General features: G+C 52.6%; 204 protein-coding genes, 3 tRNA genes, 1 pseudogene and 2 riboswitches (2 of these 210 running past the window's edge). Of the genes and pseudogenes, 123 read left to right on the forward strand and 85 right to left on the reverse strand.

Annotation, left to right across the window (positions count from 1 at the left end; genetic code table 11):
• On the reverse strand, positions 1-271 hold the 5' end (the start) of the coding sequence (locus RIC05_RS08600) for an HDOD domain-containing protein (protein WP_350046747.1). It extends 953 nt beyond the left edge of the window; only the first 271 of its 1,224 coding nucleotides appear in the window; it begins with the start codon at positions 269-271; the stop codon falls past the left edge of the window.
• A gap of 360 nt (positions 272-631) precedes the next feature.
• Here RIC05_RS08600 and RIC05_RS08605 point away from each other — a divergent pair, with 360 nt between their 5' ends.
• Positions 632-1,906 carry a pentapeptide repeat-containing protein gene (locus tag RIC05_RS08605; protein WP_350046748.1) on the forward strand — a complete coding sequence of 425 codons (1,275 nt, stop codon included), beginning with the start codon at positions 632-634 and terminating at the stop codon, positions 1,904-1,906.
• Positions 1,907-2,162: 256 nt separating this feature from the next.
• Positions 2,163-3,359, forward strand: coding sequence for a pentapeptide repeat-containing protein (locus RIC05_RS08610; protein ID WP_350046749.1), 1,197 nt, complete (start codon positions 2,163-2,165; stop codon positions 3,357-3,359).
• Positions 3,360-3,436: 77 nt separating this feature from the next.
• Here RIC05_RS08610 and argJ read toward each other — a convergent pair whose 3' ends face one another.
• The 4 genes from argJ to RIC05_RS08630 form a co-directional block, all read right to left on the reverse strand.
• Entirely contained in the window at positions 3,437-4,666 is a 1,230-nt protein-coding gene (argJ, locus tag RIC05_RS08615; protein ID WP_350046750.1) for a bifunctional glutamate N-acetyltransferase/amino-acid acetyltransferase ArgJ, read from the reverse strand.
• Positions 4,667-4,859: 193 nt separating this feature from the next.
• Positions 4,860-5,738, reverse strand: coding sequence for a peptidylprolyl isomerase (locus tag RIC05_RS08620; RefSeq protein ID WP_350044522.1), 879 nt, complete (start codon positions 5,736-5,738; stop codon positions 4,860-4,862).
• A 269-nt stretch (positions 5,739-6,007) separates the two neighbouring features.
• Positions 6,008-7,078, reverse strand: a complete 1,071-nt coding sequence (locus tag RIC05_RS08625; protein WP_350046751.1) for an SPM autocatalytic domain-containing protein — start codon at positions 7,076-7,078, stop codon at positions 6,008-6,010.
• Positions 7,079-7,135: 57 nt separating this feature from the next.
• The gene (locus RIC05_RS08630) at positions 7,136-8,236 is read right to left on the reverse strand and encodes a hypothetical protein (protein ID WP_350046752.1); all 1,101 of its coding nucleotides are present in this window, start codon (positions 8,234-8,236) and stop codon (positions 7,136-7,138) included.
• Positions 8,237-8,570: 334 nt separating this feature from the next.
• Between RIC05_RS08630 and secA the strand changes: the two genes are divergently transcribed.
• On the forward strand, positions 8,571-11,279 hold the full coding sequence (gene secA, locus RIC05_RS08635) for a preprotein translocase subunit SecA (RefSeq protein ID WP_350046753.1): 2,709 nt from the start codon (positions 8,571-8,573) through the stop codon (positions 11,277-11,279).
• A 67-nt stretch (positions 11,280-11,346) separates the two neighbouring features.
• On the opposite strand, the gene RIC05_RS08640 is transcribed toward secA, so the two are convergent.
• A complete protein-coding gene (locus RIC05_RS08640) occupies positions 11,347-12,204 on the reverse strand; it encodes an alpha/beta hydrolase (protein WP_350046754.1) in 858 nt (285 codons plus the stop codon).
• Positions 12,205-12,315: 111 nt separating this feature from the next.
• Between RIC05_RS08640 and RIC05_RS08645 the strand changes: the two genes are divergently transcribed.
• The 3 genes from RIC05_RS08645 (at position 12,316) to RIC05_RS08655 (ending at position 15,132) form a co-directional block, all read left to right on the forward strand.
• Positions 12,316-13,776 (forward strand): ankyrin repeat domain-containing protein, encoded by a 1,461-nt coding sequence (locus tag RIC05_RS08645; protein WP_350046755.1) that lies wholly within the window; start codon positions 12,316-12,318, stop codon positions 13,774-13,776.
• An 83-nt stretch (positions 13,777-13,859) separates the two neighbouring features.
• On the forward strand, positions 13,860-14,291 hold the full coding sequence (gene mutT / locus RIC05_RS08650; protein WP_350041727.1) for an 8-oxo-dGTP diphosphatase MutT: 432 nt from the start codon (positions 13,860-13,862) through the stop codon (positions 14,289-14,291).
• Positions 14,292-14,358: 67 nt separating this feature from the next.
• Positions 14,359-15,132 carry a competence/damage-inducible protein A gene (locus RIC05_RS08655; RefSeq protein ID WP_350046756.1) on the forward strand — a complete coding sequence of 258 codons (774 nt, stop codon included), beginning with the start codon at positions 14,359-14,361 and terminating at the stop codon, positions 15,130-15,132.
• A gap of 104 nt (positions 15,133-15,236) precedes the next feature.
• On the opposite strand, the gene RIC05_RS08660 is transcribed toward RIC05_RS08655, so the two are convergent.
• The 3 genes from RIC05_RS08660 to RIC05_RS08670 form a co-directional block, all read right to left on the reverse strand.
• A complete protein-coding gene (locus RIC05_RS08660; RefSeq protein WP_350046757.1) occupies positions 15,237-15,488 on the reverse strand; it encodes a hypothetical protein in 252 nt (83 codons plus the stop codon).
• 41 nt (positions 15,489-15,529) lie between these two features.
• A complete protein-coding gene (gene bluB / locus RIC05_RS08665) occupies positions 15,530-16,225 on the reverse strand; it encodes a 5,6-dimethylbenzimidazole synthase (protein ID WP_350046758.1) in 696 nt (231 codons plus the stop codon).
• A 152-nt stretch (positions 16,226-16,377) separates the two neighbouring features.
• Positions 16,378-17,778, reverse strand: coding sequence for an autotransporter domain-containing protein (locus tag RIC05_RS08670; protein ID WP_350046759.1), 1,401 nt, complete (start codon positions 17,776-17,778; stop codon positions 16,378-16,380).
• 222 nt (positions 17,779-18,000) lie between these two features.
• Between RIC05_RS08670 and RIC05_RS08675 the strand changes: the two genes are divergently transcribed.
• Positions 18,001-18,088, forward strand: a tRNA-Leu gene (locus RIC05_RS08675).
• Positions 18,089-18,367: 279 nt separating this feature from the next.
• On the opposite strand, the gene RIC05_RS08680 is transcribed toward RIC05_RS08675, so the two are convergent.
• Positions 18,368-19,105 carry a type 2 periplasmic-binding domain-containing protein gene (locus RIC05_RS08680; RefSeq protein ID WP_350046760.1) on the reverse strand — a complete coding sequence of 246 codons (738 nt, stop codon included), beginning with the start codon at positions 19,103-19,105 and terminating at the stop codon, positions 18,368-18,370.
• Between the two features lie 299 nt (positions 19,106-19,404).
• Between RIC05_RS08680 and RIC05_RS08685 the strand changes: the two genes are divergently transcribed.
• Positions 19,405-19,794: a hypothetical protein gene (locus RIC05_RS08685; RefSeq protein WP_350041730.1), complete on the forward strand. Its 390-nt coding sequence runs from the start codon at positions 19,405-19,407 to the stop codon at positions 19,792-19,794.
• A 20-nt stretch (positions 19,795-19,814) separates the two neighbouring features.
• Positions 19,815-20,090: a DUF3572 domain-containing protein gene (locus RIC05_RS08690; RefSeq protein WP_350046761.1), complete on the forward strand. Its 276-nt coding sequence runs from the start codon at positions 19,815-19,817 to the stop codon at positions 20,088-20,090.
• Here RIC05_RS08690 and RIC05_RS08695 read toward each other — a convergent pair.
• Together RIC05_RS08695 and RIC05_RS08700 are read right to left on the reverse strand one after the other, a co-directional pair.
• Positions 20,087-20,632: a GNAT family N-acetyltransferase gene (locus tag RIC05_RS08695; protein ID WP_350046762.1), complete on the reverse strand. Its 546-nt coding sequence runs from the start codon at positions 20,630-20,632 to the stop codon at positions 20,087-20,089. The genes RIC05_RS08690 and RIC05_RS08695 overlap by 4 nt on opposite strands.
• 32 nt (positions 20,633-20,664) lie before the next feature.
• On the reverse strand, positions 20,665-21,495 hold the full coding sequence (locus RIC05_RS08700; protein WP_350046763.1) for an undecaprenyl-diphosphate phosphatase: 831 nt from the start codon (positions 21,493-21,495) through the stop codon (positions 20,665-20,667).
• Positions 21,496-21,759: 264 nt separating this feature from the next.
• On the opposite strand from RIC05_RS08700, the gene RIC05_RS08705 reads away from it, so the two are divergent.
• Both RIC05_RS08705 and gltB read left to right on the forward strand, forming a co-directional pair.
• On the forward strand, positions 21,760-23,190 hold the full coding sequence (locus tag RIC05_RS08705; protein ID WP_350041718.1) for an NAD(P)-dependent oxidoreductase: 1,431 nt from the start codon (positions 21,760-21,762) through the stop codon (positions 23,188-23,190).
• A gap of 28 nt (positions 23,191-23,218) precedes the next feature.
• Positions 23,219-27,784, forward strand: a complete 4,566-nt coding sequence (gene gltB, locus RIC05_RS08710) for a glutamate synthase large subunit (protein ID WP_350046764.1) — start codon at positions 23,219-23,221, stop codon at positions 27,782-27,784.
• A 244-nt stretch (positions 27,785-28,028) separates the two neighbouring features.
• Here the strand turns inward: gltB and RIC05_RS08715 are convergent, their stop codons facing one another.
• The 4 genes from RIC05_RS08715 to RIC05_RS08730 all read right to left on the reverse strand — a co-directional run bounded on the left by RIC05_RS08715 (position 28,029) and on the right by RIC05_RS08730 (position 33,236).
• Positions 28,029-28,253 carry a hypothetical protein gene (locus RIC05_RS08715; RefSeq protein ID WP_350046765.1) on the reverse strand — a complete coding sequence of 75 codons (225 nt, stop codon included), beginning with the start codon at positions 28,251-28,253 and terminating at the stop codon, positions 28,029-28,031.
• Between the two features lie 145 nt (positions 28,254-28,398).
• Positions 28,399-28,623, reverse strand: coding sequence for a hypothetical protein (locus RIC05_RS08720; protein WP_350041715.1), 225 nt, complete (start codon positions 28,621-28,623; stop codon positions 28,399-28,401).
• Between the two features lie 307 nt (positions 28,624-28,930).
• Positions 28,931-31,288, reverse strand: coding sequence for an ATP-binding protein (locus tag RIC05_RS08725; RefSeq protein ID WP_350046766.1), 2,358 nt, complete (start codon positions 31,286-31,288; stop codon positions 28,931-28,933).
• 43 nt (positions 31,289-31,331) lie between these two features.
• A complete protein-coding gene (locus RIC05_RS08730; RefSeq protein ID WP_350046767.1) occupies positions 31,332-33,236 on the reverse strand; it encodes an ABC transporter substrate-binding protein in 1,905 nt (634 codons plus the stop codon).
• Positions 33,237-33,766: 530 nt separating this feature from the next.
• Between RIC05_RS08730 and RIC05_RS08735 the strand changes: the two genes are divergently transcribed.
• The 4 genes from RIC05_RS08735 to RIC05_RS08750 all read left to right on the forward strand — a co-directional run bounded on the left by RIC05_RS08735 (position 33,767) and on the right by RIC05_RS08750 (position 36,664).
• Positions 33,767-34,018 carry a hypothetical protein gene (locus tag RIC05_RS08735; RefSeq protein WP_350046768.1) on the forward strand — a complete coding sequence of 84 codons (252 nt, stop codon included), beginning with the start codon at positions 33,767-33,769 and terminating at the stop codon, positions 34,016-34,018.
• A 157-nt stretch (positions 34,019-34,175) separates the two neighbouring features.
• Positions 34,176-35,390, forward strand: a complete 1,215-nt coding sequence (locus RIC05_RS08740) for a hypothetical protein (RefSeq protein ID WP_350046769.1) — start codon at positions 34,176-34,178, stop codon at positions 35,388-35,390.
• 103 nt (positions 35,391-35,493) lie between these two features.
• Positions 35,494-35,853 carry a TraR/DksA family transcriptional regulator gene (locus tag RIC05_RS08745; RefSeq protein WP_350041710.1) on the forward strand — a complete coding sequence of 120 codons (360 nt, stop codon included), beginning with the start codon at positions 35,494-35,496 and terminating at the stop codon, positions 35,851-35,853.
• 79 nt (positions 35,854-35,932) lie between these two features.
• Positions 35,933-36,664 (forward strand): hypothetical protein, encoded by a 732-nt coding sequence (locus RIC05_RS08750; protein WP_350046770.1) that lies wholly within the window; start codon positions 35,933-35,935, stop codon positions 36,662-36,664.
• Positions 36,665-36,680: 16 nt separating this feature from the next.
• Here the strand turns inward: RIC05_RS08750 and RIC05_RS08755 are convergent, their stop codons facing one another.
• Together RIC05_RS08755 and RIC05_RS08760 are read right to left on the reverse strand one after the other, a co-directional pair.
• On the reverse strand, positions 36,681-37,352 hold the full coding sequence (locus tag RIC05_RS08755; protein ID WP_350041708.1) for a response regulator transcription factor: 672 nt from the start codon (positions 37,350-37,352) through the stop codon (positions 36,681-36,683).
• Positions 37,353-37,398: 46 nt separating this feature from the next.
• The gene (locus RIC05_RS08760) at positions 37,399-38,802 is read right to left on the reverse strand and encodes a cache domain-containing protein (RefSeq protein ID WP_350046771.1); all 1,404 of its coding nucleotides are present in this window, start codon (positions 38,800-38,802) and stop codon (positions 37,399-37,401) included.
• Positions 38,803-39,233: 431 nt separating this feature from the next.
• Here RIC05_RS08760 and RIC05_RS08765 point away from each other — a divergent pair, with 431 nt between their 5' ends.
• The 4 genes from RIC05_RS08765 (at position 39,234) to glcF (ending at position 46,893) form a co-directional block, all read left to right on the forward strand.
• Positions 39,234-42,701 (forward strand): pyruvate carboxylase, encoded by a 3,468-nt coding sequence (locus RIC05_RS08765; RefSeq protein WP_350046772.1) that lies wholly within the window; start codon positions 39,234-39,236, stop codon positions 42,699-42,701.
• Positions 42,702-42,716: 15 nt separating this feature from the next.
• Positions 42,717-44,201: an FAD-linked oxidase C-terminal domain-containing protein gene (locus tag RIC05_RS08770; RefSeq protein ID WP_350047033.1), complete on the forward strand. Its 1,485-nt coding sequence runs from the start codon at positions 42,717-42,719 to the stop codon at positions 44,199-44,201.
• Positions 44,202-44,317: 116 nt separating this feature from the next.
• Positions 44,318-45,568: a glycolate oxidase subunit GlcE gene (glcE, locus tag RIC05_RS08775; RefSeq protein WP_350046773.1), complete on the forward strand. Its 1,251-nt coding sequence runs from the start codon at positions 44,318-44,320 to the stop codon at positions 45,566-45,568.
• Positions 45,568-46,893, forward strand: a complete 1,326-nt coding sequence (gene glcF / locus RIC05_RS08780) for a glycolate oxidase subunit GlcF (protein ID WP_350046774.1) — start codon at positions 45,568-45,570, stop codon at positions 46,891-46,893. The genes glcE and glcF overlap by 1 nt, the downstream gene beginning before the upstream one ends.
• Positions 46,894-47,032: 139 nt before the next feature.
• Here the strand turns inward: glcF and RIC05_RS08785 are convergent, their stop codons facing one another.
• Positions 47,033-47,335, reverse strand: a complete 303-nt coding sequence (locus RIC05_RS08785) for a hypothetical protein (protein WP_350040503.1) — start codon at positions 47,333-47,335, stop codon at positions 47,033-47,035.
• Between the two features lie 417 nt (positions 47,336-47,752).
• On the opposite strand from RIC05_RS08785, the gene RIC05_RS08790 reads away from it, so the two are divergent.
• From RIC05_RS08790 to phoB, 6 genes are all read left to right on the forward strand, one after another.
• Positions 47,753-48,784: a PstS family phosphate ABC transporter substrate-binding protein gene (locus RIC05_RS08790; protein ID WP_350046775.1), complete on the forward strand. Its 1,032-nt coding sequence runs from the start codon at positions 47,753-47,755 to the stop codon at positions 48,782-48,784.
• Positions 48,785-48,918: 134 nt separating this feature from the next.
• Positions 48,919-50,298, forward strand: coding sequence for a phosphate ABC transporter permease subunit PstC (gene pstC / locus RIC05_RS08795; RefSeq protein ID WP_350040505.1), 1,380 nt, complete (start codon positions 48,919-48,921; stop codon positions 50,296-50,298).
• Entirely contained in the window at positions 50,291-51,640 is a 1,350-nt protein-coding gene (gene pstA / locus RIC05_RS08800) for a phosphate ABC transporter permease PstA (RefSeq protein WP_350046776.1), read from the forward strand. The genes pstC and pstA overlap by 8 nt, the downstream gene beginning before the upstream one ends.
• Before the next feature lies 1 nt (position 51,641).
• Positions 51,642-52,445 carry a phosphate ABC transporter ATP-binding protein PstB gene (pstB, locus tag RIC05_RS08805; protein WP_350046777.1) on the forward strand — a complete coding sequence of 268 codons (804 nt, stop codon included), beginning with the start codon at positions 51,642-51,644 and terminating at the stop codon, positions 52,443-52,445.
• 22 nt (positions 52,446-52,467) lie between these two features.
• On the forward strand, positions 52,468-53,190 hold the full coding sequence (gene phoU / locus RIC05_RS08810; protein WP_350042843.1) for a phosphate signaling complex protein PhoU: 723 nt from the start codon (positions 52,468-52,470) through the stop codon (positions 53,188-53,190).
• Between the two features lie 17 nt (positions 53,191-53,207).
• The gene (gene phoB / locus RIC05_RS08815; RefSeq protein ID WP_350042844.1) at positions 53,208-53,906 is read left to right on the forward strand and encodes a phosphate regulon transcriptional regulator PhoB; all 699 of its coding nucleotides are present in this window, start codon (positions 53,208-53,210) and stop codon (positions 53,904-53,906) included.
• Between the two features lie 113 nt (positions 53,907-54,019).
• Here phoB and RIC05_RS08820 read toward each other — a convergent pair whose 3' ends face one another.
• Positions 54,020-55,945 (reverse strand): cation:proton antiporter domain-containing protein, encoded by a 1,926-nt coding sequence (locus tag RIC05_RS08820; RefSeq protein ID WP_350046778.1) that lies wholly within the window; start codon positions 55,943-55,945, stop codon positions 54,020-54,022.
• Between the two features lie 299 nt (positions 55,946-56,244).
• Here RIC05_RS08820 and RIC05_RS08825 point away from each other — a divergent pair, with 299 nt between their 5' ends.
• The 6 genes from RIC05_RS08825 (at position 56,245) to RIC05_RS08850 (ending at position 62,159) form a co-directional block, all read left to right on the forward strand.
• On the forward strand, positions 56,245-57,207 hold the full coding sequence (locus tag RIC05_RS08825) for a calcium/sodium antiporter (protein WP_350046779.1): 963 nt from the start codon (positions 56,245-56,247) through the stop codon (positions 57,205-57,207).
• 49 nt (positions 57,208-57,256) lie between these two features.
• The gene (locus tag RIC05_RS08830; RefSeq protein ID WP_350046780.1) at positions 57,257-58,027 is read left to right on the forward strand and encodes an SDR family oxidoreductase; all 771 of its coding nucleotides are present in this window, start codon (positions 57,257-57,259) and stop codon (positions 58,025-58,027) included.
• 103 nt (positions 58,028-58,130) lie between these two features.
• Positions 58,131-58,556, forward strand: a complete 426-nt coding sequence (gene folB, locus RIC05_RS08835) for a dihydroneopterin aldolase (protein ID WP_350042867.1) — start codon at positions 58,131-58,133, stop codon at positions 58,554-58,556.
• Positions 58,557-58,996: 440 nt separating this feature from the next.
• Positions 58,997-60,934 carry an excinuclease ABC subunit UvrC gene (gene uvrC, locus RIC05_RS08840; protein WP_350046781.1) on the forward strand — a complete coding sequence of 646 codons (1,938 nt, stop codon included), beginning with the start codon at positions 58,997-58,999 and terminating at the stop codon, positions 60,932-60,934.
• A 165-nt stretch (positions 60,935-61,099) separates the two neighbouring features.
• The gene (gene pgsA / locus RIC05_RS08845; protein WP_350046782.1) at positions 61,100-61,651 is read left to right on the forward strand and encodes a CDP-diacylglycerol--glycerol-3-phosphate 3-phosphatidyltransferase; all 552 of its coding nucleotides are present in this window, start codon (positions 61,100-61,102) and stop codon (positions 61,649-61,651) included.
• 49 nt (positions 61,652-61,700) lie between these two features.
• A complete protein-coding gene (locus tag RIC05_RS08850) occupies positions 61,701-62,159 on the forward strand; it encodes a molybdenum cofactor biosynthesis protein MoaE (protein ID WP_350046783.1) in 459 nt (152 codons plus the stop codon).
• Between the two features lie 17 nt (positions 62,160-62,176).
• On the opposite strand, the gene RIC05_RS08855 is transcribed toward RIC05_RS08850, so the two are convergent.
• The 4 genes from RIC05_RS08855 to metX form a co-directional block, all read right to left on the reverse strand.
• Positions 62,177-62,464 carry a hypothetical protein gene (locus RIC05_RS08855; RefSeq protein ID WP_350046784.1) on the reverse strand — a complete coding sequence of 96 codons (288 nt, stop codon included), beginning with the start codon at positions 62,462-62,464 and terminating at the stop codon, positions 62,177-62,179.
• Positions 62,465-62,481: 17 nt separating this feature from the next.
• On the reverse strand, positions 62,482-63,318 hold the full coding sequence (locus RIC05_RS08860) for a hypothetical protein (protein WP_350046785.1): 837 nt from the start codon (positions 63,316-63,318) through the stop codon (positions 62,482-62,484).
• Between the two features lie 181 nt (positions 63,319-63,499).
• Positions 63,500-64,147: a methionine biosynthesis protein MetW gene (metW, locus tag RIC05_RS08865; protein ID WP_350042854.1), complete on the reverse strand. Its 648-nt coding sequence runs from the start codon at positions 64,145-64,147 to the stop codon at positions 63,500-63,502.
• 2 nt (positions 64,148-64,149) lie between these two features.
• Positions 64,150-65,259, reverse strand: a complete 1,110-nt coding sequence (gene metX, locus RIC05_RS08870; RefSeq protein ID WP_350042868.1) for a homoserine O-acetyltransferase MetX — start codon at positions 65,257-65,259, stop codon at positions 64,150-64,152.
• A 235-nt stretch (positions 65,260-65,494) separates the two neighbouring features.
• On the opposite strand from metX, the gene RIC05_RS08875 reads away from it, so the two are divergent.
• The 6 genes from RIC05_RS08875 (at position 65,495) to RIC05_RS08900 (ending at position 71,037) form a co-directional block, all read left to right on the forward strand.
• A complete protein-coding gene (locus RIC05_RS08875) occupies positions 65,495-66,388 on the forward strand; it encodes a chorismate mutase (protein ID WP_350046786.1) in 894 nt (297 codons plus the stop codon).
• A 54-nt stretch (positions 66,389-66,442) separates the two neighbouring features.
• Entirely contained in the window at positions 66,443-67,540 is a 1,098-nt protein-coding gene (gene hisC / locus RIC05_RS08880) for a histidinol-phosphate transaminase (RefSeq protein WP_350046787.1), read from the forward strand.
• Positions 67,540-68,505 (forward strand): prephenate/arogenate dehydrogenase family protein, encoded by a 966-nt coding sequence (locus RIC05_RS08885; RefSeq protein WP_350046788.1) that lies wholly within the window; start codon positions 67,540-67,542, stop codon positions 68,503-68,505. The genes hisC and RIC05_RS08885 overlap by 1 nt, the downstream gene beginning before the upstream one ends.
• Positions 68,506-68,591: 86 nt before the next feature.
• Positions 68,592-69,473, forward strand: a complete 882-nt coding sequence (locus RIC05_RS08890; RefSeq protein ID WP_350046789.1) for a DMT family transporter — start codon at positions 68,592-68,594, stop codon at positions 69,471-69,473.
• A 38-nt stretch (positions 69,474-69,511) separates the two neighbouring features.
• On the forward strand, positions 69,512-70,072 hold the full coding sequence (locus tag RIC05_RS08895; protein ID WP_350042859.1) for a gamma-glutamylcyclotransferase: 561 nt from the start codon (positions 69,512-69,514) through the stop codon (positions 70,070-70,072).
• On the forward strand, positions 70,072-71,037 hold the full coding sequence (locus RIC05_RS08900) for a DMT family transporter (RefSeq protein WP_350042860.1): 966 nt from the start codon (positions 70,072-70,074) through the stop codon (positions 71,035-71,037). The genes RIC05_RS08895 and RIC05_RS08900 overlap by 1 nt, the downstream gene beginning before the upstream one ends.
• A gap of 85 nt (positions 71,038-71,122) precedes the next feature.
• Here the strand turns inward: RIC05_RS08900 and RIC05_RS08905 are convergent, their stop codons facing one another.
• The 4 genes from RIC05_RS08905 to ftsE form a co-directional block, all read right to left on the reverse strand.
• Positions 71,123-71,938 (reverse strand): lysophospholipid acyltransferase family protein, encoded by an 816-nt coding sequence (locus RIC05_RS08905; protein WP_350046790.1) that lies wholly within the window; start codon positions 71,936-71,938, stop codon positions 71,123-71,125.
• 64 nt (positions 71,939-72,002) lie between these two features.
• Entirely contained in the window at positions 72,003-72,722 is a 720-nt protein-coding gene (locus RIC05_RS08910) for a YdcF family protein (RefSeq protein ID WP_350046791.1), read from the reverse strand.
• Positions 72,723-72,839: 117 nt separating this feature from the next.
• Positions 72,840-73,742 carry a cell division protein FtsX gene (locus tag RIC05_RS08915; RefSeq protein ID WP_350046792.1) on the reverse strand — a complete coding sequence of 301 codons (903 nt, stop codon included), beginning with the start codon at positions 73,740-73,742 and terminating at the stop codon, positions 72,840-72,842.
• Between the two features lie 58 nt (positions 73,743-73,800).
• On the reverse strand, positions 73,801-74,514 hold the full coding sequence (ftsE, locus tag RIC05_RS08920; protein ID WP_350042864.1) for a cell division ATP-binding protein FtsE: 714 nt from the start codon (positions 74,512-74,514) through the stop codon (positions 73,801-73,803).
• 324 nt (positions 74,515-74,838) lie between these two features.
• Here ftsE and RIC05_RS08925 point away from each other — a divergent pair, with 324 nt between their 5' ends.
• Positions 74,839-75,669: a zinc-ribbon domain-containing protein gene (locus tag RIC05_RS08925; protein ID WP_350046793.1), complete on the forward strand. Its 831-nt coding sequence runs from the start codon at positions 74,839-74,841 to the stop codon at positions 75,667-75,669.
• A gap of 96 nt (positions 75,670-75,765) precedes the next feature.
• Here RIC05_RS08925 and RIC05_RS08930 read toward each other — a convergent pair whose 3' ends face one another.
• The 4 genes from RIC05_RS08930 to argH form a co-directional block, all read right to left on the reverse strand.
• Positions 75,766-78,171, reverse strand: a complete 2,406-nt coding sequence (locus tag RIC05_RS08930) for a DUF4175 domain-containing protein (RefSeq protein WP_350046794.1) — start codon at positions 78,169-78,171, stop codon at positions 75,766-75,768.
• A gap of 181 nt (positions 78,172-78,352) precedes the next feature.
• Complete coding sequence (lysA, locus tag RIC05_RS08935; RefSeq protein WP_350046795.1) at positions 78,353-79,618, reverse strand: diaminopimelate decarboxylase; 1,266 nt, start codon at positions 79,616-79,618, stop codon at positions 78,353-78,355.
• A complete protein-coding gene (lptM, locus tag RIC05_RS08940; RefSeq protein WP_350046796.1) occupies positions 79,615-79,761 on the reverse strand; it encodes an LPS translocon maturation chaperone LptM in 147 nt (48 codons plus the stop codon). Before lptM ends, lysA begins: the two co-directional genes overlap by 4 nt.
• The gene (gene argH / locus RIC05_RS08945) at positions 79,758-81,173 is read right to left on the reverse strand and encodes an argininosuccinate lyase (protein ID WP_350046797.1); all 1,416 of its coding nucleotides are present in this window, start codon (positions 81,171-81,173) and stop codon (positions 79,758-79,760) included. Before argH ends, lptM begins: the two co-directional genes overlap by 4 nt.
• 31 nt (positions 81,174-81,204) lie before the next feature.
• On the opposite strand from argH, the gene RIC05_RS08950 reads away from it, so the two are divergent.
• Positions 81,205-81,765 (forward strand): TlpA disulfide reductase family protein, encoded by a 561-nt coding sequence (locus RIC05_RS08950; RefSeq protein ID WP_350046798.1) that lies wholly within the window; start codon positions 81,205-81,207, stop codon positions 81,763-81,765.
• A 13-nt stretch (positions 81,766-81,778) separates the two neighbouring features.
• Here RIC05_RS08950 and rbsK read toward each other — a convergent pair whose 3' ends face one another.
• From rbsK to RIC05_RS08990, 8 genes are all read right to left on the reverse strand, one after another.
• Entirely contained in the window at positions 81,779-82,711 is a 933-nt protein-coding gene (rbsK, locus tag RIC05_RS08955; protein ID WP_350046799.1) for a ribokinase, read from the reverse strand.
• Between the two features lie 131 nt (positions 82,712-82,842).
• Positions 82,843-84,309 carry a xylulokinase gene (gene xylB, locus RIC05_RS08960; RefSeq protein ID WP_350046800.1) on the reverse strand — a complete coding sequence of 489 codons (1,467 nt, stop codon included), beginning with the start codon at positions 84,307-84,309 and terminating at the stop codon, positions 82,843-82,845.
• A gap of 166 nt (positions 84,310-84,475) precedes the next feature.
• Complete coding sequence (locus tag RIC05_RS08965) at positions 84,476-85,363, reverse strand: 3-hydroxybutyryl-CoA dehydrogenase (protein WP_350040945.1); 888 nt, start codon at positions 85,361-85,363, stop codon at positions 84,476-84,478.
• Between the two features lie 69 nt (positions 85,364-85,432).
• Positions 85,433-86,368, reverse strand: coding sequence for an electron transfer flavoprotein subunit alpha/FixB family protein (locus tag RIC05_RS08970; protein WP_350046801.1), 936 nt, complete (start codon positions 86,366-86,368; stop codon positions 85,433-85,435).
• Between the two features lie 15 nt (positions 86,369-86,383).
• A complete protein-coding gene (locus RIC05_RS08975; RefSeq protein ID WP_350040943.1) occupies positions 86,384-87,133 on the reverse strand; it encodes an electron transfer flavoprotein subunit beta/FixA family protein in 750 nt (249 codons plus the stop codon).
• A gap of 244 nt (positions 87,134-87,377) precedes the next feature.
• Positions 87,378-87,950 carry a cob(I)yrinic acid a,c-diamide adenosyltransferase gene (locus tag RIC05_RS08980; protein ID WP_350040942.1) on the reverse strand — a complete coding sequence of 191 codons (573 nt, stop codon included), beginning with the start codon at positions 87,948-87,950 and terminating at the stop codon, positions 87,378-87,380.
• A 57-nt stretch (positions 87,951-88,007) separates the two neighbouring features.
• On the reverse strand, positions 88,008-88,202 hold the full coding sequence (locus RIC05_RS08985) for a twin transmembrane helix small protein (RefSeq protein WP_350040941.1): 195 nt from the start codon (positions 88,200-88,202) through the stop codon (positions 88,008-88,010).
• A gap of 167 nt (positions 88,203-88,369) precedes the next feature.
• Entirely contained in the window at positions 88,370-90,316 is a 1,947-nt protein-coding gene (locus tag RIC05_RS08990) for a sigma 54-interacting transcriptional regulator (protein WP_350046802.1), read from the reverse strand.
• A 211-nt stretch (positions 90,317-90,527) separates the two neighbouring features.
• On the opposite strand from RIC05_RS08990, the gene RIC05_RS08995 reads away from it, so the two are divergent.
• The 6 genes from RIC05_RS08995 to RIC05_RS09020 all read left to right on the forward strand — a co-directional run bounded on the left by RIC05_RS08995 (position 90,528) and on the right by RIC05_RS09020 (position 96,438).
• On the forward strand, positions 90,528-91,994 hold the full coding sequence (locus RIC05_RS08995) for a CmpA/NrtA family ABC transporter substrate-binding protein (protein WP_350046803.1): 1,467 nt from the start codon (positions 90,528-90,530) through the stop codon (positions 91,992-91,994).
• Position 91,995: 1 nt separating this feature from the next.
• Positions 91,996-92,826, forward strand: a complete 831-nt coding sequence (gene ntrB, locus RIC05_RS09000) for a nitrate ABC transporter permease (protein ID WP_350040938.1) — start codon at positions 91,996-91,998, stop codon at positions 92,824-92,826.
• 11 nt (positions 92,827-92,837) lie between these two features.
• On the forward strand, positions 92,838-93,746 hold the full coding sequence (locus RIC05_RS09005; protein ID WP_350040937.1) for an ABC transporter ATP-binding protein: 909 nt from the start codon (positions 92,838-92,840) through the stop codon (positions 93,744-93,746).
• Positions 93,747-93,785: 39 nt separating this feature from the next.
• On the forward strand, positions 93,786-94,226 hold the full coding sequence (gene cynS / locus RIC05_RS09010; protein ID WP_350046804.1) for a cyanase: 441 nt from the start codon (positions 93,786-93,788) through the stop codon (positions 94,224-94,226).
• Positions 94,227-94,463: 237 nt separating this feature from the next.
• Complete coding sequence (locus tag RIC05_RS09015; RefSeq protein WP_350046805.1) at positions 94,464-95,168, forward strand: glutathione S-transferase N-terminal domain-containing protein; 705 nt, start codon at positions 94,464-94,466, stop codon at positions 95,166-95,168.
• A gap of 103 nt (positions 95,169-95,271) precedes the next feature.
• Positions 95,272-96,438 (forward strand): adenosylhomocysteinase, encoded by a 1,167-nt coding sequence (locus RIC05_RS09020; protein WP_350046806.1) that lies wholly within the window; start codon positions 95,272-95,274, stop codon positions 96,436-96,438.
• Between the two features lie 98 nt (positions 96,439-96,536).
• Here RIC05_RS09020 and RIC05_RS09025 read toward each other — a convergent pair whose 3' ends face one another.
• From RIC05_RS09025 to ccrA, 3 genes are all read right to left on the reverse strand, one after another.
• On the reverse strand, positions 96,537-98,636 hold the full coding sequence (locus RIC05_RS09025) for a methyl-accepting chemotaxis protein (RefSeq protein WP_350046807.1): 2,100 nt from the start codon (positions 98,634-98,636) through the stop codon (positions 96,537-96,539).
• 233 nt (positions 98,637-98,869) lie between these two features.
• A complete protein-coding gene (locus tag RIC05_RS09030; protein WP_350046808.1) occupies positions 98,870-100,537 on the reverse strand; it encodes an acyl-CoA dehydrogenase family protein in 1,668 nt (555 codons plus the stop codon).
• 173 nt (positions 100,538-100,710) lie between these two features.
• Positions 100,711-101,991, reverse strand: coding sequence for a crotonyl-CoA carboxylase/reductase (gene ccrA / locus RIC05_RS09035; RefSeq protein WP_350040931.1), 1,281 nt, complete (start codon positions 101,989-101,991; stop codon positions 100,711-100,713).
• 288 nt (positions 101,992-102,279) lie between these two features.
• On the opposite strand from ccrA, the gene RIC05_RS09040 reads away from it, so the two are divergent.
• The gene (locus tag RIC05_RS09040) at positions 102,280-104,337 is read left to right on the forward strand and encodes a methylmalonyl-CoA mutase family protein (protein WP_350046809.1); all 2,058 of its coding nucleotides are present in this window, start codon (positions 102,280-102,282) and stop codon (positions 104,335-104,337) included.
• Between the two features lie 24 nt (positions 104,338-104,361).
• Here RIC05_RS09040 and RIC05_RS09045 read toward each other — a convergent pair whose 3' ends face one another.
• Positions 104,362-104,997, reverse strand: a complete 636-nt coding sequence (locus RIC05_RS09045; RefSeq protein WP_350046810.1) for a TetR/AcrR family transcriptional regulator — start codon at positions 104,995-104,997, stop codon at positions 104,362-104,364.
• A 90-nt stretch (positions 104,998-105,087) separates the two neighbouring features.
• Between RIC05_RS09045 and RIC05_RS09050 the strand changes: the two genes are divergently transcribed.
• Positions 105,088-105,828: a 3-oxoacyl-ACP reductase family protein gene (locus RIC05_RS09050; protein WP_350046811.1), complete on the forward strand. Its 741-nt coding sequence runs from the start codon at positions 105,088-105,090 to the stop codon at positions 105,826-105,828.
• An 89-nt stretch (positions 105,829-105,917) separates the two neighbouring features.
• On the opposite strand, the gene RIC05_RS09055 is transcribed toward RIC05_RS09050, so the two are convergent.
• From RIC05_RS09055 to ispH, 4 genes are all read right to left on the reverse strand, one after another.
• Entirely contained in the window at positions 105,918-108,317 is a 2,400-nt protein-coding gene (locus RIC05_RS09055) for a putative bifunctional diguanylate cyclase/phosphodiesterase (RefSeq protein ID WP_350059753.1), read from the reverse strand.
• Positions 108,318-108,545: 228 nt separating this feature from the next.
• Entirely contained in the window at positions 108,546-108,995 is a 450-nt protein-coding gene (gene rnhA / locus RIC05_RS09060; RefSeq protein ID WP_350040926.1) for a ribonuclease HI, read from the reverse strand.
• Between the two features lie 12 nt (positions 108,996-109,007).
• Positions 109,008-109,976, reverse strand: a complete 969-nt coding sequence (locus RIC05_RS09065; RefSeq protein ID WP_350046813.1) for a homoserine kinase — start codon at positions 109,974-109,976, stop codon at positions 109,008-109,010.
• A 45-nt stretch (positions 109,977-110,021) separates the two neighbouring features.
• Complete coding sequence (ispH, locus tag RIC05_RS09070; RefSeq protein ID WP_350046814.1) at positions 110,022-110,969, reverse strand: 4-hydroxy-3-methylbut-2-enyl diphosphate reductase; 948 nt, start codon at positions 110,967-110,969, stop codon at positions 110,022-110,024.
• Positions 110,970-111,211: 242 nt separating this feature from the next.
• Between ispH and RIC05_RS09075 the strand changes: the two genes are divergently transcribed.
• The 7 genes from RIC05_RS09075 to RIC05_RS09105 all read left to right on the forward strand — a co-directional run bounded on the left by RIC05_RS09075 (position 111,212) and on the right by RIC05_RS09105 (position 118,259).
• On the forward strand, positions 111,212-111,766 hold the full coding sequence (locus RIC05_RS09075; protein WP_350046815.1) for a hypothetical protein: 555 nt from the start codon (positions 111,212-111,214) through the stop codon (positions 111,764-111,766).
• 90 nt (positions 111,767-111,856) lie between these two features.
• A riboswitch (glycine riboswitch) is annotated at positions 111,857-111,957 on the forward strand.
• Between the two features lie 3 nt (positions 111,958-111,960).
• Positions 111,961-112,062: riboswitch (glycine riboswitch) on the forward strand.
• Between the two features lie 59 nt (positions 112,063-112,121).
• Complete coding sequence (gcvT, locus tag RIC05_RS09080) at positions 112,122-113,234, forward strand: glycine cleavage system aminomethyltransferase GcvT (RefSeq protein WP_350046816.1); 1,113 nt, start codon at positions 112,122-112,124, stop codon at positions 113,232-113,234.
• Positions 113,235-113,304: 70 nt separating this feature from the next.
• Positions 113,305-113,676, forward strand: a complete 372-nt coding sequence (gene gcvH, locus RIC05_RS09085) for a glycine cleavage system protein GcvH (protein ID WP_350040921.1) — start codon at positions 113,305-113,307, stop codon at positions 113,674-113,676.
• A 2-nt stretch (positions 113,677-113,678) separates the two neighbouring features.
• Positions 113,679-115,034 (forward strand): aminomethyl-transferring glycine dehydrogenase subunit GcvPA, encoded by a 1,356-nt coding sequence (gene gcvPA, locus RIC05_RS09090; protein WP_350046817.1) that lies wholly within the window; start codon positions 113,679-113,681, stop codon positions 115,032-115,034.
• Positions 115,031-116,527 carry an aminomethyl-transferring glycine dehydrogenase subunit GcvPB gene (gene gcvPB, locus RIC05_RS09095; RefSeq protein ID WP_350046818.1) on the forward strand — a complete coding sequence of 499 codons (1,497 nt, stop codon included), beginning with the start codon at positions 115,031-115,033 and terminating at the stop codon, positions 116,525-116,527. Before gcvPA ends, gcvPB begins: the two co-directional genes overlap by 4 nt.
• Positions 116,528-116,730: 203 nt before the next feature.
• Positions 116,731-117,645 carry a protein phosphatase CheZ gene (locus RIC05_RS09100; RefSeq protein WP_350046819.1) on the forward strand — a complete coding sequence of 305 codons (915 nt, stop codon included), beginning with the start codon at positions 116,731-116,733 and terminating at the stop codon, positions 117,643-117,645.
• 209 nt (positions 117,646-117,854) lie between these two features.
• Positions 117,855-118,259 carry a hypothetical protein gene (locus RIC05_RS09105; RefSeq protein ID WP_350040917.1) on the forward strand — a complete coding sequence of 135 codons (405 nt, stop codon included), beginning with the start codon at positions 117,855-117,857 and terminating at the stop codon, positions 118,257-118,259.
• Positions 118,260-118,346: 87 nt separating this feature from the next.
• Here the strand turns inward: RIC05_RS09105 and RIC05_RS09110 are convergent, their stop codons facing one another.
• Entirely contained in the window at positions 118,347-118,826 is a 480-nt protein-coding gene (locus tag RIC05_RS09110) for a peroxiredoxin (RefSeq protein ID WP_350040916.1), read from the reverse strand.
• Between the two features lie 201 nt (positions 118,827-119,027).
• Positions 119,028-121,247 carry a protein-disulfide reductase DsbD family protein gene (locus RIC05_RS09115; RefSeq protein ID WP_350046820.1) on the reverse strand — a complete coding sequence of 740 codons (2,220 nt, stop codon included), beginning with the start codon at positions 121,245-121,247 and terminating at the stop codon, positions 119,028-119,030.
• A 344-nt stretch (positions 121,248-121,591) separates the two neighbouring features.
• Between RIC05_RS09115 and RIC05_RS09120 the strand changes: the two genes are divergently transcribed.
• The gene (locus RIC05_RS09120; protein WP_350046821.1) at positions 121,592-122,170 is read left to right on the forward strand and encodes a YqgE/AlgH family protein; all 579 of its coding nucleotides are present in this window, start codon (positions 121,592-121,594) and stop codon (positions 122,168-122,170) included.
• 88 nt (positions 122,171-122,258) lie between these two features.
• Here RIC05_RS09120 and RIC05_RS09125 read toward each other — a convergent pair whose 3' ends face one another.
• A complete protein-coding gene (locus tag RIC05_RS09125) occupies positions 122,259-123,077 on the reverse strand; it encodes a hypothetical protein (protein ID WP_350046822.1) in 819 nt (272 codons plus the stop codon).
• A 797-nt stretch (positions 123,078-123,874) separates the two neighbouring features.
• Here RIC05_RS09125 and coxB point away from each other — a divergent pair.
• From coxB to RIC05_RS09200, 15 genes are all read left to right on the forward strand, one after another.
• Positions 123,875-124,726 (forward strand): cytochrome c oxidase subunit II, encoded by an 852-nt coding sequence (coxB, locus tag RIC05_RS09130; RefSeq protein ID WP_350046823.1) that lies wholly within the window; start codon positions 123,875-123,877, stop codon positions 124,724-124,726.
• Positions 124,727-124,737: 11 nt separating this feature from the next.
• Entirely contained in the window at positions 124,738-126,321 is a 1,584-nt protein-coding gene (ctaD, locus tag RIC05_RS09135) for a cytochrome c oxidase subunit I (RefSeq protein ID WP_350046824.1), read from the forward strand.
• Positions 126,322-126,400: 79 nt separating this feature from the next.
• A complete protein-coding gene (locus RIC05_RS09140) occupies positions 126,401-127,327 on the forward strand; it encodes a heme o synthase (protein ID WP_350046825.1) in 927 nt (308 codons plus the stop codon).
• Entirely contained in the window at positions 127,324-127,464 is a 141-nt protein-coding gene (locus RIC05_RS09145; protein WP_350040909.1) for a cytochrome c oxidase system small membrane protein, read from the forward strand. The genes RIC05_RS09140 and RIC05_RS09145 overlap by 4 nt, the downstream gene beginning before the upstream one ends.
• Before the next feature lie 6 nt (positions 127,465-127,470).
• Entirely contained in the window at positions 127,471-128,061 is a 591-nt protein-coding gene (locus RIC05_RS09150) for a cytochrome c oxidase assembly protein (protein WP_350046826.1), read from the forward strand.
• Positions 128,062-128,143: 82 nt separating this feature from the next.
• A complete protein-coding gene (locus tag RIC05_RS09155) occupies positions 128,144-128,944 on the forward strand; it encodes a cytochrome c oxidase subunit 3 (RefSeq protein WP_350040907.1) in 801 nt (266 codons plus the stop codon).
• 33 nt (positions 128,945-128,977) lie between these two features.
• A complete protein-coding gene (locus RIC05_RS09160; protein ID WP_350046827.1) occupies positions 128,978-129,343 on the forward strand; it encodes a DUF983 domain-containing protein in 366 nt (121 codons plus the stop codon).
• A gap of 9 nt (positions 129,344-129,352) precedes the next feature.
• The gene (locus RIC05_RS09165) at positions 129,353-130,096 is read left to right on the forward strand and encodes an SURF1 family protein (protein ID WP_350046828.1); all 744 of its coding nucleotides are present in this window, start codon (positions 129,353-129,355) and stop codon (positions 130,094-130,096) included.
• Positions 130,097-130,210: 114 nt separating this feature from the next.
• Positions 130,211-131,698, forward strand: coding sequence for a carboxypeptidase M32 (locus RIC05_RS09170; RefSeq protein ID WP_350046829.1), 1,488 nt, complete (start codon positions 130,211-130,213; stop codon positions 131,696-131,698).
• 124 nt (positions 131,699-131,822) lie between these two features.
• The gene (locus tag RIC05_RS09175; protein WP_350040903.1) at positions 131,823-132,242 is read left to right on the forward strand and encodes a cyclic nucleotide-binding domain-containing protein; all 420 of its coding nucleotides are present in this window, start codon (positions 131,823-131,825) and stop codon (positions 132,240-132,242) included.
• A 185-nt stretch (positions 132,243-132,427) separates the two neighbouring features.
• Positions 132,428-133,825, forward strand: a complete 1,398-nt coding sequence (thrC, locus tag RIC05_RS09180) for a threonine synthase (protein WP_350046830.1) — start codon at positions 132,428-132,430, stop codon at positions 133,823-133,825.
• A 48-nt stretch (positions 133,826-133,873) separates the two neighbouring features.
• Positions 133,874-135,133, forward strand: coding sequence for a M16 family metallopeptidase (locus RIC05_RS09185; protein ID WP_350046831.1), 1,260 nt, complete (start codon positions 133,874-133,876; stop codon positions 135,131-135,133).
• A gap of 121 nt (positions 135,134-135,254) precedes the next feature.
• Positions 135,255-136,187 carry an ROK family protein gene (locus tag RIC05_RS09190; RefSeq protein WP_350046832.1) on the forward strand — a complete coding sequence of 311 codons (933 nt, stop codon included), beginning with the start codon at positions 135,255-135,257 and terminating at the stop codon, positions 136,185-136,187.
• A gap of 1 nt (position 136,188) precedes the next feature.
• Positions 136,189-136,914, forward strand: coding sequence for a copper homeostasis protein CutC (locus RIC05_RS09195; protein ID WP_350046833.1), 726 nt, complete (start codon positions 136,189-136,191; stop codon positions 136,912-136,914).
• 191 nt (positions 136,915-137,105) lie between these two features.
• Entirely contained in the window at positions 137,106-138,530 is a 1,425-nt protein-coding gene (locus RIC05_RS09200; protein WP_350046834.1) for a sensor domain-containing diguanylate cyclase, read from the forward strand.
• A gap of 115 nt (positions 138,531-138,645) precedes the next feature.
• On the opposite strand, the gene RIC05_RS09205 is transcribed toward RIC05_RS09200, so the two are convergent.
• The 5 genes from RIC05_RS09205 to RIC05_RS09225 all read right to left on the reverse strand — a co-directional run bounded on the left by RIC05_RS09205 (position 138,646) and on the right by RIC05_RS09225 (position 144,126).
• Positions 138,646-138,720: transfer RNA gene (locus tag RIC05_RS09205), tRNA-Gln, on the reverse strand.
• Positions 138,721-138,798: 78 nt separating this feature from the next.
• A complete protein-coding gene (locus RIC05_RS09210) occupies positions 138,799-139,728 on the reverse strand; it encodes a 4-(cytidine 5'-diphospho)-2-C-methyl-D-erythritol kinase (RefSeq protein ID WP_350046835.1) in 930 nt (309 codons plus the stop codon).
• A gap of 20 nt (positions 139,729-139,748) precedes the next feature.
• The gene (locus RIC05_RS09215; RefSeq protein ID WP_350046836.1) at positions 139,749-141,464 is read right to left on the reverse strand and encodes a tetratricopeptide repeat protein; all 1,716 of its coding nucleotides are present in this window, start codon (positions 141,462-141,464) and stop codon (positions 139,749-139,751) included.
• A gap of 196 nt (positions 141,465-141,660) precedes the next feature.
• Positions 141,661-142,284 carry a DJ-1/PfpI family protein gene (locus tag RIC05_RS09220; RefSeq protein ID WP_350046837.1) on the reverse strand — a complete coding sequence of 208 codons (624 nt, stop codon included), beginning with the start codon at positions 142,282-142,284 and terminating at the stop codon, positions 141,661-141,663.
• A gap of 204 nt (positions 142,285-142,488) precedes the next feature.
• Complete coding sequence (locus RIC05_RS09225) at positions 142,489-144,126, reverse strand: electron transfer flavoprotein-ubiquinone oxidoreductase (protein ID WP_350046838.1); 1,638 nt, start codon at positions 144,124-144,126, stop codon at positions 142,489-142,491.
• Positions 144,127-144,400: 274 nt separating this feature from the next.
• On the opposite strand from RIC05_RS09225, the gene RIC05_RS09230 reads away from it, so the two are divergent.
• The 3 genes from RIC05_RS09230 to RIC05_RS09240 all read left to right on the forward strand — a co-directional run bounded on the left by RIC05_RS09230 (position 144,401) and on the right by RIC05_RS09240 (position 147,680).
• Positions 144,401-145,297 carry a uracil-DNA glycosylase gene (locus RIC05_RS09230; protein ID WP_350046839.1) on the forward strand — a complete coding sequence of 299 codons (897 nt, stop codon included), beginning with the start codon at positions 144,401-144,403 and terminating at the stop codon, positions 145,295-145,297.
• A gap of 323 nt (positions 145,298-145,620) precedes the next feature.
• Positions 145,621-147,384 carry a lytic transglycosylase domain-containing protein gene (locus RIC05_RS09235; RefSeq protein ID WP_350046840.1) on the forward strand — a complete coding sequence of 588 codons (1,764 nt, stop codon included), beginning with the start codon at positions 145,621-145,623 and terminating at the stop codon, positions 147,382-147,384.
• A 17-nt stretch (positions 147,385-147,401) separates the two neighbouring features.
• On the forward strand, positions 147,402-147,680 hold the full coding sequence (locus tag RIC05_RS09240) for a hypothetical protein (protein ID WP_350046841.1): 279 nt from the start codon (positions 147,402-147,404) through the stop codon (positions 147,678-147,680).
• A 14-nt stretch (positions 147,681-147,694) separates the two neighbouring features.
• On the opposite strand, the gene RIC05_RS09245 is transcribed toward RIC05_RS09240, so the two are convergent.
• From RIC05_RS09245 to acnA, 11 genes are all read right to left on the reverse strand, one after another.
• Positions 147,695-148,411 (reverse strand): tetratricopeptide repeat protein, encoded by a 717-nt coding sequence (locus RIC05_RS09245; protein WP_350046842.1) that lies wholly within the window; start codon positions 148,409-148,411, stop codon positions 147,695-147,697.
• A 46-nt stretch (positions 148,412-148,457) separates the two neighbouring features.
• The gene (locus RIC05_RS09250; RefSeq protein WP_350046843.1) at positions 148,458-148,958 is read right to left on the reverse strand and encodes a cytochrome c-type biogenesis protein; all 501 of its coding nucleotides are present in this window, start codon (positions 148,956-148,958) and stop codon (positions 148,458-148,460) included.
• Complete coding sequence (locus RIC05_RS09255) at positions 148,955-149,491, reverse strand: DsbE family thiol:disulfide interchange protein (RefSeq protein WP_350041438.1); 537 nt, start codon at positions 149,489-149,491, stop codon at positions 148,955-148,957. Before RIC05_RS09255 ends, RIC05_RS09250 begins: the two co-directional genes overlap by 4 nt.
• Entirely contained in the window at positions 149,488-151,575 is a 2,088-nt protein-coding gene (locus tag RIC05_RS09260) for a heme lyase CcmF/NrfE family subunit (protein ID WP_350046844.1), read from the reverse strand. The genes RIC05_RS09255 and RIC05_RS09260 overlap by 4 nt, the downstream gene beginning before the upstream one ends.
• A gap of 131 nt (positions 151,576-151,706) precedes the next feature.
• Entirely contained in the window at positions 151,707-152,195 is a 489-nt protein-coding gene (gene ccmE / locus RIC05_RS09265; RefSeq protein WP_350041436.1) for a cytochrome c maturation protein CcmE, read from the reverse strand.
• A gap of 13 nt (positions 152,196-152,208) precedes the next feature.
• Positions 152,209-152,406 (reverse strand): heme exporter protein CcmD, encoded by a 198-nt coding sequence (gene ccmD / locus RIC05_RS09270; RefSeq protein WP_350046845.1) that lies wholly within the window; start codon positions 152,404-152,406, stop codon positions 152,209-152,211.
• A complete protein-coding gene (locus tag RIC05_RS09275; RefSeq protein WP_350046846.1) occupies positions 152,403-153,191 on the reverse strand; it encodes a heme ABC transporter permease in 789 nt (262 codons plus the stop codon). The genes ccmD and RIC05_RS09275 overlap by 4 nt, the downstream gene beginning before the upstream one ends.
• A gap of 55 nt (positions 153,192-153,246) precedes the next feature.
• A complete protein-coding gene (gene ccmB, locus RIC05_RS09280; protein ID WP_350046847.1) occupies positions 153,247-153,912 on the reverse strand; it encodes a heme exporter protein CcmB in 666 nt (221 codons plus the stop codon).
• On the reverse strand, positions 153,909-154,622 hold the full coding sequence (ccmA, locus tag RIC05_RS09285; RefSeq protein WP_350046848.1) for a heme ABC exporter ATP-binding protein CcmA: 714 nt from the start codon (positions 154,620-154,622) through the stop codon (positions 153,909-153,911). The genes ccmB and ccmA overlap by 4 nt, the downstream gene beginning before the upstream one ends.
• Positions 154,623-154,878: 256 nt before the next feature.
• The gene (locus tag RIC05_RS09290) at positions 154,879-155,631 is read right to left on the reverse strand and encodes a DUF1223 domain-containing protein (protein WP_350046849.1); all 753 of its coding nucleotides are present in this window, start codon (positions 155,629-155,631) and stop codon (positions 154,879-154,881) included.
• A 174-nt stretch (positions 155,632-155,805) separates the two neighbouring features.
• Entirely contained in the window at positions 155,806-158,493 is a 2,688-nt protein-coding gene (gene acnA, locus RIC05_RS09295; protein ID WP_350046850.1) for an aconitate hydratase AcnA, read from the reverse strand.
• Positions 158,494-159,315: 822 nt separating this feature from the next.
• Here acnA and RIC05_RS09300 point away from each other — a divergent pair.
• The 16 genes and pseudogenes from RIC05_RS09300 to rnhB all read left to right on the forward strand — a co-directional run.
• Complete coding sequence (locus tag RIC05_RS09300) at positions 159,316-160,125, forward strand: ABC transporter ATP-binding protein (RefSeq protein ID WP_350041643.1); 810 nt, start codon at positions 159,316-159,318, stop codon at positions 160,123-160,125.
• Between the two features lie 2 nt (positions 160,126-160,127).
• Positions 160,128-162,077 carry a long-chain fatty acid--CoA ligase gene (locus tag RIC05_RS09305; RefSeq protein WP_350046851.1) on the forward strand — a complete coding sequence of 650 codons (1,950 nt, stop codon included), beginning with the start codon at positions 160,128-160,130 and terminating at the stop codon, positions 162,075-162,077.
• A 61-nt stretch (positions 162,078-162,138) separates the two neighbouring features.
• On the forward strand, positions 162,139-163,032 hold the full coding sequence (locus RIC05_RS09310) for a branched-chain amino acid ABC transporter permease (protein ID WP_350046852.1): 894 nt from the start codon (positions 162,139-162,141) through the stop codon (positions 163,030-163,032).
• A gap of 18 nt (positions 163,033-163,050) precedes the next feature.
• Positions 163,051-164,124, forward strand: a complete 1,074-nt coding sequence (locus RIC05_RS09315; RefSeq protein WP_350046853.1) for a branched-chain amino acid ABC transporter permease — start codon at positions 163,051-163,053, stop codon at positions 164,122-164,124.
• Positions 164,125-164,230: 106 nt separating this feature from the next.
• Positions 164,231-165,475: an ABC transporter substrate-binding protein gene (locus RIC05_RS09320; protein ID WP_350046854.1), complete on the forward strand. Its 1,245-nt coding sequence runs from the start codon at positions 164,231-164,233 to the stop codon at positions 165,473-165,475.
• 155 nt (positions 165,476-165,630) lie between these two features.
• Positions 165,631-166,413, forward strand: a complete 783-nt coding sequence (locus tag RIC05_RS09325; protein ID WP_350047034.1) for an ABC transporter ATP-binding protein — start codon at positions 165,631-165,633, stop codon at positions 166,411-166,413.
• A gap of 74 nt (positions 166,414-166,487) precedes the next feature.
• On the forward strand, positions 166,488-167,723 hold the full coding sequence (locus RIC05_RS09330; RefSeq protein ID WP_350046855.1) for a phenylacetate--CoA ligase family protein: 1,236 nt from the start codon (positions 166,488-166,490) through the stop codon (positions 167,721-167,723).
• A gap of 178 nt (positions 167,724-167,901) precedes the next feature.
• Entirely contained in the window at positions 167,902-169,110 is a 1,209-nt protein-coding gene (locus tag RIC05_RS09335) for an MFS transporter (RefSeq protein WP_350046856.1), read from the forward strand.
• A gap of 211 nt (positions 169,111-169,321) precedes the next feature.
• Positions 169,322-172,186, forward strand: coding sequence for a monovalent cation/H+ antiporter subunit A (locus RIC05_RS09340; RefSeq protein ID WP_350046857.1), 2,865 nt, complete (start codon positions 169,322-169,324; stop codon positions 172,184-172,186).
• A 1-nt stretch (position 172,187) separates the two neighbouring features.
• Positions 172,188-172,544, forward strand: a complete 357-nt coding sequence (locus tag RIC05_RS09345) for a Na+/H+ antiporter subunit C (protein ID WP_350046858.1) — start codon at positions 172,188-172,190, stop codon at positions 172,542-172,544.
• Positions 172,544-174,076, forward strand: a complete 1,533-nt coding sequence (locus RIC05_RS09350) for a monovalent cation/H+ antiporter subunit D (protein WP_350046859.1) — start codon at positions 172,544-172,546, stop codon at positions 174,074-174,076. The genes RIC05_RS09345 and RIC05_RS09350 overlap by 1 nt, the downstream gene beginning before the upstream one ends.
• A gap of 24 nt (positions 174,077-174,100) precedes the next feature.
• Positions 174,101-174,589 (forward strand): Na+/H+ antiporter subunit E, encoded by a 489-nt coding sequence (locus RIC05_RS09355; protein ID WP_350059754.1) that lies wholly within the window; start codon positions 174,101-174,103, stop codon positions 174,587-174,589.
• Complete coding sequence (locus RIC05_RS09360) at positions 174,586-174,855, forward strand: K+/H+ antiporter subunit F (protein WP_350041653.1); 270 nt, start codon at positions 174,586-174,588, stop codon at positions 174,853-174,855. Before RIC05_RS09355 ends, RIC05_RS09360 begins: the two co-directional genes overlap by 4 nt.
• Positions 174,856-174,867: 12 nt before the next feature.
• Positions 174,868-175,272, forward strand: coding sequence for a Na+/H+ antiporter subunit G (locus tag RIC05_RS09365; RefSeq protein ID WP_350041654.1), 405 nt, complete (start codon positions 174,868-174,870; stop codon positions 175,270-175,272).
• Positions 175,273-175,380: 108 nt separating this feature from the next.
• Positions 175,381-175,905 carry a GNAT family N-acetyltransferase gene (locus tag RIC05_RS09370; protein ID WP_350046861.1) on the forward strand — a complete coding sequence of 175 codons (525 nt, stop codon included), beginning with the start codon at positions 175,381-175,383 and terminating at the stop codon, positions 175,903-175,905.
• Positions 175,906-175,965: 60 nt separating this feature from the next.
• Positions 175,966-176,607 (forward strand): annotated as a pseudogene (rnhB, locus tag RIC05_RS09375) (ribonuclease HII); the annotation flags it as partial.
• Between the two features lie 5 nt (positions 176,608-176,612).
• Here rnhB and RIC05_RS09380 read toward each other — a convergent pair.
• Complete coding sequence (locus RIC05_RS09380; RefSeq protein WP_350046862.1) at positions 176,613-177,395, reverse strand: acyl-[acyl-carrier-protein] thioesterase; 783 nt, start codon at positions 177,393-177,395, stop codon at positions 176,613-176,615.
• Positions 177,396-177,564: 169 nt separating this feature from the next.
• Between RIC05_RS09380 and RIC05_RS09385 the strand changes: the two genes are divergently transcribed.
• Positions 177,565-178,158 carry a TetR/AcrR family transcriptional regulator gene (locus RIC05_RS09385; protein WP_350046863.1) on the forward strand — a complete coding sequence of 198 codons (594 nt, stop codon included), beginning with the start codon at positions 177,565-177,567 and terminating at the stop codon, positions 178,156-178,158.
• A 33-nt stretch (positions 178,159-178,191) separates the two neighbouring features.
• On the opposite strand, the gene arfB is transcribed toward RIC05_RS09385, so the two are convergent.
• Positions 178,192-178,605: an alternative ribosome rescue aminoacyl-tRNA hydrolase ArfB gene (arfB, locus tag RIC05_RS09390; protein WP_350041659.1), complete on the reverse strand. Its 414-nt coding sequence runs from the start codon at positions 178,603-178,605 to the stop codon at positions 178,192-178,194.
• 151 nt (positions 178,606-178,756) lie between these two features.
• Here arfB and RIC05_RS09395 point away from each other — a divergent pair, with 151 nt between their 5' ends.
• Entirely contained in the window at positions 178,757-179,158 is a 402-nt protein-coding gene (locus RIC05_RS09395; RefSeq protein WP_350046864.1) for a YbaN family protein, read from the forward strand.
• A gap of 20 nt (positions 179,159-179,178) precedes the next feature.
• On the opposite strand, the gene RIC05_RS09400 is transcribed toward RIC05_RS09395, so the two are convergent.
• The 5 genes from RIC05_RS09400 to RIC05_RS09420 form a co-directional block, all read right to left on the reverse strand.
• Positions 179,179-179,562, reverse strand: a complete 384-nt coding sequence (locus RIC05_RS09400) for a MerR family transcriptional regulator (RefSeq protein WP_350041661.1) — start codon at positions 179,560-179,562, stop codon at positions 179,179-179,181.
• 38 nt (positions 179,563-179,600) lie between these two features.
• Positions 179,601-181,223 (reverse strand): ATP-binding protein, encoded by a 1,623-nt coding sequence (locus tag RIC05_RS09405; protein ID WP_350046865.1) that lies wholly within the window; start codon positions 181,221-181,223, stop codon positions 179,601-179,603.
• A gap of 12 nt (positions 181,224-181,235) precedes the next feature.
• Positions 181,236-181,859 carry a chemotaxis protein CheC gene (locus tag RIC05_RS09410; RefSeq protein ID WP_350044290.1) on the reverse strand — a complete coding sequence of 208 codons (624 nt, stop codon included), beginning with the start codon at positions 181,857-181,859 and terminating at the stop codon, positions 181,236-181,238.
• Positions 181,856-182,230: a response regulator transcription factor gene (locus RIC05_RS09415; RefSeq protein WP_350046866.1), complete on the reverse strand. Its 375-nt coding sequence runs from the start codon at positions 182,228-182,230 to the stop codon at positions 181,856-181,858. Before RIC05_RS09415 ends, RIC05_RS09410 begins: the two co-directional genes overlap by 4 nt.
• A 65-nt stretch (positions 182,231-182,295) precedes the next feature.
• A complete protein-coding gene (locus RIC05_RS09420) occupies positions 182,296-184,770 on the reverse strand; it encodes an EAL domain-containing protein (RefSeq protein WP_350046867.1) in 2,475 nt (824 codons plus the stop codon).
• Positions 184,771-185,091: 321 nt separating this feature from the next.
• Between RIC05_RS09420 and fdxA the strand changes: the two genes are divergently transcribed.
• From fdxA to RIC05_RS09435, 3 genes are all read left to right on the forward strand, one after another.
• Positions 185,092-185,427 (forward strand): ferredoxin FdxA, encoded by a 336-nt coding sequence (fdxA, locus tag RIC05_RS09425; RefSeq protein ID WP_350044293.1) that lies wholly within the window; start codon positions 185,092-185,094, stop codon positions 185,425-185,427.
• Positions 185,428-185,736: 309 nt separating this feature from the next.
• On the forward strand, positions 185,737-186,237 hold the full coding sequence (locus tag RIC05_RS09430; RefSeq protein WP_022731066.1) for a CarD family transcriptional regulator: 501 nt from the start codon (positions 185,737-185,739) through the stop codon (positions 186,235-186,237).
• A gap of 91 nt (positions 186,238-186,328) precedes the next feature.
• Positions 186,329-187,129 carry a hypothetical protein gene (locus tag RIC05_RS09435; protein WP_350046868.1) on the forward strand — a complete coding sequence of 267 codons (801 nt, stop codon included), beginning with the start codon at positions 186,329-186,331 and terminating at the stop codon, positions 187,127-187,129.
• A 113-nt stretch (positions 187,130-187,242) separates the two neighbouring features.
• Here the strand turns inward: RIC05_RS09435 and RIC05_RS09440 are convergent, their stop codons facing one another.
• Positions 187,243-188,721, reverse strand: coding sequence for a M48 family metalloprotease (locus tag RIC05_RS09440; RefSeq protein WP_350046869.1), 1,479 nt, complete (start codon positions 188,719-188,721; stop codon positions 187,243-187,245).
• 78 nt (positions 188,722-188,799) lie between these two features.
• Between RIC05_RS09440 and RIC05_RS09445 the strand changes: the two genes are divergently transcribed.
• The 7 genes from RIC05_RS09445 to RIC05_RS09475 all read left to right on the forward strand — a co-directional run bounded on the left by RIC05_RS09445 (position 188,800) and on the right by RIC05_RS09475 (position 195,972).
• Positions 188,800-189,765 carry a hypothetical protein gene (locus RIC05_RS09445; RefSeq protein ID WP_350046870.1) on the forward strand — a complete coding sequence of 322 codons (966 nt, stop codon included), beginning with the start codon at positions 188,800-188,802 and terminating at the stop codon, positions 189,763-189,765.
• A 122-nt stretch (positions 189,766-189,887) separates the two neighbouring features.
• A complete protein-coding gene (gene pip / locus RIC05_RS09450) occupies positions 189,888-190,817 on the forward strand; it encodes a prolyl aminopeptidase (RefSeq protein ID WP_350046871.1) in 930 nt (309 codons plus the stop codon).
• A 97-nt stretch (positions 190,818-190,914) separates the two neighbouring features.
• Positions 190,915-191,439 (forward strand): acyloxyacyl hydrolase, encoded by a 525-nt coding sequence (locus RIC05_RS09455; protein WP_350044298.1) that lies wholly within the window; start codon positions 190,915-190,917, stop codon positions 191,437-191,439.
• 245 nt (positions 191,440-191,684) lie between these two features.
• Positions 191,685-191,761: transfer RNA gene (locus RIC05_RS09460), tRNA-Arg, on the forward strand.
• Between the two features lie 217 nt (positions 191,762-191,978).
• Positions 191,979-193,118, forward strand: coding sequence for a homogentisate 1,2-dioxygenase (locus RIC05_RS09465; protein ID WP_350046872.1), 1,140 nt, complete (start codon positions 191,979-191,981; stop codon positions 193,116-193,118).
• A 422-nt stretch (positions 193,119-193,540) separates the two neighbouring features.
• Positions 193,541-194,527, forward strand: coding sequence for a hypothetical protein (locus RIC05_RS09470; RefSeq protein WP_350044300.1), 987 nt, complete (start codon positions 193,541-193,543; stop codon positions 194,525-194,527).
• Positions 194,524-195,972: a hypothetical protein gene (locus tag RIC05_RS09475; RefSeq protein WP_350044301.1), complete on the forward strand. Its 1,449-nt coding sequence runs from the start codon at positions 194,524-194,526 to the stop codon at positions 195,970-195,972. The genes RIC05_RS09470 and RIC05_RS09475 overlap by 4 nt, the downstream gene beginning before the upstream one ends.
• A gap of 49 nt (positions 195,973-196,021) precedes the next feature.
• Here RIC05_RS09475 and gcvA read toward each other — a convergent pair whose 3' ends face one another.
• A complete protein-coding gene (gcvA, locus tag RIC05_RS09480; RefSeq protein ID WP_350046873.1) occupies positions 196,022-196,948 on the reverse strand; it encodes a transcriptional regulator GcvA in 927 nt (308 codons plus the stop codon).
• 198 nt (positions 196,949-197,146) lie between these two features.
• Between gcvA and RIC05_RS09485 the strand changes: the two genes are divergently transcribed.
• From RIC05_RS09485 to RIC05_RS09520, 8 genes are all read left to right on the forward strand, one after another.
• Positions 197,147-198,337 carry an acyl-CoA dehydrogenase gene (locus RIC05_RS09485; protein ID WP_350046874.1) on the forward strand — a complete coding sequence of 397 codons (1,191 nt, stop codon included), beginning with the start codon at positions 197,147-197,149 and terminating at the stop codon, positions 198,335-198,337.
• A gap of 100 nt (positions 198,338-198,437) precedes the next feature.
• Positions 198,438-199,661, forward strand: coding sequence for a CaiB/BaiF CoA transferase family protein (locus RIC05_RS09490; protein WP_350046875.1), 1,224 nt, complete (start codon positions 198,438-198,440; stop codon positions 199,659-199,661).
• Between the two features lie 246 nt (positions 199,662-199,907).
• Positions 199,908-201,002: an ABC transporter ATP-binding protein gene (locus RIC05_RS09495; protein ID WP_350046876.1), complete on the forward strand. Its 1,095-nt coding sequence runs from the start codon at positions 199,908-199,910 to the stop codon at positions 201,000-201,002.
• Between the two features lie 2 nt (positions 201,003-201,004).
• On the forward strand, positions 201,005-201,895 hold the full coding sequence (locus RIC05_RS09500; RefSeq protein ID WP_350046877.1) for an ABC transporter permease: 891 nt from the start codon (positions 201,005-201,007) through the stop codon (positions 201,893-201,895).
• Positions 201,892-202,686, forward strand: coding sequence for an ABC transporter permease (locus RIC05_RS09505; protein WP_350044307.1), 795 nt, complete (start codon positions 201,892-201,894; stop codon positions 202,684-202,686). Before RIC05_RS09500 ends, RIC05_RS09505 begins: the two co-directional genes overlap by 4 nt.
• An 84-nt stretch (positions 202,687-202,770) precedes the next feature.
• Positions 202,771-203,811, forward strand: a complete 1,041-nt coding sequence (locus RIC05_RS09510; protein ID WP_350046878.1) for an extracellular solute-binding protein — start codon at positions 202,771-202,773, stop codon at positions 203,809-203,811.
• Between the two features lie 166 nt (positions 203,812-203,977).
• On the forward strand, positions 203,978-204,913 hold the full coding sequence (locus tag RIC05_RS09515) for a nitrilase-related carbon-nitrogen hydrolase (RefSeq protein WP_350046879.1): 936 nt from the start codon (positions 203,978-203,980) through the stop codon (positions 204,911-204,913).
• Between the two features lie 116 nt (positions 204,914-205,029).
• Complete coding sequence (locus RIC05_RS09520; protein WP_350046880.1) at positions 205,030-205,923, forward strand: ketopantoate reductase family protein; 894 nt, start codon at positions 205,030-205,032, stop codon at positions 205,921-205,923.
• Between the two features lie 25 nt (positions 205,924-205,948).
• On the opposite strand, the gene RIC05_RS09525 is transcribed toward RIC05_RS09520, so the two are convergent.
• On the reverse strand, positions 205,949-206,881 hold the full coding sequence (locus tag RIC05_RS09525; protein WP_350046881.1) for a DMT family transporter: 933 nt from the start codon (positions 206,879-206,881) through the stop codon (positions 205,949-205,951).
• 300 nt (positions 206,882-207,181) lie between these two features.
• Here RIC05_RS09525 and RIC05_RS09530 point away from each other — a divergent pair, with 300 nt between their 5' ends.
• Positions 207,182-207,466 (forward strand): hypothetical protein, encoded by a 285-nt coding sequence (locus RIC05_RS09530; RefSeq protein WP_350046882.1) that lies wholly within the window; start codon positions 207,182-207,184, stop codon positions 207,464-207,466.
• A 176-nt stretch (positions 207,467-207,642) separates the two neighbouring features.
• On the opposite strand, the gene RIC05_RS09535 is transcribed toward RIC05_RS09530, so the two are convergent.
• On the reverse strand, positions 207,643-208,695 hold the full coding sequence (locus tag RIC05_RS09535; RefSeq protein ID WP_350046883.1) for a helix-turn-helix domain-containing protein: 1,053 nt from the start codon (positions 208,693-208,695) through the stop codon (positions 207,643-207,645).
• Between the two features lie 801 nt (positions 208,696-209,496).
• Here RIC05_RS09535 and RIC05_RS09540 point away from each other — a divergent pair.
• Positions 209,497-210,078, forward strand: coding sequence for a hypothetical protein (locus RIC05_RS09540; protein ID WP_350044314.1), 582 nt, complete (start codon positions 209,497-209,499; stop codon positions 210,076-210,078).
• Between the two features lie 63 nt (positions 210,079-210,141).
• Here the strand turns inward: RIC05_RS09540 and RIC05_RS09545 are convergent, their stop codons facing one another.
• Positions 210,142-210,942 (reverse strand): AraC family transcriptional regulator, encoded by an 801-nt coding sequence (locus RIC05_RS09545; RefSeq protein WP_350044315.1) that lies wholly within the window; start codon positions 210,940-210,942, stop codon positions 210,142-210,144.
• Between the two features lie 156 nt (positions 210,943-211,098).
• On the opposite strand from RIC05_RS09545, the gene RIC05_RS09550 reads away from it, so the two are divergent.
• Both RIC05_RS09550 and RIC05_RS09555 read left to right on the forward strand, forming a co-directional pair.
• Entirely contained in the window at positions 211,099-212,370 is a 1,272-nt protein-coding gene (locus RIC05_RS09550) for an MFS transporter (RefSeq protein ID WP_350046884.1), read from the forward strand.
• A 166-nt stretch (positions 212,371-212,536) separates the two neighbouring features.
• Positions 212,537-214,492: a bifunctional 2',3'-cyclic-nucleotide 2'-phosphodiesterase/3'-nucleotidase gene (locus RIC05_RS09555; RefSeq protein WP_350046885.1), complete on the forward strand. Its 1,956-nt coding sequence runs from the start codon at positions 212,537-212,539 to the stop codon at positions 214,490-214,492.
• Between the two features lie 103 nt (positions 214,493-214,595).
• On the opposite strand, the gene RIC05_RS09560 is transcribed toward RIC05_RS09555, so the two are convergent.
• Positions 214,596-215,036, reverse strand: coding sequence for a GcrA family cell cycle regulator (locus RIC05_RS09560; protein ID WP_350041999.1), 441 nt, complete (start codon positions 215,034-215,036; stop codon positions 214,596-214,598).
• Between the two features lie 200 nt (positions 215,037-215,236).
• On the opposite strand from RIC05_RS09560, the gene RIC05_RS09565 reads away from it, so the two are divergent.
• From RIC05_RS09565 to RIC05_RS09575, 3 genes are all read left to right on the forward strand, one after another.
• Positions 215,237-215,899 carry an NnrU family protein gene (locus RIC05_RS09565; RefSeq protein ID WP_350046886.1) on the forward strand — a complete coding sequence of 221 codons (663 nt, stop codon included), beginning with the start codon at positions 215,237-215,239 and terminating at the stop codon, positions 215,897-215,899.
• A gap of 149 nt (positions 215,900-216,048) precedes the next feature.
• Entirely contained in the window at positions 216,049-216,510 is a 462-nt protein-coding gene (locus RIC05_RS09570; RefSeq protein ID WP_350041997.1) for a cobalamin B12-binding domain-containing protein, read from the forward strand.
• Positions 216,511-216,612: 102 nt separating this feature from the next.
• On the forward strand, positions 216,613-217,095 hold the full coding sequence (locus RIC05_RS09575) for a hypothetical protein (protein ID WP_350041996.1): 483 nt from the start codon (positions 216,613-216,615) through the stop codon (positions 217,093-217,095).
• 93 nt (positions 217,096-217,188) lie between these two features.
• Here RIC05_RS09575 and RIC05_RS09580 read toward each other — a convergent pair whose 3' ends face one another.
• From RIC05_RS09580 to RIC05_RS09595, 4 genes are all read right to left on the reverse strand, one after another.
• Entirely contained in the window at positions 217,189-218,052 is an 864-nt protein-coding gene (locus RIC05_RS09580) for an NUDIX hydrolase (protein ID WP_350046887.1), read from the reverse strand.
• Between the two features lie 52 nt (positions 218,053-218,104).
• Positions 218,105-218,431 (reverse strand): ACT-like domain-containing protein, encoded by a 327-nt coding sequence (locus RIC05_RS09585; protein ID WP_350041994.1) that lies wholly within the window; start codon positions 218,429-218,431, stop codon positions 218,105-218,107.
• Between the two features lie 536 nt (positions 218,432-218,967).
• On the reverse strand, positions 218,968-221,391 hold the full coding sequence (locus tag RIC05_RS09590; protein WP_350046888.1) for an EAL domain-containing protein: 2,424 nt from the start codon (positions 221,389-221,391) through the stop codon (positions 218,968-218,970).
• Positions 221,392-221,651: 260 nt separating this feature from the next.
• Complete coding sequence (locus RIC05_RS09595; RefSeq protein ID WP_350046889.1) at positions 221,652-222,680, reverse strand: M23 family metallopeptidase; 1,029 nt, start codon at positions 222,678-222,680, stop codon at positions 221,652-221,654.
• Positions 222,681-222,885: 205 nt separating this feature from the next.
• Here RIC05_RS09595 and RIC05_RS09600 point away from each other — a divergent pair, with 205 nt between their 5' ends.
• Positions 222,886-223,677: a sterol desaturase family protein gene (locus RIC05_RS09600; RefSeq protein WP_350046890.1), complete on the forward strand. Its 792-nt coding sequence runs from the start codon at positions 222,886-222,888 to the stop codon at positions 223,675-223,677.
• Between the two features lie 13 nt (positions 223,678-223,690).
• Here the strand turns inward: RIC05_RS09600 and RIC05_RS09605 are convergent, their stop codons facing one another.
• Positions 223,691-224,482 carry a class I SAM-dependent methyltransferase gene (locus RIC05_RS09605; RefSeq protein WP_350046891.1) on the reverse strand — a complete coding sequence of 264 codons (792 nt, stop codon included), beginning with the start codon at positions 224,480-224,482 and terminating at the stop codon, positions 223,691-223,693.
• A 261-nt stretch (positions 224,483-224,743) separates the two neighbouring features.
• Between RIC05_RS09605 and RIC05_RS09610 the strand changes: the two genes are divergently transcribed.
• From RIC05_RS09610 to RIC05_RS09635, 6 genes are all read left to right on the forward strand, one after another.
• The gene (locus RIC05_RS09610) at positions 224,744-225,181 is read left to right on the forward strand and encodes a MaoC family dehydratase (RefSeq protein WP_502989546.1); all 438 of its coding nucleotides are present in this window, start codon (positions 224,744-224,746) and stop codon (positions 225,179-225,181) included.
• A gap of 168 nt (positions 225,182-225,349) precedes the next feature.
• A complete protein-coding gene (locus RIC05_RS09615; protein ID WP_350046892.1) occupies positions 225,350-226,306 on the forward strand; it encodes a bifunctional riboflavin kinase/FAD synthetase in 957 nt (318 codons plus the stop codon).
• 114 nt (positions 226,307-226,420) lie between these two features.
• On the forward strand, positions 226,421-229,261 hold the full coding sequence (gene ileS, locus RIC05_RS09620; RefSeq protein ID WP_350046893.1) for an isoleucine--tRNA ligase: 2,841 nt from the start codon (positions 226,421-226,423) through the stop codon (positions 229,259-229,261).
• A gap of 69 nt (positions 229,262-229,330) precedes the next feature.
• Complete coding sequence (gene lspA / locus RIC05_RS09625; protein WP_350046894.1) at positions 229,331-229,804, forward strand: signal peptidase II; 474 nt, start codon at positions 229,331-229,333, stop codon at positions 229,802-229,804.
• A 51-nt stretch (positions 229,805-229,855) separates the two neighbouring features.
• On the forward strand, positions 229,856-230,437 hold the full coding sequence (locus RIC05_RS09630) for a DUF3035 domain-containing protein (protein WP_350046895.1): 582 nt from the start codon (positions 229,856-229,858) through the stop codon (positions 230,435-230,437).
• A gap of 183 nt (positions 230,438-230,620) precedes the next feature.
• On the forward strand, positions 230,621-230,686 hold the start of the coding sequence (locus tag RIC05_RS09635; RefSeq protein WP_350046896.1) for a M16 family metallopeptidase. The gene runs 1,359 nt beyond the window's last position; 66 of the gene's 1,425 nt are visible here — the first part of the coding sequence; it begins with the start codon at positions 230,621-230,623; its stop codon lies off the right edge, out of view.

The raw sequence follows: 230,686 nt of genomic DNA on the forward strand, positions 1-230,686 counted from the left end.
GATAGGACGCGCTGTCGGTATGCCCGGTTAGAATGATACGCACAGCATCCGAATGGGTTTTCTGCAGGTTTTCAAGCAGGGTGATCCCGTCCATTTCAGGCATTTGAATGTCGGAAACAATGACGTCAAAATCCTGATTTTCTGCAAGTGTAAGCGCATCCTTCCCGCTGGCCGCGAAATAAAGGTTCCATTCTGGTCGCGCACTCCGCAGGCGTCGGCGCAGTCCGCTAAGAATATTGGCGTCATCGTCGACAAACAGGATGTGGTGCATCGGTCCGATTCTAAAACAGATTTGTTTTATGCAGATGGGACTTTCATGACTTGATCACAAGATCATCCAGCCACATGTATTAATCTCTGATTGCGACTCGTAAGATATCGGTCAGCACGAGATCACATATTTTTCATCAGAATCAGTATCTAACGATATCAAGTAGCGAAGGGGGACCAAGAAAAGACGCCGATCATGTACAGATGTATATGTTGCTTTGATCTAGGTATCTATATCTACAATAGTTTTCAGACAAATGTCATATTTTGTCAGACTGTTAAATGCCGTGCGTAGGTACAATCATAAATAACTAAAAATGCGCATGCAGTCTTTTGATCGACCGGGGGTACGATCCACTAAATGACAACGCGTTCAGAACTTATTGACGCAATTAAACAACACCAGCTGTATGTGATGAAGCAGCCGGGCGGTAAGCGCATGCAATTGCGCAATGGCAACCTGTCGCGCATCAAAATGAGCAAAGTCAGCCTTGAAGATGCGGTTCTGCCGGGGGCCAACTTTATTCAAGCGACCATTCAGGATGTAAAATTCGATTTCTGTGACCTGTTTGGCACCAACTTTGTCGAAGCCAATCTTGAAGGGTCCAGCTTTGTGCGTGCGGATTTGCGCGGTGCGAATATGGCGCGGGCGAAATTACGCAATGCGAACCTTAAGGGGGCCGACCTTCGTTCTGGTGTGATGGTCATTGTCGATGCCGGGCGCGAACGTAAAGTCAAACGCGCGACCGATCTTGCCAATGCTGATCTGCAAGGATCGATGATGTCTGGGGCCAATCTGGCCGAAAGTAATATGTCGGGTGCACGATTGGCGGATGCTGATCTGAGCGATGCGAACATGTTTGCGGTGAACCTTGCCGGGGCGGATTTGACCGGCTGTAACCTGTCAGGGGCGAAGCTTAAAAACGCCAACCTTAAAGGTGCCCGGATGAAGAACGCCTTGCTGATGGGCACGGACCTGACCGGTGCGAACCTTCGCAACGTTGATCTGACCGATGTGGACATGTCGCAGGCAAATATCGCCAACTCGATTGGTGCCAAGGCGGTGACACCACTTCCCGAAGACATTCGTGAATTGATCAATGCCCACAGTGAATGGTTGACCAGTGGCGGGGCAGCGGGAACGCCGTTGAACGTAACGGGACGTGATCTGACGGAGCTTGATTTTTCCGGTCTTGATCTATCGGCGGCCTGTTTTGATGACTGCATTCTGCGCGGAGCATTATTTGTCGACACCATTCTTGCCATGACATCCTTGCGCAATGCCGATTTGACCCGTGCCCGTCTCAGCGGTGCGATCATGAATGGTGTGCGGATGTCTTATGCCAATTGCACCAAGGTGATTTGTCAGGGTGTCAAGTTTGGCGGGGTTGAACAGCGCGACGGAAACGGGGATAAAACCGGACAAGTCTGGCGGGCTGATCTAACCGAAACCAATTTTTCATTCGCCGATTTACGCAATTCGGTTTTTGAAGAACCGCAGATGAAGGGTGCCAGTCTTGCCAAGGCGAATATTGCCGGTGTTTCTTTTGGCAAAACCGATCTGCAGGAAGTTGATCTGAATGGGACCAATGCCAGTTCTATTCTGAACGGGAACATTCCCGAGCGGGCATCATAGTCGCCCGGATCATCCGGGCATTGCCTTGGCCATCCGGATAGGCCAAAAAGATAAATCTTCAATCATAAGTATATTAAGTTCTCGCATGCCGTTAAATGCATTGCGTTACGGCGAAACTATTGCATTCTGTTTGCTGAATTCAAAAAACGTAATTTAGCGACTGAGGAATACCTGCCACATGGCATCGCGTTCTGACCTGATAGATGCAATTAAAATGCATCAACTCTATCTCAATCAAAAACCAGGTGGACGACGCATGCAATTGCGCAGCGGAAATCTGTCACGCATAAAAATGAGCAAAATCAGTCTGCAAGACGCCATTTTGCCCGGTGCGAACTTTATCCAGGCAAGTGCGCGCCACGTCTGTTTTGATTTCTGCGATCTGTTTGGGGCCAACTTTGTCGAAGCCGATCTTGAAGGATCAAGCTTCCTGCGGGCTGACCTTCGCGGTGCTAATATGGCACGTGCCAAGCTGCGCAATGCCAATCTAAGCGGCATCGATTTGCGGGCGGGTGTGATGGTTATTATGGACGGGTTACAGGAACGCCCCGTCAAAAAAGAAACCGATATGACCAACACCGATCTTGAAGGTGCGGTGATGTGGGGCGCTGATTTATCTGGTGCCAAAATGTCAGGTTCGAGTCTTGCCAATACTGATCTTAGCGACGCAAACATGTTTGCCGTGAACCTGGAAGGCGCTGATTTAACCGGGTGCAATCTTAATGGGGCAAAGCTTCGCAATGCCAACCTTAAGGGGGCCAAGCTTACTGACTGTAATCTGGTTGGTGCGGACCTAAGCGGTGCGAATCTTCGGAATGTCGATATGACGGGCGTTGATCTGTCGCAGTCCAATACGTCCAATTCCATCGGTGGGGGGACGACGTCTGCCCCGTTGGTTGAAGGTATCCGCGAATTGGTGAATGGACATAGCGAGTGGCTCTTATCAGGCGGTAAAACCGGTCTCCCCATGATTGCCAACGGGCGGGATTTAAGCGGCATGGATTTTTCCGGTCTGGATTTGTCTGGTGCCAGTTTTGAAAAATGTAATCTGCGCGGTGCCCTGTTTGTCGATACGATCCTTGCAATGTGTTCGATGCGTGATGCGGACATGAAAAAAGTCCGCATGAACGGTGCTGTATTGGATGGCGTTCGGATGGCCAATGCCGATTGCAGCGAAGCCGTCTTTCAGGGGGTCAAGTTTGGCGGGATTGACCAGCGTGACAAGAAAGGTGCCAAAACCGGTGTTGTGTGGCGCGCTGATCTAACTGATACAAATTTTGAGAATGCGGATTTGCGGAACTCGATTTTCGAAGAAACACAAATGAAGGGCACCATCCTGAAACAGGCCAATGTCGCAGGCGTTGCGTTTGGCGACACGGATTTAAGTCAGGCCGATCTCGAAGGGGCCAATGTCGGTTTGGTCTTGAACGGCAACATTCCCCGCAAGAAATGATCGCGTTGAACGTATGATGCAAAAACGCCGCCCATCACAGGCGGCGTTTTGTTTATAGGGTCTATCGCAGCATATAGTTAGCTACGGTAATCGGCGTTGATCGAGATATAGCCATGAGTCAGATCACAGGTCCAAACCGTGGCAGCACCATCACCAAACCCAAGATCGACTTCGATGTCGATATACTGACCCTTGATGTGGGCTTCGACCGGGCCTTCGTCATAATCGGCAACCCGTTCGCCATTTTTTGCCAGCGCAATGCCGCCGATTGAAACGGTCAGTTTGTTCGGATCTGCGGTAACACCACATTTCCCGACAGCCATAACAATCCGGCCCCAGTTGGCGTCTTCTCCGGCAATCGCGGTTTTAACCAGCGGTGAGTTGGCAATCGCCTTGGCCGCAATCTTGGCTTCTTTTTCGCTAACCGCACCGGTGACATTGATGGTGATGAATTTGGTCGCGCCTTCGCCGTCGCGGACGATCTGATGGGCAAGGTCGCGCAAGACGGCTTCCAGCGCATCCTTGAATTCGACAAGTGCCGGATCGTTCACATCAGCAATTGGGTTGTTGCCCGCTTTGCCGGTTGCCGCCAGCAGAACCGTATCGGACGTCGAGGTGTCGCTATCAACGGTGATGGCGTTAAAGCTGCGGTTGTTAATATCAGACAACAATGCCTGCAAAACACTGTGGGGCAGGGCGGCATCGGTAAAGACAAAGCCAAGCATGGTGGCCATATTTGGCTCGATCATGCCGGATCCTTTGGTGAATCCGGCGATGCTGACCTTGGTGCCGTTGATGGTCGCGGTTGCAGAGGCACCTTTCGGGAAGGTGTCTGTGGTCATGATGGCCTTGGCGGCATCCAACCAGCTTGCATCATTGGCCAGAATTTCATCCATCGCATCTGTAATGCGGTTGGCGGTGGTCGGTTCGCCAATCACGCCGGTGGATGCGGTAAAGATTTCGCTTTTGGCACAACCAAGCGCCTTGGCGGCTGCTTCGACCTTGTCAGCAACAAAGGTTTCACCGGCCTTGCCGGTAAAGGCGACAGAGTTTCCGGCATTGACAAAGAATGCACGTGCGGTCCCGCCCTTAAGTGCTTCGCGGCCCCATCGGACTGCTGCGGATGCTGTGGTCGAGGTGGTGAAAACACCGGCAACCTGCGTGCCCGGTTCCAATTCTGCCAGCAACACATCCGGGCGGCCTTTATAGCGAATACCAAGTGTTGCGGTATGAAGTTTGACACCGGCAATGGTCGGAAGGTCCGGGAATGAAGCGGGGGCAAGCGGAGAAAGCGACGTCGCAGCCATCTGTGCAAGTTCCTTTAATAGGGATGTTTTACCCATCCTGCCGCAATGGTGGCGAAAAGCAAGCAGCAGTGGGCATTTTGTCTGATTATGGATGGGGGGACGCAAAACGGGGCGACGCCAATGGCGACACCCCGTTTGCAATCAAGTGGATTGAACATCCGTCCGGGCAAACCCGACGTGATGATCCCTTGGTTTATTCAGCCGGAGCTTCTTTCTCAGCTTTGTCTGCTGCTTCGGCAGCAGCTTTTTCAGCTTCGATTTCAACATTGTTGACGATGTCCGCTTCTTCGCGCAGGCCATCAACAATGTCAGTGATCGCATCACGGGTTGCTTCTGCAAGCAACTGCTGACGCACTTCATCAAGGGTCGGCTGGGTGCCTTCTTTGACTTCTTCAACCAAGATCACGTGCCAGCCAAACTGGGTCTGAACCGGTTCTTTGCTGTAGCTGCCTGCATCCATTGCAAAGGCTGCTTCGGCGAACGGTGCGACCATGTCTGCACGGTTAAAGAAACCAAGATCACCGCCATTCGGACCCGATGGACCGGTGGATTTTTCTTTGGCGAGTTCGGCAAAGTCGGCACCATCGTCAAGTTCTGCGATGATGGCTTTGGCGTCTTCTTCGCTTTCAAGCAGAATATGGCGGGCGTGAACCTGTGCTTCTGGCACGTTGGTTTCGACGAATTCGTCATATTTTGCTTTGATGACGTCATCCGTGATCGCATCGTCAAGCGCACGATCAAGGAAGGTCTCGGCCACAACGCGGCGCTCAAGCGCTTCGACGCGTGCTTTGACTTCTGCGTCGTCGGCAAGACCGGCATCAGAACCGGCAATCATCAGCAGGCGCTGATTGATTTCACGTGTCAGCAGCTCACCTTTGAGCATTTCAAACGGAAGCTGGCGATACTGTTGCGGCAAACCCTGTTGGGTTGCACGCACTTCAGATTCCAGGATTTCTTCGCCATTAACCGTCGCCAGAACCGGATCTTCGGTTGGTGCAGCGTCCTGTGCCATGACAGGGGAAGCAAAAATGACGGATGCCAGCGACGCGGCAAGAAGGGTTTTGCGCAGCATAGTTTCTCCAGACTTTGATTTCAGAGGGGTTTTCACCCCAGCGCCTCTCCCCACGGGTAAACCACATAAGCGTTTTCTGCACAAGGCTTCGCCGTAGAGGACGGGTTTTTTCGCAAAGCAATCTGTCCAAATTGTGAAACGCTTAATTTCGGGCTTCGAGATATGCGTAAATCAATTACCCGTTAAACCAGAACGGAACCCATCGCCCCGGTTTTAACAGGGGCAATCGAGGCCGGTGGAATGATGATTTTATGAAATTGACGGGTGACTTAGGCTTTGACGTCAAAGAAGACTTCGCCAACCTGTCCGATGGAGCCGTCATCGCGTTCAAATTTCGACTCTGCAACCAGATCACCACCGATCAGTCGTTGATCAAGCGGGGTAATCATGGAAAGCGAGATCGATTTTATGCCGGCTTCAGACAGGTTTTGTTGACGTCCATCCGCACGCAGCAAGACAAGCGAGGTAAATACGCCGTCTTGCTTGTCGATCAGGCCGTCCAGATTGTCGTCAAATTTGGCAAGTTCAGCAAAGCCGTCTTTGGCGCCATGCTGATCGCCAAACAGTTCGCGACCATCATTGATTTTGCCATCCCCATTGCGATCAAGGGCCAAAAGCGCATCGTGACCGCTTATCCATGCGGTTTGATCAATTGATCCATTGCCATCAATGTCAAACTGCTTGCCGCCTTCAAGGCTGGTGACGTCGATCCCGTTGCCGTCCAGATCAAGGATCAAGGGATCAACCTGAAAGGCTTGGGCGATTTCGACACGGATTATTTCGATCTGGGCGGTGAATTCTGATATGGAAATGTTGGCATTACCGGCAATTTTTGAAAACCGGGCTTCGATGTCTGTGACATTAATTTCGATCTGACGCGAGCTGATGGAAAGTTCCTGAGCGGACGCCGCACCGCTGGTTTTACTGGAACCTGCGGAAGTCATTTCCTGGGCGCTGTCGGTCATGGCATTGGCCATTGCGCGGGCTTTGGCCGGGGGGATGCCCATCATCGACAGCACGATGAAGGCTTCGCTGTTCATCCGGGTCTGGGCATCGTCATAGGCGGGTTTTAACGCGTCAAAGGCCGCAAGCGGGTTTGCTGGAACATCCAGCACCGGGCGCGAGATTGCAGATATGGATTGTTCGATGCGTTTGTTGGCTTCTATGCTGAGATCAATCTGATCAATGATCGCGCGCTGCTGGTTCAGCTGCGCGTTGGTTTGTGCATCCCTATCTGACTTGTTGGTCGTGACAGCACTGTGCAATGGGGCGTTTGATGCGGCCATATTTGCAGCATTTTGGGATGCAGTAGGGTTGTGGAGAGTCGTGTGATCAAACATCCAGCGCCTCCTTCCTGAAGGGCTGCGGGATGCCAAAACTCGGCATCCCGTTTTTGGTTAAATCAGAACATCCTGTTCTTGTGTCGGGTCAATCACTGGGACAGTTTCACCTGTTGGGAAGGTGAATGTCGCGTCATTGCCGTCCTGACCAAATCGGCCCATCGGCATCAACATATCGACGGTGAGTTTCAGCTGATTTCCGCCGTCACCATCTTGTGGTGCAGCCTGACTGATGCCACGAACAATCAAGGTTGCCTGTTCCATGAACTGTTCGGTGATCTGCGCATTCAGGGCCGACATGCGTTCTGCGGCAACCGATTGGCCGGAAGAGGTTGCATTGCCATCTTCGCCTTCGTTGCCATCATCGGTGCCAACAGTTGCGTTCATAAGTTCACGGATGAACTCGGCAACGCCATTGTCATTGATGTCAAACAGAAGACCGCCGTCTTCGGCACTTGCCGGATTACCCAGCACATTGACCAGTGATCCGCCCCCAAGCCCGCTCATGACATTGCCAAGTGCGCCCAAGGCGGCACCCATGCTGTTGCCTATGGCGATTGCTTCGGTGCGAACAACTTCGACCTTGGCGGCCTGATAGTTGAACGAAAATTCGCCGGTTTCGTTATTGATGCTGATATCAAGCGACTGAACCGCCATCATCGCAGACTCGGAAACACCGACCGCCGACCCATTGGCACCCGCATAGGAAATTGCCGTTTTGCTATGGCTGGCGATGGCCTGATCAAAGGAGAATTCGAACTGGTCCTGTCCCGATGCAGCGTCACGGATTCCATTGAACATGGCATCTGTTGCGGCAATCGCGTCTTCTTCGGTCATGCCCGAAAGCGCAAACATTTCTTCGACACTGCCGCGAATCATTTCAAGCGATGCATCAAGTGCACGTTCAAACAGCTCGTCCGTTGTCGGCGGCTTTGACGACAGTGCTTTGCCGTTTGCCGGTGCAAGCGGCTGATTGTTGGTTTGTGCCGCAAGCGCATCGTCTGACAATGAAACAGGATCAATACGTTGACGCGCATTGGCATTTGCCTGCGCGGAACCCTGTCCAACGTCGGTGCTGATTTTGCTGAGTGGCTGACGCGCATCCTGAAGGCCGGATTGACCTTGGCGGAACGGATTTAGCGCGGAGAAATCGACCATTTCCTCCTCCTGAGGATATCTTTGGCATAAATGTTCAGGACATTCCTGATTGCCAAAACTGAGCTACATGCTCTTTGAAGTTTAAACTGTAGCGAGAATACTACGTTTTTTTTTCGGAGTTCTCAAGCCAGAAGGTGATGTATGAGCAGGTTTTTTGCACAACGTGATGCCTGTTTTGCTCGGATTTGTGTCGTTCTCGTCTAAATTCAGGCTCAACATTAGCGATATTGGTTCGTTCCGTTGACAGATGGCAGACAGGGTTCTATCTGTGATCGTGCTCGGCTTTCCGCCGGTGCTTAATTCTGTCTTTATTCATTTGTTCAGGAACGTATTAATGCTCGGCGCCATTGCCCGGAAAATTTTCGGTTCAGCTAACGATCGTGAAGTCAAAGCCCTTTGGGCCACGGTCGAGCAAATCAATGCCCTGGAACCCGAAGTCGAGAAGCTGTCTGATGACGAACTGCGCGCCCGCACCGATTGGCTGCGCGAACGTCTCAAGAATGGCGAGACTCTGACCGACATTCTTCCCGATACCTTTGCCACCATTCGCGAAGCATCCAAACGTGTGCGCGGTGAACGTCACTATGATGTTCAGATGCTGGGCGGGATGGTTCTGACGTCTGGCAAAATTGCTGAAATGAAAACCGGTGAAGGGAAAACGCTTGTTTCGACCTTGCCGGTTTATCTGAATGCGCTTGAAGGCAAGGGCGTTCATGTGGTCACGGTCAACGACTATCTGGCCAGCCGTGATGCGGAATGGATGGGCGAAGTTTATGGCTTCCTTGGTCTGACCGTGGGCGTGATCATGCATGGCATGACCGACGATCAGCGCCGCGCTGCTTATGCCTGCGACATTACCTATGCGACCAATAACGAGCTGGGCTTTGATTATCTGCGCGATAACATGAAGTTCCGCCTTGAAGACATGGTGCAGCGTCCGTTCAACTTTGCTATCGTCGATGAAGTCGACTCGATCCTGATTGACGAAGCCCGTACCCCGCTGATCATTTCCGGTCCGGCTGAAGATAGTTCAGAGCTGTATCGCGCTATTGATGCGCTGATCCCGAAACTGATCGCAGAAGACTTCGAAAAGGACGAAAAAGCCCGTGCCGTGACCCTGACTGAAGACGGGACCGAGCACGCCGAACAGCTTTTGATGGAAATGGAAATCCTGACAGAAGGCACGCTTTACGACGTTGCCAATGTTCATCTTGTCCATCACGTCAATCAGGCACTTCGGGCGCATAAGCTGTTCCAGAAAGACACCGACTACATCGTCAAGGATGACAAGGTCGTCATCATTGATGAATTTACCGGACGTATGATGGAAGGCCGCCGTTATTCCGATGGTCTGCATCAGGCACTTGAAGCCAAGGAACAGGTCAAGATTCAGAACGAAAACCAGACCTTGGCCTCGATCACGTTCCAGAACTATTTCCGTTTGTATCCGACCCTTGCCGGTATGACCGGTACGGCAATGACCGAAGCCGAAGAATTCGAAGAAATCTACAAGCTTCACGTCATTGAAATCCCGACCCATCGCCCGATTGCCCGTAAAGATTCAGACGATGAAATTTATCGTACGGCCAATGAAAAATGGGTGGCGATTTCCGAACAGCTGGCAGAGTGCCATAAAAGCGGCCAGCCGGCCCTTGTCGGGACGGTGTCGATCGAGAAATCGGAAATTCTGTCGGACCTTTTGAAAAAGAAGAAAATCCCGCACGAAGTTCTTAATGCCAAGCAGCATGAACGCGAAGCATTGATCGTGGCCCAAGCCGGTGCGCCGGGCGCAATTACGATTGCAACCAACATGGCCGGTCGTGGTACCGACATTAAGCTTGGCGGCAACGTTGAAATGCGTGTCGAGCATGAACTTGGCAATGTAACGGACGAAACCAAACGTGCGGCAGCGATTGAAAAAATCAAAGCCGAAGTCAAAGCCGATCAGGAAAAAGTTCTGGCTGCTGGTGGCTTGTTTGTTATCGGGACGGAACGTCACGAATCACGCCGTGTTGATAACCAGCTGCGTGGCCGTTCCGGTCGTCAGGGTGATCCGGGCGGATCGAAGTTTTATCTGTCGCTTGAAGATGACCTGATGCGCATTTTCGGGTCCGAGCGGATGGATGGAATGCTCCAGAAGCTGGGTCTGCAGGAAGGTGAAGCGATTTACCATCCGTGGATCAACAAGGCGCTGGAAAAAGCACAGCAGAAAGTCGAAGCACGTAACTTTGACATTCGTAAAAACGTTCTGAAATTTGATGACGTCATGAATGACCAGCGTAAGGTCGTTTATGAACAGCGCCGTGATCTGATGCAGGCAAAGCATGTTGCCGAAGATGTTGCGGACATGCGTGCCGAAGTCATCGAAGACATGGTTGAAAAATATTGCCCGGCCAAGGTCTATCCCGAGCAATGGGAAGTCGCCAGCCTGCACGAAGAAACCACCCGTATTCTGGGCGTTGATCTGCCGATTGCAGATTGGGTTAAGGAAGAAGGCATCGATCAGGAAGTCATGCGGGAGCGGATTGAAAAAGTCGCTGACGAAAAAATGGCTGCCAAGGTTGCCAATTACGGTTCCGACATCATGCGTCAGGTCGAAAAAAGCCTTGTGCTGCAGTTGCTTGATCAGTCGTGGAAAGAACATCTTCTGGCACTTGACCACTTGCGTCAGGGCATTGGCCTGCGGGCATATGGTCAGCGTGATCCGCTCAATGAGTTTAAGCGCGAAGCGTTTAATATGTTCGAAGCGATGCTGGTATCCTTGCGTGAACGTGTGACCCAGATGTTGTCCCATGTTGAATTGCAGACCACACCGCGACAGGAAGACCTTGAGCCACGCGGTTCGCAGCAGGAAATGCATGAAAACCGCGGTGCGGGTGAAGCTGCTGAACAGGGCGGCGAAGGTGCCACCGTTCAATCGCGTCAGGCATCGGGAACGGTGAACCCGAATGATCCGGCAAGTTGGGGTCGGGTTGCACGCAATCAGGCCTGCCCGTGTGGATCAGGCAAGAAATACAAACATTGCCACGGTCAGATCGCCTGATCCAACTTTGCAATATTGATAAAAACGCGCCTCCATGTGGGGCGCGTTTTTCGTTTGGGGGGAGGCTTTAGTTTTCTGTTGGAAGATTGGTGCGTAGAAACACCGTGACGGGATCAAGAACGGCTTGATCGGTGGTCAGATAAAACCCCAATGCGGTCAAGGTTCCGGCATGTCCGGTCTCCTTGATTTCAATCAGTTCGGTTTTTGGGGCAAGGGTTGCCAACCGGCGTGAATTGCGTGGCAGGACAGTCGTGTCGCGCGTGCCCGTGATCAGCAAAAGCGGCGGCATGTGCGTCAGATCCATCTCAACCGGCTGGCTTAGGCGTGCCGGGGTGTCGCCAAAGGCAATCTCGGTCGCGCTGACATCATAGGGATGAAAGTCATAGGGACCCGACAGACCGATAATCCCGACGATATGTTGGGAATTTAATCCAACAGCTTTCAGATATGTCGGGTCTGCGACAACCTGAACCGCATTATATGCGCCCGCTGAATGCCCCGCCAACATGACCGGTTCGTCGGTAAGTTGATCGGGGTGTGAGGCCGCATAATCCTTCATAAAGGCAATGGCCGATGCGGCATCTTCGATAAAGGCCGGGAAATGGATTTTTGGCACCAGTCGATAGTCTGGAATGGCGACCGCATAGCCAAGTTCGTTAAAGCGTTTGGCGACAAATGCGTATTTGGCCTTATCCCCGGAATCCCAGGACCCGCCGTAAAACCAGATAATCAACGGGGCAGGCTGCGCGGATGATGATGGCAGATAGACATCAAGAACCTGTCGGTCATCCTGGCCATAAGATAAATCAGCGATGTCGGGCTTATACTGACCGGCCTGAAATTGATTAAACGCGGAAAGTTTATCGCAACCGGCAAGGAACACGGCCGCAATCAGGGCATTCGCTGTAAATTTGAGTATGCGCATCGTCACCAAAAACAAAGACAATTGATTTGAAGTTCTACACTGTACGTAAATATATCCAATCGGGATCGTTTTTGGTTTAGAGAACAGCATGTTCAGGATGAGGCAGGGGCAATGAAAACATTCAAGACCATCTTGGCGGTGGTTCCCGCGGTTATGTTGATTGTATCTGCATCAGATGCGATTGCAGATGATCGTGACTATGAAGCTGCAATCGCAAACATGGCCGTGGATCCGGGCATGGCCGAGAAGATGGTTTTTGATCGGCATGATGCTGTCGGGCTTCTGGACCGAATGTTGTTCTTGTTTGCCTTTAAGCCAGATGACCCGGACCGCAACAATGATATCCGGGATTTGCAGGCGCAAATTGATGGCGAAACATTGCCTCTTACCGATGACTTTGAACGCGATGTGGTGGGGCGAACTCTGCCCTTTGACGGAACGGCAAACAGTTTGGGGCCAACAATAATTCTGGCTTCAAGTTCTGGCTATGCCACGACGGATTCAGCATTCTATGCCATCCCCTGTGCCGTTCTGCAGAAGAAGCCGGAACTTACCGAAGCAACCGAACCCATGTTTGGCGGGAATCGGGACAATTTCTTGCCACGGTCCGGCTGTGTCTGGGGGCGGGGTGAGGTCGCTGGATATCCGATCAATGCATTAAACGATTATATGGCCGCGGCAGAGCGGGCGACGGGTGGAATGTTTGACCCGGGGCAGGGAACAATCCGTTTCGCACAGGCCGCAGCCCAACAGGCTGATGTTCAGACCGCCATGCTTAACCCTGATGCATTGCAGTCTGCACCAACCGGCACCCGTCAGCCGTTCCAGATGTGGTCGTATCTGTCATGGGCAAACCGACATACTTACACGGCGATCTCTGCGGCGGCTGTGCCGGTAAGCACCGCCCTAAGGTCATATTGGCAGGAAAATGGTAAGTCCCCTGTGGCAGTTGACCGGATTGTCCGTGAAACGCTGTTTGGGGTTGTTTATGGCGCAGATTGTCAGACCGTAGTGCCATCCTCCTCTGTGCGCGTGATGTTGATTGAAGGGCATCCGATTGCCGAGATTGAAAAAATCGCGCAACAGGGCAAAGGCCATGATGCAAATTTATTCGAAAAATGTGCAGCCTTCGGTGGCATTGACGGATTATTGCATGTCGCTGTGGCACGCCCCGATAGCCTTGATGTCTTGTGGGGGAATGGCTATTTCCCGGATGTCGAAGCCCGCAATGAATTTGGCAAAACAGCACTTATGACAGCGTCACAGCTTGGCAATGTTGATGCTGTTAAATGGCTTCTGGCCCATGGGGCCAATGTTGAAGCGCGGACCATAGCGGGGGATGAATGGGTTTATCCCCGTCATGGTCGCCGGACTGCAATTCATTATGGCGCGGCATCTGGAGACATTGATGTTGTTAAGGTGTTAATCGCCGCTGGTGCAAAGGTTGATGTGCTCGATGATGTCGGATTTTCTACACAAGATTACCTTGTGGGGCGTGATGATTTGCCGGGGAACGCATCGATTTCGGACAAGGATCGTGCAGCTCTTCTGAACTTGATTACGTCGCAATGAAATAAGTTGATGGGCCACTTGGCGAAAGCCGAGTTGCACGATAAAACAGTGCCATGACAATAGTACAACCAGATAAAGGCTGCATGTCGGTTGACCTGCGGCAGGGTAAAATTCCGGAAAAGACGGTGTTTGTCAGTGCGGTGGCACTGGTCGATGCCGATCATCGCGTTTTGATCGCTCAGCGCCCGGAAGGTAAATCCATGGCGGGCCTTTGGGAATTTCCCGGTGGTAAGGTCGAAGCCGGGGAAACCCCGGAAATGGCTTTGGTGCGCGAGCTTAAAGAAGAGCTTGGCATTGATATCACCGAAAGCTGTCTGGCACCCTTTACCTTTGCGTCTTTCACCTATGATGATTTTCATCTGATGATGCCGCTTTATCTGTGCCGCGTCTGGAAGGGGGAAATCACCCCGATGGAAGGCCAGCAGGTTAAATGGGTGCGTCCGGTGCGGTTGGGGGATTACCCGATGCCGCCGGCTGATGTGCCGCTTGTTGCCATGTTGCGCGATTTTCTGTGAGCCATGCGCATCTTTGCGACGTATGGTTTATGAAATGCGAAAACTCGTTTGAAGTTATGGGGATGTGATGTCTGATCCGGTACGGGCCTGTCTGATTATTATTGGCAATGAAATCCTGTCTGGTCGCACCCATGACAAGAACCTGCCGTATCTGGCAGAAGAATTGAACAAGATCGGCGTGCGCTTGGCCGAAACCCGCGTCATACCCGATATCGAAGACACCATCGTTGAAACCGTCAATGAATGCCGGGCGAAGTTTGATTATGTCTTTACCACGGGCGGGATCGGCCCGACCCATGATGACATCACATCAAACTGCATTGCCAAGGCGTTCGGGGTTGAGAATGCCCTGAATGCAGAGGCGCACGCATTGTTGAAAAGCCATTATGAAAACCCTGAAGACCTGAATGAAGCACGTCTGCGCATGGCGCATGTGCCGGTCGGGGCGGAGCTGGTACAAAACCCGATTTCCAAGGCCCCGGGTTTCCGCATGGAAAACGTTTATGTTCTGGCCGGTGTGCCCATGATCATGCAGGTGATGTTCCAGGGGATTAAACATCAGTTGATCGGGGGGAAACCGATGGTGTCACGTTCTGTAGGCGGCTATATCGCCGAAGGATCAATTGCCAAAGTGCTGGCCGAAATTCAGGATGATTTCCCGCAAGCCGATATCGGGTCTTATCCGTTCCTGCGTGAAGGTAAGCTTGGCACGACCTTGGTGGTTCGCAGTGAGAGTGCCGATGATGTTAATCAGGCATCAGAACGCATTCGTCTGGCAATCATTGAAGGTGGTCGCGATGTGATTGAAGATACCGGTGCGGTCGAAACGGCAGGGGCCTGATCAAGGTTACGCGGATGACGAGGTTTGAGCAGCACTAGATTCAGCAACGACTTTAAAACAAAAAAGGCGCCATCACGGCGCCTTTGGTCTGTTTGGTGACGGGCTCAAGGACGGTCGGCGCCGGTTTTTTTGGCAATGATTCGCGCGATAATCATGCCGATGATCCAACCGGCCAATGGCACCACAAAGATATAATCAAACAGCGGGTGGTTGGTATCACCGCCAGATGCGGCCAAAATGAAGCCAACCCAGGCTGCGGTCAGCAAGTAACCCATGATCTTGAAATAGACCTTGTTGGGCAGGCCCTTTTTTTCGGGCTGTTCGGGGTTGGTCTGTTGGCTGTTTTCCGCAGACATCCTGATATCCTTGTGTTCTGAAATATTAAGTGTGGATCGGATCAACGTTCAAGGGTGAGCGCATCTGGATCAATACGGTCCTGCCAGCCTTCGCGCACCAGTTCGGGCACCACATGGTCTTCTTCGGGATAGCCGATGCAAAGATAGGCGATCAGGCGCCAGTGATCCGGGACGTCCAACGTCTTGCCGACGACTTCCGGTTCCAAAATCGATACCCAGCCGACCCCGATGCCCTTTACCCGTGCAGCCAGCCACAGCAATTGCACTGCTGCGACCGCAGAATAATCAAGCATTTCCGGCATGGTTTTACGGCCCAAGCCCATGCCAGCTTCGGTTTCTTCATCGGCAAAGACTGCCAATTGTACCGGGGCTTGATCCATGCCCTGTAGTTTTAGCGAAGCATAAAGCTTGGCCCGTTCACCGTGATATTCGTTCAGAGCTTCGGCATTGGCCCGTTCAAAACTGTCGCGAATGGCCTTGCGGCGCGCCCGGTCATTGACCTTTACAAAGCGCCATGGCTGACAATTGCCAACCGACGGTGCAAGGCAGGCTTCCTTGATCAGATCATTGATGTCCGCTTGCGGGATGGTATCGGTGCGAAACCGACGGACATCGCGCCGCCATAGCAAAAGATCAATAAATTGCTTTTGGAAAACCTGGTCAAAGACGGGTGGGGTAACGCCCGCATTTTTGGTGCCGTTGGTGCCGCTGGCGTCTTGTCGATCAGTTTCGGTCATGCGCAGGCCTGCTGGAATTGGCGTATATGTTCATTATGTTTTGCACCCTACTCGCCACAGGGGTGAACGCCAATAGCAAGATACGCATCCTGGCAAAAGCTTCATAGAATCGCGTTGATTTTCTCGGCTGTGGTTACGAAACAAGGCCGGGTTTAGAAAGGGAAATCGATGCTGACCAAACCGGTATAATCGCGATGGTGGATTTCATAGGTAAATTTGCGGCGGACTTCAAAGTTGACTTGGCCGGGAATGCGTCCCCAGTCATAGGTCATCCCACCCCCGGTATCGATATAGAGATTGGTACTTTCGACATTGATAAAAGGCTGAAGTGTTGCATATCCGCGCGGCAAGTCGTGGGTTAGGGCGAACTCGGAACGGATGCCTTCAACAAGGTCGGCGTTGGTTGCCATTTCGCGAAAACCCTGAATGCTCATGTCGAAATTCAAGGGTTCATAAGCATATTCGGAACCGGCGTAATAGCGTGTCGATCCACTGCGCCCGTAATTCTGGTTCATCATTGATATGGTTTGTTCCTGTCCGGCAAACGGGACGATCACGTGATCGCCCATAAGCAGGCGATAACGTCCTTCAGCCCCGGCATCAAACAGGCGTGTTGTCGCAGTATTGCCAATTATCATGGTGCCATCATCTGCGCGTGCGTTCTGCACATATTCGCGGGCCGTGATCATGTCGCCATAAAGCTCCACGCTGACAGGCAGGATGCCAAATTCATATTTTGAGCCAAAACCGATTGTGTTGGAGATGGTGCTGCTGCCAAGGGTTTCCGCATAGCGCAAGTCGTCGGGGACTGTGCCGATGGCTGATTGCGTGATCGTGCTTTTGCCCATGCTGAGACTGCCGCGCAGGTTTAGCCAGTCGGTCATGCGAGCAACGAAATAGGGTGATACGGACAAGTTGCTTTCGCGATAGCGCAATTGTCGTGCAGCGGATTCGCCAAGCGTGCTGCCCCAGCCAACACCAAGCCCGACAACAAGCCCGTCATCAATCAAATAGTCAACGCCACTGTCGATAGATACCGTATCACCACTTAACCCCGGATCGTAACCGGACCCGGTGATGCGGTTTTCAAGGTCGGTAATGTTGCCAGACACCCAGATGCTGATGGGTGTGCGGAAGGTGCGGGACTGGGTTGGGAAGGTGCCCGCGGCACTGTCAAAATCAATCTTGCCCGCAAGCGATGTCAGGGCGGCGCGGCCGCTGAAAGCTTGTTGCAGGATGTCGTCGGTCGAACCGAATTGTAGTCTGCTTGCTGATGGGTCGTCGGAAGGAAGCGCATTTTCCAGAAAAAGCGGCGCAAATGTCGTGTCATAAAGATCATCGTCCATCTTGTCGTAAAGACGGTCCATATGACGGCGGCGGTTATGGGCACGGTTAAGGGTTTCGCTGCGCAGGATCGGCGCATCAGGACGTGCGCCATCTTCGCGGGCCAAGGCCAGCGGCAAGAAGCGCGGAATAATGCCATAGTGCTGAAACAGGCCAACACTTGCCAGATACACTGTCGCTGTCAGTGCAGTTTTCAGATCCTTGTGCATGAATAACAGCGCTTTGATTGTTGAGGCTGTTCACTATGGTCGGGAAAAGTGCAAGGAATGTGGAGAAAGGCAGGCAATCGTGCTGCAATTGGCGTTGGGAAAGTGATCGGGCCCGATCAAAAGGCGGGGTAATCAGGAAACCGGCAATAGGATGTTGCACCGATCTTAAAGTCGCGCTAGAACCCTGATCTGCCGGTTGGAAAGCTGGCTTTCACGCGCTTTGCGGGCGTGGCGAAATTGGTAAACGCAGCGGACTTAAAATCCGCCGGCCCTAAAGGCTTTGCCGGTTCAAGTCCGGCCGCCCGCACCATATCCCCCGACTAAATTCCCACGATACATCTGAGATGACGGGCATCTATCGGTTTGAACGGTGCCATTAAAAAACCTGTTTTCCGGTGCAAACAGGTTCTTCGCCGTCCTGTAACAGGTGCTTTTTGCTGCTGTTGGGACGACATTTGCGCTACGCAAATTCAGGAGAATGAAGATGATCCATCTGATCGCATTCGGCATTATCGCCGTCACAGCACTGGTCGTTGCCTAAACGCTGTGAGGATCCATCATCGCGACGAAAGTTGCGATGATCCCAGCCTTAAAATGTATCCGGATTAATTTGCTGCATGATTGGCAGTGGTTTTGCCACAGCCAAATGGCGGCGTAGGCTGCGTATGTTTATTTTCGTTTCCGGAGATGTCGCGAAATAGAATGTCTGGGTTGCCACCGGCTGACGACTGATATGGAGCATATCACCAAGTTCCGGATAGGTCAGGATGAGGTTGTCTGCAACGGCCTTTTCCATCAAACCGGCATCCGCACGTTTGCTTGCGACCATGCGCAAGATGGTCAGGTCATCGACGACTTCGATGGTTTCAACATCCTTGCGCCGACTTTCAAACACATCTCCGTACCAATATCCGGCCCCGACAGCGATGCGGTGATCCCACAATTGGCCGGCATCAAGTGGAAATTCACGGTGAGACAGCAATATGGTGTCGCTGATCAAAATGGGGAATTCATAGTTTAACCCATAGGCGTTTGCCTGACCGGACTCGGCGCAAAAGATCACATCAATGGCGCCGTCTTGCGCGGCATCAATGGCACGTTTCCAAGGGTAAACTTCGATTTTGGGTTTGTAGCCGAACGATGTCAGCAATTCTTCGACATATTCAACCAGAATGCCGCCCGGCTTTGCCCCGTCGACAACATACGGTGGCCAGGGGCTGCAAGATGCGATGATTTCTATGCTGTTATCATCGGACGCGTGTCCGGTTGATGGCGTAAGAAAGGGAATAACAAGCAGAAATCCAAGACTTCCAAGCGTGCGCAGCATCTGCCGATCCAAATTATTGTCATCTAGTATGTATGTATGACTGATCCTGGACTGTTTTTAGGCGTGGCGTTGGCAAAAGTAATAGCGTGATGGTTGGCCATTGGCGAAGTCATTGTTCTATCGCCGTTTCATCCAGATCGTGTCGCGAAATTAAATTCTGCAGCCACATAACGTGTACTATTCGTCTTTGCTGTGACGGAATGCACATATGGTTTTGGTTTACCGGATTTAAATTCGTTGGGGCTAAAACCAGAAGGTGATGCAGTGTTGCACGCCAAGGCGGAAGTGATCCAGTGAATATGATCGAGAAAGAAGAAGACGAAGGCCCGCGCAAGAAAGAACGGTTTGGCAAATATGTTGTGCCGGAAGAACGCGCGGCGAATATCGTCAAGCAGCTTGATGAGTTCTTGCGCAAAGGTCCGCGCAAGGGACTTAAATATTCCCGTTGGCAGCAAATTGCCTGGTACGAGATCGTCGATGAGCTTAAGCGTGCCGAAGCTGCCCAGAAAAATCAGGACACCCTGACAAAGTCAGCTTTCCTTAGTCTTGCGATTGGTTTCGGGACGGTTGGGTTCTGGGGCTTGGTGCTGGTTGCGGGTAACGGACTTGGTGGTATTGCCGCCGGGGTCATTGTGGTTGCCGGACTCGTGATCTGGCGGGCGATGGCCAAGGCAAATTGGTTTAAATAATCTCTCGGACGTAACGTAATATGAACAAAGAAGCTGCGGAAACGCTTGCCATTCGCGCCATTGCCCACATTGCGGGTGATGATGAACTGCTGGAAGGCCTTGTTGCACAGACGGGCATGGGGCTTGATGATCTGCGGGCCGGGATTGCATCAAACGAAGTGCAACGTGGCGCGCTTGATTTTCTGCTGTCGCACGAACCGTTTTTAATGCGCTTTGTCGAAGACGCTGGCTATGCCCCCGAAGACCCGGCACGCGCGCAGATTGTCTTATCGGGCGGGCCGATCTGGCAGGATTAACGCACGCGCCCAATCATAGTTGGTTCCGGGGCTATGTCGGGCTCTAGGTCTGTGCGGAGCAGGCCATAAATCACCGAATCACGAATGCCGATATGGGTTTCCCATTCGCCACGCAAAACGCCTTCTTGGGTGAATCCCAATTTCTCGAACGTTTTCATTGAAGCATGGTTGTCCGGGTCAATATCGGCATAGATGCGCCGTGCTGTTGTGGTCGAAAACAGATGTTTGATCGCAACAGATAAAGCGCGTGCGGCATAGTTCTGCCCACGGGCTTGTGGCGATACCATGCAGGCGGCTTCCCAAACGTCCTTATCGCGACCGATATTGTAAAACGAAATCCTGCCAAGAGCGGGGCCGTCAGGTGATTGCGCGATCACCCACGATGTTTCTTCAACCCCGTCAGTCCATAATTTCAGTTTGGCGATGGTTGTATCGACATCGGGAAAAGCTGGATCAGGAAGCCAAAGGCAGCATTGCGGATCGCCAAAAATGACATGCAATGCCGGGCCATCGGCAACCGGATCAAGAGGGCGCAAATACATAGGCGAGGACTCGGTTGGTCGGTAGGGTGTGACTAGCTTAGGAACGGTAACGGTGCACTGTCGTAAACGTAAATCCAGACTAGAATCGCGATGCCAAGCAGAACACGATAGATGGCAAAGGGCGTGAAGGTGGATCGTTTAAGCCAGTTCATCAGAACGCTGATCGCGATCAGGGCAGTGACAAATGACAGGCCAACAGCAAGAAGAACGTCTTTGTTCAGTTGAATATTGCCCCCCTGATGCAGATCAATGCCAGCCAGAAGGCCAGCACCCAGAATAACCGGAATAGACATCAGCATGGAGAACTGGGCGGCATCTGATCGCTCATACCCCATGAAACGTGCAGCTGTCATGGTGATGCCTGAACGGCTGGTACCGGGAATAAGGGCCAGCACCTGTGCCAGTCCGATGAACAAGGCACCGCCCCAGCGCATATGTTCCAGACGGTTGATCGTCATCCCGATCTTATCGGCAATCCACAGCAGAATGCCAAAGCCAAGCGTGGTCCAGGCAATGATCTCGATCGAGCGCAGCTGTTCTTCAATGCCCGAGACTTTGAAATAGAAGCCAATCGCAACGACCGGAATGGTTGCCAGAACAATATGAAGGGCAAGACGGGCCCCCGTGTTGATTCGCCCGGTAAGCAACAGAACGAATCCGCCAAGCATGGCAAACACATCACGCCAGAAATAGATCAATACTGCTGCCAGAGTCCCGATATGGACGGCGACATCTACCAATAAACCCTGATCCGGGCTTCCTGTTAGTGCAGGAGCAAGAACCAAATGGCCAGATGAGCTGATCGGAAGGAATTCGGTGATCCCCTGAACGACCGCCAGAAGAATTATGTGCTGTAGGGTCACTCTGGCCTCTATGGCTGTTCGCGGAAAAACTCATCGCTTATAGCAGTTTAGCGCATTTGCGCGAAATGCATTAATAGTACCATTTTGGTACTATTGAAACTTTATTGCCGAGGGATTTGGCAGGGGAATCCCGAAGACCTGAAAAATAGTATGGATATTTAGGTCAGTATTTCTGTCGTATCAGCTATTTTGTGCTAGATTCTTGCGTGTTTGCCACGTATACAAGGCGAAACCCGCAACATAAAACCCTTCCAGAGGGCCGTCATGACAGAAAAGATGCTGAAATTTGTTCATCTCGAACAAAAATATCCGCACAAAAGAGAGGCGTCCGCACGCCGCACGGATTTTAACGAGATTTATGAGCCTTTCGAGGATAGCTCCGCTGCTGATCAATCGTCGCGTTGTTCACAGTGCGGTGTGCCGTTCTGCCAGGCACATTGCCCGCTTTATAACAATATCCCCGACTGGCTTAGCCTGACGACCGCAGGGCGCCTTGAAGAGGCTTATGCCATCTCGGCTGCCACCAACAATATGCCGGAAGTCACGGGTCGTATTTGCCCGCAGGATCGCCTGTGTGAAGGCAATTGCGTCATTGAACAGTCAACCCATGGTGCTGTCACCATTGGGTCGGTCGAAAAATACATTACGGACACTGCCTTTGCGAACGGTTGGGTCAAGGCTCCCAAACCGACCAAAGAAAACGGCATGTCTGTTGGCATCATCGGTGGTGGCCCCGGCGGGATGGCTGCAGCCGAACAACTGCGTCTTAAAGGATATGAAGTTCATATCTATGACCGTTATGACCGCATCGGTGGTTTGCTGGTTTATGGTATTCCGGGTTTCAAACTTGAAAAAGACGTTGTTGAACGCCGTGTGAAACTGCTCGAAGAGGGCGGTGTTGTCATGCATACCGAATTTGAAGTCGGTCGTGACGCCACCCTTGATGATCTTCGCAAAAAACATGACAGCGTTCTGATCGCGACCGGCGTTTACAAAGCCCGCGACTTGAAACTGCCCGGTGCTGGCCTGAACAACGTTTATCCGGCCCTTGAATATCTGACGACGTCGAACCGTCAGGGTCTTGGCGATAATGTTCCGGCCTATGACGACGGAACCCTGAATGCCAAGGACAAGAATGTTGTCGTGATCGGTGGTGGTGATACCGCGATGGACTGTGTCCGTACGGCGATCCGTCAGGGTGCGAAATCGGTCAAATGTCTTTATCGTCGTGACCGTGCAAACATGCCCGGTTCACAGCGCGAAGTGGCCAATGCAGAAGAAGAAGGCGTTGAATTTGTCTGGCTGACCAACCCGGAAGCCTTTGTTGGCGACGACAAGGTAACAGGTGTGCGTGCGATCAAGATGCGCCTTGGCGCACCGGATGCCGGCGGCCGTCAGAGCCCGGAAATCATCGAAGGTTCGAGCTATACCATGGATGCCGACATGGTGATTACGGCCCTTGGTTTTGAGCCGGAAGATTTGCCGACCCTGTTTGATGCGCCGGAACTTGGTGTGTCACGTTGGGGAACTGTCAAAATCGACTTCCGTTCCATGATGACGAATCTTGATGGCGTGTTTGCTGCTGGTGATATTGCCCGTGGTGCATCGCTTGTGGTTTGGGCAATTCGCGATGGCCGTGATGCGGCAGACCGGATTGATGAATATTTGCTGGCGCGCAAAGAAGCTGCTGCTTAAGCCCGCTGCCGCATTAGGAGAGAGAGTTATGAACAAGATCGTTCAGGACAAAATGGATCAAAGCCGGGCCGCTGCCGACATCGCCCGTTTTGAGAAAAACGCAGCCCATCTGCAAGCCAGTGGCATGTATGACCCGGCAGAAGAACACGCCAACTGTGGTGTGGGTCTTGTCGGCGCCATTGACGGCAAACCACGGCGCGAAGTTGTTGAAGCCGGTATCGAAGCACTGAAAGCCATCTGGCACCGTGGTGCTGTTGACGCCGACGGTAAAACCGGTGATGGCGCTGGTATCCATCTTCAGATCCCGCAGGATTTCTTTAAGGCATATCTTAAAGTCATCAATCAGGAAGCACCCGATACCCTGATCGCAGTCGGTCAGGTGTTCTTGCCGCGTATCGACATGGCAGCCCAGGAACGTTGCCGTGCAATTGTTGAAACCGAGATACTCAAACAGGGTTACGGCATTCTTGGTTGGCGTCAGGTTCCGGTTGATGTGTCGGTCATCGGTGAAAAAGCAAACCAGACGCGCCCGGAAATCGAACAGGTTCTGATCGGTGTGCGCGATGACGTGAATGAAGAAAAGTTCGAGATCGATCTTTACGCCATTCGTCGCCGCATTGAAAAAGCCGTTCTGTCCGAAGCGATCAAGGATTTCTACATCTGTTCGATGTCGTGCCGTTCGGTGATCTATAAGGGCATGTTCCTTGCAGAAGACGTTGATACCTTCTATCCGGATCTGCGCGACGAACGTTTCATTTCGAACTTCTGCGTTTATCATCAGCGCTATTCGACCAACACCTTCCCAAGCTGGCCGTTAGCACAGCCGTTCCGTGTTTTGGCCCATAACGGCGAAATCAACACGCTGCGAGGCAACGTCAACTGGATGAAAAGCCACGAAGCGCGCATGGCGCACGAAGCTTTTGCCGACAGCATTGATGACCTTAAACCGGTTATTCAGCCCGGTTCGTCAGACTCGGCTGCCCTTGATGCCGTGTTTGAGCTGATGGTGCGTGCGGGCCGTGACCTGCCGATGGTGAAAACCATGATGGTACCGGAAGCCTGGTCGAAAAAGGCATCGACACCAGATAACTACAAAAACCTTTACGCCTATTGTAACGCTGTGATGGAACCGTGGGACGGCCCGGCAGCCCTTGCTGCTTATGGCGGTGAATGGCTGATGGGTGGTACGGACCGTAACGGTCTGCGTCCGCTGCGGTATGCGGTGACGGGCAATGGTCTTTTGATTGCCGGTTCCGAAGCCGGCATGGTCCATATCGACGAAGAAAGCTGCATTGAAAAAGGCCGGCTTGGACCGGGCCAGATGATTGCGGTCAACCTTGCCGAAGGCAAGCTGTTCCATGACGGCGAATTGAAAGACAAACTGGCAAATCGCCGTGACTGGTCGAAATGGGTTGGTCGCACCAAGGTGCTTGATGACCTGATTTCACCGGAACATACCGAACCGTCCCATATTGAAAAAGAACGCCTGCTGCGTCTTCAGAAATCCATGGGGCTGACCCACGAAGATCTGGAACTGATCCTGCACCCGATGGGTGAAGACGGCAAAGAAGCCATCGGTTCGATGGGCGATGATACCCCGCTTGCGATTCTGTCGGATCGGTATCGTGGTCTGCATCACTTCTTCCGCCAGAACTTTGCACAGGTGACCAACCCGCCGATCGATTCACTTCGTGAAGCCCGTGTCATGAGCCTGAAAACCCGTCTGGGCAATCTTGGTAACGTCCTTGACGAGGACGAAAGCCAGTGTGATTTGCTGCAGCTGGAAAGCCCGGTTCTGACCAACGCCGAATATGACGCCATGCGCGGCTATATGGGTGAAACTGCGGTTGAAATTGACACCACATTTGACATCGGTGGCGGCGCAACGGCCTTGCGCGATGCGATTTCACGCATTCAGCGCGAAGCCGAAGAAGCTGTGCGCGGCGGTGCCTTGCACATCATTCTGACCGATGAAAACATTTCCGAAGAACGGGCTGCAATGCCGATGGTTCTTGCGACCGGTGGCGTTCACAGCCATCTCGTGAAAACGTCGCTTCGGACGTATATTTCGCTCAATGTGCGTTCAGCAGAATGCATGGATGTGCATTACTTTGCGGTTCTGATCGGTGTCGGTGCGACCACGGTGAACGCGTATCTCGCGCAGGAAGGTCTTTTGGACCGTTACGCACGGGGTCTGTTCCCGAATGTGAACAGCACTGCCGAAGTCATGCAGCGTTTCAAGGCGGCCATTGATGCCGGTCTTTTGAAGATCATGTCCAAAATGGGCATTTCGATCATCAGTTCGTATCGCGGTGGCTATAACTTCGAAAGTATTGGTCTTTCGCGGTCGCTGGTGGCTGAATTCTTCCCGGGCATGCCGTCGCGTATTTCAGGGATTGGTCTTCAGGGTATTCAGCGTCGCTGCATTGCGCAGCACAAAGAAGCCTTTAACGGCAATGTCATCACCCTGCCGGTTGGTGGTCTTTATAAATACCGTCGTTCGGGCGAACGTCACGTTTGGACCGGTCCGCTGATCCATACACTGCAGTCGTCTGTTTCGACGGGCAGCTACAACACGTTCCGCAAGTTTTCTGAAGGCCTGCGGTCGCGTGAACCGCTACATCTTCGTGATTTGCTTGATTTCCGCAGTGACCGGACAGCACTTCATCAGGATAAAGTTGAAAGCATCACCGAAATTCGCAAGCGTTTCGTGACACCGGGCATGTCCCATGGTGCGCTTTCGACCGAAACCCACGAAGCGCTGGCGATTGCCATGAACCGCATTGGTGCGAAATCGAACTCCGGTGAAGGTGGTGAATCGCGTGAACGTTTCCGTCCGCGTGCGAACGGTGACAATGCGCGTTCCTCGATCAAACAGGTTGCCTCAGGTCGCTTTGGTGTGACGGCGGAATACCTTAATAACTGCGAAGAAATTCAGATCAAGGTCGCTCAGGGTGCAAAACCGGGTGAAGGTGGTCAGCTGCCGGGCTTTAAGGTCACGGTTGAAATCGCCCAGTTGCGTAATGCGACCCCGGGTGTGACTCTGATTTCGCCGCCGCCGCATCACGATATCTATTCGATCGAGGATCTGGCACAGCTGATTTACGATCTGAAACAGATCAATCCGCGGTGTAAAGTTTGCGTCAAACTGGTGTCGCGTTCCGGTGTTGGCACGATTGCCGCCGGTGTCGCCAAGGCGAAAGCCGATGTGATCCTGATTTCCGGTTATGATGGTGGTACGGGTGCAAGCCCGCAGACCTCGATCAAATATGCCGGTATTCCTTGGGAAATGGGCCTGTCGGAAGTAAATCAGGTTCTCACCCTGAACAACCTGCGTGACAAAGTTAAGTTGCGTGTTGATGGCGGTTTCAAAACCGGCCGTGACGTTGTGATTGGGGCGATGCTTGGTGCTGAAGAATTTGGTATCGGTACCGCGTCCCTGATCGCACTTGGTTGTATCATGGTGCGTCAGTGCCATTCGAACACTTGCCCGGTTGGCGTTTGTACCCAGGACCCGGCACTGCGTGCCAAGTTCACGGGAACGGCCGATAAACTGGTCAATCTGTTCACCTTCATGGCCGAGGAAGTCAAAGACGTTCTGGCTGAGCTTGGCTATGACAAGCTTGAAGACGTGATTGGCCGCTCGGACCTGCTTCAGCAGGTGCACCGTGGTGCGAAAGACCTTGTCGACCTCGACCTGAACCCGTTGCTGGCTCAGGCCGACGCAGGTGGCCGTGCACGTTTCTGCACGATTGTCGGTCGCAACGAAGTGCCTGACACGCTTGACGCCCAAATGATCAAAGATGCCCGTCCGCTTTTGGAAGACGGCGAGAAGATGCAGCTTCAGTACAACATCCAGAACACCCAGCGTGCGATTGGGACCCGGATGTCGTCACTGATCACGCAGAAATACGGCATGACGGGCCTGAAACCGGGTCACCTTCATGTGCGTCTGCGCGGTTCGGCTGGTCAGTCGCTTGGTGCCTTTGCGGTTCAGGGGCTTAAGATCGAAGTTCAGGGCGATGCCAACGATTATGTTGGTAAGGGTCTTTCGGGTGGGACGATTGTTCTGCGCCCGCGGCCTTCCAGCCCGCTTAAAACCAACGAAAACACCATCATCGGCAACACCATTCTGTATGGTGCGACTGCAGGTAAGCTGTTTGCGGCCGGTCAGGCGGGTGAACGCTTCTGTGTTCGTAACTCGGGTGCGATTGTTGTTGTCGAAGGCTGTGGTTCGAACGGTTGTGAATATATGACCGGCGGAACGGCGGTTATCCTTGGTGCGGTTGGTGAAAACTTTGGCGCAGGCATGACCGGCGGCATGGCGTTCATTTATGACGTCAACAATACCTTTGGCAATGTCGTCAATGACGGCTCCATCCTTTACCAGCGCATTGAAACCCAGCATTGGGACGAACAGTGCCGTGCCCTTATCGAGGAGCATGTTGCCGAAACCGAAAGTGGTTTCGCACGGACCATCCTTGATAACTGGGATCGCGAACGCGGCCACTTCTGGCAGATCGTGCCAAAAGAAATCGTCGACAAGCTGGAACACCCTATTCGCTCGATGAGCGAAGACCAGGCAACTGCGTGATCTGATCACGCTTTTGCGCAAGCTCCCTTGTCCAACACACCTGGACAAATTAACTGGCCCCGTACTTCGGTACGGGGCACTTTTCTTTGCGTCAGATGTGTTTCGGATAACGGGAACGCAGAAGGCGGGTCCATTTGGCCCGCCTTTTTCTTTGGGCAATTGGCCAAGTCATTAGACACAGCTGTCCAATCTGTTCGTGCGGAGCAGATGTCAGACACAAAGGCGTTGATGGCCGGGCTGATGCTTAGAGAAGAATGTTGAGATAGGTTCCACGGCGCGCATTATGGTCAATCTGATCAGTAGCAATCAGATTGCGCAGGCGGGCAAGCTGGGCCGCAATGAAGCTTTCAGAGGATGGCAGTTCGATTACGGCCGCACCGCGCCCGCGCCCAACAGGTAATTGTGGACGTGAACGTGCATCCTGAAGCCCGGTATGGGAGGAGCCTGTGCCAATTCTGTTGGTGGTCATTGTGCCATCCAAGTGTGAAACCGTTGGCAACCCTAGCACGCAATGGCGAACTTGTCATCGGGGGCGATTATGCCCGGCTTACAATCCAGACAGAAAAAAAGGGTGGTCGATGACCACCCCGGAGGAAGCTAACGAGAGGGAAAAATCACGTTAGGATATTAACCTTGGTACCGCGCGAACCACTGGTTTCAAGCGGTTGATGTTCTGTAACGATTGAGCCGATCACTTTTGCCAGACCCGTTGCTTTGTTGATCGCGCCTTCTGCGGCTGCGAATGGCAATGTCGGGCCCGCGCCACCATTTGGCGTGATTGCATCATTTACGGCCTGTGCCGCTGAACTAAGTCCTGAACCTTGAACTGAGCCGATCATCCTGACCTCGTAAACATATCGGGAGGGTTCGATACCCATCGCAGAGAACATCAAAAAATCTCTATGACGTCATGGTATGGGGTAATTGTGCTGGAAAAAGTGACGGCTGTCACACCCGCCCATAGGGTGGGTTAACCAGGTCACCGTAACGAGTTGGATCAGAAGCATTTAAAGCATAAGGAAAGGGTAATATTTTTTTAACCATTGCGCGACAACGCACCACAGAACGGATGGTTATGGTTGGGGACTCGACAGATCGGGATCGGGTTTTGCGACGGGTACTAAAGCATGTTGCATTTAATTTGCTTTAGGAGTTTTGGCGTTCCGCGCGCAAAGCAATGGCGTCATGAATGGCTTTTTGCAGTTGGGCCGGGCGGAACGGCTTTTTGACAAACACGTAATTGCCCAGAAGCTTGTCGAGTTCCTTGCGCGATCTTGCGGGATAGCCCGACATGAAGACAACGCCGTATCGTTGGTTCTGGCGCAATGCTTCGATAATCAATTGCGGGCCGCTGCGCCCCGACATGACAACGTCGGTCAAGATCACATCAAACGGATCGTTGAGTTCTGTTTGTTTCAGAAGGTCCAAGGCTTCTTCGGTGCTTTTAGCGGTTTCAATTCTGAAACCGGCATCTTGCAGAATAATGCCGGCAGTGGTGCGGAGTGCCTGTTCATCATCGACAATCAGAATGCGTTCCCCATTGCCGGGGAGGTTATCAATCTTGTCGATATGGCGCGTTGTTTCGATCGCTGCTTCGGACCTTGGCAAATAGACCGAGAAGGTTGTGCCTTCGCCCTCGATGCTTTCGACTTTAATAAAGCCGTGTGCTTCTTCGACCCAGCTGTGAACAATCGAAAGGCCAAGGCCTGTACCTTTTCCCGGCTCCTTGGTCGAGAAGAAGGGTTCAAAGATGTTGTCGACAATGTCGTCGGGAATGCCGGTCCCGGTATCCTGTACCGTGATGACAACAAACTCGCCGGCAATGTTATCGGGGAATGTTTCATCGTCTTCATCGGGTACGCGCTGGGCGAGTGGGGCGATGTCGATGCTGCTACATGAAATCTGCAAGGTGCCGCCGTCGGGCATGGCATCACGTGCATTGATCGCAAGATTAAGAATGCAGGCCGATAACTGGGTTGGATCAACACGGGTATAAAGTTCGGGCTCATTCGACCAGATTTGCAACTCGATCCGGTGTTCTAGAAGGGTCAGCAGCAGCTTTTCCATTTCCGAGAAAATGCTTTCCACCCGAACATTGGTTGGTTGATCGATCCGGCGCCGGGAAAACATCAAAAGCTGATCGGCAACGCTTGTCGCCCGCTCGCCAAGCGAGATCACATGATCAAGATATTCTTTGACCCGTTCCGGATCATCGACTTTGGCGCGGGCAACTTCGGCGAAGCTCAGAATACCGGCAAGGCAGTTGTTGAATTCGTGCGCGACCCCACCGGCCATCTGGCCAACGGCCTCAAGCTTTTGCGATGTGGCAAGTTGACGTTGCAGGGCCTGTTGTTCTTCTGCGGCACGGTGTTGTGCCGTAATGTTACTGCCGGTTCCGCGATAGCCATTAAAACGACCATCAAGGGTAAAGACCGGAACACCGTTAATCCGCCCGTAATGCTTTTCGCCCGTGCGTGATGTCCATGAAAATTCAACGTTCTGGAATGCCATATGGGCATCAAGACGGCGTTGCAGGTAATGCCAGCTTTCAGAATGTTCAGAATGAAGGCCCAGCTTGTCAAAGGATTGACCTTGCGGAGAGCCGTTAATTTCTTCGATCAGCTGATAGAACTTATAAGACGCGAACGCGATTTTAAGGTCCGCCCCCATTTCCCAATACCAGTCTGCCGATGACAGGGTGAAGTCACGGAACCGTTCTTCGCTGTCGCGCAGGGCATCTTGTGCGATCTGATGTTGCTGCGTTCTGCGTTCCAGACTTTCCGCCATGGCATTCAGGCCACGTTCCAGTGTGCCAATTTCATCGCGCCCCATTGGCGTCAGGCGAGAACCCAATTTACCAATCTGGATTTTATTGACGAACTGGGCGGCTGTAATCAGGCGTTTTAGAACAGTGTGCTGGGTAAACAGGAAAATCAGCACCGACGTCAGCAAAATACACATTGCCGATCCGACCAACAGGACCGATTGCATTTCACGTTGGCTTTCTTCAAGGCCTTTGGTTGAGACCTTGAGATAGACATACATGAAAGGCTGGCTGGCATTCAGGCTGAAAAGCGGGGTGATGGAGACCATGCTTTGGCCGCCATTGTCATGCGTTGTGAACAGCACCTGATCTGTCAGATTCGAACGCAATTCATCTTGCGGAAAGTCGGGCATGACATTGATTGAACTTCCGACCAAAAGCGGATCAATCGCATGGTAAATCGTGCCGTCAAAGCCAACAGCCATGGCTTGCTGTAAGTGTTTGCCTAGCAACCGCTCCATTTGTGCGGCATCACTCAGGATGGAGACTTTAAGCTGTTCATCCTGAATCAGACGTCCGGGGGCGCTGATTTGTTCCGCGATACGGCGGTCAATCTCTGCGCCAAAATACTGCACGTAATAGCCGCCAAACAGGCCAAGCAGGATGGTTTCCACGATCACAATCGCCAATGCGATCTTGAAAACCAGACTGCCAATCATCCGGTCTAACAGCTTCTTCACGCGTATCTGTCTCCCCTGACAGGACCTTATTCAGTGCACCGGGTTACTTTTGCTCAATATAGTATTGGCTCGGGTTTGTCGGTGCCGGTGTCGCATAGCTCCATGCTGCCGGAATAACTTTGGGAACGTTGTGGAAGTTTTTGGCGACCACGCCTTTCCTGTTTGGCGGCAAAGCAATTCCCATAACGTAGAACTGATCGGCACTGATGTCGAGAATATCGCGCATCAGTTGAGTTTGTTTTTCAGCATTCGCTGTCGCTTTAAGGTTGTCATAGAGCGAAAGCTGCTTTTGAACGGCTGCAGGGGGCGTAATTGCATCGGAGCTGTCAGGGTTGACGTACCAGTTGGCCCATCCGGTCGCGAACCACGATGATTCAACCGACATTGGCAAATAGTTGATTGGGATCACCATCGCGTCCAATCCACCGTCGCCGCCCCACGCGCTGGCATGGTGATTATTGTTATCGCGCAGGGAAACAAATTCGTCGCGTGGCAGATTGCGGGCCATCACATCAATGCCAAGGTCGCGCCAATATGCGATGACGGCGTCAAGGATTACGAACCTGTCGGCACCTTCGGTGTCAATTGTAAAGGACAGGCGTTTTCCATCCGGACGCAGCAGGAAACCTTCGTCGTCTTTTTTGTTCAGACCGGCCTTGGACAAATAATCTGACGCCAATTCCGGATCGAAATGAATGAACTGGCGGGCAAGAACCGTGTGATAAAGCGGGCTTTCCGGCCTTGGAGCGGCTTGATTTGGCAAGGCGCCGGGGATAAAGCGCGCAATAATCATGTCGCGATCGATGGCATGCGAAAGTGCGATACGGAAATTCTTGTTCTGGAAAATATCGCGCAGCACCAAGTCCTTGTCATTAAGGTTCAGGGACAAGGTCAGTGTGTTCATGTCGCTTTCGACCAGCGTAAAGGGCTGCAGGTTATCATTGGCCGCAAGGACCTCATCCGCACGTGTACTGACATGGCGTTCCTGCATATTGACCATACCGGCAATGGCCGCATCCCCGGCGGCACTTCGTGACGGGACAAGGGCAAAGGATACCTCGTCAATATAAGGAAGCTGGCGCCCGGTTGGGTCAATTTTCCAGTAATACGGATTGCGCTTGGCAATCAGTGGATCATCTTCGCCGTAGGTTCCGGTCAGAACCCATGCATTAAGTGTCGGAACGTCCGGATTGTGCCAACGCGAAGGATCGTCAATCGTGCCCGGATTGCCAAACACCTCGACAAAGCGTTCTTTCCACCCGGCAAAGCCAAGTTCGCGGGCTTCTTTGTCGGCGTTTGGATTAAACTTTGGCAAAAGGGGCTTAAGGAAGTGTGCCGGGTAGCTCACCGGCTCCACACCTTCGGGACGTGCCAAGGCGGTCGGGAACAGCCCATAAGGTGTGCTGAAACGAAAGGCGACGGTGGTTGCATCAACCTGATCAATCTGTACGGCATTGCCCCCCGCCGTTAGCCATTCGGGCACAGCGTCGGCGAATGCCGGATTGCTCAGGATGTTTTCGTACCAGAAGACAATGTCATCAACACTGAATGGCGCACCATCTGACCACCGCATGCCCGGTCGCAGGCGGAAGAAAAATTCCGTCGCATCGCTGCTTGGTTGAAAGGACAGCGCGACATTGGGAATTGTGGACGTCCATTGTGGTGTCCAGCGCAGCAGCGGTTCGTAGCCAATGTTACGGATCAGCAATGCATGGTCGCGTTGGTTGCGCTGGGCCATTTTCCATGTGCCGCCATAAACGCCGATTTTATCATTGGGGGTAACGATCATTGGCGTGGTTGGTAGGCGGTCTTTGACGGGCGGTAAAGTGCCCGCGGCAACTTCTTTGGCAAGAATAGGGGCTTCGCCAAATTCAACAGCATGCAGTTTTGGGCTGTTCACCAGCATGGTGCCCATTACGGCAATCAATATGTATTTAAACTGTTTCAAAGATTCCTGTGCCCCCGTCGCGGTAGTCGCCTCTGACCTAAGGTATCGGTGAAGCTATTCAAAGGTGGTGAATACCTTGAGTGGCTATGAAGGTAAATAGACCAGTTCCCATGATAAACCCCAAAATGTGTTGCTGTGGCGTCTGGGCTTTCAATTTATGTACATAAATTGAGTGTTCTATATGTATTTTCACAAGAACATGAGTAGGAAGTTTCGCCGTAAAATGGGCTCTGATGCCGCAGAATTGAAAGGTTTTTGTGCGAATCCGAAAGCATTTTTGATCTGTCTCATAAACGGTATATCGGTCTGCAGTAGTCGTTGTTCAATGCCTTTCGAATACGAGCATAATACTAAAGTTTAATACTGTCTAATATATAGACAGTGACGCGAAAATGCAGAATTTTGGGCGCAACAGCGTTAATTTTCTGACGAGTCGTCCTATATGATAGGTACGACATTCAAGCTTAATGAAAGACGGACGTGTGGCGCAATCTGATGATGACACAAAGCAAGCTTTGGAAGCGTCTTTCATGGACGGCCCGAAGCCAACTGCACCGATCCCACGATATGAACCGGGATCGGATGCGGGGTTGCGTGATCGTTTGCGCGGATCTTCGTCCGCAACATCGATGATTCCTCTCAATGATGAGCCAGACGGGTTTAGTGTTGCGGGGATCGAAGGGATGATTGATCGCAGGAAGGCAAATGTTGCTGCCAAGGTGGTCGAAACGGATCCCGATCAGGCGTTGCGCGTCATACGTAATTGGTTGCTGCAAGACTGATCCGTCGAACCTGTGGAACAGCTTATTCTTGCGTATCGATCAATCTCATTATTTCACTGCAAAGCATCAATACACATTTTGGGATAATTCCTTGGCATTACGAGATTTTTTGTCATGCTGATCGCTTGATGAGGTATTTGGGAAGGCTTATGCGGTTATGATTGATTTTACCAAGCTGATTGCAGACCAGTTCTGCGTGTTTGATCCTGATTATGTTGCGCAACAAGAAGCCTTCGCCAACAAACTTGCCCCCCTTCAGGAAAAGCTGATCGAGGCCCAAAAAACCGGGAACAGCATGGCGGCATCCGATCAGCAAATGATCGAATGCAAATGGCTTTTGCTTTACACGGCTGACTGGAAAACGCTGACAGCGAAACTTGATGCGTTTGCCAAGTCGCTGGAAAATACCGATCAGGACTGGGCCGAAAAACAGGTGCCAAGCGATGGGTCATGGGGGCCTTGTTATGACCAATGGTTCCTGAAAGTCGATGCCATGATTGATGCGGTCAATACCCTGGCCGATGCAGGGCAGGCGCCTGACTATCCGTTCTTGTTCATGGCGCCGATCGCAACGCCTGAAAAAATGATTGCCTGGTTGGAAAGTCAGAAAACGTCTTCGATCTTTAGCGATGGTCTGGATCGCCGTGATGCCTTGGGGGCGGTGACCGCAACGCTTTCGCAGATGTGCTTTAAAAGCGAAATTCGCGATTATTTTCAAGACCATGTAAAGGGCTTTGATCTGACCGAAGACTATATCAACGCCTATAAGAAGTGGCTTGATGATTGGCAGGATCCGCAAAGCGGGTATTGGGGTGGATGGTTTGATACGCAAGATCAGGGGATTTTAAAAAGCAGTGATCTTAGTCTGACCTTCCACAATATTTCCTATCAGCATGGCAAGGTTGATTTGTGGACGGCGATCTTTGACACCACGCTTGCCATTCGTGACGAGGCCTACCCGTTTGGCTGGAAACACAATGATGATTTCAACAATCACAATAATTATGATGTGACCAAGATATTCGATCTTGGTTGGTCAAGTGTCGATACGGATACGCAAAACGAAGCTGCATCAGATATCGGGTTGGTTCTGAACTGGTGTCTGACCAAATCAATGACGCCGGATGGCGGGTTTATTGATGACCCGACATTTTATAATTCCGTTGGGGCAGCTTATTATTACGGGGTCTCGTTCCTTGATCAGGCCGGGTATTTCGGAACCGACGTGCCGTTCTGGACCGACAAGCCCTTTGCCGATGGTCCGGCTCTTTGCTGTAAAATCCAGAAAAACATCAAATCCGAAGGCCTTGATGACGACGAAGCCAAGGCTGCGCTTGAAAAACTTGTCGATGCCTGTGGAAATTGCGCGTGAAAACGCAATTTAGGGAACTGAATTAGCTTTGGGGGTTGGCGAAATACCCCCGGCACTCCCCATATGAAGGAAAGAAGAATAAAAACAGGTCATGAGGGTCCAGATGACAGATCGAAAAGATATTGATCTTGCTGGTTTGCGGGTGCGTCTTGAAGAACGACGTGCCGATATTTTGGCGCATTCAGAACATTCCGAAAATCACCGAAAGCCGGTTGAACTAGATCAACAGGCGGTCGGGCGGTTATCGCGCATGGATGCGCTTCAGAATCAGCAGATGCATCTGGAACAGGAACGCCGTCGGGCCGCCGAACTTTCCCGTATTGAGAAGACGCTTGCGCGTATGGAAAATGATGCATACGGGCATTGTCATAATTGCGGTGACCCCATTGAAACGAAACGGTTGGAATTTGATCCGACAACACCGCTTTGTGTCGAATGTGCCAATCATGTAAGCCACGGCTGATATCTTTGCGTAGAATGAAAACACGCAGTGCCAACGATGGCCTGATGGATAAGCTTTGGACAAAGTCGGGAGAGACCGTTTGCCGGTTAATAGGCAATATGATCGGATCAGTTTAAGTGGCCTTGCCACCAGTCTGCTTTTGATCTGTACAGCCGTTCTGTTTTCCGGCCCGGCGAGCGCGCAAGGATCGTGTGGACCGATATCGGCACCGCAAGCGATTTTGGAATTTAATCACAAAGACCCGCAGTTGGACCGGCACCGGTCTGTCCGATGGCTGAATGCCCGGGCGGGCGGCAGTCCGAGTTATCTTGTTGCGGGCCTGACCGAATATGAAATGCGGGCATCGTTTGATATGCGGTTTGAACCACGGCAAGTTGGGTTTGGCCGTTATTGTCTCGACCCGGTTCGGGTCAATCCAAAGGTCGATGTGGTCAAGCATCTGGTCTATATCGCATCGGAGCTTAACCGTGGGTCATGCGAATATAACGTGGTCTATGCCCACGAAGGCGAACACGTGAAAATCAATCAGGGAATGGAGGCCGATATTCGGGCTGCCCTTGATGATTTGATCGCCGATGTTGTGCGCAAGGTCGATGCCATGTTTCCGCTTGCGGCGGATAATGTACCTGGCGCAATGAAAAGACTTCTCTCAGAATATGGCCGGGATTTTAAACGACGAATACGCGATATTGATCGCAATCGGCGTGAACACCACAGACAGATCGATACGCCAGCAGAATATGAAAAGCTGTCATTGGCTTGTGGTCCGAACTCAGCATTCCAGACAGTTTTACAGGCCGCCGCGCGTTAGGTCCTGACCTGACCCCCTAGGCGGTTGAATCAAGGGTAACCAAACCCTTTTCAATCGCATAACGGACAAGCCCGGCCGAACTATCAATATCAAGTTTGCGTTTGATGTTGCGGCGGTGTGTTTCAACTGTCCGCACACTAATATCAAGTTCACGGGCAACATGCTTGTTGCTGGCACCTTTGGCCAGAAGGCGCAAGACCGTGCGTTCGCGTGTGGTTAAGGGCACGCCGTCACTGTTGCTGCCTGCACCCGCGCTGATGCGATCAAAGGTGGAGCTATAGGCTTCGCCGCCATTGGCGATGGTTTCAATTGCCCGGACCATGTCGTTTGATGACACGTCTTTCAGGATAAAGCCCTTTGCCCCGGCCTGCTGTGCCGTGCGCAGATATTCCGGGTTTTCATGCATTGAAAGAATGACGACCTTGGTGCCCGGAAGGGTTTCACGGAACTTTTCGGCCGCTTCCAACCCGTTCATGACAGGCATGGAGATATCCATCAGAACAATATCAGGGTGCAATTCCCCGGCAAGAGACAGGGCTTCGACGCCATTGCTGGCTTCGCCAATGATGTTGATATGATCAAAGCATTCCAGTCGCGAACGGATGCCATCCATCACAAGGGCATGGTCATCACACAGCAAAATGCGCAAAGGACGGTCGGTGGAATAGATTTGATTGGCACTGTTCATTGGCTGAAACTTGTTCCTGTCGCGTGATTATGGATGCAAGGCCAGATTAACCGCTGATTGTCCGGCCGGGTAGCGCATTCTGGTTGGTTGCGGGAATAAATGCAGTGATTTTGGTGCCGTCATCGGGTTCGGAGCGCACAGCAAGCCCCCCGCCATGGAATTCCATACGTTCGCGCATGTTGCGCAAACCGATGCCCGCACGGGGGTCGCGGTTTCGGATATAGCGGTTGGTTTCAAACCCGACCCCGTTATCGGTGATGCGCATGACAACACTTTGGCCTTCGCGTTTGATGCTGATTTTGATCACGGTTGCATCGGCGTGGCGTTCAATATTGGTAAGCGTCTCCTGCAAGACACGGTAAAGCGTGGTCTTTTTGGCGATATCAAGCTGGTTGTCGATCGCATCGCATTTGACGTCGATCCGGATGCTTGAACGGTCTTGCAGTTCGGCACACATGCTTTCAATCGCGGGTTTCAGGCCAAGGTCATCAAGGACCGCCGGGCGCAGGTCACGCGAAATACGCCGGACTTCATGAATGGCGTCCTGTAACCGTTTGGCCGCCTTGTCCATCGGTTCAATTGCGTTTTCGCGTTTTTGCCCGATCCGCGCGATGGCTGTTTCAACCGAATATTTGACCGACACCAATATTTGGCTGATGCCATCATGCAATTCCCGTGAGACCCGCAAACGTTCCTGTTCCTGCACATCGACCACGCGGTGGGTCAGTTCTTTTAGCTTGGAATCGGCAAGTTTACGTTCAGACAGGGTAACGACTGTGCCCGATATCCCGACCAGCAGCACGGCAAGGATGGTGACCCCGATGATCGAAATCGTCGTTTCGCGGATATGAGTGGAAACCTCGGCCTCGATTTCTGCGACCTGTTCGGAAATATCGTCGATATAAATCCCCGTGCCGATCATCCAGCCCCATTTATCAAGCATCAGCGAATAAGTGATCTTTTCCGTGGGTTCGCCTGTGGATGGTTTTTCCCAGACATGGCGCATGAAGTCGCCACCCTTTTCGGCGTTAAAGATCAGTCCCTGAATGACCGAGTTGCCATTAAGGTCGCGCAAATTCCAATAGGTGCGCCCCAAACGCCATGGTTGGGGCGGATCAACAAGGGCGGTGCCATCACGGTCATAAATGAAGAAATACCCATCTTCACCATAAGACAGGTCTTCGATGATGGATTTGACCCGTTCCTTGGAAACCGCATCAAGCGGGCTTGCGACCGAATAGATGTGATCAATCGATGCCATCGCCAGTTCGAGATAGCTTTTGAGCTCTTCTTTCCGCGCTTCAAGGATATTGCGCTCGAACGTTCTGATCTCGGCCTCGGCCAATCGTTCGGCCTGCGCAAAGACCAGCCAGGAGATCGCTGAGGCAGCAAGAACCAGCGGCAGGATTGAAAGCAGTAGGAACTTTAGTCGAAGATTAAGCTGCGGCATGGGCGTGACCGTTTTGGATTTGGGGGTTTCCTTGGGCGGACAATAGCATGTCTGTCGTAAAAGTCCCCGAAAGAACGCGGATGTGCCAGCACACGGATCGATCATTTATCTGGTCGATTTTCCGTATGGTGAAAAGCAACTGGCCCTGTATTTTTTAAATTGGTATTACCAATTAACGAGATCATGCTTTGACAGGGAGAGGGCAATGCGCATATACCAGAACCGACGCCTGCCCACCGGGCGCCAAAAGCTCTGGATGCATTGCACAAGATCTCAACGTGCAGGCATCCTGTTCCGCCACACAAGGTATGGCGTTGCAGGCATCCCGCACCGCAACGCAATTCAGGACCTTATCGTGGCGTTTCACTTGGTTTTGGCAGGCGCGCACAGGCACGTTCCTGCCAGGAAAATGTGGTAGGAGCCCGGTGTCAATGACGCGTTCTGCACCTAAGCGTATCCGTAAACTTTTGGTCGCCAACCGTGGCGAAATCGCGATTCGTGTAATGCGAGCTGCCAACGAGCTTGGCATTCGTACAGTTGCGATTTTCTCGGACGAAGACCGTTTCGCCCTTCACCGTTTTAAAGCAGATGAAAGCTATACGGTGGGCAAGGGCAACAAACCCATTCGCGCCTATCTCGATATCGAAGACATCTTGCGCGTGGCACGCGATGCCGGTGCGGATGCGATCCATCCCGGATACGGTTTTCTGTCGGAAAATCCGGAATTTGCCGATGCCTGTGCCGAAGCCGGCATTCAGTTTGTCGGCCCTGATTCCGAAGTGATGCGAACCTTGGGCAACAAGGTTTCTGCACGTAATCTGGCTGAAACAGCAGACGTGCCGGTGATGCCGGCATCCGCAGCCCTTCCCGAAGATATGACCGAAGTCGCCCGCATTGCCGAAGAAGTCGGTTATCCGCTGATGCTCAAAGCCAGCTGGGGTGGCGGTGGTCGCGGGATGCGCGTCATTGAAAACGGCAAAGACCTTGCCAATCAGGTCTTGGGTGCGCGCCGCGAAGCCGAGGCCGCATTTGGCAATGGCGAGGTTTACTTTGAAAAGCTGATCCGCCGTGCACGCCACGTTGAAGTGCAGCTTTTGGGCGATACCCACGGAACGCTTGTGCATCTTTATGAACGTGACTGTTCTGTGCAGCGCCGCAATCAAAAGGTCGTTGAACGCGCACCCGCACCTTATCTGAATGACGAACAGCGCAAAGAAATCTGTGACGCGGCGATCCGACTTGGCAAGGCTGCCAATTATGTGAATGCCGGTACCGTCGAATTCCTGATGGATGTCGATACATCCAAATTCTATTTCATTGAAGTAAACCCGCGTATTCAGGTTGAACACACGGTAACCGAATGTGTGACCGGCTTTGATCTGGTCAAGGCGCAAATCCTGATCGCCCAAGGTGGTCGGATTGGCTTCCCGTCCGAAACCGGCATTCCGTGGCAGGACAAGATCAAGCTGCGCGACCATGCGCTTCAGTGTCGTATCACCACCGAAAACCCGGAAAACAGCTTTGTCCCCGATTACGGGATCATCAAGGTCTATCGTGGGGCCAACGGGTTTGGCATTCGCCTTGATGGTGGAACGGCCTATTCCGGGGCGGTGATTACCCCGTTCTATGACAGCATGCTCGAAAAGGTTACCGCATGGGGCAGTACCCCGCGCGAAGCCGTGGATCGTATGGACCGGGCTTTACGCGAATTCCGTATTCGCGGTGTTGCGACCAATCTGGCCTTCCTTGAAAACCTGATCAATCATCCGAAATTCCGGGCTGGCGAATACACCACGCGGTTCATTGATGAAACGCCTGATCTGTTCAAGTTTGTCCGTCGTCGGGACCGTGCAACACGTTTGCTGCGCTTCATCGGGGAAGTTGCGGTCAATGGCAACCCGGAAGTCGAAGGCCGGGTTGTACCAACCAATCTGCATGATCCGGTTATGCCAAAATCCATCGATCTTGGCGAAATCCGTCCGGGGACCAAGCAAAAGCTTGATCAGTTGGGGCCGGAAGGTTTTTCACGCTGGATGAAGGATCAGGAACGTGTCCTGATGACCGATACCACCATGCGGGATGCCCATCAGTCCTTGCTGGCGACGCGCATGCGGACCTATGACATGCTCGAAATTGCGCCGTATTATGCGCATGGCTTGCCGGAACTGTTTTCGCTGGAATGCTGGGGCGGGGCGACGTTTGACGTTGCCATGCGGTTCTTGAAGGAAGATCCGTGGGACCGTCTGGTCAAGCTGCGTGAACGGGTGCCCAATATCCTCACACAAATGCTTTTGCGGGCTTCGAACGCGGTTGGCTATACGAACTATCCCGACAATGCTGTGGATTATTTCGTCAAACAGGCAGCCGACCACGGCATGGATGTGTTCCGGGTGTTTGATAGTCTCAACTGGGTTGAGAACATGAAGGTTGCCATGGAATCGGTTTTGAAAACCGACAAACTGTGCGAAGCGACCATTTGTTATACCGGCGACATCTACGACACCAAACGCCCGAAATATAACCTTGATTACTATGTGAATATGGCGCGTGAGCTGGAAAAATCCGGTGCGCATATTCTCGGTCTTAAGGATATGGCGGGTGTGCTGCGTCCGGCGGCGGCGACCGAATTGGTTAAGGCGCTTAAGGATACGGTCAATATCCCGATCCATTTCCATACCCATGACACCAGCGGTATTTCAGCCGCGACCGTGATTGCCGCGATTGATGCCGGTGTTGATGCGGTGGATGCGGCCATGGATTCAATGTCGGGTCTGACATCGCAACCAAACCTTGGATCGATTGCCAATAACTATATCGGTCAGCCACGTGATCCGGGCCTGAATACCGAGGCGCTTAAGGAAGTCTCGACCTATTGGGAACAAATCCGTCGGTATTATGCCGGGTTTGAAAGCGATATTCGCAGCGGAACGTCGGACGTTTACGTCCATGAAATGCCCGGTGGCCAATATACCAATCTGCGCCAACAGGCGCGCGCATTGGGGATCGAAGATCGCTGGCCGGAAGTGTCCAAGGCCTATGCCGCGGTAAACAAGATGTTTGGCGATGTCGTCAAGGTAACGCCAAGTTCAAAAGTTGTGGGCGATATGGCCTTGATGATGGTGACGTCCGGTTTGTCTGAGGAAGACGTTCTTGATCCTAAAAAGGACATTGCCTTCCCCGACAGTGTCATTTCGTTCTTCCGTGGCGAAATCGGTCAGCCGGTGGGTGGTTTCCCGCCAGCCTTGCAGCGCAAGGTTCTTAAAGGTGCCGAAGCCCTGACAGACCGTCCGGGCAAGTCATTGCCGCCGATTGATTTTGAAGCCACCCGCAAGGAAATCGAGAAGAAAACCCATCGCAATACCAGCGATGCCGAGGTTGCATCTTATGTCATGTATCCCAAGGTGTTTCTCGACTATGCCGAACATCGCAGCCACAACGCCGATGTCTCGGTCTTGCCGACCCCGGTCTTCTTCTATGGGATGAGCCAGAATGAGGAAATCTCGGTTGATCTGGAAAAAGGCAAGACGTTGGTGATCCGGTATCTGGCAACGTCGGAATTCGGTGATGAAGAAGGCCATCGAACGGTGTTCTTCGAGCTGAATGGCCAACCCCGCACGGTCAAGGTCGCTGATAAGACCCTTGCCGGGACGGGTAAGGTCAAACCGAAAGCCGAACACGGCAACAAGCTTCATATTGCCGCCCCGATGCCCGGTCTTGTGGTCGAGGTGCATGTCGCCGAAGGCCAGAAGATCAAATCCGGTGATGTGATGTGTTCGCTTGAAGCGATGAAAATGGAAACCGCAGTTCATGCGGAGAAGGACGGGACCGTGGCCAAAATCCACGCGCCCGCCGGTACACAGGTCGACAGCAAGGACTTGCTGGTCGAATTAACGGAGTAACCACTGATGCTTAGGATGCCTGAGCCTGATCAAAATACGCTTGCACGTCGCAAGGATATCATCACGGCCATGAAGGAAATCCTTCCGGCTGCTGGTGGTGTGATTGTCGATGATGATCAGCTCAGGCCCTATGAATGCGATGGTTTGATGGCATATCGGCAACTGCCGATGATTGTGGTCCTGCCCGAAAATACCGGGCAGGTCGCAGCCATCCTGAAATATTGTCATACAAATAAAATCCGTGTTGTTCCGCGCGGTGCAGGGACCGGGCTTTCGGGCGGGGCTTTGCCGATGGCCGATGCGATTACTATTAGTATGATGAAATTCAATCGCGTGATTGAGATCGATTGGGACAACCGGGCAGCCGTCGTGCAGCCCGGTGTCACCAATCTTGGCATCACGCGTGCGGTCGAACATGAAGGGTTCTATTACGCACCCGATCCGTCCAGCCAGATTGCCTGTTCCATTGGCGGCAACATTGCCGAAAATTCCGGTGGGGTGCATTCGCTTAAATACGGGCTTACGACCAACAACGTGCTTGGCGTTGAAATGGTCACGATCGAAGGCGAAATCCTTCGCATCGGCGGCAAGGGTCTTGATCAAACAGGGTACGACTTGTTGGGGATTATTACCGGCTCCGAAGGGTTGCTGGGCATCGTCACTGAAGTGACGGTCCGTATCTTGCGCAAGCCTGAAACAGCGCGTGCCCTTCTTCTCGGGTTTAATTCATCTGAAGAAGGCGGCAAATGTGTTGCTGCGATTATTGCAGCCGGGATCATTCCTGGTGGTCTGGAAATGATGGACGCCCCGGCGATCAAGGCGACCGAGGACTTTGTCCATGCCGGATATCCGCTAGATGTTGAAGCGTTGCTTCTGGTCGAACTGGATGGCCCACAGGTCGAAGTTGATTACCTAATCGAGCGGGTTGGCAAGATTGCCAAGGATTTCAGCGCGGTTTATTCGCGCATTTCCGAGACAGAGGAAGAACGCCTTCTGTTCTGGTCCGGGCGTAAAAATGCCTTCCCGGCCATTGGCCGTATTTCCCCTGATTATATGTGTATGGACGGGACCATCCCGCGTGTTCGTCTGGCCGAAGTTTTGGCCGGGATGCAGGAGCTGTCCAAGCGTCACGGGCTTGGGGTGGCCAATGTCTTCCATGCAGGTGATGGTAATTTACATCCGCTGATCATGTTTGATGCCAATAAAGCCGGTGATCTGGAAAAGGCCGAAGAATTTGGCGCCGATATCTTAAAGCTGTGTGTTGGCGTTGGCGGCGTTTTGTCAGGCGAACATGGCATCGGCGTTGAAAAGCGCGACCTGATGGGTGAGATGTTCACATCTGATGACATGAAGCATCAGGAACGCATCAAAATCGCCTTTGACGAGGACCAGTTGCTTAATCCCGGCAAGGTTTTCCCGACATTGCATGGCTGTGGCGAACTGAAAACCCTGCATGCCAGGGCGGTTGCCGACAAGTTCCCCGATATCCCGCGTTTCTAAAACGAATTTATTCGGGCGAATGCCCCGATTACAAAGAATTGACGATAAAAACAAAGCCTGCTGAACGGTTCCCGCAAGACCGGTCAAGCACGGTTCAGGAGAGGAAAGAACCCACCATGGCGGACATTTTAAGTCCATCGACGCCCGAACAGCTGCGCGAAGCAGTTGGCTGGGCCCTTGGGGCCAAGACCCCGTTGGAAGTCATCGGATCAGGCACCAAGCGTGCCTTTGGACATGCCGTGAAAACCAATGCTGTTCTTGATTGTTCAAAACTGTCGGGCATCCTGTTTTATGAACCCGAAGAATTGGTGATATCTGCCCGTGCGGGCACGCCACTTGCCGATATCAAGGCTGCTTTGGCAGAAAAAAATCAGCAATTTCACTTTGAGCCGGGAAATTTTCCGGGCCTTCTGAGCGAGAAGGCTGTTTCTGATGCCGGAACGATTGGCGGGTTGGTGGCCTGTAATCTTGCCGGGCCACGCCGGATCAAGGTCGGGGCGGCACGGGATCACTTGCTGGGGTTTGAAGCCGTTTCAGGCCGGGCAGAAGATTTTAAGTCCGGTGGCCGGGTGATGAAGAATGTCACCGGGTTTGATTTATCAAAATTGATGTCGGGATCCTTTGGCACATTGGGCGTGATGCATACCGTGACCCTTAAAGTCATGCCCTGTGATGAAACATCAGCAACCGTCATAGCCACCTGTAATGATCCGCAATCAGCGTGCAAGGCAATGACCCTTGCCATGCGCAGTGAAAACGAAGTGTCGGCTGCTGCATGGATTTCATCCAGTGATGTCAATGCACTGGATATCCCGATGGCATCGGAACTTGGCAGCGGTTTGGTGGTTTTGCGTGTCGAAGGCCCGAAACCATCGGTCGCATGGCGGGCAGAGGCGCTGTGCAAAGCGCTCGCACCATTTGGGGAAACCCATGAACTTTCCCATGCCTACAGCCAACGTCTTTGGCAGTTTGTTGCCGATGTTAAACCGTTTGCCGGATCGGCCGAGAAGGCCGGGTTGCTATGGCGGGTGTCGGTTCCACCGGCCATTGGCGGCGATGTTTGTGTCAGTCTTTTGGATGCAACCGGTGGCCGGGTGATGATGGACTGGGCCGGGGGATTGATCTGGTTACAGGTTTCAGGGACGGATGCGATGGACGGCGTAATCCGGCAAATTGCGCGCAATGCAGGTGGTCAGGCTGATCTGGTGCGCGCGCCGGAAATCGTGCGCGAAACAGTGTCTGCGTTTCAGGCCGAAAGTCCGGCACTGGCCAAGATCAATGCCAAGATAAGACGTAATTTCGATCCCGAGGGGATCCTTAATCCCGGACGATTGATGCCAAGTAACCTGATCGGGGAGGGCGCATAATGCAGACGAACTTTAGTCCGGCCCAACTTGAAAACCCGGTCATTGCCGAAAGTGAACAGATCCTGCGCAAATGCGTGCATTGCGGGTTTTGTACCGCGACCTGCCCGACATTTGTGACGCTGGGCGATGAACTTGATAGTCCGCGCGGGCGCATTTATCTGATCAAGGATATGCTTGAAAATGACAAACCGGCAACGGATCGGGTGGTCAAACATCTTGATCGCTGCCTGTCATGCCTGTCCTGCACAACCACCTGTCCGTCCGGTGTTGATTACATGCATCTGATCGACAATGCGCGCGCCCATATCGAAGAAAATTATGAACGTCCCTTGGGTGATCGGCTGTTGCGGAAGTTGTTGGCATTGGTCGTTCCCAATCCGACGCTGTTTCGTCTATCCCTGATCGGGGCGAAGTTTGCCGCACCATTTGCCCGCTTTATGCCCGGACGTCTCAAAGGCATGGTTAAAATGGGGGCGCGTTCGATGCCACCACCCAGTTGGGTCGATAAGCCACAGGTCATTCCGGCGATTGGCACGCGCAAAGGTCGGGTCGCCATCCTGACCGGCTGCGCGCAGCAGGTTTTGGAAACAGAGATCAACGAATCGACGGTTCGTCTATTAACCCGGCTTGGTATCGAGATCGTTGTTGCCAAGGGGGGCGGATGTTGCGGGTCCCTTGTCCACCACATGGGCAAGGAAGAACAATCTCATCATCAGGCCAAGGGCAATATTGATGCATGGTCGGCGGAACTGGTCGGTGACGGGCTTGATGCCATCGTGATTACCGCATCTGGATGTGGCACCACGGTCAAGGATTATGGCCATATGTTGCGCAATGATCCGGCCTATGCCGACAAGGCCGCCACGGTTTCCGCATTGGCCAAGGATATTACGGAATATCTGGCCGGTCTTGATGTGAGCGCGGATGTGTTTGCCGGTGCGCAACACGGGAATCCCCGGGTTGCCTATCATTCGGCATGTTCGATGCAGCATGGTCAGAAAATCACCCGTCCGCCGCGTGATTTGTTGAAACAGGCTGGTTATGAGGTTGTCGAGATTGCCGAAGGGCATCTGTGTTGTGGATCGGCCGGGGTTTATAACCTGTTGCAGCCGGAAATCGCAGGGCAGCTTCAGGAACGCAAACGCGGCAATATCCGTGCAACCCGGCCTGATCTGGTCGCGACCGGCAATATTGGCTGCATGATACAGATTGAAACCGATGACCTTAAGGTTATCCATACCGTTCAGTTGCTTGATTGGGCCGCAGGTGGGCCGATCCCGTCCAAGCTAGAGGGCAAAATGGGTGAAGCGGCGTTGGCGGGTTAGCCAGCAGCGACAAAGCTTATAAAGATCAAAACAAAAGATGGCAGGGATGAACCTCTGCCGTCTTTCGTTTTATGCGGATTGTGATCAGCCGGTCTGCACCGGGTGTTTTCGGTGCGTCCATGCCAGATTGTTCCGTTAATTAGCTTTGTTCTTTGCCAAGCAGGCTTTGCGCGATGCCTTCGGCGGCCGACCCTTCGCTGCTGTCTTCGGCATAGGCTGCGGTTTTGTCGCGAATCCATTTGATGGCTTCGGCGTCGTCAATTTCGACTTTTTGCGCGACAAGAGACAGGATCGCTTCAATCGCAAGAACGTGCGAAGCCACATTGTTTACAGCGACATGCAGATCATCAATATGCCGCGATGCTGCTTCGGACATTTCACCGAGTTCACCAGACAGTTTCTGGATCAGTTCCTGAATCTCGTCGATTGAGGCATTGCTCATGTCGTTCTCCTTATATGGTTAGCAACACTTAGCACGTGCAGCCCGATTGTTTTTCCTTGGGGTAACAGTTGCTTGGAATCGCGGGCATGTAAAGAAATTGCTCGGATTTGTCCCGCGCGGCGGCGTTTGGTTTCGATCAGGTTCAGGCCGTTAGCTAATTGTGACAGTTATTGTTACAGCCAAAGATGACCTTAGGCGGATTTTCAAAAAATGCCGCTGCAATGGGTATATAGCGGGAATATCGAATTCATCATAAGTAGTTGAAATATTTATTGAATTGTCGTTATTTTTACTGCCCTGATACGTTGTCACATAACGTTAACAAAACTGACGCAATACCGTAAGCACCCAGCGGTAGAGTCCGGCTCGCAGATCGTTGCACCGTTCCAAACCGGAACTACCATTGGGGAATATACCATGAAGAAGACTCTTGCTGTTGCGGCGCTTATGAGCGTTGCCTTTGCTGGCGCTGCCGAAGCGCGCGACCAGATTCGTATCGTTGGTTCGTCCACCGTGTTTCCGTTCGCAACTGCTGTTGCTGAAGAATTCGGTAAAACCACTTCGTTCAAGACACCGGTTATCGAATCAACCGGTTCTGGCGGTGGCTTGAAGCTGTTCTGTTCCGGTGTTGGCGAACAGCACCCGGACATCACCAACTCTTCGCGTCGCATCAAGAAGTCCGAAGTTGAAACCTGCGCAAAAAATGGCGTAGCAGAAGTTACCGAAGTTAAAGTTGGTTATGACGGCATCGTTCTGTCGAATTCCAACGAAGCACCGGAACTTGACCTGACCAAAGAACAGATCTTCCTTGCTCTGGCCAAAATCGTTCCTTCGAAAGATGGCAAGTCGCTGGTCGACAACTTCTACACCACCTGGTCAGACATTGACCCGAGCCTGCCGGACGTTAAAATCGAAGTTCTCGGCCCACCGCCGACCTCCGGTACGCGCGATGCCTTCACCGAGCTGGTACTTGAAGAAGCTTGTGATGAATTCCCGGCAATCGCTGCTCTGAAAGACACCAACAAAGATCAGCATAAAGCTGTTTGCGCTGGCGTTCGTGAAGACGGTGGTTATGTTGAAGCTGGCGAGAACGACAACCTGATCGTTCAGAAACTTGAAGCAAACCATGATGCCCTTGGCATCTTTGGCTTCTCTTTCCTCGACCAGAATGGCGACAAACTTCAGGGTTCGAAAATTGCAGGCGTTTCGCCGACTTTCGAAGCAATCTCTGACGGTTCGTACCCGGTATCGCGTTCGCTTTACTTCTACGTAAAGAACGCACACGTTGGTACGATCCCGGGCATTCAGGAATACCTGACCGAGTTCACCGCGGACAAAGCTTGGGGTGACGAAGGTTACCTTGCTGACCGTGGCCTGATCCCGATGGATGCTGCCGAGCGTGAAGCAGTTCGTAATGCTGCTGCAAATCTTGCTCCGCTGAGCATGTAACGCGATATTTCAACCGATGGCAGCATGTGCTGCCATCGGTTTCTTTGTTTCCAGGCTTGATTAATTTATTGTTTTTGTCCTATTGGCCTACCATCTGATTCCTTCAGGCCCACCTGGCAAACGGATTTAATGTAATGTCCCTGTCTTTCCTGTTGCTCGCGGTTGCCGCACTTTGTGCGCTGTCCTTCTATTTTGGACGCCAGCGGGCCGTGGCCCTTTCGGGTGGACGGCACAGTAACCTTCATTCACTTCCTGCCCATTACGGGACATATGTTGCCCTGTGGTGTGGTATTCCTGCGTTGCTGCTGCTTTTTGTCTGGTACATCTTCCAGGGATCGGTCATTGAAGCAATGATCATTGCTGATCTGCCAGTCGAGATCACCAGTGACCCTGGGCAGCTTTCGCTTGCCTTGAACAGCATTTCGCTGATTGCAGCCGATAACGGGCAGCATTTAAGCGTTTCACCAGAAGTGATCGATGCGGGACGGCGGTTGGCCAATTTGCAATCCATCGCAAATGGCGCACTTGTTGTTCTGATCTTGTGTGCTGCGATGGTCGGAATTTCGGTTTCCTATCGCAAAATTGAACCCGAGATGCGCGCACGCAACAATGTCGAACGTATTTCACGTTGGGTGATGATTGCCTGTTCGGCCATTGCCATCCTGTCGACGGTTGGCATTGTGTTTTCGCTTTTGTTCGAAGCGCTGCATTTCTTTAGCAAAATCAGCCCGCTTGAATTCCTGTTCGGTCTGGAATGGAGCCCGCAAACGGCAATCCGTGCCGATCAGGTTGCCTCTGACGGTGCTTTTGGGGCCATTCCGCTGTTTGTCGGCACACTTTTGATCACCATCATTGCGATGTGTGTGGCGGTGCCGATCGGTTTATTCTCTGCCATTTATATGGGGGAATATGCATCACCAAAATTCCGCGCCGTTGCAAAACCGGCTCTTGAAATTCTTGCCGGTGTTCCGACGGTTGTTTACGGGTTCTTCGCCGCACTGACCGTCGCACCGTTCTTGCGCGACAATGGTGCGATCCTTGGCCTTGATGTCAGCTCGGAAAGTGCGCTGGCAGCGGGCCTTGTGATGGGTGTCATGATCATTCCGTTCGTATCGTCGCTTTCCGATGATGTGATGTCGCAGGTGCCGCAATCGTTGCGCGATGGATCTTATGGTTTGGGTGCTACCAAATCAGAAACCATTCGAAACGTGATTTTCCCGGCAGCGTTGCCCGGGATCGTTGGTGCGGTTCTGTTGGCAGTATCGCGTGCGATTGGTGAAACCATGATTGTTGTGATGGCCGCAGGTCTTGCTGCGAACATGACTGTTAACCCGCTTCAAGCCGTGACGACTGTGACAGTTCAGATCGTGACCCTTCTGGTCGGCGATCAGGAATTTGACAGTGCTAAAACCCTCTCGGCCTTTGCGTTGGGGCTGGTTCTTTTCCTTGTCACCTTGGGCCTGAACGTATTTGCCCTTAAGGTAGTTCAGAAGTATCGCGAGAAATATGACTGATATGGCATCTCTCATGGAAGACAGAGCCGCGGCAAAGGTGATCTCGGACAAAATGCATAAGCCGGTTGACTGGGATAATCCGAAAATCGCGCGTAACATCAAAAAACGTTACGCAGCGGAGCGTCGGTTCAAGATGTATGGCCTGAGCGCAATCTACTTGGCGCTTTTGGTTTTGTGTGTGCTTGCAGGGTCGATTGGATCAAAGGGCTATACCGCCTTTTTCCAGACCTATGTTCAGCTTGAAATTCATTTCGATCCGGCGGTGATTGACCCGGATGGAACCGGCGATCCAGAGGTGATTGGCCGCGCGAATTTTGATGGCTTGATCAAAGGTGCCTTGCAGGACAAATTCCCCGAAGTCACAGCACGCCGTGACAAGCGTAACCTGTATGGCATTGTTTCGGGTGGGGCATCTTATGATCTTCGCGCCCGGATTATGGAAAACCCGAGCCTGATTGGTCAAACCCGTAAGGTCTGGCTGATTTCCGGTGATGATTTCGACATGCTCAACAAAGGCTATATTGATGCCGACATTGACGAGGGCAGTCGTCGCCTGAACGATCAGGAAATTGGATGGTATGACACGCTGGTCGCCGAAGGTGCGGTGGAAAAACAGTTCCATTCGCGCTTCTTTACCAGTGGTGATTCCCGCGAGCCGGAACTTGCCGGTATCTGGGGGGCTGCGGTCGGGTCGTTTTATACACTTCTTGTGACCCTGAGCTTGTCTTTCCCGATCGGGGTTCTGGCTGCAATTTATCTCGAAGAATTCGCACCAAGAAACCGTTTCACTTCGATTGTCGAAGTCAATATCAACAACCTTGCCGCGGTTCCGTCGATTGTGTTTGGTTTGCTGGGGCTTGAGGTTTACCTCAATGTCATGCATCTGCCGCGATCCGCACCGGTTGTTGGTGGTTTGACCTTGGCACTGATGACCTTGCCGACAATCATTATCGCATCGCGTGCCGCGATCAAGGCGGTTCCGCCGTCGATCCGCCAGGCCGCCCTTGGTCTTGGGGCATCACCGGTTCAGACCGTAACCCATCATGTGTTGCCCCTGGCAATGCCGGGCATTCTGACCGGAACAATCATTGGCATGGCGCAGGCTCTTGGCGAAACAGCACCGCTTTTGATGATCGGCATGGTGGCCTTTATCGTCGATATTCCCGGTGGGGCCCTTGACCCGGCAACGGTTCTGCCGGTTCAGATCTATCTGTGGGCAGACAGCCCGGAGCGTGCCTTTGTCGAGAAAACTTCGGCCGCCATTATGGTGTTGCTGGGCTTCTTGATCCTGATGAACGGATTTGCCGTGTATCTGCGCAAAAAATTTGAACGGAAGTGGTAAAATGGCTGTTGTAACCCAAAGCGCTATGACGGCAGAGCCGTCGGTCACAAGCCCGAAAATGACGGCACGCGACCTTAATCTTTCCTATGGCGACAATCAGGCGCTTTTTGATGTCAATCTTGACATTGTCGAGCGTCAGGTCACGGCATTGATCGGCCCGTCGGGTTGTGGCAAATCGACTTTCCTGCGGTGCATGAACCGTATGAACGACACCATTGACGGGGTAAGCATCCAAGGCGAAGTGACCCTTGATGGCCGCGACATTTATGACAAGCGGATTGACGTTGTTCAGTTGCGTGCACGGATTGGCATGGTGTTCCAAAAACCAAACCCGTTCCCGAAATCGATCTATGACAATGTGGCCTATGGTCCGCGCATCCATGGTCTGGTGAATTCTCGCGATGAACTTGACGAAATCGTCATGACATCGCTTGAACGTGCCGGTCTTCTTAAAGAAGTCAAAGATCGCCTGCAGTCACCGGCAACCGGTCTTTCCGGTGGTCAGCAGCAGCGTCTTTGCATTGCACGCGCGGTTGCGGTCAGCCCGGAAGTCATTCTGATGGATGAGCCTTGCTCGGCACTGGATCCGATTGCAACGGCGAAGGTCGAAGAGCTGATTGATGAATTGCGTTCGAACTACACGATTGTGATCGTGACGCACTCCATGCAGCAGGCTGCACGTGTGTCGCAGCGGACCGCATTCTTCCACCTTGGCAAGCTTGTCGAAGTTGGTGAAACAGATCAGATTTTCACCAACCCAAAAGACGAACGTACCAAGGGTTATATCACTGGCCGCTTCGGTTAAGCGCCCGCAGGAGAGCGAATAAATGGCTGACGACAAAACACATATCGTGAGTTCGTTCGACGAGGAATTGACCCGTCTGAACAACATTATCTCGCAGATGGGCGGGCTTGCAGAAAGTCAGCTGATTTCTGCGATCCGATCGATTGTAAAACGTGATTCCGAGCTGGCTGAAAAAGTCATTCTGTCGGACCACCGGATTGATATTCTTGAACAGGAAGTGCAGGACTTTGTCGTGCGTTTTCTGGCCTTGCGTCAGCCGATGGCAGATGACCTGCGCCATGTTGTGACCGCCCTCAAGCTGTCGAACGATCTTGAACGTATTGGTGATCTGGCGAAAAACATTGCCAAACGGGCACAGGTTCTTAACCAGATCCCACCGATCCGTCCGGTTCAGGTTATCCCGAATATGGGTAAACTGGCCCAGGAAATCATCAAGGATGTTCTGGACGCCTATATCGAAGGCGATGCGGAAAAAGCTGAACGCGTCTGGGCACGCGATCAGGAAGTCGATGATATGTACAATTCGCTGTTCCGCGAATTGTTGACCTACATGATGGAAGATCCGCGCAATATCACCGCGTCGACCCACATGCTGTTTATCGCCAAGAATATCGAACGTATTGGCGATCACGCGACCAATATCGCCGAGACGATTTATTATCGGATCAAAGGCGAAGACCTGCCGGCAATTGATCGGCCAAAAAACGATGCAGCGAACTTTGCTGTTGTCGAACCAAATGAGTGACACTGGAGCATAGGAAGATGGACCCAACGGTTCTTATCGTCGAGGACGAAGCTGCAATCGTGACCATGTTGCGCTATAACCTCGAACGCGAGGGGATGCAGGTTGTTGAAGCCGGAGACGGTGACGAAGCGTTGAAGATTCTTGCTGAAACGCATGTCGACCTTGTCCTTTTGGACTGGATGTTGCCAGTCATGTCAGGGATCGAGGTCTGTCGCCAGATCCGCCGCAAACCAGAAAGCCGTGATCTTCCGGTGATTATGGTAACCGCACGCGGCGAAGAAGGTGATCGCATCCGTGGCCTTGATACCGGGGCGGACGATTATGTGACCAAGCCGTTTGCAATTGGCGAATTGCTTGCCCGTATCCGGGCGCTTTTGCGCCGATCCGGCCCTGCGCAACCACAGGGGCAGTTAGTCTATTGCGATATCGAAATGGATCTAGCAGCCCACCGGGTCAGCCGAAATGGCAAGGCCATCCATCTTGGCCCGACGGAATTCCGTCTTTTGCGCTATTTCCTTGAGCATCCGGGACGCGTTTTCTCGCGCGAGCAGCTTTTGAATGCTGTGTGGGGACCGAATATTTATGTCGAGACCCGTACGGTTGACGTTCATATCCGTCGCCTGCGTAAGGCACTGAATGATGTCAAAGGCACACGCGATATCATTCGTACCGTGCGTGCTGCGGGCTATGCGCTGGATTCAGAAACCGCTGCCTGATTTGAGTTTTGTGGTGGTGAGGTGAACTTACCCCAGACGATTGACTTACTTACCAAAACCCCCGCTGCATCAGGCTGCGGGGGTTTTGTAGTTCTGGCGCTATGTTCTAGGTTCTACTTGCTTTTGGGGTTGGTCGGCTTTGCGGCACGGGGTTTTCGTGCAACAGGTTTCTTTGCCCCTGGCTTTTTGACAGTCGGTTTTTTTGCCGCGGCCTTGCGCACAGCCGTCGTCCGCGTTGCGGTTTTTCGAACGGCGGTCTTCTTGGCAGGTGCTGCTGCGGGCTTGGGGGCCTCTGCAACCAGCGGTACGGTCGGCTGCGTAACGGTTTCCTGTACTTTTCTGCGTTGGCTGCGCGGGGCCAGTTCATTCATCAACAGCATGTCGGCACGACGGAACTTGGCGATTTCGGCATCGATTTCTTCTTGCGGAACGTCGCAGGCCGACAGCACATGGTCAGACAGCCGCAATCCGGTTTCAAGCACTTCGGGGATTGCAGCATCGGCACCGCTGCGCGACAGCGGACCAATGTGGGTGATGTCCTGTGCACGGGCAAAGATTTTCAGATGTGGGTAATGCTGGCGTAACAGCGCTACAGTTTTTTCGGTTGCATGCGGGTTGCCCATGGCTACAACCGCAATTTTTGCTTCTTCGGTGCGGGCCGCCCGGAACGTTTCCGGACGTGATCCATCGGCAAAGAACACCGGAAGACCTTCTGCCCGCCCGCGCGAGACTTGCTGTGCATCACTATCAAGAACGATAAACGGAATTTTGCGGGTCTTAAGCAACCGGGCCAGAACGCGGCCAACACGCCCGCTGCCAATCACAAGAACATGCTGGGTGATGCCTTCGGCCTCATCAGATATCGGACCAAGTTGATCGTCATCTTTAGGGTTCAGCTTTTCTTCGATCTTATGGCCAAGTGTGATCAGGCTTGGGGTTAATGCCATGGACAGGGCAACCACCGGGATTAACATCGCAGCCAACTCAAACGGGATCGCCCCGTTTTGCGCGGCCAAGGCAAACATGACAAAGGCAAACTCACCCCCCGCCGCAAGGCTCAGCGCAACGCGTATGGCCGTGCCCTTTTCGAACTTCATCACCATCGCCAGAACAAACAAGACGCCCGTTTTGATCGCGATCAGCGCAATCAGCGACATCATGACAGTGCCAAATTGCGTATAAACCACGTTGGCATTGACCGACATGCCAACTGACATAAAGAACAGCGACAGGAAAACCCCGCGGAAGGGGGCAATGTCGGCTTCGATCTGATGGCGGAATTCGGTTTCGGCAAGCATCACACCGGCGATAAAGGCGCCAAGCGCCATCGAAAGCCCGGATATTTCGGTCAGCGTGCTGGCGGCCAAAACGACAAACAATGTGCCGATGGCAAACAGATCGGGGTTCTTAAGCGATGCGATATAGCCAAACAGGCGGGGCAGCAAATAGCGCCCGATAAGCAACAGGACCGCGACCGAGCCAAATCCAAGCAGGATACTGATCCAGGGGCTGGTTTCCGTACCGGCATTGCCCGCCGCCTGCACCATGATTAGAAACGGGCCAACAGCCACGTCCTGAAGAAGCAAGATCGCAAGGGCCGCGCGGCCAAAACGGGTATTGAGTTGGCGATCGTCTGAAAGCTGTTTGAGGATGATGGCTGTTGATGACAAAGCCAGCGCACCGGCAATGACCAATGCGGTCGGAAGGGGAAGGTCACTTATGGCCAAGACCCCAAGCAGGGCAGCCATGGAAACCAGGATTTGCAACAGACCAAGGGCAGCAAAGCGTCCGCCAATCACGCGCAGCCGTTCGCGCGATAATTCCAGACCGATCATGAAAAGCAGAAAGACAACGCCCAGTTCGGCCACCGTGGCGATGTCTTCGCGTTCATTGATCAGACCCAGTCCAAACGGCCCAATGCAAAAACCGCCGATCAAAAAGCCGATAATCGAATTGGCGCGCAAACGATGCGCGATAGGCACTGCTATGATCGCGGCAGTCAGGATCAGGAAGAGTTCGAACAAGACGCCTTGGTGCATGGCCAATAATATTCCGGCAGGCGGTTAAATTACTGAAAACAACGAGATTAACACGATAGCGAAAATAACCATGCCAGTCGTGCGGAATTTTAAATCAGACGGCACAATTACCGGGCAAGGAATTGATTTGATGCAAAGTTTGGGGCCGCTGAATTTTATAAAGCGGCGAATAGCAGATTGGGACTGCAATGTGATAATTGTCATCGCGTGATGACTTGCCATTCCGGATGCCAAATGCCATGTTCCGCGGGCCTGATCGGGCGTACCTTTAAACGATAGCCAATACGAGCAAACGCATCTTGGAACAGTTCATTCCTTATATTCAGATTGTCGCAGGTCTCATTCTTTTGACAGCCGGTGGCGAGTTCATCGTACGGGGTGCGGTTGGTCTTGCCCTGTTACTTGGGGTGTCCAAGGTCATTGTCGGTCTGACGATTGTTGCGGCGGGCACATCTGCCCCTGAATTCGTTGTTTCGTTAAATGCGTCGTTGAAGGGTACTGCCGATATTGCGATGGGCAATGTGGTGGGCTCCAACATTGCCAACATCCTTTTGATCCTTGGCGCGGTTGCGGTGCTTAAACCGATTGCGGCAGGGCGTGTGACGGTGGTGCGCGATGGCGGGACCATGTTGCTGGGTACCGTATTGTTCATCGGGCTGTGCATGTTTGGCGTGATTGAACGTTGGGCAGGGGGCTTGATGCTGTGTGTTTTGGCGGCAATTTGGTATTTCACCTATCAGCATGACAAAAATACACCAAGCCCCGCCAGCAATCTGCACGAAGAAGAAGTCGATGAAGTTGGCGAGATGCCAACAGGTTGGACAAAACCGATTATCGCAACCGTGATTGGCATTGTTGCCTTGATGTTTGGGGCCGAGTGGCTGGTTGATGGTGGTGTGGCGGTTGCCCGTGAATTTGGCGTGTCCGAAGCGGTCATTGGTCTGACTTTGGTGGCGTTTGGCACATCCTTGCCAGAACTTGCCGCATCGATGGTGGCAGCATTCCGCGGCCATGCCGATGTTGCATTGGGCAACGTATTTGGGTCCAATCTTTTGAACCTTCTGGTGATTATTGGCGGTGTTTCATTGATTGCGCCGATCCCGGTTCCGGATCAGATTTTGACATCTGATATCTGGATCATGTTGGCCGTGACGGTTGGCCTGCTGGGGGTTGCCTATGCATTTCGCAATATCTCACGCGTCACCGGTGGTGCATTCGTGATTGCGTATCTGGTGTATGTCTTCCAACTTGTTGCGGCATAGAACGTCAGATCAATAGCAGTGGCGGGTTGATAAAAGGATCAGGACAGCAATGACAGGTCAGGTGCCAAAAACGGTTTTGATTACAGGTGCGGCAAAGCGCATTGGTCGGGTTTTGGCCCTTGATCTGGCCAGACGCGGCTATGACGTGGCATTGCATTGTCATCATTCGCGAAAAGATGCCGATCATCTTGCCGATGAAATCCGCGGTCTTGGGCAGCGCGCCTGCGTGATATCAGCCGATCTTGCCAATGAAGAAGATACCCATCGCATCATCGGCGAAGCCCAAGCGGCCCTTGGCCCGATCGGGGTTCTGATCAATAACGCATCGACCTTTGAATATGATGATGTCGAAAGTGCCACTCGCGAAAGCTGGGATCTTCATATGGCGGCCAATTTGCGCGCGCCTTTTGTCCTGTCACAGGAGTTTTCCAAACACCTTCCAAACGACTGTCAGGGTGCGATCATTAACCTGATTGATCAGCGGGTCTGGAATCTGAATCCGCACTTTATGACTTATACTTTGTCCAAGGCGGGGCTTTGGACCCTGACCCAGACGCTGGCATTGGCATTGGCGCCGAGAATTCGCGTGAATGCCATCGGGCCGGGACCTGCATTGCCTAGTACCCGACAAACACAGGACGTTTTTGATCAGCAATGTGCGAAAACACCCCTGAAAGTTGGGACAAACCCGCAAGAGATTTGCGACGCAGTTCGATTTTTCCTTGCCGCGCCGGCCATCACCGGGCAAATGTTAGCCCTTGACGGCGGGCAGCACCTTGATTGGGCGCCCAGTGGCGACAATGACAAGCCAGAAGAATGATGCCAGAGATGAGTGCTCAGCATTAATCTCAGATATCAGGCCGGACGGGCATGGCGTGACACCGAAGACCCATGCCAACAAGCAGCACAAGGAATACCGGAATATGACCGCAGGCCTAAAACAGGACGCCAAAATTACGACATTGCCGTTTGCCGATTTGGCAGGCAGCCTGCGCCGCGTCTTTGTGCGCGATATGGTGATGCATACCTCTATCGGTGTGTATGACCACGAAAAAGAAACCCCCCAGCGTGTCCGGATCAATCTTGACCTGGCCGTATTGGAAGGGGATGGCGTTCAAAATGACGATATCATGACGGTTCTGAGTTACGAGGACCTTGTGGTTGGCACCCGCCGTATTTGTCAGGACGGTCATGTGAACCTTGTGGAAACACTTGGGGAAAAACTGGCCGATATGTGTCTTGCCGATACCCGTGTGCGCAAAGTGATCGTCCGGGTTGAAAAGCTCGACGTTTTTGAAGACGTCTCGGCGGTCGGGGTCGAAATAGAGCGGCACAATATCGCCCGTTAATTCACCGCACATTTCGGTGAAAAATTTACTTTTTCAGTTCGCCACGTCAAGGGACTCTGTGATTCCTCTAGGGCGAATCGTAAATATCCTTATGCACAAGCATTTGACGGGTTGGAATCAAAGGGAAATATTCATTTTTTACGGCTGTATTACCGATTGATTTCAGGTTGACAGTAATTTTAGTTAATTAAATCAAACACTTAACTGTTTTGCTCAATATTTGGGCACTTCATAGAACGTTAAGACTCTCAAGGGGTGCAGGAAGTCACCCCCCTATTACCCACATAGTTATCCACAGTCTTGGTGGACATCTTTTTTCCGGGGCGATTCCCTCTGGTGCTGTTGAGATGTTAATCTTTTCAGCTATGTTTCAAAGTCCTGCCCGGCTGTGACGACCGTCACAACTTTGGATGTATTTATGCGATTATGGAGTGCCTTCGATGAAGCCGCCTGTTTCCTCCGAAAGCCCGACCGGGGACGAGCCCCCAAAACGGGAAATCGGTTTGTCACTTGATGGTGATAAATCCGAAGGAGGTGCCGCACGGGGTGTCGAGGCGGTCAAGGATGCACTGAAAACCATGCCGGGATCACCGGGCGTCTATAGGATGCTTGATGACAAGGAACGGGTTTTGTATGTCGGCAAGGCCAAAAACCTTAAAAAGCGGGTGGTGTCCTATACACGGATCATGCAACTGCCGCTGCGTATCGCGCGGATGGTTGCCCAGACGGTCCGGATGGAAATCATCACCACCCATACCGAGGCCGAAGCCCTTCTTCTTGAATCCAATCTGATCAAGAAGCTTAAGCCGCGCTATAATATCTTGCTGCGCGATGACAAAAGCTTTCCCTATATCCTGATCACCGAAGATCACGATTACCCGCGGATCGTCAAACATCGCGGTGCAAGGGCAAAAGACGGCAGTTGCTTTGGTCCGTTTGCATCCGCCTGGGCGGTGAATAATACGATCAACCATTTGCAACGGGCGTTCTTATTGCGGTCCTGCACAGATGCAGTGTTCTCCAACCGGTCGCGTCCTTGTTTGCTGTATCAAATCAAACGTTGTGCGGCGCCTTGTGTGGATCGGATTTCCAAGCCGGAATATGACGGGCTTGTTGATATCTGCCGGGATTTTCTGACCGGGCGCAGCCAGAAAATTCTTAAGCAGCTTGAAACTGACATGATGGATGCATCTGAAAAGATGGCGTTCGAGCAAGCTGCGATGTATCGCGACCGTATTCGTGCGCTTAGCCAGATACGATCGCATCAGGACATTAATCTTGAAGGTGTTGAAGAGGCCGATGTGATTGCCCTGCATCACGAAGGCGGCCAAAGCTGTGTTCAGGTGTTCTTTTTCCGGTCCGGGTCAAATTACGGCAATCGGTCCTATTTCCCGCGCCATGAACAGTCGGCTGAAATCCCGGAAATCCTGTCGGCCTTTGTGGGGCAGTTTTATGCAGACAAGCCAGCACCCAAGCAGATTTTCCTATCCCACGAGATCGAAGGGCAGGAACTGGTCGAAAGCGCGCTTGCCATCAATAATGACCGCAAGATCGAACTGGTTGTGCCCAAGCGCGGTGGCAAACGCAAACTGGTTGAACATGCCCTGACGAATGCCAAGGACGCGCTTGGCCGTCGCATGGCCGAAAGTGCGACCCAGCGTAAACTGCTTGAAGATTTGGCAGATAAGCTTGATCTGGAAAATACGCCCGAACGGATCGAGGTTTACGATAACAGTCATACCCAAGGGACCAACATGGTCGGCGGGATGATTGTCGCGGGACCAGAAGGGTTTATTAAAAACGCCTATCGCAAATTCAACATCAAGACCGACATTGCGCCGGGCGATGACTTTGCCATGATGCGCGAAGTTCTCACAAGGCGGTTTGCCCGTGCCCAGAAAGAGGACCCGGACCGCGAAAACGGGTCCTGGCCGGATCTGTGTTTGATCGATGGGGGCTTGGGCCAACTCGGTGTTGCCAAGGCCGTTCTTGAAGACCTTGGCATCGAAGATGTTATGCTGGTCGGGGTGGCCAAGGGCGTTGACCGGAATGCCGGTAAGGAAGTTCTGCATATTCCGGGCAAGGCACCCGTGCGATTGGATATGAAAGACCCGGTCTTGTATTTCATTCAGCGTATGCGCGATGAAGCACACCGTTGGGCGATTGGCACACACCGGGCAAAACGCGCCAAACAGATCGGTAAAAGCGTTCTGGATTCGGTGCCGGGTGTTGGTGGGGCACGTAAAAAGGCGCTTTTGCATCATTTCGGATCGGCACGCGGGGTTGCGGATGCCGGGTTATCCGATCTTGAGGCCGTGGGCGGGATCAGTGCGGCTTTGGCGCGCAAGATTTATGACCATTTTCACAGCGAAAACTAAATCGAAAATCGATTAATCGGCATTTATTAAGGGACTTGCGTGTATTTGGGCACGCAAACCTTGTGGTTCGTACGCCAAGGCTTTAATAATTGCCCGACCTTGGGGCCGCACGCGTGCTCCAAACCGTAAAGTCATCGCCGTAAATATCCGAAAACAGGCCTGTTTATGAAAAACCAGATTCCTAATCTGCTGACTTTGTCACGCATTGTCGTGATCCCGGCACTGGTCGCATCGTTTTACATTGACGGCCCGGTAGGTAACTGGATTGGCTTTGTGCTGTTTGCCCTTGCCGGTATAACGGATTTCTTTGACGGCTATCTTGCACGCAGCATGAATGTGGTGTCCCCACTTGGCCGGTTCCTTGATCCAATTGCTGATAAGTTGCTGGTCGCGGCGGCCTTGATGATGATGGTGTCGTTTGAACGCATTGCCGGACTTTCGGTATTGCCCGCAGTGATCATTATGTGTCGCGAGATCATGGTTTCTGGCCTGCGCGAACATCTGGCGGAACTTAAGGTTCCTTTGCCAGTAACCGTGTTGGCGAAATGGAAAACCACGGCCCAGATTTTGGCGATCGGGTTCCTTTTGGTCGGCGATGCGTCGCCGGACTTGATCCCGTCGATCCTGATTGGTGATATCCTGCTGTGGATTGCCGGTATCGTGACGGTTCAGACCGGGTATATTTACCTGCGTACGGGGCTTAAATACCTCGATTAAGGTTGGCCTCCGATCACGGTTTGAAGGTGGCGACTTAAAGGTGGCTTTGATGGCACGCGTATCCGTTCAAGAACATGATTTTGATCCGGGGGCAGAACTTTCTGCCCTGACCGATGGGCGTACCGATATTGGTGCGGCTGTCAGTTTTGTCGGGTTGGTGCGTGATATCCATGGCGGGGATCAGGTATCCGCACTTACCCTTGATCATTATCCCGGCATGACCGAACGCGAACTTGAAAAGATCGCCGATGCGGCATCAGATCGCTGGCCGCTGGATGGCATACGCATTGTCCATCGGTATGGCCGGATGTTGCCCGGTGAACGGATTGTTCTGGTGATTGCTCTCGCGGCCCATCGCCGTGCGGCGTTTGAGGCCTGTGACTTTGTTATGGATTTCCTGAAAACCCGCGCACCGTTCTGGAAACGTGAAGAAACGTCAGAAGGGGATAAATGGGTTACGGCAAAGGCATCAGATGATGCCGATGCCGATCGGTGGAATGACGCGTAAATCTGCGCTGAACCCGTTTAGACAAAGGTTACAAGGATCGAGATCAGCTTGGTCAATCCTTGTTGCAGGGTTGCCGCATCATTGATCTGTTCACGAAGCTCTTTCATCTTTGCAACGTCGGCTGCGGTAATCACAATCCCATCTTTTAATTGCCGGGCTTCAAGTTTTTCGACCAATTCTTGTGCTGTTTCGACCTTGGGCTGAAGCGTTTCTACGTCATTAATGTTGGCAGATTGAAACGCGACCTCTGCATTGATGTAGGCAAGCCTCGCCTCTGCGATCAGTTTGTTGAGATTGTTCGACATATCGGCCTCCTCCTTTTTTACCGGGTTGCGGTTTCAATCAGGTTTGTACTTTGCGTTAGCAGTTCCTGCGGGCTGAGATTGTTGATGTTATCGACAAGCGTGATCCCCTGTTCGACAGCCTGGATCAGGGATGCCACATCAAGTTTGGCGTAATTATCAATCTGGCCCTGCAGCTTCTCGCCAAGTTTGGATGCCGTGACAAAGTGGCGCAGGGTATCTGTTTGCAATCTTTGTTCAGAGCCCATCAGGGCCTGCCAATCTTGTAGCCACAATTCATACCGAAGATTCTTTGCATCTGCGTCATCGGCTGCGTCGTTGCGAATGCCATTCAGATCGGCAATCAGTGAAGCACGGCGTTTCAAAAGCTGTGGCGGGTTTTGGGTCAGGTTCTTGGTGATGGTGGCAAGCTGTGTGCGCAGTTTTTCAAGGATCGGTCCGGACTCTGTCACGGCAGACGCGCCAAAGGCAGATCCGCCTTCGATATTGTCGAAGATCGCGACAAATTCCTGATATTGCGCCCGCAAATCAGCCAATGTTGATTTCCAGGCCGCATTGGCGTCGCTGCTGTTGGCCACCGCATCCCGATCAATCAGAATAGCAACGTTTGATGCTGTAACCGGACTGTCAAACGCATCCATATTGCTTAAGAATTCGGTGCGCTGTGCGTCGGCGGATTTGGGGAAGGGGGCGAACTGTAAATTCTTCGCCGTATCAAAGGCATCAAAAGCAGATTCTGTCGCCGTGCCAAACTGTGTTGCTGACAGTTTCAGCATCTCGGCCTTTTGCGAACAGGCGCTCAGAAGCCCGACGATACAAATGATCAGTGTTCTGGATGCAAAATCACGGAATGCCATGTGTGCCCCCTTTATGTGAATGACAGCCTGTTGACGGGGAAACAGCGCATTTGTGACATTCAGGCTTACGGGACGGCAGAACCGTTATTTCAGGCAAGGTTGGGTGATTGTAGGCACGGCAAACGGTCACTCAGCTCCACGCAAGTGTTGCTGACTGATTTTATGAATAACCAAGGATGGATTATTTGCTCAGCATGAACAGTGCCTGATTGCCAATGAAATTGGCAAAGCGCGAATGACTGCCCAAGCTTACTTTCGAGCCACTTTCGTTTAGCACCATCGAGCGTTCGATCTTCACACCCATTTCATCGCACATCGCGACAAAATCGCGCACGGTGCAGAAATGAATATTGGGTGTTTCATACCACATGATCGGCAAGTTCGGATTTTGCGGCATCCGGCCATGGAACATCAAATCAAACCGGGCCCGCCAATGACCGAAATTCGGGAAGGAAACAATGGCCTTGTTGCCGATGCGCAGCAATTCTGACAGCACTTCTTTGGGGCGATGGGTTGCCTGCAAAGTCTGGCTGAGAATGGCGTAATCAAACGCGCCATCCGGGTAATCCCCCAGATCACGGTCAGCGTCGCCCTGCATCACAGGAAGGCCCTGTGCGACGCAATTGCGGACCCCTTCGTTGGACAGTTCCAACCCGCGACCATCGACATTTTTGGTGCGGGTCAGATAGCCCAGAAGTTCGCCATCGCTACACCCGATATCCAGAACACGTGTGCCCGGTTCAACCATGTCCGCAATCAACTGAAGGTCAACGCGGATGCGATCATTATGGGTCTGGGAAGATGCCCCGTTTGAGTTCGAATGGTTCATGATCAGCTCAGCCCCCGGCTTTGCGCAGCGCCTTCGATAAAGCCGCTTAGAACCATGTGAAAATCCGGTTCATCCAGCAAGAACGCATCATGGCCCTTGTCACTTTCAATCTCGACACAACTGACATTGCACGACGCGGCATTCAGCGCATGGGCAAGCAGGCGGCTTTCGGCCGTGGTAAAGCACCAGTCGCTTGAAAACGAAACGACACAAAACCGGGTTTTGCAGCCGGTAAAGGCATCGGCCAGCCGCCCGTCATATTCAAGCGACAGGTCGAAATAATCCATCGCACGGGTGATATAGAGATAGCTGTTGGCATCAAACCGGTCGACAAAGCTTTTACCCTGATGGCGCAAATAGCTTTCGACCTGAAAATCCTGATCAAAACTATACGTAATCGCGCCACGGTTCTGGAGCTTGCGCCCGAATTTACGATGCAAGGCAGGCTGCGACAGATAGGTGATGTGCGCAGTCATCCGCGCAACGGCAAGGCCCCGCGCGGGTTTTTTGCCTTCAAGCAAATAATTGCCACCACACCAGTCCGGGTCGGCCATAACCGCCTGACGCCCGACTTCGTGAAAGGCGATGTTTTGTGCTGAATGGCGGAAGGATGTTGCAATCGGGGCTGCTGCAAAGACGCGCTCGGGATAGCTTTTGCACCATTCAAGAACCTGCATGCCGCCCATCGATCCGCCAATCACGGCAAACAGGCTATCGATGCCAAGGGCATCAATCAGCATGGTTTGCGCGCGCACCATATCGGCGATGGTAATTACCGGGAAATCAAGGCCCCATGGTTTGCCGGTTTCAGGATTGGTGTCCTTCGGGCCGCTGCTGCCAAGGCATCCGCCGATGACATTGCTGCAAATGACGAAATATTTGTCGGTATCGATGATCTTGCCCGGCCCGACAATTTCACGCCACCAGCCTTCTTTGCCGGTGATCGGGTGAACATCATCGGCAACATATTGATCGCCCGTCAGGGCATGGCAGACCAGAATGGCGTTGGTTTTATCGGCATTTAACGCGCCATAGGTCTGATAGGCCAAGGTGAAGGGTCCGAATTCAATACCACTATCGAGGCGCAACTTGTCCGTTTCCCCAAGGACCATATGGTGGCCGGGAAGCGGCGGGCGCTTGTCTTTGTTGGCAGCGGTGGACATGAATATCGGATTCCCTGTTATCGATGATTTGCCTGCCAAACGCGAAGGTCTTTAGCCTTCTGACATTGGTTTGCAGGAAATTCGCTTGTTCTAGCTATGAACAGGACGGGGTTTAGTCAATCTTTTCTTTGCATTTCTGCGGCCCTGTCCTAATACTGTGCGCCGTTTTACAAAAGAGTTGATCATGGCGCTAGACGACAAAAATTTGGCAAATCTTGACCTTGACGGGTTGCGGGGCGAGATCGATGAAATCGATCAGGCGCTGCAATCGCTGATCATTCGCCGGACCAATGTTGTACAGGCTGTGGGTGCCTATAAGGACCGTGTGATTGCGGCTGGCGGGAAGGTAAAAGTCCCTTATCGTCCGGCACGCGAAGCCCGTATCATGCGGACATTGGTGGACCGTCATGACGGTGCTTTTCCCAAAACGGCGTTGATTCAAATTTGGCGCGAGATGATCGCAGCCGGAACCCGCCTTGAAGCGTCTTATACGATTGCCCTTTGCCGCAATGCCGACGGACTTGATTGCTGGGAACTTGCACGGCTGAATTTTGGCTGTCTGAACGAAATCATTGAATATGATACGCCGCGTGAAGCGTTTGGTGCGCTTGAAGAAGGCCGGGCCGCTGTTGGCGTGTTTCCCAAGCCTGAACTGGGCGAGCCCATGCCGTGGTGGACGCTTTTGACAGAACAAAGTGCGGTCAAAGTTGTCTCGAAATTGCCGTTTGGTGGACGTCCGGTTGGCCGTGGCGAGCAAACCGAAGGTTTTGTCCTTGCAGCAATCGATCTTGAAGACAGTGGCGATGACCGGACCTTGTTTGTGGTAAGCCTGTCCAAAGAGATTTCGATGGATACGGCGCGCAAAAAAATTGCGGGCGGCATAGCCGGATCAGCAATCCTTGGCTTTTCGGATGATACGGCAGAAGATCGGCGTTTTGTTCTTGTTGATGTGCCGGGATTCTTTTGTAATCGCGCGGATGTGTTTCAGGCAACACTGGCAGAGCAGGGACTTGATCCCGAAAGCCTGCGTGTGGTTGGTGCTTATGCAGTGCCGATCAGCGAAGATGCACTAAGTTGAAAAATCAATGGCAGGCTTGTTGTGCCTGCCGCTTCCTCTGGGAGAATATACGTTATGTCTGCGCCCACCCCACGCCCCGGAATTCTTGATATTGCGCCTTACAAAGGCGGTAAATCCAGTTCTGATAGCGCCCAGCGCGTGATCAAGCTGTCATCGAACGAAGGCGCCCTTGGCCCGAGCCCCAAAGCCATGGAAGCACTGCGCAACACGTCTGATCGTCTGCATCGTTATCCGGATGGCGGTTGTGATCTTTTGCGTCACAAGCTTTCGGAAAAATATGATCTTGAGTTCGATCAGCTGGTGTGTGGTGCCGGCTCGGATGAGCTGTTGACGCTTTTGATCCGCGCATATGCCGGTCCGGGCGATGAAGTGCTGTATTCGCAGCATGGTTTCCTGATGTATCCGATTACGGCCAAAGGCGTTGGCGCAACGCCGGTCACAGCACCGGAAGTCAATATGACGACCGATGTTGATGCCCTGTTGGCCGGTGTGACGGACAACACCAAAATCGTGTTTGTAGCCAATCCGAACAATCCGACCGGAACCTACATCACCGATAGCGAAATGAAGCGTCTGCGCGATGGTCTTCGCGACGATATCGTTTTGGTGGTTGATGCGGCCTATGCCGAATTCATGACCGGGCAGGAAGATTATTCTGCCGGTGAAGAGCTTGTCAAAGCGGGCAATAACACCGTGATGACCCGGACATTCTCCAAGATTTACGGTCTTGGCGGCATTCGTCTTGGCTGGTGCTATGCACCGCCTGCCATTGCCGATGTTTTGCAGCGTCTGCGCAATCCGTTTAACGTGCCACTGCCAACACAGGAAGCCGGTGTTGCCGCCCTTGATGATGATGATTTCGTCAATGAATGCGTGCGTCACAATGCGGAAACGCTGGCATGGTTCCGTGATGAGATCAATGCGATCAGCGGCCTGAAAGCCCATCCAAGCTATGGCAACTTCGTGATGATCGAATTCCCGAGCGAAAGCGGCAAAGATGCGGATGCTGCCAATGACTTCATGATGGCCCGTGGCGTGATCCCGCGCAAAATCGGTGCCTATGGCCTGCCGCAGATGCTTCGTGTTTCAATCGGTACGAAGGAAGAAATGGATATCTGCCTTCAGGCGATCAAGGACTTTGTGAACACATAATGACCAATACCGCATCCCAACCGTTGTTTGAAACAATCGCCTTTATTGGCATGGGCCTGATTGGTTCATCCATGGCCCGTCGCATCAAGCGTGACGGACTTGCCAGCAAAATCACCTGTGCGGTGCGATCAGAAGCGACCCGTGACCGGGTGCTGGAACTTGGCATTGCCGATGAGGCCTATTGTGACATCAAACAAGCGGTTGGCGATGCGGATCTGGTGATGATCTGTGCGCCTGTCGGGGCGAATGCAGCGATTGGCGCACAGCTTTCGGGTGTTCTGAAAAAGGGCGCGATTGTTTCCGATGTCGGGTCGGTCAAACAGTCTGTCATTCGTGATATTGCCCCGCACCTTGATGAGGGTGTTCATTTCGTTCCGGGCCACCCGTTGGCCGGGACCGAACATTCAGGGCCCGATTCCGGTTTCCCGGAGCTGTTTGAAGAACGTTGGTGTATTCTCACACCGGTTCCCGGTGAAAGCGACGTTGCCATCGCAAAGGTTCGGACACTTTGGGAAGCATGCGGTATGCATGTTGAATGCATGGATGCCGATCATCATGATCGCATTCTTGGCATCACATCACATCTGCCGCATCTGATTGCCTATACTATTGTGGGCACGGCGACCGATCTTGAAGATGCGCTGCGTCAGGAAGTGATCAAGTTTTCCGCAACCGGTTTCCGTGACTTTACGCGTATTGCCGCATCCGATCCGACCATGTGGCGCGATGTGTTTTTGAACAACCGCGAAGCTGTTTTGGAAGTTCTTGGACGTTTTCAGGAAGATCTGATGGCGCTTCAGCGTGCCATTCGCTGGGGTGAAGGCGACAAGCTTTTCGAGCTGTTTTCACGGACGCGCGAAATTCGCCGCGGTATTGTTGATGCCGGTCAGTATTTTACCAACTTCTCGGCCGAAGGCGAAGACCGCAAAAGCGATGAAGCGGGCAAGAAAAAGCCGATAGACTAAAAGACCGACAGCCCGCAACCTGCGGGCTGTTTTTCGGTTGGTGATGCGCCCCAAATTGCACCGCCTGCCGGTTCAAGGGGAATATTATGTCTGCCACCAATCATCCGGCCTTTGGGCGGATCATGCCATTTGTGTTCGTGTTCCTTTGGAGCACGGGCTTTGTCGGTGCCAAGTTCGGCCTGCCCTATGCCGATCCGTTTGTTTTCCTGTTTGTCCGATTTGTCATTGTCCTGATCATTATGGTGCCAATTGTCGCCCTGATGGGAGGCAAATGGCCAAGGACCTGGCGCGAGGCCATTCATATCGGCACGACCGGCGTTCTGGTGCATGGGGTCTATCTTGGCGGGGTTTTCTGGGCGATTGATACCGGTCTTCCCGCAGGGCTTGCGGCGTTGATTGTGGGGCTGCAGCCGGTTGTGACCGCATCTGTTGTCGGATCGCTTCTGGGTGAGCGGGTTTCAATGCGCCAATGGGGCGGGTTGATGCTTGGCCTGATTGGTGTCGCACTTGTGTTGGTGCCCAAGATTGGCGACGGGGTGGGGATCACTGCATTTGGCATTGGCTTGGCGATCGCGGCCCTTTTGGCCATGACGGCGGGAACGATTTATCAAAAGCGGTTCTGCACGGGCATGGATTTGATGGGCGGGACGGTTGTTCAATACGTTGCGGCCAGTATCTTTGTCGGCGTTATTGCCCTGTTTAAGGAGCCGCTGACAGTTGAATGGAGCATGGACTTCATTCTGGCGATGGCGTGGCTGGTCCTGGTTCTGTCAATCGGGGCGATCATGCTGTTGATGGTTCTGATCAAACAGGGCGAAGCCACCCGTGTTGCCAGCATGTTTTACCTTGTGCCGCCAACTGCAGCCTTCTTTGCCTGGATGCTGTTTGACGAGCAACTTGGCATGCTTGGCTTTGCCGGTTTTGCCATTGCGGCACTTGGGGTGGCATTGGTCATCATGAAACGCTAGGTTCAGGTGAACTGAAGACGACAAAGCCGGAGGAAAGCGTGACGGACGCCCGCGAAAAATGGGTTTTTGGATATGGTTCACTGTTGTGGCGACCAGGGTTTGAATACGTCGAACGGTCGCGTGCGACGCTGCGCGGCTATCACAGGTCTTTCTGTATCTATTCCCACCATTACCGCGGCACGCCGGAAAATCCGGGGCTTGTTCTTGGCCTGAACAAGGGCGGGGAATGCGTTGGCAATGCCTTTTGCATCGATCCGGACAACTGGAATGCGGTGAAAGCCTATCTCGATGAGCGCGAGTTGGTGACCAACACCTATATCCCGGCCGATGTCGAAGTCGAACTTGAAGACGGGCGCAAAGTGATTGCGCATACCTATGTTGCCGATCCAACCCATCAACAATATGCCGGAAACCTGCCGGTGCGGACTGCGGTCGAGATCATTGTTGCTGCCTACGGCAATGTTGGGCCAAATCTTGAATATCTGGAAAATACTGTGCTGCATCTTGATGAAATGGGCATTACCGATCCGCCCTTACACGATTTGATGGATCTGGTCCGTCGTGAATATGGCGAGATGAATATGGGGGCGGGTATCTGATGTCCCAGCCAAATGTATCGACTGCGGCGGGGGGAACTTCGACATCAGGCGATCAAACGCCAGTGGCGGTGGCCTATCTGATGTTGATTGCCTGCGCGATGATGTGGGGGTCAAACCACGTGGTTGCGCGTGGTGTGAATGCCACAGTGCCGTTTGAAGCATTGTCTTTCTGGCGCTGGATCGTGGCGATTTTGCTGTTGCTGCCGGTCTGTGCAAAGCATCTGCGCCGTGATCTGAAGGTCATGGCGCATCACAAAATGTCGATGTTTCTCATCGGTTTTACCGGCGTGTTTCTGTTTTCGGTGGTGATTTACCTTGCCGCCTTTAACACAACGGCCGTCAATACCGGCCTGCTGAATGCGACAACCCCGGTCTGGGTGTTGATCTTTGCAGCCATCCTGACGGCGGAAAAGCCAAGTGGTCGTCAGTGGCTTGGCGTTTTGATTGCCGGTGCTGGAACGGCGACAATCATTACCAAGGCCGACTTTTCCGTGTTTGCGCGTATGGACTTTGTTTTGGGTGATGTGCTGGCGATGATTTCGGCGATGGTGTGGGCGACCTATTCCATGCTGCTTAAACGTGCGCCAAAAGGCATTCATCCGTTAAGCCAGATATTTGTTAGTGCGCTGGTCGGGCTTTGTTTCCTGACCCCGCTTTATGTCTGGTCACTGGTGGTGGACGGGGAACCGTTCTTTACCCGGATGGACCCGGCATGGCCCGATATGCTCAAGATTTTCTATATCGGCGCAGGTCCGGCCTTTTTGGGATATCTGTTCTGGGGCAAGGGTGTTTCTGTGGTTGGTCCCGCCAATGCAGGTGTCTTCATGTATCTGATGCCGGTCTTTGCCAGTGTGCTGGCCATCATCTTTTTGGGCGAAGAACTGCATTTGTATCATTTGGGCGGGATCGCGCTGATCGCCTTTGGCATTTGGCAGGCAACCCGAAAGAAACGCGAACGGGCCTGAAACCAAACCCGGACGACGACAAAGCAAAAGGCCGGGATGCAACGCATCACCGGCCTTTTAATATGATGGGCAAACCTGCGGGCTATCAGGATGCGGTGTCTTTTTCAACCTGCCCGGTATTCGGATTTTGCGAAGATTCCTGAGCCGCGATATCGGCCGAGGTCAGCATTGGCAAAGAGAATTCACGCTGCGCTTCGGTTTCAAGTTCGCGGGTTCGGGTATCAATTCTGGTTTTGATTTCACTCATGAAGGTCTTGCGATCAAGGCCCGGTTCAATCGGTTTCATCAGTTCCATCGTAACCCGACCGCCATATTTCATGAAGCTGTCCTTGCCCCAGAACATGCCGGAATTCACCGCGACCGGAATTACCTTGGTGTCGGGAAAGGCTTTGTAAAGCGCATAGACGCCCGGATGATACGGGCGGCTTGACCCGGGTGGGGTGCGCGTACCTTCGGGGAAAATGATGACCTGACGGTTTTCCTTAAGTGCTTGTGACGCACCCTTGATCATGTCTTTGAGTGCAGAACCCCCGGCAGACCGATCAACGGCAATCTGGCCAGACAGGAGCAGGAACTGTCCGACAAGCGGAATTCTGGTCAGTTCTTTTTTAAGAATATAGGCCGGATCGGGCACCACGGTGTGAAAGGTCAGGGTTTCCCACGCCGATTGATGCTTTGCCACCAGAATGCAGGGGCCATCGGGCAGATTTTCAAGCCCGGTGATGCGTTTGTGCATGCCAACCGAAAGGTTGAGGGCCGCCTGGGTCAATCGACACCACGCATGACCGACAAACTGGCTGGCCTTGCGGCCGCAGACCATCAGGGGGATCATGCTGATGCACAGCAGGGCTGTTCCGCCAAAAAACAACACGTTAAAAAGTAACGCGCGGAGGGCTCTCATTCAGAAAAATCCTTCATACGCCTAGGGTCCATCTGGTGCTTTGTAACAGCTATGTGGCAATCGTTCAGCCCTTTTTGCCTGTCGCATTGGATGCCGAGAAATCCTGAGGCGACGGTGTGGTGCCACCGGGCCCTCGCAATGCGGATCGACCCCCATCGGGAAGCCAGTGCAGCAGTGTGTTGCGCAGGCTGGCAAACATATATTTGTTAAACTCGCTGGCGATCAGGGCCGTGCTGCCGGGGAAACGCCACCAATTTTCAATTTTCACGTTATCGGGGAAAACCGGGTGCGGGATGATTTCCACATCGGGCATCAGACTGCGGAATTCCAAAAGCGAGCGCGGCATATGGTAGTTGGCCGTGACAATCCGCAGGCTTTTAAATTCTTCTCCATAGGCCCAGACAGCTGTCTCAATTGCATTGCCGCGGGTGTTTTCCGCGATATGCCCCAGAACGACACAGCAAGACAGCAGGCGTGGGTCGGCTTTTCCGGCCGATAGAAGTTCATCAACCTCTACCCCGCGATAGACACCGGATATGAAAAGCTTATCCGCCATGCCACGCGCCAAAAGGCGACGACCTTCGGACAGCCGTTCACTGCCCCCGGTCAGGACGACAATCGCATCGGTACGTTCATTGGTGTTATCGACCGTGGTCGGGATCGAATTGACATACCAGACAAAACCAACGGCCCAGATCAACCCGCACAGAATCAAAACCGAAAGCAAAAAGCGAAACCGGCGAAACCGGCGGCGTTGTTGCACACTACGTGGTGGCTTGTTCATGAATGCGTGCCAAAAAATCGGTGTGGAGGCATGTATGCGGATCTCCTGAGGTGGCCAAAGCCATGATCCCAAAAGGGAAGCTTGTCTTGATCGAACTATACGGAGCGATGTCGTTTGTTACAACATCCTGTGTAAAACACGCAGGACGGTGCGGGTTGCTGTGATCCCGGCAACAAAGGCGACAATAAAAGGAATGGCAACAGTAAGGGCAATAAAGGTCGGGCTGAGAACCAGTGACGGAATTGGCCATCCGGCGCGCATGCCGAGCCACCCGATCAGGGCAGACACAGGAAGCGCAATCAGCAACCCGATCAAGGCCCCGAAAAATGCAAGACGCTGATTGTGTCGGCCAAATTGTTTGGCGATATAGCCATCCTGTGCACCAATCAAATGCAGCAATTCAATGATGCGATGATGTATCGATAACCCCGAACGGGTGGCAAACACGACCGAAAGTATCGTCGCGCCAAACAACACCACAATCAAAAGAGACAGCGCCAGTTCGACGGAAAAGGCGACATCTGCAATCCGTTCAATCCAGATGCGATGGTCATCCAATATCGCCTCGGGGGCGATTGTTCCCAATCTGACCTCAAGCGCATCAAAGTTAAATCCGGTTTCCGGGGTTATTTCGATGATGCGCGGTATGGGCAGTTCGCTCAGCACTTCGTCCGGGCCAAGCCACGGTTCAAGAAGGGCTGCCATGGTATCAGGGCTCAGTTCTTCGATCCGGGCAATGCCGGGCATTGTTGAAACTTCGTCGATGATGGTATCGACGGTTTTCTGAAGAGCTTTTTCGCGTTCATCTGGTGTGCGATTGGCAAGCTCGGTTGGGGGAACCTGTATCGACAGGCTTCCTTCGATCTGGCCAGACCATTGACCAACACTGTCATGCAGGGCGGCAAGCCCGACGATTGAAAACGTCAGCAAGGCAACCATCAGGGCGACAATGCTCGGCAAAAAGCGCGAGGAAGAGTCGCTTTCAAGCGGTAGATGCGATGGTGGTGCGCGAAATGCCATGATCGTGTGTTAGTCCTGTTGATCTTGTTAGCGCGATGTTAAAGCCGTTTTGTCTGTGTCAGCCGCTGTTGGTCACATCGTGTAATGTGCCACCTTCAAGCAACCATTGCGTATGGCCAAACCGCCTGACCAATTGCCGGTTATGGGTGGCAATCAATACAGTAGTCCCGAGTTTGTTGAGTTCTTCAAACAAATACAGCAATCGCATGGCGATTCGGTCGTCCACATTGCCGGTCGGTTCGTCGGCCAACAGTAATGCCGGTCGACCGATGACCGCACGGGCAATGGCGACACGCTGTTGCTGCCCGCCCGAAAGGCGCGATGGCGGTGCATTGATTTGATCGCCCAATCCAACCCATTCGAGAAGTTCGGTCACGTTTTTGCGGATTTGCAGGTCTTCAACCCCGGCAACACGCAATGGCAAAGCAACGTTTTCAAAGGTCGTCAGATGATTGATCAGACGGAAATCCTGGAACACCACACCAATTTTGCGGCGAATCGCCGGCAGCTCATCCCGTGGAATACGGATATTGTCACGCCCGAAAATATTAATTTCACCGCGAGTCTGACGTAGGGCCAAATATAAAAGTCGCATCAAGGTCGACTTGCCCGCACCCGATGCACCGGTCAGAAAATGGAAACTGCCGCGGCCCAAAGAAAAGTTCAGATCGCGCAAAATATCAGGCCCGGATTCGTATCGGACCCCGACATTCCTGAAACTGACAACATCGGTCAAAATCGGCGCTCCATCTGGCAGAATGACGGTTTGCATTGGCGGTTGCCGCTGCAATTAACATAGGTTTCTTTATGGTCTTGCGGACTTGGAAAAAGCACCTGTCATGACAATATCGAAAATGATTAAACCGGTTTACCCGATTTTTCTCCTGCTTTCGGATGCCACGAACAGAGCCATTACGCAATGGTTAGACACCTAAATCCGGGCAGCTTCTGTTATCTGTGCTTAACAGTCTGTTAAATCGCGGCTATTTACATATAGTGTAATTCACGGTTGGCGCGATTGGGGGATCGTCGGCTGTGAGCTTTTTATACCTCCCCCGATGTTTGATGCCGCTGTCATCGAAATGCCAGGTTTGCAATGATCATTACTTGCCCAGAGTGTTCTAAAAAATACTCAGTTAAGACAGAAGCAATCGGCTCGAAAGGCCGTACCGTGCGCTGTAAAAGCTGCGGCAATAGCTGGCATCAGGAGCCGCCCGGCGCGAAGAAGCCTGCACCCCAGCCTGCGGCTGCGCCAGATAACGACCTTCCGCCGCCTTTCAACGAAGAAGGGGCGTTGGGGGCTGATTTCAATGCCAACCAGATGGGTGGGGGGCGTGTTGACCCCGGCTTTGAAGAAGCAGACAAGATTCCAGATCCGCCGCCCATTCCGCAGCAGCTGATCCGCAATAACCCCAGACCACAACCCAAAAAGAAAAAGGGTATTGTTGGCTGGATCATCTTCTTGCTGTTGCTTGGCGGGATTGGTGCAGGTGGTTATTTTGCCAAGGATCAGGTCATCGAACTGTGGCCGCCGATCGCCAAGGTTTACGACATGGTCGGGCTCGATGTGCCCCATGTTGGTGAAGGCCTTGATATTCGGGAACTGCCGCCGACCCGCGAAGATGAAGACGGCGTCGATGTTCTGGTGGTACGTGCTGAGATCGTCAATATCAGCGAAGAACCGCGTGCCTTGCCGTATCTTCTGATCGAGTTGCTTGATCCGCTGGATCGTGTGGTTCAGCGCAAAAAGATGCCGCTGGTCTATGACGAGTCGATGGTAACGTCCGGTGCAGATATGCCGATGGAACAGCAAATGCTGCCTGTGGGAGAAACCTTGACGGTGGAAACGAAAATCCGTCGTCCAAATCCGACAGCAACCCGTTTGCAGGTGACGTTCCTTGATCCGCGTGAAGCGGTCGAACCGTAAACGGCAAGACGACAAGATTTAAGCGAAAAGGCAGCGTTTTATCGCTGCCTTTTTTATTGGGATTTGGGTGAGTTGTGGGACCGGATGGTTGTTCCGCTAGAACCGTTTCAGCAAGCGGTCGATATATTCCTGTTCGACTTGTGGGCGATCAGGGTCGCCAGACCGGCGCCGGAGTTCCTGTAAAATCCGCCATGCCCGTTCAAGCGTGTTCACATCAGGAATGATGGTGGTGCCATTTCCACCCACCGGCCGGCCCAGCGGATCGCGGCGACCCGCCCCGTCAAGGTCTTCAAGCATCGGGGCCAACTGACTAAGTCCTTCAAGGGCGCGGCTGATCTCGCCGATGCCCTGTTGCAGGGCCTCCATGGCCTGTCGTTGATGTTGCAGGGCCTCATGAGACCGGTTGTGTCCAAGGGCCTCTGCGGCACCTCGCATGGCGTCTATGACGGCATTCATCCCGCTTACATCCCCAAACTGACCGAGGCCGGGGCTGTTCATGATGTCATTGGCGTCATCGGCCAAACCTTGTTGCTGATCAGCACGTGGTCCCGGACCGTTCTGGGTTGCCGGGTTGTCGCCTTCTCTCATCAGGTCTTGCTGACGGCGCGACAGATCGCGCATGCCATCAAGCATTTCGCGTAAGGTCGATGTGATATCCATGCCGCCTTCGCCGGTGGTGACTTGCATGTTTTCGACCAATTCGCGCAAACGGTCGATGAGTTCGCGGGCTTCATCGCGGGCGCCAGCACGCATCAGGGCATCGATCTGATCAATGATCCGCGACAGATCCTGTTGTTCAAGGGTTGCCGTTGCCGCGGGCTGTTCTTCGGGTGACTGGGTGCTTTCGCGGGTTAAAGCCGCAAGATACTGGTTCAATGCCTGACGGTATTCTTCGATCAGGCGCGCGATTTCACTTTCGGTGACATCCGGGTTCGACAGGGCTTCAAGCAGACGTTCTTCGGCCTCCATCAAATTACGTTCAGCAATGCCATAGCTTCCGCGTTCGATTTCCTCGGCGATATGCCACAAAAGCCCTGCGACGTCCTGATGGACTTCACGGTTGTTCAGGTTCGCGGCAAGGCGGCTTTCTGCAACTGACAGGGCCAAGAAGACACCAATATGACCGTTAAATGCCTGCGGCGCATAAAGAACGGGCAAGATTGCCTGATGCATTTCAAGCGCGCGATCAGGATAACGAAGAAGACCCCGGCGAATGGCGATCAGTTTTTGCGCGACAGGGTGGGAAAATTCGCGTTCGGGCAGGACAAGTGATCGAACGTCGCTTTGTCCGGACTGATCGGAATTGTCACGTGAATGCATCTGGATATTGACAGGCAATCCAGCCCAAGGATGGGCAACAAGATCGACAAACCGGGGCCCTTCTATGCGGGTCGGCATAGAGGTTTCACTGGCACCTTCACCTTTTAGATCAATGACGATTTGATCAATCGGACCATATTGATCAATCATCGCGTCATCGGGGGCGGGGGTTATCACCAGATCAAGCTTGGCCAGTCCGTAATCATCATTGGCGATATAATCCAACCGGATATGATCGCGCCGCGTGATGGCCGGTGGACTGACAAAGGAAAGGTTCGGGGCCAGATCTGCGACCAGATTGATGTTCAGTGTCAGGCGGTCATTCCCCCAAACCGAAATGCGCCATTCACCCGACTGTTCGATGGCGGTCGACAGCACATAGCTGTTCTCGCTGCTTTCGGTGAAATCGCGTTCGCCATCTGGCGCGGTCAAGGTCGGGGACCAGATACTTGAAATACTGCCATCAAGGGTCGATCCGGCGGGAACGTCGACCGACATGACATTTTGGGCCGTGCCTTCATTTGCAGGGTCTTCGGACGCCAAAGCGTTGAAGCGTAAAACGCGCGGGACCTGCCCGGTATAGGCGGGGGGCGTGACCCAAAGTGTTGCACTGAAATCCGCCGCACCCAAACGTTGCAGGGGGCTAAAGGCCTTGGAAAAACGTTCTGCGATGTGATTGCTGCCAACCATCAGTCCGACAAACATCAACAGAATGGGAATGGCAGTAAGGCCAAACCGGTCAATCTTGCTGATCGCGGGGATCGGACGGGGAAGGCGTAAATTCGCCAATGCCGTTTCATGCAGGCCAAGTTGGCGCTGCCACAGGAAACTGGTCAGCGGATCTTCGGTATCGTCGATATGATCTTCAAGACTTTGCAGTGGGTTGTTTTCAAGCCGGTTTTCAACTTCAAGTCGACGCAAAATATCCCGGCGGGTCGGCCAGCGGAAATGACGCCACGGTGCGACCACGGCGACCATCATTGCCACAGACAAAACCGACAGCAACATGATGTGGGCGGTGGCAGGCAGGAATTCAAACGTGCCGGTTAGCGTCAACCCAACCGTCAGCAGACCGACAGATAGCGAGGGGATGAGACAGGGCCAAACCGATTCCCAAATCATGACCATGCGCGCCCTGCGCACATGATGCTCCATTCCGGGATACGGTGGTATCAGCGACATTTGTCTGGTGGCCCTTTGCCCATGCGTTGCGAGAAGGATCGCAAAGCTATCTACCTAAAACTTGGGGTTTGGCAAGGGCGGGTCAAGTTATTCCGGTGGTCTTAGGCCAAATAAAAAGGCGACCTGCAGATCACAGGTCGCCTTAAAGATCAGAATGTTTGTTGCCGTTGGGCTTTGGAACCTAATCCAGCCATCCGGGAATTTGATCCATATTGATCAGATCATCAATTTCCTGACGCGGGCGGACGATGGCGAATTCATCACCCTTGACCAGTACTTCCGGCGTCAATGCGCGGGTGTTATAGGTCGAAGACATCACCGCACCATAAGCCCCGGCAGACATCACCGCGACCAGATCACCTGCCTTAAGGTTATCAGGCAATGTGCGATCCTTGCCAAAGGTATCACCGGTTTCACATACCGGGCCGACGACATCGACAGTTGCCTGCTTGTCTGCTGTCGTTTGTTCATCGACCGGAATGATTTCGTGATAGGCGTTATAAAGTGTCGGGCGGATCAGATCGTTCATCGCGGCATCAAGAATGACAAAACGTTTTGCTTCGCCGTCTTTGATATACATAACGCGCGATACCATGATCCCGGCATTGCCCGCAATCAAACGACCCGGCTCTAGCGTGATGTGGCAGCCGAGATGGCCAACAGTTTCACGCACCATCTGACCATAGGCATCAGGAAGCGGTGGGGTTTCGCCCTGATAGGCGATACCAAGGCCGCCGCCAAGGTCAAGATTGCGGATATCGATATTTTCGGCGCGCAGTTTTTCGACCAGATCGGAAAGGCGTGTGAAAGCCTCGCGGAACGGGGCGAGATCGGTCAATTGTGACCCGATATGCATGGCAATACCGGTGACCTCGATGCCATCCATCGCCGCTGCATCGCGATAGACTTCAATCGCGCGGGTCCAGTCGATGCCAAACTTGTTTTCGGCCTTGCCGGTTGCGATCTTTTCGTGGGTTTTGGCATCAACATGCGGATTGATCCGCAATGCGATGCGGGCCTTTTTCCCCATGTCGATGGCAACACGGTTAAGTTCGATCAGTTCCGGGATGCTTTCGACATTGATCTGGGCAATGTCGGCATCAAGGGCTTCGCGCATTTCGGCTTCGGCTTTGCCAACGCCAGAAAAGATGACTTTGGCGGGTGCAATGCCTGCACGCAATGCACGGCGCATTTCACCAACGGATACAACATCTGCACCCGCACCAAGTTTGCCCAGCGTTTTTAGGACAGCCTGATTGGAGTTGGCCTTGATCGCATAGCAAACCGTTGCATCCAGACCGTCAAACGCACTGGCATAAACCTTGTAATGGCGTTCCAACGTTGCGGTGGAATAGCAGAAAAACGGGGTTCCGACTTTGTCAGCCAGTTCCGGAAGCGAGACACCTTCAGCGTGAAGGACGCCATCAATATATTCAAAATGGTTCATTTGGCTGGGTAGTCCCTTGGATATTCATAACCTTTGTCGGTCGGCGGATCGAGCGGGCCTTTTTTCCCACACGCCGCAACCGAAAGACCCATCATGACGGCAAGCGTGATCACGGTGCCGCGTTTAAGCAAACTGACATTCATTTCAGAAACCTTTCCTTTGCCGCAGCAACGGATTCCTTGACCCGAACAGGTGCCGTGCCGCCAAAACTTTGGCGGGCCGCAACCGACGCATCGACGGTCAGGACGTCATAAACGGCATTGGTGATTTTCGGCTCGATCCCCTGAAGGTCATCAAGCGATAACTGATCAAGATCACATCCCTTGGTTTCAGCCAGCTTCACCGTGGCACCAACCACATGGTGCGCATCGCGGAACGGCATGCCAAGTTCTGAAACCAGCCAATCGGCAAGATCGGTCGCGGTGGTGTAACCAGCCCCGGCTGCCGCACGCATGTTATCGGCAAAGACTTTCATATCGGCAACCATACCGGTCATGGCCGCAACACACAGACCAAGATGGTCGTGGGCTTCAAAAACCGGTTCTTTGTCTTCCTGCATGTCCTTGGAATAGGCCAGCGGCAATCCCTTCATCGATAGCATCAGGGAATTATAACAGCCAACGATACGGCCGATTTTCGATCGGATCAGTTCAGCCGCATCGGGATTGCGTTTTTGCGGCATGATCGACGATCCGGTCGAAAATTTGTCGGACATGCCGATAAATTTGAACTGCGCCGAACACCAGATGACCATTTCTTCGGCCAAACGCGAAAGATGCATCGCCGTGATCGACGTGGCATTCAGATATTCCAAGGCAAAGTCACGATCCGATACGGCATCAAGCGAATTTGCCGTCGGGCGGTCAAAGCCAAGGGCACTTGCCGTCATATGGCGGTCAATCGGATAAGGTGTCCCGGCAAGGGCGGCTGAGCCCAACGGGTTTTCATTGAGCCGCGTTTTACAATCGGCAACGCGACCGCGATCACGGCCAAACATTTCAACATAGGCCAAAAGATGGTGGCCAAAGGTCACCGGCTGGGCGGCCTGAAGATGGGTGAAGCCCGGCATGATCGTGTCGATATTCTTTTCAGCCTGCGTTATCAGCGCTTCCTGAAGGCCTTTCAGGCCGGCTTCAAGATCGCTGAGCGCGACGTCGCGGACCCATAATTTGAAGTCGGTTGCGACCTGATCATTGCGCGAGCGCGCAGTATGAAGGCGGCCTGCTGCGGGACCTATCAATTCGCGCAGGCGGCTTTCGACATTCATGTGGATATCTTCAAGGGCGCTTGAGAATTTGAAATTCCCGCTCTCGATTTCTTGAAGAATCTGGTCTAGACCATTGGTGATTTTCTCGCCATCTTCTGCAGGGATGATGTTCTGCTTGACCAGCATGGCGCAGTGGGCTTTGGAACCCTGAATATCCTGAGCGTAGAGGCGTTTGTCAAAACCGATGGAAGCATTGATTTCTTCCATGATGGCAGACGGGCCTGCTTCAAAGCGGCCGCCCCAAAGGGAGTTGGCATTTTTCTGGTCGGTGGCGTTTTGATCGGTCATTGTGATCCGCAGTATTGGAAAGGTGGGTGTTGTGAAGGCATTGCTTCATTACGTAAAACTTGGCGTGATTGTCGCCATATCGGGCATTTATGCAACCCCTGCCTTTGCAGATACGCAATTCCCGCAAGAACTTTCAAAGATGGTGGCACCATCTGATGACGGTTCTTTGCCCGAAGGTGCGGTGTTTGTCGATGAAAATGATGCACAGATATCCCTTAATAACCTGAAAGGTCAGGTTATTTTGGTCAATCTTTGGGCGACATGGTGTGTGCCCTGCGTCAAGGAAATGCCCGAACTTGATCAGTTGGCGGCTGAAATGGCGGGAAAGCCGTTTCGGGTTTTAGCACTTAGTCAGGATCGTGGCGGGGCCGCAGCGGTCACGGAATTCTTTGAAAAGAACGGAATCGAGCATTTAGATGTCGTGCTTGACCCGCGGGGCTCGACCGCACGCCAGATGGGCGCACGGGGACTGCCCACCAGTTTTATCATTGATGGTAACGGGGTTATCCGCGGCAAGCTTGAAGGCATTGCCCGTTGGGATGCGCCAGCGGTGATTACGTATTTTGATGGCCTGATCGCGGAAATGTCTTAGGCAACTTTTTCGGTTAGCTGGCTGAGGCCGGGTCTTCAAGCAGTGCCAATACTTGTTCAAGGGTTGGTGCCGCATCGCCAGCCCCGTTGCGCGTGGTCGACAACGCCCCGGTGGCACAGGCAAAGCGCACAGCATCCGCAAGGTCCTGTCCGCCATGAAGCGCAACGGCAAGCCCGGCATTAAAGCAATCCCCGGCACCGACCGTATCAATGGCGCTGACCGCAAAGGACGGCACCAGTCCGATTTGACCATCAGATGAATAAAACGCACCTTTGCCGCCCATTTTTATAATGACGGTTTCTGGTCCCATTTCATGGAGCTTGTTGGCCGCAATGGTTGCGGTTGCCATATCGACGGGATCAATTCCCGTCATGGCCAGACATTCGCTGCTGTTTGGCGTGACAATATTGGTCAGGGCCAAAAGATCACGCATCACCATGTGATCCGGGACGGGGGCAGGGTCCAGAATGACCTTCGCATGGCCTTCGCGGGCATATTTTATCGCGCAATCGACGGCAACGACCGGGCATTCAAGCTGCAATAGTAAAAAGTCACAATCGCGCAGGTGGCTTTGTTTTTCATGCAGATCGCCACGCGTCATCGTCATATTCGCGCCGCCGACCACCGTGATCATGTTTTCACCGGCGGTATCAATGGAAATCAGGGCGGTACCGGTTTGAGCACCATCTGCGATGATCAGATGGCTGGTATCAAGCCCCTCGTTTGACAGGGTAGCAAGCAGTTGACGGCCAAGAACGTCATCCCCGATTTTGGAAATGAAAATTGGCGAAACGCCAAGGCGGTTAACCGCCAGTGCCTGATTGCAACCTTTGCCGCCGGGACCGGATTTGTATTCCTTGGCCAGAACGGTTTGCCCCGGCTGCGGAAGCTTTGTCACGCGCGCGGCAAAATCAATGTTAGAGCTTCCGACAACTGCAATACCCATGACCTATCCAAATAGAATAAAAACTATACCATTAAACTAATATTGGTATTAGATCAGTGGTTTAAAGTCGTAGAAAGGCAAATTGCCCCACAATCACGAAAAATCTTTACCGGGATTTGAATTTGGCGATTTCAGGTCGGGGTGAATTCGTCTGAAAGGGCGGCATAAAGGCGTTTAAACTTGGCAAAACGTGGCTGATAGGATGCGTGTCGGGCTTGATTGGGCTCAATGACCTCTTCAATGACCGGTTTCAGACACACATCTTCGGGGAGTTCTTTGGTCAGTGCCAATCGTCCCAAACGTGCCGCCCCAAATGCCGGGCCCTTTGCGGCCCCTTCATAACGGGCAAGGGGCGTTCCCATAATATCGGAAATCAACTGTATCCAGTATCGGCTGCGCGCACCGCCGCCAATAACGCCTGGCAATTCACAATGTGCCCCTGCGGCATGCAGGCGTGATTGGGCATCGGACAATGCAAAGGCGACACCTTCAAGGGTTGATTGCACCATCATTTCCCGGTTGCTGTCACTGCCAAGGCCAAAGAAAACCCCACGCGCATAAGGATTGTTATGCGGGGTGCGTTCCCCGTTCAGATAAGGCAGGAACAAAATGTCAGAGGGGGCGGTATGTTGTGCCTCAACCCGGCGCAGCAACGCGCCAATGTCGGATTCTCCCAAAAGATTTGCCGCCCATTGCAGGCAACTAGCGCCATTCAGCAACACGGCCATCTGGAACCAGTGTTGCGGGATCGCGTGGGTGAAGCTGTGCAGCAGTTCTTTGGGTTTTGGCCGGTATTTGTCCGATGCGACGAATATCTGTGACGATGTGCCAAGCGAGATAAAGCCATCCCCATGACTGACCGCACCTACACCGATGCCACCGGTCGCCGCATCACCGCCGCCGCCGGCAATAATCACGTTGCGGCCCATGCCCCATCGATTGGCAAGGTCAGGGAAAAGGGTTCCGGTGACGTCCGATCCTTCGACCAGTTTTGGTAACTGATCCATGCTTAGGCAGCAGGCATCAATCGCCGCGTGATTCCAGCTTCGACTTTCTTCATCAAGCCAAAGGGTGCCTGCGGCATCCGACATCTCGGTCACTTTGTCGCCCGACAGGCAAAAACGGATGTAATCCTTGGGCAGCAGGATGGTTTTGATTTTGGCAAACAGATCAGGTTCGTGTTTTTTCAACCAGATCAGTTTCGGGGCGGTCATGCCCGGCATGGTGGCGACACCGGCCTGAATGCCGAGATCGGGCAAGGCTTGATCCAGTTCTTCACATTCACGCATGGCCCGACCATCATTCCAAAGAATGGCCGGTCGCAGCGGCATGTCATCGGCACCAAGCAAGGTTGCACCATGCATCTGTCCAGACAGGCCAATGGCGCGTGTGGCGGCAATTGCGGTGGGGTTTTGGGCCGTGAGCGCATCAATCGCGCCCAAGGTCGCCTGCCACCAGTCACCCGGGTTCTGTTCGCTCCAGAACGGATGAGGGGTCGAAACAGATAATGGGATATCGGCCTCGGCAACTGTGGCCGAGTTTTCGTCAATAAGCAGTGCCTTGACCGCTGATGTGCCGACATCAATTCCGAGGAACATTTTCGGACCGCCTCCAGACGTTTTTTATCATTCTATCCCGACATTGCGATTGTGCGGGTTGATGTGATCTTTATTCCAGATGCTTGGTGGCTTGATTGCAACAAAAAAAGCCGCTGCAATCCGCAGCGGCTTTGATTTGATATGCGAACAAGCCGCGCTCAACCCCTTAGCGGGTCGGGACCGGCTCATCACCGCTATAGTCATAGAAGCCGCGGCCAACCTTACGGCCAAGCCATCCAGCTTCGACATATTTAACCAGCAACGGGCACGGGCGGTACTTGGTGTCTGCCAAACCGTCATGCAGGACATGCATGATCGAAAGACAGGTATCCAGACCGATAAAGTCTGCCAGCTGTAGCGGCCCCATCGGGTGATTGGCACCCAGTCGCAATGCGGTATCGATGGATTCGACATTCCCCACACCTTCATAAAGGGTGTAGATCGCTTCGTTGATCATCGGCAGCAAGATGCGGTTGACGATGAAAGCCGGGAAATCTTCGGCACTTGCCGTGTCTTTGCCGAGTTTCTTGGTCAGTTCATGAATTGTGCGATAGGTCGTTTCATCGGTGGCAATGCCGCGGATCAGCTCTACCAGCTTCATCAGCGGCACCGGGTTCATGAAATGCATGCCCATGAACTTCGACGGGCGGTCCGTATAGGACGCCAGGCGGGTTACCGAGATCGAAGATGTGTTGGTCGCGATGATGGCTTCGGGGCCAAGAACCGGACAAAGAGCTTTGAAAATCTGTTTTTTGACTTCTTCATTCTCTGTCGCGGCCTCGATCACAAGATCGCAGCCTGTCAGGAATGAATAGTCCGTCCCGGTTGAGATAAGCGCAATCGCAGCATCTTTTTGCGCTGCGGTAATTTGCTCTTTCTTGACCTGACGGTCCATGTTCTTTTCCATCAAGCCAATCGCCTTATCAAGGGCGTCCTGCGAGATGTCGAGAATTCGGACGTCGTAACCGGCCAATGCGACCACATGAGCAATGCCATTGCCCATTTGACCGGCGCCGATTACGCCAATGGTTTTGATATCTTCCAACGAAGCCATTTGTTCCCCACTCGTCCCCTTAGGGTCAAAACAATAGAATTCACTGTTTTGACCCTAAATGGGATCAGATTATTTGTCGAGTTCACTCGCCAGTGCGGGAAGGGCTTCGAACAGGTCACTGACAAGGCCGTAATCGGCTACCGAGAAGATCGGTGCTTCTTCGTCCTTGTTAATTGCGACAATGACCTTGCTGTCCTTCATACCGGCAAGGTGCTGAATAGCACCGGAAATGCCTACAGCAATGTATAGCTGCGGTGCAACAACTTTGCCGGTTTGGCCAACTTGCCAGTCATTCGGAGCGTATCCGGCATCAACCGCAGCGCGTGATGCGCCGATTGCAGCGCCAAGTTTGTCAGCAATCGGTTCGATCAGGTGGAAGTTTTCACCCGATCCCATGCCGCGACCACCAGAAATGACAACTTTGGCAGCGGTCAGTTCAGGGCGTTCCGACTCGGTCAGTTCAGCGCCGACAAAGCTTGATTTGCCAGCATCGGTAACCGTTGAAACATCTTCGATCGATGCAGAACCACCTTCGGCGGCAACCGGATCAAAGCCCGTGGTACGGACAGTGATCAGTTTGATCGGGTCAGATGACTGCACGGTCGCCAATGCGTTACCGGCATAAATCGGACGGACAAATGTATCGGCACTTACAACATCGGTGATGTCGGAAATCTGTGCGACGTCTTTCAGTGCCGCAACGCGCGGCATGAAGTTTTTGCCAGAAGTCGATGCCGGAACCAGAACGTGGCTGTAATCACCGGCCAGTTCGGAAACAAGGCCTGCGATGTTTTCTGCCAGGAAATGGCCATAGGCGGCATTGTCTGCGACCAGAACCTTGGAAACGCCATCAACTTTGGCAGCCGTTTCAGCAACGCCGCGGCAGTTTTCACCGGCAACGAGGATGGTGATGTCGCCACCGATTTTCTGTGCAGCAGCAACGGTGTTAAGCGTGCCACCCTTCAGTTCGGTATTGTCGTGTTCGGCAATAACAAGAATGCTCATTTGAATGATCCCCGCTTAGATAACTTTTGCTTCGTTGCGCAGCTTGTCGACAAGCTCGGCAACATCAGCAACTTTGACGCCTGCCTGACGTGATGGCGGTTCCGTCACTTTCAGGGTTTTAAGGCGCGGCGCGGTATCAACACCAAGGTCAGCCGGGGTCATTGTATCAAGCGGCTTCTTCTTGGCTTTCATGATGTTCGGCAGGGACGCATAACGCGGCTCGTTGAGGCGCAAGTCAGTGGTCACAATTGCCGGAAGATCAAGTTTAACGGTCTCAAGACCGCCATCGACTTCGCGGGTGACATCCATTTTGCCATCAGCAATGGCAACCTTGGAAGCAAACGTGCCCTGCGGCCAATCCAGAAGTGCAGCCAGCATCTGACCGGTCTGGTTGGCATCATCGTCAATTGCCTGTTTACCCAGGATCACAAGATCCGGGCTTTCCTTGGCAACGACTTCTTTCAGGAGCTTTGCAACAGCAAGCGGTTGCAGTTCGTCGTCGGTTTCGACCAGAATGCCGCGATCGGCACCCATAGCCAGAGCAGTGCGGAGTGTTTCCTGACACTGCTTAACGCCGAGAGACACAGCAACCACTTCGGTCGCAGTACCTGCTTCTTTGAGGCGGATGGCCTCTTCAACGGCGATTTCGTCAAACGGGTTCATGGACATTTTGACGTTGTTCAATTCAACGCCAGACTGGTCCTGTTTGACTCGGATCTTGACGTTGTAATCCACAACGCGCTTAACGGCGACAAGAACCTTCATGACAGACCTGTTCGTTTTTGTTGTCGAAACTATAGGCTTTCTGCTCCCTGCACGGGCAGTTTGCGGTGGGCCCGGATGTTACTGGTTTCCCCGCGATGCACAATAGGGAGTGCGATACGGGTTGTCAATTTACGTAAAGAGGTTAACGTTAACGATAACTTCTTCACTAAAATTTTGATGCCCTTCTATAATCTTGATACGGGACAAATCCGCCAATTAACAGGGATTTGTCCAATATTTTTCCTTATCTCGTCAGTCCCGGTTTCCACAAGATATCGTCTTTTCCGCCATTGTTTGCGTGACGGGCCAGGACAAACATATGGTCGGAAAGCCGGTTGATATAGCGCACGGCTTCGGGGTTGATGGCCTCGATTCCCGCCAATGCGACCATCAGGCGTTCGGCACGGCGCGATACAGTGCGTGCGATGTGAAGCTGGGCCGAAAGCGCACTGCCACCGGGCAAGACAAAGGATTTCAACGGATCAAGATGTTCGTTGATCTGATCAATCTCTTGTTCCAGCCGTTCGGTTTGTTTGGCGATGATGCGCAATGCCGGCTGTTCCGGATTGTCATTCGTGCCATCGCCGGGCGTGCATAAATCCGCACCGAGATCAAAAAGATCGTTCTGGATTCGCGCCAGCATGTCATCGAGATCGCCGGTGGCATGAAGACGGGCAACGCCAATGACAGCATTGGTTTCATCCACGGTGCCATAGGCCTCGACGCGAATGTCGTTCTTGAGAACGCGTGTGCCATTGCCAAGGGCGGTTTTGCCCTTGTCACCGGATTTTGTATAAATACGTGTCAGTTGAACCATGTGCCGTCCGTTATGTCGCGAATGTGGATAAATATCCGGGCCGGGTTATTTCCTGGGTTATTTCCCAAGTGCCATCAAAGACAGAATAAACAAAAGCAAAAGCGCGCCTGCCTGAAGCAGGACACGGAGCTGCATCAGCTTGTTGGATTTTCGGGCATCGTTTCCGCGTGCCATGGATATGATGCCGAGAACCAGAACAACGGCGACAGCGGCCATCGCCAGCAAAGCACCGATCTGAAGAAATGCAGCCATTCTTGGTCTTCCTTGTTCCTGCCTGAGGACTTATGCCGTCATCGGGGTTTTGCAATAACGGGAAATCGCAAAGATTAATCTATATGTCGTTGGGTCGGTTTGTATCAGGCGACGACATGCTGCGCCAAGCAGCCTTTATAGGCAACCGGCGTTGGGAAATTTTTGGATTATTCGGACGTTTTATCCAAAAGAAATGCCCGACGATCAATGTTGAACGTCTTGATACGCGATGCCAGCGTGGTCGGTTTAATATCAAGAAGGGCGGCAGCACCCCCTTGGCCAAAAATCTTTCCGCGTGTTTCGGTCAGGGCATGAATGATGTTGTTGCATTCGTTCTGGCGCAATTCATCGCGGGTTAGAATGGCTTTTTCGGGGATGTCGGTTTGATCGACCGCAGTGTCGATCAGTTTTCGACTGTCGCGCCCGCCGGTTTCAGGCAGGTCGAAATGGAGTTTGCCGTCATGGGCAAGGATTGCGGCCCGCTCAATAACGTTTTCAAGCTCGCGGGCATTTCCCGGCCAACCGTAATTTTGCAGAACTCGGACCTGTCCCTTGGTCAGGGTGGGTTGGCTGATGTTTAGCCGCTGAGAGATGTTGCGCAGGAAATGGGTCGCCAGTGGCGGGATATCGTCGGTGCGTTCACGCAATGGGCGGCATTCGATCGGAAAAACGTTCAGGCGGAAATAAAGGTCTTCGCGGAAACGCCCTTGGCGGACTTCTTCTTTAAGGTCGCGGTTGGTTGCGGCGACCAGACGCACATTGACCTCACGGGTGCGCTCTTCGCCGATGCGTTCAAATTTTTGATCCTGCAAAACACGCAGCAGCTTGCCCTGAAGCTCCAGCGGGATTTCCCCGACTTCATCCAAAAACAATGTCCCGCCATCTGCCAGTTCAAACCGCCCCACGCGATCACGTATGGCGCCTGTAAAGGCACCGCGAACATGGCCGAAAAATTCGCTTTCAAAAAGTTCATGGGGAATGGCAGCACAGTTTACGCGCACCAAGACGCGATCTGATCGGGTGCTGGCCTGATGGATGGCGCGTGCGATCAGTTCTTTCCCTGTTCCGGATTCACCCGTGATCAGAACGTTGGCATCGGTTGGGGCAACAAGATCAATCTGTTTTAAGGCCCCCTGAATGGCATCGGACTGACCGATGATTTCGTGATGATTGTTGGTCGACAGAATTTCTTCCTGCAGATAGGCGTTTTCAAGTTCAAGCCGTTCACGCAGGCGATCAACCTCGGCCAGTGCGGCATGCAGTTTTTCTTCCGCAATTTTACGTTCTGTAATATCGCGAAAAACAATCACCGCCCCAATAACAAGCCCATGGTCGCGAATAGGGGTGGAGGTATATTCGACCCGGATCGGCTTTCCGTCACTGCGCCAGAAAACTTCGTCATCGACGCGCCGGACAATTCCTTCGCGGAATGCATTGTAAATCGGGCATTGTTCGGCGTGATAGGGTTCGCCGTCGACATGGGAATGGTGAATGATCGAATGGATTTCCCGGCCAACAAGTTCGTCCGCTGTCCAGCCCAACATACGTTCGGCCGCCGGATTAACAAACGTTGTGATGCCGTCGCTATTGACCCCGTAAATGCCTTCGCCAGCCGCACCTAGAATTAGCTGGTTCTCACGTTCAATTTCGCGGAAAAAACGTTCTGCGCGGCGCCATTCTGAAATGCCTTCGCGCAGGTAATCATCTGCCTCTGAATCGACATCGCGACGATGGCGTGCATCAAGGTCGGAAATGGTGATGGTCAGGTATTCTTCTTCATTGAGCGTGATCGCGCGGGCTTCGTGTTCAAGCTTTAACTCCGACCCGTCCGGGCGGGTCAAATCCAGCCCGCGTGTCCAGGCAAAGCCATGGTAAAGGGCTGCCTGACTGAAAACGACAAGGCTGGGGACCTGTCCTTTGTGCAGGGCACTCATCTTTGATGATTTCAGGGTGTCTATACTGCGGCCCAGCAGATTGGCAGCAGCATCATTGGCAAAAATGATGCTGTCGGTTTTTGGATGAACCAATAATGTTGGATGCGTGTGGGCCAAAAGTGCCTGAAGGTGAAGTGTCTCCAAAGGCATTGAAATAGGCTGAATTACATCGCTATCCATCTAAATTCCTACGAAAAATCGTATTAATAATTACGAAAATTCGTAAATTACGATTTTTCGTATCACCTGAGGATGCCAGCCTTAATAGGTAGAGTCCAGCGTTTCCAACGAAACTGCTGCGCTGCAACAAGTTGGCACGCTGGTTGCTCTTACCCCTTGTGAATATCTGATGCTGCCTGATCCGGGTGGCGTAACAACAGGGGGTGATCATATGTCAGTCAAAAGTCTGGGCGATCCATTCAGTGGGGATGCTGACCTTCGGCACAGCAAATCATGTGGCTGTGAGGTTTGTGCATCGAATGGGGAGCACAAACACGCATCACATGCGGCGCAAGGTCATGGCGCAGAACTCGATCTTGCTAAAATGCCAGCACATAGTGATATGGGCGATTTGGCGGATACGACACCGGGCAGCAGTGAAGAGATGCTTGATCGCGCAATCGACAGTGCGATTGTCCGGTCCGTCTTTGGGCATGACGAAATTTCGCGGCGTTCTTTTGCCAAGATGGTTGGCGGTACCACCATGATGGCCGCTTTGGGATCTGTTCTGCCGATTGATAAGGTCAAGGCAGCGATCCTTGATGATCTGGGCAAGCCTGAAAAATCCAAACTGAATATTGGCTTTGTTCCGATTACCTGCGCCACACCGATCATTATGGCCCAGCCGATGGGCTTTTATGAAAAATACGGCCTTGATGTTGATGTGATCAAGACAGCCGGTTGGGCGGTTGCGCGCGACAAGTCATTGAACAATGAATATGACGCCTCGCATATGTTGACCCCGATGCCATTGGCGATCTCGATGGGGGCCGGGTCCACGGCAACACCGTTCCTGATGCCAGCGGTTGAAAACATCAATGGTCAGGCCATCGTGCTGCATAACGATCACCTTGATAAACGTGATCCAAAACAGTGGAAAGGCTTCAAGTTTGGTGTGCCGTTCGAATATTCGATGCACAACTTCTTGCTGCGCTATTACGTTGCCGAACATGGGCTGGACCCGGACAAGGACATTCAGATCCGTGTCGTTCCGCCGCCCGAGATGGTTGCAAACCTGCGTGCCGGGAACCTTGATGGCTATCTGTCACCGGATCCGTTTAATCAGCGCGCTGTTTGGGAAAAAATCGGCTTCCTGCACACCCTGACCAAGGATATCTGGGAAGGTCATCCATGCTGTGCATTTGCCTGTTCCAAGGCGTTTTCGGAAGAACTTCCAAACACCTATGGCGCGCTTTTGAAATCGATCATTGATGCGACTCAATACGCATCCAAAGCGGAAAATCGCAAAGAAATCTCGGCCGCAATTGCACCGGCAAACTATCTGAACCAACCGGTTCCCGTGATCGAACAGGTTCTGACCGGGCGCTATGCTGATGGCCTGGGGGCAGTTCTGAATGTCCCGGACCGCATCGATTTCGATCCGTTCCCATGGCATTCGATGGGGGTCTGGATTTTGACCCAGATGAAACGCTGGGGCTATATCGAAGGCGACATTGATTACAAGAAAATCGCCGAAGAAGTCTATGTCGCAGCCGATTGCGCCAAGGTCATGAAAGAACTTGGCTATGAAGCACCGACCGAGACTTACAAAACCTATAGCATCATGGGCAAGACTTTCGACCCTGATGAGCCTGAAGCCTATGTGAACAGCTTTGCCATTGGTAAAGGGGTAAGCTGACATGCTGGCATCTTTAAATGCCAGGGCTTTGCTTTTGTCTCTCGTGTTGCTGGCGGTTCTCCTTGGGTTATGGGAGGCCGCCAGCCCGAAGCAGCAACTTGCCGGCGAACTTACCGAATATGAATTGCTGATGGGCGGGGGCGAGCCAAAAGCGGCTGTGCCACCCCCCTCGGCCGTCTTCGCCAAAGCGTGGGAAGAACTGAGCGATCCTTTCTATGATGCCGGTCCCAATGACAAGGGAATTGGCATTCAGATCGGCTATTCGCTGTATCGGGTTCTGAGCGGTTATTTCCTTGCCGCAGCGATTGCCATTCCGGTCGGTTTTTTAATCGGGATGTCGCCATTGATGTACAAGGCGCTTGATCCCTTCATTCAGGTGCTTCGGCCGATATCGCCTTTGGCCTGGATGCCGCTTGCGCTGTTTGTCATTCAGGACAGTCAGGCATCGGCGATCTTTGTCATTTTCATCTGTTCGATCTGGCCCATGCTGATCAATACAGCCTTTGGTGTGGCCGGGGTTCGCAAGGACTGGGTCAATGTTGCGCGAACGCACGAACTTGGCGCGCTTAAAACAGCATGGATCGTGATTTTGCCCGCGGCTGCCCCGACGATCTTGACCGGTATGCGAATTTCAATCGGCATTGCATGGCTGGTTATTGTTGCCGCCGAGATGCTCGTGGGCGGTACCGGGATTGGCTACTACGTCTGGAACGAATGGAACAATCTTGATCTGACCAGTGTGGTGTTCTCGATCCTCGTGATTGGTGTTGTCGGCATGCTGCTTGATACCGCCTTTGCCTATTGCGCACGCCTTGTGCAGTACCAGGAATAAGGAGACCTGAAATGTCGACACCATTCCTGAGCGTACAGAATCTAAGCAAACGGTTTAAGGCACCCAAGGGTGAAGAAGCCCTCACCGTGTTTGAAAACGTCAATCTTGGCATTGAGAAGGGCGAGTTCGTTTGCATTATCGGCCATTCCGGCTGTGGAAAATCGACGATCCTTAACATTCTCGCCGGGCTTGATGAACCAAGCGACGGCGGGGTGATCATGAACGGCAAGGAGGTATCGGGGCCAAGTCTTGATCGCGGCATCGTGTTTCAGAACTATTCCCTGCTGCCTTGGCTGTCGGCCTTGAAAAACGTGACCTTTGCCGTCCAGGCACGTCACAAGTCCTGGAGTAAAAAGCAGGTCCACGAACACTCGATGAAATATCTTGAGATGGTTGGCTTGGCCGGTGGTGCCGAACTTCGCAAACCGTCTCAATTGTCGGGTGGGATGCGTCAGCGGGTATCGATTGCCCGCGCCTTCGCGATCCAGCCGGAACTGTTGCTGCTGGATGAGCCATTTGGGGCACTTGATGCGCTTACCCGTGGCAGCATTCAGGACGAACTGATCCGGATCTGGTCGGGTTCAGATCAGACCGTGTTCATGATTACCCATGACGTGGATGAGGCAATCTTGCTGGCGGACCGTATTTTGCTGATGACCAACGGGCCTTATGCCCGTGTTGCTGAATCGGTCCAGGTCGAAATTCCGCGTCCGCGCGAACGGGCCAACATCATTCACCATTCCGACTATTACGACATCCGAAATCACCTTGTCGAATTCCTTGCCACCCGCTCCAAGGCGCTTGCGGGTAAGCAGGAAGATGGCGGTAGCTCTGAGCCGTCCATCGTTCGGTTCGGCGCGCACGGGGTGCTTTCGGACCCGAAGGATAACCGCAAACCTGCTGTCAGTCGGGCTAAATAAACCAGATCCAAACGTTGATTACCGAGAAGGAGAAAAGCTGTGAAAAAAGCAGATGTCAAAGAAATGATCATCGAAGCCAAAAAGGCCAAAGGTCTTGGCTGGGAAGAAGTTGCAAGCAAGATCGGTATGTCGCCGGTCTGGACGACCTCGGTTTGTTTCGGCATGAATTCCGCGCCAAAGGACAAAGCCGATATGTTGGTTGCCCTGTTTGATCTTCCGCCAGAAGCATCGGCCGTCATCCAGGAATGCCCGATGAAAATCTGGGATCAGGCGGTTCCGACCGATCCGGCGATATATCGCCTGTATGAAATCGTCGGTGTTTACGGCGAAACCATCAAGGAAATCATCCACGAGAAATTCGGCGATGGCATCATGAGTGCCATTGATTACGAGATGTATATCGAGCGCAAGGAAGACCCGAAAGGTGACCGGGTTGTGATCACGCTTGATGGTAAGTTCCTGAAATATCGGGCTTGGTAACCAAAGCGGACCGGTGAGCCTATCACCGGGTACGAGCAAACTTAAAAGACGAAGCCGGTCTGCCATAAGCAGGCCGGTTTCGGTATGTCAGACGATCGGGTGGGGCGTGCGGAATGCCAGTCCAACGAGGTTGGGAAACAATCAGTTGCCATATTGCCGGTGGCACAATCGATGTGGTGCGCTACATGTTATGGTCAATGACATCAATAAGCGCATTGACTTAGAAAGGGCGATACCATGGGTGATCTTTCCAATTTCGGCATTACCAAACGCTGGCCTGCCAAAAATCCCGATATTATTCAGCTTTATTCCCTGCCGACCCCAAACGGGGTGAAGGTTTCCATCATGCTTGAGGAAACCGGTCTGGATTATGAGCCGCATCTGATCAATATCGGCGAGGACGAGACCTGGACTCCGGAATTCCTGTCCTTGAACCCCAATGGCAAAATCCCGGCGATCATTGATCCGAATGGCCCGAATGGTGAGCCGTTTGCCCTGTTTGAATCCGGGGCAATCATTCAATATCTGGCCGAAAAAACTGGTAAGTTTTTGCCAACCAATCCGGCCAAGCGTATGGAAACCATTCAGTGGGTTTATTTCCAGATGGCCGGTCTTGGCCCGATCTTTGGACAGCTTGGATTCTTCCATAAATTTGCCGGTAAAGACATCGAAGACAAACGTCCGCGTGACCGCTATGTCAATGAATCCAAACGCCTGCTTGGCGTGCTTGAAACCCGTCTGGAAGGGCGTGACTGGATTATGGGCGATGACTACACCATTGCCGATATCGCAAGTCTTGGCTGGGTGCGTAACCTGGTCGGGTTCTATGACGCGGGTGATCTGGTTGAATTTGATAAACTGGTCAATGTCCCGGCATGGCTTGCCCGGGGGCTTGAACGTCCTGCGGTTCAACGCGGGCTGAACATTCCGTCACGCGATTAACGGTTTGAAAAATTGACCGGATGGTCAGAAATGCTTTCCATCCGGTCACGCTCCCATTAACTAGTGGGGAATTCATTCGCCCACGAAGTTAAGAGAATTATCCATGACCAGCCGAATCAAGGACGCCACCCTTGCCAACCAGATCAATGACGAAACGCTTGCATGGCGTGAAGTGATTTGTCCGGTCACGGCAAAATACGGAAATTATGTTGCCAAGCGTGACCTGCGCGACAAAACGATTGTCAGTTTCCAACATGTCTTGGAAGACACCATTCCGACCTTGCTGCCATTTGTGAAGGCCGGTGCTAAGGTCAAGGTTGGTGCATGTAATCCTGATAGTACCGACGACGTCGCAGCAGCCTATCTGGCGGCCAACGGTGTCGAAGTGCATGCCTTTTCCGGGATGAGCCCGGACGAATATGCCAAAAGCATCGATATCCTGTCGTCCGAGCCTGCTGACATTGTCGCGGATATGGGCGGGGAATTGATCGAGGCATTTGTTCAAAAGGGCCAGAAGGTTGATGGCGCACTTGAAGCCACCACAACCGGTGTGCATCGGGTTGAGAAACTTGATTATTCCTTCCCGGTCTTTAACTGGAACGATATCGCGATCAAGGACCGCCTGCATAACCGTCATCATGTCGCACAGGAAATGTGGCCGGTCTTTTCCAATGTAACCGGTCTGGCACTTTATGGTCGTTCCGTTCTTGTGGTTGGCTTTGGTCCGGTGGGGCGCGGTGTTGCCGAACGTGCGCGTAATCTTGGTGCGGTGGTATCGGTTGCCGAACGTGATCCTGTGCGCGCACTTGAAGCCCAGCACCATGGCTGCCGCGTGGTTGGCCTTGAAGACGGGCTCAAGGAAAATGCGATCATTGTCACTGCCACGGGTCTTTCGGGCATTCTGGGCGAACAACAGATCAAACAGGCCCGTCGGGGTGCCGTATTGGTCAATGTCGGCCATTCAAACACCGAGATTGATGTTGCATGGCTTGATGGACAAAACCGCACGAAAATGCGCCGCTACATTGAACGGTTCGATCTCGATAACGGCCGTGAAGTCTATCTTCTGAACCGGGGCAGTCTTTTGAATCTTGCACCGGGTATGGGTGGGTCGGGCAAGGATCTGTTTGATCCGTTTTCCGCCATCCTTATTCGCGGGATTGACTGGCTGGCATCTGGTGGTGCGGCATCGTTCAAGCCGGGATTTTATGACTATCCGGCCGAGATCGAACGCGAAATCGCAGAAGCCATTTTGCATTCTCACAGCTAATCCGTTCAACCCGATCTGATCAGTTAAACGTAAATGTAAAACACCCCGGCCAGATGACCGGGGTGTTTTGTTTTTATTGTTCGCTCGTTTCCAAATTGTCAGGCGCGATAGCCAATCCGTAAATTGCCCCATTGTTCGCCATTGACCATGATCGGAACGTCGCATTCTTTCATGAAGACAACAGAATTCCCCATGTCGCGGAAATAGGTTTGCAGAAGATGCGGTTTGGTATTGCGGGCCGCCATCAGACCGGCGCGGTCGTCAAAGATGCGCCGGTTGCGGCAATTGCCCATGTTCCATGCCGGTTCACCGGGTTTTTGTGGCTGGCTGTAAATCTTGTTATGGGTTGGCAGATACCCGTTTGAATCCACCCCAGCGGCAAAGACAATGTGTTTGTCTTTGGCAAGAATGGCTTCTTGAAGCGGGGTGAAGTTGCGATCCGTGAACGGGATATAGGGGGTCATGAACTGTTTCGGATCACTGTCTGCTATCGCTTCATAGCGCGGGCTAAACAGATCGTCGCGGGTGATTTCCTTGTTCCGCAGTCCGGTTTCAAGAACCTTGGCCAAATCAGTCGCCAGTTCTTTGCCGAGATCGGCAATCTTGGCGTCATGTTCATGGGTTTTCTTCATATGCCCAAGAATGACCTGATTGGCGTGATCATTCAGTTCGGTCAGTTGAACATGGGTGCCAAGCCCCGAAACCGCCTTGATGATGCCGTTCAGGATCGTGCCATCATCCATGGTAATCAAGACCGGTTTGTCGTGGTCTTTTTCACTGGCATCAATACGGGCAAGCAAACCTGCCAAGGACATATCTGCGGTAACACCGGTTCTGACATCACCGTTGCCAAAATCGACTTTGATATCAACGGCAATCGGGACGCGTTCTTCGTGACGTCGGTTTGACCCTTCGGCACTGCGCAGAACCATCCGGAACCGGTTTTCCATTTCATTGATGTCATTGCGGATGTTTGAGGCAAGAATCCGAAGGTTTTCTGCAGTTTCACTGGCGTTTTGCGATTTCGCACTGGCCAGTTCAATATCGCCGGAAATGCCCCGCATATGGGTGGAAACTTCTTGCGCACTGGTCGAGATTTCTGCAATCGCGGCGGTTTGTTGTTCTACCGATGCCGAAATATCAGACGACAGCTGGCTCACTTCGTCAATTGCTCCGCCGATGCCTTCAATGGCGGTGACGGCTTCAGACGTCGCACCTTGAATGGCGGTGATTTGCGAATTGATGTCGAGAATGGCTTTTTCGGTCTGGGTCGCAAGATTTTTGACCTCGTTTGCAACCACGGCAAATCCCTTGCCAGCATCACCGGCACGGGCGGCTTCAATGGTCGCATTCAGGGCAAGCATCTTGGTCTGATCAGAAATGCGTTTAACGATATCAACGACTTTGCCGATCTCGCTTGCCGTTTCCGACAGGCTGTTCATCGTATGGGATGTTTCCTGCGCACGGATAACGGCCTGACCTGCGATGTCGTTGGTTTTGTGAATCCGGTCGGCAATTTCGTGGCTGGAAGCTTGCAGTTCCTCGGTGGCAGAGGCCACTGTCGAGACATTGTTGCTGGCAATTTCCGTTGTTGTCGTGATGCGTTCGACCAATTGTGACAGGTCGCTGGCATCATTTTCCATGGCTTGGGCAACGTCATTGGTGCGGCCAGCCTGAAACCCGACTTCCGAGATGATGTTATCTGTTTCACGTTCGATGATTTCGGACATCGACTGGATTTCCGATACCGCACGTTGTTGCGAAATCAACGTTTGTTTGGCGGCCAGAAGGCACGCCATATCGGCCATCAAAACACAGCGGGCGGCTTCGATTAAGGTCGGGGTCGACCGCACACCTTTGGTGCGCGACGCCAGCACCGCACAGCTTGCTGCGGTTTTGTGATAGGCAAGCACCAAGCGATCCGGGGATAAGTCGGACGCGTGGTCAGCTAAAATATGGTCGTCAAAGCAATGGTTAAACTCGCTTGCGGAGGTCGCATTTGCCATTGTGCGAAATCGTTGGGCAAGGCCTTCTACATGGCTTCGCGGATCGTCGGGATCGGCGCTGCTTTGACCTGTTCCAAACAACTCTGCGACAAGACTTTCAGCAAGTTGGTCGGCATGGATGTCAAAAATGGCTTTTGCTTCAGATATACGCGCAAAGATTGTATTTTCTTGCGTTGCAGAGGCGTGGTTCATTGTAAACGTCTCTCCCTTTTCCCTGTCGGCATTTTAGCCGGTATCCCACAGATTTTTCAGGTTTCTGTTTGGACTTCTATCTAGTCTAGCACCACAGGTAAGGGCGAAATATATCATACTTTAGGTTGATATAAAAAAGTGGCCCGCCAATCCTGACGGGCCAAGTTTGGCCTCGTTGTTCACAGGGGCCACGGTTCGCAATGAATATTGTATATTTTCAATAGATTAGATGTTCATCGACCAAGGATTCCACGGGTGACAACCTGCGCCTGAATTTCGGCGGCACCTTCAAAAATGTTTAGAATGCGGGCATCACAGAGCACCCGGCTGATCTGATATTCAAGCGCATAGCCGTTTCCGCCGTGAATCTGAAGCGCGTTGTCGGCATTCGACCATGCCACGCGCGCACCGAGAAGTTTGGCCATCCCGGCTTCGATATCACAGCGGATATCCTGATCTTTTTCAAAAGCCGAGAAATAGGTTAACTGACGCGCGATCATGGTTTCGACCACCATCCAGGCGACTTTGCCGTAAACACGCGGGAAGGCATAAAGCGGTTTGGAGAACTGGACGCGATCCTTGGCATAGCGCATGCCGATCTCAAGCGCGTTTTGCGCGACCCCGACTGCACGTGCCGCCGTTTGAATGCGGGCGGATTCAAAAGTTGCCATCAACTGTTTGAAACCTTGCCCCTCTTCGCCGCCCAAAAGGTTGGCGGTCGGGACTTCAAACCCGTCAAAGGACAGCTCGTATTCCTTCATGCCGCGATAGCCAAGCACTTCGATCTCGCCACCCGACATGCCATCGGCCGGGAACGGATTGTCGTTGGTTCCGCGCGGCTTTTCAGCAAGCAACATCGACAATCCGCGATAACCGGCTTCATCCGGATTGGTGCGGGTCAAAAGGGTCATCAGATCGGACCGGGCAGCATGGGTGATCCATGTCTTGTTACCGGTCACCTTATAGTGATCGCCGTCCCTGACCGCACGGGTGCGCAAATGGGCAAGGTCCGATCCGTTATTCGGTTCTGTAAATACCGCCGTTGGCAGGATTTCACCCGATGCCAGTTTGGGCAGGTAATGCTGTTTTTGTGCGTCGGTCCCGCCAAGCCGGATCAGTTCCGCGGCAATTTCCGAACGGGTGCCAAGCGACCCGACCCCAATATAACCACGCGAAAGTTCTTCGGTCACAACGCACATGGCGGTTTTTCCCATGCCAAGCCCGCCGAATTCTTCGGGGATGGTCAGGCCAAACACGCCAAGTTCGGACATCTCATTGACGATTTCAATCGGGATCAATTCATCGCGTTCATGCCAGCCATGGGCATGCGGGGATACTTTCTCATCAACAAAACGCCGGAACTGGTCGCGGACCATATCAAGTGTTTCATCTTCAAGCCCGGTTTCACCAAACTGACCCGTATCAAGACTGTCTTCAATTTCCTTGGCAATTGCCCGGCGGACCACATCTGAATTACCAGACGTGGCAAGGGTAATGATCGATGCATTCGCGCCAAGCGTTTTGATAAGGCTGTCGGGTAGGCCAAGGGTCGAAAGTCGAATGATTTCGCCCTGCGACATTGGAATGCCGCCCTGAATTTGGGCAAGATATTCGCCAAAGGCCGCTTGCAGGATCAACTGTTCAAGCTGGCCAAATTTGCCCTGATCTTTCAGGCGGGTTGACCATGCCTTCATCTGCTGTAACGCGGTGACATAGGTGGTGAACCAGGCAAAGCCATGGGCAGCAAACTGGTTGTCATCAAATGCTGCCGCATCAATCCGGCCATCAACAGTTACCGACGCGCGCAAAGCATTTTCAGCGGCGTCGTAAACAGGGGCCAGTGCCGCCAGCGCATCATCACACAAACGTTCGAGGTCAGGCAAAATTACGGTATCGGTCATTATGGGGTCCTCGGGTCGGCAACCGTGTGGGGCGATTGCGCTGGTCGGTATGCAAATCGAAATTCTTAAAAAGGGTGGTGGCACCCCGCACGCCGATCGGGCGAGAACGCGCTTGGGGTGCCAACAAGCAGTCTAGGGCAGGGGCGGCTTGAGGGCACAACCCCAATGTGGGATTAACCTTCGACTGCTTCTTCAAGTGTGCGCATGCCGGGGCGTTTTGCCTGAACCAGCACCGCCATGTTTCCGGGTTTGTGTTCGTTGCGCATCATCTTCATATGGGCGCGCGGGATATCATCCCAGCTAAAGACTTCGGACATGCTTGGATCGATGCGGCGTTCGATCATCAGTTTGTTGGCCTGTGCCGCCTGTTTCAGGTTGGCAAAGTGGCTGCCCTGAATACGTTTCTGGCGCATCCAGACAAACCGTGCATCAAAGGTCAGGTTAAAGCCGGTCGTTCCGGCACAGAACACAACCATGCCGCCGCGTTTCACGACATTGCACGACACCGGGAAGGTCTGTTCGCCCGGATGTTCAAAGACGATATCAACATCATTGCCCTTGCCGGTGATTTCCCAGATGGCCTTACCGAATTTGCGGACTTCTTTCATATAGTCGCCAAATTCCGGGCCATTGACCGTCGGCAATTGACCCCAGCAATTGAAATCCTTGCGGTTGATCACGGCCTTGGCACCAAGGCCCAGCACGAAGTCGCGTTTGCTTTCATCGGATATCACCCCGATGGCATTGGCCCCGGCGGTGGTGATCAACTGGATCGCCATGGATCCAAGTCCACCAGACGCCCCCCATACCAGAACATTATGGCCCGGACGCAGAATGTGCGGACGGTGACCAAATAGCATGCGATATGCTGTGGCAAGGGTCAGCGTGTAGCACGCACTTTCTTCCCAGGACAGGTGCTTGGGCCGCGGCATCAATTGTTGTGCCTGCACACAGGTAAACTGCGCGAACGACCCATCGGGTGTTTCATAGCCCCAGATACGCTGGGTCGGGGACAGCATCGGATCGCCGCCATTACATTCTTCGTCGTCGCCGTCATCCTGATTGCAGTGAATGACCACTTCGTCGCCGACTTTCCAGCGCGTGACCTTCGAGCCAACCGCCCAGACAATGCCTGATGCGTCCGACCCGGCAATATGGAACGGACAATCATGGGAATTAAAGACCGAAATCGGTTTGCCGAGTGACGCCCAGATACCGTTATAGTTAACGCCAGCCGCCATCACGAGAACAAGCACCTCGTGGCTATCAGGCTGGGTTACCGGCAAGACTTCGCACTGCATGGCGGTATCGGGTTCGCCGTGGCGTTCTTCGCGAATCGCCCAGGCATACATATTCTTGGGCACATGGCCGAGAGGCGGGATTTCGCCGATTTCATAAAGATCTTTTTCTTCCTGGCCGCCACGGAACGGCAACACTTCAGCACTGGTATTCATGGCCTTCACTCCTTGTTCGGGGTCGATCGGGCTGCAGGGTAATTAAATTACTATGCTGCATTGCGGTCGACGGATCCTCCAAGCCACGGAATTTATTTTATTTTCCCCGGGCATCCCCGGTGTCCTGCGGTTTTTGTGCAAGGATAACCAGGGCGATATTTGTTTTCGCTTTTATCGCGTCGCACAAATTGTTATATAATTACTAAAGTGATGTCTAGAAGATAATTTAATAACGTTTATGCGAAATTATCGGAAAGACATAAGGTAATAAAAATACAAGAGGTCGCGATGTCGATGGAAAATAAGCGCAGCGCAGCAAAACCGGAACGCGATCGTCCTTGGCTGATCCGGACATATGCCGGGCACAGTTCGGCAGCGGCTTCCAATGCCCTGTATCGTCAGAATCTGACAAAGGGGCAAACGGGGCTTTCGGTGGCCTTCGATCTCCCTACCCAGACCGGATACGATTCGGATCATGTTCTGGCCCGCGGGGAAGTGGGTAAGGTCGGGGTGCCGGTATCGCATCTGGGCGATATGATGGCCTTGTTTGACGGCATTCCGCTGGACCAGATGAATACGTCCATGACGATCAATGCCCCGGCGGCGTGGCTTTTATCGCTTTATATTACTGTTGCGGAAAAGCAGGGAACCGCGCGCGCAAGTCTGCAGGGCACGACCCAGAATGACATCATCAAAGAATATCTGTCGCGCGGCACGTATATCTTTCCACCGGCACCAAGCTTAAAGCTGATTACCGATGTTGCCGCCTTTACCTATCGCGAAGTGCCAAAATGGAACCCGATGAATGTCTGCTCCTACCATTTGCAGGAAGCCGGTGCGACAGCAGAACAGGAACTGGCATATGCCTTGGCGACTGCGATTGCCGTTTTGGATTCGGTGCGTGATTCGGGACAGGTTCCAGAAGAAGACTTTGCCGAAGTGGTCGGGCGGATTTCGTTCTTTGTGAATGCCGGGATTCGCTTTGTCACCGAGATTTGCAAGATGCGGGCCTTCTGCGAACTATGGGATGAAATCACCCGTGATCGATATGGCATCGAAAATGCCAAATATCGTCGGTTCCGCTATGGGGTGCAGGTCAACTCATTGGGACTGACCGAACAGCAGCCGGAAAACAACGTGTATCGCATTCTGATCGAGATGCTGTCGGTGGTCCTGTCGAAAAATGCCCGTGCCCGCGCGGTGCAGCTTCCGGCATGGAACGAAGCACTTGGCCTGCCGCGGTCCTGGGATCAGCAATGGTCGCTGCGTTTGCAACAGATCATGGCCTATGAAACCGACCTTCTGGAATATGAAGACCTGTTTGACTGCAACCCGGCGATTGAACGCAAAGTCGGTGCGCTTAAAGAAGGCGCGCGCGAAGAACTTGCCAAAATCGATGCCATGGGCGGTGCAATCACAGCCGTTGATAGCGGCTATATGAAGCAGGAACTGGTGCGATCCAACGCGCGGCGACTGGCCGATATCGAATCGGGCCTTACCAAAGTGATCGGTGTGAATGCCTTTACCGAAACCGAACCATCGCCATTAACCTCGGGTGAAAAGTCGATTTTAACGGTGGATGACATGGCCGAACAGGAACAAATCGAAAAGCTGAAAGCTTGGCGGTTTGATCGGGATCAGGCCACGGTTAGACAATCCCTTGATGATCTGAAATCGGCGGCCAGCGAAGGCCGTAACATCATGGAAAGTTCAATCGCCTGTGCCCATGCCGGTGTGACAACCGGCGAATGGTCGGAAACGCTTCGCGATGTGTTTGGTGAATATCGCGCGCCAACCGGCATCACATCCCTGATCGTGACCGGGGATGACGAAAACATTCAAAAGCTCCGCCAGCGGGTCGATGAAGTTTCCGACAAGCTGGGTGAACGGATGAAGATGCTGGTTGGAAAGCCGGGACTGGATGGCCATTCAAACGGGGCAGAACAGATCGCCGTCAAAGCAGGCGATGCCGGGATCGAGGTGCTGTATGAAGGGATCCGCTGGACGCCAGAGGAACTTGTCCGCAACGCCATCGACGAAGGGGCGCACGTGATCGGTCTTTCGATCCTGTCAGGATCCCACGTGCCGCTGGTGCGTGAAGTGGTCAATAACCTGCGTGCGCAAGGGGCCGGGCATATCCCGGTTGTCGTCGGCGGGATCATCCCGGATGCCGATATGCTGATTTTGCGCCAAATGGGGGTTGCGGCGGTTTACACACCCAAGGATTACCAACTGGTGCGTGTCATTTCCGAAATCGTCGAACTGGTGGATCGCACATCAACCGATCACAGCGATACCGGGTCCGCCAAAGGCAAACCGGACGCGACGCGGGCGACCATTTATTGATTGCGGGCGACGCGGGTTAGGGGCCTAACCTTTGACAAGCGATGTGCTGATCAGGCTTGGCCATGTCATCATTGCAGCTTCGGCGACACTGATCAGCTCGTTACGGGTTGCGCCATCGCGTGCCTGTATCGACATGCCGGTCTGCACGGTGGCGTAATAGGTCGCCATCGTGTCGATATTTGCCGTACTCGGGATATGGCCGCGCCGTTGGCCTTCGGCATAAAGATTGCGCAAGTTTTTCGTCACTGAGCGGCGATAGCCGCGCAAGGTCTGATTGACGGTGGCATGGGTTGAATTTTCCTGTGGTGCGGCCAGCACCACCAGACAGCCATGCGGCAAATCTTCACGGGTATAGGCATTGGCAGATGCGACCAGCACATGCTTGGTCGCGTCTTTTGGATGCTTAAAGCGGTCCAGGTCGGCCCAGATCATGGTGCCGTGAAGTTTGTTGTAATGGGCGATCACGTCATCAAACAGCGCTTCTTTACTGCCAAAGGCGGCATAAATACTGGGCGGGCTTAGCTTCATGGCCGTGCTGAGGTCGGCCATCGACGTATTGTCATATCCCCGTTCCCAGAACAGGCCCAGGGCCTTATCCAGTGCATCGTCCCGGTCATATGCGCGTGGTCTTCCGCGTGTCGCCATGATCTGTTTTTCCATTTATGTAATGTTCACTAAATAAATTAATTGACGGGAAAAATCAAGGCTGCCATTAATTGTGTAGTGATCATTACATAAATGGAGTTCATCATGCAGAACCTTGCAGGAAAAGTTGCCTTCGTCACCGGCGGCAGCCGTGGCATTGGGGCGGCCATCGCAAAACGTCTGGCGCACGACGGCGCCCAAGTTGTTCTGACCTATGTCAGCGCACCGGACCGGGCACGTGATGTGGTCGGGGAAATTGAAGCGGCGGGCGGCACCGCCGTGGCGTTAAAGGCCGACAACCGCAATGCCGACGAGATTGAAGCCGCAATCAATCAGGCCGCAAGCCAATTTGGCCAGATCGATATTCTGGTCAATAATGCCGGAATTATTGAATTCGCGCCGATTGACGAATTTAGCATCGAGCAGTTCGACCGTACGGTTGATGTCAATGTGCGGGCGGTTTTCGTCGCGACCAAGGCCGTTTTGGCCCACATGCCTGATGGCGGTCGGATTATTACGACCGGAAGTAACCTTGCACATCGGGTACCATGGCCGGGGCTTAGCCTTTATGCCCTGTCAAAATCAGCCCTTATCGGCTTTACCCGTGGCGTGGCCCGTGATTTGGGACCGCGCAAGATTACGGTTAATGTTGTTCATCCCGGACCAACTGAAACCGACATGAACCCGTCAGACAGTGACATCGCCGATGCCGCGCGCAGCGTCATGGCCATCCCCGATTATAGCGATGCCAATGATACAGCCGGTCTTGTCGCATGGCTTGCCGGGCCTGAGGCCAAGGTGGTCACCGGTTCGGAATTCACGATTGATAGCGGCATGAATGCCTGATCAAGCCGGTCGGGATATATCAAAAATGACGGGTCGCCCTTTGTGGGGGACCCGTTTTCTGTTTTCAATCAGGCGAGGAATAAGGACGATCAGGATTTGGCTGCGATCCGTGCCGGTTCATTGTTCTGGCGTTCGCTTACCCAGCTTTCAAAGGTGCTGGCCGGAAGCGGTTTTGAGAACAGGAACCCCTGAATGAAGTCGCAGCCTTTTTCTTGCAGATAGACAAGCTGTTCGACTTCTTCCACGCCCTCGGCAACGACTTCAAGGTTAAGGCTATGCCCAAGCCCGATTACCGCATCGACAATCGCCTTGTCATCCAGATCCACATGGATATCGTTGACAAACGATCTGTCGATCTTGATCGAACCAACCGGGAACCGTTTCAAATAGTTCAGCGATGAATAGCCGGTGCCAAAGTCATCAATGGCAATCGTGACGCCAAGTGCCTTGAGTTCTTTGAGAGTCGAGACGGCTTTTTCCGGATTGTTCATCAGGATGGATTCAGTGATTTCAAGTTCAAGCGTGCCTTCCGGAAGGGCCGTGTCCTTGACGATTTTGGTCACACTTGCCACCAGTTCCGCATCCTGGAACTGGGCCGGGGACAGGTTCACAGCAATCCGCAATCCCGGCAGAGTTGTATCGCGCCAGATCTGCGTCTGTTTGCAGGCCTTTTCAAGAACCCATGCGCCAAGACGGTTGATCAAGCCGCATTCTTCGGCGACAGAGATGAATTCGCCCGGAAGGATCAGGCCGCGTTCCGGATGATGCCAGCGCACAAGCGCCTCGGCACCAACAACCCGTTCGGTGCGGCAGTCAATTTTGGGCTGATAGTAAAGTTCAAGCTGATCCTGTTCGAGCGCATTGCGCAGATCTTCTTCGATGGTTTTGCGTTCCTTGACCCGCTCGTGCATCGACGGCAGGAAGAAGCGGTAATTGTTCCGGCCTTCGGCCTTGGCGGCATACATCGCCATATCGGCGTTTTTGACCAGTTGTTCCGGGTTTTCGCCGTCTTCGGGGAACAGGGTGATGCCGACACTGGCCGTTGAATGCAGGCGAATGCCACGGCAGTCAAAGGGCTGGCACAGTTCGTCAATGATGCGCTGGGCAAGGACGATGGTGTCTTCGATATTTTGAACGTCGGTCTGGATAATGGCGAATTCATCGCCGCCAAGGCGTGCGGCAGTATCGGAATCCCGGATGATACGTGACAGACGCTGGCCCATTTCCTGAATCATCAGATCGCCGACATCGTGACCAAAGTGATCATTGATGTCCTTGAACCGGTCAAGATCGACAAACAGAACCGTCACGCCACGCTGGAAGCGACGTGCGGAAAGCAATGCCTGACGCAGACGGTCAAGGAACAGGGTCCGGTTCGGCAGACTGGTCAGCACGTCATGCACGGCAAGATGGCGCATGCGGGCTTCGGTCTGTTTACGTTCGGTAATGTCGGTATATGTAGCAACGTAGCCACCACCAGGCATCGGATTGTGATCAACCTGAATAACCCGGCCATTTGGACGTGTGCGTTCCATGCGATAGGGTTCGCGACGGCGGGCAATGGCAACGCGATCGGAAATCAGGGCCTGAATGCTGACATCGCCATATTCACCGCGTTCGCCGTTGTAACTCAGGATATCAGAAAGCGGCGTGCCTTCTTTGACCAGATCACGGGGCAGATTCAAAAGTTCGATATAGCGTTCGTTCCAGACCATCAGATTAAGGTCTTGGTCAAACAGGCAGATGCCCTGGCCGATATTGTGAAGGGTCGCTTCAAGAAGGGCCTGTTTCCGCTGGGCTTCTTCCTGTGCCTGACCTTGCAGGGCGACCATTTCGTTATATTCACGGATCAAAAGGCCAAGCTCGTCCGAGCTGTTCCATTCAACAGGGCGGCGCAAGCGTCCATGTTTGGTCATTCGAATGGAATGGAGCAATCGGTTCAGTGGTTCTTTGATCGAGCGTTTGTTGGCAATCAGAAGGCTGGCAGCCACAACCGAAATCAGCAATCCAAACAGGATCATGTCAATCGCGATACGGCGGAACAGCAAATCCTGAACGCGGGCATCCGTGAAGTAGATCACAAGTTCGCCAACATCATGGCGGACATTGTTGCGTTCAAAATAGACCCGGCGCGATAGACGCAGCGTGTCGTTCAATTCGGATTGGGAAACGCCGGTATGGGCAAATTCAGTACCATCGGCACCAAGGGCCTGAACGGCAACAATGTCGCGATCACGCGCCATGGCGTTCAATGCAGACTCGATATTATCAACGTCGAGATACCAGAAAGGCGTGGCAAGAACGCGTGCATTAATGTCCGCCGTTTGTTCGACTTTGCCATTCAAATCATCCCGAAGGACCTTGTAACTGACATAGCCAAAAACAATAAACAGCGCGAGCGAGAACAGAGAAACCAGCGGCAATGCTATGAATAGCAGCCGACTACTTAGGGACTTCCGTTGTAAAAAGCCGTACGATCCGCGCGACAAGCGTTCTCTCCTGGGCACTCAACCTTAGTCTAGTCAGATATACTGTACTCGACCTTTGTATGGGAGCCAACACTCCTATGTCAGACTCAAATCAACCCGGAAGTTGGTCGAAACGCAAGTTTGATTTTGTTTTACTGATAAATAAAAAGTTCATGCTTCCTGACCCATCTATTTTGGAATGAAGTGTTTAAGCTTCAAGCAGTTGAGGCAATTTGCATGTAAATAACTTTATTTCGGGATCGCCTGACGGGCCAATTCATCACACCGTTCGTTCTCGGGGTGTCCCGCATGTCCTTTGACCCAGTGCCAGTCAACCTGATGGGGTTTCAGGGCTTCAAGCATACGCTGCCACAGTTCAACATTTTTGACAGGCTTCTTGTCCGCGGTTTTCCAGCCACGTTTCTGCCAGCCGAAAATCCACTTGGTAATGCCGTCGCGGACATAGCTGCTGTCGGTATAGATGTTGATCACACAGGGACGTTTCAGGGCTTCTAACGCACTGATTGCCGCCATCATTTCCATTCGGTTGTTGGTGGTTTCAGGCGCACCGCCCGACAGTTCTTTTTCAACGCCCTTAAACCGAAGGATCGCGCCCCAGCCGCCGGGGCCGGGATTTCCGCTGCAGGCGCCGTCGGTGTAGATCTCGACGTGATTATCATCACCGGTATTCGAAGTCATTCAGGCGTGTCCTTAATCAAGACCATAGGCCGATGCGTTTTCCACCTTCTGATGGAAGCGCAACTTGCCGATATATTCACGGGGGTTCTTGGGCGTCACCAGCGCGTCTTTTGGTGTGTTGACCCAGTCATAAAGACGGGTCAGCAAAAAGCGCAGGCTGGCACCGCGTGCCAAGATGGGAAGGGCGGCCAGTTCGGCATCCGAAAGTGCGCGGACCTTGCCATATTGTGACAAAAGGTTCTTGGCCTTGGTGACGTTAAAGCTGTTGTCAGGTTCAAAACACCAGGCATTCATGCAAATCGCGATGTCGTAACAAAGCAAATCATTGCAGGCGAAATAGAAATCAATCAGGCCAGATACATCTTCCTTGCCCGGGAAGAAGAAAACATTGTCCGGGAAAAGGTCGGCATGAATGACGCCTTTGGGAAGGGCATGCGGCCAGTTGGCTTCAAGGTAATCAAGCTCGTTGCTGATCATTTTGCCAAGGCCCGGTTCGACATCGTCAGCGTGATCCTGACAACTTTCAAACAGCGGACGCCATCCTTTGACGCTGAGCGCATTGGGAAGGTGGATTTCAAAATCCTGCCCGGCGGTATGGAGCTGCGCCAAAGATGTGCCAAGCCCGGCACAATGATGGGGCAAGATACGGCGCGGCGACATGCCCTGAAGGAAGGATGTGATGGCCGCCGGGCGACCACACAGGCGGCGCAATGCAACGCCGTCCGTTCCATGGATCGGGGTCGGGCAATTTAATCCCTTGGCCGAAAGATGATCCATCAGTCCCAGATAAAATGGCAGGTCGTCAGGGTTCACGCGCTTTTCATACAGGGTCAGGATAAAAGGCGCCTGGGTCGTGTGCAGCAGAAAGTTGGTGTTTTCGACACCTTCTGCGATGCCCTTGAACGACACGACATCGCCGATATCATATTCGGCAACAAAACGAGCGATGTCTTCGTCTGAAACGTCGGTATAGACGGCCATAGGATTTATCGTGGTCCTGATTTGGAAACAAGCAGATGCGTGGCTTTAACTTGCAAGCTGACGCGGCAATTTAAACGTTACGTTTTCATTGGTAAGCGTGATGGTTTCCACCGTCACATCATAGCGTTCACGGCAAGCATCAATCACTTCTTCGACCAGAATTTCCGGTGCGGACGCGCCTGCTGTAATGCCAAGGGTTTTGATCCCTTCAAGCTTTTCCCAATCAATATCTTTGGCCCGTTCGACCAGAACCGACCGGTTGCAGCCTTCGCGTTTGGCGACTTCAACAAGACGGTTGGAATTTGATGAATTGGGCGCGCCCAGAACCAGAATGGCTTCTGCCTTTTCGGCAATCAGTTTGACCGCATGCTGACGATTGGTCGTCGCATAGCAAATGTCTTCTTTTTTGGGCACCGAAATGCAGGGGAAACGACGCTGCAGGATTTCGATGATCTTTGCCGTGTCATCGAGCGACAAGGTCGTCTGGGTCACAAAAGCAAGGTTTTCCGGATTGGCGAACTGAAGATTTTCGGCGTCTTCTTCGGTTTCAATCAGCGTCATGCTGCCCAAGGGCAACTGCCCCATCGTACCAACGACCTCGGGATGACCGGCATGGCCGATCAAAAGGATGTGTTTTCCTTCGGCGTAGTGGCGTTCGGCCCCGCGATGGACCTTGGACACCAGTGGGCAGGTCGCATCAAGATACTCAAGATTGCGACTCTCAGCTGCTTCGGGCACGGATTTTGGAACGCCATGTGCTGAAAAGATCACGGGAACGCCATCTGGAACCGCATCAAGTTCATCGACGAAAACCGCACCCATGTCGCGCAGGCGATCAACGACAAATTTATTATGGACGATTTCATGCCGGACATAGACCGGCGCACCGTATTTTTCGAGCGCCTTTTCAACGATCTCAATCGCGCGGTCGACCCCGGCGCAAAAACCACGCGGGTTGGCAAGTACGATCCGAAGGTTGGCTTTGTCAGGCATGATACAGGTCCGGCTTTCCAAATTGTGCAAGGCTGTCCTTACACAGTAATTCAAACGTTCTCGTTACATAACCCGCCTGAACGCATGGCGCAATGACTCTGCAATGTTTGAAAGTTGCCATTGTTTTCATTTTGTGGCGACGTGCGAAGCGGGTTGTGCCAAGAACAGTGAAAGAATAGACTGCGCCCCGACCATGCAAAACAGGCATAGGTCAGAAAAAAGTTGGTTTGATAGAGGCTTGGATGACGATCGGTAACGGATTTCGACGCATATGCGTATTAGGTGTGGTCTCGCTTGGTGGCTTGCTGGCGGCATGCAGCAGCAACCCGTTTGAAGAGCAGCCTGTTCCTGTTTGTCCATCGGCCTATTTGCCAAAAGATACCGCAAAGATGGTTCAGTTTAATGGTGCGGGCAAGGATTTGACCGACGTTGTCGTCGAGGCCGAATTTACCGGTTACCTTGGTGATTGTGGCTATGATCTTGATGAAAAGACACTTGATGTCATCATCAGCCCGATCATCACAGCCGAACTTGGACCGGCAGCACAAAGCCGCGTTGCGGCGTTGAAGTATTTTGTGGCTCTTCGTGATCCGAACGGGAATTTCGTTCAGAAATCCGTGTTTGATGTGACGATGCCATTTGCCGAGAACCTGAATATGGCCCGGTTCCGCGATGAGCAGGTGACCCTTTCCGTGCCACTTGACGATGTCTGGACCGGACCAAATTACGAGATTTATCTCGGGTTCCAGCTCAGTGCGGATCAACTCGAATATAACCGTCGTTTCGGACTGGAATAACCAATTACGGTTGAATTCATCTTGTGACGATTGCCTGAAATTAGGGGCTGGTCGGGCTGAGATGAAATCCGTATAAGGACGCATACCCAAATGATCCCCGTGGGAGAGTGCCACGGTCCATAACGGATTGCGCGGACGCCGAAGGAGCAACCACCCCGGAAACTCTCAGGCAAACGGACCGCGGGGAGATGGGACTCTGGAAAGTAGGCGGCATCTTATCGATGCTCGTCTCGCCGAAGATGTAAGCAGACCGTCTCGACAAGTCGGCTGTGATTCTTTCAGGCTCCAAGACAGAGGGGGAACGTGGTCGGCCATCGGTCGGCTATGTTTCGCAACGCCTGTCCAGGAGTCCTTGATGACCAATCATCAAACCGAACTGCTTAAAACGGCCCTTTTTGACCTTCACGTAGAACTGGGCGCCAAAATGGTGCCGTTTGCTGGCTATGATATGCCGGTTCAATATCCGCTGGGTGTCAAAGGCGAACATCTTCATACCCGTGCCAAAGCAGGTTTGTTTGATGTCTCACATATGGGGCAGGTCCGCCTGACCGGTGAAAACCGCGTGGCCGAGCTTGAAAAGCTTGTGCCCGGTGACATCGCAATTCTTAAACCCGGCCGGACACGTTATTCCACCTTTACCAATGATGACGGCACGATCCTTGACGATCTCATGATTACCAATGCCGGCGAGAGCCTGTTTTTGGTGATCAATGCGGCGTGCAAAGATGATGACATTGTTCATATGCGGGCCAATCTTGGCGATGGTGTTGCTCTTGAAGAAATTTACGACCGTGCGCTGATGGCGTTACAGGGCCCCGAAGCGGCAAAAGTTCTGGCGCGCTTCGCCCCCGAAGTCGCCGATCTGAAATTCATGAGTTTTGCCGAGCTCGATATTGCGGGCATTCCGTGCTTTGTCACCCGGTCGGGCTATACCGGTGAAGACGGCTATGAGATTTCGGTTCCCGATAGCGCGGCAGAAGAACTTGCACGCAAACTTCTGGCTGAAGACGAAGTCGAGGCGATTGGCCTTGGCGCACGTGATTCGCTGCGTCTTGAAGCGGGTCTTTGCCTGTATGGCAACGATATCGACACCACCACGACCCCGGTTGAAGGCGATCTGAACTGGATTATTAACAAACGCCGTCGTGTGGAAGGTGGGTTCAAGGGCGCTGATGTCATCCTTGATCAACTGGAAAACGGTGCTGATCGCAAACGCGTTGGGATCAAGCCCGAAGGCAAGGCGCCGGCACGCGAACACACCGCTATTTTGAACAGCGACGGCGAAGAAATTGGTGAAATCACCAGTGGCGGCTTTGGGCCGACCGTCGATGGCCCAATTGCAATGGGCTATGTGGCAATTGAATTTTCCGATCCGGGTACCAAGGTCGAATTAATGGTGCGCGGCAAGGCACGTCCGGCAGAGGTTGTTGAACTTCCGTTCGCACCACATCGTTATTTCCGCGGCTAAGGCCGAAATACTTCAAAATCAGCGGCTGATCGCCGCGTTGGCAGACAATCGATCAACAGGGACAAAGACAATGACTAAAAAATTCTCGCAGGAACATGAATGGATCGAGTTCGAAGACGGTATCGCAACCGTTGGCATCACCGATTACGCGCAGCAGTCGCTGGGCGATATCGTGTATGTCGAACTCCCGGAAATCGGCAAAAAACTGACCAAAGACGGCGATGCGGCTGTTGTTGAGTCGGTCAAAGCTGCAAGTGATGTTTATGCACCGCTTGATGGTGAGATTGTTGAAATCAATGAAGATCTCGACGTTAACCCGGCACTGGTCAATGAAGCCCCGGAAACGGATGGCTGGTTCTTTAGAATGTCTCTGACTGACGAATCCCAGCTTGATGAGCTGATGGATGAAGCAGCCTATAAAGACTTCGTCGAAGGTCTGTAAGCATGCGTTATCTCCCACTGACACGCGCTGATCGCGCCGCGATGCTTGAAGCCATCGGGGCGTCATCGGTCGATGAGCTTTATAGTGACGTTCCCGAAGGTGCGTTACTTGATGCGCCGGTTGATCTGCCAAGCCACCTTGGCGAGATGCAGGTCGAACGCGACATGATGGCCCTTGCATCCAAGAATATTGGTGCGTCCAGCGTACCAAGCTTCCTTGGTGCAGGTGCCTATCGTCATCATGTTCCAGCCACGGTTGATTACATCATTCAACGCGGCGAATTTCTGACGGCTTATACCCCGTATCAGCCGGAAATTGCCCAAGGCACGTTGCAATATCTGTTTGAATTCCAGACCCAGGTTGCATCGATCACGGGCATGGATGTTGCCAATGCGTCGATGTGGGATGGGGCAACATCCTGTGCCGAAGCCGTCCTGATGGCCTGCCGTGCGACCCGTCGCAAAAAGGCAGTTCTTTCAGGTGGTGTGCACCCGCATTACCGCGAGGTAACGGAAACCTATTGCCAGTACAGCGATACCGAAGTTGCCGGTCGCGACGGCAATCCGGAACAGCAGGCCTCTGTCGAAGAATTGAATGATCTTATCGATGATCAGACGGCATGTGTGGTTGTGCAGTACCCTGATGTGTTCGGGCGTGTTCAGGACCATACCCAACTGGCAGAAGTATGCCACGCCAAAGGAGCGCTTCTGGTTGTGGTCTTTACCGAGGCTGTTGCCTTTGGTGCGATCAAATCGCCGGGCAGTTTTGGCGCCGATATTGTCTGCGGCGAAGGCCAGTCGATCGGGAATGCGCTGAACTATGGCGGGCCATATGTCGGTCTGTTTGCCACCACGCAAAAGCTTGTCCGTCAGATGCCGGGCCGCCTGTGCGGTGAAACGGTTGATCAGGATGGCAAGCGCGGCTTTGTTCTGACACTTTCGACCCGTGAGCAGCATATTCGCCGTGAAAAGGCGACATCGAACATTTGCACCAACTCTGGTCTGTGTTCCTTGGCCTTTACGGTTCATATGAGCTTGCTTGGTGAAGATGGCTATCGTCGTTTGGCGACGTTGAACCATGAAAACGCGTGTAAGACGGCCGATGCGCTTGATGCGGTGTCGGGTGTTACGGTTGTCAATGACAGCTTCTTTAACGAGTTCACTGTCAAGCTGAGCAAACCGGCTGCAGAAGTGGTTGAAACTTTGGTTTCCAAGGGTGTTCTCGGCGGTGTTCCGCTGTCGCGTCTGTATCCGAACCGGTCTGATCTGGATCATTATCTGTTGATCGCGGTGACCGAAACCAACACCGATGAAGATATCGCGGCCCTTGTGGGCGCATTGAAGGAGGCGCTGGCATGACCTTCACAACCCATACCGGTAACCGTGGACTTGTTCTGGAAGAAAAACTGATCTTTGAACAGGGTCAACCCGGCCGAACCGGTGTTGATTTGCCAGAACCCAAAGGGACCAAGACCCGTCTTGGCGGACTTGACCGCGAAAGCGATGTTGGTCTTCCGGGCCTGTCTGAACCGCAAGTGGTGCGTCACTTTACCCGCATGTCGCAGAAGAATTTCGGGATTGATTCCGGCTTCTTCCCGCTGGGGTCTTGCACCATGAAGCATAACCCGCGCCTGAATGAAAAAGTCGCCCGTTTGCCTGGTATTTCCGATCTGCACCCGATGCAGCCCGAAAGCACGGTACAGGGGGCGCTGGAACTGATTGACCAATGTGCACATTGGTTGCTGGTTCTGACCGGCATGCCGGCTGTTTCCATGTCACCGGCTGCCGGTGCGCAGGGTGAACTGTGCGGCATGATGGCCATTCGTGCGGCCCTTGATGCACGCGGTGAAAACCGTCGTCGTGTTCTGGTGCCTGAATCCGCCCACGGGACCAATCCGGCAACGGCTGCGGCCTGTGGCTTTACGGTGGATTCGATCCCTGCGACCGAAGATGGGCGTGTTGATCTTGCGGCGTTTGAGGCCAAGCTTGGCGACGATGTGGCTGGCATCATGCTGACCAACCCGAATACGTGCGGTCTGTTTGAACGCGATGTGCGCAAGATTGCCGATCTGGTGCATGCAGCCGGTGGGTATTTCTATTGCGATGGTGCGAATTTCAACGCCATTGTCGGACGCGTGCGCCCGGCTGATCTTGGCATTGATGCGATGCATATCAATCTGCATAAAACCTTTTCGACCCCGCATGGCGGTGGTGGACCGGGTTCTGGTCCGGTTGTGTTTTCAGATGCATTGGCACCCTATGCGCCGATCCCTTATGTTGTTCGCACCGAAAACGGTTTCCACTTGGTTGAAACCGCAGATGAAGAAGATGGCAAAAAGCCATTTGGTCGTCTGAAAGGGTTCCATGGTCAAATGGGCATGTTCGTTCGTGCGCTGACCTATATGAAAAGCCACGGTGCGGACGGTTTGCGTCAGGCATCCGGGGATGCGGTTCTGAATGCCAACTATCTGCTGGCACGTCTGAAAGACAAACTGAGCGTCGCCTTCCCGGGATATTGCATGCATGAAGCCCTGTTTGACGACAGCTTCCTGAAAGATACCGACGTCTCGACCCTGGACTTTGCAAAGGCAATCATCGACGAAGGGTTCCACCCGATGACGATGTATTTCCCGCTGGTTGTTCATGGGGCACTTTTGATCGAGCCGACCGAGACCGAAACCAAGGAATCGATCGATCAGTTTTGCGATGCGATCCTGTCGCTTGTCGCCAAGGCCGAGTCGGGTGATGCGGAGTTCTTTAAGAATGCACCTTATCTGACACCGCGTCGTCGACTGGATGAGACAGCGGCTGCACGGAAGCCTGTGTTGCGCTGGAAACCGGAAACGGCTTGATAAGCAACGCACCTTGCGATTTCAGAACACCCCGGCCCTGTGCCGGGGTGTTCTTTTTCAATGACTTGCACTTGAAACCCATTGGACTTGTTGCAATCTGAACCCTTATACTTGTCTGAAGTACTAATGAACGGCATCAGTAAATGGTGTGTTTGGGGATTATGTGTTCGGGCATTGCCCGTTCCGGAGGTTTGAAGTCAGTCATGTCTCGTCGCGTGCAAAAAGTATTCACTGCCGAACGTCGATTAAAAGAACGGACAGGTGGGGTTGTTGAAGATTGGTCGGACTCCTTTTTTGATCCGACGCTTGAGGCCGGACTTGGTGCCGGTGAGGCGATGAAGCCTTCACAGCCATCATCACATGCATCTGAAGGCGGCTCTGAGCTGACACAAGCTGTTTTGGATGAAATCCGTGCGCTGCGTGGCGAAGTTTCGCAATTGCGTTCTGCTGTGGCATCTGGCGGTACCGTAAGTGCAGATGTTGCGGCACCTGTTGCGTCAAATGACACGCCGCTTGATGTGTTGCCTGAACCTGTTTCGAGCAATTTCACACATAGCAATCGCCCCGGGGCAGCTGAACCGGATCGGGATGATCTGGAATTGATTCGCACCCAGATTGCCGAAATGAACGAGCATATCCACAAGGCCAAAGTCCAGATTGCATCGCTTCGCCATCCCAAGGCGTCCGATGATCGGATCGTCAGTGCGACGTCGGAGTTGGATGCGATTGTCAAAGATACCGAGATGGCAACACACACCATTCTGGAATCGGCTGAACAGATTGATGATCTGGCGATGACGTTGAAAAACTCTGCACCGAGCGAGTTTGTTGCAGATCACGTCGAACAGATTGCCTTTATCGTCACAAAGATTTTTGAATCCTGCAATTTTCAGGACATCACAGGTCAGCGTATCAACAAGGTGGTTCGGACACTGGAATTCGTTGAAGAACGTGTCCACAATATGATCTCGATCTGGGGCGAAGAGGCCTTTGCCGATCTTCCGGTTCCGGAAAGCGATGCCAAAGAAAGCGAGCCTGACGATTCCGATCTTTTGAACGGTCCTCAGCTTCAGGGCGAGGGGATTAGTCAGGACGATATCGATAAATTGTTCGATTAACGGTGAAAAATCTTGGGTTTCTGCCTATATTTAGGGAGTGACCGTACCCAACCCTTTCAAAGAAAAAGGGTGAAGGTGTCCAAGCAGGGCCTTTCGTCAACTAAACGTTTACAAATGTTGGGGTAGGTTCATACCTATAAGAATAAGAAGCGATGTTGGGATGCGTGTGATATTCGGTTGCACGCGTTTTAGCGTGCTTGGAGGATACTATGGGATTTTGGTCTCTTGGTGCTATTCGCCAGCCTAAGGCGCAGGATATTAAGTGGCGGAAGAGCCCGCGTGGTGACTACTATCGCCTCTTCATGATCGATGACATTTCAGAGCTTAAACTGAATGGCGTTGGTGGTGTGTATTTGCTGTGGCATGGCGGGATAAAGCCATCTTGGCTCGTCGCAGGCGCGACAGAGGATCTTGGGCACAGTTTTTCGGAACTGATGCGCGATCCCGATATTCGCGAATATGACGGCCGCGGCGGTGTTTACATGAGCTGGTCGCCGATCAAAGGCAGCTTCCGGGAAGGGGTTGTGCATTTCATCGCAAAGCACACCAACCCGACCTTTGAGTGTGACTATGACAGCAAATCAGACCCGATACCGGTTCTTTTGCCGCGTTAACCACGCAACGTCGTCTTGGCTTCAGATATAATAAAGCTCCGCAGTTACCTGCGGAGCTTTATGTGCTTTTACCTGCAAAAATTCAGCTTAGAGCTTTGCAAGTACGGCTTCGGCACTTGATACATCAAATGCGCCCGGCTCTTCGACAGCAAGGTGGGTGACTTTGCCGTTATCGACAATCATGGCAAAGCGGTTGGCACGCTTGCCAAGCCCACGGCCGGTCAGATCAAGTTCCAGACCGGTTGCATCGACAAATGCCAGATCACCGTCAGACAACATGGTGATGTCGGTGGCTTTTTCGCTGGTGGCCCATGCCTGCATGACGAATGCATCGTTCGATGCAAGGCATGCGATTTCATCGACACCCTTTGCTTTGATCTCGTCGGATTTGGCGACGAATCCCGGAAGATGCTTGGCCGAACAGGTCGGGGTGAAAGCACCAGGAACAGCAAACAGAACGACTTTGCGGCCTGCGAAGAATTCTTTGGAGTTTACGGCTTCCGGGCCATCGCTCGTGGCGCGGAAAAGAGTGACGTCCGGGAGTTCATTGCCGACTGAAATGGTCATGGGTATCTCCGTATGGGTTGCGCAATCCCGTTGATTGCGCGATGGATCGTATGGTTGGGAATCAAACTACAAATTTGTTGGATATTCAATGCCATCCAGCGGTGTTTTTCGTAAGTTTCATCAGGAAGACTTTTCAGCGATCTTTGAGTGATGCCTGAAACGCCTGCTGCACTTTCTCTACGGGCGATCTTTGAAGTGTGATCATTGTGCGTTTTTTGCAAGGTCACTGCTGGTATTGGCATCGCGCAGAGCCGTCAAAACAGCATCGGTGCTGAGCAATTCTGATAGTAAAATTCCGTCAGGCGCATTGGGACCAAAGACCGCATTAAACGGAATGCCAAAACGCCCATAAGATGCCAGATAATCAGAAATCTGTTGGTTCGGGCGGGTCCAGTCGGCCTGCATCAGAACGATGTTATCGCTTTGAAGCACCTCGGAAACCTCGGCTGTTTCAAGCACCAGCTTTTTATTGACCTGACAGGTCACACACCATTCGGCGGTGACGTCGACCAGAACCGTTTTTCCATTCGCAACAAGGCTGCCAATGGTTTCAGGTGCGAAGCTTTGCCATTGAAGCGGACCTGTTTTGGTGTTGCCAGCCATCGGTGCAATAGGTTGGGAAAAGCCCGGTGCAAACAGGGCGACAAGGAAGCCCAAAACAGCAAATGCGGTAAAAGCAAATCGCGGGCGTAAGGATGATGCACGTTTACGTGCCCAGACAAATACTCCACCGATCAGCAGGCCAATACCAACGAAAATGGCGCCGGTCATGCCGATTTGAACCGATAGAATGCCCAACAGCCAAGCCGCTGTCCCGATCAGGGCCAATCCAAGAACCGCTTTTACGACATTCATCCAGCGTCCCGGTTTGGGCAATATATGCGCAACACGGGGCTGAATGGCAATTGCCAGATAGGGCAAGGCAAGGCCAACGCCAAGCAGGGTGAAAATCCAGAAGATATCAAGGGTATCACCGGCAAGGGCAAAGCCGACTGCCGTGCCAAGGAAGGGGGCCGAACAGGGGGTGGCCAGCAATGTTGCAAACATGCCGGTCAGGAAATGACTGCTCAGGTAACGGCCACTTGTTTCCTGTTTGGTAATGGCATCATTGGCCGCATTGCCCAACTGATCCGGACCACCAATTTCAAACTGGCCCCACATATTGAGTGCGAACAGCGCAAGAATAATGGTCATGACCGTCAGGAACAGCGGTTGTTGGAACTGAATGCCCCAGCCGATCGATCCGCCAGTAAGCTTAATGGCGATCAAGACCGCGGCAATAAGCCAGAAGGATGTGACAATGCCCGCCGCACTTGCAAGGAAGCCAAGCCGCACCTTGCCGATATCCTGTTCGCGCACATTGATCACGGACATGACCTTGATCGAGAGAACCGGCAAGACGCAGGGCATGACGTTCAGGATCAGCCCGCCAAGCAAGGCAAACAGCCCGATCAGCCAAATATTGATATCTGCCCGCGCGCTCGGGGACCCGGTGCTATTCGATGCGATTTGATCGTTATTGCTGCCAACCAAAAGGTCTTGTTCAACGGATAACGGCCCGGCAATCACGGTGATGGTGAGCGGCAGGTCATTCAGGTTCTGCCCGTCTTCCAAGCCAAAGACCGCAAGGTCGAAATATTGTAGATCATGGTCGTCATTTGCTGGTGCCTGTGCCGCGACAGGGGCGGAAAAGCCAATGCGACGGTCGCTTTCGGCCAGGATGTCATCAATATTGACCCCGGCCGATGAAAGGCCACGGATCCCAAGGTGCAATATTGTCTGATCAGCTGTCTGGCTGCTGGAAATGTGACTGACCGAAATCGGAAGACCGGTACCCGTTAGGGGCACGCGGGAGACAAATTTCTCGATCTGATGGGCGTGGTTGCTGGCAATTGATGTGGAAGAGGTGCCAGTTGACGCATCGTTGGCCGGAATATCAAGATTGAAGCTGGCGACTGCCGGAATGCAAATATCGCTGCAAACGAGGTAGTCAACATCAAGGGCGATTGAAACGGGCTGATCCGGATATGGGACCGCAACATCAATCGGCAAGATGATGTGGTTTTTATAGCCAAATGTTTCCAGCCCAAAAATCGAAAAACGGTGCGGGGCAGGCCACAGAATTTCGGCATCACCGACGTTTTCTGAGCCAGTCCAATCGAGTTGCGGTGGGAAACCGGCATCCCCGGCACTGCGCCAGTAGATTTTCCAATCAGGCTGCAGTTCAAATTCAAGACCAAGACGAAGCGTGTCAGACGTGCTGGTGCGGGTCTGCACACTGATCAGGCGCAGGGACGCAAAATCTTCGTCAACCCAGTCCGATGCCATGTCCGATGCCGCCATGGCAGGAGCCATCGCGCCAATCATTGTCAGGGCAAAGGTAAACAGGATTGTAAGGCGGGCGATCAGGTGGCGGAGCACGTCTTGGTCCTTAGCAGGTGATATTGATCTTTATCATTCAGGTCGTAGTTGTCGCACAAAACAAATGCCTGTGACCTTTTGAAGGCGTAATCGTAAGGATCAATCAAATCAAGCCACGACTGCGTGACCTCGTTATCAGTAAGCCGCGCGGATTGGATAACTTCGCGCGTCATATGCAATAAAATTAACATGAACCTTGGCGTATGCGAGGCAGAAACACTACATCTAAGATAGTCGGCAAGACCGGGCGTGAAGGATGTTGCATTACGTTTTTCAGGGTTCTTGATGGTAAAAGAAGGGCAATCGCGCTAGGCTTGATGAAACAGTACGGAAAGAGTTGAGAGATGGGCGAAAAAGCGGACACAGGCGAATATCTGGGTGGCAAGCTGCTGGTGGCAATGCCTGGCATGCGTGATCCACGCTTTTCGCAAAGTGTTGTCTATATCTGTGCCCATAACGAAGACGGAGCGATGGGGTTGGTGATCAACCGCGTCATTGACAGCATCACCTTCCCTGAACTGCTTGAACAGCTTGGCATTGCACGTCCTGCGCCGACCATTGAAGACATTCAGGTTCATTTCGGTGGCCCGGTCGAAAGCAGCCGCGGGTTTGTTTTGCATTCGACGGATTTTTCAAACGAAGCAACCTTGCATGTTGATCGGGGTGTCTCGGTAACGGCGACAGTTGATATTCTGGAGCAGATTGCACTGGGCGAAGGCCCGCAAAGCCGCATTCTTGCACTTGGATATGCCGGATGGCGCAGCGGGCAACTGGAAAATGAAATCCTTGCCAATGGCTGGCTGCATGTTGATGCGGATGCGGATCTTTTGTTTGATATCGATTGCGAAGATAAGTGGGAGCAGGCCTTTACCAAACTTGGCTTTGCGCCGGAATTGCTGTCAGGCGAAGCTGGTCATGCCTAAGCTTTGTGGCACTCTTGCCTGCGTTTTCCCAAAGAAAAAGCCTGCCGGTTGGCAGGCTTTTGTGCATTTTCGCTGATGTTGATTTCGGTCAGTCAAACAGGGCGTCAATTTCTTCCTGCGAGAAGATTTGATCAACCTCGTCCTGTGAAACGCGCTGGGCGTTCTGCGGTGCTTTGGTAACCGTTTTATCAAGGTTATCAAGCCCTTTGGGATCGGCAGGCAGGTCAAAGTCGCCAAAGTCATCATCACCCCAAATTTCGATCACGCGGTTCACGCGTTCCTCGATGTATTTCATGGTGTTGACGACTTTTGTAATCCGCTGCCCCGTCAGATCCTGGAAGTTACAGGATTCAAAGACTTTGACAACCAGCTCAACAATGTCATCGGCAAGGCCCTGCGTGTAATCATCGGGCGCAGCAGATCGAATATTGTGTGCAACAGCGTCAATCTTTTCGACAGTGTCCAGGATGTTTGCGGTGGCATCCTCGGTTGCGGCGACAACGGAATCAAGCTCGCCCTTGACGATGTTAATACGCGTTCCCGACGAATCTTCGGGCGCAGTATAGAGGGCCGCGATTTCTTTTTTGGTTTCCTGAATGGAATTGGCAAGCGCGCGAATTTCAGTTTTCATCATACGCAACTCGTTGCGCGCGTCTTCCTGTTCGTTTTCGACGGGCTGTGCCGTCATCTTTTTCTGTTCTTCGATCATGATGCGGATATCAGACAGCAGCTCAAGCTTGAGGTCTTCGATCGCAGTATGAAGGGTCGAAAGATCAGCGCCACCACCCGATGAAGCCATGTCGGTTGGCATTGGAGTGGGCAGGTTGACCATGTCGCTCATGGTTTCGAGCTTGTTAAGCAACCGCATCTCGGCGGTAAAAAGTCTTTTGCTTCCTGGGTGTGCCATCGACGAACCTCTGTCTTTATCTGTCGGCATCCTGCAAGTGGCTATGAAAGTCACTCACAGCGATTGGTTAGTCAGATGCATACGTTTGGGTAGAGTAGTCCGCAAACCTGATCCCGCCAACCGAATTCATATCCGTGATATTGGGGAAAAACACACATAATTAAAGGCTTCAGCCGCGGAATTTAATTTAGGTATGCACTATTTGTCATATTCGTTTGCGCGAATCGCACATTTGAACAAGTGGTTATCTTCGATCATGCGTTGATGTGCGGTATGGCATTACCAAGATCAACATGCCGTAACGGCACTTCTCTGTATCGATGAATTACGGTGTCAGACAAAGCACGCAGCAGGCTTTAGCCATTGGTTGAAGGGATTTAACCGGCTTTTCTGTGTATGTTGCACAGCAGCAATCGAAGGGGTGCTCTGGATATCGTGAGCGGAATGGCGGTTTTTCTATCTAAGGGTGGGAATTTATAGCTGTTTTGATCAAAACCAGAACGATAATTCAATTTGATTGCAAGTACATTTTTTGTGCATCGCAGCGAGGTTTTTTCTGGAACAGGTGCATAAGATACGCTATTTGCTTGCCTTACTGATGTACTTTCGGGTGCAGGCTTATTAAGAATAAGATATGTCAGAGGAAATGCTCCGGTCTGATGGTGTGCGTAATCTTTGGTTGAGAAGATGATATTGTCCTTGAGAGGGGCCATTATCCTCAGACAAGATGTCACCGTTAGGGGTGGAGACGATTGAGGCATATCGCCTTGAGATGTAATGCGAGGGGGCAGATTCGCATGTCGGTCAAGAAGCTATTTCCCATCTTTCTGTTGGGATTGGCGGTAATTACCGGGTTTGATGGCGTGGCACTTGCCGCTGTCGGTCAGCCTGAACCCTGGCAGCTTGGGCTGCAGGATCCGGTTTCGCCTGTGGCTGTTGAAGGCCAGAAATTTTTTAATCTCGTGACGTGGATGATGGCGATCATTACTGTGATCGTTCTGTTTTTGCTGCTTTATGTGCTTTATCGCTTCAGCGCGAAGCGCAATCCGGTACCGTCAAAGACAACCCACCATACCCTTCTTGAAGTGGTCTGGACGGTTGTTCCGGTCCTTATTCTTCTTGTTATTGCGATCCCGTCGTTCCGTCTGCTGTATTTTGCAGACCGTGTCGAAGATGCCGATATGACGCTCAAGATTATCGGCAAGCAATGGTACTGGACTTACGAATATCCTGATCATGGCAATTTCACGTTCGATTCTTTGATGATCGACCAGGAAACGGCCGTTGCCGAAGGCAAAATGCGTTTGCTGGATGTGGACAATCCCGTTGTCCTGCCGGTTGACCAGAACATTCGTCTGATCATGACGTCCGATGACGTGATCCATAACTGGGCCATGCCATCGCTGTTCATCAAACTTGATGCAGTGCCGGGCCGACTGAACGAAACCTGGACCCGCATTCCGGGTGAATATGCCGGTACAACCTTCTATGGTCAGTGTTCGGAGCTGTGTGGTGTGAACCACGCCTATATGCCGATCGCAGTCAAAGCTGTTACCATGGAAGAATACGAAGCCTGGGTCGCCAAGGCACAAGAACAGTTCGCATCAGCTGACTTGCCGTCTTCGGTTTCCGTGGCATCGGCAGAGTGAGGGAGAGATTAATGGCTCACGCTGATACACACGATCACGATCATACCCCCGGCTTCTTTACCCGTTGGTTCCTGTCAACCAACCATAAAGACATCGGGACGCTTTATCTTATTTTCTCTGTGGTTGCCGGTCTGATTGGCGGCGCGTTTTCGGTCTGGTTCCGTATGGAACTGGCACATCCGGGAACACAGGTCATTGAGGATCCCCAATTCTTCAACGTGCTTGTGACCGCGCACGGCATGATCATGGTGTTCTTTGTTGTCATGCCAGCCATGATTGGCGGTTTTGGCAACTGGTTCGTACCGATCATGATCGGTGCGCCGGACATGGCGTTCCCGCGTCTGAACAATATTTCGTTCTGGCTGATCGTTCCGGCCTTCATCCTGTTGCTGCTGTCTGCTGTTGTTGGCAGCGGTGCCGGGACCGGATGGACGGTTTATCCGCCGCTTTCAGGCGTCCTTGGCCATCCTGATGCATCGGTTGACCTTGCGATCTTTGCGCTGCACCTTGCCGGTGCAAGCTCGATCCTTGGCGCGGTGAACTTCATCACGACCATCTTTAACATGCGCGCGCCGGGTATGACCCTGCATAAAATGCCGCTGTTTGCATGGGCAATGCTGGTAACGGCATTCCTGCTTTTGCTGGCTGTGCCGGTTCTGGGTGGCGCGATCACCATGCTTCTGACCGACCGTAACTTTGGCACGGACTTCTTTAATCCGGCCGGTGGCGGTGACCCGATCCTGTATCAGCACCTGTTCTGGTTCTTTGGTCATCCTGAAGTTTACATCATGATCCTGCCGGGCTTTGGCATCGTCAGTCACATCATCTCTACCTTCTCGCGCAAGCCGGTCTTTGGCTATCTCGGGATGGCATATGCGATGGTGGCAATTGGTGTTGTCGGCTTCATCGTTTGGGCGCACCACATGTATACGGTGGGCTTGGACGTTGATACCCGCGCATACTTCACCGCGGCGACGATGGTGATTGCGGTTCCGACCGGGGTTAAAATCTTCTCGTGGATTGCGACCATGTGGGGTGGTTCGATCACCTTGCGTGCTCCGATGCTTTGGGCAATCGGCTTTATCTTCCTGTTTACTGTGGGCGGTGTGACAGGTGTGATTTTGGCGAACTCGGGCATGGATTTGCCGTTGCATGACACCTATTTCGTTGTGGCTCACTTCCACTACGTTCTGTCACTTGGCGCCATCTTCTCGATCTTTGCTGGCTTCTATTACTGGTTCAGCAAAATGTCGGGTTACGAGATTTCCGATCTTGGTGCGAAGATCCACTTCTGGCTCTTCTTCATCGGCGTTAACCTGACCTTCTTCCCGCAGCACTTCCTGGGTCTTGCCGGCATGCCACGTCGTTATGCTGACTACCCGGATGCGTTTGCTGGTTGGAACCTTGTTTCGTCTTACGGTGCGTATCTTTCATTCGCATCGACCATCTTCTTCCTTGGTGTGGTGGCACATGCCTTCATCCGTGGCAAGAAGGCCGAAGCAAATCCATATGGCGAAGGTGCAGATACGTTGGAATGGACCGTCAGCTCGCCGCCGCCGTTCCATACCTTTGACGAACTGCCGCGTATCAAGTAAGTGATCCTGGTTTAAGTCCCCCGCAGGACTGTCTTGCGGGGGGCGCCTTACCGCCCCAAAAAGAGAAGACCAGATTTCTATGACCAAGCAGGTTGCCAACCAGACCCTTGCGCTTGAAGACATCGCAAAACTCCCGATTTCGGAGGTGCGTGACTATATTGCGCTGCTTAAACCCGGTGTGATGACCTTGGTCGTCTTTACCGGTGCTGTGGGTCTGTTGATTGCACCAGGATCAATTCATCCGTTCCTGGGACTCGTCGCAATCGCCTGTATTGCAGTTGCCAGTGGCGCGGCGGCGTCGATTAACATGTGGTATGACCGAGATATCGACATCCACATGAAACGAACTCAAAACCGGCCGATTCCGGCAGGGCGCGTGCAGGCCGAAGAGGCACTGTCACTTGGCATTGCCCTGTCGATTGTTTCGGTCACTGTGATGGCGGTTGCCATCAATATTGCGGCTGCGGTTTTGCTGGCTGTTTCGATTGCGTTTTACGTTTTCGTTTACACCATGTGGCTTAAGCGCAGCACACCACAGAATATCGTCATTGGCGGTGCCGCCGGGGCTTTTCCCCCGATGATCGGCTGGGCGTCGGTGACGGGCGGGATTGATATCAATTCAATCGCGCTGTTTATGATTATCTTTATGTGGACACCGCCGCATTTCTGGGCGCTGGCCCTGTTCCGTTGCGGGGATTACGCCAAGGTCGGGGTTCCGATGATGCCGGTTGTTGCCGGTGAAGCGGCAACCAAAAAGCAGATGCTCATTTATACCATTCTGCTTTTGCCAGTTACTTTGGTGCCGGTTGCGACCGGATTGCTTGGTGTCTTTTATGGTGTGACAGCGGTTCTTACCGGACTGTGGTTCTTGCGCCATGCGGTTCGTGTTTTGCGCAATGCTGAAGAACGCGCACCGCACAAGATGTTTGGATATTCCATTCTGTATCTGTTTGTCCTGTTCGGGGCGATGGTTGCGGATGTTTGGTTGGTTGGATTTATGGCATGAGCGAACAGGCAGAGCAGAACAAGGCCGAGCTCGCGGCATTTCTGGCCCAACGTAAAAAGAAGAACAGGGTGTTTCTGGTTATCCTTGGTGGATTGGCCGTTCTGTTCTTTGCGATCACAATTTTGAAGATGAGCTAGGACGCCATGGCTGATCAATCGCGCATAGACAAAATGAAAGCACAGAACAAGCGTGTCTTGTTGAGCTGTGTTGTCGTTGTCGGCGGTATGGTTGGAATGGCCTATGCGTCTGTGCCGCTTTATAAACTGTTCTGTCAGGTTACCGGATTTGGCGGCACGACCCAGGTTGCAGCGCAAGCGCCGACCGCGGTGTCTGAAAAAACCATCAAGATCCGGTTCAATGCGGATGTTAATTCCGGCCTGAACTGGCAGTTTAAGCCAGAACAGCGCGAGATTACGGTTCGCCTTGGTGAAGATAATCTGGCGCATTACATGGCGGAAAATATGTCTGTCCATCCGATTACGGGACAGGCGGTTTATAACGTTACACCCCTTAAGGCCGGTCAGTATTTCAGCAAGATCGCGTGTTTCTGTTTTGACGAGCAAACCCTTCAACCGGGACAGCGCGTTGACATGCCGGTCAGCTTCTATGTTGATCCTGCCATTGCCGAAGACATGAATACCCGCGACGTAAAGACAATTACCCTGTCCTACACCTTCTTCAAGTCCGAGGCATCGGTTGAAGTTGTGGACGGGAACGAAGATCAGGGAGGCTGACAGTTCACCATCTGGTGGTCTGTTAACTCCGTTTAATAAAACGTACTTGAGTTTCTTTTTTTAAGATTGAGGGGGACAAGGAATGAGTGATCATGCTCAGAAACATCCGTTCCACCTGGTAGATCCAAGCCCGTGGCCGTTGGTGGCTGCAACTGCGGCAGGTCTGTTTACCGGTGGCATGGTCATGTTCATGCATTCGGACCGTGCGCCGGCTGATTTTTGGCTGGCAGGGATCGGCATTGCGGGCATCCTGTTTGTGATGTTCCGTTGGTGGGGCAATGTTATTGCCGAGTCAAAGATTTACCATAACAAGGTCGTTCAGATCGGTCTGCGTTATGGGATGTCGTTGTTCATCGCATCCGAGGTAATGTTCTTTGTTGCCTTCTTCTGGGCGTTCTTCCACAACGCGTTCGTGATCTTTAGCCCGGGTGTGACCGAATGGCCGCCTGCAGGGGTAGAAGTTCTTGATCCGTGGGATTTGCCGTTCCTCAACACCCTGATCTTGCTGCTGTCGGGTTGTACCCTGACATGGGCGCATCACGGGTGCCTTGAAGGCAAGAAAAAGGATCTGGTACAGGGGCTGGCGCTGACCGTTGGCCTTGGCATCATCTTCCTGTTCCTGCAGATGTACGAATACAGCCATGCTGCGTTTGGCTTTGCCGACAACATTTATTCTTCGACCTTCTACATGGCGACCGGTTTCCACGGTTTCCATGTGTTTGTCGGAACGGTGTTCCTGGCTGTTTGTTTGGTCCGTGCGATGAAGGATGGCTTTGATGCCAAACAGCATTTCGGTCTTGAAGCAGCAGCTTGGTACTGGCACTTCGTTGACGTTGTCTGGTTGTTCCTGTTCTTCGCAGTGTATATCTGGGGCGGCGAATAAGCCGGTCTGACCCGATTTTTCGGGACCAAGATCATGGATGATTTTTATCCAAACCTTTCCCCCATTCGTACCGGGTTGGCATGCAAATGTCCCCGCTGCGGTGGGGGAAAGCTGTTTTCGGGCTATTTGACCGTTCGGGAAAACTGTGATGTCTGCGGATTGGATTTACGCGGGCATGATACCGGCGACGGTCCGGCTGTTTTTATTATCTTTATTCTCGGATTTCTTGTGGTGCCCATGGCACTTTGGGTCGAAATGGCCTATATGCCGCCACTGTGGCTACACGCGTTGGTGTGGGGGCCGGTGATTGTCGGCGTCACACTGATCTTGCTTAGACCGTTAAAAGGTCTCATGGTGGCGCTGCAATTTCGTCATCGATCGACATCCGAACAGGACTGATTTCAATTTATGTCACTTCTCATCACGCGCCCTAGTCTGGCGATGAAAATCTGCGCCGGGTTGTCTTTGATTATCCTGTTGGGGCTCGGCTCTTGGCAGGTGGACAGGTTATTCTGGAAGCAGGATCTGATTGAGCAACGTCAGGCACAGGCGGAGCTGCCGCCAATTGCGGTGCCAACAGACACCGTCCTTGATCCGGAAATCGACTTTCGCGCAGCTTATGCGGACGGGCATTATTTGAACGATCAGGAAAAATACCTGATGGCGCGCACACAGCGTGGCAATGTCGGTTTTCAATTGATCACCCCGCTTGAACAGGAAGATGGGCGTATCATTCTGGTCAATCGTGGTTGGGTGCCAGCCGATTACCGTGATCCTGCGACCCGCCCTGATAGCCTGATTGAAGGTCCGGTTCACGTTACCGGTGTTTTGCGCCTGCCCCGAGAAAAGCATTGGGCGCAGCCGGAAAATGATCCCCTGAAAAATCAGTGGTTCTATGTCGATGTAGACCATATGGCGGAAGATAGCGGCGCTGAACTTGCAAGCGCTTATTATCTGGAACTTGATGACACGGCCGTCCCCGGTGGATTGCCAATTGGCGGACAGGCCAAGGTCAAACTTCCCAACAGTCATCTCGAATATGCCATCACATGGTACAGCCTCGCCTTGACGCTGATTGTGATGTTTGTGCTCTACCATCGTCGTCCGAATGACGATAAATCAGATGATGGGCACTCAAAGAAGTCTGCATAAGACGCAAACACCATTGTTACAAAGCCGTCAGGATGGCTGGCAGAAGAAGCTATCCTGATGATTTGGTCCGAATGATTAAATGCGATGGGGCATCCCGGTCGCGCAGGAGTCCCGATGACACAAGCTTATGAAAAGCTCGAAGCCCGTTTCCGCCGTATGAGTGTTCTGTCAAACATCGGCGAGATGTTGCATTGGGACATGGCGGCCATCATGCCAGATGGCGGGGCAGATGCGCGCTCGGAACAGCTTGCGACGCTCAGCGTCCTGCATAACGAACTGGTCAATGCCCCCGAGATGGGCGACCTTCTTGATGCTGCTGAAAGCGAAAGTCTTGATGATTGGCAGAAAGCCAACCTGTCTGAGATGAAACGTGGCTGGGTGCATGGCACCGCCGTTCCGGCAGATCTGGTTGAAAAAATGTCACGCGCGGAAACCAGTTGCGAAGTTGCATGGCGGACCGCACGGGCAGAAAATGACTTCAAAGGTCTGCTGCCAAAATTGCAGGAAGTCCTTGATCTGTCGATTGAAGCAGGTCAAGCCAAGGCCGAAGCCCTTGGCTCATCGGTTTATGATGCGCTTCTGGATCAATATGATCCGATGATGCGATCTGAACGCATCGATACTCTGTTTGCTGAACTGGAAGGCTTTTTGCCTGATTTCACAGCCGAGGTGATCGAGCGCCAGAAGTCGGAAGATAAGCCGATATCACCGGTTGGTCCGTTTCCGATTGAAACGCAGAACAAGGTCGGGCTTGATTTGATGAAGGCGGTCGGGTTCGATTTCGACCATGGCCGTCTGGATATTTCGCACCATCCGTTCTGTGGCGGCATTCCCGATGATGTCCGCATCACGACCCGCTATGACGAAAATGATTTCACATCCGCCATCATGGGCGTTCTGCACGAAACAGGGCATGCCATGTATGAACGTGGATTGCCAAAAGCCTGGCGGAACCAGCTGGTAGGCAAGGCGCGTGGCATGACCATGCATGAAAGCCAGTCTCTGCTGGTTGAAATGCAGGCCTGTCGGTCTGAAGAATTCCTGACGTATGCAGGCCCTGTCTTCAAACAGGCATTCGGTGGCGATGATCGTGCGTGGAATGCGACGAACCTTCACCGTCTTTATACCCGCGTTGAACCCGGTCTGATCCGGGTTGATGCGGATGAAGTAACCTATCCGGCGCATGTGATTTTGCGTTACCGGCTGGAGCGCGCCCTGATCGAAGGCGATATGAAGCTTTCTGATCTTCCAGGTGCCTGGAACGAGATGATGGAAAAGCTTCTCGGTATTACGCCATCGGATGACCGGAATGGCTGTATGCAGGATATCCATTGGCCGTCTGGTGCTTGGGGCTATTTCCCGACCTACACATTGGGGGCAATGGCAGCGGCACAGATCTTTGCCGCCGCCAAGGATGCCAAACCTGAAATTCCGGCTGCTTTGTCACGTGGTGATTTTAGCCCATTGATGGGCTGGCTCGGCACAAACATTCATAGTCAGGCTTCGAGCAAGTCGACCGACGAGATATTGCAGGCCGCAACCGGTAAAGTTCTTGGCGTCGATGCGTTCAAGGCACATATGTTGAGCAGGTATGGACAGTAAAACCAATTGAATGACGGCGGTAATCTGCTAGCATCAGTTGGTTCGGGATCCATGTTTTTCGTGCGATGATAAGTGGTTATACAGGATAGCATCCCGTTTCAGTCTTCATAGGCGCTACAGTCATATGGGAATAACCGACGGTAACAAGAAGGTCATGGACCGGCAGGTCTATGCCATAGATCAGGTTATTTTCCGGGAAGGAAAACCGGGGAATGCTGCGTATGTTGTGCAAGAAGGCAAGGTTGAAGTCTTTAAAACCCTGAACGGGGAAGAAGAGGTCATTCTTGGCACGATTGAAGCCGGCGGCCTGTTTGGCGAGCTTGCCCTTGTTGATAACCAACCGCGTATGGCATCTGCACGTGCAACAGAACGCACGGTCCTGATCGCGGTTAGCCGACAGACATTTGAAAAGAAAATGTCGGGTTCTGATCGCTTCATCAAAGCAATTTTGCGAATCCTGCTTGGGAACTATCGCACTGTGGTGCGCCGCGCGGCGATTGCCGAGGCAAAGCTTAAGGAGCATGGCATTTCTGTCGATGATTAGGCCGGTATCATCGCCGACTTGATCATGTGCTTGCGCGATAATGCGTATCGCACGGCAGGCTTGTTTGATTGCCCCTTGACTATATCCCCACTTCCCCTCACTAACTCAGGCGTTGGAGTGTGTTTTGCTGCCTTTTGGGCGCGAATGCACGGAACTGGTAATCGCCTAATTCAGGAGCAGGTCTAGTGCGCTATGTCAGCACGCGGGGAAGCGCCCCCGTTTTGCAGTTCGATGAAGTTCTTCTTGCCGGTCTGGCCCGTGACGGGGGGCTTTATGTTCCCGAAACATGGCCAACCTTTTCCAAGGACGATATCCGTGCGCTGCGAACTCTGACCTACGCAGAAGTCGCTTTCAAAGTGATCCAGCCGTTTGTTGCCGGGACCGTTGACGACGATGCCCTGAAAGCCATTCTTGATGAGACCTATAACGGTTTCGATCATAAGGCCGTCGCACCGCTAAAACAGCTTGGCGCGAATGACTGGGTGATGGAACTGTTCCATGGTCCGACGCTTGCGTTCAAGGATTATGCGCTTCAGGTGGTTGGTCGTTTGTTCGACCATGTTCTGGCCAAACGCGGTGAACGCATCACGATTGTTGGTGCGACATCCGGTGATACCGGATCGGCTGCAATTGAGGCCTGCCGTGACCGGGCAAATATCGACATCTTCATCCTGCATCCCAAAGGTCGGGTTTCCGAAGTTCAGCGTCGCCAGATGACGACCATTCTGTCGGACAATGTGCATAACCTTGCTGTTGAGGGATCGTTTGACGATTGTCAGGATCTGGTCAAGGCGCTGTTCAATGATCATGGCTTCCGCGATGAAGTTGGCCTGTCGGCGGTAAACTCGATCAACTGGGCGCGTATCATGTGCCAGATCGCGTATTACTTCTGGGCCGGCGCGCAGCTTGGTTCGCCAGAACGCGAAATTTCGTTTTCGGTTCCGTCGGGTAACTTTGGCAATGTCTATGCCGGGTATGCCGCGATGCAGATGGGCCTTCCGATCAAGCAGTTTGTGGTTGGGGCCAACCGCAATGACATCCTTGCCCGTTTTTTCGAGACCGGTGTGATGAAGATGGAAGGCGTTGAGCCGTCGCTTAGCCCGTCGATGGACATTCAGGTCAGCTCGAACTTTGAACGTTTGATGTTTGATCTGTATGACCGTGATGGTCTGGCAATTGCCGACATGCTGACCAAGTTCCGCGAAACCGGGGTTATGGAAATGTCGCAAGGGCAGTTCGCCCGCGCACGGGAACATTTCGATGGCTATCGTCTTGATGATGACCAGACCCGGGCCGCGATCAAGGATATCCTGGAAACCAGTGGCGAGCTGGTTGATCCGCATTCCGTGATCGGGATTGTTTCGGGACGTGAATGCAACCGTGATACATCTGTTCCGATGGTCGCACTGGCAACAGCACATCCAGCAAAATTCCCCGATGCGGTAAAACAGGCCTCGGGTATTTACCCGGACTTGCCGCCGCGTCTTTCTGATCTATATGACCGACCAGAAAAGGTCGAACCCATGTCCAATGATGTGGCGAAATTGATGGCGCATGTCCGGAAAAATCGGCGTGCGGCCTGAACGCCAATCAGATAAAAGGCATGATGTGAAAAACAGGAGTACTGCTATATGACAGTCGAGCTTACCAAGCTTGACAATGGGATGACGGTCGCAACGGATCGTCTTGACCATGTCGAATCTGTGGCCTTGGGAAGTTGGGTTGAAGTCGGCGCGCGTAACGAGACGCCTGATATCAACGGCATTTCTCATATGCTTGAACATATGGCCTTTAAGGGCACGCGTCGTCGTTCGGCATTGCAGATTTCCGAGGAAATCGAGTCTGTCGGCGGACAGATGAATGCCTATACCTCGCGCGAAAATACCGCATATTACTGCAAGGTCCTGCATGAAGATCAGGAACTGGCAATTGATGTGATCGCCGACATCCTTCAGCATTCGACCCTGGATGCGAAGGAACTTGAACGCGAACGTCAGGTGATTCTGCAAGAAATCGGTCAGGCCAACGACACGCCAGACGATATCATTTTCGATTATTTCCAGGAAACGGCCCTGCCAGATCAGGCATTGGGCCGTTCGATTCTGGGAAGCCCGGAAAATGTATCTTCGCTGTCACGCGATCATTTGTTTGATTTCATGTCACGCCGATATAGCCCGAACAACATGGTGTTTTCTGCATCGGGGAAAGTCGAACATCAACGCATCGTCGATATGGTTGCGGAAAAGTTCGACAGTCTTCCGGCGCATGAAGACCATGAGATCGAGCCTTTGAAATACGAAGGCGGCAGCCGGATCGAGAACCGTAAACTTGAGCAGGTTCACGTGATCATGGGCTTGCCGACGGTTTCCTATACGCATGACAGCTTCTTTGACCTGCAAGTGTTCAACACTTTGCTGGGTGGTGGCATGTCATCGCGTCTGTTCCAGGAAATCCGCGAAAAGCGTGGTCTGGTTTATTCGGTTTATAGTTTCTCCTCGCACTATGTCGATGGCGGGCTGTTTTCGATCTATGCCGGTACGGGGGCCAATGACATTGGCGAACTGATGCCGGTCATGTGTGACGAACTTGTTCGTGCGACAGATGATCTGACAGAAGAAGAAGTCACCCGTGCGCGTGCGCAGCTCAAGGCATCGGTTGTCATGGCAATGGAAAGCAATTCCGGTCGCTGTGAAACGCTTGCCCGTCAGATCCAGATTTTCGGACGCCCGCAAAGCATGGAAGAAATCGTCGCCAAGGTCGATGCTGTCGACATTGAAAGCGTGCGCCGTGCAGGCAAGGCGCTGTTGGATGGCAAGCCAACCATTACCGCCCTTGGCCCGGTTGATAAAATGCCGGAATATGATGACTTGGCAGCACGTTTGCGCAAATAAGTTCCAAGCCTAAAAGATATCTGAAAACGGCACCTGTCCAAATGGGCAGGTGCCGTTTCCTTTTGCCGCAGCGGTCAGGCTGGTGTATCCCCATATCAATCAGGATGATGGGGTAAGCAACATGCAATATGCCTTTGATATCGGCGGATCAAAGATCGAGTTCGGCGTTTTTAGTGATGATGGGGAAATCCTGCTTCACAGTAAAACACCGACGCCAAAAGACAATCGTGATGCGTTTGTTGCTGTTATTTCTGATGTGCTGGGCGAAGCTGATCGCGAATTTGATGTGCGCCCGGATATTGGTATCAGTTTTGCCGGGGCTGTTGATCCGCAAAATGGCGCGGTCATTTCCGCCAATATTCCCGCCATCATGGGATGGCCGTTGGCATCAGAACTTTCCAAAATCCTGAACCGTAAGGTTCTTGTGGAGAATGACGCCGATTGTTTCGCCCTTGCCGAAGCCTTAAGCGGGGCGGCCAAAGATGCCCAGACGGTTTTTGCGATCATCCTGGGGACGGGCGTTGGTGGCGGGATCGTTGTTGATAAGCAGTTTATTGGCGGCAAAAGCGGTGTGCGCGGCGAATGGGGCCACGGGAATGACGTGACAGGAACGCTCATTCGGTCCGGTCTTGCACCGGTTGCCTGCGGTTGCGGGCAGACCGGGTGTCTTGATGCATGGGGGGGCGCGCGCGGTCTTGAAAACATTCATGCCCAGATCAGCGGCAACCGACTTACCAGCTTTGACATCACGGATGCCTGGCGGGCCGGGGATACCTTTGCTGCCCGTGCAGTCGAAATATATTGTGAACTGGTGGCGCGTGAACTTGCCTTAATGATCAATGTGCTTGATCCCGATTGTGTGCCGGTTGGTGGCGGGATGGCATCCGAGCATGTCATCATTGCGCAGATTGATGCATTGGTGTGTAAGCGCGTTTTGGGGCGCTATGACGCGCCGTTGGTTGTTCCGGGCGTCCATGCTGGTGATGGCGGCCTTCGGGGCGCTGCCATGCTTCATTCGGCGATCAATCAACCCTTGCACGGGGCTGCAAAATAGAATGGCCACGCAAAACAAAGCAGAACTGCAATCCCAACCTTTGCTTGAAGTCTGTGTTGAAAGTTTCAAAGACGCCCAAATCGCGACCAAAGCCGGGGCTGGGCGGATTGAATATTGTTCTGCATTGGCACTTGGCGGCTTAACGCCGTCACCCGGTGCGATGGAACGTATCGGCGATATTGCCGCACCTTGTATGGTCATGATCCGACCGCGGCCGGGAAACTTCTACTATCACGCTGATGAGCTGTCGATCATGAAACGCGAAATTGCGTGTGCGCGCGATCACGGTGCGGCAGGCGTTGTGTTTGGGGCATGTGATGGTGCCGGTGGGCTTGATGTCGATGCCTTGCAAAGTCTGTTGGAAGAGTGTTCTGGTTTGCAGACAACCTTGCACCGTGCCTTTGATCAGGTCGCAGATCAGGCACAGGCACTTTCACAGGCAATTGACTTGGGGTTTGATCGTATCCTGACCAGCGGTGGTGCGCCGGATGCCCAAAGCGGGCACACTCAGCTTGCGCAACTGGTCGCGATTGCACAGGGACGTATCGCTATTTTACCGGGGGCCGGGATCAATGCCGCCAATGCGCAAGATATCTTGTGCGCAACCGGTGGCCACGAACTGCACGCTTCATGCAAAGTCACCAACCAAATTTCGCCGGAAGACGAAGGCCGAACGCGGGTTGATCCAGACCGGGTTCGGGCACTTTGCGCAGCGATGATCGGGTGAGTGCATTGGGGTTAAGGGCAGGGGCTTTAAATTAATTGCGCGAACGTGGAATTGCCCTATGCGATGGTATGAGATGTGTTTAATCTTAAAAGACCGATTGCAGTAATCGTTAATTAAGAAGCTGATAATAAAGGTGTGATTATGGCGCGTACAATCGCGATCAGATCACCTTTCAGGGATTGGGTGCAGAAATGTCTAGCGAATTAGAAACCAAGCAACATTTTGATTTTGCAAATCTGGGACTGGAAATGGCCCAGCTGTTTGAGCATATCGATGCTGCTGTGCTGGTGGTGGATCAGGATCGCAAGGTGGTTGCGACCAACGGCCTCGCATCGGACTTTTTCGGCTATGACGAGGGTGAGCTGTTAGGTCAGGAAACCCGCATCCTTTTTGATGATCCGGCTGATTTCGAAGAACTTGGAAAATCCCGCTACAATAACGAGGTGGCAGAGGGCTTTGGCGAACGGTATGTCGTGCGCTATCGCCGCAAGGACGGATCGGTGTTTGACGGAGCAACAGTTTCGGGGGTTATTCGAAAGACCGAAGACGGCACGGTCTATTTCTTTGGCATGATCACGGATGTTTCGCGCCAGACGGCGGCGGAAAGTGCGCTGAACCAACTCCATGAAATAACCTCGTCTCGGGCCCTGAACTTTGAACAGCGTGTTGATGCAATTTTGAAACTCGGAACCAGGCATTTTGGGTTGCCGATTGGCATTTTTAGCAAAATCACAGATGACCAATATGAAGTTCAGCAGGCCATACATCCTGAAAATGCCCTGACACCGGGCATGAGCTTTGATCTTGGTGACACCTATTGCAGTCATGTGGTCAAAGCCGATGATGTGCGGGGCTTCCACCATGTTGCACAAAGCGAAATTCAAACCCACCCGTGTTACAAGAATTTCGGGCTAGAAGCCTATCTTGGTGCCCCGATTGTGACCGATGGTGAACGATACGGAACGTTAAACTTCTCAAGCCCGACACCGACACGCAAATTTACCGGGCAGGATATCGAGCTTGTCCGATTGTTCGCCGCATGGCTGGGCCACGAAATTGCCCGCACACGTGATTGGCGTGAGTTGGAAACAACCCGTGCAGAATTGGAACGTCTTGCGACACTTGATCCTTTGACCGGGCTGTTTAACCGCCGTCACATGGAAAACTGCCTGCGGGCTGAATTGGAACGGGTAAAACGCTATAACAAGTCACTTGTTGTTGCCTTGCTTGATTTCGATAATTTCAAGGACCTTAACGACAGTTATGGTCATGACACCGGTGATGATGCGCTGAAGCTTTTTGCCAAAGTGTCGGCTGAAATGATGCGCGATACCGACGTGATTGCACGTTGGGGCGGGGAAGAATTCCTGATTTTGATGCCTGAAACGAAGGCCGCAGGCGCGCTTAAATATCTCAAACGGTTGACCGACCGTATGCGTCAATCCGATTTCCACGCACAGGATGTCGAGGTGAAGCTTACCCTTAGTGTCGGGCTTGGAATTGCCGGGCCTGAAGACACAATTGATAAGTTGGTGTCACGCGCGGATATTGCGATGTATGAAGCCAAACAGGCGGGCCGTGATACCATCCGGATGTATTCAGAAGACGAAAGTTAACGCCCAATTGTGCGTAGGGCCCGCGTATTTTGATAAGCGGGCCGCGATAGAAATAACATCGTGAGACGGAAAAAAGAAAACCGCTTTGAGGAAAAAACCTCAAAGCGGTTTGTTTTGGCTGGGGCGGTAGGATTCGAACCTACGGTACACGATACCAAAAACCGATGCCTTACCACTTGGCCACGCCCCATCAGCGTGCGTGGCGCGGAAAATAGCGTTACCTTCGCCAGAGCGCAACCCTCTATTTGAAGGTTTTTTTGTTCAGTGTTCAGTCTGGGAATGAAGCACCGATATTTGACAGTGTGCGGGCCTCCTGACACAGGATTTGTGTCGGCGAAATCCACCAGTCCGGACTGGCCTGCGCAATAGCATTTGCCGCACGTTCAGCCTGCTCTGTGGTGTCATAAATGCCAAAGCAGGTCGCACCGCTGCCAGACATTCTTGCCAAAAGACACCCTTCCTCGCGGGCCAGTGCATTGAGCACGTCACAAATTTCTGGAAGGATCCCGGTGGCAGGTAATGTCAGATCATTTCCGCAGTCCGAAAGCGCATCGGCAAGGGCCGCACCACTGTTAAATTCCTGATCAATGTTCCAAAGTCCCGTTTGGCTGAAATCTTCGTCTTCGCGGGCTTTGAAAATTTCAGGTGTCGAAACCGCCTTGCCCGGATTGATCAAAAGGATCGGGATTGGTGGCAAATCGGCAAGGTCGGTTAACTCATCGCCGATTCCCGACATCAAGCATGTCTGACCATGAAGGCAAACCGGAACATCAGCCCCCAAGGATAGCGCAATGCGCGACAACGTTGCGGGGGCAAGATCAAGCTTCCACATATCGCATAAAAGCCGGATTGCTGCCGCCGCATCGGCCGAACCGCCCCCGATGCCCGATGCAATCGGCAGGCGCTTATCAAGGATAAGATCAGCGCCAAGGGTGGTTTGGGTTTCTTGCTGAAGAAGATGTGCAGCGCGGACCACCAGATTGTCATTGGTGTCATCAAGCGACAGGCCAGCCGCCATAGGCCCCGTGATGGTCAAGGTTACGATGCCGTCTTCGCGAAGCTCACCGGTAAGTACATCGCCAACAGCGGTAAAGCAGACAAGGCTTTCCAAAAGATGGTAGCCATCGCCGCGTTTGCCGGTGACATGAAGGAACAGATTGATCTTGGCCGGTGCCTGTTCGCTATAGGTCGCAGACATGGTGTTTCTTCCCGAAGTGGTCAGTTCACGACAGTTGGTGCGACACTTGGCACCTGACCATTGATTTTGGCTTCTACGGTGGTCCGCAGTTCGGTCGTCGGATTGAACGAAAGGGCACGGTGCCACTGGAAACGGGCTTCGTGATAGCGCCCGATCTGCCAATAGGCGTCGCCCAAATGATCATTGATCGTCGGATCGTCGGGTTTCAGTTCAACTGCCTTTTCAAGCTGTTCAACCGCATCATCAAACCGGCCGAGTTTGTAATAAACCCAACCAAGGCTGTCGACGATATAGCCGTCATCAGGTTGCAATTCGACTGCGCGCTTAAGCATGTCTTCGGCCTGATCGAAATTCATGCCCATATCAACCCAGCTATATCCAAGATAATTCAGGACATAAGGCTGTTCCGGTTCAATTTCGAGGGCAAGCAGGAAGTCGGATTCGGCTTTTTTCCAATCGCCGGCCCGTTCATGGGAAATGCCACGGCGATATAGCAATCGCCAGCCAACCAGCGTATCGCCACCCAACCGTTCAATCGCCTTGTTATAGGCACTGGCCGCTTCACTGTATTGGCCCTGAATGCGCAAGATATCGCCAAGCTGGATCAAGGCATCCGGGCGGTCTTTACGTTCATCGACCATGTCTTGCAGGATCTTGATCGCTTTATCGGATTCCCCGATTTGCTCAAGACTGGATGCAATGCGCAGGCGGGCATTCCAACTGTGCGGCGATGCATGGGGAATCGCACCATAGACGTCAATTGCGGTGTTAAACCGGCCCTGAATTTCCATGATTTCACCAACCAGAAGGCGGGTGATATCGTCATAGGGGCGCAGGGAAAGAGAATAGCGCGCCATCAACAAGGATGGTTCAACTGCATTTTCCTGACTAAGCAGGGTCGCGATATCAAGATAGGCTTCGGCAAGACCCGCCGCCGGGGTCAGCATGGTTGCCAAAGGCGGCTCACCCCGTTCAAGACGGGCAAGATGGAATGGCATGGCAAGTGATTGTGGATGACGGTCCATATAGCTTGCATAAAGCAGGGCGGCTTTTTGAACCTGCCCTTTACGCTCATACACCGCGCCAAGGGCTTCGGCTGCACGTAATGGTGCATCCGCCGGATCGCCATAGGCGCTGGCAAGCGCCCGTTCAGCGCCATCCAGATCATCGAAATAGGCAAGAATTAACCCACGGTGATATTCCGAAAGCGGGGTAAGCGAACCATTTCCCTGCATTTCATCAAGGGAAATCAATGCCTGTTCCGGGGCGTTTAATCCGGCATAAAGCCACGCCTTCGCCAAAGGCGAGATCAGGGCGTTAATGCCCCGTTGTGGAAGGGCTGCGACGACATCTATGGCATCCTGATAGCGATTTTCGCTGATGGCGGCATCCATCACGGTCAGGGCGGCGAACAGGTCTTCGGAGTTTTCCGCCTGAAGCTGTGTCGCGATATCCGTGGCATCGGTGATGCGGCCATCGCTGATCAGGGCAAGAAACGCGCGGCGGCGCAATTCGGCGTTGTCCGGATCAAGTTCGTGGGCGCGCAACAAGTATTGCGCGGCATAGTTCGACTGGCTTTCGATCTGGGCTGCTTTACCGGCAAGGAAGTTGCCCGAGAACCCATCAGATTGCGGATACTGGAATTCAACTTGTTCAGGCTGCTGTGGCATAGAGCTACAGGCCGAAAGAGCAAGTGCCGTCATCGGAATGATGAATTGTAACAGTTGACGTTTCAAAGGCTTGTCCTGCGTCCGCAATTCGGGTTCGGTGTCATCAACGATTGATCAACACCACATTGAATTTCGGGTTTAGCCTACTCAGTCGGCAATTATAAGGCAAAGCATTTGCAACAAGCAGCGCGGCGCAAGTTAGATGGAATGCGATATACATTTGCCAAAGCGCAGAAATTGGCGGTTGAGGCAGGAGGGCTGCTTAGCAGTAAAGCGGGCGCTTTGCCGGAATATCGAGTTGTTTGCTAATGATTTCACGGGCCTGTTTGCCAAATTGGGACCTTTGTCCAACCGGTGCGACGGTTTCAAGGATCGACATTGCCTTGTCCAATCCGACGGCCTTGGCCAAGAACCATCCGGCAAGATAGCTTGATGACAGGCAGCCACCACTGGTGACGATGTTGCCCTGTGCAACCAATGGCCGGTCTTCGATGATGGCATCGGTTCGGGCCAATATCGGGCGGGTTTTCGTGTCGGTGGTGATGGTCGCTGGCAGAAGCCCCAAACGATACAGGAACAGTACGCCAGAACATTGCGCACCAATCAGTTGGCGTTCCGGATCAAGCAACAGTTCACGTGTGATGGCCGTATCATTGATATGCTCGCGGGTATAAATGCCACTGCCGAGTATCACCGCATCTGCATCTTTCACAAATGACAGGGGCTTTTGCGCGGTGACAGTCACGCCATTCATCGATGTCACGGTCTCGCCCGGTGCAGTGATTTCAGCGCAGATACCATCAGCCTTGGCCCAGTTTAAAATCGACAGGGCAACAAAGCTGTCAAGTTCGTTAAAACCATCGAGTGTCACGATTGCAATCTTCATAGCATCTTCACCGCTGCTTAAAAGGGGAAGGCATTGAACGCGGAGATTGCAGCATGCACAAGGAAAAACTGATTTAGGGGAATAGGACTTTCAGACGGCTTTTGTTTGGAAACATGATTTGTGAATGGGTTGATCCCAATCATCATACCAAAAGAAAAAGACCCGCACATAGCGGGTCTTTTTGTATGAGGAAAGCCAGGTGGCTTACATGTTCGGGTAATTTGGTCCGCCACCACCTTCGGGCACAACCCAGACGATGTTCTGGGTCGGGTCCTTGATGTCGCAGGTTTTACAATGCACGCAGTTCTGTGCATTGATCTGCAGGCGTTGACCACCCTTGTCTTCGTCTTCGACAAACTCATAGACCCCGGCCGGGCAGAAACGGGCTTCTGGCCCGTCATAGACCACAAGGTTGGTGGATACCGGAACGCTGTCATCTTTAAGGGTAAGATGCACAGGCTGGTCTTCACCATGGTTTGTGTTTGACAGGAAGACAGACGACAGTTTGTCAAAGCTGACCACGCCATCAGGTTTCGGATAGTCAATCTTTGGCATCTCGGACGCAGGCTTCAGGCAGGAATGATCTGCATGGTTTTTAAATGTCCACGGTGCCTTGCCGCCCAACAGATAGGTATCAACCGCACTGTAGGCCATACCACCCCAGAAGCCCCATTTGGCAAAGCTTGGGCGGATGTTGCGCACTTTGTGCAGTTCCGGATAAACCCAGCTGTCTTTTAGACGTTGCGGGTAGCTGTCCATCTGTGCCGGGACTTCGTCCGCTGTCAGGGCTTCGAACGCGGCCTCGGCAGCCAGCATGCCGGTCTTCATCGCGGTGTGCGATCCTTTGATTTTTGGCACGTTCATAAAGCCTGCCGAACAACCGATCAGGCATCCGCCGGGGAAAACCAGATCCGGGATCGACTGGAAGCCACCTTCGTTCAGCGCACGTGCGCCGTATGAAATGCGACGGCCTTTTTCGAAAATCTTGCGGATTTTCGGGTGCGTTTTGAAACGCTGGAATTCATCAAACGGGCTGAGATGCGGGTTTTCGTAATCCAGACCGATGACAAAACCGACAACCACCTGATTGTTATCAAGATGATACAGGAACGACCCGCCATAGGTGTCCTTATCAAGCGGCCAACCGGTTGTATGCTGGATCAGGCCTTCTTTGTGGACTTCGGGATCAACTTCCCAAAGTTCCTTAATACCGATGCCATAAGTTTGCGGGTCTGAATTCTTGCGCAGATCAAATTTCTTGATCAGCTGTTCGGAAAGCGATCCACGGCAGCCCTCGGCAAAGAAGGTATATTTTGCATGAAGTTCCATGCCCGGTTCATGGTTCGGACCCGGCGTGCCATCACGCGTCAGGCCCATATCCCCCGTGGCAATCCCTTTGACCGAACCGTCGTCGTTAAACAGAACTTCGGCAGCAGCAAAACCCGGATACACTTCGACGCCAAGTGCTTCGGCCTGTTCACCAAGCCAACGGCAGACATTGCCAAGACTGACAATGTAGTTGCCTTTGTTATGCATCTGCGGCGGGGTCGGGAGTTTCTGCGAGCCGGTTTCGCTCAACATTATGAACTCGTCCTTGCCGGCAGGAACGTTCAGCGGCGCACCGCGTTCTTTCCAGTCCGGGAAAAGTTCATTCATGGAGCGGGGCTCCATCACGGCACCAGACAGGGTATGGGCGCCGACTTCGGAGCCCTTTTCAACCACACAAACGGTGATCTCTTTTTCCTGTTCCTGGGCGAGTTGCATCAGTTTAATGGCAGCCGACAGACCGGACACACCGGCACCTACGACGACCACGTCAAATTCCATGGATTCGCGTTCCATTTGGCCTCTCTCCTTGGGCCGTTAACCGTGTCGAACTGTTTCCGTTCGTTGGTCAAAGGCCTTTATTCACCGATCAGAGTCTCGCCCAAGCCCTGATTTCTCAAATATATCGCAATGGATCAAGCTATACCGATCATGGGATCGATTGACAATCCATTGTCATGACCAGCGTCGCGTTTGTACTCTGGCGTAAAGGACCCATAATCGTATATGGTCCTGTGAAAGACACGCCAGTGATGCGAATTGCGGTGCAAGTTACATCGCCTTTGTGTAGATGAGCAAACCAATTACAGATTTTGATATAAATACGCTCGACCCGTTCGAGGCCCTTGTTTGGCAATATGAAATGGGTGTGGACGAGGCAATTGCCGACGAGCCACTTGACCGTTTCAAAGCGTCAGAAAGCCTCAGCCGGAATGCCGCCAACCGTCCCGGCTTTGCCGCGCCTAACCCGCGTGCCAGCCGCAATGGTCCTGCGCCTTCGCCTGCTGCGCGACCTGCTGCTGCGCCAGCAAGTGGGGCTGTGCCGATGCCGCCCGGTGCGGATGGTGGCTTTTTACTCTCAGATACCCCACACGAAGCCCGTCAGTCGGCCCGTGATGCGGCTGCTGCCGCAACCAGTCTTGCGGAGTTAAAAGACGCAATCGAGAAGTTTGAAGGCTGCGCGCTTAAGAAGTCTGCAAGCAACACCGTCTTTGGCAATGGCAATGTCGAAGCCAGGCTGGTGCTGGTTGGCGAAGCCCCCGGGGCAGAAGAAGACCGCCAAGGGCAGCCTTTTGTCGGGCCAAGTGGAAAGCTTCTGGATGCGATGCTGCGATCCATCGGGCTTTCGCGTGAAGAAGTCTATATCACCAATATATTGCCATGGCGTCCGCCGGGAAATCGGCAGCCAACAACGGCAGAAATCGCCGTATGTGAGCCGTTCGTGCGCCGTCATCTTGAACTGATCAGCCCCAAGGTTGTTATTTGTCTGGGCGGAAGTTCTGCCAAGGCCCTGATGGAAGAAGACCGCGGTATCACGCGTCTTCGCGGGACATGGAAGGAAATGGTCTTTGGCGACGGTGCCAAGGCCGATCTGACCGCGATGTTCCATCCGGCTTATTTGCTGCGAACCCCGGAACAAAAACGCCTTGCTTGGCGTGATTTGCGTGCGGTTGCGCAAAAGCTTTAACAAATTAGCGATAAAGTTAGCGTACGCATGGGTGATATGCAGTCGTCTGGCAGGGTCAAAGTCAATCATGACAAGTGGTTGATTCCAGATAAATCATTTCGCGGTTTCGGTGCTTGCTGTTATAACCAATGTCGTTGCACCGGGGGGAACACCGCAGGCAACGGGTTGCGAGACCAAACTGCTTCGGGATAAACACGCGGCTTAAAACCAAAGCCTCGTTGGGGATACTGATTTTGATCGAAGCAATAAGACCAAGCCTGCCGGGTGTGAGAAACACACTAAGGCAGGGTTTCTTTGTCGTGTTATTTGGCGTCATGGCATTCATGGCTGCGCCGTCACTTGCTGTCGCAGACACGCAAGAACAGGCGGCCTTGGGCAATCCTGAGCTGGATGACGCATTATCGATCCTTATTCCCAAACCACTTTCTGATCGCGATGCCGAACTGTATGAGCAGATTTTTGCCGTACAGGAGCAGGGCCGCTGGGATGACGCCGACCGGCTGATTTCGCGCCTGTCTGATGAAGTGCTTATGGGCCATGTTCTGGCGCAGCGTTATCTGCACCCGACGGCTTATCGGTCACGCTACAAAGAATTAAAAGACTGGTTGGCAAGCTATGCCGATCATCCGCAGGCGTCGCGCATTTACAAGCTTGCGCTGACCCGCCGCGGTTCGGCCAACTACCCGAAAAAGCCGGTTGGCAATTACGTTTCGGGTGCGGGCTATGACTATGAAAACATCACGCCTTATTACCATAAATCGACCAAAAGCCTGACATCGAAGCAACGTTCACGTCTGTCGGTGCTAAAGCGTCGTATTCGTCAACGCATTGGCGATGGCTGGCCGACCGGTGCGTTGCAGGTTCTTGAAAGCCAGGAAGCCAAACGCCTGTTTGATGCCTATGAACAGGATCAGGCACGCACATCGATTGCCTCAGGCTATTATTATTTCGGCAAGCCGGATCTGGCTTTGAAATATGCTGGCGAAGCTGCCAAGCGGTCGGGTAAATACTTGCCGCAAGCCCATTGGACGGCCGGATTGACCGCATGGCGTCTGGGCAAAATGGATGTCTCGCATCAGCATTTCGCTGCACTTAGCACCAATAAATATGCCTCAAGCTGGACACGAACCGCAGGGGCGTTCTGGGCCGGGCGTATTGATTTGGCTGCGGGGCGATTTGAAGATGCCGATGCCATGTTGAACCGGGCTGCGGAATATCCGCGCTCGTTCTATGGTCAGCTTGCGATGCGGGCACTTGGTCGCGATGATGTCTTTGACTGGGATAACCTTGAGCTTGATGGAAATCGCGCGAACAAGTTAAAGCTTGATCCGCATGGTCGCCGGTCGCTTGCGTTGCTTCAAATTGGTCAGCGTGACGAAGCCGAACGTGAATTACGTAAAGCTGCGGCCAAGGATGATGATTCGCTGCGCCGTGCCGTTTTGGCCCTGACCGATACCGCAAACTTTGCCTCCCTTACCATGCGTTTGGGCAGCTACATCGCGCAGAAGACCGGTGATGTGTTTGTGAATGCGCTTTATCCGGTTCCGCCATGGGCACCAGAAGGTGGCTATGAAGTTGACCGCGCCCTGATCTATGCATTCATGCGTCAGGAATCAGGATTTAACACCGATGCCCGCAGCCATGCCGGTGCGCGTGGTCTGATGCAATTGATGCCGGCAACCGCAAGCTATATCGGCAATACCCGCTATCGTGGGGCCAAACGGGCTGAACTGTATGAGCCGGAAATCAACCTGTCACTTGGACAGAAATATGTTGATCACTTGCTTGAACAAAACGGTGTTGATAACGGGGTTCTACAATTGATGGCGGCCTATAATGGCGGCATCGGCAACCTTGGTCGTTGGCAGAAGGCGCTGAAAGATAACGTCGATCCGCTTTACTTCATTGAAAGCATCCCGTCGCGTGAAACCCGTTTGTTCATCGAACGTGTGATGGCCAATCTTTGGATGTATCGGTCCCGTTTCGGGCAGGAAGCACCATCGCTTGATCTTTTGGCGGCAGGACAATGGCCAACATATCAGCCACAGGATCAGAATAGTGATCGTGGCCTGACCGCGCAGCGTTAAGTCCAAGCATCTGATACATGACAGGCAAAGACGCCGAAAAATCCCGATCCAAACCCCATCAGGTGCAGGACCGAAATCCGGATCAGGGAACGGTTCTTGACCGGATCAAAATGCCGCTAATGAGCGGCGAAGAAGCTTTGCGCCGGTTTGAAGAAGATCGATCAGGGGACAACGCCACACAACAGAAAAGTGATCTGGCCCAGCTTCATCCAATCATGAAGCTGATTGCACTGGGCGGGACATTGTTGATGGTTGTCACCGGGCTTCTGGGTATTTTGTATCTGTTCGCCGCCTGATGTGACGCACGACCTTATTGCGCGTCTGTAAGCGCGTCTGTTTTAGCTTGCAAGGACTGGATTTCAGTTGCAGTGGCATTGCCCAGTGGATCATCCTTGGGCAGGTCACGATAAAGATCCCGTAACACCCGAAGCGCTTGCTGCGGTTTGTCATTTTGCTTTAGCATCATGCCATAATAGTAACGCGCAAGAAGATGGTTGGGCATTTGGCCCAGGGCATGCAAAACCAGATCGCGCGATGTGCTGTCAATCTGACCGTTCTGTGCGGTGATACGGGTATCGGCATATTCAATCGCCAGAAGCGGATTATGCCCCGAAAGTGCATAGCCCTGCGCAAAGGCCGCAACCGCGCGCTCGATATTTCCCAGACGCAAAGACCCACGTGCAAGGGCAATCCACCCTTGTAGGTTACGGGGATTAACTTCAAGCGAGAGAACAATTTGATCCAGCAGGCGTCGGATCTGTTGGTCTGTTTTGTAGTTTGGATCAGTTACATTGCCTGCCACGGCAGCAGCGGCGGCAAGATTGCGTTCACCGGCGCGATCAGCATATGGCTGGGCGGGAAGGGTCGGATTGCCAATCAATATATAAATGCCAAGGGCCGCGACAACAGGCGCTGTCGCAAACGCCAGTCTGCGGACTGAAAACGTTTGATCGTTGCTTTTCGGCAAGCTCGCATACAGGACAGATGAGGCCAGCACAGCCAGAACAGACAAACCAATCCAAATCACCGGAAACCTCCGATGGATTGTTTATATGTCGGGGCCAGGTAATTCATCAGGACTTGCCGTCTTCTTTGGACGTGCCAAGGATTTCGTCAAGACGGTCCTGTTCGTCACGCGACAGGGATGCTGTCGTCCCACTCGCTTCGCGGTGTTTGCGACGATAGAATGCAAAGACCGCCAGCAAAGCCAGAATAGTCAGAACGGCCGGGCTGGCCCACAGGATATAGGTTTCTGGTTTCAGCGGCGGGTTTAGCAATACATAGTCGCCATAGCGTGCGACGATATAGTCAATGACCTCTTCATTTTCATCCCCTGCGATCAGGCGTTCGCGGACAAGGATGCGAAGATCGCGGGCAAGTTCGGCATCCGAATCATCAATGGACTGGTTTTGACAGACCAGACAGCGCAGCTCCTGACTGATGTCACGGGCACGCTGTTCAAGAACGGGGTTGGTCAGCATTTCATCGGGATTAACTGCCCAAGCGGGTGTCGTTGCCAAAAACGGCAGCAATAACCCAAGTCCGGCAATCAATATCAACAGACGTTTGGTCATCCTTTTAACTCCGCGATTTTGGGCAGGAGAACCTTTTCAAGCACATCAGGTGTCACCGGACCTACATGCTTGTATCTGATCTGTCCTGTGCCATCGATGATGAAGGTTTCCGGCACACCGTAAACCCCAAAATCAATCCCGGTACGCCCTGACAGATCCATACCGACCGCCTGATAAGGGTCGCCTAACTCATCAAGCCACTTGGCCCCGTCCTGCGGGTCTTTTTCCTTATAGTTCAGGCCAAAGACAGAAACACCGGCTTCTTGCGACAGGCGTTTGATCAATGGGTGTTCTGCCCGGCATGGAATGCACCAACTGGCAAAAACATTCAGAACAGATACCTCACCCTTGATCAGATCAGCGCGCGACAAACCATTTTCGCGACCGGGTAGGGGCGGCAATGAGAAATCCGGGGCCGGTTTGTCGATCAGAACCGATGGGACGACAGATGCATCTTTGTCGATATTAAGCAAAAACACCCCGGCAAGGGCCGCAAACAGAACCAGTGGGATCACAGCAAGCGAAAATCTCATGAAGTGGAAACTCCAGTCTTCTGAAGGCGCAGGAATATGCGTGTAAGGATGCTAATGCTGCCACCGATCAACATCAAAATCATCCCGGTCCAAACCCATGGCATCATCGGCAGGAAACGGACCGAAACAATCCGCCCGCCATCATCGGCACGATCCCCGACCGAGACGTGTAAATCCCCATCGCGCCCATGCCAGATGCCCGCTTCGCGTGTTTCAACACCGCGGATCGGGTAATAGCGGATTTCTGGGAAAAGTTCCGTAACCGGAAGAGAATTGCGATACAGGATAAAAGTAGCCTGACGTGTGGCGTAGTTTTCACCGGCAAGAAGGGAAACGCCTTCATATTGCAGGTTATAGGGACCAGCCTGAATGCTTTGCCCGGCACGGGCGGAAACGACAACTTGTTCTTCCCAGAGACTACTGGCCGCACCCCCGGCAATCACAACTGCCAAACCGATATGGGCCAAGGTCATGCTGATATAGCGTGGACCAAGCAGTTGAAGGTTGCGGTACTTGCTTTCACCATGGTCGGGTTGGTGCCAAAGCCGGGCCCAAAGATCACTTAGCGATGCGGTCAAAATCCAGCCCGCCAGTCCGATACCAATCAGCGGTGCAGGGGGCAATTCGATAAAGCGGATCGAGACAAACAGAACAATAATCAGGGACAGGATGGCGGCCAGCTTCATCCGACCGCCAATCAGCCACAATTCATCCTGACGCCAGCGCACGGTTGGTGCAAATCCCATCAGGAACAGCATGGGTACAACGATGGGTACAAGGACCTCGACGTAAAACGGGGCGCCGACCGTAATGTTTTCACCGCTGACCCAGCGCAGAACCAGCGGATAGATGGTCCCGATCAAAACAACAGCAGCAATAAGCGACAATATGACACTGTTTAAGAACATGCCGCTTTCACGCGAGACAAGCCCGAATGTCCGGGTTTCTGTCATTTGCTCTGTACTTCGCCAGAACAGATAATAGGCCCCGGCAAACAAGACACAAAAGCCAAGCAAAAGGGCGATGCTGTTGCTGCTTTGTACAAGCGTTTCAGCCGGGGGCCCGAAAAGATCAGAACGCGTCAGATACACACCAAACCAACCAAGTGCCAGTGCGGATATACCAAGAAACGCGGTCCAGAATTTAAGGGTTTCGGTTTTCTCAAGAACGGCCCGGCAATGGATGAGTGCGGTTGCGATCAACCACGGCAACAGCAGGCTGTTTTCTGCTGTGTCCCAATACCACCAATTGCCCCATGCCTGTTGGCTATAGGACCGATAGGCGTTGATTGCGATGGCGGCACTGAGCGCAAGCCAGGATGAAATTGTCCAAAAGCGCATGGTCTCTGCGGTGCGCCGATCAAGCTTGCCACCGATCAAGCCAGACAGTGTAAGGGCATAAATAACCCCAAGCCCGGCGAGGCCGAGATACAGGAACGGTTCGCGCAGTACGCGTAAAACGTCCTGACTTTGCGGGTTCATGCCACGGCCATCAAGTGGCGCTACAGCCATGCGCGCAAATGGATCGGCATCGATTAATGTCGCAATGCCAAGAACCGCGATGACAAGGCCAAGGATGGATAGCGCGGTATGGGCAAGCTGTTCATCGGCCTGAGCGGCCGGGATCTGTTTTGATTGGCGCAAAAGTTGAACGGCCAGTGCCCCATTGGCCAAGGAAATCGCCAACAACCACAAAAGCATCGCCCCGCCATTCGGGGTAAAGGCGGCACCAATCCGGAACAAAAGCGGGGTGGATGAATGGCTGACATCGGCAACAATCGGCAGACTGAAGTCACTGACGATAAAGGCATGTAAAAGGGCGGCCTCGGCAGTAATAGCCAAAACAAGGATGCCGATTGGCAGGATCAGGAAATGAGCCGGTTGTGGGGTAAAGTCGATTGCAGAAGATGTTAGAGAAGCGGTGCCATCACTGTTCAGGTTGGGTGCATTCGCCAAAGATACAGACGTGCTTTGCATAGACGTGCGTAAAGCTGAACGCAGCCAAAGCGGGCTAAACAGTACGGCTTGACCAAGGCCTGTCACCACAATCAGGAGCAGGGCAAAATGTCCGAACTCTGCAAGCATCTCCGTCTAAGGCTTCCCCAATTTGTTCCCCGGCGACCTCATCGACCTGTTGGATTTTACCATCACAGGAATAAGGTCGCAGCCGTGTTTTCTTGCGCGTATGGCCGGACTTTATCGCGGCAGAATGTGGCTTAATTGCGCATTTGTTCGGCGTTTTTTGCTTCGATTTCTTCCCAGTAGCCACTTTTCTTCAAGGATTCGGCGACTTCTGGCGGCATGTAGTTTTCATCGTGTTTGGCAAGAACTTCTGACGCAACAAAGGTGCCATCGTTACTCATATGGCCTTCTGCGACAACCCCCTGACCTTCGCGAAACAGATCAGGCAAGATACCCCGGAACGACACAGGAACCGATTGCGCCATGTCGGTCACGACAAAGGCAATGGTTTGACCATCCGCCATCTTAGCAACCGATCCTTCAACGACAAGCCCGCCAATCCGCAAACGTTGATCCGGGTCTATCGGGGATTTTTCGACGATCTCGGTCGGACTGAAAAAGAAGACAACGGAATCTTCAAACGCCGTCAGAAGCAGGGCCGCAGCACCGGCAACGGCCAAAAGAACAGCCCCGATCATATACATGCGTTGACGTTTACGGGCTTTTGCGCGGGAAAGTGACACAATGCGTCTCCGGTCAGGGTGCCTTATCGGCTTTTTTGTTTTTGCGTGGGCGATGTGATTGCAAAACGGCTTCAAGCTGTTCACGTTCAAGCCGACTGGCGCGCAATCCGCGCAGCGTTGCAATCAGGAGTGCGATCATCGCAATCGCGGTGACCCCATAACTTCCCCAGATATAACTGCCATAGCCCCCCATTGAGAAGAACTCACTCATTGGTTGGTCTCCGCGTTGTGACCCGTGTCATAGTTTGGATCATTCTTGCCGGTCTGATCACGGCCTTGATCAAACATGCCTGAAAGCTGCAAGGCACGGATACGCCGTTCATTTAGCTCCAACCGTACCCGCAAGATCAAAACAACAAAATAATAGCCGGTAAATCCAAGGATCATCAGCGCAAGCGGCAATTGCATGCTGGGATCAATCGTTGGTCCGTCCATGCGGACAATTGATGCTGGCTGATGCAGTGTATTCCACCAATCGACCGAGAATTTGACAATCGGCACATTGACCGCCCCGATCAGGGCCAGTGCCGATCCGGCCTTTGATCCGCGTTCTGGATCATCAAAAGCATTCACAAGCGCAATATAGCCAAGATACAGGAACAACAAAATCAGCATCGATGTCAGGCGGGCATCCCATACCCACCAGGTCCCCCACATCGGTTCGCCCCACAGCGATCCGGTAATCAGGCAAAGTGCGGTAAAGGTCGCGCCAATCGGTGCAGTGGCACGCGCACAGATATCGGCAAGCGGATGCTTCCAGATCAAACTCATCGCGCCGCAAATTGCCATGCCGACATAGCAAAACAATCCCATCCAGGCGGCTGGAACATGCAAATACATGATCCGCACTGTATCGCCCTGTTGATAGTCAATCGGGGATGCAAACAATGCGAAGTAAAGACCCGTCACGATCAGAATGGCGGTTACCCCCGCCAGCCACGGCAGGATCGGGTCGGTAAACTTCAAAAACACACTTGGTTTGGCAAAGCGATGCATATTCTCTCGTCCGTAGTGCGGTGAACCGCAGTGGGGCGTCCTGTTTAGTGTTCTGTTATTCGATTGCCAGTCGCACCGCATGGGCGGTTGCAAACGGCGTGGCAGCCAATGTCAGTAAAAGGATCGCCCCCATGATTTGCAGATGTGGCGTTGCCGACATTCCAAGAAGGGCCGCTTCAACGGCACCTGCCCCGAATATCAGAATGGGAATATAAAGCGGCAAGACCAGAAGCGATACCAATACACCGCCACGACGTGCGCCTAAAATCAAGGCAGCCCCGATCGCCCCAATCAAACTAAGGGCCGGGGTGCCCAGCAACATGGCGATCATTAAGGTCACAAAGCCGCTTTGATCCATATTCAGCATCACCGCCATCAAGGGGGCGGCAATGATTAACGGCAGGCCGGTGGTCAACCAGTGTGCAAGAACCTTGCCCAGCACCAGTATTTCCATGGATACCGGCGACAGGGCCAGAAGTTCAAGCGTACCGTCTTCATAATCGGTTTGAAAAATACGCTCAAGCGAGAGCATGGCGGCAAGCAATGCAGAAACCCAAATCACGCCCGAGGCAATCCGGGCAAGGATGTTGGCTTCGGGTCCGACACCAAAAGGAAACAGGGTGGTCGTGACAATAAAGAACGCCACCACCATCACGGAATCCGCCCCCTGACGCAGGGCAAGGCGCAAGTCACGTTGCAAGATCGCCATAAAGCCGTTCATTGCGCGGCCTCCTTTGCGGAGGTGGCGTGGTGGCTGCGTTCGTCTTCCCCCTGATCCGAATGTTCCGCCAGCCATTCGACCATCGGGATGGCAAAGTCATCAAGATCAAGAATGGCGGGGGCATTGATATCAAGATCAATATGGGTCGAATAAACCACGATGCCGCCGGTCGCACGGAAATCTGCAATCAGGCGGGAAAGTTCGGCACAGCTTTCGCGATCAAGGCCAACAGTTGGTTCATCAAGCAACCAAAGATCGCTTTTGCCGATCAGAATGCGGGCAAGGGCGGTGCGGCGTTTTTGGCCGCTTGAAAGATATCGACCAGTGATCCGTGCAAGATGATGGATATCAAGGGCATGAAGGGCGGCATCTATTTCAGCATCAAGGTCGGAAACACCCCGCAATTGACCCCAAAGCCGCAAATTGTCACGGACTGATAAAACCGGCTTGGTCGCATCTTGATGGCCAAGATATTGCAAGCGGGCATGATGGGCGATTTTGTCATCGGCAATGTTTTCGCCGTCCCAGTCGATGGCACCCGAACGGGGGGGCAATAACCCTGCCATGACGCGCAGCAGGCTTGATTTACCCGCACCATTGCGTCCGCGCAGCATAATGGCATCCCCGGACATGGCAGCAAAGGAAAGGCCGCCAAATACCAGTCGCTCGCCGCGCAGGCAGGTCAAATCAGAACCCTTAAAGTCTGCCATGTAACCCGTTCAATTGCCTTAAACCCAGTCTCGATCTCAGTCGCGTTCAGGTCATTCTATAACGTGTTATGGTTTATTATTCATGCTTTAACCGACATTGATGACGTTGACTTTGTTTCAAATCAATCCATGCAATGCCGATGACGGCGCAATGGGCTCATTCTTATCGGTCGGGTCACCAAACAGTGACCGGTCTGGTGGGCGCGTGACAGACCACTCAGATGTCATAAGAATGCAGTTTGGATGGGATGATGGGTTAGAACCGGATCATGGATGCCGCAATGATCGGACCACCACGGCCATCTTGAACAAGAATGGCGACCCCACCATCACAGGCGGCGGTCATGGCAAAGGGGATTTGCTTTGTCGTGCCATCCCAAGCGCCGAGACTGACCATTTCACGGACGACATTGGCATGGACCAGACGTTTGCCGGCATTTTCGCCCGATAAAACATCGCGCTGATGTTCGCGGTCAAACCCGACCAACCAGATTTGAGTATTCTGATGGCGTGAGGCCACGTTTCCATTGTGAAGGGACACAGTCCCTGTTGCCGGTTGGGTGGTGTCGATAACATTTACCTGAATATCGGCCAGAGCCAAAAGCGGATCAACCGACGCACTTGTCGATGCGATCTGGCTTTTTGCCGTCGCCCTGACCACGTTATCGCCATTGATAATGATCTGCGGAGTATAGACATAGCGTTCCCGCATGCGGTTGGCATAGTCGCGTTGACGGTCGCTGTAACGGGCATCTGAAAACGGATCTGTCCAGCCCAGATAATTCCAGTAATCGACATGATATGACAGGACCAGAAGATCATGATCTTCCTGATTTAGCTCATAAAGAACACGATCAGCCGGCGGACAGGAATTGCACCCTTGCGAGGTATAAAGCTCGACAACGGCACGGGGCACAGTGCCTTCGGCGGCCTGTGACGGGCCGGCAAAGGTCAGTGCAGCCAATATAAGTGCGGATAGGATGGGGCGCGTATGTTTCATGCCGGTCATGATGCCTCAAAAACACCATCACCCGCTAATCACAAGGCGTTGAAAACGGCGGGAGCGGAAAAGACGGACGCGATCAACTTCCCGTACTTTTAAGATCGTTCCGGGAGACAAAAAAGCACCCCGCCGGAAACCGGCGGGGTGTCATATCAGTCAGCTGATGATTTCAGTTTGAAATCAGGCAGCTTTCATCATGTTACGCAGAACGAACTGCAGAATGCCGCCATTCTGGTAGTAAAGAACTTCGTTCTCGGTATCGATACGGCAGGTGGCAATGCACTCTTCAGTGCTGCCATCTGTGCGCGTGATGCGAACGGTAACGTCCTGCATCGGCGTGATGCCGTTGGCGATGCCAATAACGTCGAAGACTTCGGTACCGTCAAGCTTGTAGGTCGCACGGCCTTCACCATTTTTGAACTGCAACGGCAAGACGCCCATGCAGACAAGGTTGGTGCGGTGGATACGCTCAAAGCTTTCGGACAGAACAGCTTTGACGCCAAGAAGATTGGTGCCTTTTGCTGCCCAGTCACGCGACGAACCGGTGCCGTATTCTTTACCGGCGACGACAACCAACGGGGTGCCTTCTGCCTGATAACGCATGGCAACATCATAAACCCAGCCCTGTTCACCAGACGGGTAATGAACCGAAACACCACCTTCGGTGCCCGGTGCCATTTCGTTACGGATACGAATGTTGGCAAATGTGCCGCGCATCATGACTTCGTGGTTACCACGGCGTGCGCCGTAGGAGTTGAAGTCAGAAACAGCAACACCGTTATCCTTCAGGTATTCACCTGCCGGGCTTTCTGCTTTGATCGAACCGGCCGGAGAAATGTGGTCGGTGGTGACAGAATCACCAAGGATCAGAAGCGGACGCGCACCATGGAAATCGGTGAAGTCACCCGGTTCTTTCGCCATGTTGACGAAGTAAGGCGGGTTCTGCACATAGGTCGACTTGTCTTCCCATGCGAAGGTTTCGCCTTCGGTGACTTCGATGGCCTGCCAAGGCTTCGGACCTGCAAAGATGTTGTCATAACGATCTTTGTACATCGCTGCAGAGATCGAAGACGCAATGGTGTCTGCGATCTCTTTGTTGGTCGGCCAGATGTCTTTCATGAAGACGTCTTTGCCGTTTTTGTCAGTACCCAGAGGATCGTTGTTAAGATCGATCTTCAGGTTGCCGGCAAGGGCATAGGCAACAACCAGCGGCGGCGAAGCAAGATAGTTTGCTTTGACGTGCGGGCTGATACGACCTTCGAAGTTGCGGTTACCCGACAGAACAGCCGTTACCAGCATGTCTTTGTCTTCAATTGCACCGGCAATCGGTGCCGAAAGCGGACCGGAGTTACCAATACAGGTGGTGCAACCGAAACCGGCAACGTTAAAGCCAAGCTTATCGAGATATTCCTGAAGGCCGGCTTTTTGCAGATAATCAGCAACAACCAAGGAGCCCGGTGCGAGCGAGGTTTTCACCCACGGCTTGCTGGTCAGGCCAAGTTCAACAGCTTTTTTCGCCAGAAGACCTGCTGCAATCAAAACACTCGGGTTCGAGGTGTTGGTGCAAGAGGTGATCGCAGCGATCACAACGTTACCGTCTTTCATTTCGAAGTTTTCATTCGAAACCGGGACAGAACGGTTGGTATCAACACCCGGTGCCATGTCGGCAAAGGTGTTGTTGAAGCTGGAAACAGCATCTTTCAGCAGAACACGGTCCTGCGGACGCTTCGGACCTGAAAGGGCCGGCTCGACGGTTGAAATGTCGAGTTCAAGCGTTGCAGTGTATTCAGCTTCATGTGCCGGGTCGCCCCACATGCCCTGTTCTTTGGCATATGCTTCAACCAGAGCAATCTGGTCTTCGTCACGGCCAGTCGAACGCATGTAGTTAAGCGTCTCGTCATCAATCGGGAAGAAGCCACAAGTCGCGCCATATTCCGGGGCCATGTTACCAATGGTCGCACGGTCCGGCAGGCTCATGTTTGCCAGCGCATCGCCATAGAATTCGACGAATTTGCCAACAACGCCTTTTTCACGCAGCATCTGAACGACGCGCAGAACAAGGTCAGTTGCGGTGATGCCTTCTTTCATCGAGCCGGTCAGCTTGAAGCCGACGACTTCAGGAATCAGCATCGAGATCGGCTGACCAAGCATTGCGGCTTCGGCTTCAAGACCACCAACACCCCAACCCAGAACGGCAAGACCGTTCACCATGGTGGTGTGTGAGTCGGTCCCGACAAGGGTATCAGGATATGCAACGGTTTTCCCGTCTTCATCGGTGCCGGTCCAAACGACTTTGGCAAGATGTTCGACGTTTACCTGATGGCAGATGCCTGCTCCCGGTGGGACGATGCGGAAATTGTTGAACGCATTCTGGCCCCAACGCAGGAAACCATAACGTTCGCCGTTACGTTCGAACTCGACTTCCATGTTTTTGTCGAGTGCGTCGTCGGTACCAAAGAAGTCGATCATGACCGAGTGGTCAATGACGAGATCAACCGGTGAAAGCGGGTTCACCTTCTGGGCGTCACCACCCATTTTAACGACGGCATCGCGCATCGCAGCAAGGTCAACAACAGCTGGAACGCCGGTGAAGTCCTGCATTAGAACGCGGGCCGGACGATAGTTGATTTCGTGGCTGCTTTTGCGCTCTTTGAGCCAGTCAACAACAGCTTTGACATCGTCGGTTTTTACGGTGAAATCATCTTCATAACGCAGAAGGTTCTCAAGAACGACTTTCAGCGTGAAGGGAAGTTTTGAAACGTCGCCGAATTTCTCGGAAGCTACTTTCAGGCTGTAATAATCGACGGACTTGTCCCCGACATTCAGCGTGCGGCGCGTTTTCAGGTTGTCTTTGCCACAAATGGACATCAGACCCTCCTCAAGGTGGTTAAAAGGGCTTGTCGTGACAAGACACCCCGACCGTCGGAGCGCCGAGCGGTGGGCTATCTATGTTACGTGACGCGGGTCACGGCTACATATACATGAGCAACGGGGTTACACCACAAATCACTATGAAAGTCCAGACCCAGTGAAGGGGTATTGGGGAAAACCCGCTGATCTCAGCACATTGGCAAATTACAACAAGCATAGAAAAACCTTTAGTCGATATGTGCGGTAGCTATTCACCTTTCAATAGGTGGATATCAAGGCCCGAGTCTGTTTGCTGCATTTGGAAACGAGCCAATAGTGGGCAGGCAACGCGATTGCCAGACTGAAAAGATATCCGACGCGGCAGTTTGCGGGGCGAATCGATGCAGATCTGTGCGTTTCAATGCGCGGTTTCGGGGTTAATCTATCCCATATTCAAGCAAAGATTGTGCGCTGCAGGATCGAATATAAATTTTGCACTGCGGCGTTTTCAGGCTGCAATTTCCCTAGGTGGTGGTCCGATAACGTTACGTAATCAAGGGTAGAAAGATGTCTCTTGGTCATTTCGACAATAATTGTGCGTTGCGAATATGTACAAAGGTCCCAACCCCTTGCATATCATTGCATTGACGCAATATGCTGAAATTGGTACTTAAATGCTTATTAAATGTGTCAGGCCCGGTTTCCGTAAGGTCAGGGTCGCATAAAAATCCGACACATGATCAGGGAAACTGAAAAGCGGCTTACATAATTCGCCAATAAAGAACCGGAATTGCGGTTCTGCGGCATTTGCGGCCCAAGTCAGGGAGGATAAGCGACAATATGACGTCACAGAGTCCTATTTTACAGATTAGCGACGTCTCGCTTGTTTTTGGCGGTGTGCGTGCGCTGAGTGATGTCAGCTTCTCCGTTCAGCCGGGCGAGCTTTTTTCCATCATCGGGCCAAACGGTGCCGGTAAGACATCCATGCTGAACTGTGTGTCCGGGCGTTATGCGCCGACCACGGGATCAGTATCCTTCAAAGGACAGGATGTTACGGGGCTTAAGCCGAATGACCGGGCCGAACTTGGTATCGGGCGAACGTTCCAGAACCTTGCATTGTTCGGGCACATGAATGTCCTTGATAACATCATGGTCGGGCGCCACCACCTGTTGAAGAACAACTTTATGAACGGGCCGCTATACTGGTTCGGTGGGGCGCAGAAAGAAGAACTTGAACACCGTCGTTTCTGCGAAGACGTGATCGATTTTCTTGAGATTTCCCACATCCGCAAGGCGACTGCAGGAACCCTGTCATATGGTTTGCGCAAACGTGTTGAGCTTGCACGCGCTGTTGCCTTGCGTCCTGATCTGATCCTGCTTGATGAACCGATGGCGGGCATGAACCTCGAAGAAAAAGAGGACATGGCGCGCTTCATCATCGACCTCAATGAAGAATGGGGCATGACGGTTGTCATGATCGAACATGACATGGGTGTGGTGATGGATATCTCCAGCCGGGTGATGGTTCTTGATTTTGGCCGTAAGATTGCCGAAGGCCTTCCCGACGAGGTGATGGCCAACAAACACGTCAAAAAAGCATATCTCGGCGAAGAAGACGACGAGACAGATGAAGACGAGCAGGTGGCCTGAGCATGAGCAAAAATATCCCGGAATATGCCGACGTTCAGTCGCTTGATACTTTTCCAAAGGTCCTTGCCTATAACGCGCGCAACTGGGGCGGTGAAACCGCCATGCGCGAAAAGGAATTCGGCATTTGGCAGGAATTCACCTGGAAAGACTATAACGACCGCGTCAAATGGATGACGCTGGGCATGCGTTCGCTTGGCGTTGGTCAGGGCGATGTTGTCGGCATCATCGGTGAAAACCGCCCTGAATGGGTTTGGGCCGAAGTTGCTGCACACGCGTTGCGCGGCATGTCGGTTGGTCTTTATCAGGACAGCTTGCACGAAGAAGTCGCCTATCTGATCACGTATTCAGGCGCACGTATCCTGATCGCCGAAGATGAAGAGCAGTGTGACAAGCTGATCGAACTTGGCGACGATATCCCGACTGTCGAACATATCGTTTATTGCGACCCGCGCGGTTTGCGCAAATATGACGATCCGCGTCTTCTGGATGTGGAAAAGCTCTATGAAATGGGCCGCGAACTCGAAGAAAAGAACCCCGGTATTTATGACCAGATGGTCGCAGATACCCGCGGAGATGAATGCGCAATCCTGTGCACCACGTCGGGTACTACGTCCAAGCCAAAAATGGCGATGCTTAATTCCGGTGATTTTCTTGATCATTGTGCCGCATATCTGCGTGCCGATCCGAAATATCCGGGCGACGATTATGTGTCGGTTCTGCCGCTGCCATGGATTATGGAGCAGGTCTATGTGGTCGGCCAGTCCCTGATCAGCCGTCAGATCGTCAATTTCGTCGAAGAGCAGGAAACCATGATGGCCGATCTGCGCGAAATTGGCCCGAATTTCGTTCTGTTGGCCCCGCGCGTTTGGGAAACCATTGCGGCTGATGTGCGCGCACGGATGATGGATTCAACGCCGTTCAAACAAAAGATGTTTGATTTTGGCATGTCACTGGCCCGGACCGCCTTGGACAGAGGCAGTCATTCCAAGGCCGCCGACATCATTTTGATGAACGCGCTTAAGGACAGACTTGGTTTTTCCAATTTGCGGTCCGCTGCAACCGGTGGTGCAGCCATTGGGCCGGAAACGTTCAAATTCTTCCATGCGATGGGGGTTCCGCTGCGTCAGCTTTATGGCCAGACCGAACTTTGTGGTGCCTATACCATCCATCAACCCGAAGACATTGATTTCGATACGGTCGGCATTGCCTTTGATAATTCCGAAATCAAAGTCATCAATACCGATGAAAACGGTGTTGGCGAAATCGTTGCCCGGACATCGGGCATGTTCACCAGTTACTATAAAAACCAGTTGGCCTATGACGAAGACGTCAAGGATGGCTGGATGCATACGGGCGATGCAGGCTACTTCAAGCAGGACAACAAACACCTTGTGGTGATTGACCGTATGAAGGATCTGGCGGAAACCTCGACCGGGGTGCGCTATTCGCCGCAGTTTATTGAAAACAAACTGAAATTCTCGCCATTCATTGCCGAGGCCGTGATCCTTGGCAAGGATCTGCCGTTCCTGTCCACCATGATCTGTATCCGCTATTCGATCATGGCCAAATGGGCCGAGCAGCGCGGGATCGCCTTTACCAATTATACCAACCTTTCTGCCCAGCCGCAGGTCTATGACATGATTGTCGAGGAAATCCGCGAGGTGAACAAAACCTTGCCGGAAGCCCAGCGCATCAAACGGTTCCTTCTGCTTTACAAGGAACTTGATGCCGATGACGGCGAACTGACCCGGACGCGCAAAGTGCGCCGTGGGGTGGTTGCCGAAAAATATGCCGACATCATCGATGCTGTTTATGCCGGGAATGAAAAGGTGGATATCGACACAATGATCACGTTCCAGGACGGGTCGAAAACCCGCATCCAGACAAGTGTCAAAGTTGTCGATCTTGATGACAGCAAGGTCGCACAGACGACCCCGAAAGCAGCCGAATAAGGTCGCAGGAAAACTGTGGTCCCGGCCTAAGGCCGCGGACCGCCATTACAGGGATGGCAACATGAATTTCGAACTTCTGTTCCAGCTTCTGCTGAACGGGTTGATTGTCGGGACACTCTATGGCGTCGTCGCCATGTGTTTCGTTCTGATTTATAAATCGACCCAGATCGTTAACTTTGCCCAAGGCGAGTTCCTTCTGATCGGGGCGTGGGTTTGTTATGCGTTTCTTGTCGAAATGCATATGCCCTTCTGGATGGGCTTCCTGTTCACACTGATCTTTATGATGGTGTTTGGCATCGTTCTGCAAATGGTGGTGCTGCGCCCCATGATTGGTGAACCGATCATTTCCGTGATCATGGTGACCATCGGGCTTTCGATCTTTTTCCAGGCTGCGACCAAATGGATTTTCGGGGCGACAACTGCAACCTATCCGCAGGTGTTTGAGACCCGATCGGTCAACATTTTAGGGATGCAGATCGAGACGGCCTATATCATGAGCTTTGTCATCTCATTGTTCATCATGGCCGGGTTCTACTGGTTCTTTAAATATTCCAAGCTTGGCCTTGCGATGCGCGCAACTGCCTTTGATCAGCAGGTCGCACAAAGCCTGGGTATTTCGGTCAAAACCGTGTTTGCCATGTCTTGGGCCATTTCGGCCTTGGTATCGGCAATTGCCGGGATCGTGATCGGCATGGTCAACGGGGTGTCATCCGCACTTTCAGTTATCGGGATCAAGGTTTTCCCGGCCGTGATTTTGGGCGGGCTTGATTCGATTGTCGGGGCCATCGTTGGCGGCGTGATCATTGGGCTGCTTGAAAACACAGCCGAGTTTGTCGATGGCCAGTACCTGCATTGGGGCAACCTGTTCTCGATCGCACCGTTCTATGTGCTGATCATTATTCTGTGCATCAAGCCATATGGCCTGTTTGGCACCAAAGACATCGAACGTATCTAAGGGACGGGGAAATATACTATGGCTGGATTTTCGATACGTCCCTGCGGTGATTTTCGAACGACTTATCGTCAGGATACCCGCATTTTCGATACGACCTATATTCGCAATGCGGCGATCCTTGGCATTTTTGCCGTTGCGATGATCCCGTTTGTTCTCGATGGCTATTACGTCAATCTGTTCATCCAGATTTCCTATTTTGCGATTGCGGCCCTGGGGTTGAACATTCTGGTTGGTTTTACCGGCCAGATTTCACTCGGGCATGCGGCCTTTTTCGGGTTTGGTGCGTTTGCGTCTGCGTGGATTAACAATACCACCGGTATCCCGGTCTTGTTGTCGATCCCGCTTGCAGGCTTGATGACAGCCGCGGTTGGCATGCTGTTCGGTTTGCCTGCCGCCCGGATCAAGGGGTTGTATCTGGCGATTGCCACATTGGCCGCACAGTTCATTCTGGAAGATTTCTTTGCCCGGGCCGACTGGTTTACCGGTGGGTCATCAGGCGCAGCAGCCAACCCGATCAACGTGTTTGGCTATGAGGTCTACGACGATATCAGCTTCTTCTATGTCTGCCTGTTTTTCCTGGTGGTGATGTATCTTTTGGGCACCAATCTGATGCGGACCCGTGATGGTCGTGCGTTTGTGGCGGTACGTGATCATTACCTGTCGGCTGAAATCATGGGCATCAATCTGACGAAATATCGTCTGATGAGCTTTGCCATATCGTCCTTCTATGCCGGTATCGGCGGGGCGATCTATGGTCACTATCTTGGCTTTGTCTCGGCCGAAGGGTTCACCATCCTTTTGTCTATCCAGTTCCTCGGCATGATCATTATCGGTGGTCTTGGTTCGGTCAAAGGAACGTTGATGGGCACAGTGTTTATGGTGTTGCTCCCGGAAGTCATGGAAAGCGGTGTTAGCGCATTAAGCGTTTTTGAATGGGCAAGTTCGACGGCAGTGACCGACGGGCTGGCTTATATCAAGGAGATGGCAATTGGTCTGGCCATCATCCTGTTCCTGATCTTTGAACCCGATGGGCTGGCCCATCGTTGGCAACAGATCAGGGCGTACTGGAAGCTTTATCCCTTCTCGTACTGATACAGATCCCCGAACCCGGCCCGCTTTAAAAATCAAAGGGCCGGGACCAAAAAACGGGGAGACCGGGAGGCTATCTTTGATGAAAACGTTCAAGGGAGACGTCGTTATGAAAAGACTGATTGCTGCAACCGCGATGGTTGCGACCGGCTTGTCGTTCTCGGCAGCCAAAGCAGATGACGATATGGTATTTGTCGGTCACTTGATGGATATCACGGGTGCAACCGGCTTCATCGGCAAGTTCTATGCCGATGGTGTGCGCGATGCGCTATCCTATATCAACACGCATGGCGGGATTGATGGCACGGTTCTGGATTCAGAATCGGTTGATTATGCCTATAAAGTTCCGCAGGCGATTGCCAACTACAAGAAATGGCGTTCGCGCAACGACATGGTTGCGATGCAAGGTTGGGGCACGGGCGATACCGAAGCTTTGATCAGCTTTGTCGCCAAAGACAAAGTGCCGGTCTATTCCGCATCCTATTCCGGTCACCTGACCGATCCGACGGCCAAAAATCCGAAAACCGCCAAACCGGCACCTTATAACTTCTTCTATGGTGCTTCCTATTCTGATGCGTGCCGTGCAATGGCACAGTGGGCAGCAGAAGACTGGAAACAGTCGGGCGGTACAGGCAAGCCGATCTTCTCGCATATCGGGGATAACCATCCATATCCGAATGCCCCGAAAGAAGCGTGTGCCGAATACGCAACCGAACTTGGTTTTGAAGTAACAGCACCTGTTGTGGTTTCGATGAAGCCGGGCGATTTCAAAGCACAGTGCCTGACCATGAAAGAAGCCGGGACAAATTATGGTTACCTTGGCAATCTTGGTCCGTCGGTAGTGTCGCTGGTGAAATCCTGTGACACGGTTGGCGCAACCCCGAAATGGTTGGCGAACATCTGGGCGGGTGACTATGAGACGCTCAAAACCATCGGCGATGTTGATAACTACATCTTCCCGGCGATGACCAGCTTCTGGACTGACGAAGGCGTTCCGGGCATGGATCTGGTACGCGAAATTTCGAAAATGTCTGACAGCTCGGGCGAAGAGTTCCGCACCCATCACTATATCCGTGGCATTTGCTCGGCCTATTACATGAAAGAAGCCATGGAATGGGCAAAGGCAAATGGCGGGATCACGGGTGAAAACATCAAGGCTGGCATGTATGCCCGTCAGATGTGGGTGCCAAAAGGTCTTGAAGGTGTTTGCATGGAAGCAACCTGGACTGCCGAAGACCATCGCGGCATCAACACCGTCAATATCTATAAAGGTACGGCAAAAGGCGGCGAAGCAACGGTCGAAAAAGTTACGACTGTTACCCTGCCGCGTCGTGACGACTGGCTTGGTTATTAAGACCTAAGTCAAGACAGACGAATGTCTCCCTGACTGTTCGGAGGCAAGGCATAAAGTGCAAGATGCCTTGTCTCCGGCAGCGGGAGATCACCAAGCGATAAATCGAAGGGGACACCATGTCAGAACCCGCCGGCAAAATAGAGACTGCTGAACCGATGCTGTCGGTCAATAACATCGAAGTCGTTTATGACGAGGTGATCCTTGTCCTGCGCGGGGTATCGTTGGAGGTCCCACAAGGCAAAATCGTAACCCTTCTTGGTCCGAACGGTGCTGGTAAATCAACAACACTCAAAGCCATTTCCGGGTTGCTGAAAACCGAAGACGGCGAAGTGACCCGTGGCGATATCAGTTTCATGGGCAAGCAAATTGCCAATGGAAATCCAGAAGATATCGTGCGGTCCGGCCTGTTTCAGGTGATGGAAGGCCGCCGCATCATCGAAGATATGACCTGTATCGAAAACCTGCGCCTCGGCGCCTATACCCGCAAGGACAAGGGCGTCAAAGACGATATCGAGATGGTGTTTGACTATTTTCCGCGTTTGAAAGAACGGACCGGTCTTGCCGGGTATCTTTCGGGTGGGGAACAGCAGATGCTGGCGATTGGCCGTTCCTTGATGGCGCGTCCGAAAATGATCTTGCTTGATGAACCGTCAATGGGGTTGTCGCCGCTTCTGGTCAAGGAAGTGTTCGGGATTATCGAAAAGATCAATCGCGAACAGGGCATCACCATGTTGATCGTCGAACAGAACGCCAACTTTGCGCTTAAGGTTGCGGACTATGGCTACATCATGGAAAGCGGTAAGGTTGTTCTTGATGGCACGGCGGACGAGCTTCTGAACAATGAAGACGTCAAGGAGTTCTATCTTGGCGGTGGGTCGGAAGACCGCAAAAGCTTTAAGAACATTAAATCATATAAACGCCGCAAACGTTGGCTGTAACAACCATGTTAAGGTCTGTGCTTGAACGTAGAGACCTTAGTGTGTTTGGCGAGTTTGGATGAAAGACGGGCAAGATGCTTAAGACGTATTATGACGGCCGTGAAACGCGAAAACCCGCAGACCGTGAAGCAGGGTTGATGGCAGCATTGCCTCGCATTCTGCATCATGCAAAATCCAAATCAGCCGGTTATGGGCGTATTCTTGCCGACATTGATCCACAAACCGTCAACTCACGCGACGCACTAGCAAAATTGCCGGTCACGCGCAAATCCGATCTGATTGATGTGCAGGCCAACGAACCACCATTGGCTGGCCTGAACGCGACGCCGGTTCCGGCAATGGCCCGCCTGTTCCAAAGCCCCGGCCCGATTTACGACCCACAGGGTAAGGGCGATGATTGGTGGCGCATGGGCCGCGCGTTCTTTGCCGCGGGTTTCCGTCCGGGCGATATTGTTCATAACTGCCTGTCTTATCATCTGACGCCGGGTGGATTTATTTTTGACAGTGGCGCACGTGCCTGTGGCTGCGTTGTCATTCCGGCAGGTGTCGGACAAAGCGAAGCACAGGTCAAAGCGATTAGTGACCTGAAACCAGCCGGTTACAGCGGAACACCGTCATTCCTGAAAATCCTGATCGAAAAGGCCGAAGAACTTGGTTCGGATATCTCGTCGATCAAGCGCGCTTTGGTATCTGGCGAAGCATTGCCGCCAGCCTTGCGCGATTGGTTTGCCGAGCGCGATATTGAAATGCTGCAATGTTATGCCAGTGCGGACCTTGGCCTGATTGCCTATGAAAGCGATGCCAAGGGCGGCATGATTGTTGCCGAAGATATCATTTTGGAAATCGTTCGTCCCGGCACCGGGGAACCCGTTGCCGATGGTGAAGTTGGCGAAGTCGTGGTGACCACGCTGAACATGGATTATCCGCTGATCCGGTTTGCGACCGGGGATCTATCCGCGATTGCCGATGGGCCAAGCCCCTGTGGCCGAACCAATGACCGGATCAAAGGTTGGATGGGGCGTGCGGATCAGACCACCAAGGTCAAAGGCATGTTTGTTCATCCGCAACAGGTTGCCGAAATTATCAAACGCCATCCGGCAATTGACAAGGCCCGCCTTGTTGTTACACGTGAAAGCGATAATGACGTGATGACGTTGCTGTGCGAAGGCGATCAAGCGTCTGCTGATATCAATGCGATTGAAGAAACCATGGCCAGTGTTTGCAAACTGCGCGGGGTGGTGGCGTTTAACCCCGCTGGTACTCTGCCAAATGACGGTAAGGTTATCGATGATCGCCGCGACCATTCCTGATTAGGCTATTTGGCCTAACGTTTTATTCCCGCTCGGGAAACTTGATGCCGCTTGGTCTCGACCAGCGGCATTTCTTTTAGATCGTTGAAGATCATTCAGTCGTGGGATTTCGCAATCTGTTCTGTATGATGGCGCCCGCATAGACATGACGATATCGAATTGGTTTCTGGGGAAAAAGATGGTCCGCACGGGCAAAGCATTTGCCGTTTCCATGATTACGGTGTGCCAGCTAATGACGCTTGCCCTGTGGTTTTCGGCAACGGCGGTGTTACCCCAGTTACGTGCCGAATTTGATATCGGTGCCCTGCAATCATCGCTCTTTACCAGTTCGGTCCTGCTTGGATTTGTTTTGGGAACGGTGGTCAGCGCGTTTTTGGGTTTGGCCGACCGGATTGAACCACGCCGGTTTTGGGCGGTATCAGCCGTCATTGCCGCAACCGCCAACATCCTGATCCTGACGGTTCCCGTCGATGGTGCCTTGGTGATTGTTCTGCGCCTGATTACCGGCGTTTGTATGGCTGGAATTTACCCCATTGGCATGAAAATAGTCGCCACTTGGTCCCGCGGGGATACCGGGTTTTTAGTCGGGCTTTTGGTCGGAGCTTTGACCATGGGATCGGCCTTGCCACATCTGTTTTCGGTTGCTGTGCCGCTTGATTGGCGGTGGGTGATTGTTGCGGCCAGTGTATCGGCCTATGTCGCCGGTTTTGCCATTCTGTTTGTGCAATTGGGTGGGGTGATTGGAAAATCGCCGCGTTTTGATCCACGCATGGTTGGTAAAATCTGGGCCAACAAACCTCTGCGCCATGCCTGTTACGGGTATTTCGGGCATATGTGGGAGCTTTATGCCATGTGGGGCTGGATCGGCTTGTTCCTGTATGGAAGCTTTTCGGGGCGTTTGATTGAAAATCCCGGCATCTGGTCGGCTTTGACGACCTTTGCCATTGTCGGGGTTGGTGCGTTTGGATCGCTTGCGGGCGGGTACTATGCAGATCGGATTGGCCGAACCACGGTTACGATTGCTGCCATGGTGGTTAGCGGCGCTTGTGCCTTGATCGCCGGTGCCTTTGGCGATGCGCCGATCATGTTGCTGATTGTGATTTGTGTTGTCTGGGGCATTTCGGTTGTTGCCGATTCCGCACAGTTTTCATCCTGTGTGATCGAGTTGGCCGATCCCCATCAGGTCGGGACAGCACTTACCCTGCAAAATGCGATTGGCTTTTTGATTGCCTTGGTATCCATCCATCTTGTGCCCGTGATTGCGGATTACGCCGGGTGGTGGGGCGCATTCGCCATGTTGGCGGTTGGACCATTGTTCGGGACCATCGCAATGGTTCGTTTGCGCCTGATGCCAGAATCGATACAGCTTTCAGGTGGCAAACGTTAGCGCTACGGTATATTAGGGTTTTCTACACCGGTGGTCGCCATATTAGGGTTGAAAATGCAGGTGATCGTCTTCACTTGACAACGGCAAGTCGAAAAGCAGCGCCGTTTGGGTTTTCTTGACCATTTTCTGTACAAATACTACCTTCTGCCGGAATTTTCTTGCTGTCTCGCGCGGGGGCGATGCGGCGACTATCCAAAAATAAGGGTCCTTCATGAGTCTCACCCTCATTGTTTTGCTTCCCTTCATTGGGGCGGTGTTGCCCGCCATAATGATCCGGGCCGGGCGTAATGCATGCGCCACGGCGACGGGTTCAGTCACGCTGCTTGCTCTGATCTTGCTGATGGCAAAGGCCCCTGCGGTCCTTGCAGGCGAGGTATTTCAGGTCAGTTACAACTGGCTGCCGGAATTGGGTTTGAATGTAACCTTCTTCCTGGACGGGCTTGGGTTGCTGTTCGCCATGCTGATCCTTGGCATTGGTTTGCTGATTATCATCTATGCGCGGTTCTATCTTTCCAAGGACGATCCGATGGGGCGCTTCTATGTGTTCCTGCTTCTGTTCCAGGGGGCCATGGTCGGGATCGTTCTGTCTGATAACATCCTGCTGCTTCTGGTTTTCTGGGAACTGACATCGCTGTCATCGTTCTTGTTGATCGGGTATTGGAAGCATCTGCCAGAAGGCCGTCAGGGCGCGCGTATGGCGCTGGCCGTGACCGGGGCTGGTGGACTTGCAATGATTGCCGGGATGTTGATCCTGGGTGATATCGTCGGGTCTTATGATTTGTCTGTGATCTTGCAGAATGCGGATCTTATTCAGGCATCCCCGATGTATCTGCCGGCATTGATTTTGATCTTGATGGGTTGCTTTACCAAATCGGCACAATTCCCGTTCCATTTCTGGCTACCGCACGCAATGGCCGCACCGACCCCGGTTTCGGCCTATTTGCATTCCGCAACCATGGTCAAAGCCGGTATCTTTTTGATGGCGCGGATGTGGCCGGTTTTGTCGGGCACGCCGGAATGGTTCTATATCGTTGCGACGACCGGTCTTGTGACCATGGTTCTGGGCGCATGGATTGCGATATTCAAACACGATCTTAAAGGTCTTCTGGCCTATTCCACGGTCAGCCATCTTGGTCTTGTGACCATGTTGTTTGGTTTTGGGACACCGATGGCGGCTGTTGCCGGTGTGTTTCACATCATCAATCATGCGACCTTTAAGGCCGCATTGTTCATGACCGCAGGCATCATCGACCATGAAACCGGAACACGCGATATTCGCCGTTTCGGCGGGTTGCTGAACCTGATGCCGATTGCCGGGACCATCGGGGTTATCTCGGCGGCGTCTATGGCCGGTATCATTCCGCTGAATGGTTTCCTGTCCAAGGAAATGATGCTGGAAGAAGCATGGCACACTGTCTGGATGGATCAGAACTGGATTGTTCCGCTTTTGGCGACCATTGGTGCGGTTTTCTCGGTTGCCTATTCCCTGCGCTTTATCTTCCATGTCTGGTTCGGCAAACCGCGCGATGCCGATTTGCCGCATCATCCGCATGATCCGCCATTCGGTATGTGGGGTCCGCCTGCATTCCTGACCGTTCTGGTTGTTCTGATTGGTCTGTTCCCGTCCGTTATCGCCGGTCCGCTGGTTGCTGCGACGTCGGGTGCGGTTGTTGGTGGCGCATTGCCGGAATATCATCTGGCACTTTGGCATGGTTTGACACCGGCCCTTGGCATGAGTGTCATTGCCCTGATCGCTGGCGCGCTTCTTCTGATGCGCCATGGTGGGCTTATGTCAGCCACGGCAAACCTGTCGCGGCCAGATGCCAAGGCAATGTTTGATTGCGGGATTGCCAAGCTGGTCACACTCAGCCGGTTTGTTTCAGACAACCTGCATAACGGATCGTTGCAGCGTTATCTGTGCATCATGATCGTTGCGGCCTTGGCCATCGGGCTGTCGGGCTTTTATGCCAAGCCGGATCATACCGCAGGCACACGTGAACTTCTTGACGTGTCACCGACCGCGGCCATTGCATGGTTGTTGTTGATGGTGACCTGTATTGCGTCGGTCTTCATGCATCACAACCGGTTGCTGACCCTTCTTCTGGTCGGTGTGGTTGGTTTGATTGTCTCGCTTGGCTTTATCTATCTCTCGGCACCGGATCTTGCATTGACGCAAATCTCGGTCGAGGTGGTTACCGTCATCCTGATGTTGCTGGCCTTGAACATCCTGCCAAAAGAAACGCCAAAAGAAAGCATGCCGGGACGCAAGTTGCGTGACGGGATCGTTTCCATTGCCGCGGGTCTTGGGGTTGGCGGGGCAATCTGGGCGATCATGACACGTGATCTGCCAAATTCGATTTCAGCTTATCATCTCGCCAACTCGAAAACCGAAGGTGGTGGGACCAACGTTGTTAACGTCATCCTCGTTGACTTCCGTGGCTTTGATACCTTTGGCGAGATCATTGTTCTTGGCATTGCAGCGCTTTCGATCTTTGCATTGATTGAAACAGTCACGCAGGGGGCTGCGGCCAAACGTCTTGCCAATTGGGTGGTTGATAACCGTCGATCTGCGGACCGTCATCCGATGATGATGGTGGTGGCGACACGGGTGATGTTGCCGCTGTCATTGATGGTTGGTGTTTACATCTTCCTGCGCGGGCATAACGAACCGGGTGGCGGCTTTATCGCCGGTCTGGTCGTGTCTGTCGCCTTGGTCATGCAATATATGGCATCTGGCTTTGGCTGGACCCAAAACCGCATGACGGTGAATTACCACGGCATGATTGGTCTGGGTGTGATTGCTGCGGCGATTACCGGGGTTTCTGCATGGGTTGCAGGGCTTCCGTTCCTGACCAGTGGCTTTGTCCATGTTCACCTGCCAATCGTTGGCGAGTTTGAATTGGCATCGGCCATGGGCTTTGACCTTGGTGTGTTCCTGACGGTGGTCGGGGCGGTGATGTTAGCCCTTGCCAAACTTTCGCAAGTTGAACGCATGGCAGCACATGTCGATGTCAACGTTGATCCGATGGATCACGATCCATCTGTTGCGGTTGCCACGCCAGAGAAGGAGGCCTGATATGGAATTTCTTGTAGCAAGCAGTATTGGGCTTCTGACCTCATGCGGGACCTATTTGTTGCTGCGTGGGCGGACTTTTCCGGTGGTGATCGGGTTGGCCTTACTGTCCTATGCGGTGAACGTGTTCTTGTTCGCCATGGGCCGTTTGACCATTAATATGCCGCCGATCCTGCGCGAAGGCGTTACCGAATATACTGATCCATTGCCACAGGCACTTGTCCTGACGGCGATTGTGATTTCATTTGGTATGACCGCTTTGATTGTCGTGTTGTCGCTCCGGACATTCCTTGAAATAGGCAATGACCATGTAGACGGTCGCCCGGTTGGCGAGCCATCCGAAGCAGGAGATAAAAACTGATGGGTGACTGGATCGTTGTTCCCATAGTGCTGCCCGCCGTGATGGCCGCCCTGATCGTTCTGGCAGTGCGTCACGACATTATCTTGCAGCGCGTATTTTCAATCACGGCGACAGTGGCCCTTGTTGCGGTGACCTTGTCACTTGTGATCTTTGCCAATGGCAATGGCCCGGAAATGTACGCATTGTCCGATTGGCCAGCACCGTTTGGTATTGTTCTGGTTCTTGACCGTTTGTCGGCAATGATGGTGTTTCTGACCTCGTTGCTGGGTCTTGGTGTTGTTCTGTTTGCATCAAGCGAATGGGATCAGCGCGGCAAGCATTTCCACGCCCTGTTCCAGTTCCAGCTAATGGGGGTGAATGGTGCATTCCTGACCGGTGACATTTTCAACCTGTTTGTCTTCTTCGAAGTCCTGTTGATCGCATCTTACGGATTAATGCTGCATGGCGCGGGTGCCGATCGTCTTAAGGCCGGGATGCAATATGTCGTCATTAACCTGACGGGTTCTGCATTGTTCCTGATCGGTGTCGGCATGATCTATTCCGTGACCGGCACGTTGAACATGGCCGATCTTGCCATTCAGGTTGCCAATGTCGCCTCGGGCGATGCGGCTTTGCTGCGCGCGGGTGCCTTGATCCTGCTGTTGGTGTTCTGTGTCAAAGCAGCCCTTGTACCGATCCATTTCTGGCTTCCCGGTACCTATGCCAACGCACCGGCACCAGTTGCGGCATTGTTTGCCATCATGACCAAGGTTGGGGCCTATTCCGTCCTGCGGCTTTACTCACTGGCCTTTGGTGATATGGCGGGCGACATGGCCTGGCTGGCACAGCCGTATTTGCTGCCTGCTGCGTTGATTACGCTTGCGCTTGGCATGGTCGGGGTGTTGGCGGCGAAACGTCTTAATACGTTGATTGCCTTTGCGGTGGTTGGTTCCATGGGGACTTTGTTAACGTCCATTGCGCTGTTCACACCCGAAAGCATTACCGCCGGTCTTTATTACCTGTTGCATTCAACCTTCTCGGCAGCGGCGTTGTTCCTGATTGCGGATCTGGTGGTGTCACGTCGCGGGCAATTTGGCGACAGTCTGAATACCGCACCAACCTTCCATCAATCGGGATTCCTTGCGGTTCTGTTCTTTGTCGGCGCAATCGGTATGGCCGGGATGCCACCACTCAGTGGCTTTATCGGCAAATTGCTGATCCTTGATGCCGCACGTGACAGCGATGCGATGGTCTGGATTTGGGCGATCATTCTCGTGACGTCCTTGATGTGTATTATCGGCTTTGGCCGGGCGGGCAGTGTTCTGTTCTGGAAAAGCGCATCCGTTGAGGGCGAGATCACGGTTGATGGTGCCAAATGGCCGGTTCTGCCAATCATTGCCGCTTGTGGCATGTTGGGCGCACTGGTTGTGTTAACCGCATTTGGTGGTCCGGTGACGGATTACCTTAACGGTGTCGCGGCACAGATATTTGACACATCAGGCTACATCGAAGCCGTGCTGGGCGATAACGCCTTGGCACAGATTGGCCAGTAAGGGGAGAGGACAAGGATCATGATGATGAAACGTTATCTACCCCATCCGCTTCTGACACTGGCGTTGTTGATTGTCTGGGTGTTTCTGGTCAATGAAATCTCGGCTGGTGCGGTTGTCTTTGGACTTATTCTAGCCGTGGTCATTCCGTTGATTACGGCCAGTTTCTGGCCAGCACGCCCAAAGGTTCGCAATGCTTATGCGATCTGTGAATACGGGCTTGTCGTACTTTGGGATATTCTGGTCGCCAATGTGATTGTTGCGGGTTTGATCCTGTTTCGGAAAACCGAAAGTCTGGAGTCAAAATGTGTTGTTGTGCCGCTTGATCTGACCTCGCCCGAGGCGATCACGACCCTTGCCGGTACAATCACGATGACACCGGGAACCGTGACGATTGATCTGAGTGCCGATGCCAAAAGCCTGCTGGTTCATTGCCTGCACGCGCCAGATCCACAGGGCGTGATCGATGATATCAAGGATCGCTACGAACGCCGTCTGAAGGAGATTTTCGAATGATCGAATATGCACTGAATTTCGGCTTCGTCTGTGTCGGGCTGGCATTGCTTATGAACCTGTGGCGTCTTACCAGTGGGCCAACCACGGCAGATCGTGTTTTGGCGGTCGATACCATGGCGATTAACGCAATCGCACTTTTGGTGCTTTACGGTATCGGGCAAAGTACGGCCATGTATTTCGAAGGCGCGCTTTTGTTTGCCATGTTTGGTTTTGTTTCCACAGTTGCCTATTGCAAGTTCATCTTGCGCGGCGACATCATCGAATAGGGGAGCGATAAGATGCCGTTTATTGTTGAACTCATCATTTCGCTTCTGATCGTGATCGGCGGGGCGTTCTTGCTGATCGGGTCATTCGGGATGATCAAACTCAAAGATCTGTTGCCACGCCTGCACGCGCCGACCAAGGCAAGTACCGTCGGGCTTGGCGGTATTCTGATTGCATCGATGCTGTATTTCTGGATCGAACGCGGGCATTTCACCATTCATGAATTGCTGATCACGCTGTTTATCTTCCTGACGGCGCCGATCACGGCAAACCTGATTGCCAAGGCATATATGCTGCTGAATGTTGATCCGAATACGGAACTGCCACCCAGCAAGCAGAATGAAGGTTGGGCAACATTTGATCCAATCGGGCCTGAGGGTTATGACCCCAGCGAAGAATACAAGGAAAAGGAATCCTGATCCTTTGGATGGGTTTCCGATATCAAAACGGCACCGGTTTTCCGGTGCCGTTTTTGTTAGGATAGAAATCAGCCAGTTTACTCAGCCATTCTATGTCGGGTCTTGGTCATGAATTTTGAAACAGAACGCCTGATCTTACGTCCACGCACGATGGATGATTTGGACGCCTGTCTGGCAATGGACAAGGCACCGGGCGTGGTCGATTTCATCGTCGGACCATGGCAAGACCCAAACGCACATGAAGCCTTTGTAAAAGAGCGGATCAATCAGGATTACGGTGTCGGATTAGGCTATTGGTCGATCTTTCCCAAACAGGCCCCTGATCATTTCATCGGCTGGATCCTTTTGATCCCGGAAGATGGTGTTGGGCCGGATATTGAAATTGGCTGGCGGTTGCATCCTGATCACTGGGGCCAAGGGTTCGCATTTGAAGCCGCCCGTGCTGTGCTTGAACATGCTTTTGCCCAAATGGAACTTCCTTGCATTATTGCAGCAATTGACCCGTGCAATGAACCGTCACAGAAACTTGCCGAACGTCTTGGGATGGTGCGTCACGAAAGCCGGGATGGTTACGCCTTTTATCAAATGACCGGCGATGATTATGATCGGGTTTGGAGTGTCGGCGCAAAGTGATATTGATTGCGCCATTGTCTGACACAGGCGCGCTTGCTATGACGATGGGAAGAGGGAGAAAGGCTTAAGTCCATGCCAGATTTCACCATCGAAGATCAGTATCGCGGACGCATTGCCGGGATCGACGAGGTTGGCCGTGGACCGCTTGCCGGGCCCGTGGTTGCCGCCGCCGTTATTTTGCCGCGCGATGACCGATTGCCGTCGATGTTACTGGCTGAGCTCAATGATTCCAAAAAGCTGTCAGCGAAAAAACGCGACCGCCTTTTTGACGTGATCATGAGCTGTGCCGAGGTTGGAATTGGTGCGGCATCTGTGCGTGAAATTGATCAGATCAACATTTTACAGGCAACATATGTTGCCATGCGCCGGGCGGTTGATCGATTGGCACGCGTTCCTGATCAGGCCTTGGTCGATGGCAATCGTGATCCGGGATTGCCATGTGCAGTTCAAACGGTGGTGAAGGGCGATAGCAAATCGCTTTCAATTGCGGCGGCTTCCATCGTTGCCAAGGTTGTCCGGGACCGTGCCATGGCACGGTTGGCTGTGCGCTATCCCTTCTTTGATTGGGAAGGCAATGCGGGCTATGGGGTTAAAAAGCACATGGCGGGTCTTGGTGAAGTTGGACCAACCCCGCATCACCGCAAAAGTTTCAAACCAATCGCAGAATTGTTTGCCGCGATGATGGATGGGCGTCAGACCTAGTTCGCTTAAGCAAGTGCAATCGGGTTGCGTGGTTCGATATGGGCACGCACCAAATCTGTTCCGTCATCTTCGCGCTTTATCGCGGCAAAGCCGTTTACATGGCGAATTTCAAACCGTTCATGAACCCGGCATTCGGTACGGAACTGGATATCGAGACTGTCGGGGTGGAAATCGGGTCGGTTGTTGGGGCCGGCAACCCCAAGAACCCACTGCATCAGCCGGACATTATTGACATGCCCATATAGATCAAGATCGGATGGCCGCGCCTTGATCGTGTCGCAGGCAGGCAAGGGATCGTTGGTAAAAGCAGGACGCAACGGTGGTTCAATCAATTTTGGTCCCGGTGGGTTGGGCAGGCGTTCTGAAATCCAGTCAGGCCATTGGGCCGCACGGCGTTCACGCAGATCAAACATCACCCAATAGCTTTGCGCGACACCAATGATATCCCCCTTGCTGTTGGTCAGGCGGAAATCACGGGTGGCAACCCGGCGGGATACGCCCGATGGCCATGTTTCAACCAGAATGTTTTCACCGTTTCCGGGGTAATCCCGAATATGAATGACCATCCGCGCCAATACCCACGCAATCCCCTGATCAACCGTGTCGTCATAGGCCAGTTTCAGGATACGTGCGCCCCAACCCGCCGCATCCTGCATATAATCAGCAAGGGCGGGCAGCATGACCTTCCCATTGTCGCCAATCTCGGAATAGCGCACGCGATAAGTTCCCTTCCAACCGCAATTGGTCGGAAGTTCTGCTGTGGCGATATGGTTCCAGTCAATGGTCATGAAGGTGCCTTGTGGGTTGATCGGTCTTTACGGTTCGGCGTTTGTGTTTGGGTGTTTCTTGGGGCGTTAGATATTCATAGATCGATTATGTTCGTTCAATATGATTGACGTGCTAATCTAATCGTCATGCCGCCTTTGGGGTGAATAAAAGCCGGAGTGATGGGGGATCATGACAACGCGAACATACACCAAAACCAAACGTGCAACCAAGGAACAGGAGACGCATCAAAAGATCATTGATGCGGCCATTGGATTATATGGTTCAGTTGGACCGGCAGGGACCACGATCAGTGCCGTTGCCACAAATGCATCTGTACAGCGGTTGACGGTGTATCGTCATTTTCCCAAAGAAGCTGATCTTATAGCCGGGGCGTTGGCCGAATGGTTTGAGGCCAACCCGATGCCGGGGCCGGGTGACTGGCGCGATGAAGTCAGTATGGAAAACTGGCCGATTGCGATACTCAGCATGCTGTATGGTTATTACAGTGAAACAAGCGTGCTCTGGCGGGGATTGTTGGCGGATCGCGGTAAATTTGATGAGTTGGATAAGTTTCTGGATTTGGCGGATGCGCATTTGACGGCGATGCAAGACGATATGACGCGGTCCTTGCCAACGGCGCGGCGTAACAATGCGCTGTGCCAAGCTGTGGTGCGCCATTCGGTACAATTTTCCACCTGGCAGAGTTTTTCAGACAGTCAACTTGATACCGTTGAAATTGCCGCCTTGATGGAAGACTGGGTGCAAAAATGCCCGCTTGGCTAGGTCGTTAGCGGGTTGATCACAATGGACTGCCCACTAGATAGGTTTTTGACGCATCTTTTTTGTGTCGCCGCGCTTTTTCTTGGAATCAACGCGTTTGCGTTTGGCCGACAGGCTGGGGCGGGTTTTAACCCGGTATTTCTTACGTTCTGCCGCCTTGCGTAGCAGAGCCATAAGACGTTCGATGGCGTCCTGTTTGTTGCGTTCCTGAGTGCGGTGGCGCTGGGCGTCAAAAATGATCTCGCCATCATTGGTCAATTTACTGCCCGACAGTTCCCGCAACCGGTTGCGCACACGTAAAGGCAGCTCCGTCAGATCGTCAATCCGGACACGCATCTGGACGGCACTGGACACCTTGTTTACATTTTGACCACCCGGACCGGATGCGCGGACGAACTGAAAGTTCAGGTGGCGTTCATCCAGATAAAGGCCATTTTCGATCTCAAGCATGGGCAACCGCGAAGAGTTTCAGGATGTTATGGGCTGGGTAAGATAGCTGAGCATAATGGTCGGCTATTGATTGAATTTCGAAATGTCTGCGCCTACATTACAGGCGTCTAACCTGTCAGGGGCGGGACGAGCTGTAAACAGGAAATCAACGGTGCGCTTTTCGCATATTTATCTTGTCTTTGGATGGCTTTCTGTCGGGCTTGGTGTTGTCGGTATTTTCTTACCACTTCTGCCAACCACGCCCTTTATGTTGCTGGCAGCCTGGCTGTTTGCCAAAGGATCGCCAAGACTGCATGATTGGATTTGCAATCACCCGCAGTTTGGCGCGTCCATCCGCCAATGGAATGACCATGGTGTGATCAACCGCCGCGCCAAAATTTTGGCAATGCTGGCGTTTTTGGTTGTGATTGCTGCATCACTGGTCTTTGTCGAAAACCGTTGGGTCGTCATGATCCAGCTGTTGGTCGCGATCCCGGTAAGCTGTTTTATCCTGTCGCGCCCATCCGTTGCCCGCTTGCCCAAAGTTACGGCTTCTGTAAGTTCCAAGCAGTAACCGGTTCGGGATTGGGTGCGTTACCCGGTCTTTTTGCGACCCAGTTCGCTTTGACAGGTTTCTTCCAGCTTATCGAGTTCATCAAGTGTCGCGTCAATGTCTTCGCGCTGTTTGCGCAGAGTATCGCGGCGTTCATTGATTTTATCGACAAGGGTGGTCAACTGGGTGATTTCGCTGCGATCGCCATCATAAAGATCAAGCAGATCGTGAATTTCCTTTAATGAAAAGCCCAGACGTTTGCCGCGCATGATCAGGCGCAAACGCACCCGGTCGCGTTGACTGTAGATGCGGGTCTGGCCCTGCCGATCAGGGGAAATTAATTCCTGATCTTCGTAAAACCGGATGGTTCGGGTTGTGACTTCGAACTCGCGGGCAAGGTCGGTGATAGAGTAGCTGTCATTCATGGTGGCACAATCATCTTTACGCTTACGTAAACTGAAAGCTACATGCTTTCAGACGCCACCACAATCGGCAATTCCTTGGGAAGTTCAACGCAGAAAGTGCTGCCTTCGTCGGGAACGCTGGTGACATTTAATGTCCCGCCGTGGCGGTCCGTGATCTTTTTACAGATCGCAAGGCCAATGCCTGTCCCGGCATAATCGCCATAGCCATGCAGACGTTTGAAAATTTCAAAGATTGTCTCGTGATACTGGGGATCAATACCAATACCATTATCACTGACAAAAATCTGATGGCTGTCGGGGGTTTCCGTTGCGGATATGTGGACCCGTCCTGTTTCCGGGTCGCTATATTTCAAACCGTTTGAAACCAGGTTCTGGAACAAAAGCAGCAACTGACTGGCATCGCCCATGACCGATGGCAAGGATGCTTCGCGGATAATATTACCCTCGGGTGCTGATCCGGCACGTTTGAAATTCGTCACAATCGCATCAAACAGATCATCAAGTGGGACAAGATGGAACGGTTTGCCGTGGCGTCCGACCCGTGACAAGGTCAGCAGATCATCAATCATGCGCTGCATGCGCTGTGTGCCATCAACGGCATAGTGAATGAATTCATCTGCTGTGTCGTCAAGCTTGCCCTGATAGCGCCGTGCAATAAGCTGGGTATAGCTTGAAACCATGCGCAGCGGTTCTTGCAAGTCATGGGATGCGGCATAGGCAAACTGTTCAAGTTCGCTGTTGGAGCGTTCCAGTTCGGCCATGGTGCGCTGAATTTCCATCTCATGACGTTTGCGTTGGGAAATATCGCGCAACGTGATGATGTAATGATAACGCTGATCAGCAGAAAAATGACTGATCGCAACTTCAAGCGGCACGTTGCGGCCACTTGATGTACAGGCCAAAACTTCGATCACGCCGGTGCCAAGATCGGTTAACAGGCGATTGGGCGGGGGCGGTGATATCGGGCTGTGGGCGCTGTCTGGCAATAGAAACCGGATGATATTGCGCAATTCCGGGTCACCATCAGGACCGCAAAGTTCCTGTGCGCGGGAATTAAGCGGTTCGATATAGCCATCATCGGATGCAACCAGAATGGCATCGATCGTGTTTTGTAAAATCGCCCTTTTTCGGTCTTCGCTGCGTTTCGACTGGGTGACAAGTTCGGCAAGTTCGGCGGCCTGTTGGCGCAGCAATCGGTCACGTTGAACCGCAAGTGTCACATCGCGAATGATCAAGGAACAAAGTGTTCCGTTGCTTTTGGTTTTGATCGGATTGATGCGAATGGACTGTTCCATCCGATCAAAGCTTGTCGCAAATTGCGGGAGTGGTCGTAAGGGCAGAGCACCTTGGTTCAGGGACGGCGAAATCACCGCAGGCATGCCAAATTTCAGGCAATCTTCAATTGCAAGATTAAGACGGCCAAGGCGGGTTTCAGGAAATACTTCATGCAGCGGTTTGCCCAATACCTGATCGGAAGGAAGCCCGGAACGGCTTTGTATCCACTGGTTCCAGTGACAAATCGTCCTGTCCGGGGCCAGGGCAACCAATCCGGTATCGGCAGTATCAAGCAATGCTGCAAACAGTTCGGCAGCATTCCCATCACGATCAAGATCGAATGATGGTTTGGTTTTCTTGGAGTTTGTCGGCGACGACTTGTTCATTCACCTCACCAATTAGCCAAACGAATTGGCCAGAAAACGACGCACCAGTTCACGCAGCAACTGAATGGAATCAAGGTCCATGACAAACAGGACATAGCCATCAATGTCATTATGACGCAGCATGAATTGGACATGCAGGATCATAAGAAGCGGTTTCTTGGCATCAGAGGCGGCACTGTCATCGACATCAAGAAGTGATCGGCTTTCGCGTTTACGGAAAGACGGCATGGAACAGTTGATCGGTTCGCCCAGCACGTTGGAGATGCTGCCAAGGCAGGCATTCAAAATGATATTGCCGACCTCCATCAGGGCTTCCTGTTCAAGGTCGGTCAGTGTGTTAAGCGGGACATCAACCTTAAGCAGGCTGCGGACAAGTTCAAGGCTGCGTTCTTCGGGAAAAACCAGCATGGCTTCGCCTTTGAACGGCCCGTCAAAACTCTGGCTAACGGCCGAGACGACTTCGGTCGGGGCCTTGGCAAGGTCGGTGTCGGAAAAATGTTCGACAAAGGTAATGCGTGGAACCGTTAATTCGACCGGTTGTTCAACCATTTCAGAAAGCGACGCCGCGGCCCGCCCGACACCGATATTGATCAGTTCACTAATTGTGTCGTGCTCAAGTTCGGTCAGGTCGATCATCGCGCGGCTTCCTGTGCGGTAATGAAGTCACGAATTTTGTCTTCGGTCGGGGGTTTGGCAAGAAATTCAAGACCAAGGCTTTCGGCCTTCTTTTGAATTTCTAACTGAATGTTGGCGGTTAAAAGCGCGATCACGGCATCGGGAAAACGCGCACGCAGCTTTTTACCCAGTTCAAGGCCATTCATGCCTGGCATGTTGAAGTCCAAAATCAGGTAGTCATAGGTTTTGGCATCGACCATTTCCAATGCTTTGGTAGCATCTTCAGCTTCATCAATTTGCCAATCGGCAAAATTTCCGGAGATGAATGCGCGTACCAAAAGCCGGGCAAACTTGCTGTCATCGACGAGCAGAACGGAACGTTGTTTGGACATAATGTCTTCTCAGATAATCTGTTCTAGGGTGTCGCGGAGCTGCGTCGAAAGAATAGTTTAGATAATTATAGCCTAGTATCGGTCGTTGCGGAAAGCCGCAGGATATGATGAACGATTTCGGCAGGCGGCAGGGGTGTTGCAATCAGGAAACCTTGGGCTTCGTCACAGTCGCTTTCGCGCAGGAAATCCATCTGTTCTGTGGTTTCGACACCTTCGGCGACGACCCGAAGTCCAAGATTGTGACCCATTGCAATGATGGTCCGGGTGATTGCAGCATCGTCGCTGTCAATTGTAACGTCACGGACAAAAGAACGGTCAATTTTGATCGAATTGATCGGTAAGCGCTTCAAATAGGCGAGTGACGAATAGCCGGTACCAAAGTCATCAACCGCAATCTGTAAACCCAAGTGGCGCAATTCATCGAGAATGGCTGCAGATTTCTTGATGTCCTGCATCATCACTGTTTCTGTGATTTCAAGCACAATACGTGCCGCTGGCGTTCCCGTGTCGCTCAGGATGCGTGAAATGGTTTCCGTGATCCGGCCTTCGATAAGCTGGCGGGGGGACAGATTGATGGCAATTGGCAGCGGTGGAATGGACTGTTCATCCCATTGGGCAATCTGACGGCAGACTTCCATGATCACCCATTCGCCGATCTTGCCGATCAGGCCGGTTTCTTCGGCGACGGGAATGAATTGCATCGGGGATATGTAACCACGTCCGGGCTGGTTCCACCGAATAAGGGCCTCAAGCCCGCAAATCCGATTGGTGCGCAGGTCGACTTTGGGTTGGTAATGCAATTCAAATTGATTGTGGATCAGGGCTTCGCGAAGATCGTTTTCGATCACAAGCCGTGCCATCGCACTTTCGTTCATGGTCTTGGTAAAATAGTGATAGGTCCCGCCGCCACTTGATTTTGCACTATACATCGCCGTATCGGCATTGCGCATCAAAGCCGGGAAATCTTTCCCGTCTGACGGATAAAGTGCGATCCCGATCGATGGGGTGACAAACAGTACCCGACCTTTGATGTCAAAGGCAGGTGCCAACGCATCCAGAACAGCCTGTGAAAGAATTGCCGCATCCTGCGTTTCTTTCAGGTCAGGGATAATGATCAGAAATTCGTCTCCGCCCAGACGGCCAACAACTTCCTGACGACCGATTACTTTTTGCAGACGCCCGCCGACAGCTTTCAGCAACAGGTCGCCAACATCGTGGCCGAGACTGTCGTTAATCACCTTGAACCGATCAAGATCAATAAACAGAACCGCCGTCGCGCCGCTGCGCTTGGTTGCATTGTCTTGATGTGACTGAAGCGCTTTTGAGAGGCTTAATTCCAGCATGCTGCGGTTGGGCAGGTTGGTCAGGGCATCATGGTTGGCCATATAGACCAATTGCTCTTCGTAGCGTTTTTGCACCGTGATGTCGTTAAGCACCGCCGTCATTAACGGGGTTGCTGCATCCGGGATCACGCGCAATGCAATCGACACATCAATTTCGGTTTGATCCGCACGGACAAGCGGTAAAGTGATGCGTTTTTCTACGACATCGTTTTGTGATGCGTGGGCGAAAAGTTCTTCAAGGCTGTGCTCGAAAAGGGGGATCGCACGCGGCATGATGAATTCGTGCAAAGTGCGGCCTTGCGGTGTTTCATCGCGCATCAACCCCAAAAGCTGTTTGCTTGCCGCATTATATTCAATAACCCGCCCAGTCGGGGTGATGGTCAAAATGCCATCAGCGACGTTTTGAACAATCGCATTCAGTTGGCTTTCGCGGTCCCGGACCTGTTGTTCGGTCGAACGCAATTTGACCAGTGTCGTTGAAATACGGTCAATCAACCCGCGGGTGGTATGAAGGATCATGCCCAACTCATCCCGGGCATGGTCGTCTGGAATGTCGATGGCTTTGGGGTCGGGGTTTTGTGGGTCGACTTTACGCAGAAGTGCGGAAACACGTAAAAGGGGCTTGGTCAGGGTCGTATAGAAAAACGCGACCAGAACAAATCCAAGCAGAAGGTTGCGTAAAATACCCGATGTCAGAATGCGGGTTGCGCGGTTTAAAAAACCAACAGCGATCAGATCGGTATCGATCTTCACACTGAGATGCCCGACCAGGTCATTTGAACTTCCAGTTTGCAGCGGAACTTCATATTCCTGATTTTCACCAAACATGATTTTGGTCAGAAAAGTACGGTTGGAGCTGCTGGGCTGTTGTGATGTTCGGGCAAGGATATTGTTGAAATTGTCCCGCAAGACAGCTTCATAGACCGGTTCATATTCAAAAAGACCGGAAATCACACGGGCGGCCAACGTTTCATCAAGGCCATAAGCAGCCTGCGTCGCGGATTCGCGCAAAGTTGCCAAAACCTGTTTTACCGTGCGGTCAATCTGGGTTTGTTCTTCGCGTAAATCCCAAGCGATCTGAATGGCACTAAACAGAAGGCCAATCAACAAGGTGATCGCAACCGCAATCCTTGCCTGTTTTACAGACAGGCGGTCACGCCACTTAAGCCGTTGCTGATCAAGGCTTTTATCAGGCACTCGGAACCCCAAAAATCCAATATCCCCAACTTGGTTAAAGCAGACTATGGCTTTGTTTCGCTAAAAGCAATTATCCGAGGCGTCTCAGAACTGGAAAAAGACAAAGAAATCTGTATGGTCTGCGCTGCTTTGGCGCGTTATCGATTGCAATGTCAATGCTGTGACGCTGCATCGCATCAAAAAAGATATACTACGTAAAAAAGTGGGGTTTTATTGGAGTTGCACACAACAGCTGTGCGTGATAACCCAATCCCCAGAGAGAGAACAAGGCCGAAAGCGGGTGCAGCCGCAATCTGGCCCAGCAACCTGTGGAGTTACACCATGACCTATGTGGTGACGGAAAACTGCATCAAGTGTAAGTATCAGGACTGCGTCGAGGTTTGCCCCGTCGATTGCTTCTATGAAGGTGAAAACTTCCTGGTCATTCACCCTGATGAATGCATCGATTGCGGTGTGTGCGAACCGGAATGCCCTGCTGAGGCTATTATTCCCGATACAGAGCCGAATCTGGACAATTGGTTGGAAATCAATCGTAAGTTCGCTGAAACTTGGCCGAATATCACCCGTAAAGGCGATGCGCCAGCCGATGCGGACGAGTGGAATGGTAAAACCGGCAAGACCGAAATGCTGAGTGAAGCACCGGGTGCAGGCGATTAATTGTCGGACTAACCCCCGAGATTTATATGATTTTTAACCCGCTGGGGCTCACCAGCGGGTTAAACGCATGGCTGCATTGAACCGTGATTATTGAAAAAATCTGTGAACCAGTGGCGTGTTGTGTTATTGTAGACAACTCGCGTTAAGGGCTCGACAGGCTCGCTCCGAATTGCCGGATCTCCGTTATATTTAATTCCTGTCTGAAACCGCGACTACGCCAAAAGCTTGGTCGTGTGCAGCTCTTCGCGTCACTGGGTCTATATTGTTACAGTTGAATGACCAGGTCTGAATAGGCCGGAAGGATGCTTGATGTCGGATAAGTTGCCCTTTACTGTTGGCGATTACGTTGTTTACCCCGCGCACGGTGTTGGCTGTGTCGACGGCCTGGAAACCCAGGAAATCGCGGGTCAGGAATTGCGCCTTTATGTAATTACCTTTGAATCCAGCCGCATGACTTTGCGTGTGCCGGTCAACAAGGTGGGCAACTCCGGTCTGCGGAAACTCTCCTCGAAAAAGCAGATGGATTCTGCGCTGATCACCCTTAAAGGTCGCGCACGTGTCAAACGCACCATGTGGTCGCGTCGTGCTCAGGAATATGAAGCAAAAATCAATTCCGGCGATCCTGTTTCGATTGCAGAAGTTGTGCGCGATCTTCATCGCAGCGCCACGCAGCCGGAACAGTCTTTCTCCGAACGTCAGATTTACGAAGCTGCCTTTGAACGTCTTGTTGACGAATTGGCCGCGATCGAAAAAATCGACAAGGACAAAGCATCTGGCAAATTGGAAAAGCTTTTGTACAAAGCTGCCTGATTGACTACGTCAGCTATACAACTATTTATAAAAACCGGCCCACAAGGTATCCTTGGGCCGGTTTTATTTTTGTTTTAGGCAGGTTACAGCGATGAGTGCAGTTCTGGCGCCGATAAAGCCGGCCGAGAGAATCTGGGTTGTCGGCGCGATCAATGGCGATCATGGCGCGTTATGCGCCGTCCATCGAAAGCTTGCCGAACGGATCAAGCCGGGCGACAGGCTTGTCTATCTCGGGAACTATTGGGGGGATGGCACAGGCGAAGATGTCATTGCGACAATCAATGAGCTTCTGCTGTTCCGTCGCTATTTCATCGCGCAAGACGGTATTGATATCTCTGATATCACTTTCCTGCGTGGGGCTGCCGAAGAGATGCTGTCGAAATTACAGCAACTTCAATTCGCACCGAATCCGGGTGAAGTTTTCGACTGGATGCTGACACGCGGGATCGCGGGTACGGCCCGTGCTTATGGTTTTGATCCCGTACATGTGCAATCGACTATGCGTCAGGGTGCACATGCGATTTCACAATGGACGTCGCTTTTTGCCGATGCCTTGCGTCGGCATAGCGGTCATTCGGCCCTTCTCTCTGATCTTAAACATGCCGCCTATTCCACGGATGGTCAGTTGATCTTTGTCCATGCAGGAATGGATGGATCCCGTCCTCTTACTGGCCAGACGGATACGTTTTGGTGGGGTGGTTCGATGTTTGAGGCAATCACAGAGCGATATTACGATTGTGCGCGCATTATTCGCGGGGCTTCGCCGGGGCAAGCCGGGCTGCAGGAGCGCGAATTTACCCTTTCCATCGATGGTGGTGCAGGGCGCGGCGGGAGCCTGATGGCGCTTGGCATTGATGGCAATGGAAAAATCACCGACCAGATCTCCAGCTAACGGATAGCTCCGAGATTTGTGATTGGAATAGAAAGAGGCAGCATGGAAATGCTGCCTCGATGCGTTGTAAAACCGGGTTCAGATATGTGTGCCGATCCTAAATGCAACATGCTTTAGTGGCGAACCACTTTAACCAATGATCCGGTCGCAGGCGCTTCGCCGTCTTTAAGACCATTAATCGTCGCAAAAACCTCTGCCGGCGCGCGGTCGACCTGCATGTCATCAATAAAAGTTTGCAAGCCATATTCCGGGTTCGCGGCCCGGACTTTGATGCGGAGCGGGGTATGGATTTTCTTTTCCTGATTGCTTAGCGGTCGGAAGCTATAGGTCGTGCGACGCAGTGGCAGGTTATAGCTATCAGCTAAGTCCAAGGGGGTTACAAACAAGAACTGATAGGCTGAACTGCCATGTCGAATGACAACAACACGTAAGCGTGCCGGCCCTGAGCTTAAGGAAACGTCAGCACTGCCGGTGGCGGCTTCCTGACCATCAATGTCGATCATTTCGATGTTGCGAAGGGCAATTTTTTTGGAAAACCCGTTTTCGAGATAGCGATCAAGGCGCATGTCTTTTGCAGCAGGGGCACCTTCAAAAATGATCTGGGCACCTTTGTCATCTGATGCGCTAACAGCTGTCGGGTGGTTGGTCATTGTGAAGCCTTCCGGCACTTCAAAGCGGAAATCAAGTGGAACATGGATGAATTCCTGTCCGCGGACATAGCCTTGATCCGGGCCGTCGCCATAAAGAATGCCGTCAATCGCAGTCATATAGCGAACGGTGCCAAGTTCAGGATTTGTCGCCACGGTGACATTGGCACTTTGATGGGCCTGCTCGATACGATCTAGGGTGCGCGGGTGGGTTGCCATGAAGTCAAACTGATCAACATCATCGGCTGAACGACCGGCAAGTATGGCTTGCAGGCGCGAATGCGCGCGCAGTTTTTCAAGGAAGGTTGCCATTGCATCGGGATCATAACCCGCCCGTGTGATGTAACGAACGCCGAGCATATCGGCTTCAAATTCATGTTCGCGGGAAAATGATTTCAAATAGGCACTGGCACCCGTGCCGATCAACTCCCCGGCACCGTTGCCAATTGCGACCGACAGGCCGCCAGCCAGAATTTGGGTCAGAACGCCACGGCTGTAACGCTGGGCGGAATGGCGGGCAACGACATGCCCGATTTCATGGGCAAGCACCCCGGCAAGTTCGGCTTCATTGGTGGCAAGGGCGGCAAGCCCGCGTGTAATATAAACATACCCCCCCGGCAGGGCGAAGGCATTGACGACGGGTGAATCAAGAATGGTGAAGGTGAATTTCTGATCCGGAGTTTCAGAAACCGCGACCAATTTTTCCCCGATTTCCGTGACATAAGCTTGCAGGTCTTTTTCGGTGTAATTCCCGCCAAATTCCTTGACCATTTTCGGGTGTTCCTGTGACCCGATCTGCTTTTCCTCATCCGGCGACATAAAAGCGGTGAAGCTGTCTTCACCGGTCGCGCGGTTGGTCGAGCAACCTGCAAGTGATGCGCTCAGCACGATGGCGGATAAAATAACACTAAGATGCTTTTTGGATCGGAACTTAAGCCAGCTCATAGATGCCTTCCCTCATGTCGCTCTGCCGCGTAAGCTGAAATCATTCACCCGGCGAAACCAAGTGGGAATTGGTAACCCGTGTTCCAAGATCATTCAACATATTCGCACACTCCAATCTGGCCATCGAAATGGGGATATTTTGCGGCCAAGGTTTCTCTATGCTCAATCAAGGGCGTGATTGCATTGGTGTGTTTGCTTGTTTGGGTAATGCCCTTGTCCAAGGCGCAAGCTGGTCTCTGGCAATGTGGACTGGACACAACGGGGATTGCAAAAAACCAGCAAGTAGAAGGGGACGAAGCCCTGATTTTATCAGGCGTGCACGTTCGTGCTCTTGCGGTTGACGAAATCGTTGTGGATGGTTCCATAGATCAAAAACTGCGGCTGGCGGATATCGATTTTCCACCTGAATATGAAGCAGATGTCTTGCGCGAGTTGCAGGCTTTAAGTGAGATGCCTGTCGATATCATCAGGCTCTCAAGCGCGGCGGATTATCTAGGCCGGATACCGGTTGAAATCACAAACCTCAAAACCGGTGATGAAGCTGCTACCCGATCCGGATGGGCGGAACACCTTCTTTCAAAGGGGCTTGCGATCCTGCTGCCTGAAAGTGGGCAGGATATAAGTTCTTTGTTGCGTGCTGAGAATGACGCAATTGAAAATGGTTTGGGGATTTGGGCTGAGCGCACCGCCAAGGGTGCCTATTTCGTTTCAGCTAACGATACGCCACAGGACAAAAATAGATCAAGCAGCCCGCCAAGTGTGAACAATGCAATTGGCAGGTTTGTTGTGGTCGAAGGAACACTTCAAAGCATCGAGCATCAGGAGTGGCGCAGTTATCTTAATTTCGGCTCCGACTGGCGTCGTGATTTCACGATTGCACTTGATAATTCAACACGTCAGGTCTTTGCAGGGGCCGAGATATCGCAAGATCACTTCGTTGAATGGATCGGCCGGAAAATAAAGGTGCGCGGTGTTGTCGAAAACCGTGGTGGACCCTACATCGCATTGCGAAATGCCGATTGGCTTTGTATTGAAATGGATTAGGGGCTTGTCCTTTGTTCCGCAATCGTGAGATTGCTTAGCTTGGCGCTGCCACCAAAACAGCCGCCGCCTGTCATAAGTGCGATAACAAACAAAGAGGTCTCCGCGTGCTGTATCCGGAAATTATGCCCCGTATTACGGGCTGGCTTTCCCGCGAAGATGGTCATGAAATTTACTGGGAAGAAGTCGGAAACCCCGAAGGTATCCCTGTGGTGTTCCTGCATGGTGGGCCCGGCGCCGGGATTTCACCAAACAGCCGCCGGTTCTTTGATCCAGAAAAGTATCGCGTCATTCTGTTGGATCAACGGGGGGCGGGTAAGTCACGGCCATTTGGCAGTTTGGAAAACAATACGACGGATCATTTGATTGGCGATATCGAAGCCTTGCGCGAAGATCGCGGAATTGATCGTTGGGTGGTTTTTGGCGGTTCGTGGGGATCAACATTGGCGTTGGCCTATGGTCAGTCGTGTCCGGATCGTGTTTTGGCCTTTGTCCTAAGGGGCATCTTCTTGGGCAGCGAAGCCGAAATCGCCTGGTTCATGGATGGAATGGGACGTTTCTTCCCGGAAGCCGAACGCAAGTTTCTTGGTGCAGCAGGGTTTGACAAGAACCCCGGCTGGCAAACATTGCTTGATCGCTATTCGGTGATTTTTTCTGGCGCGCAAGGCGAAGACGCGGCGATTGAAGCGGCGCGGGTTTGGTCCGCATATGAAGCAACCTGCTGCACGCTTTTACCAGACGACGGATTGGTTGAAGATTTTGAAAGCGATGAAATCGCGCTGGCCTTGGCGAAGCTCGAACATCACTATTTTGTGCATCGCTGCTTTTTTGAGCCGGGTCAGTTGCTTCAAAATGTCAAAAGAATCGCGCATTTGCCATTGGTCATTGTGCAGGGACGATATGATGTGGTTTGCCCGCCGATCTCGGCATTGGCATTGCATGATGCATGGTCCGGATCAAAGCTGGTGATTGTCGATGATGCCGGCCATGCCGCCAGCGAACCCGGGGTTGTACGTGAACTGGTTCGGGCCGTGGATCAGTTGGAATTAAATTAGATTTAGCAAAATTATACTGCATCGGGCAATGTGTGGTTGAGTTTGCGATCTGCTTGGTTAGTATATCGAACCGATTGATCTATTGGGGACAAGATTGATGAAATTGGCTATGGGGAAACTGCTGTGCGTTTGTGTTTTCTTTGGATTTGTAAACACGGCGGCAGCGCAGGAAATTTTGGGCAATAATAGCGATTCTGGCCTTTTGGAATTCTCGACCGGTATGGTCGATATTACACAAGACGAAGAAGCTGCTGAATTCCGCATTGATTACCGCGCACAACACGCAATGTTCGATGTGACCCGCCCGATTGGTGGCGTCATGGTGACATCTGAAGGTGCTGTTCATGGATATGGCGGCTTGGCCGTTGACGTGCTTTGGGGGGATCATTTCGTCTCAAGTGTTTATACCTCTGTCGGCGCATACCATCAGGGCAATGGCGAAGACCTTGGTCACTGGATCGAATTTCGTTCAGGTCTTGAACTGGGCTTCCGGTTTGATAGCCACGAACGTATCAGCCTTGGTATCGCGCATATTTCCAATGCAAGCATTGGTGATGAAAACCCGGGAACCGAAATTCTATCTTTGACCTATTCATTCCCGATTGATCGCATTTTTGATTAACGGCACTGAAAACTGTCACTACATAAGTTCGATCCAGCAAGCTTTACGGATGGACCTATCATCAGCCCAATGAGAGTTTTGCTCTCATTGGGCTGACGTTTTGAAGGCTGTCTTTCCAGTTTGAAATTGGAAGTGCAGCCGGTTGTTTCGGTGAAGAGAGTGCGGCAGATATCCGCTATATGGTTAAGCTCCCGGATTGATCACTGTCCGATTAGCTGCTAATTGAGGGCTGCTTTCAAAGCAGTGCGCCCGTAGCTCAGCAGGATAGAGCACCAGATTCCTAATCTGGGGGCCACAGGTTCGAATCCTGTCGGGCGCACCATCCTTCCTTTCGATTTCATCCTTTATACAATCTGGTTGTCTTTGGACCATCGGGCGCGAAGCCTGTGGTAATTTGTGTGTCTAAGCACGGCCCGTAACCGGCGTCAGGCAATCTATACTGCTTGAAAACCGGGACGTTTCTTCTCATATCCATAGTAGGTGCGACTGGCGCAAATATGCCGGTTAACGTCGCCATCAAACAGGGCTGGGAGGATACAATGACAAACTGGATCAGACTTCCCAATAGTGAAGGCAATTGTACGGGGCCATCAAAGGCGGAGGACGGTCAAAAAACCTATCAGCGCGAAGTTGGGCGTGCAGGTTTTAAAGGACCTTCTGCGCAAATTTACCATCGCCATCCGCCAGCAGGGTGGGCGGCGTTTGAAGGGCCGCTTCGGCCACGCGCCTTTGATCTGGCAAAGCTTGCCCCCGGGCCGGCATGCCCGCTGCAAGCACGGCGCGTTCTCTATAGCGACTCACTTGAAGTACGTTATTGGAAAACCGAAGATAAAATGCATGCGTTATCGCGCAATGCCGATGGCGATACCTTGCTTTTCGTTCATCACGGAGACGGGGCACTGTTTTGCGACTATGGGCATTTGTCCTATCGTGACGGTGATTACATTCTGTTGCCGCGTGGAACCGCTTGGCGTGTCGAGCCTTCCAGTTACAGCGAATTCATGATGATAGAGGCGACTGCGGATGCCTTTGGTCTTCCGGATCCCGGTTCGGTTCCGGGGGGTACGGCGGTTGATCCGATGTTGTTCACACTGCCTCAGATTGATGATGCCTTTCGGGCACAGCAAGATGATGCATTTTGGGAAATACACATTAAACGCAGAGGTCAGGTCTCGACATTAACCTATCCCTACAACCCGTTGGACGCGGTGGGTTGGGAAGGGGATCTATGCGTGGTGAAACTAAACTGGCGGGATTTGGCACATCGCCGTTCGGCAGGTCAAAAGGTGCCGCCAGCAGCGCACTGTACCTTTGTTGCCAATACGTTTTCAGTCAGCACCTTCATCCCGAAAGTCGGTGAAGGTGAATCCGGGATTTTGCGCGTACCGTTCTATCATTCCAACGAAGATCTCGACGAATTCATCTTCTATCATCGCGGTGAATTCTTTAGCCGCGGCGATATCAAGGCCGGTATGGCGACATTCCATCCAAGCGGTTTTCCACATGGACCCCATCCAAGTTCGTATCAGGAAAAAATGATCAAGGCGCCGGTCGAGACCGATGAGGTCGCGGTTATGATCGACAGTCGGGCATTTTTAAGTATCGATGAGACAATTCCAGATGGCGCAGAATGGAAGGGATATGTCAAAACATGGGAAAAAGCGCAGGAAACCTTATAAATGCTTGATTGGGTCGGTCAGGGAATGGCATCTTGCCCGAAAGGTCGTTAATTGCGATTCAGGGCAAGATCGTTAATGTTATTGTCAACTTGTCGGGTTAACTTATGTTGTGCCAATGAGTCTGGCCTTAAAGAACTCAAGGTAATTTAGTATATCTTTCAAGAGAACGCTGTTGTGGTGCCGCGATCGGGATCAGATGGCATAAGAACAATATAGCCGGTACAGGTTGACCAAAGCCCATAATGACCAAGCAGAAGATCGTAAAAGCCGTCAGTCACAAAACTCCTGAGCCGAACCAGGCACCAGAAGACCCTTTGGCATGTTTGCCGCAAACATTTCTGTCACGTGGGGTCAGAACGCCGTTCACGACGAAGAGTTTGCGTTTTGCAAGGGTTGCTGTCGGTAAGAGTGGCCGTTCAATTGTGACCCTCCCCGGTCTTTCCGGGGGGCTTGGGACCTATGAATTACCACTTGATACATTGCGCGACGTGTTTGATCTTTCGGTCCATGACCGGATGTTGTTTGACCGTCTGTTGGAGCTCGAAGTTCTTCGTCCTAACACCGTTCTTGAACAAGCGCGCGCTGTTGCGATCACCGGGGTTGGCGGGATCGAAATTGCCCGAACCGGTATTCAACGCAGCAAGGATGAAAAGGCCGCAGGTGAACTTGGTCAGTTGGCTATTTTGCATCAGGCCTTGCGTCAACTTGGTGGCGCTGCAGTTCAGGATATGAAGCGCGAAGAATTGTTGACGATGGAAGGCCAGATACGCGCAAGAAAAGCGCTGAACCGCTTTGCATCGGAACACAAAGTTGCCAATGACACGATTATCGATAGTCTGGGCGAATGGAGCAAAATGTCTGCTCCGGTTGGCCTAAAGCTTGATGGCTGTCAGGGTGCACTACGCGTATTGGCCGACGGACTTCGCAAATTTGCCGGTGATGTCGAAGAATGGTCAAATTCCGAGCAACCTGATTTCCGGTTTATGGCCGGGCGTATCGTTAGTGCAACCAGAGCAACTTACGATCACGCGATGAAACGGATTGCAGAGGTCGATGGTTGGAATGATGGGTTGGGCAAGGTTCTGACCGATTGGGAACTGGCCAAACAGGATATTGCCAAAAAGATTGATTACCTGTGGTGGTTGCTTGATGGCTGGCAGGAATTGATAGATCTGTGGCATAAACGACCGATCACAGACCGGGCCAAGCAGCGCGAGATTGTAGAGGAAATCGCAAGTTTTGCGCCAGTTCTTCCGGTCGAAGAAATCTTGACCACAGAACAGCAATTCTGGGTCGATATCCGCGTAAACCAGATGCTTTGGGCAGGTGAATTGCGTAAGTTGGGCAGTGGGGAAATTGATGCGGATATGGTGGATCGTCTCGAACGCTTCAGGAGACAGTCTGCATGAAGATTGAAGACGCCGGCAACCTTGGGGCCTCGCAACTTGGACAGTTGTTTGAGTCGCTAAGCGGAACTGAAATTGCACGTTTCACACGCGCAATCGAAAGTGACCGTGCCGATCCTAAACTTCCGCTTCCGCATGAGGCTATCCTTCAGATTCTGCGTCCGCGATTGGCATCCCTTAAGCCGGAACGCTATCCGACACCAATGCGTCAGTTTTGCGATCCGTTTGAAGATCTTCTGACGTCCGCCGAACCGAACGATAAAAGCATGCGGATCAGCCGCGCGTCCTTGGTTCCGATATGGAAGGTCGTGACGGGGGCTGGTGGAGCTGAATTTCAAAGCGCGATGAAGGGCATCGAAAAGGCCGCTGCATCGCGGGATGTTTCAAAGCTTGCTGCCGCGGAAAACGTGCTGTGGAAACTTGGTGCGCGGATCATTGAATCTGAAATTGAAAAATCCAAAACCGGGATTAAGGACGAGCGCGGACTTGCAACCCGATTGGGATCGCGTGTCCATCTCAAGGCATTTGCCGATATTGGCAAAATCCTGAATGTCGGTGCCGAGATTTCAGAAGTCCGCAATCGTTTCCCATCGGCCCCGATCCGGGCGCTGGATCCGAATGACGTGTCTTGGCTGCGCGATCGGTTTGTCTCGATTTCCGAGGCAAAGCCTGGGTTGGAGCCAATGTTCCTTCTGGCGGTTTTAGCGCGTCTTCTTCGACCGAGTGAGCTGTTTAAACTCATTCGTGTCCTGTCCAACAAGGCCGATGATCGGACGATCGAAAAGACCAATCTTGCGGAAACAGGCGACTTGATCATTGACCTGTTGGCTGAAACCGTCACCGAGATCGAACAGGGTGTCGGAACCGGCAAGGATGAAGCTCATATCCTGTCACTTGCCCGTTGGTATGCGTCTGAATTCACGCGGATTACCCGTGAATTTAAAATCCGCAAGGACGGTCGTTGGGGCGAAAAGCTTCTCGAAACCCGTCGTCGTGTATCCCGGGCCTTGGCCGATACCATGTTTGGGGCAACGCCAGAACGTGTGATTGATGCCTTGCCGAAACTTGCCGTGACCCAAGGCCCTGGATCAGGTGCCAAAGGAATGGCGCGACCGATATTCGCGCAGGATTTTGATGACGAAAAAGTTCTCGCAGCCGAGAAATCCGCCGAAGCAATTGCTGAAACAGCCCGCATTTCAGATGTGCTTGCCGCACAAAGTTCCGCTGCCAAGGCCGTTGTCGAGCTGAAGAAAAAGCTTAATCAGATTGGCCGTACGGGCGTTGATGGCATGGGGCGTTTAACGCCCGAAGAAGTGCCAAATGCCCAGCGTAATCTGATGGCAACAGTGCGCTTGCTTGAGATCGTCGATGGCCCGGAAGATGCCGATGTTTTGCGCCGCCGCGGAATGTCCGCCTTGCGTGCGCTTGAAGGTCAAAAGGCGCGCTGATTTCGGTCGGCGTGTCGTGATTTGCAAATTTCTGTGTTTACCAAACGGCTCAGGTTTTGTCGGTCGGTGCTTTTGAAGCCAACTGTGCCGCTGTGTCGAGTTGATCAAGCCAGTTCATAAAGGCACGAATTTTGGGCAACCGCGCCCGGCCCGTTGGGCAGCATGCATAATAGTGAAACGGGCTTGCCTTTGGCGGGCCAAACGGGGCGCTAATCCGGCCTGATTTCAATTCGTCTTCAATGGCAAAAGTGGGTAGAAGCGCAACGCCAAGACCGGCAGCTGCGGCCTGCATCGCCATGGTGAAATGTTCAAATTTCGGCCCGTTTTCCCCATCAATGTCCTTTAACCCGCTGGCATTCAGCCAATCTGCCCAGCCGCGTGGACGGGTAGTAATATGCAAAAGCGGGAAATGTCGTAGATCATCTGCGGTTGGCGCACGGTCCATATGGGCGATGAGTTGCGGGCCGCATATCGGAACCATTTCTTCGCCATGCAGGATATGAGCTTCCAGACCCGACCAGTGGCCTTCACCAAACAGAACCGCAATATCAATCTGTTCGCGGTCGAAATCGGGCATGCCGATCCGCGAGATGAAATTGATCGCAATTTCGGGGTGCTTGTTGCGGAAATTCGGCAATAACGGAATAAGGCACCGTGAACCAAAGGTTGGCGGTGCCGCAACGGTTAAAACGCCACTTTCTGACCCGCCAGATAGCAATGTAAGCGTCGCACTTTCAAGCTGATCCAATGCCGGGCGAATGGATTGCAGATAACTTTCGCCTTCAAGGGTCAGAACAAGACGCTGCTTTTCACGGTTAAACAGTTTGCAGCCGAGCCATGTTTCAAGCCCCTGAATTTGCCGGCTGACCGCACTTTGCGTAAGATAAAGTTCTTCAGCCGCACGTGATGCGCTGCCAAATCGGGCGGTCTGTTCGAAACAACTTAAGGCCTTCAGGCTGGGAATGCGGCGGCTCAATGGGCGGTCCTGATGTTGATGCGGGACATAGTTTATGAGTTTTTCGCATAAACTATGTCGCTTTTATCATTTGCAACTTTGTCTGCCAATTCCTAGCTTAACAGCATAAGCAAATAAGCTTTCAGGGGCAGTGCCGTCTCGCCCTTCTATGGCGCTGTCCCTGTTTTCTGTACAAAAATTCATAAAAGGATCAGGCATATGGCCAGCCGCGCACCGTTTCACTGGGAAGATCCGCTCCTGCTTGAAGATCAGTTGAGCGAAGAGGAACGCATGATCCGCGATGCGGCCCGTGCATATTGTCAGGAAAACCTGCAGACCCGTGTTCTAGAAGCCAACCGTCATGAGATTTTCCATCGCGAAATCATGACCGAGATGGGCGAACTTGGTCTGCTTGGCCCGACGATTCCCGAAGAATACGGCGGACCGGGTGTTAACCATGTTGCATACGGTCTGGTTGCCCGTGAAGTTGAACGCGTTGATTCCGGTTATCGTTCGGCGATGTCGGTGCAAAGCTCGCTTGTGATGCATCCGATCTTTGCCTATGGCAGCGAAGAACAGCGCAAAAAGTATCTTCCGAAACTCGCGACTGGTGAATGGGTTGGCTGTTTTGGCCTGACCGAACCTGATCACGGGTCCGATCCCGGGAGCATGATCACACGTGCACGCAAAACCGATGGCGGTTTTACCGTTTCGGGTGCAAAAATGTGGATCACCAACAGCCCGATTGCAGACGTATTCGTCGTCTGGGCCAAAGATGACGAAGGCGTCATTCGCGGCTTCATCCTTGAAAAAGGCATGAAGGGTTTGTCGGCACCAAAGATCGAAGGCAAGTTTTCACTGCGTGCCTCCATCACCGGCGAAATCGTGATGGAGAATGTCTTTGTCCCGGCTGAAAACATGCTGCCGAATGCCAAGGGTCTTGGCGGTCCGTTTGGTTGTTTGAACAAGGCACGTTACGGTATTGCTTGGGGTGCTATTGGTGCGGCTGAATTCTGCTGGCATGCGGCACGTCAATATACCCTTGATCGCAAACAGTTTGGTCGTCCGTTGGCCGCCAATCAGCTGGTTCAGTTGAAACTGGCAAACATGCAGACCGAAATCACCCTGGGCCTGCAAGGTGCTCTGCAGCTTGGTCGGATGCTTGATGCCGGGACGGCTGCGCCTGAAGCGATTTCACTGATGAAGCGTAACAATTGTGGCAAGGCACTTGATATTGCCCGTGTTGCCCGTGACATGCATGGCGGAAACGGTATTTCCGATGAATTCCATGTCATCCGTCATGCCATGAACCTTGAAGCGGTCAATACCTACGAAGGTACGCATGACGTTCATGCCCTGATCCTTGGTCGGGCACAGACCGGTCTGCAGGCCTTCACCACAGAAGGCTGATCATGTTTTCACCGGGCGGCAGCAGCAATGCTGCCGCCCGGTTTGATTCGAGGGTCAGGACCCTAGAGTGTTTCCATAGTCGATTTTTCAAGGTGATCAGATGGCTGGCGCGTTATCGGGGCTTCGTGTTCTTGACCTTTCACGTGTGTTGGCAGGGCCGTGGGCCAGTCAGACCCTTGCCGACATGGGGGCCGAAGTTATCAAGATCGAACGTCCCGGGGCCGGTGACGATACCCGTGGATGGGGCCCTCCTTATGCCCGTGATGCTGCCGGAAATGACACCAGCGAAGCGGCATATTATCTGGCAGCCAATCGCGGTAAAAAATCGCTGACCATTGATGTCACCAAGCCCGAAGGGCAGGACGTCGTGCGCCAACTGGTTGCACATTGCGATATCGTGCTTGAAAACTTCAAGGTTGGCGGTCTTGCCAAATATGGTCTGGATTACGCATCGCTTTCATCGATCAATCCAAAGATCGTTTATTGTTCGATCACGGGATTTGGCCAGGACGGCCCGTATAAGGATCGGCCGGGTTATGATTTCATGATCCAGGCGATGGGCGGATTGATGAGTATCACCGGTGCACCCGATCAGGAACCCGGCGGTCAACCGATGAAGGTGGGTGTTGCGGTGGCCGACATCTTTACCGGGCTTTACGCGACGGTCGGCATTCTAGCAGCCCTTCGCCATCGCGATGCAACCGGCGAAGGTCAGTATATTGATCTGGCCTTGCTTGATGTGCAGACCGCAATCCTTGCCAATCAGGCGATGAATTTTTTGACCACGGGCAAGGCACCTGGGCGGCTGGGCAATGCGCATCCCAATATCGTACCGTATGAAGCCTTCCCGACGGCGGATGGCTACATCATCCTTGCGGTTGGCAATGACAGCCAGTTCAAAAGTTTCTGTGCGACTGCGGGCATCGGTCATTTGTCAGATGATGAACGCTATGCCACCAATCGGTCACGGGTTGCCCATCGTGAAACACTGGTGCCCCTGATCCGTCAGGCCATGGTGATGAAATCGACCGATGACTGGATTGCGGTTCTTGAAACGGCCAATGTGCCCTGTGGGCCGATCAATACCCTTGATCGGGTGTTTGATAACCCGCAGGTCAAACATCGTGACACGGTGCGCTTTCTTGATCACCCGACCGCGGGCAAAGTGCCAACGGTTGCCAATCCGATCAAGTTTTCCAAAACGCCAATCATGGGTGAAACAGCCCCGCCAATGTTGGGACAGCACAGCGACGAAATCCTGCGCAAGGTTGCTGATCTAAATGATGAACAGATTGAAAAACTTCGAATTGCAGGCATTATTTGATAGCCTGTCGGGATCAAAAGGACTCCGTATAAACAGGCTTATCTAGATCGCATAAGGAATAACAGGGTCTTTTTGCGGCGCACAATATTTTAACAAGGCCCGGTTCAGCGCAAACAAAAGCATTTTGAATCAGGTTCGTGCGTGGATGCTGCGGAACTTCTGTGAATTCACGTTATTTTGCGCAAGGTGAATTGCAACTATCTGAATATTTTATATCCTTTTAGAAAATACAAATCGGGGATGTGCATGTCAGACGTTGTAATTTCTGCTCAGTCGGTTGGTAAAACCTTTGGCGCGGGGGCCGATAAGGTCACGGCCCTTGATGGCGTATCGGTTGATATCTTCCAGAACGAGTTTTTCACGATGCTTGGCCCGTCAGGCTGCGGCAAGACAACGTTGCTCCGCCTGATCGGTGGGTTCGAGCAGGCAAGTTTCGGCAAAATCTTGCTCGAAGGGCAGGCGCTAAATGACCTTCCGCCGTTCAAGCGCCCGATCAACACGGTGTTTCAGTCTTATGCACTTTTCCCGCATCTGACCGTGCGACAGAACATTACCTTCGGGCTTGAAATGAAGTCTGTATCGCGCAGTGATGCCAATGCGCGGGCCGATGAGATGTTGGAACTTGTGCAACTGGCCGACTATGGTGATCGCGTGCCAAGCCAGCTTTCCGGCGGGCAACAACAGCGTATTGCCCTTGCGCGTGCCCTTGCGCCGGCCCCCAAGGTCTTGCTGCTTGATGAACCTTTATCGGCACTTGACCTTAAACTGCGCAAGGAAATGCAGGTCGAACTTAAACGCCTGCAGACCGAAACCGGCATTACCTTTGTGTTTGTCACCCATGATCAGGAAGAAGCCCTTGCGATGTCTGACCGGATTGCAGTGATGCAATCAGGTAAAATATTGCAGGTTGGCGCCCCGCGCGAGATTTACGAACACCCTACCCACCGGTTTGTCGCCGACTTCATTGGCGACAGTAACTTTTTGATCGGCGATCTGGTTGATGGCCCCAATGGGGGGCGTGCGATCAGCTTTGGCGAAGGACGCATGATCGATTTTACGCAGGAAGTCGCATCCACCAAATCAACGGATGTAACCGTTTCGATCCGCCCGGAACGGCTTGATATTGTTGGTGCTGATGCGCAAGAGGCAAACCAGCTTGCCGGGACGGTAACGTCTGTAACCTATTTTGGAACCGACACCACCTATCGTGTTGATCTGGATGGGCAGGCGCCGGTAACCGTGCGCATGCAAAATGGTGACGGTGCAATTGCGCAGTTTGGCCAGGGGGACCGGGTCGGGGTTGTTGTGCCATCTGACGCAATTCGGGTTCTGGTGGATTGATCATGGGCAACATATTGCGCAGCAAACGATTTTGGCTGATTGCGCCAGCTGTTGTTTATATCGCGTTCTTCATGGCCATTCCGCTTGTGCAGATGGCTTATGTCTCGATTTTGGAACGCGGCGATTATGGCGGCGTGAATTGGGGGGCGTTTTCTACCAACGCCTATGTCAATTTCATCTTCGAACGCGATCTGATGGATAATCTGGTCGTCAATACCGACTATATCCAGATTTTTGTTCGATCATTTGGTCTGTCGGCAATGACCATGACGTTTGCGTTGCTATTGGGTTTTCCGACAGCGTTCTATATTTCCATGCAGCCGCAGGGACGTCGCAATCTTCTGATATTTTTGGTGACGATTCCGTTCTGGACCAACATTCTGGTGCGAAACTATGCGTGGATGTTGTTGCTGCGCAATGGTGGATTGCTTGACAGCTTGCTGAATTGGGCAGGCATGGAAACCGGCGGGCTGGATATTCTTTACACGCCCTATGCCGTTTCAATCGGCCTGACCTATACATATTTGCCATTCATGGTTTTGCCGATTTACGCCAGCCTTGAGAAACTTGATCATCGGTTGGTTGAGGCCGCCTTTGACCTTGGCGCGGACAAACGCCGAGCTATGACCCGTGTGATTCTGCCACTTGCGACACCTGGAATTGCGGCGGGCTGTATCCTTGTTTTCATTCCGTGTCTTGGTGCTTATGTCACGCCCGAACTTCTGGGCGGGGGCAAGTTCATGATGATTGCCAACCTGATTGGCAGTCAGTTCGGTGCTGCGCGTAACTGGCCATTTGGGGCCGGGCTTGGCTTTGTCTTGTTGGCGATCGTTCTGATTTCAATGATGGCTTATTCGCTGAAATTCAAATCATTGCCGGAGGAAAAGATATGAAGGTCGATGCCTCCAACCCGCTATGGCGTTTTCGCGGGATCACCTCGACGGCAATGTTTTTCTTTGCCTATCTGTATTTGCCCATCGTGGTTCTGATTGCGCTGTCCTTTAATGAAAACAGGCTGGCGACGATCTGGACCGGCTTTACCACCGATTGGTATGTCGTGGCCTTGTCCAATGATGACATGTTGCGGGCGGCAAAAAATTCGTTGGTGGTTGCGGTGTCTGCAACTGTCATTGCGACCATTGCTGCAACGCTGGCGGCGATGGGGATGTCACGCGGGCGGTTTCGTGGTGAAAATGGTGTCTCGGCAATGTTGGTTTTGCCCTTGCTGGTGCCTGAAATCGTCACCGCGATTGCAACCTTGCTGTTCTTTGTCGCAATCGGGATCAAGCTTGGGCTTCTGACAATCATTGTTGCCCATACGGTGTTTTGTATTCCGTTTGCCTATTTACCGATCCGGGCGCGGTTAGAAGGCATGGACCCGTCCCTGGCAGAAGCAGCAAACGATCTTTATGCCAATGAATGGCAGGCTTTCAAACGGGTGACTTTACCGTTGCTTTGGCCAGGTATTTTGTCGGGTGCGATGTTGTCCTTTATCATCTCGCTTGATGATTTCGTGATTTCCTACTTTGTTGGTGGGGCCGGGGCGACCACGCTTCCGATTTACATCTTTGGGATGATCCGGATTGGCATTACGCCCGAAGTAAATGCGATTTCGGCAATGATGCTTTTGGTGTCGATTATCTTTGTCAGCGTGTCGTTCCTGATTGATCGCATTCGCTACTGATTCTGTGTCTTCAGGTGTTCGGTTTCTGGGCGGGCCGAATGCATCAAAATAACAAATGTACCGTCCATAACAGGGAGACTTACGATGAAATTACGTTCCGTACTTCTGGGGGCATCTGCCCTGGCCTTGTTGTCGGTTGGGTCGGCAAAAGCAGACGGTGAACTGTTCTTCTATAACTGGTCGAATTATTTCCCGCCTGAGCTGATGGAAAAGTTTGAAAAGGAAACCGGGATCAAGGTGACGTTGGATGTGTATGATTCCAATGAAACCATGCTGGCGAAATTGCAGGCTGGCGCATCGGGTTATGACATTGCTGTCGCATCCGATTACATGGTCGATGTCATGATCAAGGAAGGTCTCGCAACCGAGTTCGATGCCAAAGACCTTGAGAATTTCGGCAACGTTGCCAAACCGCATGACACGATGAAATACGATCCGGACCGCAAATATTCGGTCACCTATCTTTGGGGCACGACCGGCTTTACCTATGACGGGGCTGCAACCGATGCCGACATGGAACAAAGCTGGAAAGAGTTCTTTGAACCGCGTGAGGAATTCCGCGGCAAAATCGGTGCACTGAATGATGAAGTCGAAATGTACAATGCGGCTTCTTATTATGCAGGTATTGAAAAATGCACCGAAGACCCGGCAGAAGCGCAAAAGGTCCTCGATATCCTGCTGAAACAAAAGCCGTTCATCGCTGTTTACAGCTCAGAAGGGACGATTGACCGTATGTCGGCCCGCGAAGTTACCATGCATATGCAGTGGAACGGTGCGGCACATCGGACCAAGGAAACCGTTCCAGAAGCCGTCTTTGTCTATCCGAAAGAAGGCCTGACCTATTGGTCGGATCACTTCGTTGTCCCGACCGGTGCGCCGAACCTTGATAATGCCAAGACCTTTATCAACTGGATGATGAAACCGGAAAATGCCGCCGAGGCATCGAACTATGCCGGTTACATGAATTCGATCAAAGGTACCGGCGAATTCATGGACGCATCGCTGAATGCGGATCCTGCGGTCAACATGCCCGATGAATATGCAGACTTGCTGATCCCGGGGCAGAATTGCTCGGTCAAGGCGCGTGATCTGCGAAACCGCGTTTGGACCAAGCTGAAAAGCTGATCCGGATTGCGCATCATTTTCCTGTTCCGGCGAGCTCCCCTGTTTGTGCTGCGCCGGAACAGGAAGCCCTTCGTCAGAGTTTTGGCATCGCACTGTATCTATCTGTACGATGCCAAAACCTTGATGCCACCAATGCCACACGCTCATTCGACAGGAAGACAATATCATGACGTCCCCGCCTTCGTTCCCTGATCACGTAACCATCGCCCTGTGGGCAACCAATTTAGGCAAGGCTGTTGGCAGCATGGCCGATTGGGCAGATCACGTTGATGCGCAAATGGCAAAGGTGGCAAAACAGGGGGCGAAGGTTTTTGTCATGCCTGAATATGCCAGCGAACAATGGATGGCCTTCAAACCCGATGGTTTGAAACCCAATCAGGAAATGGCATGGATGGCCGATCAGGCAGGCGAAGCCCGAACCCATGCGGCCAAATTGGCAAAACGCCATGATATGTTGCTGGTCGCGGGCAGCATGCCTTGGCATCTTGATGCCAAGAACCCGGATATGGGCCAGACAAACAGCGCAATGATTTTCACCCCCGAAGGCAATGCTGTCATTCAGGACAAATTATCGCTGACCCCGGGCGAACAGGAACCCGATAACTGGAACCTTACACCGGGCAAGCAGTTTACCGTGATCGAATGGCGTGGCTTGAAAGTTGCGGTTTTGATCTGTCTTGATATTGAAATGCCGGCCTTGTCGTGCCGTTTGGCCCCGCTTGATATTGATCTTTTGTTGGTGCCATCCATGACCGTAACCCCATCGGGATATCATCGTGTGTTTGGCTGCGCCAAAGCGCGCGCCGTCGAACTTATGACGGTTATTGGGGTATGTGGCACAACGGGAACGGCGATCAATACAACGCAGAACCCGACCAACTATTCGGGCTGTTCTGTTTACACCCCGTGCGAACCGCAGCTTGGCCATACCGGACTTTTTGCCCAAGCGGAGCCGACATTTGATGACGGCGCTGATGGCGCGATGCTTGTTGCCAAAGACGTTCCGATCGGGCTTGTGCGGGCTTTACGCAATGGCGATGCCGAAGTCTGGCCCGGCGGGTGGTCCGCCGATCATATCGAGATCACCAAACCTTTGTCATAACGACTTGAATCTTTGTGTAAAATGACGAGGATGAAACTGGCGGCGGAACGCCCGACCAGATGATGGATCACGTCCGTTTCATAGACTAAAACGCAAAAAGATCGGAACCAATTCACATGAAAATCGCGGTAATGGGTGCGGGGGCTGTTGGCTGTTATTACGGTGCCATGTTGGCCCGTGCCGGGCATGATGTGACGCTTATTGGTCGTCCAACCCATGTTGAGGCCATGAACCGGGATGGCTTGTTGCTTGATTTCGGGGCGTCGCAGGAATATGTCGCGGTAACGGGGAGCACCGATGCAGCATCTGTTGCCGGGGCCGAGCTGATTTTGTTTTGTGTGAAATCCACCGATACCGTCGATGCCGGCACGCAGATCAAGCCGTTTATTGGAAAAGATACCATTATCCTGAGCCTTCAGAACGGTGTTGATAATGCCGAACGTCTGGCTGGGGTTCTTGATCAGCCGGTGATTCCGGTGGTGGTGTATGTCGCAACCAGTATGGGCGGGGCGGGCCATGTAAAACATCATGGGCGTGGTGAGCTTGTGATCGGCATGTCGCCACAAAGTCAGGTGGTCGCAGATACATTACGCCCGGCCCTTATTCCGGTTGAAATTTCTGAAAATGCCGATGGCGCGCTTTGGGCCAAAATGATCCTGAATTGCGCCTATAACGCACTCTCTGCCATTACGCAGCGTCCCTATGGGGAACTGGTTCAGGGTGAAGGTGTTTGGGATGTGATGCGCACGGCAGTCGATGAATGTCTTGCCGTGGCAAAGGCATGCGGTGTGACGGTGCAAGGCGATGTCTGGGCAGCAGTTGAAAAAATCGCTGATACCATGCCAGCCCAGTTTTCATCCACCGCGCAGGACCTGGCACGGGGAAAAACCAGCGAGATCGATTTCCTGAACGGCTATATCGTTCGTAAAGGCAAGGAATTTGGTATCCCGACGCCAACCAACCTGACATTGCATGCCTTAACCAAGCTGGTCGAAACCAAACAGTCCTAAGGTTATTGCAAGATCGTTTGATCGATCATTCCGCAGGTGAGTTGGTCTTCGCGCATCTGGAAGTACGAAGGTACTTTTGTGCCAATGCAATCAGTTGATCATTAAACATGACAACAGCAGCTGCCAGCACGATCACGACCCCGCCGATCAGACTTACCGGGGCGGGGAGTATGCCAAACACCAAAACATCAAGAAGAATGGCCCAGATCATTGCGGTATATTCAAATGCCGACAATGTCGATGCCGGTGCGCGGGCAAGGGCTTCGGTCATTGCAATATGGGCAAGGCCACCGGTCAGGCCCGCACCAATAAGCCAGATAAGATTTCCCGTCGATACCGGGGCCCAGCCAAGCGGAAGGCTGAGCAACCCGCCAATCGAACAGATAACGGCAAAGTAAAACGCGATCGTCCCCGATGGTTCGGTGGTGGTAAGCGCCTTGATCTGGACTTTGGCAAATGCGGTGGTGATGGCAAACGCAATACCCGCAGCAATCCCGACGATGGTGCCGTGATCAAGACCAGGTGTCGATATCATCGGCCACAAGATCAGAAAAATGCCCGCAAACCCGCCAAAAGTTGCACTGATGACAAGCCATCCCGGATTTTCCCGAAGGGCAAGTATGGCAACCGGAATGACGATCAAGGGGGCAAGGAAACCAAGGGCCGTGGCAAGTGCGAGGGGCAGATAAGCCAGCGAAATGAAAGACAGAAACATCGAGACACAGCCATAAGTACTGCGTTTTAGATGCCCCCAAGGGCGTTTTGTCCGCAATGCGCGGGGGAATTCTTTGCGCCACATCAGGTATAAAATGATCGGCAGCAGGGCCACGGAGCTTCGCCAGAATACAATCTGGCCAACCGGTGCTTCAAACGATGCCATGCGGACAAAAAGGCTCATGATTGCAAACAGCCCGGTCGCTGCCAGCCGCAATCCAATGCCCGACCAAATTGTATTCATCGCTGCAGCCTTTTTGCCAGTCTGTCCTTGCTATCAATAGCCGACATTCAGGCGATTGAATGAATGACAAATTTTCATGTCTGGGCTGATAAAAATTGCAAACTGTTCTGGCCTAAAGATGTTTGGTCGAAAATCTGGACGCTTTGCACAAAAAAATGGACTCACGGGATAGTGGCGTTTTTTTTATGGGGCACACTCAATGTTCTCAGCAGAGATGCCATAGCCAAGAGTGGCGTGATCATAGGGCATCGCAACGGGTCGCAAACCAGGTAGGGACGGGCCGCTATGATACAGGATGCAATGCAAATTTTTGCAGATGAGCTAATCCCCTATACGCGATTTGCCAATCAGCGACCCGTCGTCATCATTGAACAAAACCAATCCAATTTAAGCCAGCTGATCGAGCTTTATCTTGGCTTGGCGGATATCATCCTTGTGCCCAATCCCTATGTCGGTCTGCGCATGATCAATCTGTTCAAGTCAGAGCATGTTGAAATTCTGGCAATCGAAGGGTTGCTGGGGCATGGAACATATTTGCAAGACGAAGCGGCACCCCAAAATCTTGCTGTCTCGCAACTTGGGTGATCTTTGCTCGGCTGATTGACAAGGCAATAGATTGCCTGTGGAAAGGGCTGCAATGCCCGCCGCCTCTTGACCGTGATCGGGGTGTTTTCTTGATAAGAACAGGTGACAAAGATCCCGATTAACCAATACCCGTTACGGGGCATTGGTTAACCAGATCAGGTTGGATGGTCTTAAGCCTATGTTAGGCCATGTATCCAGTTTTCGAACAGCTTGTCGGCAGGGCCGCCATTGCCAAAATACTTGCGGCCATGGACCGCGGCACCATTTCGAACCTCGCCCGGTGTCACGTCATATTTCTCGCGAAACGCGCGGATGAAGCTGGCATCGCTGGAAAATCCGCATTCCAAAGCAATGTCATAGATGGATGAACGGGCACGAAGTGGGTCGTTCAATAACGTAATTGCCCGACGCAACCGTAAGTCACGAACGTAATTATAGACCCCGCCATATGGCGCAAAGCATGTGTAAAGTTTGGATCGTGAGACACCCAGATCCTGAGCCGCCTGACGCGGGTTGAGTTCCGGGGAACCAAGGTTCTCGCGGAAATACCGTCTCATGCGGACCATGCTCAGAATGTTTTGGCGTTCGTGGCTGGTTTCGCGGGTTTGACCGGATACCGAATTCAGGCAATTGGCCAGCAACATCGGAATTGTTTTTTCCAACACCAATGATTGCTGATAATTCAGGGAAACCACATTGCGATGCAGCGAAATGATCATATCGCGAATGATCTGAACCATCGGATCGGACGGTTCAAGAAAGCGCATGCAATGTTCATCTGGTTGGTGAAGCAAGTCTTCAACAAGCGAGCGTGGAATCACGAGGTTAAGGTTCTTAAGGTCGCTTGTCTCGGCTGTAAAAGGTTGGGTAAGATCATAAATCATCAACCCGCCGGGTTTTAAAACCTTGCCGCCCTTTGCGCCCTCGCAATAGACGGTACCTTCTTGGTAAAGACCAATGCCGTAATGGTCCATGCCGTTCCCGGCAATCTGCTCATAGCCCCGTCCCCATTGCTGAGCACGCGTATGAACTTCCATAAGCATTAATGAGCCGAATAAATGGGATTCTATCGTTGTTCGAAAGTCGTCTTCTCGAATCTGCTTGTCTGCATCGACGCTAAAAATACTCTGAATAGCATCTTTCCAAATGCCATAGCGTTCATTTACAGGAAGGCCATCAACAGTAAAATAAGTGCTGGCGGTACCAGCAAAATCCTGTTCCGATTGCATTTCATCTACCCCAAGTTGCCTACGTGGCAAGCACTTAAATTGCGCTTATACGTGTGGATTGGGTCAGGCTACTTGCCTATCCACGTAAATAAGATAAATCAAATTTACGAATGACGCAAAGCAAACAAATGCTCAAACAAGATTTGATCATTTGTGGCAGCATTGTTCTGAATGATTTCAGGTATTAAGAAGCCTAAAAAAATTATTATGCGTTGAAATATGCCATGGTTTCTTACCGTTTTTGTGTCTGAAGTCGCGTAAGGAAGCAGGGTCCGGACCTTATACTATCAGTCCATGCCGCCAGCACTCATGGCATGTATCAACCTGATCATTCTGGCCAAGGGGTTTGGCTGAAAACACGGAGACGTCGCTTTACCTCTTAAGCATAGGTGACCGTCGACAGTGAAATACCAAATGCCGGACTGTTGATCCGGTGTCCTCTGGCTCCCAATTCAGCGTTTCCGATCGACTGTTCCAAACGTTCATGCCGCATGAATGCGAATCTTGATGGCGTTTAATTTAGGATTCTCAATTCGCGACAGCGGCAAAAATCCCATTGGTATAGTTATTCTTCAGATTACCTACACCAAAGAGCGCGTTTGGTTAATGAAAGACTAAGTGTACTGCGGGTTAGAGCGATTTTATGGACTGATTGCAAATTGATTTGGACGGAATGGGCATTGAAAAAATTGCGTCTGTGGTACATATGACGCACAAAAATTCTAAGAAATGGCTCTGCACGCAATAATCGGAAGGGCAGAGTTTTCGGGGCAATGCTTATTTATCTCTTTGGGGGAGAAAATGCATTCATGCGACACACACCCAGCACGCCGCTACGGGGAGATGAATTTCTCCGATCCGGGTCGCGATTGGGGCAAGGCCAGTCACATCGTTCCTGGCCGTAGAGTAAATGAACCAAACCACAAAGCTTGGCATAGTCCTGTCTCGCTTATTGTGAATTCGGCCAAGGGTTTCAGTCTGGTCGATGACGCGCACGCGACACCGCGTGACACCGATCATGCAGATTCATACGAAGAAATGGCCCGCGCGATGGTCAAGACGATCGGCGACAGCGTCGAGGTCTTGAGATCCATCGCAGAAGCCATGCCGACGATCGAGCGCATTTTGTTTGATCGCGACCGTGAAATACACCATGGCAGTGGCAAGAACCAAAAGGGTGCTTCAAGCCATGCCTCAAAAGAAGCATCCATGCCGTCTGATTCTGCCTTGTGCTGGTCGCCGGACATGATGGTCGAAATTCACAATCTTTGTGCGCAAAATCGCCGGTCGGCTCCGGCCCACTCCAATGCGATTAACCGGTATGGCAAAGACGCGGAGCCAGAGAACGATATTCTTCCGCCGCTTCGGCACTTTACGGACTAAGGACCTGTTCCCATACACCGACTGCTGAAACGTCATCTTGGTCCAAGATGACGTTTATATGTGTTAACGGAAATATCCACCCGGTGTCCGCCCGGTTGCCTTTCTGAACATGGCGATGAAGGCCGATGGTGTTTCATAGCCCAGATCAAGGGCAATCTCTGTGACAGGGCGGTCATTGGCCAGCTTTTCCAAGGCATATAAAAGACGAAGCTTCTGCCGCCAGTCGCGAAATGGCATGCCGGTATCGCGCTGAAACAGCCGTGCCAAGGTCCGGCTGGAGGCCCCACTGACCTTTGCCCAGTCATCAAGGGTTCGATTATCTGCCGGATCGCTTTGCAAATGCTCGCAGATTTTCGAAAGCCGCAAGTCCTTTGGGGCAGGTAGGTGCAGGTTGTCCTGTTCGGGTGCTTTGATCTGATCCAGAAGAACACGGATCAAGCGCCCCTCTTCTCCGTCTTCATCATATTCAATCGGGATTTCGGTCGCAGCCCGGATCAGTTCACGTAAAAGCGGGCTGACTTCCAGAACAATGCAGCGATCGGGCAAATTCACTTTTACATCGCGGCCGATATACAGGTGACGGGCGCGGGTGAAACCGGTACAGGTCACCGCATGTTCGGTATGGGGTGGCACCCAGACCGCGCGTTGCGGCGGGACAATCCACATGCCTGCTTCGGTAACGACGGTCATTGTTCCGTCCAGCGCGTAAAGAAGCTGGTTCCAGTCATGGCTATGGCTGGCAACGTGATAGCCCGCGGGCATGTCGCTGACCCGGACATAAACCGCGCGGGGCAATTCTTTGGGCCGAGGGCGGTTATTGTGATGGATCGGACGGGCATCAAAAGTATTCATGATATGGGGCATAAGACAGGCAACCCTGAAACTGTCTGAATTGCGATATATGTTGGCAGATTAACGTAAGACAGACGGTCTCAACAGGTTTAATTTGGTCGCATTCCAAACCATACACAGTTGTGACAATGGAACCGCCACCAATGCGGCCCTGTCTGGGGAGACAAAATGTCCAAGAACCTGATACCAGAAGCCAGTAATCACGCCGCCCCACTCGGCGATGTGGCTGATGGCAATAATACCACGCCTGTCTATAAGGGCTGGCGCAACCCCGAAGTTCTTTTGATCCTTATGGCTGCTGCCATGCCGCTATCCTTTTCGACCTGGATGGCGCTTTTGAACAACTTTTCGGTCGAGATGGCCGATTTTACCGGACGTGAAATCGGGATATTGCAGTCCCTGCGCGAAATTCCGGGCTTTCTTGCTTTCACCGCAATTTTCGTCCTGCTGATCCTGCGTGAACAGACATTTGCTTTGTTATCGCTTTTGGTGCTGGGGATTGGCGTTGCCATTTCGGGATATTTCCCGACTGTGGTCGGGCTGTATTGCACCACGGTTCTGATGTCGATCGGGTTCCATTATTTTGAAACCATGCAACAGGCGCTTTCCTTGCAATGGGTGAAGAAAGAACGCACCGCCATCGTGATGGGCAAGCAGCTTTCCGCCAAATCTATTTCATCGCTTGTGATGTTTGGCGTGGTCTGGGTGATGCTGGAAGTTTTTGCTGTCGAATATCGCTATGTCTATCTGTTTGGCGGGGCGCTGACGGTCATTGCGGCCCTGTTCATCTGGGGCGCGTTTCCAAAATTCTCCGATACCCATCCGCAAACCAAAAAGCTGATTTTGCGCAAACGTTATTGGCTGTATTACGCACTGACATTCATGAGCGGTGCGCGCCGTCAGATTTTCACGGTTTTTGCCGGTTTCCTGATGGTCGAAAAGTTCGGCTATGATGCGGCAACGATTACGCTGCTGTATCTGTTGAACCACGCGATCAATATGTTTTTGGCACCAAAAATCGGCAAGCTGATTGCGAAATGGGGCGAGCGCCGGGCGCTCAGCTTTGAATATATCGGGTTGTTCTGTGTCTTTGTGTCTTATGCCTTTGTCGAAAACCATGTCATTGCCGGTGGTCTTTACGTGATTGATCATCTGTTCTTTGCCATGGCGATTGCGATCAAGACATATTTCCAAAAGATCGCCGATCCTGCCGATATTTCGTCGACAGCCGGGGTCAGCTTTACGATCAATCACATCGCAGCGGTGTTTATCCCTGTTGCTTTTGGCCTGCTTTGGCTGATTTCGCCCAGTGCGGTGTTCCTGGCCGGGGCGGCAATGGCGGCGGTGTCGCTGATCCTGGCATTTAATGTGCCCAATGATCCGGAACCTGGGAACGAAGTGGTTCGGGGCTACAAATCCCCGGCAGCTGTTCCTGCCTGATGAGTTGCGCCAGATTGGCGGATTGCTTCAAGTTTGGAAACGCCTGCGCAGACGCGCAGGCGTTTCTATTTGTATTTGCCTTGTCTTTTTCGCAAAATCTTCAAAACTTGACCATCTGAACAAGAATACAGTTGTCCGACCGAGCACACGAACAGGGAAAAGACACATGGCATTTATCAACAAGACAGGCGCAGCTGTTATGGGGCTGTCGCTGGCACTGGCCAGCGGGACGGCACTTGCCGACAGCACGGTTTCGCTTTGGATCCTCGAAACGACCGATATTCACACGCATCTGGTCAATTACGATTATTATCGCGACGGTGCATCTGACACGGTTGGTTTGGCAAAGGTTGCCACACTCCTTAAAACCGCACGCGGCGAAGCAGAAAACGTTGTCTTTGTCGATAATGGTGATCTTATTCAAGGTAACCCGCTTGGCGATTATATGGCCAAGGAACGCGGACTGGAAAAAGGCGAAACCCATCCCGTCTATAAGGCGATGAACCTTTTGGGCTATGACGCGGCCAATATCGGCAACCATGAATTCAACTATGGTCTGGAATTTCTCGACAATTCGATTGCCGGGGCGAATTTCCCCTATGTCAGTGCCAATGTCTTTGTCGATGACGGTGATGGCAATGCCGAAAACGATCAGCCGTATTTCCAGCCTTATGTGATCCTGGATCGTGAATTTGTTGATGATGCCGGCAAATCCCACAAGGCAAAGGTCGGCGTGATCGGCTTTGTCCCACCGCAAATCATGCAATGGGACAAGGCCAATCTTGAAGGCAAAGTGATTTCCAAGGACATGGTCGAGATGGCCGAAAAATACGTCCCGGAAATGCGCGAAAAAGGTGCGGATATCGTCATCGCCGTCCCGCATTCCGGGCTTTCGACCATGGAACGTCATGGTATGGAAGAAAACGCCACCTATTACCTGTCCAAGGTGGATGGCATTGATGCGATCCTGTTTGGTCATGCCCATACGGTATTTCCGTCTGACGCGTTTTCCGACCTTGAAGGTGTCGACCTTGCCAAAGGCACGATTAACGGCGTTGCTGCGGTCATGCCGGGATTCTGGGGCAGTCATCTTGGCGTGATTGACCTGACGTTGAATGTATCGGATGCCGGTGAATGGAAAGTGGTCGACAGTCTGTCGGATGCCCGCCCGATCTATCAGCGCGAAGGCCGCACGGTCACCCCGTTGGTCGAAGCGGACCCGGATATCATCGCGGCAGTCAAAGACGAGCACGAAGCAACCATTGCCTATATGCGTGAAGGTGTCGGCACCACGTCTGCACCGATCAACAGTTTCTTCGCGCTGGTGGCCGATGATCCATCAATCCAGATCGTGACCAATGCCCAGAAATGGTATCTGGAAAAAATCCTGAACGGTTCGGAATATGACGGTATCCCGATCCTGTCGGCGGGTGCGCCGTTCAAGGCGGGTGGTCGCGGTGGCCCGGATTACTTCACCGATATCCCCGAAGGCAAGATTGCGCTGAAAAACGTTGCCGATCTGTACATCTATCCCAACACGGTACGTGCGGTATTGCTTGATGGTGATCAGGTACGTGAATGGCTTGAAATGTCCGCCGGGCAGTTCAATCAGATTGACCCGAACAGTCGGGAAGAGCAGGCCCTGATCAATCCGGATTTCCCGACCTACAATTATGATGTGATTGATGGCGTGACCTATCAGATCGATGTCACCAAGGCCGCACGTTATAACAAGGCGGGCGAAGTGGTGAACGGCGACAGTCACCGTATCATCAATCTGGCATTTGATGGCAAGCCGGTAACCGCGGACCAGCAATTCATTGTCGCGACCAATAACTATCGTGCTGCTGGTGGGGGTAACTTCCCGGGTCTGGATGGATCAACCATCATTGTCGAGGCCCCCGATGAAAACCGGACGGTTCTTGGAAACTATATCCTGAGCGAAAAGGAAATTGATCCAAAGGCCGATGGCAACTGGACCTTTGCCTCGATCGGGGATGCGTCGAATGTCAGCTTCGTGACCAGCCCCAAGGCATCCGGTGCGGCCAATGCGCCAAACAATATCAGCTTCGTTGGCGAAGATCAGGATGGCTTTGCCAAATATGTCCTGCAAAGCGAATAAGCAGGGTTGAGCAGCCCGGATAGGAAAAAAGCCGCCCCTTATAAAAAGGGCGGCTTTTTTTGATCTGTATCTGCAAGGTTCAATGAGCCATCGCAGAGAAAGCTTATTTCTTGGTTGGCGCTTGCGGACCTTTGTGGCCGGGGCCACCCTGCTGTCCGGGAGGATTATCCTCACGCGGGCTTTTGCCGTTCAGGTAAGCCTGTGTGCAATGTTCAAGACAGTAAGGTTTGCTCGGAACGATTTTCTTGCCACAGAAGTGGAAGTCATCGTGGTCCGGATCACCAAACGGCCAACGGCACATACCAACGCCAAGGTCATAGATCGTGATGCCCTTGGCCGGCTGTTTAGGTGCCGGTGCTTTCTTCTGTTCAGCTTCCTCAGCACGACGCTGAATCGGGGAAGGGCGCTTAGGCAGGCCAAGGCGGTGTGCCTTGCCAACGACGGCATTTTTGCCAACGCCCAGTTCTTCACCGATACGTGCCGTAGTCCAGCCCTGATTCCAGAGCGAGGTCAGCAATTCAATCTTTTCCGGCGTCCAGCTCATTTCGAGTATATTCCGTGTTCCGTTGCCCGCCGATGGCATTTCACCAAAGGCAGTTGCTTATTGTCCGATGTCAAACAGGGATACAGAGGTATCCGCTAATATCACGTAACGCAAGGGTCTTGGAGATTCGCATCCTGACCAGCCTGCGCGAACAGCGCAATTTGCATGTTGAAGCAGCAATGTAAAGAGAGGATCGCAAATTGGTCTGGTTTTTCATCTCGGTGGCGGTTTTTCTGGGCGCACATATTGTTCCGGGCCTTCTGCGCGAGAAAATTGTCAAACGGATCGGATACCAGGGATATGTCATTGGTTTTTCTATCCTTTCCACGATCTTGTTTGGGTGGGTTATTTACGAAGTACTGAACGCGGAGTCGTTTGTGCTGTGGGACTATCAACCATGGCAGGCAAAGCTTCTCGTTATTATCATGTTGCCCACCTGTATTTTGTGGGCCTGCGCCATTCTTCAACCTTGTCCCTTGTCGATTGGGCGTAAAACCGGCTTTGACCCGGAACGTCCGGGGGTTAACCGTTTCTGCCGTCATCCGCTGTTATTGGGGGTTTTCCTGTGGGGGATGGGGCATGTGATTGCCAATGGGGACCTTGTAGCTCTGCTGTTTTTTGGCGGCAGTGCAATTTTTGCCCTGATTGGCTTTTCCCGGATGGAAAAATTGCGCCTGCGCGACATTCCCCAAAGCCAACATCAAGCCATTTTATCAGGGACTCGGCGGTTTTCCCCGTCTGGGCTGCTTAAAGGGGCGATTGGACTTCGCGATATTGTTGTCGGGGTGCTTGCCTATGGTGTCATTCTGATCGGACATGGGCATGTCATTGGGGTTAATCCGCTTGAGATGGCCGGTTGGTAAAACATCGTATGAGCGCGATACTTGCCAGTCCGGGTTTTGAAAGGGATACTGGTGGTCTTGGTGTATCGCCAAGACATACATCGCTGACTTGCTCCACCCGACCCGGTTTGCCATGCGTTGTGGCGAACGGACATTCAAAGCGAGGCGTTATGACATCACCCCAACTCGCGACCAATCTTGCCAAGTTTGCCGAAATGGAAGGACGTCACCCGCGTTTGCTTTTGGCAACCGCATCCTCGGACGAGGAGCGGTATCATAAGCAGGTTGCAACCCTGTTTGCCGATGGCGGATTTGATGTCGATGTCGCACCCCAACATTCCGATGCCCAATCCATTGCCCGACAGGTGATTGATTGTGATGCAGACATGCTGGTTCTGGTCCGGACATCATTAACGTCAACAGATCGCGTGCATGTGGCGGATCTGATTTCCGCACTGGATGCACTGGACGCGGAATATGTGAAGTTCGGCATTGTCGGTCATGCTGATGATCCGGCCAGCAGCAATGTTGATTTTGTCTGTGATCTTGAACATCTGCAAACAAGCGATTGCGAGGCCCTGATAGATTACATTCTGGCGGTTGAAGAAGGCCGTGTCGCACAACATATTTGAATCATTGCAAAATCCCGTGGCGATACGGGGCAATGATTTAGAAACCCTTTATGTGCATAATGGTTGCACCCGATGTGGGACGTTTAATCAAAGGACGGGTTGATGGGATTGCTCAAGGAAACGCTGATGCGCGTCTTTGTCGGCAAGAAGGGCAGGGATGCCATTCGCGCCTATAATGATGCACAATCCCTTCAGGTGCGTGACGGGATGACGGCGGAGCAAACCGCAACACAGGCCCGTCAGGCCCGCCGGATCGAAGACCGTGCCCTTGCCCATCAAGATGAGGGCATGTCGGTTGAAGAGGCCCGTGCACTGGCCTTGGCCGAAACCCTGACGGAACAGAACGAAGCCCCGCATACGGAAATTCTAAAGGCGCTGAATGCGGCGGATGCCAAGCTTGGCAAAAAGAAAAGTGCCGTTCCGACAGCCGCAGACGAACGCCGTCAGGAATTGATTGCCGAGGCGGTCAAGGCACTGCGCAACAAACAAAGCGATCTGGATAAACTTGATCCGGACCTGCGCGCCAAGCTGACCGTGATGGCAGTCGGCGCACTTATGGGTGGACCCAATACTCCCCGCCAGTGATTGGCTCAATCTTCTTCTTGGACGTACCCAAAATGACAAAGCACCTTACCCGCGGGTTTGGTGCTTTTGTTTTATTTGCGGGAAATGGTCGGATTAACAATTGCTTGGGCGATGAAGTCCGGCAACGAGTTCGCAATAACTTGGTTCGTTATCGGCTGTGAGATGCCCGTGGCGGATCAAGAAATCGATGACGACCAGCGCACAGTTGAACTTGAATGCAAAGCCGGACTGAACGATTTGTGCAACCTCTGCCAGGGGCAATAACTCAAACCGATCCACTTCACCATCCGCGCAATGGGGAATGAAGTCTTCTGGCAATTCCAGATCAAAATTAATCATCACATCGGGTTTAAGGCCTTCATCCGTCTCATAAAGATATGACACAGCACCAATCGGCAGAACGTTTTGCGAAAGGTGTTCGGGAATGCCGGCTTCTTCGGCGCATTCTTTAATCATATTCTGGCGAAAACCAAGTCCGGTTGGTTGACCGCCCGCGACCATATTATCAAGCATGCCGGGATAGGTCGGCTTGTCCTTGGCGCGATGGGCAACCCACATATGAATACCATCGGGTTTGCGCACAAAACCGTTCATATGCACCCCCCATGACCGGCAGCCGAAATAGGGCATGGCAAATCGGTCAAGCTGGCATAACGGCGCATCCGCAAGACAATTGCGAATGTCGAACTTCTCGCCGTGCAGGCGCTTGATCAGGCCTTGATCGCGTAATGACGCAACCGCAGTGGCAAGGGCCTGATTACGGTGCTCCAGGGTCGTGATATGCGCAGCAAAGCCATATTCACCGTTCTTGTCGCGGACAAAGTCCGGCCCAAGCGCAATCAGGGCTGTGGCGAACTCCGGTCGCACGGCGCTGACCGCGTGGTCATCGATCCGAAAACGAGCATAGCGAGACAGATTGGCATTGTTGCAAGCTTTGATGTGGTCAAGATAGGCCAATTCGTCACTCCTGTCGGGACGCGGTCTAAGTGAACGCCACGCCCCAATCAGATTACGCGCTAAGTGCAGAATTTGAATAGCCTTTTTCAGATGTCAGGACCGTATTCACATGAACAACCTGACGCAGGCAACGCGCGATATGTTCGGCGACTTTGGTTTCAAGTTGTTGCACTTGAATGTCGATTTGCAATTCTGCAAAGCCACGATTGCCTTCCGCAACCGTTGAATGCCAGCTTGCCGGAACAAGATTACGTTTGGCAAACAGCTCAAGAACGCGGGGCATAACGTCCGGTTCTGCAGCGGCATGTACAGAAAAACAATATACGGATTTGGTTGATTGTGCGTCAGCTTGGGACGCAGCAAAAGCATGATTGGTCATGACTGTGCTCACAGATTTTCAGGGCATCAAATAGGCGAACTGGTACGTCCCGGTGTCCTTAGACAACCGGGCTTATAATTCGCGTAATGATGGCAACGAAAATACGGTGATGTGTCATGGAGCTATTTTATACGAAAACTTTTCAGAACCGTCTGGTTCGAAATTTCAGACAAGAGAAGAAAGCGGTAACTGGATCAAAGGACCAGTAGCGATGCGATCAGGGCCAAAATGGTACCGGCAAACAGGATTTCCATCGAACGGGCAATCTGCTGCTCACGGGCAACGGCGATAGCAACGGCTTTGCGCTTATTCATCATATTCTCTCCGTCTTATGACAGGTAGCTCTCTGGTGCCCGAAAAGGCACATCCCAAATATAGGCAGGCAAAAGGGTGGGATACAAGGCTTCAGATCCAAAAAACGTCAAAAAACTTTCAACTACGTGGAAAAAGTATCTTTTTTAATGCCGAATTTGTCACAAATGCCGATCTGCCTCTTGGCGCGGATCACCGAAGCGATAAATTCGCTCGGGCTAGGACTAGACCTTTTCAAAGCCGGAGCCCCGATTCGTTGCATTTGGCCCGGTTTGCGGTTCTGCTGCCGGTGGGTGAACCACATGTTGATATTCGCTGATGGGCAGGGGATAGCCGTATTTGTACCCTTGGACCGAGTTACAGGCATGATTGGTCAGGAAGGCGGCCTGTTCATCTGTTTCAACCCCTTCTGCAATGACATCAAGCGACAGGTCGCGACTAAGATTAATCACCGCACGGATGATGGCGCAGGCCTGTTCATTGGCGACCACCTTATTGACAAAGGACTGGTCAATTTTGATGCGGTCTACCGGGAAGTTTTGCAAGGTTGCCAGCGATGAATATCCGGTGCCGAAATCATCCATGGCGATGCGCACGCCCAATTTCTTGATGTCAGAAAGTATCTTCATCGACCGGGCGGGGTTATGAATAAGTGCGGTTTCGGTGACTTCCAGCTCAAGGCGCTTTGGATCAAGGCCGGTTTCAACAAGAATGCTTGCAACCACTTCGGGCAGTTCATGTTTTTGCAATTGAACGGCTGAAAGATTGACCCCGATGCCAAGTGGTTTGTCCCAGCTTGCCGCTTCATAGCAGGCCGTGCGCAAGACCCATTCCCCGATGGGAACAATCAGATCGGTTTCCTCGGCAATGGGAATAAACCGGCCGGGCGGGATCGATCCCATCTCTGGATCGGTCCAGCGTAGCAGGGCTTCGAACGCATAAATTTCCTGGTTATCGGCATGGCATTGCGGCTGATAATAAAGTTCGAGTTGGCCGTTATCCATTGCCTTGCGCAGGTTGGACGCCAATTGCCGCTTGAACCGGTATTCTTCATCCATTTCGGATGAATAAAACACCATGTCATTGCCACCCGATTGCTTGACCCGATACATCGCAAGGTCGGCATGGAACAGAACGCTTTCTGCATCCTCGCCATCATTCGGATAATGGGCAACACCAATACTTGCCGATAGTTTGGCGCGGTTTTCTTCATTGATGAAAATCGGAATGGCCACACTATCAAGGATTTTCTGGGCAATATCCTGCGCGTGGACATTGGCCTGCTTCAAATCAGTTCTGTTTTGATGATGCAAAAGAACAACAAACTCATCGCCGCCGACACGGGCAATGGTAACGTCGTCACTTAACAGTTTGCCAAGTCGTTTGCCCAATTCACGCAAGGCATGGTCACCTGCGATATGGCCAAAGCTGTCATTCAGTTCCTTGAAATGATCAAAATCGAGGCACATGACCGTGACCGGAATACCGGTTTCATCGGATTCTGCCAATGCTTCGCCAAGACGATCATTGAATGTCGTGCGGTTCAACAACTGGGTCAAAGAATCATGTTCGGCCAAGAACCGAATGTGCTTTTCCGCCGCATAGCGTTCGCGCAAATCGCGCAGGCCGTAAATCACCGTATCATCTGAAATCTCGTCAGCGGGAATTTCGCGACGAATGACCTCTACAGGAAGGCCGTCTTCCTCATCATCCAGACACAGCAGGGTTTCAACATAGTGGATATCGCCGTTCCGAAAGGCTTGCGGCGTATCGGGAAGCCAGGTCGCCAAAAAGTCCTGATCCATCACTTCGTGTTGCTTGGCCCCTGAAAGTTTCAGGAAGCTGTCATTGGTATCAATAATCTTGCCGTGTTGAGTCAGGACAAGGGCCTCAATCGCAGAATCGCCAAGAATACGCATACGGTTGCTGACATGATCGCGCAATTGGCGATCAACCATGGCGGTGACAAAACCAATGGCAATCATCAGGACCGCAACAACCGCAACACCAACGGCAAGATAGGTTTGAGAAATAAGTTGGGGCGGAACAGGGACGGTCGGATCGGGTGTTATGATCAGTGCGCCCATCGCACTGAAATGCATTGTTGCAACGGCAATTGTCAGATTGGCCTTGCCCCAAAGCTTTTGGCGCATGGTGCGCGCCGAACCAGCCAGCCAAAGCGAAACAATTCCGAAAACGGCACCCAGCAAGATTGACGCGATGACAATATCCATATGCCAGCTAATGACGCCCGGAACGCTCATTGCCGACATGCCGGTGAAATGCATCGCCGAAATGCCAAGTCCAACCACAAGCCCGCCGACAAGACGCGACAGCAACAAATGCGGACCGGCGAGCGAGGCGATGGCAAAACCAACGGTGGTTGCCGCGATGGCAATCAGAAGGGAAATGGCGGTCAGAACTGGCTCATAGCCAACCGGCAAAACAGGGTCATAAGACAGCATCGCAATGAAATGCGTTGCCCAAATTGCGCTGCCCGTGACAACACCGGTTAGAAACAGCCACGCGAACCTTTGTTGCAGGCGCCCCATGCAGGCCCGTGCGTACAGATTAAAGGCGGTGTGAATACCGCCCAAGCAGATCATTACAGCAACTAAAACCAGTACGATATCGTGCTGATTGGTCAAACAATCATATATTCTGTACATTTTTGCGTCGATATTTCGTGCTGTTTTCAACAAAATCAAGGGATAGCGCGGGTTTCTGACGTGATTCTAGTTCGTATGGAATATAGAAGGCAAACTTATTTGAGGTGACGTGCAAAAGCACATCCGACCGACACAATCACCAGTAGATAGGCTTGCCTGTCTATGCGGTTTCTCGGAGCGAACTTCAAAGCCCGAACTGGTCAAAATAATATGGGTATGAAAAGCTCGATTGTCATCCGTCACCGGATTGTCAGATCGCTTTTGCCAATTTGACGGGGGGCTTTTCCGCCACGGGTAAAAGTAACTTCACCATGATACATGCCTGCGGGCCAAACATCACCCGGGCGATCCATATTGATAAAGAACCATTTTGCCCGTGGTCCCTGATCGTTGGGCAGATCAATGACAAAGTCACGATGCCCGCCTTTGCCGGTCGGGGTTTGCAGGCTCATGCGGATGACATCACCATCATTTGCGCCAATCAGATAGGCCCAGAAATAAAGTCCCGGTGCCGTATTTGGCAATTCGGGCTCTTTGCCATATCCGCGCTTAAGATCCGATGCGTTCGGACGTGCCATCGAAAAGCCGTGCCCGTAAAGCGTAATGTCATTATAGGTCAGTTGCGCGCGCGCACTTGATGACCACAAAACCGCATTATCCACACTGCAATCGCCTTGGTTGCTTGCCCCCATGGCCGAACCGCTGAAGGGATCAACAAGTTGATCATCCTTGCGCAGATTGAAATGCAGATGCGGGAAGGTTGCCTGACCGGACATGCCAATCTCGGCAATCAATTGACCACGGCTGACACGGTCACCTTTTTTAAGTGCGATGGATCCGCGACGCAGATGGCAATACTGGCTCTGCCAGCCGTCATCATGGTCAATCAGAATACCGTTGCCGCATTCAATGCCTTCAAGGTTGCCTTTGTCCAGGCGGCCAGAATCAATATCTTCAACGCCTTCGCGCAGGGCCGCGACCGTGCCACCGGCAATCGCACGCACCGATATGCCTTCAAGCATCGTGGCTTCATCGGGAACGGAAAAATCCGTGCCGCGATGCCCGTCATAGGTGGTGGTGCCACAGGCGAAATCACGAATTTCAGGACCGGCATCATGATCGACATAATGCACAATGTCGCAAACACCGTTCAGGCAATCGACCGGAAGATCAAACGGGGGACCATCGGCCTGCGCCATGCCGCCAAAGGACAGGGTTGCGAACACGCTGAGGGCAAATGTCCGTAAACGTCCTGATGGATGTGGCATGCGGCCTCCTTGGTCGAAATCAAATGACAGGAAAGGTGTGTTTCACCCTGAATTCCTAACTATCTAACATAATGGTGATGTATCCGCGACGAGCAAGATATTGTTTGAACGTATGATTATCCGCTATCAGTTCAATCGGGCAGGGTGATCAAACACCAAAAGTATCGCGCGTTTTTGATATTCCGATCAGCACAGGACCGGTTCAATGGATCAAAGTGGTTTACTTCGACTAAGCATCTTTGCCGCCATTTTGGCGGTTATGGCGCTTTGGGAAGCCATCGCCCCTTACCGGCCCAAGGAAGTTGTCCGCCGTCCCATGCGGTGGTTGACCAATTTCGGGATTCTGTTGATCAGTGCGGCCGTGGCGCGCTTTACCGTCGGGGCAGCGATGATCGCAACCGCCATCTGGGCAAAGCAAAACGGGTTTGGGGCGATTAATCTGGTCGGACTGCCTGCCATTCTTGGCGGACTGATCACGATCATTGTTCTGGATTGCGTGATTTATTGGCAGCATCGCCTGACCCATATGGTGCCGCTGCTTTGGCGCTTTCACCGGGTGCACCATTGCGATACCGAATTTGATGTGTCGACCGCGGTTCGGTTTCACCCCTTCGAAATCGTTGCATCCGCGCTTTATAAGTCATTCTTCGTTTTGCTGATTGGCGCTGATCCGTGGGCGGTGGTGATTTATGAAAGCATGCTCAGCGGCTTTGCCCTGTTTAACCATGGCAATGTGCATCTGCCCAAGGCGCTTGACCGTACTTTGCGGTTCCTCATCGTCACCCCGGATATGCACCGGGTCCATCATTCAAGTGTGATGGGCGAAACCAACAGCAATTATGGAAATATCCTCTCAGTTTGGGATCGCCTGTTCGTCAGCTATGTCGACCATACACAGAACAATGATCACGATATGCAAATCGGGCTGGAAGAATTCCGCGATAAAAACAGCCAAAGCCTGCTTGGCATTTTATGGCTGCCATTTCGCCAGCCGTAATCAGAAGCCGTAATCAAGGTGATACCACCCCGCGCACGGCAAGAGCCGATGCCACGAGCGACCGGCGACCATCGGGCTTTCCACCCAGATAGGCACGTCTGGTCGCCTGTTGAATTTCATGGGCAAGGTCGGCCGGTTGATTGGCGTAAAACACCCGGATCAAACTATGTGCCCCCATCAATGCTTGCCAGTAATCATCGAAATCAATGAAGTCCATTCGAACAGCGATGGTTGTGGTATCGACCGCTTCCAGTCCGGCTTCCGACCATAAATCAAACAATGCATCTTCGTTCTGATAGGGCACATCAAAAACCTGTGCGCGCAAGTCTTCGCCGTCCGCTCCGGCGACAATGGCGGCAACATCCAGAAACAGCCGGATAAAGGTCAACCCGCCAACACGATCCCACACCGTTGCGGCAATCGTACCATTGGCACGGGTTACACGGACCATTTCCCCCACCGCACCAGCAGGCCCGTCCAGATCATTGAGCAACAATTGGGAAAAGGCCGTATCAAAGCTGTCATCGGCAAAGGGCAATGCCGATGCATCGCCCGTTTCGAACCGCACATTGGGGGCGGAACTGCGCAGCGCATCTGTCAGGTAATCGGGTATCAAATCAATGCCGACAATATCTGCCTTGGGATAGCGGGTGGCCGCGGCAAGTGTCAGGCTGCCTGTGCCGCAACCAACATCAACCAAAGAACCGCAAGACGGGGCAGCAACATAATCAAGGAAGCTGCGTGACAAACGGCGGCTCCATCGGCCCATCGCAATTTCATAGGTGTCAGCGATTGTCGCATTCATCTGGCAGGGTTTCCTTGATCCTGTGGCCGTCAAACTGGCCTTTTTCATATTTTTCAGGTCTTTTGACCTGTTTGCCAAGTCATTGATATGTCGTTGATTTCATCAATTTCAAGCCTGTGTATTGCGCCTATTCGACGAAATAGGGATTGCTCAATTTGAAATTTGCGCAATAAAATTACAATTGCTGCGATGCAAAATTAACCATAAGCGCGAAAATGCGTTGGTCGACCCTGACCATGACAGGCAAGGAAATTCTAAGAAATGAGTGAGATGAATGGACTGAAAGGACTGTATTTCGAAGATCTTGAAATCGGTCTATCGGCAAGCTACGGCAAGACAGTAACCGAAACAGACATTGTGATGTTTGCCGGGTTGTCCGGGGATACCAACCCGGTACACCTTAATCAGGACTATGCCGAAACCACGATGTTCGAAGGCCGGATTGCCCATGGCATGCTGTCGGCCGGTTTCATTTCCACCGTTTTGGGCACCCGTTTACCCGGTCCGGGGACGATCTATCTTTCGCAGAACCTGCAATTCAAGGCACCTGTACGTATTGGCGATACCGTAACGGCCAAGGTGGTTGTTCGCGAACTGACCCCGGTCAAAAAACGCGCCATCCTTGAAACCAATTGCTATGTCGGGGATCGCTGCGTGATTTCGGGCGAAGCAATGGTGATGGTGCCATCACGCGGCTGATCGATTGCTGATCGCACATATCGGTGGGGCAGCCATGCATGGCGTTGCGTGCTTTTTTAATGGAAAAGTCTTTACGCTTTGGGCCTGCGCCCTTTATAGCTGCGTGCTGGATTTGCCGACGAGCTGTCGGCTGACATGGACCCAAGCAGCAAAGAGAGACCGGCGCGAATGCGCGTTTTCCGTTCTTTTGAAAACCTGACCGATGATGCGCGTGGCGCCGTTGTGGCGATCGGCAATTTTGACGGTTTGCATCTGGGGCATCAAACGCTTCTGGATCAGGCACGTAAAATTGCCCGCGATCTTGGGGTGCCGCTTGCGATCCTGACGTTTGAACCGCATCCACGCATGCTGTTTCGTGCCGACGATCCGCCCTTTCGCCTGACCTCTGCCCAAGACCGTGAAACGGCAGCACTCAGCATTGATATCGACCTTTTCTATCAGGCCGATTTCAACCGCGATTTTGCCGCCATGACCGCCGAAGAATTTATCGAGCGTGTTTTGGTCAAAGGCCTTGGCGCCAAACATGTTGTTGTTGGCTGGGATTTTTGTTTTGGCAAAGGCCGGGCAGGGAATGTCGATCTTTTGCGTGCCCTTGGTGAGAAATCCGGTTTTGGCGTAACGGCGGTCGAGGCCGTTACCCATGATAACGGGATCATTTATTCATCAACCGCCATTCGTCAGGCCTTGCGTGATGGTCGCCCACAGGATGCCGCCCACCTTCTCGGGCGCCCGTGGGAAATTGCCGGAACGATTGCCCATGGTGATGCACGTGGGCGGACAATCGGTTTTCCAACCGCCAATGTTGCCCTGGGGGATCATTTACGTCCGAAATTTGGTGTTTATGCCATCGAGCTGGGCCTGATTTCCGAAGCGGATGGTGAAACTGTTGAATGCTGGGTGCGCGGAGTCGCCAATATTGGTGTCCGGCCAAGCTTCGGCGGCGATGATGAAGCCGGGCTTGAAGCCCATCTGTTTGACTTTGATCAGGACATCTATGATCGCCGGGTTCGCGTGCGTTTGCACGGCTTTATCCGCGGCGAACAGAAGTTCGACGGGCTTGATGCATTAAAGGCGCAGATCGCCTCCGATGTCATTGCTGCCAAAGAGATTCTCGGCAAGATTTGAATTTATCGACGAACCCGCTATGATCCGCGCGCCTTTTTGGGGTTACGCCAAGATCAGGTGGTATCACCGGGGCTCGCCCTTAATTAATTTGTTCAAGACCACAGGACCGTCACGATGAGTGTCGAATACAAGAAAACCGTTATCCTGCCCCAAACCGATTTCCCGATGCGGGCGGGTTTGCCAAAGATGGAGCCAACCCTGCTTGAGCAGTGGAAAACCGAGGATCTCTACGGCAAAATTCGCGGTATTTCGGCAGATCGTGAAATGTTTGTTCTCCATGATGGCCCGCCCTATGCCAACGGCCATCTGCATATTGGTCATGCGCTGAACAAAATCCTCAAGGACGTCATCACCCGTTCCCAGCAGATGCTGGGTAAGAACGCTGTTTACGTTCCGGGTTGGGATTGCCACGGCCTTCCGATTGAATGGAAGATCGAAGAGCAATACCGTGCCAAAGGCAAAAACAAGGACGATGTTCCAATCGCTGAATTCCGTAAGGAATGCCGCGAGTTCGCCCAGAAATGGCTTGATATCCAGCGTGAAGAATTCAAACGTCTTGGCGTGATGGGCGACTGGGACAATCCCTATGTCACCATGGATTTCAAGGCGGAAGCCTCTATTGCCCGTGAACTTGGCAAGTTCCTGATGAACGGTTCGCTCTATATGGGCTCCAAACCGGTCATGTGGTCCGTGGTTGAAAAGACCGCCCTTGCAGAAGCCGAAGTCGAATATCACGACCATACGTCCAAAACGATCTTTGTGCGTTTCCCGGTGACTGAAACCAAGGTTGATGTCCTGAAAGACGCAACCATCGTCATCTGGACCACGACCCCTTGGACCATTCCGGGCAACCGTGCAATTTCCTATGGCGACGATATCGAATATGCGGTGATCGAAGTCACCGAAACCGCCGAAGAAGCATGGGCCACCGTCGGCGAGAAGATGGCGGTCTGTACCGACCTTCTCGAAGATATGTGTAAAAACGGCCGGGTCACCGGACATAAAGTTGTTGGCACTTTTAAAGGGTCTGACCTTGAAGGCACGCTTTCTGCCCACCCGCTGCGTGGTCAGGGGTATGATTTTGATGTACCGCTTCTGGCGGCTGACTATGTCACGACCGAAACCGGTACCGGCTTTGTCCATACCGCACCAACCCACGGCCCGGACGATTACCAGACCGGTTTGAAATATGGTCTGGAAATTCCCGAAATGGTCGATGGCGATGGTGCCTATTACCCGACCGTGCCGCTGTTTGCCGGCAAACGTATTTATGATGAGAACGGCAAAGAAGCCGATGCCAACGAAGCAGTCATCGCCAAACTGATCGAAGTTGGCGCCTTGCTGTCGCGTGGCCGGTTGAAGCACTCCTATCCGTGCTCGTGGCGATCAAAGGCACCGGTTATTTATCGCACTACCCCGCAGTGGTTCATTTCCATGCAGGATAATGACCTGCGTGAAAAGGCGCTTAAGGCCATTGATGAAACCCGTTTCGTCCCGGAAGCAGGCCGTAACCGTCTGCATTCCATGATCGCTAACCGTCCTGACTGGTGCGTATCGCGCCAGCGCGCATGGGGTGTGCCGATCACGGTGTTTATCGATAAAAATACCCGTCAGCCGCTCCGCGATCAGGAAGTTCTGGACCGCGTCTATGAAGCCTTCTGCGAAGAAGGCGCAGACGCATGGTTCGTACGCGATGCGCAGTATTTCCTTGGTGACAAATATGACGCCAATGATTTCGAACAGGTAACAGACGTTCTTGACGTCTGGTTTGATTCCGGATCCACCCATGCCTTCGTTCTTGAAGAACGTCAGGACCTGAAATGGCCGGCTGATCTCTATCTTGAAGGATCCGATCAGCATCGCGGCTGGTTCCACAGCTCCCTTCTTGAATCCTGTGGCACACGCGGCCGTGCTCCGTATGAAGCCGTCCTGACCCATGGCTTTGTCCTTGATGGCAATGGCCGTAAAATGTCCAAGTCGCTTGGCAATGTGATTGCGCCAAATGACATCGTCGACAAACTGGGTGCCGATATCCTGCGTTTGTGGGTGGTCAGCTCGGACTATCATGATGATCTGCGCATCAGCCATGAAATCATTCAGCGCCATTCCGATATCTATCGCCGTTTGCGCAACACGCTGCGTTTCCTGCTTGGCAACCTTGCCGATTTCAGTGACGAAGAAAAACTTGCCGATGACGCGCTTCCTGAACTGGAACGCTGGGTTTTGCATCGTCTCAGCAATCTTGACGATGTTGTGCGCAAGACAACGGCCGATTTCGACTTCCACAGCATGTTTATCGAACTGCACAACTTCTGTGCGCTTGATATGTCGGCCTTCTATCTTGATATCCGCAAGGATGCGCTCTATTGCGACGCGCCAAGCAGCCTGCGCCGCCGTGCCGCACGTACTGTGATGGACCGGGTATTTGATAGCCTTGTGCGCTGGTTGGCACCGGTTCTGTGCTTTACTGCCGATGAAGCTTGGCGTGCCCGCTATGGTGCAGACAGCTCGGTTCATTCGGAAACCTTCAATACGGTTTCCGATGGCTGGAAAGATGATGTTCTTGCTGCCAAATGGGCGAAAATCCGCAAGCTGCGCCGTGTTGTGACGGGGGCACTTGAACTTGAACGTGCGGAAAAACGCATCGGCGCAAGTCTGGATGCCGCCCCAAAGGTCTATGCAGCAGCAGAATATGTCGAAGCGCTTAACGGCCTTAATCTTGCCGAAATCGCCATTACATCTGACATCGAACTGATCACGGGCGATGCACCGGAAGGTGCCTATACCCTTGATGATGTTGCAGGTGTTGGCGTTGTGCCGGGATTGGCAGATGGCGAGAAATGCGAACGTTGCTGGCAGACATTGCCGGAAGTCGGCAGTCACGCAGCACACAAGACCATCTGTAACCGTTGCGCAGATGCTGTTGATGAAATGGGAATTACTGCAACCGAATAAACCGGATGTGGTTTCGGGATCGGCCTGCCCTCGGGCGGGCCGGATGCCGGCAAGTCAGAAAGAGTATTGATGAAACATCGTGCCTTTGTCTTTGGTCTGGTCATCATTGCGATTGTGTTTGGTGCCGACCAGTGGACCAAAACGCTTGCCATTGATGGCCTGTCCAATCCATTTCGTGTGATTGAAGTCACGTCGTTCATGAATTTTGTGCTGGCGTGGAATCCGGGTGTTTCGTTCGGTTTGTTCCAGGGCCAGGCACCTTGGATCATGATTGCGGTTACCGCCGTGATCACGATTGGCTTTGGGGTCTGGATGTGGCGAACCCGTGACGGGTTGCTCAGGATCGCACTGGCATTGATTGTTGGCGGGGCGATTGGTAACCTTGTTGACCGGTTGCGCCACGGGGCTGTGACCGACTTCATTGATCTGCATATTGCCGGATATCACTGGCCGGTATTCAATATTGCCGATAGTGCGATTACGGTTGGGGCGGCGCTGCTCTTGATCGATTCTCTTTTTGGCGGTAAAAAATCTACCAGATGAATTTGGGCCGGGGTACTCTCTCCCGGTTCTGGAGTGGTAAAGAGGCATAAAATGGCCCGGAAACAAACGACCAATCTTTTGAAAATTGTGGTGCTTGGCGGACTTGCGCTGGGCGTTTCCGGTTGTGAATCAACACGTGAAACCTTTGGCCTGAACAAACAGGCCCCGGATGAATTCCAGGTCGTGTCACGCGCACCGCTCAGCTTGCCGCCTGATTTCACCATGCGTGTTCCAGAACCCGGTGCGCCGCGTCCTCAGACCGGATCGACCACCGATCAGGCCCGCCGCATTCTGGTTGGCGATGACCCGAACGCGGTCAAACGCGATATTACCGAAGGAACGCGCAGCAAAGGTCAGGTTGCCTTGCTGTCGCAATCGGGCGCGCAATATGCCGATCCGCAAATTCGCAATACCGTTGATCGTGAAACCTCGATCTTCATCAATGAAAGCAAAAGCGTCGTTGATGATCTGCTGTTCTGGCAGGAAAAGCAGGACGTGAATTCGGTTGTTGATCCAACGGCTGAAGCAAAGCGTATCCGTGATCAGCAGGCCCTTGGTGACAGCGTTTCGGGCGGTGGGGAAACCCCCGTGATCGAACGCAAACAGAAAGGTTGGCTGGAAGATATCTTCTAGGCGAACCGTCTGGCGTTATGGAACGCACACCAGTTTAAAGACATCAGACAAGGGCGCGGAAATTCCGCGCCCTTGTTCTGTCATATTCGGTTCTTAAGAAATTCCTGTGCGATGTCAAAAGACGCCGGTGTGGCAAGGACATCAAAGCAAGCAACCATGCCTGATTTGGAATGGGATGACGTAATGAGAATTCCTGGACTTTCCGTTTTGTCGATGCGCGACCGTGCCGTTGCCGCCTTGTTGGCGACC

Origin of the sequence: Thalassospira sp., from assembly GCF_040218635.1 — a bacterium.
Taxonomy (GTDB): Bacteria; Pseudomonadota; Alphaproteobacteria; order Rhodospirillales; family Thalassospiraceae; genus Thalassospira.

What these genes read in the sequence shown, in the direction of transcription:
- RIC05_RS09220 (WP_350046837.1), bottom strand. Translation starts at nt 142,284, where the DNA reads ATGAAGATTGCAATCGTGACACTCGATGGTTTTAACGAACTTGACAGC.
- RIC05_RS09315 (WP_350046853.1), top strand. Translation starts at nt 163,051, where the DNA reads ATGGCTGGATTTTCGATACGTCCCTGCGGTGATTTTCGAACGACTTAT.
- RIC05_RS09515 (WP_350046879.1), top strand. Translation starts at nt 203,978, where the DNA reads ATGACGTCCCCGCCTTCGTTCCCTGATCACGTAACCATCGCCCTGTGG.
- RIC05_RS09040 (WP_350046809.1), top strand. Translation starts at nt 102,280, where the DNA reads ATGTCGATGGAAAATAAGCGCAGCGCAGCAAAACCGGAACGCGATCGT.
- coxB (WP_350046823.1), top strand. Translation starts at nt 123,875, where the DNA reads ATGTCGGTCAAGAAGCTATTTCCCATCTTTCTGTTGGGATTGGCGGTA.
- RIC05_RS09140 (WP_350046825.1), top strand. Translation starts at nt 126,401, where the DNA reads ATGACCAAGCAGGTTGCCAACCAGACCCTTGCGCTTGAAGACATCGCA.
- glcE (WP_350046773.1), top strand. Translation starts at nt 44,318, where the DNA reads ATGGCGGACATTTTAAGTCCATCGACGCCCGAACAGCTGCGCGAAGCA.
- RIC05_RS08850 (WP_350046783.1), top strand. Translation starts at nt 61,701, where the DNA reads ATGGCACGCGTATCCGTTCAAGAACATGATTTTGATCCGGGGGCAGAA.
- RIC05_RS09575 (WP_350041996.1), top strand. Translation starts at nt 216,613, where the DNA reads ATGGGATTGCTCAAGGAAACGCTGATGCGCGTCTTTGTCGGCAAGAAG.
- gltB (WP_350046764.1), top strand. Translation starts at nt 23,219, where the DNA reads ATGAACAAGATCGTTCAGGACAAAATGGATCAAAGCCGGGCCGCTGCC.
- RIC05_RS09165 (WP_350046828.1), top strand. Translation starts at nt 129,353, where the DNA reads ATGTCACTTCTCATCACGCGCCCTAGTCTGGCGATGAAAATCTGCGCC.
- RIC05_RS08620 (WP_350044522.1), bottom strand. Translation starts at nt 5,738, where the DNA reads ATGCTGCGCAAAACCCTTCTTGCCGCGTCGCTGGCATCCGTCATTTTT.
- RIC05_RS09505 (WP_350044307.1), top strand. Translation starts at nt 201,892, where the DNA reads ATGAAGGTCGATGCCTCCAACCCGCTATGGCGTTTTCGCGGGATCACC.
- RIC05_RS08985 (WP_350040941.1), bottom strand. Translation starts at nt 88,202, where the DNA reads ATGGCTGCATTTCTTCAGATCGGTGCTTTGCTGGCGATGGCCGCTGTC.
- RIC05_RS08690 (WP_350046761.1), top strand. Translation starts at nt 19,815, where the DNA reads ATGAACAAAGAAGCTGCGGAAACGCTTGCCATTCGCGCCATTGCCCAC.
- RIC05_RS09485 (WP_350046874.1), top strand. Translation starts at nt 197,147, where the DNA reads ATGGCCAGCCGCGCACCGTTTCACTGGGAAGATCCGCTCCTGCTTGAA.
- RIC05_RS08965 (WP_350040945.1), bottom strand. Translation starts at nt 85,363, where the DNA reads ATGGCTTCGTTGGAAGATATCAAAACCATTGGCGTAATCGGCGCCGGT.
- gcvPB (WP_350046818.1), top strand. Translation starts at nt 115,031, where the DNA reads ATGACCTTCACAACCCATACCGGTAACCGTGGACTTGTTCTGGAAGAA.
- RIC05_RS09385 (WP_350046863.1), top strand. Translation starts at nt 177,565, where the DNA reads ATGACAACGCGAACATACACCAAAACCAAACGTGCAACCAAGGAACAG.
- RIC05_RS09605 (WP_350046891.1), bottom strand. Translation starts at nt 224,482, where the DNA reads ATGAATGCGACAATCGCTGACACCTATGAAATTGCGATGGGCCGATGG.
- RIC05_RS08980 (WP_350040942.1), bottom strand. Translation starts at nt 87,950, where the DNA reads ATGGTTCAACTGACACGTATTTATACAAAATCCGGTGACAAGGGCAAA.
- RIC05_RS08745 (WP_350041710.1), top strand. Translation starts at nt 35,494, where the DNA reads ATGACAGATCGAAAAGATATTGATCTTGCTGGTTTGCGGGTGCGTCTT.
- RIC05_RS08630 (WP_350046752.1), bottom strand. Translation starts at nt 8,236, where the DNA reads ATGGTCGATTTCTCCGCGCTAAATCCGTTCCGCCAAGGTCAATCCGGC.
- RIC05_RS09630 (WP_350046895.1), top strand. Translation starts at nt 229,856, where the DNA reads ATGGCCCGGAAACAAACGACCAATCTTTTGAAAATTGTGGTGCTTGGC.
- RIC05_RS09595 (WP_350046889.1), bottom strand. Translation starts at nt 222,680, where the DNA reads ATGCCACATCCATCAGGACGTTTACGGACATTTGCCCTCAGCGTGTTC.
- RIC05_RS09325 (WP_350047034.1), top strand. Translation starts at nt 165,631, where the DNA reads ATGCTGTCGGTCAATAACATCGAAGTCGTTTATGACGAGGTGATCCTT.
- RIC05_RS09275 (WP_350046846.1), bottom strand. Translation starts at nt 153,191, where the DNA reads ATGCATCGCTTTGCCAAACCAAGTGTGTTTTTGAAGTTTACCGACCCG.
- RIC05_RS08625 (WP_350046751.1), bottom strand. Translation starts at nt 7,078, where the DNA reads ATGTTTGATCACACGACTCTCCACAACCCTACTGCATCCCAAAATGCT.
- pstB (WP_350046777.1), top strand. Translation starts at nt 51,642, where the DNA reads ATGGCTGTTGTAACCCAAAGCGCTATGACGGCAGAGCCGTCGGTCACA.
- RIC05_RS09045 (WP_350046810.1), bottom strand. Translation starts at nt 104,997, where the DNA reads ATGGAAAAACAGATCATGGCGACACGCGGAAGACCACGCGCATATGAC.
- RIC05_RS09495 (WP_350046876.1), top strand. Translation starts at nt 199,908, where the DNA reads ATGTCAGACGTTGTAATTTCTGCTCAGTCGGTTGGTAAAACCTTTGGC.
- RIC05_RS09145 (WP_350040909.1), top strand. Translation starts at nt 127,324, where the DNA reads ATGAGCGAACAGGCAGAGCAGAACAAGGCCGAGCTCGCGGCATTTCTG.
- uvrC (WP_350046781.1), top strand. Translation starts at nt 58,997, where the DNA reads ATGAAGCCGCCTGTTTCCTCCGAAAGCCCGACCGGGGACGAGCCCCCA.
- RIC05_RS09415 (WP_350046866.1), bottom strand. Translation starts at nt 182,230, where the DNA reads ATGTCCAAACAACGTTCCGTTCTGCTCGTCGATGACAGCAAGTTTGCC.
- argJ (WP_350046750.1), bottom strand. Translation starts at nt 4,666, where the DNA reads ATGGCTGCGACGTCGCTTTCTCCGCTTGCCCCCGCTTCATTCCCGGAC.
- folB (WP_350042867.1), top strand. Translation starts at nt 58,131, where the DNA reads ATGACCGCAGGCCTAAAACAGGACGCCAAAATTACGACATTGCCGTTT.
- RIC05_RS08930 (WP_350046794.1), bottom strand. Translation starts at nt 78,171, where the DNA reads ATGTCGCTGATACCACCGTATCCCGGAATGGAGCATCATGTGCGCAGG.
- RIC05_RS09290 (WP_350046849.1), bottom strand. Translation starts at nt 155,631, where the DNA reads ATGACCGGCATGAAACATACGCGCCCCATCCTATCCGCACTTATATTG.
- RIC05_RS09465 (WP_350046872.1), top strand. Translation starts at nt 191,979, where the DNA reads ATGACAAACTGGATCAGACTTCCCAATAGTGAAGGCAATTGTACGGGG.
- pip (WP_350046871.1), top strand. Translation starts at nt 189,888, where the DNA reads ATGCCCCGTATTACGGGCTGGCTTTCCCGCGAAGATGGTCATGAAATT.
- xylB (WP_350046800.1), bottom strand. Translation starts at nt 84,309, where the DNA reads ATGTTCCTCGGAATTGATGTCGGCACATCAGCGGTCAAGGCACTGCTT.
- glcF (WP_350046774.1), top strand. Translation starts at nt 45,568, where the DNA reads ATGCAGACGAACTTTAGTCCGGCCCAACTTGAAAACCCGGTCATTGCC.
- RIC05_RS09355 (WP_350059754.1), top strand. Translation starts at nt 174,101, where the DNA reads ATGAAACGTTATCTACCCCATCCGCTTCTGACACTGGCGTTGTTGATT.
- RIC05_RS09585 (WP_350041994.1), bottom strand. Translation starts at nt 218,431, where the DNA reads ATGACCAATCATGCTTTTGCTGCGTCCCAAGCTGACGCACAATCAACC.
- RIC05_RS09110 (WP_350040916.1), bottom strand. Translation starts at nt 118,826, where the DNA reads ATGACCATTTCAGTCGGCAATGAACTCCCGGACGTCACTCTTTTCCGC.
- mutT (WP_350041727.1), top strand. Translation starts at nt 13,860, where the DNA reads ATGTCGGTTGACCTGCGGCAGGGTAAAATTCCGGAAAAGACGGTGTTT.
- pstC (WP_350040505.1), top strand. Translation starts at nt 48,919, where the DNA reads ATGTCCCTGTCTTTCCTGTTGCTCGCGGTTGCCGCACTTTGTGCGCTG.
- RIC05_RS09610 (WP_502989546.1), top strand. Translation starts at nt 224,744, where the DNA reads ATGAGTGAGATGAATGGACTGAAAGGACTGTATTTCGAAGATCTTGAA.
- RIC05_RS09440 (WP_350046869.1), bottom strand. Translation starts at nt 188,721, where the DNA reads ATGAGCTGGCTTAAGTTCCGATCCAAAAAGCATCTTAGTGTTATTTTA.
- RIC05_RS09550 (WP_350046884.1), top strand. Translation starts at nt 211,099, where the DNA reads ATGTCCAAGAACCTGATACCAGAAGCCAGTAATCACGCCGCCCCACTC.
- RIC05_RS08660 (WP_350046757.1), bottom strand. Translation starts at nt 15,488, where the DNA reads ATGTCTGCGGAAAACAGCCAACAGACCAACCCCGAACAGCCCGAAAAA.
- RIC05_RS08830 (WP_350046780.1), top strand. Translation starts at nt 57,257, where the DNA reads ATGACAGGTCAGGTGCCAAAAACGGTTTTGATTACAGGTGCGGCAAAG.
- lptM (WP_350046796.1), bottom strand. Translation starts at nt 79,761, where the DNA reads ATGAATGTCAGTTTGCTTAAACGCGGCACCGTGATCACGCTTGCCGTC.
- RIC05_RS09455 (WP_350044298.1), top strand. Translation starts at nt 190,915, where the DNA reads ATGAAATTGGCTATGGGGAAACTGCTGTGCGTTTGTGTTTTCTTTGGA.
- RIC05_RS08760 (WP_350046771.1), bottom strand. Translation starts at nt 38,802, where the DNA reads ATGCCGCAGCTTAATCTTCGACTAAAGTTCCTACTGCTTTCAATCCTG.
- RIC05_RS09225 (WP_350046838.1), bottom strand. Translation starts at nt 144,126, where the DNA reads ATGGAACGCGAATCCATGGAATTTGACGTGGTCGTCGTAGGTGCCGGT.
- RIC05_RS08655 (WP_350046756.1), top strand. Translation starts at nt 14,359, where the DNA reads ATGTCTGATCCGGTACGGGCCTGTCTGATTATTATTGGCAATGAAATC.
- RIC05_RS09030 (WP_350046808.1), bottom strand. Translation starts at nt 100,537, where the DNA reads ATGACCGATACCGTAATTTTGCCTGACCTCGAACGTTTGTGTGATGAT.
- RIC05_RS08855 (WP_350046784.1), bottom strand. Translation starts at nt 62,464, where the DNA reads ATGTCGAACAATCTCAACAAACTGATCGCAGAGGCGAGGCTTGCCTAC.
- hisC (WP_350046787.1), top strand. Translation starts at nt 66,443, where the DNA reads ATGTCTGCGCCCACCCCACGCCCCGGAATTCTTGATATTGCGCCTTAC.
- ftsE (WP_350042864.1), bottom strand. Translation starts at nt 74,514, where the DNA reads ATGCAAACCGTCATTCTGCCAGATGGAGCGCCGATTTTGACCGATGTT.
- ctaD (WP_350046824.1), top strand. Translation starts at nt 124,738, where the DNA reads ATGGCTCACGCTGATACACACGATCACGATCATACCCCCGGCTTCTTT.
- rbsK (WP_350046799.1), bottom strand. Translation starts at nt 82,711, where the DNA reads ATGGGTATTGCAGTTGTCGGAAGCTCTAACATTGATTTTGCCGCGCGC.
- ileS (WP_350046893.1), top strand. Translation starts at nt 226,421, where the DNA reads ATGAGTGTCGAATACAAGAAAACCGTTATCCTGCCCCAAACCGATTTC.
- RIC05_RS09155 (WP_350040907.1), top strand. Translation starts at nt 128,144, where the DNA reads ATGAGTGATCATGCTCAGAAACATCCGTTCCACCTGGTAGATCCAAGC.
- RIC05_RS08770 (WP_350047033.1), top strand. Translation starts at nt 42,717, where the DNA reads ATGCCTGAGCCTGATCAAAATACGCTTGCACGTCGCAAGGATATCATC.
- RIC05_RS08925 (WP_350046793.1), top strand. Translation starts at nt 74,839, where the DNA reads ATGATCATTACTTGCCCAGAGTGTTCTAAAAAATACTCAGTTAAGACA.
- RIC05_RS09230 (WP_350046839.1), top strand. Translation starts at nt 144,401, where the DNA reads ATGAGCAAACCAATTACAGATTTTGATATAAATACGCTCGACCCGTTC.
- RIC05_RS09555 (WP_350046885.1), top strand. Translation starts at nt 212,537, where the DNA reads ATGGCATTTATCAACAAGACAGGCGCAGCTGTTATGGGGCTGTCGCTG.
- RIC05_RS08900 (WP_350042860.1), top strand. Translation starts at nt 70,072, where the DNA reads ATGTCCCAGCCAAATGTATCGACTGCGGCGGGGGGAACTTCGACATCA.
- RIC05_RS09310 (WP_350046852.1), top strand. Translation starts at nt 162,139, where the DNA reads ATGAATTTCGAACTTCTGTTCCAGCTTCTGCTGAACGGGTTGATTGTC.
- RIC05_RS08990 (WP_350046802.1), bottom strand. Translation starts at nt 90,316, where the DNA reads ATGGATAGCGATGTAATTCAGCCTATTTCAATGCCTTTGGAGACACTT.
- acnA (WP_350046850.1), bottom strand. Translation starts at nt 158,493, where the DNA reads ATGTCCATTTGTGGCAAAGACAACCTGAAAACGCGCCGCACGCTGAAT.
- RIC05_RS08875 (WP_350046786.1), top strand. Translation starts at nt 65,495, where the DNA reads ATGGCGCTAGACGACAAAAATTTGGCAAATCTTGACCTTGACGGGTTG.
- RIC05_RS09150 (WP_350046826.1), top strand. Translation starts at nt 127,471, where the DNA reads ATGGCTGATCAATCGCGCATAGACAAAATGAAAGCACAGAACAAGCGT.
- RIC05_RS09025 (WP_350046807.1), bottom strand. Translation starts at nt 98,636, where the DNA reads ATGAACCACGCCTCTGCAACGCAAGAAAATACAATCTTTGCGCGTATA.
- RIC05_RS08790 (WP_350046775.1), top strand. Translation starts at nt 47,753, where the DNA reads ATGAAGAAGACTCTTGCTGTTGCGGCGCTTATGAGCGTTGCCTTTGCT.
- RIC05_RS09525 (WP_350046881.1), bottom strand. Translation starts at nt 206,881, where the DNA reads ATGAATACAATTTGGTCGGGCATTGGATTGCGGCTGGCAGCGACCGGG.
- phoU (WP_350042843.1), top strand. Translation starts at nt 52,468, where the DNA reads ATGGCTGACGACAAAACACATATCGTGAGTTCGTTCGACGAGGAATTG.
- RIC05_RS09535 (WP_350046883.1), bottom strand. Translation starts at nt 208,695, where the DNA reads ATGCAATCGGAACAGGATTTTGCTGGTACCGCCAGCACTTATTTTACT.
- RIC05_RS09305 (WP_350046851.1), top strand. Translation starts at nt 160,128, where the DNA reads ATGAGCAAAAATATCCCGGAATATGCCGACGTTCAGTCGCTTGATACT.
- RIC05_RS09100 (WP_350046819.1), top strand. Translation starts at nt 116,731, where the DNA reads ATGTCTCGTCGCGTGCAAAAAGTATTCACTGCCGAACGTCGATTAAAA.
- RIC05_RS09370 (WP_350046861.1), top strand. Translation starts at nt 175,381, where the DNA reads ATGAATTTTGAAACAGAACGCCTGATCTTACGTCCACGCACGATGGAT.
- RIC05_RS09300 (WP_350041643.1), top strand. Translation starts at nt 159,316, where the DNA reads ATGACGTCACAGAGTCCTATTTTACAGATTAGCGACGTCTCGCTTGTT.
- RIC05_RS09335 (WP_350046856.1), top strand. Translation starts at nt 167,902, where the DNA reads ATGGTCCGCACGGGCAAAGCATTTGCCGTTTCCATGATTACGGTGTGC.
- gcvT (WP_350046816.1), top strand. Translation starts at nt 112,122, where the DNA reads ATGACCAATCATCAAACCGAACTGCTTAAAACGGCCCTTTTTGACCTT.
- RIC05_RS08610 (WP_350046749.1), top strand. Translation starts at nt 2,163, where the DNA reads ATGCAATTGCGCAGCGGAAATCTGTCACGCATAAAAATGAGCAAAATC.
- RIC05_RS08755 (WP_350041708.1), bottom strand. Translation starts at nt 37,352, where the DNA reads ATGAACAGTGCCAATCAAATCTATTCCACCGACCGTCCTTTGCGCATT.
- RIC05_RS09235 (WP_350046840.1), top strand. Translation starts at nt 145,621, where the DNA reads ATGGCTGCGCCGTCACTTGCTGTCGCAGACACGCAAGAACAGGCGGCC.
- RIC05_RS09210 (WP_350046835.1), bottom strand. Translation starts at nt 139,728, where the DNA reads ATGTCTGCGACCTATAGCGAACAGGCACCGGCCAAGATCAATCTGTTC.
- RIC05_RS09200 (WP_350046834.1), top strand. Translation starts at nt 137,106, where the DNA reads ATGTCTAGCGAATTAGAAACCAAGCAACATTTTGATTTTGCAAATCTG.
- RIC05_RS08740 (WP_350046769.1), top strand. Translation starts at nt 34,176, where the DNA reads ATGATTGATTTTACCAAGCTGATTGCAGACCAGTTCTGCGTGTTTGAT.
- RIC05_RS08720 (WP_350041715.1), bottom strand. Translation starts at nt 28,623, where the DNA reads ATGATCGGCTCAGTTCAAGGTTCAGGACTTAGTTCAGCGGCACAGGCC.
- rnhA (WP_350040926.1), bottom strand. Translation starts at nt 108,995, where the DNA reads ATGACTTCGAATACCGGTGATGATAATCACGTCGAGATCTACACCGAC.
- RIC05_RS09365 (WP_350041654.1), top strand. Translation starts at nt 174,868, where the DNA reads ATGCCGTTTATTGTTGAACTCATCATTTCGCTTCTGATCGTGATCGGC.
- RIC05_RS09020 (WP_350046806.1), top strand. Translation starts at nt 95,272, where the DNA reads ATGACCAGCCGAATCAAGGACGCCACCCTTGCCAACCAGATCAATGAC.
- RIC05_RS09540 (WP_350044314.1), top strand. Translation starts at nt 209,497, where the DNA reads ATGCATTCATGCGACACACACCCAGCACGCCGCTACGGGGAGATGAAT.
- RIC05_RS09330 (WP_350046855.1), top strand. Translation starts at nt 166,488, where the DNA reads ATGCTTAAGACGTATTATGACGGCCGTGAAACGCGAAAACCCGCAGAC.
- RIC05_RS09160 (WP_350046827.1), top strand. Translation starts at nt 128,978, where the DNA reads ATGGATGATTTTTATCCAAACCTTTCCCCCATTCGTACCGGGTTGGCA.
- RIC05_RS09240 (WP_350046841.1), top strand. Translation starts at nt 147,402, where the DNA reads ATGACAGGCAAAGACGCCGAAAAATCCCGATCCAAACCCCATCAGGTG.
- RIC05_RS09490 (WP_350046875.1), top strand. Translation starts at nt 198,438, where the DNA reads ATGGCTGGCGCGTTATCGGGGCTTCGTGTTCTTGACCTTTCACGTGTG.
- RIC05_RS08995 (WP_350046803.1), top strand. Translation starts at nt 90,528, where the DNA reads ATGTCAGTCAAAAGTCTGGGCGATCCATTCAGTGGGGATGCTGACCTT.
- RIC05_RS09125 (WP_350046822.1), bottom strand. Translation starts at nt 123,077, where the DNA reads ATGGCACACCCAGGAAGCAAAAGACTTTTTACCGCCGAGATGCGGTTG.
- RIC05_RS08970 (WP_350046801.1), bottom strand. Translation starts at nt 86,368, where the DNA reads ATGAGCATTCTTGTTATTGCCGAACACGACAATACCGAACTGAAGGGT.
- RIC05_RS08645 (WP_350046755.1), top strand. Translation starts at nt 12,316, where the DNA reads ATGAAAACATTCAAGACCATCTTGGCGGTGGTTCCCGCGGTTATGTTG.
- metW (WP_350042854.1), bottom strand. Translation starts at nt 64,147, where the DNA reads ATGAACCATTCGAACTCAAACGGGGCATCTTCCCAGACCCATAATGAT.
- RIC05_RS09545 (WP_350044315.1), bottom strand. Translation starts at nt 210,942, where the DNA reads ATGCCCCATATCATGAATACTTTTGATGCCCGTCCGATCCATCACAAT.
- RIC05_RS09050 (WP_350046811.1), top strand. Translation starts at nt 105,088, where the DNA reads ATGCAGAACCTTGCAGGAAAAGTTGCCTTCGTCACCGGCGGCAGCCGT.
- RIC05_RS08680 (WP_350046760.1), bottom strand. Translation starts at nt 19,105, where the DNA reads ATGCTGCGCACGCTTGGAAGTCTTGGATTTCTGCTTGTTATTCCCTTT.
- RIC05_RS09510 (WP_350046878.1), top strand. Translation starts at nt 202,771, where the DNA reads ATGAAATTACGTTCCGTACTTCTGGGGGCATCTGCCCTGGCCTTGTTG.
- RIC05_RS09065 (WP_350046813.1), bottom strand. Translation starts at nt 109,976, where the DNA reads ATGGCCGTCTATACCGACGTTTCAGACGAAGACATCGCTCGTTTTGTT.
- RIC05_RS09560 (WP_350041999.1), bottom strand. Translation starts at nt 215,036, where the DNA reads ATGAGCTGGACGCCGGAAAAGATTGAATTGCTGACCTCGCTCTGGAAT.
- RIC05_RS09600 (WP_350046890.1), top strand. Translation starts at nt 222,886, where the DNA reads ATGGATCAAAGTGGTTTACTTCGACTAAGCATCTTTGCCGCCATTTTG.
- RIC05_RS08820 (WP_350046778.1), bottom strand. Translation starts at nt 55,945, where the DNA reads ATGCACCAAGGCGTCTTGTTCGAACTCTTCCTGATCCTGACTGCCGCG.
- RIC05_RS09075 (WP_350046815.1), top strand. Translation starts at nt 111,212, where the DNA reads ATGACGATCGGTAACGGATTTCGACGCATATGCGTATTAGGTGTGGTC.
- phoB (WP_350042844.1), top strand. Translation starts at nt 53,208, where the DNA reads ATGGACCCAACGGTTCTTATCGTCGAGGACGAAGCTGCAATCGTGACC.
- RIC05_RS08765 (WP_350046772.1), top strand. Translation starts at nt 39,234, where the DNA reads ATGACGCGTTCTGCACCTAAGCGTATCCGTAAACTTTTGGTCGCCAAC.
- RIC05_RS08975 (WP_350040943.1), bottom strand. Translation starts at nt 87,133, where the DNA reads ATGAAGGTTCTTGTCGCCGTTAAGCGCGTTGTGGATTACAACGTCAAG.
- gcvH (WP_350040921.1), top strand. Translation starts at nt 113,305, where the DNA reads ATGACTAAAAAATTCTCGCAGGAACATGAATGGATCGAGTTCGAAGAC.
- RIC05_RS08860 (WP_350046785.1), bottom strand. Translation starts at nt 63,318, where the DNA reads ATGGCATTCCGTGATTTTGCATCCAGAACACTGATCATTTGTATCGTC.
- RIC05_RS08670 (WP_350046759.1), bottom strand. Translation starts at nt 17,778, where the DNA reads ATGCACAAGGATCTGAAAACTGCACTGACAGCGACAGTGTATCTGGCA.
- RIC05_RS09360 (WP_350041653.1), top strand. Translation starts at nt 174,586, where the DNA reads ATGATCGAATATGCACTGAATTTCGGCTTCGTCTGTGTCGGGCTGGCA.
- ccmD (WP_350046845.1), bottom strand. Translation starts at nt 152,406, where the DNA reads ATGAGTGAGTTCTTCTCAATGGGGGGCTATGGCAGTTATATCTGGGGA.
- RIC05_RS08695 (WP_350046762.1), bottom strand. Translation starts at nt 20,632, where the DNA reads ATGTATTTGCGCCCTCTTGATCCGGTTGCCGATGGCCCGGCATTGCAT.
- RIC05_RS09345 (WP_350046858.1), top strand. Translation starts at nt 172,188, where the DNA reads ATGGAATTTCTTGTAGCAAGCAGTATTGGGCTTCTGACCTCATGCGGG.
- RIC05_RS08705 (WP_350041718.1), top strand. Translation starts at nt 21,760, where the DNA reads ATGACAGAAAAGATGCTGAAATTTGTTCATCTCGAACAAAAATATCCG.
- RIC05_RS09615 (WP_350046892.1), top strand. Translation starts at nt 225,350, where the DNA reads ATGCGCGTTTTCCGTTCTTTTGAAAACCTGACCGATGATGCGCGTGGC.
- ccmA (WP_350046848.1), bottom strand. Translation starts at nt 154,622, where the DNA reads ATGGCAGACTTTAAGGGTTCTGATTTGACCTGCCTGCGCGGCGAGCGA.
- bluB (WP_350046758.1), bottom strand. Translation starts at nt 16,225, where the DNA reads ATGACCGAAACTGATCGACAAGACGCCAGCGGCACCAACGGCACCAAA.
- lspA (WP_350046894.1), top strand. Translation starts at nt 229,331, where the DNA reads ATGAAACATCGTGCCTTTGTCTTTGGTCTGGTCATCATTGCGATTGTG.
- RIC05_RS09320 (WP_350046854.1), top strand. Translation starts at nt 164,231, where the DNA reads ATGAAAAGACTGATTGCTGCAACCGCGATGGTTGCGACCGGCTTGTCG.
- RIC05_RS08910 (WP_350046791.1), bottom strand. Translation starts at nt 72,722, where the DNA reads ATGAACAAGCCACCACGTAGTGTGCAACAACGCCGCCGGTTTCGCCGG.
- RIC05_RS09435 (WP_350046868.1), top strand. Translation starts at nt 186,329, where the DNA reads ATGAGTGCAGTTCTGGCGCCGATAAAGCCGGCCGAGAGAATCTGGGTT.
- lysA (WP_350046795.1), bottom strand. Translation starts at nt 79,618, where the DNA reads ATGAACCATTTTGAATATATTGATGGCGTCCTTCACGCTGAAGGTGTC.
- RIC05_RS08915 (WP_350046792.1), bottom strand. Translation starts at nt 73,742, where the DNA reads ATGGCATTTCGCGCACCACCATCGCATCTACCGCTTGAAAGCGACTCT.
- RIC05_RS09410 (WP_350044290.1), bottom strand. Translation starts at nt 181,859, where the DNA reads ATGATCGACCTGACCGAACTTGAGCACGACACAATTAGTGAACTGATC.
- RIC05_RS09255 (WP_350041438.1), bottom strand. Translation starts at nt 149,491, where the DNA reads ATGAGATTTTCGCTTGCTGTGATCCCACTGGTTCTGTTTGCGGCCCTT.
- ccmB (WP_350046847.1), bottom strand. Translation starts at nt 153,912, where the DNA reads ATGAACGGCTTTATGGCGATCTTGCAACGTGACTTGCGCCTTGCCCTG.
- RIC05_RS08785 (WP_350040503.1), bottom strand. Translation starts at nt 47,335, where the DNA reads ATGAGCAATGCCTCAATCGACGAGATTCAGGAACTGATCCAGAAACTG.
- RIC05_RS09520 (WP_350046880.1), top strand. Translation starts at nt 205,030, where the DNA reads ATGAAAATCGCGGTAATGGGTGCGGGGGCTGTTGGCTGTTATTACGGT.
- RIC05_RS08890 (WP_350046789.1), top strand. Translation starts at nt 68,592, where the DNA reads ATGTCTGCCACCAATCATCCGGCCTTTGGGCGGATCATGCCATTTGTG.
- fdxA (WP_350044293.1), top strand. Translation starts at nt 185,092, where the DNA reads ATGACCTATGTGGTGACGGAAAACTGCATCAAGTGTAAGTATCAGGAC.
- RIC05_RS09195 (WP_350046833.1), top strand. Translation starts at nt 136,189, where the DNA reads ATGGCCACGCAAAACAAAGCAGAACTGCAATCCCAACCTTTGCTTGAA.
- ntrB (WP_350040938.1), top strand. Translation starts at nt 91,996, where the DNA reads ATGCTGGCATCTTTAAATGCCAGGGCTTTGCTTTTGTCTCTCGTGTTG.
- RIC05_RS09250 (WP_350046843.1), bottom strand. Translation starts at nt 148,958, where the DNA reads ATGACCAAACGTCTGTTGATATTGATTGCCGGACTTGGGTTATTGCTG.
- RIC05_RS08685 (WP_350041730.1), top strand. Translation starts at nt 19,405, where the DNA reads ATGATCGAGAAAGAAGAAGACGAAGGCCCGCGCAAGAAAGAACGGTTT.
- RIC05_RS09175 (WP_350040903.1), top strand. Translation starts at nt 131,823, where the DNA reads ATGGGAATAACCGACGGTAACAAGAAGGTCATGGACCGGCAGGTCTAT.
- RIC05_RS09405 (WP_350046865.1), bottom strand. Translation starts at nt 181,223, where the DNA reads ATGAACAAGTCGTCGCCGACAAACTCCAAGAAAACCAAACCATCATTC.
- RIC05_RS09190 (WP_350046832.1), top strand. Translation starts at nt 135,255, where the DNA reads ATGCAATATGCCTTTGATATCGGCGGATCAAAGATCGAGTTCGGCGTT.
- RIC05_RS09500 (WP_350046877.1), top strand. Translation starts at nt 201,005, where the DNA reads ATGGGCAACATATTGCGCAGCAAACGATTTTGGCTGATTGCGCCAGCT.
- RIC05_RS08905 (WP_350046790.1), bottom strand. Translation starts at nt 71,938, where the DNA reads ATGAGAGCCCTCCGCGCGTTACTTTTTAACGTGTTGTTTTTTGGCGGA.
- RIC05_RS09340 (WP_350046857.1), top strand. Translation starts at nt 169,322, where the DNA reads ATGAGTCTCACCCTCATTGTTTTGCTTCCCTTCATTGGGGCGGTGTTG.
- RIC05_RS09475 (WP_350044301.1), top strand. Translation starts at nt 194,524, where the DNA reads ATGAAGATTGAAGACGCCGGCAACCTTGGGGCCTCGCAACTTGGACAG.
- RIC05_RS09260 (WP_350046844.1), bottom strand. Translation starts at nt 151,575, where the DNA reads ATGCTTGCAGAGTTCGGACATTTTGCCCTGCTCCTGATTGTGGTGACA.
- RIC05_RS09185 (WP_350046831.1), top strand. Translation starts at nt 133,874, where the DNA reads ATGACAGTCGAGCTTACCAAGCTTGACAATGGGATGACGGTCGCAACG.
- pgsA (WP_350046782.1), top strand. Translation starts at nt 61,100, where the DNA reads ATGAAAAACCAGATTCCTAATCTGCTGACTTTGTCACGCATTGTCGTG.
- RIC05_RS09400 (WP_350041661.1), bottom strand. Translation starts at nt 179,562, where the DNA reads ATGAATGACAGCTACTCTATCACCGACCTTGCCCGCGAGTTCGAAGTC.
- ispH (WP_350046814.1), bottom strand. Translation starts at nt 110,969, where the DNA reads ATGCCTGACAAAGCCAACCTTCGGATCGTACTTGCCAACCCGCGTGGT.
- metX (WP_350042868.1), bottom strand. Translation starts at nt 65,259, where the DNA reads ATGGTCCTTGGGGAAACGGACAAGTTGCGCCTCGATAGTGGTATTGAA.
- ccrA (WP_350040931.1), bottom strand. Translation starts at nt 101,991, where the DNA reads ATGAATACCAGTGCTGAAGTGTTGCCGTTCCGTGGCGGCCAGGAAGAA.
- RIC05_RS09430 (WP_022731066.1), top strand. Translation starts at nt 185,737, where the DNA reads ATGTCGGATAAGTTGCCCTTTACTGTTGGCGATTACGTTGTTTACCCC.
- RIC05_RS08715 (WP_350046765.1), bottom strand. Translation starts at nt 28,253, where the DNA reads ATGACCACCAACAGAATTGGCACAGGCTCCTCCCATACCGGGCTTCAG.
- RIC05_RS09005 (WP_350040937.1), top strand. Translation starts at nt 92,838, where the DNA reads ATGTCGACACCATTCCTGAGCGTACAGAATCTAAGCAAACGGTTTAAG.
- RIC05_RS08640 (WP_350046754.1), bottom strand. Translation starts at nt 12,204, where the DNA reads ATGCGCATACTCAAATTTACAGCGAATGCCCTGATTGCGGCCGTGTTC.
- RIC05_RS09530 (WP_350046882.1), top strand. Translation starts at nt 207,182, where the DNA reads ATGCAAATTTTTGCAGATGAGCTAATCCCCTATACGCGATTTGCCAAT.
- pstA (WP_350046776.1), top strand. Translation starts at nt 50,291, where the DNA reads ATGACTGATATGGCATCTCTCATGGAAGACAGAGCCGCGGCAAAGGTG.
- RIC05_RS09570 (WP_350041997.1), top strand. Translation starts at nt 216,049, where the DNA reads ATGACATCACCCCAACTCGCGACCAATCTTGCCAAGTTTGCCGAAATG.
- RIC05_RS08735 (WP_350046768.1), top strand. Translation starts at nt 33,767, where the DNA reads ATGGACGGCCCGAAGCCAACTGCACCGATCCCACGATATGAACCGGGA.
- RIC05_RS09105 (WP_350040917.1), top strand. Translation starts at nt 117,855, where the DNA reads ATGGGATTTTGGTCTCTTGGTGCTATTCGCCAGCCTAAGGCGCAGGAT.
- RIC05_RS09120 (WP_350046821.1), top strand. Translation starts at nt 121,592, where the DNA reads ATGGGCGAAAAAGCGGACACAGGCGAATATCTGGGTGGCAAGCTGCTG.
- arfB (WP_350041659.1), bottom strand. Translation starts at nt 178,605, where the DNA reads ATGCTTGAGATCGAAAATGGCCTTTATCTGGATGAACGCCACCTGAAC.
- gcvPA (WP_350046817.1), top strand. Translation starts at nt 113,679, where the DNA reads ATGCGTTATCTCCCACTGACACGCGCTGATCGCGCCGCGATGCTTGAA.
- argH (WP_350046797.1), bottom strand. Translation starts at nt 81,173, where the DNA reads ATGACCGATCAAAACGCCACCGACCAGAAAAATGCCAACTCCCTTTGG.
- RIC05_RS09170 (WP_350046829.1), top strand. Translation starts at nt 130,211, where the DNA reads ATGACACAAGCTTATGAAAAGCTCGAAGCCCGTTTCCGCCGTATGAGT.
- RIC05_RS08885 (WP_350046788.1), top strand. Translation starts at nt 67,540, where the DNA reads ATGACCAATACCGCATCCCAACCGTTGTTTGAAACAATCGCCTTTATT.
- RIC05_RS09350 (WP_350046859.1), top strand. Translation starts at nt 172,544, where the DNA reads ATGGGTGACTGGATCGTTGTTCCCATAGTGCTGCCCGCCGTGATGGCC.
- RIC05_RS09380 (WP_350046862.1), bottom strand. Translation starts at nt 177,395, where the DNA reads ATGACCATTGACTGGAACCATATCGCCACAGCAGAACTTCCGACCAAT.
- secA (WP_350046753.1), top strand. Translation starts at nt 8,571, where the DNA reads ATGCTCGGCGCCATTGCCCGGAAAATTTTCGGTTCAGCTAACGATCGT.
- RIC05_RS08605 (WP_350046748.1), top strand. Translation starts at nt 632, where the DNA reads ATGACAACGCGTTCAGAACTTATTGACGCAATTAAACAACACCAGCTG.
- RIC05_RS09015 (WP_350046805.1), top strand. Translation starts at nt 94,464, where the DNA reads ATGGGTGATCTTTCCAATTTCGGCATTACCAAACGCTGGCCTGCCAAA.